The sequence below is a fragment of the uncultured Pelagimonas sp. genome (assembly GCF_947498515.1).
GTDB lineage: Bacteria > Pseudomonadota > Alphaproteobacteria > Rhodobacterales > Rhodobacteraceae > Pelagimonas.
In genome coordinates this window covers 57,672-288,357 of record NZ_CANMKO010000005.1, presented here as the reverse complement: position 1 = coordinate 288,357, position 230,686 = coordinate 57,672, and the positions used below count along the sequence as shown (strand labels likewise).

The following is a 230,686-nucleotide window of genomic DNA, read 5'->3' as shown; positions in this document are numbered from 1 at the left end:
AATACTGGCAGGTTATTGATGCGGGTCTGACCGAGGAAGACCTCGTGACCTTCAAATACGAAGACATGGGTGTCGCGACGCTTGAAGACGGCATGTATGTGCTTCAGGAAAACCTCGATGATCCAGCCTTCAAAGACAAGATGGTGCGCTTTGTACGTGCCTCGATGAAAGGCTGGAAATACGCCGAGGAGAATCCAGACGAAGCCGCGGAAATCGTTTTGGAAAATGATGCTACCGGTGCTCAGACCGAAAAGCATCAGCAACGTATGATGCGTGAGATCGCCAAGTTGACTGCGGGTTCGACCGGCAAGTTGAACGAGGCGGATTACGAGCGTACCGTTCAAACTCTGCTCAAGGGTGGCTCTGATCCTGTGATCACCGCAACACCCGAAGGCGCGTGGACGCATATGATCACCGATGCGGCCTTGAAATAAACCTGACTTCACGAAAGTCTGGCTGGGCGTCCCCAATCGGGGCGCCCTTTTTTAATGCAAAGGCGAGCGGCCATGAACAAACATGTGGTGATTATCGGGGCGGGGATTGTCGGCGTGTCGACGGCGATATGGCTGCGTCGGGCCGGGGCCCGCGTCACCTTGGTCGACAAGGCCGATCCGGGGCAGGGGACGTCCTATGGCAATGCCGGTGTCTTGGCCTCTTGCGCCATTGTCCCCGTGACCGAACCGGGGTTGATCACCAAGGCACCGGGGTATTTGTTAAACCCCAACTCTCCACTGTTTATGCGTTGGTCGTATTTGCCGAAACTGGCCCCGTGGCTGTTCAAATTTATGCGACACGCCAATGACACGGACACACGGCGGATCACATCGGCCTTAACCGCGTTGATTGGTGACAGCGTCGACCAACACCTAAGCCTAACCGAAGACCTGCCGGGTGCGCGCGCCTTTGTACATCCGTCGGATTATGTTTTTGCCTATGGGGCGCGATCGGATTTTGACAAGGAAAGCTATGGCTGGGGCTTGCGTCGTGACAATGGCTTTGTGCCTGAGCTGATCGAAGGCCAAGCCGTTCAGGAATATGACCCGGCCTATGGCCCGGCCATCAAATGTCTGGCGCTGATGAAAGAGCACGGGTTTATCAGCGATCCGGGCAATTACGTCGCCGCCTTGGCCTCGGCGCTCTCCGAAATGGGCAGCGAGATTCGCCAAAGTGAGGTTCAGGACGTCACGCTAAACGCCGGACAGGTGCAGCAGGTTGAGACCAGTGATGGGCCAATCGCCTGCGACGCCGTTGTTTTGGCCGCGGGAATTTGGTCGGGGCCGTTGATGCGCAAACTTGGTCTCCCTCCACCCCTTGAAAGCGAACGGGGTTATCATGTGGTGTTTCAGGAGGCGGAAGGCGCACCGAAAGTACCAACGATGATTTCTGCCGGGAAATTTGTCGCCACCCCGATGCGCGCCGGGATGCGCTGTGCCGGGATTGTTGAGTTTGGCGGGGTTGAGGCCGGGCCATCGGATGCGCCCTTTGCATTGCTGCGGCGCAAGATGAAAGAGGCGCTTCCGGGCGTGACATGGCGTGGCGAAGAAACATGGATGGGGCATCGCCCGACTTTGGCCGATAGCCTGCCGATGATTGGCGAACTTTCAGCCAAGGGTGTTTTCGCCGGGTTTGGTCACCAACATATCGGCTTGACCGGTGGGCCGAAAACCGGACGCATTTTGGCGGGGATTATTCTGGGTCAGCCTTTGAACACCGACGTGAGCGCCTTTACCCCGCAGCGTTTTAACGGGAGAATTTAAGCAAGGGCGCTAGGACCTTGCCTTATGACAAGGGGGCGGGGGCAGCCCCCTCTGAAGCCTTTGACTTCATTCACCCCCCGGATATTTGAGGAAAGAAGAAGCCGTGAACGGCGCTCGGTTTTGCCATGACAGACCATAGAGACAGTGCCATTTCATGGGACGCTGGCAGAATTTCGTTTTAAGCGCTGTATTGAAAGCCCAGCTCAGGCAAGCCGTCGATGGACACAACGCAAGTGTCGCCCGGTTCTAGCGCACCCACACCGGCAGGCGTACCGGTCATGATCAAATCACCAGCTTCCAGAGCCACATAGGTCGACAGGATCGAAATCACCTCAGGAACAGACCAGATCATATCCGCCAGATCGCCGTGCTGCTTCTCTTCTCCGTTCACCGCAAGGGTGATGGTGCCTTTTTCGAAGTGTCCAGTTTTGGCCACCGGGTACACCGGTCCGATCAAAGCCGATTGATCAAACCCCTTGGCCATATCCCAAGGACGGCCCATCTTTTTGGCCTCGGCCTGCATATCACGACGGGTTAGATCATTGCCGGTCGCATAGCCCCAGACATGGTTTAGGGCATCGGCCTCGGAGATATCCGCGCCGCCACTGCCCAAGCACACAACCAATTCGGCTTCGTAATGCAGGTTTTGCGTCCGACTGGGAAAAGGCAGTGATTGCCCGCCTGCCACAACTGCATCCGCCGGTTTGGTGAAAAAGAACGGTGGTTCACGATCCGGGTCTTTGCCCATTTCGCGAGCGTGGGCGGCGTAGTTGCGACCGACACAGAAAATGCGCCGAACAGGAAAACGGGCGTCGTCCCCGGCGACCGCAAGCGACGCGGTTGGGGCTGGGTCAAAAACAAAAGACATGCACGGGCCTTTCCATTTCAAAGAAAAGGCCCCGAGCCGAAGCTGGGGCCTTAATAGGTGTGTATCGCCTAAGGGCACAGGGTCAAGACCGCGCGCCCGCGTGATCAGCGGATCACAAAGACGGATTGTGTGGCATGGCGCACCACACGGGCCGAGTTGGGCCCAACAAGATAGTCTTTGAGTTCAGGGCTATGCGCCCCAATCACAATCGCATCGGCTCCAACCGAATTGGCGAACTTGATGATCTGGTCATAGATTGTGCCCTGACCAACGTGCAGAACGGTTTGCAGCTCCGCCGGGATCACATCCTCACCCCATTTCGCCAAAGCTTGCGCCGCCTCGGCCTTGATCTGATCGGTGTGATCTTTGGGCAAGGACATGCTGACCACGGGCATGCCGGTGTCTGGCAAGACCGTAAGGACATGCAGCTCTGCCCCATTGGTCTGTGCCAGTTGGATCGCCGCATCCGCGGTGCGCCGTTTGCCTTTGCTCTGGTTAAGGTCGACAGCTAGTAGGATTTTCTCAAACATGGGTCTTCCTCACTTAGAACGCGGGTTGGGTGGCGCGTGGTCGCTGGATCATGATGACCCCAAGCAACAACAAAAGCGCCGGGATAAAGAACAGCTCTTTGGGCATGCGGTCATTTTCGACCTGAACCATGGTCACAACAACCGGGTCGTCACCATAGTAGTCATACTCAGACCCGATGGTGCCAAAGTGCGGCGTGCCGGGGAAGGGTTCCTCGAGCAGCAGCTTGCCATCTTCTTCGATCACGGTCAGGCCTTGGGCCTGCAAGGCTGCCATGGCATCGCCGTTGATTGCCGGTACCGTCACGGTGGTTGGGCGCACAATTGCGGTGTCAAAGTCTGGGCCAGCAACGGTCAAGCGCACCAATTGATCGCTTGGCGCACCATCCATCAATGTGATGCCGGCTGGGCCTTCTGCTGCGGTGTATTTTGGGCTGACCTGATCAAGGAAGAAGTCGGGCCTAAACAGCATGAAAGCGATAAAGAGCAAGGCTGCGCTTTCCCATTTGCGCGATTTGGCAAAGAAATACCCTTGGGTCGCGGCGGCAAAGATCAGCATCGCAATGAGCGAGATGAAGAACACCAACACCGCCTTGCCAAAGCCGACATCGATCAACAACAGGTCGGTGTTGAAGATGAACATAAACGGCAACAAAGCGGTTCGGATGTCATAGCCAAAGCCTTGGATACCAGTTTTGATTGGGTCGCCGCGAGAGATTGCCGCCGCAGCGTAGGCGGCAAGCCCCACGGGCGGGGTATCATCCGCTAAGATCCCGAAATAGAACACAAACATGTGCACCGCGATCAAGGGAACGATAAGGCCGGATTGCGCGCCAACCGAGACGATGACCGGGGCCATCAGGCTAGACACAACGATGTAGTTTGCCGTGGTCGGCAGACCCATCCCGAGGATCAGCGATAGCACTGCGACAAGCAACAACAGGATGATCAGGTTGCCGCCAGCGATGGTTTCAATCACCTGACCAATGACCTGATGCGCGCCGGTGAGGCTAATGGTGCCAACGATGACACCGGCGGCCCCGGTGGCGACGCCGATCCCAATCATATTGCGCGCGCCTAAGATCAGACCTTGGACAAAGTCCCCCCATCCGGCAACGAGTTCGGCTGCATGACCTTCGCCGCGAAAGAACGCTTTGAGGGGGCGATGGGTGAGCGCCACGATGATCATAAAGATCGTGGCCCAAAAGGCCGAGAGGGCAGGGGACAGACGTTCAAGACTGTCGGTGCGCACCATCAGGTTCCAGACCAAAATGAAGATCGGCAGCGAGAAGTAAAGACCGCCCAACAAGGTGGGGGTCAAACGCGGCGCGGCCGGGACCGGTGCGTTTGGATCATCCATTTCGAGATCAGGATATTTGGCGGCGATTGCGACAAGGAACACATATATGACCGCGACAAGGGCCACGGCGGCATAAATTGAATCGCCCAGAACCGGGTCCAGAATGGCGCGCAACCCAATCATCAGGAATGTGCAGATGCCAAGGAAAATGAAGCCTGACAAGAACAGGATCATGATCATGATGACACCGATCTTGCGGCCTTCTTTCTTGAGCCCCTCAAGACCCATTTTCAGGCTTTCGAGATGCACAATATAGAGCAACGCGATGTAGGAAATCACCGCCGGAAGAAAGGCGTGTTTGACCACGTCGATATAGGGAATGTTGACGTATTCGACCATCAAGAACGCCGCCGCGCCCATCACGGGCGGGGTGAGCTGACCATTGGTGGAAGAGGCCACTTCGACAGCGCCGGCTTTTTCAGCCGGGAAGCCGATGCGCTTCATCAGCGGGATAGTGAAGGTGCCAGTGGTTACTGTGTTGGCGATCGAAGACCCGGAAATCATGCCGGTCATCATCGAAGAGAGAACCGAGGCTTTCGCAGGGCCGCCACGCAGGGCACCAAGCAAAGAGATCGCGACCTTGATGAACCAGTTGCCACCGCCCGCGCGATCAAGCAACGCGCCAAATAGCACGAAGAGGAAGATCATCGTGGTCGAGACACCTAGGGCAACGCCAAACACGCCTTCGGTCTGCATCCAGTAATGGCCAAGTGCCTTGGACAGGGATGCACCGCCATAGTTGGTGATGTTGCGCGCCCATTCCGAATAGCCGCCAAAGAAGGCAAAGAGCACAAAAGAAGAGGCGATGATAACCAGAGGTAAGCCAAGGGAACGGTAGACCGAGATCATCAAAACGCCCATGCCAATGGCCGACATGGTGATGTCTGTTGTGCTCCAAAGGCCGGGGCGATCCGCAATTTGGTGTCGGAAAACAACGAGGTAGAGGCAAGAGGAGACGCCAAGGATAACTAGCGCCCAGTCATAGGCGGGAATGCGATCCTTGGGCGAAGATGCGGTAAGCGGGAAGGCCAGAGTGGCCAACATGATGGCAAAGGCCAAGTGCACGTAACGGGCCTGTGCGACGATATTGGCAAAGATGTTCATGCCGGTGGCCTGGGCTACAACACCGGGCACTTTGGAGGCGATATAGAGCTGAAATAGGGACCAGACGATGCAGGTTCCGATAATCAGTTTGGCCTGCCATGCGATGGACGGGTTGCGCGCGCCGGTATCGGCCTCGGCAACCATATCGTCCGCGCTGCGGGCAACTTGGCTTTCGTCAGTCATAAATGTCCCCTGTCGAAATTTGTGTTGGAACGGTGCGGCGAGGCCCCAAAATCCATGCATGGATTTTGTAAATTCCGTGCACGGAATTTGTGCGCGGGTTGAGAGGTCACTTGCTACGCCAAGGTCCGGATACGTTGCCCGGCCCCATTATCAAACGCCCGGAGCAGAGTGCCCCGGGCGCAATAGGTTCAGGTCGGATTAGTCAACCAGACCCAGTTCTTTATAGGCTTTGGCCGCGCCGTCATGCAGTGGTGCAGACAGACCATCCTTGACCATTTCTTCGGCCTTGAGGTTGGCGAACGCCGGGTGCAGCTGGCGGAAATCTTCGATGTTTTCCATTACGGATTTCGCAACAACATAAACCACGTTCTCAGGCACATTGGCCGATGTCACGAATGTCGCGCCAACGCCGAATGTTTCGGTGTCGCCATCGGTGCCCGCATACATGCCGCCGGGGATGGTGGCTTTGCGGTAGAACGGGTTATCAGCAACTAGTTTGTCGATCGCTTCGCCGGTGACCGACACCAGAACCGCATCACAGGTTGTGGTGGCTTCTTTGATCGCCGCCGCTGGGTGACCGATGGTGTAGATCATCGCGTCGATGTTGCCGTCACAAAGCTGCTTGGCCATTTCCGAGCCTTTGTACTCGGTCGCCAGTGCCAGATCGTCCATGGCGATGCCGTGGGCGCCCATGACAACTTCCATTGTCGCGCGCTGACCGGACCCGGGGTTACCAACGTTCACCCGCTTGCCCGCAAGGCTGGCGAAATCGGTGATGCCGCTGTCGGCACGTACGATCAAAGTGAAGGGCTCAGGGTGGACCGAGAACACGGCGCGCACTTCTGGGAACGGGTTGTCAGCAAACTTCGAGGTGCCGTTATAGGCGTGGTACTGCCAATCAGACTGCGCAACACCGAACTCAAGCTCCCCAGCTTTGATGGTGTTGATATTGTAGACCGACCCACCTGTGGACTCGACCGCGCAACGGATGCCGTGCTCTTTGCGCGACTTGTTCACCAGACGGCAGATCGCGCCACCTGTTGGATAGTAAACGCCAGTGACGCCGCCGGTTCCGATGGAAATGAATTCTTGAGCGGCTGCACCTGTGGTGAGGGTTGCGGATGCGACCAGTGCCGCCCCTGCCAGTTTCAGTTTGTTCATCATTATTATAGCTCCCTAATTGATGAGTGTATTTTCTTTTCAAAGAGGCACTAGCCTCCCCAAAACTCTCCAAGCTGTTGATGTCTCTGTTCAACATCCTTGATCTTTTGACTCGCCGAGTCGCCCGATTGCGCTACCAGCATAGCCACCATGGTTTCCAACAGCGAGAGTGTCGCCGCATAAGATGAGAAAAACTGCGGGCTCTCGGATGGAATGATAAAGGAATAATCGGCGAACTTATTTGCAGGGCAAGCGTGGCTATCGGTTATGATGACCGTTTCGGCCCCGGCTTTTTGGGCCATTTCCGCTGCCAGAACTGTTCGGCGTGTGTAGGGTGATTTTGTCACCGCCAGCAAAACATCGCCTTCGCCCAGGTCGCTTAGGGTTGGACCAAGAGAGGCCCCCATGCGCCCGGCAAGTTTCCAGTTCGAGTTAAAATAGTCGGCTAGATAGGCCAAATACTCGACGATTCCAGTCGATCCAAAGGCCCCAAGCAACACGACCTGCCGTGCGGAATGCAACGCATCTACCGCGTTTTGCAATCGGGTGCGGTTCACCGTCTCCGCCAGCTTCGCGATGTTGTTGATACAGGCGGCAAATTGGCGGTCTGGTATTGTGTCTTTTGAGGTCGGGTCTTGTTTGAGGCGTTCGGCACGCTCTGCAAAGGGGGTGCTGCGGGTTTCAACTGCGTTTCGGCAAAGATCGCGTAGGCTTTCGTAATCCGCAAATCCGAGGTTGCGCGCCAGACGCGATAAGGTTGCCGGCGACACACCGCTTTCGCCCGACACGGCCCGCAACGAGCGTGTCGCCACGGCCAATTGATTGGCCGCAACATAATCGGCAGCGTCTCTGAGCTTGGCACTCAGGTCGCTGTAATTTTCACCGATGCGATCCTCTAAACGACTCGTCAAACGTTCGAATCCCTCTCCCTTGACACGAACTTTTCATTTGTTTTACCACAAGTCAACAAGTGAAACGTTTGTTTCATGAGTCGTTTCCGACACGGGGGAAGATCGCGTTTTTGCGATGTGTTTCTCGTCGTTGTGCACCTGATACCGCCCCGAATGTCTGGGGTTTTCGCCTTAACTCAATGAGGTAAATACCGAATGAGCCACGTTTTTTCCCGCCACACCCAAAATCCACCACCCGTAGTGTCACATGGGGATGGGCCGTATTTGTATGACAAAGAGGGCAAGGCCTATTTGGATGGGTCTGGGGGCGCGGCCGTGTCGTGTTTGGGCCATTCTGACCCGCATGTCGCGACTGCGATTCGCGCCCAGATAGACAGAGTCGCCTTTGCCCATACCGGGTTTTTCACCTCGGATCCGGCCGAAGCATTGGCCGACAAATTGATACAGCATGCACCAGAGGGACTGGACCGGGTCTATTTCGTGTCAGGTGGGTCCGAGGCGGTGGAGGCGGCGTTGAAATTGGCGCGCCAATACTTCTTAGAAATCGGACAACCGAACCGCACCCGCATTATCGCGCGGCAACAAAGCTATCATGGCAACACGCTTGGCGCATTGGCAACCGGCGGCAACGCGTGGCGCCGCGAGCCCTTTGCGCCATTGTTGATGGAGGTTAGCCACGTCTCGGCCTGCTACGCTTATCGCGGGCAACATTGCGGCGAGACCGTGGCGGAGTATTGCGACCGTTTGATTGCCGAGCTGGAACATGAAATCGACAGGCATGGGGCCGGGACGATCATGGCCTTTGTTGCCGAACCGGTTGTCGGCGCAACCTTGGGCGCGGTGCCACCCGTCGCCAATTATTACAAACGTATCCGCGAGATTTGTGACCGACATGGCATTTTGTTAATCCTTGACGAGGTTATGTGCGGCATGGGGCGGACAGGGACGCTATTTGCCAGTGAACAAGATGGCATTAGCCCGGATATCTGTACCGTGGCCAAAGGGTTGGGGGCCGGATACCAACCGATCGGCGCGATGCTTTGCAGTGGCAAGATCTATGATGCCATTGCCCAAGGAAGCGGATTTTTCCAACATGGGCATACCTATATCGGCCATCCCGTCGCCTGCGCAGCAGCAGGGGCGGTGCTTGAACGGCTGATAGATCAGAGCGTTTTATCCAAGGTCACAGCCTTGGGCGATGGGCTGCGGGCCCGCCTTGAGGATCGATTTGGACAACACCCGCATGTTGGTGATATTCGTGGGCGCGGGTTATTCCTTGGGTTGGAATTGGTGAAAGACCGCGAAACCAAGGCCACCTTCGATCCGTCCCTTGGGGTCAATGCGCAACTCAAGAAAGCCACCTTTGCCAACGGGTTGATCTGCTACCCGATGGGCGGCACGGTTGATGGCCGCAACGGTGATCATGTTCTCTTGGCTCCGCCATTTATCTTGCAAGATGCCCAGCTGGATGAATTGGTCGACAAGCTGGACTTGGCCCTGCAATCAATTGATCTAGCGTGACAAATCCACCGTCTCCCCCTCGCTAATGCGGCGGGAGGCGGCGTTAAGCTGATCTCGTGAATAGCCTGCTGCGGTTTTGTAGCGTTTCAAAAATGCCTCACGTTCTTCGGGGCTTATGACGTCGTCGATATCATCAAAGACACCATCACACCGGCTCTGGACCATCTCCAAAAGCCCAAAAGGACCAGAGCCGCGATTGCGCAACACAAGCTCGCTCAATGGGGCGCAAAGCTCATCGTTAAAGGCGTTTAAAGCCGTTGGATTAAGCCCGTGATCAAGGAAATGCCGGGTCAAAATGCGGGCGTCCATAATGGCTTGGCTCGCACCATTTGACCCGGTTGGATACATTGGATGCGCGGCGTCACCCAACAATGCAACGGGGCCATCGACCCATGTCGGGATCGGGTCGCGGTCAATCATCGGATTTTCAAAGGCCTCTTTTGCCCCGCTGATCAACGTCGGAACATCTAGCCAATCATATCGGAAATGGTCGAAATGATGGACAAAGCTGTCGATCTCAACCGGGCGGAACCAGCTGTTGCGCTGTCGCTCTGACGCGGTATCGGTCACGGTTTCTGCAATCCAGTTGATGGTTGCCAACCCTGTTTCCGGGTCCGCCGGAGAAATCGGGTACATCACCATGCGCTGGCGGTGTGTCCCCAAGCCGATGAAGGACGCGCCGGTTCGAAAGGGTTTCGCCTGAGTGGTGCCGCGCCACATCAGCGTGCCGCCCCAATGGATGGGCGGCTGATCCGGGTGCATTTGGGCGCGAACAGTGGAATGAATGCCATCGGCCCCAATCAACACGGTTCCGGTTTCTTCCGCGACAACGCCATCGCGTGTTTCAACCGTCAGGGACACGGTGCTATCGCTGTTGATCTTGTAGGCCTTGGCCTTAACGCCCAGCCGAACACAGCGTCGCCCGGCGCGTTTGATCAACTCATCATAGAGCGCCATGTGAAACTGGCCTCGGTGCACCGAGTATTGAGGCCAGTCATAACCCGCTGCAAACCCACGTGGTTCGGCATGAATATCCTTGCCGTTTAACCCGACAAGCGCCCATTCCTTGAGATGAAGCCCGACCTTGGACAGCAGGCTTTCGCCCATGCCCATATCATCTAGCTCACGCACCGCATTGGGTTGCAGGTTGATGCCAACACCAAGCGGTTTCAACTCACGCGTGGATTCATAAATCCGGAACGGAACGCCGACCTCATGTAGCGACAGCGCCAATGCCAATCCACCAATGCCGCCCCCGGCGATCAAGACACGTGGTTGTTTCATTCTGGCTCTCCCGTCTTCTTTCGTGTCACTCAAATGCGGCCGCCGGGGCAGTGCAACCGGTTTTTCGCAATTGCGAAGATAATCGCGACTGGTATACCAAATCCAAACGTCGCAAGATTGCGTGCGAAAATGTGGGGGAGCAGCATGACACAGCTGAAATTTGCCAAAAGCCTGTCGCGGTTGGGCACGGAATCGGCCTTTATGGTTTTGGCGCGGGCCCAACAATTGGCCGCCCAAGGGCAGGACATCATCAACCTCGGCATTGGGCAGCCGGATTTTCAGACGCCGGATCATATCGTCGAGGCCGGAATCAAAGCGCTGCGCGATGGGCATCACGGCTATACACCGGCTAACGGATTGCCCGCACTGCGCGAGGCCGTGGCCGCCGATTTGCACCGCCGCCATGAAGTTGAGGTCAACCCTGACAATGTCGTTGTGGTGCCCGGCGGCAAGCCGACGATGTTCTTTGCGGTGATGATGTTCGGCCAACCCGACGCGGAAATCATGTACCCCAACCCCGGCTTTCCGATCTATGAAAGCGTGATCCGCTATTCCGGCGCGACGCCGGTTCCCATTGCCTTGAAAGAGGAAAATGGTTTTGCCTTTTCGGCTGACGAGGTGTTGGGCCAGATCACTGACAAGACCAGCCTGATCATTATCAACTCGCCCGCCAACCCGACCGGTGGGGTCACCCCGCGCGCCGAAATCGACAAACTTGTCAAAGGGCTAGAGGCGCATCCCAGCGTCGCGTTGATGTCGGATGAGATTTACTCCAACATGCTTTACGGCGGGCGTGAACACGTTAGCCTGCTGCAATATCCTGAAATTCGTGACCGTTTGATCATGCTGGATGGCTGGTCGAAAACCTATGCGATGACCGGTTGGCGCCTTGGCTATGCAGTGTGGCCGGATGCTTGTGTTGATCACGTCACGCGGCTTTGTATCAACGACCATTCTTGTGTGAATGCGGCAACCCAGTTCGCCGGGATCGCCGCACTAAATGGCCCCCAAGACGCGGTCCGGGATATGGTCGCCCAATTCGACAAACGTCGCCAAATCATCGTCGATGGGTTGAATGCCTTGCCCGGTGTGCGCTGCGCTGATGCGGCGGGGGCGTTTTATGCCTTCCCCAATATCGAGGGCACTGGGCTGACTGCAAAACAGGCGCAAGACAAGTTTCTGGACGAGGCCGGTGTGGCCACGGTTGCAGGCACGTCCTTTGGCGCTTGGGGCGAGGGGTATCTGCGCTTTTCCTACGCCAATTCCGCCGAAAATATCACCGAAGCGCTGTCGCGCATTTCCAAACTGCTCTGAGGAGGCACCATGACCAACGTATTGCTATTGGGGGCGGGGTTCACTGCCGAAGAACGGGCTCGTTTGGACGGGGCGTTTGACACGGTTGCGGCGATGAAAGCCGATGAAGTCTCCGCAATCGACGCATCCACGCGGGCGGGCATCACCGCGCTGGCGTTCAAAGGGCATATGCCGCTGGGGGCCGAGATCATGGACCAGATGCCCAATCTTGGTGTGATCGCCAATTTCGGTGTTGGCTATGATGCCATCGACGTCACCGCCGCTTCGGCGCGTGGTATCAAAGTGACCAACACACCGGACGTTTTGAACGACGATGTCGCCGATTTGGCCGTGGCAATGTTGCTGGCGCAATCGCGAAACATGATCGTCGGCGAGGCGCGGGCGCGGTCGGGCCTTTGGGCTAAGGAAGGAGAGCTTCCCTTGAACCGCAAAGCGTCTGGGTCGACTGTCGGGATCGTCGGCTTGGGGCGCATTGGTCGCGAAATCGCCGACCGTTTGGCGGCGTTCAAGATGGACATTCACTATAGCTCACGCTCTCAAAAAGACACGCCGGGCTGGACCTATCATTCTGATGTGGTGTCTCTGGCGGCGGCGGTCGATTTTCTGGTGATCGCTCTTGTTGGTGGCAAAGAGACCGAAAAACATGTTTCGGCCGAGGCGATTGCCGCGCTTGGCCCACGGGGTGTTGTCATCAACATCTCGCGCGGCACAACGGTGGACGAAGCGGCGCTTTTGGACGCTTTGGAAAGCGGAGCGATAGCCGGGGCGGGGCTTGATGTGTTCCTGAATGAACCCAATATCGACCCGCGCTTTGCCGCGCTTGATAACGTGGTTCTCCAACCGCATCAGGGGTCGGGCACCGTGGAAACCCGCACCGCCATGGCCATGTTACAACACGATAATATCGCGGCGTTTTTGGCAGGCGATGCGCTGCTGACCCCGGTGAACTAAAAAAATAGCGAACTAAAGAAACCGGGCGGTTCCTTGGTCAGTTGACGTAAGTCTCCAAGGTGCCGCCACCGATCAAGTGATCCAGAAGTTTTTCACGCCCATAGGGGCCGAGCTTGTTGAGCATATGAAGCTCGGCATCACTTAGCTCGCGCCGCGTGTACCCGTGCCGCGCAAGGCAATTGTCGACGGCACCGGCCTCACCACGTTTGCGAATATTCTGTTGGTTCGAGGCAACGACGATTGGGCCAACGAGAATACTGCCAAAGGCTGTCCCAGCGACATAATTGGCCGCCACAGCCGCGTTGCCGCCGCTATAGGCGTAGGAAGAACAGCTCTCGAGAGCGGCTTTCGCCTCGGCAAGGCTGGCGCTTTCGTGTTGGGGAATGGAGGGGCCGGGGGGCTGGGCACAGCCTGCGATACTCAACAAACAGGTGCCGATAAGGGCCTTGGCGAAAACCTGCGCCGCACTCAATCTCAAAGTCATAAACTCACCTCATAAAAGGGTCTTGCCCCGGGGTATTTCCCAAATTTTGTAACCAGTTACTGGCTTATCGGGCGGGGCAAGTTTCTCGTCAATCCAAGGCTCTGAACAATGTGATCTTTTGTGCTTTTCAGGTTGGTCTAGCTGAAATGGCCCATCCTCGCGAAAACCTCCCCGCAATACTCGATAAGGGGCTCGGCCAAGGCGCTGGGCCTTGGATCGGCGCGATAGGCCATCACAATTGGCGTCGGAGGGAGATCGTCGCGCAGTTTGATCGGGACAACCCGGTTACCGTCATAGGTGTCATTTGACGCCGGGCGCATCGACAAAATGGACACGCCCAAGCCCTGAGCGACGCTACATCGGACCGATTCAATCGAGGCCGATCGAAAGGCTATCTGCGGTCTGATCCCATGTTTTGCAAAAATTGCATAAAAATACTCTCGGCTTTGCGGGGCATCGAAAAGAATGAAATCCTCGCCTTTCAACTCGGTCAGCGATGCAGGGTGGCGGCGATCAAGCCGATGGCCCGGAGGCACGATTAGATAGGGTTCGGCAGCGGCCAGCGTGTGCCACGCAAGGTGGCCGGGGTCCAAGCCAAGATCATAGAGGATCGCGAGGTCAAGCTCATTGGCGACAAGCGCGTCGGTCAAGTCATGTTGCAGCATTTCGCACACCTCCAACACAACGCCGGGCGCGCGGTTTTTGTATCCGCGAACAATCTGGGCCAAGCAAAACGGCGCAAGGGATTGAAAACAGCCCAACCTGATCGTGCCGCTGCGGTTTTCGGCAATGGATGTCACGGCTTGTTCTACCTGCGCCGCCGAAGCCAAAAGGGTTTCAACATGGCGCAAAAACTCTGCTCCATGCGGAGTAAGCTCCATGCCCCGCGCATGAAGACGTCGGAACAGAATCAACCCGGTCATATCCTCAAGCTTGCGGATCGCCTGTGCTATCGCGGGCTGCGAAATGCCAAGGATCTCTGCCGCAGAGGCAATGCCCCCAGTTTTGGCGACGGCGCGAAAATATTGACATTGGCGCAGGGTGATTTTCATCAAGACACTTTCTGGAGTGATTTTTCTTTCCTAATAGGCTGGATAATACAATTTTTTCCGATCTTAAATCTCGATTATCACTGGGATGACGCCAACACAAAGGACAGGCCATGCATTTCCCTGAGATCGTGAACCTAACGACCTATCCAATCGCCGACCCGGACTTTCGCGCCGCCTGCAAGGCTGAATATGATGCGACCGGCATTCTAAGCATGCCGGGTTTTGTCACGCCAAAGGCGATCAAGACCATTCACGACGAAGGCCACGCCAACGAAGACAGAGTCTTTGCGACCACCGCCCAGCATACGGTTTACCTCAGCGCGCCGGACCCCGACTTTGCCCCAGACCATCCGCGCAACCGGTTGGTGACCTCATCCAAGGGATGTATCACCGATGATCTGATGCCGGCGGACTCTGCGCTTCGGACGCTCTATAACGCTGATGATTTTCGCGGCTTCCTCTGTGAGGTGTTGGGCGAGCAGGCGCTTTATGAATACGCCGATCCGCTTTCGTCGATCAACTTGCACTTTGCGAAAACCGGCCAGGAACTTGGGTGGCATTTTGACAACTCTTCCTTTGCGATCACGCTTATGGTGCAAGCACCGGAACAGGGCGGACAGTTTGAATATGTCAGCGATGTGCGCGACGCTGATGGGGGCGAGATGGGCTTTGACACGGTTGGCGACATTCTGGATGGCAAGGCCGAGGTCAACACGGTGACTGCCGAGGCCGGAACATTGGTGTTTTTCCGTGGCCGTAACTCGATCCACCGGGTCGCGCCAAACGACGGCGCGCGCACCCGTATGTTGGCGGTCTTGGCCTATAATACCGAACCGGGCGTGTCCCTGTCGCCAGAGGCCCGCATGACATTTTACGGTCGTACCGAGTAACGGAATAAGGGGCTCGGGTTAGACCGAGCCACCATCGACGAAAAAGTTGCCGCCAGTACACATGGCGGCATCATCAGAGGCCAAAAACAGCACCATGCGCGCCACGTACACCGGGTCAATGGCGTCGGGCAGGCATTGGTTTTTGAGATGATCGGCAAGCCCTTCGGGGGTCACCCAAAGCTCTTTTTGGCGCTCGGTCATGATCCAGCCGGGCACCACAGTGTTGACGCGAATGCGCGCATCGCCCAAATCCCGCGCCATGGTGCGCGACAACCCATGTACGGCGGCTTTGGCGGTGGCATAGGCGGGGAAATTGCCCACCGATTCCCACCATGAATTTGACCCCATGTTGATGATCGAACCGGCCCCTGCGGCGACCATGGCCGGGGCAACGGCCTGCATCGCAAAGAACATGTGTTTGAGGTTGGTTTGCTGACGCTCATCCCAATACTCTGGGGTCACCTCGCGCCAATCATGACGATCATCGCGCGCCGCATTGTTCACCAGAACCTGCGCATCGCCAAGGCGCGTCGCAAGATTGGCAAAAGCGGCTTTCAAACTGTCGATGTCGCGCAAGTCACACGCCTCAAAGGCCACATCGCCGCCAAGTTTCGCCGCCAAAGCCTCGCCACCGGCGACATCCTTGTCAACAAAGCCAACCTTGGCCCCCTGGGCGGCAAAAGCCGACACGATCTCCGCCCCAATCCCCGAGGCCCCGCCGGTGATAAATACGGTTTTATCTTTCAAGCACGGGTAGTTGGCAAAGTTGCTCATGGCGTGGCCTTTCACGATTGCGGCGCGTCGTCTTCTAGGTAGATACGGATGTTGTCTTCGAAACTGTCATCGGGTTCAAGGCCAAGCGCAAGTCCGCGATCGGTGCGAATATCCATGTGCCAACCCTTAAGAATGCCTTCGATTTCTGGCTGCTTTTGCCATGTGATCCGGGTGGCGGCGGCGGGTCCGGCGACATTGGTCATCGCCTCGATCATCTGACCAATCGACCACACCTTACCCGGCATGGTCATACAGCGGTTTTGCCCCAAATCGGCGGCCTGTAACTCGGCCCCTTTGATCAGGTTTTCGATGCATTTGCGCGGGGAAAGATAGAGCTGTTTAAAATCAGGTTCGACCGGGCAATTGGCGGCCTCCCCGTTCAAAGGTTCGCGAAAAATCGACGACATAAAACTGCTGGCGGCGCGGTTGGGTTTGCCGGGGCGCACGGTGATCGTCGGAAGGCGAAAGCCACGCCCATCAATCAACCCACGGCGCGAATAATCGGTGACGAGATATTCGCCGATCATCTTTTGCGCGCCATAGCTGGTTTGCGGATTGGGCAGGCTAAAGTCGTTGAACGGCTGCGGCGTGTCTCCACCAAAGACCGCGATGGACGAGGTAAAGACCACAACGGGGCAGGTCCCAAGCGCGCGGCAGCGTTCCAAGACGTTCAGAACACCCATCATGTTGGCGCTTAACCCGGCATCGAGATCCTCTTCGGCATGGGCCGAGACCACGGCCGCCAAAAGGTAAATCACATCCGTTTCGGCGTCGATACAATCGGCAACTGAAGCCGGATTAGAAATGTCACAAGGTTGATAGTGAACGGGAAATGGGGCCTCGATCGGCTTGGGGTCGACAATATCGGCCAAAACCATTTGATCGATTGATTTGCCGCGAAGCTCCTGCCGCTTGGCCAGTTTTAGTGCCAGTTTACGGCCAAGAAACCCGCCGCCGCCCAATATCAATACCTTCATAACGCCTATCCTTTGCCAAAAATATCAGGGGCCAGCGCGCCGCGCCGTTGAATGACCTGTGCTGCCAATTCCGAAGCTTCCTTGGTGGCCTCTGCCGCTGTGGCCCCTTGGACCAAAGTCACGAGGAACCCACCGGCAAAGCTGTCACCGGCGGCGGTGCTGTCGACCACCTTGGCCACTGCGGCTGGGGTCACAAGGCTTTCGCCAACGCCGTCCGCCCAAACATGGCATGTATCGGGGCCGTTTTTGACCGCGATCACCTTGGCCCCAACATTGCGATACCGGGTGATGGTGTCCGCCTGGGATTTATCGCCAAAACAGGCCTCTTCTTCGTCAAAGCTTGGCAACACCACATCCGACACTGACGCCCCAAGGAGCAAACCGTCGCGCATCGCCTGTTCGCTTTCCCAGAGTTTGGGGCGCAGATTGGTGTCAAAGGCCACCAAAGCCCCAGCGGCACGAGCACGGGTCAGGGCGCGGGCCAAAACCTCGCGTTTTTCCGGCGACAGGATGGCCAAGGTAATGCCAGAGAACTGGATCACCTGACGGTCGGCCAGAATACTATCAAGCCACGCCTCGTCATCCGCCAATAGCCGTGCTGCCGCCTCACCCCGCCAATAGGAGAAGCTGCGCTCACCATCCTTGAGTTGGATCGAATACAAGCCCACCGTGCGCTCAGACACCCGACGCACGGTCGAGGTATCAACGCCGTGATCCTCCATATAGGCCAGCATTCCATCGGATGCCGCATCCTCTCCGACCACGGTGCCATATTGCACAACCCAGTCATCGCCAAGCAATTGCCGCGCATACCAAGCACAATTGAACGTATCCCCGGCATAGCCCATGCGGTAAAGCCCGTCCGACGTCGGGGCCAGCTCGACCATACATTCTCCGAGGCACAAAAAGCGTTTCATATCAGGTGTTTTCCGTCGTTCAGTGTTGGTTGGTAGCGGGCAAAATTTTGCCCGGATTCAAAATGCCCTTTGGGTCCAATGCGGTCTTGATGGCGCGCATATAGGCAAGGGCGGGGCCATGTTCGGCGTGCATATAGGCGGTTTTGCCCATGCCGATCCCATGTTCACCGCTGACTGTCCCACCAAGGCGCAGGGCGCTGTCGTTCAGAATGCCGACAAAGGCTTTGGCAGTTTTCATTTCCTCGGCGTCCGATGTGTCAACGTTCAGCCCACAGTGGTAATTACCGTCGCCGACGTGCCCGACAATGGCACAGCTAAGTCCCATGTCGCGGGCCTTGTCTTGGGCTTCGACAATGGCTTCGGCAAGTTTCGAAATCGGTACACAGACGTCGGTCGAAATGATGCCTTTGCCGGGGGCCAGCGCCTTGTTGGCATGGTGGGCATTGTGGCGCATGGTCCAAAGCTTGTTGCGGTCTTCGGTCTTTTCGGCGTGTTCAAACCCGGTTGCGCCAAAGTCTTCGGCGATTTCACCGAACAACGCCGCCTGTTCGGCCACCGCGCTTGGTGTACCGTGAAATTCAACAAAGAGATGCGGCTTTTCCGGAAGGCCCGCGTCGCTATAGACGTTGAACCCGCGCACCATCAATTCGTCGATCAATTCGATCCGCGCCATCGGTAGGCCGCTTTGAATCGTCAGGATTACACAGTTGACCGCCTCTTCGACGCTCTCAAATCGACAGGTCGCTGCCGAGGCCGCCTCGGGGATGCCCTGAAGTTTCAGGGTCAACTCGGTGATGATGCCAAGCGTGCCTTCGGAGCCAATCAAAAGGTGGGTCAGATCATAACCGGTCGAGGATTTGCGCGCCTGTGATCCGGTGCGGATGATCGTGCCATCCGCCATCACCGCCTCAAGCGCCAAAACACTATCAGCCATGGTGCCATAGCGCACCGCCGTGGTGCCCGAGGCCCGCGTCGCCGCCATGCCACCAAGCGAGGCATTGGCACCGGGATCAAGCGGGAAAAACAGGCCGGTGGCACGCAGCTCTTCGTTCAACTCAATCCGCGTTAACCCCGGTTGCACAACCACATTCAGATCTTCGTCATTTACGTTCAAAAGCTTGTTCATGCGGCTGGTATCAAGGCTGATGCCGCCTTTGGTGGCCAAATGTTGCCCTTCTAGCGAACTTGCCGCGCCATAGGGCGTCACAGGGCAGTCATGCGCCGCACAGATTTTGACAATTTCCGAGACCTCTTGCGTGGTTTCGGGATAGGCCACTGCATCCGGAAGCAAGGTCGGGTGATAGCTTTCGTTTTGACCATGAAGGTCACGATCGGCCTGACTAGAGACCAGTCGGTCACCCAAAAGGGATTTCAGCTCGGCAATCGCGGTGTCATGGGGCATAGTCTGGTCCTGCAAAAAATCTATTGCCTGTGAGTTCTACATCCCTGTCCGTGGGGTCAAGGCGATGCTGAGTTTGGTATACCATTTTAGTTCGTGGATTTTCGGCAGGCCCGGCCATCTTCCAGCATCTGATCAAGATCGAGCGGAGTTTTGAAACCGTTGCGCACCTTGGTATCGCGGTCGATCTCCTGGGCCTGAATGGCGGGTAGGGCAGCAATGACGCCATCGATTTGGTCAAAGGGAATAACGACCACGCCGTCCCGGTCGGCTACGATCATGTCGCCGGTCGCCACACGAACTCCGCCCACCATCGCGACGCCGCCGGTGTATCCGGGGCCTTTGGAAAATGGCGAATTGGGGGACAAGCCGGTACACCACGCGGGTAGGCCAGCGGCAACAATACCGTCATAATCGCGCATTGGCCCATCGGTGGCAAAGCCTACCGCGCCGGCATTGCGCAGCTGACCCAATAATAAATCTCCAGCGGCGGCACAGCCCTGATGGCCTTGGGCTTCGGCGATAACGAAATCCCCCGCTTGAGCCATATGCACAGCACCCAACGTACCGATGATATCACCCGGACTATTGCCCGCCACCAAGGCCGGGCCAAAGGCACAACAGTCGAGATCGCGACCAAAGCCCACCGGCTCAACCGTGACGGCCATGGCCCCAGTTCCGCCCAAGGCGTCACAGATAAAACTTGTCGGGATGCCATCAAACGCCGCGATTTGTTCGGGGCTGGGGCGCGGGGCCCCGTCGACAAGGGTTAGGGCAGGGGGCTCAGTCAGCATGGGTCGCCCCCTCGGGCGCGCGCCAAACCAACCGTACATAGGCCAAGCCAGAGGCCGTGGCGCTACATCGGGTCTTTTGCAGCAAAATCTGTTCGTCTTCGGCGTTTTGAAGCGTGGCCAATTCGGCCATCCGGTCACATTGCAACAACCCGCTAAGCAAATCGTATTTCACCTCAATACTGGCAATCGGGGCTATGTCCGGTAGGCTACCTTTGATCATGTCCAACGCGGTGCTCATCCCGCCCGACCATGTGTCTTGGGCCTCTTTGAAACAGAGCGTTGCGACATTGGGGGTTTCGGCGGGAACTTCAAGGCAAGGGACATGGGCGTTGTCCACGCATGACATCGGAGACGTCCCCAAGCTGCGGGCGTTTTCAATACAACCGTTGACCTCTTGCAAGGCGACCTCTGCGCCAGCTGAAAGCGGCGCGGTCAATATCACCAGCCCAAGTGCCATGACTCGTTTCATTGATGTCCCCCCAAACGTCCCTAAAACGTCTCTGAGACGTTCTCCTAAAAGATTTGGTATACCAGAATTGAGAAAGAAACAATTCACAAGCGTATCTGCTTGCTATGTTCGATCAATGGGAAATGATCGCTTGCAGGTTCCAAAGAATGGTATACCATTTTTGCAAATGGGGGAGGTTGGTTTCATTATTTGGAACTAAATCTTGAATAATGGAACCTTCTTGTCGTGCCACTGAATTCGCGCTACAGCATCGGTGACACGAGAGAGGGGCGGCTGCCGCCACACGCCGTGCAACCCCGACTAACAAATGTGAATAGCTTATGCGCATGGCCCACGGGCTGTGCCATGCCAGGGAAGGAAAAACATGTCAGATACCCGCGCCCACAAGCGGTTCCGCTCTCAGGAATGGTTCGACAACCCGAACAATCCGGGCATGACCGCTCTCTATCTTGAACGCTACCAGAACGCGACATTCACCCGCGAAGAGCTTCAGAGCGAGCGCCCGATCATCGGCATCGCCCAAACCGGCAGCGATCTGGCCCCATGCAACAAAATCCACGTGTTCCTGATGGATCGGATCAAGGCCGGTATCCGCGAAGCGGGCGGTATTCCGATGGAATTTCCGGTGCACCCGATCCAAGAAACCGGCAAACGCCCCACGGCGGCGCTTGATCGCAACCTTGCCTATCTGACCTTGGTCGAGGTGCTGCACGGCTATCCGATTGACGGCGTCGTTCTGACCACGGGCTGTGACAAGACAACTCCGGCGATGTTGATGGGGGCGGCAACGGTTGACCTCCCGGCGATTGCGCTCAATGGCGGGCCGATGTTGGACGGTTGGTTCAAAGGCAAACGCGCCGGGTCGGGCACAGTGATCTGGGAAGGCCGTCGTTTGCTGGCCGAGGGCAAGATTGACTACGAAGAATTCATGGAGCGCGCCTGCGCCTCGGCCCCGTCGATGGGCCATTGCAACACCATGGGCACGGCGTCGACGATGAACGCCATGGCCGAAGCGCTGGGCATGACCTTATCCGGAAGTTCCGCCATTCCTGCGCCTTTCCGTGAACGCATGGAAATGGCCTTTTTAACCGGTAAGCGCATTGTGCAGATGGTTTTAGATGATCTCAAACCATCTGACATCATGACTCGCGAAGCCTTTGAAAACGCAATTGTCACCAATGCCGCGATTGGTGGGTCGACAAACGCCCCGCCGCATTTGCAGGCCGTAGCCCGCCATGTTGGGGTCGAGCTTAACGTCAAAGATTGGGAAACTGTTGGTTTCGATGTGCCCTTGTTGGCCAATGTCCAACCGGCGGGCGAATATCTGGGCGAAGGGTTCTACCGCGCTGGTGGCGTCCCCGCGATCATGGGTGAACTTAAGAAAGCCGGGCGTTTGCACGAAGGCGCGATGACCGCCTCGGGTCAAACCATGGGTGAGACATTGGAGGGTATCGAAAGCGTCGATCTCGACGTGATCAAAACCTATGATGCGCCGATGCGCGAAAACTCGGGGTTCAAGGTCCTGTCTGGCAATCTCTTTGACAGCGCTCTGATGAAAACCTCGGTGATTTCGGCGGACTTCCAACAACGTTTCTTGTCGCATCCCGGTAAAGAGGGCGTACACGAAGCCCGCGCCATCGTGTTTGAAGGGCCAGAGGATTATCATGACCGTCTGAACGATCCGGCGCTTGAAATTGATGAAAACTGCATCCTGTTTATTCGCGGCGTCGGCTGTGTTGGTTATCCCGGCTCGGCCGAAGTTGTGAACATGCAGCCGCCTGATGAGCTGATCAAAGGCGGGATCAACCACCTGCCAACCGTTGGCGATGGCCGTCAGTCGGGCACATCGGAAAGCCCGTCGATCTTGAATGCGTCACCTGAATCGGTTGTGGGTGGTGGTTTGGCTTACCTCAAAACCGGGGATATGGTGCGGTTGGATTTGAACAATTCGACGCTCAATGCCTTGGTGGACGATGGCGAATGGCAGGCGCGGATCGACGCCTGGGAAGAGCCGGAGTTGGAACACCAGACGCCTTGGCAAGAGATTTATCGCAAGCATGTCGGGCAATTGGCCGAAGGGGGCTGTCTTGAGCTGGCGACGGCCTATCAGAAAATTGGCCGCACCTTGGCGCGCGACAATCACTAATTTAAAGGAGCCTTCGATCTGATCGGGGGCTCTTTTGGTCTAATGGGGGATGGGGCGCTGGCCCGTCTCGAGCTTTGCTCGAGACTCCCCGGGATATTTGGGGAAAGAAGAAGCTGCGGGAGGTTTCATGAGCAAGACGATTATTATCACCGGGGCCGGGCGTGGAATTGGCAAAGCCTGTGCCGAGGCGTTTTTGGACGCGGGATGGCGCGTTGGATTGATTGGGCGTAGCCCAGAACCACTTGAGGCCTTGGCGGATCGCTACGCAGGGGCGGCTTTGGCCTTGCCTTGTGATGTGACGGATGAGGCGCAGGTTGATGCGGCTTTTGATGCGGTGGTCGCCGAGTGGGGACGCTTGGACGCGCTGTTCAACAATGCCGGGGTGAGTGTTAAAGGCGCGCCGATAGATGAGGTGAGCGTTGAGGATTTCCGCCAGTGCATGGACATCAACGTGACCGGATCGTTTGTTTGCGCACGGGCGGCATTTGCGCGGATGCGTCGGCAGGACCCGCAAGGTGGGCGGATCATCAACAATGGATCGGTATCGGCCTATGTGCCGCGCTGGGGATCGGCCCCCTATAGCACGTCGAAACACGCCATCACCGGGTTGACGCGAACGATTTCATTGGATGGTCGGGCGTTTAACATTGCCTGTGGTCAGATCGACATTGGCAATGCGCTGACCGACATGGCGCAGGCCATGACCCAAGGGGTTCCGCAGGCGGACGGGTCTATCGCGGTGGAACCCGTAATGGATGTTGCGCATGTGGTAAGTTCGGTCATGCATATGGCGGAACTTCCGCTTGAGGCGAATGTGCAATTCATGACCGTCATGGCCCCTGGCATGCCCTATATCGGCCGCGGATAAAGCCAGATTGCGAGAGGCCGGGCGCACCCAAATTCCATGCATGGAATTTGCAAAAGCCGTGCACGGCTTTTCCGCCTGTCTCACGCGCTGGTTTTGATCTGTTCGCGGTGCCAGATATAGAGGCCAGAGGCGACAATGATTGAGCCACCAACAAGTGTCCAAAGGGTTGGCCAGGTATCAAAGACAAGGATACCGGCCAAAGCCGCCAGAAAGATTTGGATATAGATCACCGGGGCAAGGATCGACGCATCGGCCAGACGATGTGCGGTTGTCGCGCTAATATGACCGAGCGCCCCAAAAACACCAATGATCAGAAAGGCGGGCCAAGCCTTGGCGCTTGGCCAGACCCAGATTGGCAGCACCACAGGGATCAGGACCAGTGTCGCAATACCGCTTGCCCAAAGCTGTTGCGCGGCATTGCTTTCGCGCCCGGCCATTTTGCGCGTCATGATAAAGTAAAGCGAGGCCAGAGTGATTGCCAAAATGTTGAGAAACATCGCCGGGTGATAGGCCGTGCCCCAAGGCTGCATCACAACCAACACGCCTAGAAACCCAACACAGACGGCGGCAATACGGCGGATGCCGACCTGTTCCCCCAGCAAAGGGATCGCCAAAAGCGTGATCACAATCGGCCCGGCGAACATGATTGTCGTGGTCACGGTGATCGGTAGATATTGCAGCGCTATAAAGTTACAGATCGTGCTGCCCAGCAAGAAGAACGCCCGAAGCGCCTGTTGCCAAGGGTGATTTGTTCGAAAAGCGCTTGGCCCCTCACGCAGCATGAAGAACCCAAAGGCCGATATGAAATGGCCGAAATACCGGGCGAAAACCACCTGAAGGGCGGGCAAGCCGGTGAGTATCAGCCATTTCGCTGTTGTGTCGATGCAAGTGAAAAACACCACCGCCAAGGCCATCAGCATCACACCGGCTTTGGTGCGCTCTTCGCGGGGGGCGGTGGTGGCCATTGCTTATCCTTTGGGTAGGTTGCGACTCATCCAGTCAACCATTTCCGGCACCATCATATCGCCTTCACCAGCGTCACGGGCTTCGTTCAAGGTGTTGCTGGCACAGGCCGACATGCGGCTGTTCAAGCCCAACTCGGCGGACATTTCGCGGAAATAGCCAACATCTTTGCCGGCGTTGTCCACAGAGAACGCCAAATCGATCTGGCCATCAACCGCATAATTGCGAATGAAGTCCATCATGCCCGAGCGCAACGGCCCCGCGGCCATCACATCATATAGGGCTTGGCGGTCAATCTCGGCGGCATCTGCCGTGACAAAGGCCTCGGCCATGCCCATGGCAACGGTCTGTGCAAAGAAGTTGTTGATCAGCTTGATTGTGTGACCGCTGCCCAGCTTGCCCAAATGAAAGACGTTTTCGCCCAGCACATCCAGCACGGGCTTGGCGCGATCAAACGCGCCCTTGTCGCCAGAGCACATAAGGTTCAACAACCCGTCCACAGCATGGGCCGGGGTGCGCCCAATTGGGGCATCCATATAAAACGCGCCTTTGGCATCGATATCCGCGCCGATTTTGATCGTCGAACCGGGTAGGGAGGTCCCGAAATCGATGATGATTTGCCCCTCTTTGACCCCGGCCAATACGCCATCATCGCCATAGATGCGGCCCTCGACCTGCTCAGACGTGCCCATACAAAGCATGACGATGTCGGTCGCTTCTGCGACCTCGCGGGCATTTGCGCCCTCGCTTCCACCGCGCGCTAGGGCCTCTTCGACGCCGGTGCGGTCGCGGTTGCCCAAAACGGTGACTTTATAGCCGTCCTTTTGCAGGCATTCGACCATGGCGCGCCCCATTAGGCCCAATCCGATAAATCCGATATGTTCTTTGCTCATCTCAAGCTCCTGTATAGTCGCCGGGCACACCGCCCGCCCGGACCGGCATCCCGGTCTGGCCAGACAATGTGGCGGCCAATGAAATTTCTAGCGCTGCAAGCCCGTCTTCGGCGCTGCAGAGCAGGGTGTCTTTGCCGCCCGCAACCACATGGGCAAAGCGGCGCATTTGTTCGCGCAATGGATCGATTTTGTCGAACTGCGGCCCGGCGACTTGGGTCATTGGGGATTTCCAATTGGTCGGTTCGCCCTTGGTGCCGGTCCATAGCGTCAATGACGGGAACTCCAATGCGCCCTCGGTTCCCGTCGCGCGAATGTAGTCTTGACCCGATTGCGCCAAATCCGGGTTCTCGCCACAGGCGGCCTCGAAAGCCCAAGGTGAGGCACCGGCATCTGAGATCAGGAATGATCCCAAAGCCCCGTTGGCAAAGCGAAAACTAAGTGTCGCGGTATCCTCAACCCGTAGGTGGCGCGCCGCATTGGACAACATCGCCGACACCTCGGTGATATTGCCAAACAGAAACCGCAACAGGTCGACCTCGTGGCTCAGGTTGGTCATCAACGGGCCGGCACCGGGGGCGCGCCGCCACGGAACGTCATAGTAGCTGTCATGTTTGCGCAGCGACCAAAACCCTTGCAAAGCAATGGGTTTGCCGATCTTGGCTAGCCTGTCGCGCGCCGCAATACTAAACGGATGGCAGCGGCGATGATGCCCGGTAAAAAGCGGTAAACCCAATGATCCAGCAAGGCGGATCAACGCCTTGGCCTCATCCATTGATGCTCCGATTGGTTTCTCAACCAAAACGCCCATGCCCCGTTCCAAAGCGTCGCGCGTGGCGCGAAAATGCAACGGGGTTGGGGTGGCGACAATGGCGGCCTTGGTGCCCTGTGGAAGCTCGGCGACATCGGCCACCATCGGCAAGCCAAGCGCCGCCAAATCGGCCCGCCGCGCCGCATCAGGTTCGACAACACCAACAAGAGCCACATCAGGAAGCGTCTGAGCAACCTCGATATGGCGCATCCCGATCTGGCCGGCACCGATCACACAAAGGGGAAGGGCCGCCGCCATTACATGACCGCGCCGATTTGCCAGGGCACAAATTCATAGTCGCCAAGGCCCTGCGCCTCGGATTTGCTGGCCTCGCCGCTGGCCATGCGCAACCACATCTCATAGATTTCGCGGCCGACCTCTTCGATCGAGGCGTCACCGGTCAGAATGCGCCCAGCATTGACGTCCATGTCATCGGTCAGGCGATTGTACATATCGCTGTTGGTGGCCACTTTCATGCAGGGCGAGGGTTTGGACCCAAAGGCCGATCCGCGCCCGGTGGTGAAACACACAAGGTTACAGCCCGAAGCAATTTGTCCGGTGACCGAGGCCGGGTCGTAGCCCGGACTATCCATAAAGGTGAACCCTTTGGTGGTGACCGCTTCGGCGTATTTAAAGACCCCGGTAAGCGGTGTCGTGCCACCTTTGGCCGCCGCGCCAAGCGATTTTTCAAGGATGGTGGTAAGCCCACCCTTTTTGTTGCCCGGCGAGGGGTTGTTATCCATGCTGCCCTTGTTACGGTCGGTGTAATCCTCCCACCAATGGATCAGATCGACCAATTTAATGCCGACGGTGTCATCCACGGCGCGGGCGGTCAGCAGATGTTCGGCCCCGTAAATCTCGGGTGTTTCGGCCAAAACACCAGTGCCGCCTTGAGCCACCAAGAGATCACAAGCAAAGCCCACCGCCGGGTTGGCGGTGATGCCGGACCACGCATCAGAACCGCCACATTGCAGCGCCACCATCAGCTCAGAGGCAGGGCAAGGTTCGCGCTTGGCCTCGTTGACGAGGGGGAGCATGGCTTTGATTTTGGCAATGCCTAGGTCAACGGTTTTACGCAATCCGCCAACGTCTTGGATGTTCATCGATTGAAAAAGCGGGCCGGGTTTAAGCCCATAGGATTCGATCAACCAATCGATCTGGTTCATCTCACAGCCAAGCCCGGCCATAAGAACGCCGCCGACATTTGGGTTGCGGGCATAGCCCCACATCACTCGTTGTAGCGCTTCGAACCCGGTGCCGTCGCCACCCATGCCGCAACCGGTGCCATGCACAAAGGCGGTGACGCCATCGACGTTTGGATAGTCGGCCAAAACCTCCGGAGTAAAGGCCTGGGCAATCATCCGCGCCGCCGTGGCCGAACAATTCACCGAGGTCAGAACGGCGATGTAATTGCGGGTGCCGACACGACCGGTGTCGCGGCGATAACCCATAAAGCTGTCTTGGGTTGTGGCAGGGGCAACGGGGCGCAGATTGGTGGCGAACCCGTAATCGGCCTCAACGTTGCGAAATTCGAGATTATGGGTGTGAACATGGGCTCCCTTGGCAATGTCCTCGGAGGCAAAGCCGATGGTTTGGGCGTATTTTTGTACTTTTTGCCCCGCCTTGATGTCGCAAAGCGCCAGCTTGTGACCACGCGGGATCACGTCGATGGCCTCGGATTGGCCGGGTTGCAATGTGATTAGGGCCGTGGCGACATTGTCCTGAGGGGACAGGCGGGTGGTGCTCATGGGTGGCAGTCTTTCATAAGTCTGCCCCGGGCGGGACCCGGGGCAATTTGATGTGGTGTCCGGCGCGAAACCGGGAGGTTTGGTATCGGGCCCCGACCTTGGGACCCGATCAGTTTACAAGAAGATCGTGACGATCGGTGGCCAGATCAGAAGAACCGATAGCGCCAGCAATTGCAGGGCGATAAAGGGCAAGAACCCTTTGAAAATATCGGTCAGCGAGATATGCGCCGGAGCCACGGATTTCAGGTAGAAGGCCGCAGGACCAAAGGGGGGGGACAGGAAAGACACCTGCATGTTCATACAGAACACAACCCCAAACCAGATCGGGATATACTTGGCATCAACCGAACCAAGGAACCCAATTTCCTCGGGTGGCAGTTTCATCACGATTGGGAGGAAAACCGGCATGATCAGAAGAACAATGCCAACCCAATCCATGAACATCCCCATGATTAGGAACACTACCATCATCACCAGAATGATCCCCATCGTCGGCATATCGGCCCCAACAATGGTGTTGGCCACAAAGGTCGGCCCCCCGGCGAGCGTATAGGCCGCAGCCAAAGCCGCCGCGCCAATGGTGACCCAAATGATGGTGCCCGTCGATTTGATGGTGCGCATGATCGCGTCCCAGACAATGTCAAACGTCATCTCACGTCGGATCAACCCGATGACAAACACGGCCACAACGCCCATGCCCGCCGCTTCGGTGATGCCGGTGATCCCGCCATAGATCGAGCCAAGAACAACGCCGATCACCACGGTAGGGGCGATCAGACCTTTGCCCATGTCCCAGCCGATTGCGGTGCGTTCGCGCCCAACGATGACAAAGACGACCAAGGCGCAGAGAACAAAGGCCCCGACGATCCAAGGAATATCAGACACCATGCCCAACGGGATCGGGTCAACGCCTTCGGTGATGGCGTTTTCGCCGGTCACGGTAAAGAACAGCGCCCGTGCAAAGATCACACCGGACACCCACATGCCAAACCGAGCCAGAAAGCCAAGGAACATCATGCCCTTTTCGCTTCCGGCGGGGGCATCAGGATCTTCGGGCGGCAAGGGGGCCTGATCTGGGTCCAATTGCGTGCGGATGATGATGTAGACGATAAAGAACGACGCCAACATGAACCCCGGCAAGAACGACGCGGTGAACAGCGCCTTGATCGAGGTTTCCGTCACCAATCCGTAAAAGATCAAAACGATCGAGGGTGGGATCATAGTTCCCAAAGATCCCGAGGCGCAGATCGTGCCGATGGCGAGGTTCTGGTTATACCCAAGGCGGAGCATCTGGGGCAGGGCGATGAGGCCGAGCAAAACAACTTCGCCGCCGATGATGCCCGACATCGCCGCCATGACCACGGCCATGATCGACGTCACAATCGCAATACCGCCACGCATCCGGCTCATCCAGACGTTCAGCGAGCTATACATATCCCGCGCGATACCCGAACGTTCGAGCAGCGCGGCCATGAATATGAAGAGCGGCACCGATATGAGCACATAGTTGGTCATTTGTCGGTAAACCGCCTGACCCAACACGTTAAACGGCCCCATGCCAAAACGGCCAAACATCAAGTCAGGGCCAAATTTCATCAACAATGTTGCAACCGCCAAAAAGGCAGAGGCAAAGCCAAGCGGCATGCCAATTGCCAGAAGGGCGAACATGCCCAGCAGCAAAATCAGGCTAAGTGTGCCGACATCAACCATTATTTATCCTCCCCGGAGACTTCTAGCGTGCGGCGAATATTTTCGATTTCGGTCTCGTCAATCTCATCCGCAGGAGAGTGATGTTCAGGAGCCTTGTTCCAATCGGCGATCAGGTTTGACAGCGCTTGGATCGCAACCATGATGATGATGATGATGATCATCGGCTTGATGGTGGCCGGAATGGGCGGATCCCACGCTGTGCCAAAGGTCTCCATCCGCATGAATTTGGCTTTGGATTCGGAATAACCGCCCCAAAACAGGCAAAAGGCAAAAACCCAGATCAAGAACACCGAGATGCAATCCGAGAGTTTTTGCATCCATCGCGGCATCATATCGTAGATGATATAAATGCGGATGTGGCTGCGTTGCTGCATGGCGTAAAGCCCGGCCAGCAAAAACAAAAATCCGGCGAGCCAGAGCGACATTTCGTTGGCCCAGAGCGTGCCGGAGGAAAAGACGTAGCGCGAGATGACTTCGTAGAACATCACGATGACGATCAGCGGCAACATGATCATCGCGATGCGCGAACACACCAAAGAGATGATGTCGAAAAAGCCAGATGGTTCGCTTTCGATCGATCCGACCGTGTCGGAAAGATAGACCGAGGCAAAGAACACCGCGCCAAAGACGGCGAAGAGCGTCAGATAAACGATCAAACGACCTTCGGGACGCAGCATTTGGTGCATGCCGATGTCGCTGCCGAGAAAGTAGTTAGAGAAAGCAAGGCCGCCAACCAGAAGTAGGGCGGCGGCACCAAATCCGATCATCAGTAGCCGAACAGGCTGGCGGGCGGGACCGAGCCAGACAGAAGGTGAGGACATAGAGATTTTCCTTGGATGGAAGGAAAACTGATCCCGGCGCGCGGGTGGGCCACGCGCCGGGCAGTCAGTCAGCCCAAGGGCTTATTCAGACACGGGTTACTCGGATACGAGGCCCAGCTGCTTGAGGTAGCCAAGGTGGCTGGCAACCAGCGCCTTGGCTTCGTCGGTGGTGGCGAACTCGGGCCATGTGGCCTGGGCTGCGTCACGGAACGCCTGCAGATCTTCGTCAGACCAAGCGTAGAGTGTTACACCATCTTCACGAAGCTGAGCCGCGGCTTCGGCGTTTTTCTTTTCAAAGGTCAACGCAGTCTGCAGCGCCAGCTTTTGCATGGCGGTGTCCATGATGGCGCGATGGCTGTCGCTCAGACCATCCCAAACCATTTTGTTACAGGCCAAGTGATCCGATGGCATCGAGTGGAAGCCGGGATAGTTGGCATGTTTCACCAGATCATAGAGACCCAAACCAACGTTGTTGGCGAGACCCGAGGCATCAGCACCGTCGATGATACCGGTTTCAAGCGCGGTAAAGATTTCGGTGAAATCCATCACGATTGGCTTGGCACCGAGCTTTTCGAAAATCTTGGTTTCCATGCCGGGAGGTGAGCGGAATTTCCAGTCTTTGAAGGCTGCTGGGCCGTCGATTGGCTTGGAAGACGCCAGCGATTCCTGACCGTAGACCCACCAGCCAACAAGCTGCATGCCAAAGCCGTTATAGAGCTCTTGGGCCGCGTCGTAGCCGCCACCATGATAGAGCCAGCTGAGCTGTTGGTAAGGCGTGTCGTAGCCGCCCATGATGTCGCCAACAAACTGGAACGCCGGGTTTTTACCAGTCTGGTAACCACCACCGGTCATGTCGCAATCCAGGATGCCGTTGGCCGCCGCGTCAAAAGTTTCAACCGAGGCCACAACAGACGACGAGAAGAACATCTCGATGTCGATGGCACCGCCTGACATCAGTTCAACGTCACTTGCGAATTGCTGAGCCAGCTGACCGGACACGGTTTCAGGCGCATAGTGCGTCTGAATCCGCAGGGTCACGTCAGCAGCCATCGCTGCGCCACCCGCAACGGCCAATGCCGCGCCAGCAACTGAATTTAGAATCATTTTCTTAAGTTTCATTCTTTCCTCCCCGAAGGCGACACTCCTCCTGTCGCCGTTGTTTTTAAGGGTCTTTTTGGTGACCCTTGCGTAAGATGGTATACCATCTGGGCTTCACGCTAGCGAAAGCGTGGTCGACAATCAACAGATTTTGGTATACCAAATTTTGCACTCGACATTTTCGGTCAAGGTTCGAACAAGGACCCAACCTGAAAGAGGGCTAAGAAGGGCATGGCAGAAGAAAACCGCTTTGAGCATATCGCAAACCGCCTACGGCGGGGGATTTTGCGTGGCGATCTTGCGCCGGGCTCTCCGATCAAAGAGCGCGACAACGCCGCCGAAATGGGGGTGAGCCGTACGCCGATGCGCGAAGCGATTCGCCAATTGGCCAACGAAGGTTTGGTGGTTTTGCGCCCATCCCGAAGCCCGATTGTCGCCGATCCATCGTGGAAAGAGATCAGCGATTGCATGGATTTGGTCCGCGCGCTTGAGCTTTTGTCCGGCGAATTAGCCTGTGCCAAGGCAACCGACGAAGAGATCGACCAAATCGCCGCGATCCAAGCGCGGATGGAAGCGGAATCAGACTCGATTGATGAGATCGATCTGTTTGAAATCGACATGGAATTCCATGTCGCCATTGTGCGCGCGTCGCATAACATTCCGCTGGCTGAAACCCATCGCTCTTTGTTGTCACGTCTTTGGCGCGCCCGTTTTTTGGGGTCACGCGCAGGGCGCAACCAAGACCGCGTTTTCGCCCAGCATCAGGCGATTTTGGCGGCGCTGCGCGCCCGGGACGCCGCTGCTTTTCAGGCCGAACTGCGCAATCACCTCAGCATTCTGAAACAACAAATCCGACAGTTTTATCAAGAGGTTGAAGAGGAAACCGCTTAGGCGCATTCCTCTAGGATAAGCTCTTGCGCATGTCGCGTGGCGTCATGCCGAATTCGCGTCGAAAGGCACGGGTAAGGGCGCTTGGGTCTTCATACCCACAACGCGTGGCGATTTCGGTGACCGATTGCCGCGTTTGTTCAACCAACCGCCGCGCCACCCCAAGCCGAAGTGACAGGTAAACGCTACGCGGGCTTTGGCCCGTGGCGCTGATGAAATGTTTTTCCATGGCCCGCAAACCCAGACCAAGCCGTTTGGCGATGGCCTCAAGGGGAAGGGGGGCTTCGGTGGTGCGCCGCATGATTGCGACAGCGGCTTGGACAACTTGATTGTCGCCCATACGCACCGGCGCGATCTCGGCCGGGTCGCGTTCGCCATGCATAAACAAGGCCGCCACTTCGAGCCGTAGCATCGTGCCGTGATGCTGCCCGATCAGGTCAAGCATCAGCTCCATCGTTGTGCTGGCCCCACCACAGGACAAGATGGGCCCTTGGCCAATATAGCGATCTTCGCGCACCTCAACCTCTGGAAAACGCTCGGCAAAATGGATGAGCTCATCCCAATGAATGGTGGCGCGTTGCCCATCCAATAATCCGGCCTTTGCCAAAAGCCACGATCCCATATCCAACCCGGCAATCTGCTTAAACCGCGTCCGCGCGGCCCGCAATGCGCGCAGAGTTTGAGGAGTGCCTTGGTCCCGAAACCCATAGCTTGGCAGCACCAACAACAGGTCTCCTCCGGGATGATTGGTCAGGGTGTTATCAGGGGTCACAGGCAATCCGCTAGACGATGTGACCGTCCCGTTTTCAATCCCCAAGAACTGCCAATCATACAGGTTTTGACGCGCAAGTGAGTTGGCCGCGCGCAGGGGCTCCACGGCGTTGGCCAAGGCGTGATTGGAGAATTGCTCAAAAAGTAAAACGCCAATTTTGCGTGTTTTTGGGGCGGGGTTCGACTTGTGCATGGTCAACGCCGTATCATGCACGATTAAAACTGGCGAGCCAAAGTTACCTTTTGTGCAGAACACGAGGAGCGCCGCATGCATTTTGGTTTGTCAGAAGAGCAGGAGATGATCGTCTCGACCGTCCGCAGTTTTGTCGAAAACGAGATTTACCCCCATGAAGCCGAGGTTGAGCGCAGCGGGCAGGTGCCTCATGAGCTGGGGGAGCAGATCAAGCAGAAATGCATCGATCTTGGCTTCTACGCCTGCAACTTTCCCGAAGAGGTTGGCGGCGCTGGCCTGACCCACATGGATTTCACCTTGGTCGAACGTGAACTAGGCCGCGGGTCTATGGCGCTCACGCATTTCTTTGGCCGACCCCAAAATATCCTGATGGCCTGCGCCGGTGACCAGCGTGACAAATACCTACTGCCTGCGGTGCGGGGCGAGCGGATGGATGCGCTGGCAATGACGGAACCGGATGCCGGGTCAGATGTGCGTGGGATGAAATGTCAGGCTCAGCGCGATGGTGGTGATTGGGTTGTGAATGGGTCCAAGCATTTTATTTCTGGTGCGGAACATGCTGATTTCTTTATCGTTTTTGTGGCGACAGGTGTAGATGACACGCCCAAGGGACCGAAAAAGCGCATCACCTGTTTTCTGGTCGACCGTGGCCATCCGGGTTTTGACGTCCGCGAGGGTTATCACTCGGTCAGCCACAAAGGGTACAAGAATTACATCCTGAGCTTTGATGACTGCCGCCTGCCGGATGCGCAGGTTTTGGGCGAGGTGGATGGCGGGTTTGAGGTCATGAACGAATGGCTCTATGCGACCCGTTTGACCGTGGCGGCCTTTTGCGTCGGTCGGGCGCGGCGCTGTTTTGACTATGCTTTGGACTATGCCGCCGAGCGTAAACAATTTGGCCAGCCGATTGCCAAGTTTCAGGGCGTGAGTTTTCAGGTCGCCGATATGATCACCGAAATTGACGCGGCGGATTGGCTGACATTGTCGGGCGCATGGCGTTTGGATCAAGGTTTGCCAGCGAACAGAGAAATTGCCTCGGCCAAGCTTTATGCCAGCGAAATGTTGGCGCGGGTGACGGATACGACGTTGCAAATTTTTGGCGGCATGGGGTTGATGGATGACTTCCCGATTGAGCGCTTTTGGCGCGATGCGCGGGTTGAACGGATTTGGGACGGCACGTCTGAGATTCAGCGCCATATTATCAGCCGCGATCTCTTTCGCCCAATGGGAGCATAAAGCGTGAGGCTGGGCCAAATTCCGTGCACGGAATTTGCACCGCAAGAGGCGAGGGCACATGTCGGATAATCTGTCGCGTTTGTTGAAGCCGCAGAGCATCGCGGTGATTGGCGGGGGGGCGTGGTGCGCCAACGTCATTCGGGAATGTCGCAAAATTGGGTTTGCTGGGGATATTTGGCCGGTTCATCCCAAACGGTCCGAGGTTGGCGGTGTGGCGGCCTATGCGTCGATCGACGTGCTGCCTTCGGCACCGGACGCGGCCTTTGTTGGTGTGAACCGCGAGGTTACGGTTGAGGCGGTTCGGCAATTGGCGGAACGCGGTACCAGCGGGGCCGTGTGCTTTGCATCGGGGTTTCAAGAGGCACAGGCCGAGCTAGGAAATGGTGCCGACCTTCAAGCTGCGTTGCTTGCTGCTGCCGGTCAAATGCGTATATTGGGCCCCAATTGTTATGGCTTTATCAATGCGTTAGATGGTGCCGCCCTGTGGCCGGATCACCACGGTATGACGCAGGTCGAAAGCGGCGTCGCGATCTTGACGCAAAGCTCGAACATCGCTTTGAACCTGACCATGCAAACACGCGGGTTGCCGATTGCGTATCTAGGCACCGTTGGAAATCAGGCCCAAACGGATTTGGCCGAGCTGGGCATGGCGGTTTTGGATGACCCTCGGGTCACGGCCCTTGGTTTGCATATCGAAGGGATTGCAGACATTCGCCGCTTTGAAGCCTTGGCCGCCAAGGCATTCAATCTTGGCAAACGTATTGTTGCTCTCAAGGTCGGCGCGTCCGAACAAGCCAGTGCTGCCACGATCTCTCATACGGCGTCTCTGGCGGGGTCGGATGCGGGGGCACGGGCCTTACTGGCCCGGCTTGGTATTGCGCAAGTTGGGACATTGGCGGGGCTTTTGGAGGCTTTGAAGGTTCTGAATTGCAGCGGTCCGTTGGAACATGGTGGGATCGCGTCGATGTCATGTTCGGGCGGCGAGGCCAGTTTGATGGCTGATAGTGTCCTTGGTTCGAACCTATACTTTCCCGCGTTGGGTGCAGATCAAGAAGAGGCCTTGCGAACGGCGCTTGGACCCAAGGTCGCCTTGGCCAACCCTTTGGATTACCATACATACATCTGGAACGACGGCCCCGCGATGACCGCTTGTTTCAGCGCGATGATGGCAACGGGGGCTTTGGCTCTGGGGGTCGTTGTGTTGGATTTCCCGCGGTTAGATCGCTGTGATGCCGCGGAGTGGGACAGGGTCACCGATGCGGTGGTTGCCACGGCAAAAGAGACCGGGCGGACAATGGCGGTATTGGCCAGCTTACCGGAAACAATGCCAGAGCATGTGGCCCAAGATTTGATGGCGCGCGGTGTGATCCCGCTCTCTGGTATTGGGGAAGCCTTGGAAGGGTTGTCGGCAGCGGTTTGGTTGGGGGCACATGGGCCTGCGTCAACGCCAATATTGCGCCCTCAAAACGGTGCCGGTTCTGCGACTGGGACGGGGGATGCGGCGGATACCCAATCGATTTTGAGCGAAGGGGCCGCCAAGGCGACCTTGGCAGAGCATGGGTTGATGGTTCCACTTTCACGCCGTGTTTGTTCAGTTGAAGAGGCGGCGAATGCAGCGCAGGAAATCGGGTTTCCAGTTGTTTTGAAGGGTGAAGGCTTTGCCCATAAAACCGAGGCCGGGGCGGTGAAAGTAAACCTTTGCTCACCGTCGGATGTGATTGAGGCGGCAGAAGCCATGGCCGCGCAAGACTACCTAGTGGAACAGATGATTTCGGGGGCCTTGGCCGAGGTGTTGGTTGGGGTGACGCGCGACCCGGCGCATGGCTATGTTTTGACGCTGGGCGCGGGCGGGGTTTTGACTGAACTTATGCAGGATACGATGTCGCTTTTGCTGCCGGTGGACGAGAGGGGGCTTGTCTCTGCACTGGAAACTTTGCGGATCGCGCCATTGTTGTCCGGGTATCGGGGCGCAGAGGCGGCGGATGTGAAGGCGATTGTAAACGCCGTTCTTGCGGTTCAGGACTATGTGATTGCCCATGCGGGGGCGGTTGGCGAAGTTGAAATTAACCCGCTGCTATGTCTCCCTAAAGGGGCCGTGGCGGTGGATGCGTTGATCAGATTGGAGAAACAGGCATGACAGGACCTATTCGAACCGAGCGTCGTGGCCATGTGTTTGAAGTGACACTGGATCGGCCCAAGGCAAACTCGATTGATTTGGCCACAAGTCGGATCATGGGTGAAGTGTTCACCGAATTTCGTGACGATCCGGAGTTGCGCGTCGCGCTTGTGACAGCCGCGGGTGAGAAGTTTTTCTGTCCCGGGTGGGATTTGAAGGCCGCCGCCGATGGGGACGCCGTCGATGGTGATTATGGGGTTGGCGGCTTTGGCGGGTTGCAAGAGCTGCGCGGCTTGAACAAGCCGGTGATCATGGCGGTGAATGGGATTTGCTGTGGCGGTGGTTTGGAATTGGCGCTGTCGGGCGATATTATTCTAGCGGCGGAACACGCCAGTTTCGCCTTGCCGGAAATCCGGTCTGGAACGGTGGCGGATGCGGCGAGCCTCAAGCTACCCAAGCGCATACCATACCACATCGCGATGGAAATGTTGTTCACAGGCCGTTGGTTAGATGCCGAAGAGGCGGCGCGTTGGGGGATGATTAATCAAATTCACCCTGCCGGTGATTTGATGGCCAAAGCGCGCGAGATGGCGGATGCTTTGGCGGCCGGTCCACCCTTGGTGTTTGCGGCGATCAAGGAAGTGGTGCGCGAGGCCGAGGATATGAAGTTTCAAGACGCGTTGAACAAGATCACCAAATCGCAGTTTGAAACAGTTGAGAAATTGTATCGCAGTGAGGATCAGTTGGAGGGGGCCAAGGCCTTTGCCGAAAAGCGGGATCCGGTTTGGAAGGGGCGGTGATGTTTGTCGCCGCTCGTGCCGGGTCACGTCGCCCCGCCCACCATCCCGCCCGACGTTGCATTAAAATTGAAAGGAGGCAGCCATGCCATTGACCATGAACAAAGAGGTCTTCATCACCGCCGCTGTCACCGGTTCGGGCAGCACCCAAGACCGCAGCCCGCATGTACCACGTTCCCCCAAAGAGATCGCTGAGAGTGCGATTGACGCGGCCAAAGCCGGGGCGGCGATTGTACATTGCCATGTACGTGACCCGGAAACCGGTGTGCCATCGCGGGACGTGAAGCTTTATCGGGAAGTGACAGATCGTGTTCGTGATAGCGACGTCGATATTGTGTTGAACCTAACGGCTGGCATGGGCGGCGACATTGTTTTTGGCCCGACTGACGCACCTTTTCCGGTCAATAAGGCGGGAACCGACATGATCGGGGCCGAGGAACGCGTCGCCCATGTGGCAGAATGCCGGCCCGAGATTTGCACGCTTGATTGCGGCACGATGAATTTTGCCGAAGCCGATTATGTTATGACCAACACGCCGGGTATGTTGCGGGCCATGGGCAAGATGATGACCGAGATGGGGGTGAAACCTGAGATCGAGGCCTTTGACACCGGGCATTTGTGGTTTGCCAAGGAGTTGGTCAAAGAGGGGGTGTTGGACAGCCCGGCCTTGGTACAGCTTTGCATGGGGGTGCCATGGGGCGCGCCGGATGATCTCAACACCTTTATGGCGATGGTCAATAATGTGCCCGATGATTGGACGTTTAGCGCCTTTGCTTTGGGGCGCAATCAGATGGCCTATGCGGCGGCGGCGGTTTTGGCCGGCGGCAACGTTCGGGTCGGGCTTGAGGACAACTTGTGGTTGGACAAGGGCGTTTTGGCCACCAACGCGCAGCTTGTGACCCGCGCCCGTGGTGTGATCGAGGGGATGGGCGCGCGGGTGATTGGCCCGGATGAGGTCCGCGCCAAACTGGGCCTGACCAAGCGCGCACCGGTTTAACGGGCTAGGCCATCGCCCCGGAGGCATCTTCGGGGCGCGGCCAAATGGCCAATGCCAGAGCCAGCCACCAACACAATCCCATGAGGCCAAAGGCAATCAATCCCAATAGCACGGATAGGTTTTTGGAGAGTGGCTCGGATATATCCCAAATGATCAAAGCCGTCATTGGCATCAGCGCAAAGGCGATGGTCGCAATGGCCAAACCAAAAGCGTTTTGAAGGAGATGGATGCCGGAGTTGGGATGCGAGAGGGAGCTTGGTGTCCATTTTGGAACGGCCAAGGTCAGAGCCGCCGAGGCAATACCGAGCACCAGAATGCTGGGGATCAGAACAGAGGCATCCCGGTCAAAGGCCCTTGGCAACGCCGCGACATAGAGACAGGAAAAAGCGAGTGTATAGCTGCCCGATAGACGGAGCAGCAGCAGGTAGGTTTTTTGAGCTAGGTCACGCATGGAAAACTCTATAAAGGGCAATTGGAATAACAAATACCCTTTATAGGTGATCAAAACATGGCACGCGCAAGGAGTTTTTAGGCCACGTGCTCTAGTTTGGCGTTGGGTGTTACACCAAGGGCAAAACATACGTCGCGGGTCAACTCGGGGCGGTTGAGCGTGTAAAAGTGCAGATTTTCAACGCCTTCGTCCAACAATTCGCTGCACAGCTCGGTGCAAATGGCCGTCGCCAAAAGATCTTCGCGACCATCGCGGGCCGCCTTGCCAAAGGCATCATCGACCCAGGCCGGAATATGGGTGCCACAGCGTTTGGCAAAGTTGCGTGCGCCTTTCCAGTTTTCAATTGGCAGGATGCCCGGGATGATTTGCTTGTCGATTCCCGCCTTGGCGCAGGCATCGCGGAACCGCAGGAATGTCTCGGCCTCAAAGAAGAATTGGGTCAGAGCTTCGGAGGCACCGGCATCCAGTTTGCGCTTGAGCCAATCGATATCAGCCTGCGCATCGGCGGCTTCGGGGTGGATATCGGGGTAGGCACCAACGCGAATGTTGAAATCACCGGTCTCCGAAAGCGCTTCGATCAGCTCGACCGAATTTGCAAACCCGTTGGGGTGGGGGGTGAATTTTTCCGCACCTTTTGGCGGGTCACCACGCAGGGCAACAATGTCAGAAACCCCAGCGGCGGCAAAGCCTTGGGCAATTTCCAAGGTTTCGGCGCGGGTAGCATCAACACAGGTCAAATGCGCGGCGGTGGCCAACCCGGAATGCTTGTGCAGTGTCGCAACAACATCACGGGTCAGATCACGCGTGGTTCCACCGGCACCGTAAGTGACCGACACAAAACGTGGGTCCAACGGCGAGAGCACCTGAACAGCATCCCAGAGCCGAAACGTGCCCTCAACATTGCGGGGCGGAAAGAATTCGAACGAGATTTGCGGGCGCATGGGAGGGTCCTGTGCTTGTTTTGTCGTGCCATATTGGCCGGGCGGAGGTCGCTTTACTTGCGCTGCTTGTCGCATTTTGGCATTGGTGAAGCAAATTCATAATTCTCATCACAAACATGAGGCAAATATGCATATCGAGTTTCGCCACCTGCGCACGGTCAAAGCCATACATGAATGTGGCGGTCTCGCGAAGGCAGCGGATCAGCTCAATATTACGCAATCTGCGCTGTCTCATCAGATCAAAGGGCTTGAGGATCAAGCCGGAGTTGAGCTTTTTGTACGCCGGTCCAAGCCGCTGAAATTGTCGGCAGCGGGGATGCGTTTGTTGCGGTTGGCCAATCAGATTTTGCCGCAAATCGAAGCCCTGCAAGAAGAGTTTATGGGGTTGCGCGCCGGAAGTTCGGGGCGGTTACATATCGCGATAGAATGCCATGCCTGCTTTGAATGGCTGTTCCCGGTGCTAGAGGGTTTTCGGAAATCCTGGCCGGATGTGGATGTGGATATTCGCCCCGGTTTGGCCTTTGATGCGTTGCCAGCGTTGATCAAGGAAGAGGTCGATGTGGTGATTTCGTCCGATCCCGAAGACATCGCAGGCGTCACATTTACCCCTCTGTTTGACTACAGCCCGGTCTTTGTGGCCGCGTCCAACCACCCCTTGGCCGCAAAAGACTATATCGAAGCCGAGGATTTTCGTGGTCAAACCCTAATTACTTATCCCGTTGATCGTGCGCGGTTGGACATTTTCAGCCAGCTTTTAACCCCGGCCAAGGTTGAACCGGCATCAATTCGGCAGGTCGAACTAACGGCGGTGATCTTGTTGCTTGTGGCCTCAAATCGCGGTGTGTCGGTCTTGCCTGATTGGGTGGTGCGCGAGGTGAAATATAGCTCTGATTATATCACAAGGCCGCTGACAAAAGAGGGGCTGACCCGCCGTCTTTATGCGGCAACACGGACCGAGGATTTAGACAAGCCCTTTATGAAGGAGTTGATTGCCAGTGCCGGGAAAGAAGCCTTGCGGTTACAGCAAGCTTAGCCCGCTCGAGCAAAGTTATGATGAGCAGCCTTCGCGCCCTTGTTCTATCGCTAGATCAAGTTGGTTCGCATAGCTCCATCCCCAAATCCGCTCTTGTTTTGTTGCCAATATCTGAGCCGCTTTTTGTTCAAAGCAGGCACAATCAACACCGCTCATGGATGCAGCGCAAAACTGACGTGGTCGAAAGGCGGATCTTTTGGCCATTTTGGCCACGGCACTTGATGAAACGCTTGGTTCGGTCAGTGCCGGAAGAGTTTGGGCACCTGCGACAATTGCCGCGCAGACGACAATCGCAATGCCGATTCTGATGATATGGTCTTTCATGGCAGGTCCCATACAATTGCAGTGTATGGAAAAAACCTTAACACGGATGACCCTTTTACGGGCCCAAATTACAGGTTGCACTTAGGTCAAAATGTAGTGGTCGATGAAACGCAGCCCAACTTCGTAAACGACGGGCCGCGCACAGCCCGCGTTTTTCTTGTCTATGTGGTGATGTTTTAGACCAGCTCGAGATCCGAGGCCATGACACGCCCGTCGCGGTTTTCCCGCAATTCAAAGCTGACCTTCTGATCGTCGGCCAATCCGGTCAATCCGGACCGCTCAACCGCTGAGATATGTACAAAAACGTCTTTGCCGCCATCATCGGGCGCAATAAAGCCGTAGCCTTTTGTGGTATTGAACCATTTCACGGTGCCTGTCGGCATGATCCCCGTGCTCCTTTCCAAAGTCTATCTTAATGATCCGGCAATGTGCTGGACCCCCCTGTCGCAATCGCCTTTCAGACGCGCCGGGAAATGATCCGGTTCGCGGCTGATCATCGAAAGTAACGCGAATAGCTTCGTTGGTTGCGGGAAAAATGCAAGAAAAACTCCCTCGTATTTCAATTTGCAGAGGCTTATGTGAAGATTATCAGCATAGGAGAAATCATGGTCCTCTATGGATTAAAGACATGTGATACTTGCAGAAAGGCCCGTAAAGCCTTGGATCAGGTGGATTTTGTTGACGTAAGGGAAGACGGCGTCGCCAAAGATATTCTGGATGCGGCACATGAGCGCTTCGGCGAAAAATTGCTCAATACCCGATCTGCAACTTGGCGTAATTTGCCAGAATCCGAGCGTGTTGGAACGCCGGTTGAGTTGATTTTGGCGCATCCAACTTTGATGAAACGGCCGCTGATCATCGACGGTGATCGGATGTGGTTAGGCTGGGATAAGGCGGTTCAGGCGGAGCTTTTGGATGCGTAATGCGGCTCTGACACTGGGGATCATCGCCGGGGTTTTCGGCATGATCGTCGGCTTTTTCGGTTTTGGCTATACGGAGCTTGTGCGCGAGTACACTGAATTGGGGGAGGTTTTTGGAACTTTCAAGAACCCCGATCTGGTGCGGTTCTTTTCGCTCGTGTCTCCTATGTTGGCCATAGCGGGGGGCGCAATGGCCAAAGCCCGCGCGTTATGGGGCGGGGTCTTGTTGCTCTTGTCGGCGGGCGGCATGTATTACGCCTTTGGGTTCAATGTCTTCACAATGTTCCCGATTGCCTTTGCTGGTTTGGCGGGTGTTTTGGCCTTGGCCGCCGGAAAACCGGATGAGCCAAAGGCACACTTCTGACAAGCCGTTCGTAAGTTTTAGGCGTGGGCCGCTTGGCCCACATGCCGCATCTGCAGGACCTTGTCGACGGACACGACACCAGCCCCTTTGATCACCAAAGTCAGCAACAGCAGCATCCAAAAGGCGCGTTGATCCATGATCACCGAATCCGGTGCGCCATCAAACCATGCCCCAAGCGTTTCGACATGTTCGATGCCGCCATGGCCGTAAAGATCGGTCAGGCTTTGCACCACAACAAAGCCGATCATACCTAGCGAAGCCAGACGGGTGAACAAGCCGACGACGATCAGCAGGGGCAGGATGAATTCAGCCCATGTTCCGGCGACGACGACGGCCCAATGAAAAACGCTGAGCTGTGAGCTGTCATAGCCGACGGCCTCGAGCTGTTTCGGGAAAATCTGCGCGTAGGCACCAACCGAGGGCGACACGAGCCCAAAGAAACCGTCGCCAACTTTGGTCAGCGCGGATTTCCAGAAATAAACCAGCAAGACACCGGCAAAAATTAGTCGTGACAGCAAGGGGAGCAGCCCGTCACCGAAACGCTCAATCGCGCCAAATACCGAGGAATGAAGAGAAACAAGACGATCCATGGCAATGGCTCCTTAGGTTGAAATGATGTCGCTAAGCGCGCCGCCGGAGAGCAGGACGGAGAGGGTTGGACCCAAATCAAATTCCGCGCCCGCCGCGGCCATCGCGTCAGAAAATGTTAAGTTGTTTTGGAGGGCCGATACGAAATCCGCGCCTCCAGACGGGAGAAGATGCGGCACCGGGTCATAGTCAGGTCGGGTCACAAGAACATCTTGGGCTACGGCGTCGGGTTGTGCGCCGTCATTCATCGTGAAGTTGTAGACCGCTAAAACCGGCCACGGGGATCGTAGCAACCGGACCGATGGGGCCAAGATCAACCGCGCGCTCATCAACTGGTCTTCACTGAGCGATTGCAGGCGGGACGGGTCCAATACGCTGGCATCGGCGGCGTGATAGCTTTGGCGCATGGCCTGCTCGAGACGGGCCACATCGGCCAAATAGCCAATGGATTGCAGGGGTTCCAAACTTGCTAGGAATTCTGGAAAGCCTGCGCCGTAATGCATCATCAACGGTGACGAGGGTGGTTCTTGACGTAAAAACAACCCGGCGGCTTTGGCGAAATTCTCTGCGCCGATAAGTTTGGACACGGCGGGAAAGGCCGTTTCCAATGCCTCGGCCAATGAAACCGCGACGTTGTTGCGATAGACCGCGTAGCGGCGGCCGGCGGGTTGCCCCTGACCATCAAGCAAGCCGGGGGGGACCGGTAGGGCAGCGTCCAAAAGCGCGGCGCGAAAATCACTTTGTGTGGTCATACCGATGCCTTTCAAGCGTTTACGCGGGCGAGGGCCTGCGCGGCGCGCTCGGCTTCGGCGGCCAAAACCGGCCAGTCGGGCACATCGGTGTCCCATTCGATCAAAAGCGGTTTGGGGCCAGATTGGGTAAGGGTGAGATCAAGCAAGGCCCAAACCGGATCAGCAACCTCGCGTCCGTGGCTATCAATCAGGAGCGGCGCGCCATGGTCATCGTGGTCTTCATCATGGCCGCCAAGGTGAATTTCCCTTACAAGATCAAGGGGGTAGTCGGCGATGTAACCTTGGGGTGAATAACCAAGGTTTGTTGCGGAAACAAAGACGTTGTTCACATCCAAAAGCAAACCACAGCCGGTGCGCCGCGCCACTTCGCGCAAGAAATCCGTTTCGCTCCACGTGCTTTGTTCAAACGCCAAATAGGACGACGGGTTTTCCAACAACATCGGGCGTCCAATCGCCTCTTGCAGCTCATCTATATGGTTGGCAACGCGTGTGAGTGTGTCGTCCGTATAGGGCAAGGGGAGAAGATCATTGAGAAAATGGCTGTCATGGGTGGACCAAGCCAGATGTTCGGAAAAGCTAGCCGGGTTGAGCCATCTGACGAGATGTTTGAGGCGGGCAAGGTGCTCTGGATCAAGGCGGGTTTCACCGCCGATCGACAGGCCAACACCATGTACGGAAATGGGAAAGCGTTCGGACAGGGCGCGCAGTTGCGCCAAGGGGCGACCACCGTCACCCATGTAGTTTTCGGCGTGAATTTCGAGCCAACCAACTGGTGCGGGATTGTCCAAAATCTCGGAAAAATGCTGAGGTTTGTAGCCAACGCCGGGGAGCGGGGGCAGGGCATTTGCGTGATCGAACATAGGGGCCTCGGGGTTGGAATTAGACGGCATAGGGGCGGGAAAACCCGCCCCAACCAGAGACTTAGGACGCTGGGAGATCGCGCTCCAGCTCCTCAAGAGAGCCCATGCGGGCTTTGCCGTCTGCCATCGCGGGCAGTTCGATCGAGGCGCATGTGCCGGCGTCTACCAAGGTCCAGGCGTTGCCCTGATAGTCAACTTTGGATGTCCCGGCGCAGGTTGTGCCTGGGCCTGCGGCGCAGTCATTTTTACCGGCCAGCGACACGCCAAAGCACTTTTCTTTGTCCATTGCGGTTGCGGTGGTTGCGTGGGCGGCGAAAGAAGCTGCAACGGCGCTAACGAGAGCAACGGTTTTGATGGTGTTGGACATGGGTGATTTCCTCTGGTTTCAAAAACTGGTTCCGGGCGGCGACTTTGCCGTCCGGTGAAAACAGATTGGCCCAATTCACCCCTCAATCGCTAATCACGGGCGCGTGCATCACGGGCGCGTTAGCTGCCGTGCGCGGACTGTGAATGAAATTGCTGTCTTTTTCTTGAATCCATTGGGCGAAACCAAAGGCGGCGAAACAATTTCGCGGCTTTGACGCCAAAAATCCTGTCAATTGTTACAGTCGATCACGAGAATTGCCCGTGAATCTGGCGCTGCTCACAGGTTTTGTCATGTCTGTCAGATGGCTTGTTCTTTGGTGACGGCTTTCCATAGCGCCGATTTTGCGTCAAAAAACCATTTCTAAACAATGTAGGAGGTCAAGATGGTGCACATTCGACAGGCGCAGCCAGACGATGCCGATGGGATCAGCGTGTTTCTAAAGAAACTGACCGCGATTGGGCAGCGGAGTTTGCCGGACACGGCTGACTACGTTCTGGGTCGTTATATAGATCACCCCGATGTCCTGTCTTGTTGCCTTGCGGTTTCGGAAGGTGGCACTCCCTTGGGGCTTCAGGTTTTGGTGCGCGCCAGTGCGGGCAATGAGTATGGGCTTACCCAAGGTTGGGGGATTGTTGGCACTCATATTGACCCGGACGCCGCCCGTCAGGGGATCGGTAAGGCTTTGTTTACCCAAACCCGCGAAACGGCACGTCTAAATGGGCTTCGCTTTTTGGATGCGGCGATTGGAGATCAGAATGCCGGTGGTTTGGCCTATTACGAGCGTATAGGGTTTGAGACCTATGCGACCGAGCCGGGCAGGGTACGCAAACGCTATGACGTGAGTGCATGAGAAAGGCGGCCAACTGGGGCCGCCTTTGACTTTGCTATATATGATGTGATCAGCGCAGATCGGGGGGCGTTGCATCCGCCGACAGGCTTGTCACGATATCGACAAGGCTTTCGACCTTGGTCTGTTTTTCCCCAAGGCGGCGCACGGTCACGGTCCGCTCTTCGACTTCGCGATGACCAACGGCCAAGATCACCGGCACTTTGCCGACCGAATGTTCGCGGACCTTATAGTTGATCTTTTCATTGCGAATGTCGGCTTCGGCACGCACGCCTGCGGCTTTCAACTCGGCCACAACCTCATGCACGTAATCATCGGCCTCGGATGTGATCGAGGCGACAACCACCTGACGCGGCGCAATCCAGAACGGCAAACGGCCGGAATGTTCTTCGATCAAGATCCCGATGAAGCGCTCAAACGATCCCAAACACGCCCGGTGCAACATGACGGGGCGGTGTTTGTCACCATCTGCGCCAATATAATGTGCGTCGAGCCGTTCGGGCAGCACAAAGTCGACCTGGAAGGTGCCACATTGCCAAACCCGGCCGATGGCGTCGGTCAGGCTGAACTCCAGCTTGGGCCCGTAGAACGCGCCTTCGCCGGGGTTCATTTCCGGTTCAATCCCGGCGGCGCGGGTCGCGTCAAGAAGGGCGCTTTCGGCCTTGTCCCAAACGTCATCGCTACCGGCACGGGTTTCGGGGCGGTCCGAGAATAGGATGCGGAAGTCTTCGAACCCGAGGTCTTTGTAGACGGCGGACAGGAATTTGATGAATTCGGCGCATTCCTCGGCGATTTGCGCTTCGGTCGAGAAAATATGCGCGTCATCTTGAGTAAAGCCCCGCACCCGCATGATGCCATGCAGAGCGCCCGAAGGTTCGTAGCGCGCACAGGAGCCAAATTCGGCCATGCGCAGGGGCAGGTCGCGATAGCTCTTCAGACCCTGTTTGAAAATTTCAACATGGCAGGGGCAGTTCATCGGCTTGAGTGCGTTGATCGCCTTTTCACGGGCGTGCTCTTCGTCCACTTCGACGATGAACATGTTTTCCTGATACTTTTCCCAGTGACCCGAGGCTTCCCACAGTTTGCGGTCAACAACCTGCGGGGTGTTCACCTCGACATAGCCGCCGCGGGTTTGGGCGCGGCGCATGTAATCTTGGAGCATGGTGTAAATGCTCCAGCCATTTGGGTGCCAAAAGATTTGGCCGGGCGCTTCGGGTTGCAGGTGGAACAGGTCCATCTCGCGGCCAAGCTTGCGGTGATCACGTTTGGCGGCCTCTTCGAGGAAGTTCAGATGCGCCTGCAGTTCTTTGCGGTTGCGAAACCCGATGCCGGTGATGCGTTGTAGCATCGGGCGCGAGGTATCGCCAAACCAATGCGCGCCGGAAACACCCATCAATTTGAATGAATCGCCGGGCAGTTGGCCGGTGTGTTGTAGGTGCGGACCGCGGCACAGGTCTTGCCATTCGCCATGCCAATACATGCGAATGTCCGCGCCTTCGGGAATGCGGTCGACTAGCTCGACCTTATAAGGTTCGCCTGCGTCCTCATAGAATTTGCGCGCTACATCACGATCCCAGATTTCGGTGCGAACCGCATCACGGGCGTTGATGATGTCTTTCATCTTCTTCTCGATGACACCAAGGTCTTCGGGTGTGAAAGGCTCAGCGCGATCAAAGTCATAAAACCAGCCGTGCTCGGTAACAGGGCCGATGGTGACCTTTGTATCAGGCCAGATTTCTTGAACCGCGCGGGCCATCACGTGGGCAAAATCGTGGCGGATCAACTCAAGCGCCTGTTCGTCATCCTGCATGGTGTGCAGGGCGATGCTTGCGCCTTCGTTGATCGGCCATTGCAGATCCCAATGTTCGCCATTGACGGTCGCCGAAATGGCTTTCTTGGCGAGGGATTTGGAGATGGATGCCGCGACTTCGGCAGGGGTCACACCTGCGTCGTAGTCACGCGCGTTGCCATCGGGAAATGTGAGAGAGATTTGGGCCATCTGTTGGCTCTCCTCGTCAGTTTGGCGCCCACGAAGCGCCCGGTTGCGGGTATATTGTTCGGCTGGGGTTTTGCGCCTGTGAGAACGGTGTGTCAAGCGGGGATGTTGTGGCCCTTGGCCCAGAGGGCTCCCACCCGCCCAACCCCGCCCTCCGGGCCAAGGGCGCGTTTTGTGTTCAGAGGTTTGTTTGCGAGGCAATGAGTGCGAGAAAGTGATCGCAAATGTCGTGCAACACCGGGTCGGGTGTGTCGGGATCATTGGCAAAGAACCAGAATTCACCATAGGTTTCATGCACGCTAAAGGCATAACCCTGATAGCTAAAATCAAACCAGGTTTCGATCATGTCCCCTAGGAAGTCGCCTCGCGTCGCGTTTTCGAGCTTTGACAGGCTGCGCCATAGAAACCGCGGCGGATAGACCGCGGGTAAGCCAAGGAAATGGCGCGACCCATCATGCATGGTCAGGTTGATCAACGGGTAGGGCATTTACAAGTGTGTATCACGCCAGATCGGGCGCGAATACTGTTGCCGCTTTCTGGCAGGATGGGCCTTTCCCAACGCGTCCAGCTCTGCAATTCTGGGACTATGCGAGAAAGGGATCATAATGCGTACATTCGAACAAATCCTCGACATTGCCGCGGACCGCAAAGGGGGACGTGAGGCTGTCTTGGATGGGATTTCCAGTCCGAAATCGTCGGATGATCTGGCTGCTATTCCTGATGATCGCTGGCTATCGGCCATGGCACGGGGGATTTTTCAGGCAGGGATTAGTTGGACAGTCGTCGAAAACAAATGGCCCGATATCGAGGACGCCTTTCATGGTTTTGACGTCGCGCGCATTGCCTTTATGCCCGAGGATTGGTTTTACGAGCTGATCGAAGACAAACGTATTGTCCGCAGTCCACCCAAAGTGCGCGCCATTCAAGAAAATGCGGCGCTTATCCAAGATGTCGCCAAGGAACATGGATCATTCGGGCGTAAAATCGGCGATTGGCCGGTGGATGATTTTCAAGGTCTTCTTGATTGGTTGCAAAAGGATGGGGCGCGTTTGGGGGGCGGCACCGGGTCCTATTTGCTGCGCTCGATGGGCAAGGAAAGCTATATCCTGTCCAAAGATGTGGTGGCGCGTCTGATCGCCGAAGGGGTGATCGACAAGGCCCCAACGTCCAAAAAGGCCAAAGCCGCCGTGCAAGGCGCGTTCAATACTTGGAAATCGCAATCTGGTCGGAGCTTGACCGAAATCAGCCGGGTGTTGGCGCAAAGCATCGGTTAGCGCCAATGTTTACCTTTGTGCCGGTTAATGTTGTGTTGCTGGCTTGTCTCTAAATACAACTAGAATTCTGTTGGGTATTTGTTCAGTGCCGGTATGCTTGACCAAGATTAACGGAGAATTTGATGGCTGAGGTTTCTCATCTCGATGGGCCGCGCGGTAAACTGGCCTATGCCTACACCGAGGGTGATGGCCCCTGTATCGTTTTCTTGCCCGGGTATCGGTCAGACATGGATGGCAGCAAAGCCGTTCATCTTGAACAATGGGCGGCTTCGACGGGGCGGTCTTTTCTGCGTTTAGATTATTCGGGCCACGGCAAATCTGGTGGTGTGTTTGAAGACGGTTGTATTGGTGACTGGGCGGCGGATGCAGCGCTGGTCATAAAAGAGGTGGTGACCGGCCCGCTGATTTTGGTTGGCTCATCCATGGGCGGTTGGGTCGCCTGCATTCTGGCCAAACGCTTATCTCAAACGGTTGGTTTCGTTGGTATTGCCGCGGCACCGGATTTCACCGAAGAAGAGTTTTGGGCCGGATTCAACGCAATAGAACGCCGCCAAGTCATGGAGGAAGGGCATCTTGAAATGCCATCACTTTATGAAGACCCGTATTGGGTCACCAAAAAACTCATCGAAGATGGGCGCGAGCATTTGGTTTTGCGCACGCCGCTGAACATGCCATGGCCGGTTCGCTTGCTCCAAGGGACTGAGGATGAAGCCGTTGCGCGCGATACGGCGTTGAAATTGCTCGATCATATTGAAAGTGATGACATGCGCCTGACACTGGTAAAAGGGGCCGATCATCGGTTCTCTTCACCGGCCTGCCTCGCTTTGATCGAACGCATCCTGTCGGAAATCGCCTAAACCTAAGAGCCGCAAACACGGCCTGACGTGGCGACTTTCTTGGCAGGGCGCGGTTTCACCCGCATGATCCTCTGTGTCGGCCAAACCATAGTCCGGCGATTGGATCAGGGGGACAGCTGTGAAGTTTTTGATTTGGGTATTGGCGGCCATGCTAGGAGCGGGGTGTTTGCTTTGGTTTTTTGGGCCGCGCGAACCCGTTGTGACACAGGTCGAGTTTGACGAAGGTCAGTTGGCCGGTGGCATTGACGCATGGCTTGCGGCGCAAGAATCCCCTTTTGACGACATCACCGACGGCACCGCCAAACAGGTGATTTGGGCCGAAGAGCCAGAGACCAAAACCGATTGGTCAGTGGTGTACTTGCACGGGTTTTCGGCCACATCAGAAGAAATCCGACCACTGCCGGATGGGGTTGCGCAGCAACTGAACGCCAATTTGGTTTTCACACGTCTTCAAGGGCATGGCCGTTCCGGAGATGCCCTCGCCGAAGCCACGGTCGAGGGTTGGATGCGGGACGTGGCCGAAGCGTTGGCCATTGGCCAAGCCACAGGGAACAAAACCTTGATCATTGGCACATCGACTGGGGCGACCCTTGCGGCCTTGGCCCTTCACAAGGACATGGCCAAAGAGGTCCGCGCGGTGGTGATGATCTCGCCAAACTTCCGGGTTCGGGCTGCGGGAGCGCAGGTTTTAACTTGGCCCGGCGCCCGGTGGTGGTTGCCAAAATTGGCCGGGGCCGAACGGAGTTTCCCGCCATCCAACGACGATCACGCTAAATTTTGGACCAACACATATCCAACCACGGCGCTTTTGCCGATGGCCGCCTCTGTCAAAGCCGCGCAAGCTTTACCACATGAACAGGCCACTCAACCGGCGCTTTTTGTCTTTGACGATCTGGATCAGGTCATTGATCATGCGACTACGCGCGATGTGGCGGCGCGCTGGGGCGGACCGACAAAGATCCACGCGGTGGATGTCGGGCCCGGCGATGACCCCGGGCGTCATGTGATCGCAGGGCGGGTATTGTCACCCAATCAGACCGCCCCGATGACCGAGGTTATTGTAAACTGGGTTAAGGATTTGAAGTGATGGAACAGCGTGTAAGCCTGATCACCCTGGGTGTGTCGAACATCGACACGGTGGCCCAGTTTTACGAATCCCTAGGCTGGCACCGGGTGCAGACGCCGGACAACATTGTTGTTTACGACCTTTTGGGGCAGGCGATTGGTCTTTACCCCTTGGCGGCGCTGGCCGAGGATATTGGCGTTGACCCGGCAGCACTGGGCAAAGGGGCGATGACCTTGGGTCAGAACCTGCGCTGCAAGGAAGAGGTCGATGCCTTGATGGCGCAGGTGGAACCGGCAGGGGGCAAGGTGTTGAAACAGCCCCAAGAGGTGTTTTGGGGCGGGTACCACGGCTATTTTTCCGACCCCGAGGGGCATATCTGGGAAATCGCGTACAATCCATTTTCGCCTTTGCGCGGTGACGATGGTGCGTTTCGCTGGGGCGGCTATTGATGCGTTTTGGCGTGATCTGATGCGCAAACCCAAATCCATGTGGAGCCTTGAGACTTTAGGTCGACAGCGTCTTTCGCGCCATTTCTGGATGCGAGAGTTTTTGATGTCTGAAATCGGAAACTTTCACGAAATCAGCAATATACCAGATGATCCTGATCTTGCATTGGCACGAGGCCGGGCTTTGGCCACCAGTCTGCTTGATCCACTAGAGGAAACATTCGGCCGCATTTTTGTGCGCTCTGGCTATCGCTCTGCACGGCTCAATGCCTATGGCAACGCCCACAAACTCAACTGCGCGCGCAATGATTACCCGCTGGAATGCCATATCTGGGACCTGCCACAAACCGAGGTCGCCGGAGCGTCGATTGTCATTCCATGGTTTGCCGAGAGATATGACCAAGGGCGCGATTGGCGCGATTTGGCGTGGTGGTTGCACGATCATCTCGACTATTCCGAAATCTGGTTTTTCCCTAAACTTTGCGCTTTTAATTTGACGTGGAGACCGGAGCCACAGCGTCGGATCGACAGCTACATCGCACCGCGCGGGTGTTTGCTCCGCCCCGGAGCCGAGCCTGTTGAAACCGTGCAACAGCGCCGGGCTAGATACAGAGATTTTCCACCCTTTCGCGAAATTTCTTATCCAAATTAGCCAATCTAAACGCGGCATTAACCTTGATTGGTCAGCAAGGAAGAAAGGTTAACTGCGAAGGCGTGCCCCGATGAAGGGTTTTGATCAAAAATTTAGGGACTTTCCCGACTACATTCTGACCACCACCCGCGAAATCTGGGAAAAGCGCGGGCTGATGTCTAGGATGCAGGAATATTACCACCCCGACGTGACCATCCGCACGCCGCGTGGCATTGGGTTTGGTGTTCAGGCGGTGGCCGATTTGGGGATGGAAACCCTCGTCGCCTTTCCTGATCGCTCGATGCTGAGCGAAGATTTGGTGTGGTCGGGTAGCCCGCAAATCGGCTTGCTTGGGTCGCAACGGTTGCTGTCAACGGCCACCCATCGCGGCAGTGGCTCTTATGGCCCGGCCAGTGGAGGCAGCATTCGGTTTCGTGAAATTGCTGACCGATATGCCAAGGCCAATCGCATTTGTGATGAATGGCGGGTTATGGATAGCGGCGCTGTTCTTGCCCAACTTGGCCTTGATCCCCAGAACTGGGCGCGGGATCAATTGCCGGGGCTAAACCCGGACAGCCAGCCTTTTCGACCCGATATTGATGAGGTCGGGCCGTATACGGGCGGTGGAAATTCCAATCAATGGGGCGAGGCATTTGCCACCATTCTAGATCAGATCATGCAAGGCGAACTCTCTGTTATTCCTGAACAATATGACGAAGCTTGTCAGATGAGCTATTCGGGGGGGCGAGAGGTCCACGGCTGGACCGAAGCGGATACGTTTTGGCTTGGCTTGCGGGCGGCGTTTCCATCTGCGCAATTTCAGGTCCACCACAAAATTGGTATGGAAGAGACCTTGATGCCGCCGCGTGCGGCTGTACGCTGGTCCTTGACCGGGCGGCATGATGGTTGGGGTGCCTTTGGCAAACCAACTGGGGCCGAAGTGCATGTGATGGGGATCAGCCATGCGGAATTTGGCCCTTGGGGGCTGCGCCGGGAATGGACATTGATCGATGAGGCGGCAATTTGGATTCAGATCGTGAGCAAGACAGGCTAGCCAAATTGGCCTCTGACACCCTGGCGATCTATGATCGTCAAGCCGTGTCTTATGACCAGAAGCGCAACAAATCCTTGTTTGAACGCAATTGGTTAGAGCGCGTATTACAAGATGTGCCGCCGCGAGGCTGCGTTCTTGATTTGGGTTGTGGCGCGGGGGAACCCATCGCCGCGTGGTTGGTGAAACAGGGCTACGACGTCACCGGGGCTGATTTTTCCACTGAAATGCTAGCGCTATTCTCAAACCGCTTTCCAAATGCGACAGCGGTCCATGCCGATATGCGTGATCTCGAATTATCGACGCAGTTTGATGCGATCATCGGCTGGGGCAGTTTCTTTCATTTAACGCGGGATGAACAGCGCGATTCCTTGCCGAAAATCGCGCGCCATCTTGCCCCGAAAGGGCGGCTTTTGTTGACAGTTGGACCGGGCGAAGGCGAGGCAGTTGGTCATGTCGGAACTGACGACGTGTTTCATGCCTCGCTGGGTATCACTGAATATAGCGCGCTTCTTGAAGAAGGCGGAGCCAAGGTCGAGGAATTTGTACCCGAAGACCCGCAATGCCATGGCTTCACCTTGCTGCTGGCGCGCGCCTGACCCCTTATTTTCAAAGGTTTGAATGTGTCGCGTATCGTCGGGTGATTCTGTGGATAACTTCACCAACCCGCTGAAATCGGCTTTTGTGACCACCCCAGAACCCTTTGAAACAGCTAGAGCAATCTACTACTTGTAGTGGCACTGTTGACCGATACCACTAGATCGGCAACGCTGTCCCCGCCGGGATCTGGGGGAGATGATCCTGTCGAGCAGGGAGAGGATTATGAAAAAGAGCGCGATCGCGCTGGCGGCTACGCTATGGGCGGCCAGTATGGGAACGGTGCAGGCCCAAGAAACCTGTGGCGGTGTCTACAAAGTCAAAGGTGGGGATTCGCTGTCATTGATTGCGGACTATCTGTACAAGGATGTCAGCCAATGGACGGTGATTTACCGCAACAATATCGACAAGATCACCAGCCCAGATAGCATCCGGGTTGGCCACGAATATCGCATTCCCTGCATCGACGGAATGCCCCGTGGCCTCAAGGGCGGCAAGCCATTGCAAACCGCGGCGCTTGTCGCCCCAGCGGCCAGTTCGGCGACATCCGCGGACAGCCTGCGCGACAGGCAGCGCGCCGCAGAGCGTCGCGAAGAGGGGGTCGATCTTAAACTGCTGGCGGGCGACGATTTTCGCCCTTTCACCAACCGCCTTCAGCTCAATTCCGGCCTGATCACCGATCTGGTCAATCGGGTTGTTGTGTCCTCTAACGCCTTTGGAAAGCACAAGTTTTACTGGGTGAATGACCGGTCTGTGCACCTGGATCCGATGTTGTCCGAAGGCATGGTTGATCTGGCATTTCCATGGCGCAAGCCCGATTGCGAGGCCGCCGCTAACACGCCACTTTGCACCGACTACGTCTTCTCCGACCCAATGTTTGAAATGCTCGTTGTGCTGTTCACCAAAAAGGGTGGCGGGATCACGTATGGCTCCGAAGCAGACCTCAAGGGCATGCGCGTTTGTTCTCCTTTGGGGCACGAAGCGGCGACGCGGCGCGGGCAGGGGGCTGGGTTCCTGACACGGGCCGGTGCACGGTTGCAAACACCTCAGAACGCCGAAGATTGCTTCAATCGTTTGATCGATGGCACAACCGATGCGGTCGCGATGAACGAATTCACCGGGCGGATCGTATCCAAAGATATGGGTGTGTCTGATCAGATCGAATTGCAGCTTAGCCGCCCCTTGGCGATCGAGGGGTTGCACGCTGTTACGCACAAGTCCAACCCACGTGCTCAAGAGATCATCACCAAGTTCAACGCCGGGCTGCGCGACATGCGTGATGGTGGTGATTACCTAAGCGTCATCGACAAACATATGTCGAGCATTTGGGCCGGTCTGTGACCTGAAAACTGTGGGGGCCTGCGGGCCCCCTCAAAGCCACCCGATTCTGTGGATAACTGCCCCAAAAGCATTCAGATTTTCAGATGTGGCGACAAAAAGAAGCACGGGAATCGGCGTGAAACCCTTGATCCATATAGGTCTGGCTACAATCCCTAGGCAGGCCGTTGACCCTTCCCACAACATGGGCGACCATTCGTTAACGGGATTTTGGGGAATATACCTATGTTAAAACGTCTGAGTGCGCTCGCCGCCTCTGCCATTGTTGCGGGCACCATGTCGGCTTCGGCACAGGAAACTTGCGGTGGCGAATATGTTGTCAAACGCGGCGATAGCCTGTCGCTGATTGCCGACAAGCTCTACAAAAACGTCAGCGTCTGGACCACGATTCAGGGCAACAACAGCGATAAAATCGGGGCGAACCCGAATAACATCCGCGTTGGTATGAAATTGCGGATGCCATGCGTCAACGGTTTGCCCACGGGCCTCAAGGGGGGCACGGCGATTGAAACCATCAAAGCCGCCGCCGCTGCACCTGCGGCCCCGCTTGTGGTTGCGCCGGGGAATGCCGCGACACGCAAGAAGATCAACATCCTGACCGGTGATGACTTTGCGCCCTTCACCGATCGAGGCCTGCCCAAGGGCGGCATTCTTGCCGATGTGGTCGACGAGGCGATGAAAGCCGCCGACCCGGCCCAAGGATATGCGGTGCACTGGGTCAACGATTGGTCGGCGCATCACGAACCTCTGTTGTCAAACGCGCTTTTGGACATTGGGTTTCCATGGTTCAAACCCGATTGCGAGGCCGACCCGGAAACCTATCGCTGTGCCAATTTGCGGTTCTCGGACTCAATGTTCGAAGTGCTGATGCTGTTGTTTGTGAACAAATCGGCACCGATTGCGTTCAACTCTGATGCGGATCTGGCCGGCAAAACGCTGTGCCGTCCCAAAGGGTATTCGACCTATATCTTTGATCAGCATGGCCGCAACTGGCTGATAAACAAGCACATCAACCTGCACACCGGCGACAGCCCGGCCGATTGTTTTGAGCTTTTGGCCGAAGGCAAAGTTGATGGCGCGGTCCTCAACGAATTTGGCGGCCGCAAGAAGATCAAGGAATTGGGACTGGAAGATCAGATCGTTGTCGCAAAAGGGCAGCCGATCTCGGTGGATGGCAACCACATGGTTGTTCACAAGTCCCACCCAAACGGACCCGAACTCTTGGCAGAATTTGAGAAAGGCCTAGCCATGATCAAAGAAAATGGAACTTACCAACGTATCATCGACGAACATATGACCCGTATCTGGGCCGAGTTCTGATCTGATGCGGCGTCTTCTGACAAGTCTTGCTGCGCTGCTGCTACCGATCGGGGCCGCAGCGCAGGATTGTCCAGCCGAAACCTATACGGTCAAGGCGGGCGAAACCGTGTTCAGCATCGCGGAAAAGCGGTTTGGCGATCCTGAAAAGTGGACGCTGATCTATTACGCCAACCAAGAAATGCTGCAAACCAGCGTGTTTCAGATCAATCCCGGTGACGTGCTAACCATCCCCTGTATTCCGGGGCAGGAAACCATCAAGGCCGAGGTGACGCCGTTTCACGTTCCTGAGGATGAGGCCGAGATCAAGCTTTTGACCGGCACCGGGCGCCCGCCTTTTGCCGATCTGAATTGGCTTGGTCAGGGCATGACCACCGAGCTGGTCCATGCGGTGATGGAAGAAACCCCAAATCCGGTGAAGTATTCGGTGACGTTTTCCGAAGACTGGTCGACACAGCTTTTCCCTAAGCTGGACCAAAAGGAATTCGACATGGGGTTCCCGTGGTTCAAGCCGGATTGCGATAGCACGCCGGTCGAACCGCGTTGTGCGAATTTCCATTTCTCCGATCCTGTGGTCGAGATCTTGGTGCTGCTTTGGGTGCGCAAGGGCAAGGAATTCAAGTGGGAAGAGGACAGCGACATTCACGGCAAAACCATCTGCCGCGCCGCTGGCCAATTTGTGCATGACCTCGACAGCCCGGACCGCCAATGGCTCACCAATGACCTGATCAACCTAGAACGCCGCAAGGAATTCAAAGGCTGTTTTGAGGCGCTGATGGCGGGCGAGGTTGATGCGGTGTCTGCCAACGTCTTTAACGGGGCGCATATGGTCGACCAGATGGGCCTACGCGGCGAGATCGAGCCGCTGTCGCGCCCCTTGTCGGTGCAAACCATGCATATGATCATCTCGAAACGCCATTGGCGTGGCACCACGATGATGTATCGCTTTAACGCTGGGTTGGCCAAGTTGCGCCAATCGGATCGTTACAATCAGGTGGTGAACAAGCACTTGAAGCATTTCTGGGACAAGCTCGACCAATAATCCGGTCGAAATTCACGCAAATGATTGAAACGAGGCGCAGAAATCCGCCTCGTTTTCTTTTGCTCTCTTCCCATCGCTGGCATGTCTGATACTGTGACCTCAGTGGTATTCGAGCGCGTGACGGGCTGTGCCCTGTTCACCAAAAGGACAAGACAAGCGATGCGTGAACCGGTGGTGTTTTTGCCCGCAATGATGTGTGATGCGCGGCTGTTTGGCCCGTTGATCGCCGATTTGTCCCGCGACCATGCGGTGATGAGCGCACCGGTCACCCATGGTGAACGGATCGAGGAAATCGCCTCGGGTCTTTTGGATGTCCTGCCCAAACGCTTTGCCCTTGTCGGGCTTGGTATGGGGGGGATTGTGGCGCTTGAGGTGATCCGGCGCGCGCCGGACCGTGTGTCACGCCTATGTTTGATGGACACCACCCCGCTTGCCGACACCCCACAACAGGCCGCCGCCCGTGACCCTCAGATCATTCGGGTGCGCACCGGCAAGCTTGATGACGTTATGGCCGAAGAGCTTAAGCAATCGGACCTTGCTCCGGGGCCGCACCGAGCCGAGATATTGGCGCTGGTGGCGGATATGGCCCAAGGCTTGGGGCCGGAATGTTACGTGCGCCAAGCACGGGCGATGCAACGCCGTCGCGATCAACAAACCACTCTGCGCAAAATCGCCGTGCCGACACTGGTGATGTGCGGGTCTCAAGACTCGGTATGGCCGGTCAAACGCCATACGTTTATGGCGGAACTGATCCCCGGCGCTCAGCTCACTGTGATTGACCATGCCGGGCACCTGCCGCCATTAGAGCAACCTGACGCCGTTGGTGCGGCCTTGCGAAACTGGTTGGCGCAGCCGCTGGTCTTGCGCTGAAGGTTAATCAAAGCTTGCTGAGTTGACAGCTGTCAACTTGGTCATCTTCTCTTAAGATTTCCGCCCTCAAAATCCTTGTCGATGACGGCTGACGGGGGATTGACGCCGCTTGGACCTGCCCGTAAGCGGGGCGGGCGCGGAAGGCTGGACGGCCGCACCCCATTGGCTTTGTCAAAAGGGTGAGGAAAGTCCGGACTCTACAAAGCATCGGTGCCGGGTAACGCCCGGGCAGGGTAACCTGACGGAGAGCGCCACAGAAAACAAACCGCCTTGGTTTCGGCCAGGGTAAGGGTGAAACGGTGGGGTAAGAGCCCACCGGGGGGCTGGTAACATCCCCCGCATGGCAAGCCCCACCACGGAGCAATGCCAAATAGGAACCTCGCGTTCGTCTGATCCGCTAGCGGATATCGGGGCAGGGCAGCTTTGGCCTGAGAGGTTCGGGTTGGCAGCACGAGCCATGTGGCAACACATGGCCCAGATGAATGGTCGTCGATCCCGAGGGGCAACCCAAGGGGGGACAGAATCCGGCTTATAGGCCTTCCGCGCGTTTACGGCTCAAGGGTATAGACGAACCCTTGGCCGTCGCCCTTGTCACGGGTGATGCGAAAATCCGTACCGTCATGTTCCCAAAGCTGGCAATCGGCCTTGGTCGAATAGCTTTTCAACACACGACAGAAATATCCATCCTGCCATTCCCACGTACCGGCGATTTCCTTGCCTTTGAACACAACGGTCATGGTGCCGCCGTCATGCACCGTGGCGGTGGTGTCGCCAAGATACAGGGTATGACCAAGCGCCAGTTCGCGAAACTCTGCTTCTGAGTCGATGCGGGCGAACCCGTCGGCCAAGGCCGGAGCGCTGGCAGTGGCCGCCGTAACAAGACAAGCCGCGAAGAGCGTTTTGGACATGGATTTTCTCACTTTTTCAGCTGGACAGAGGCTAATCCGGAGCAATTCCGGCTGCAATGCGGTGCAATGACCGATTTACCTGAGATTCCGTCGGAAAACTGTCACTGAGCGGTTGACTCGGGGGCGGGGGGCAGTAAAAGGCAGGTTCCAGATTTTCACGTGGGCAATCGCCCAGCGTTGCAGGAGACGACCCATGGCGAAGCCTACCACAATCAAGATCCGCCTGAACTCGACCGCAGGCACAGGCCACTTCTACGTGACCAAGAAAAACGCCCGTACGATGACCGAGAAAATGGTTATCAAAAAGTACGACCCGGTTGTGCGCAAGCATGTTGAATACAAAGAAGGCAAAATCAAGTAAGCCTTTTTTCGGTTCAACCGAGACAGCAAGCCGCGCGAGGGAAACCTTAGCGCGGTTTTTGCTTTTTCGGTGTCTGGGTTTGGACGCCTTGAGAGGTATTACGTCGGGGGGTGGAACGCAAAACGCGCGCCACCTCGGGGATGACGCGCGCTTCTATTGGATAATTTCAAAGGCTTACTTTGCGAGCTTCATGAAGTAGTCAAAGATTTCAGGCACATTGCCAGCGCCCATACCCGCGTCAAAAGCCGCCTGAAGGTTCGCAGAAGTGGCTTCGGCGATGGCGGTTTTTGTGCCCATGTCATCGGCCATTTGAACAAAATACCCGAGGTCTTTGTTGGCATTGGCGATGGAGAAACCAAGGTCGCTCACCCCATCAACAGCGTAGTTCTTGCAAAACTGCATGAAGGGCGAGTTGGACGGGCCAGTGGACATGATGTCAAAGAGCTGCTGGCGGTCGACACCGGCGCGCTCGGCCACGGCAAAGGCCTGAGACATGGCGCAGACGGTGGTCATGCCCATGAAGTTGTTGATGAGCTTGGTGGTGTGACCCGCGCCCAATGCCCCAAGATAAAAGACGTTTTCGCCCAGCACGTCGAGCGTCGGTTTGACCTTGTCAAAGGTGGCTTGATCGCCCGAGGCCATGATGTTGAGCAAACCGTCTTTGGCGTGCGCTGGCGTGCGGCCCAGAGGCGCGTCAACCATCCCTGCGCCCTTGGCAGCAAGGTCAGCGCCGATCTTGCGGGTTGAGGCCGGGATCGAGGTGCCGAAATCAATCAAGACAGCGCCGTCTTTGATACCAGCGAGCAATCCGTCATCGGCATAAACCAGCTTTTCCACCACGGCGGATGTGGTCAGGCACAGCATGATGATGTCACTGGCCGCGGCGAGTTCCTTGGCCGATGTGGCCTCGGTTGCGCCACGTGCCACGGTTTTGGCAACCGCCTCTTTGTCGAGATCCATGACAATCGGTTCAAAGCCATTTTTCTGAAGGCATTCAACCATGTTGCCGCCCATGAGGCCGAGGCCGATAAATCCGATGGTGGGTTTTGACATATCTGTCTCCTAAAGGGTCATTTGTGAGTCTTGACCAGAGATAGAGTGATTTTACAAATTTTACAAATTGCGTATGCGTTTTTACCAATTTTTTCCGTATAAGTCAGATCAGGACAAAAATCGAATACGGGATGGTCAGGCGTCCCAACCCGCTTGGCCACGCAAAATGTCGGGTCGGAGATGACCGGATGTACGAGCGCCAGAGCCGAGCCAAACTAATAGGGTGCCAAAGCAAAAAGGGCCGGTCGCAATGACCGGCCCCTTCTAAATCTGCTGCTAAAGGCGCGCTTATTCGCGGTTGCCCATAAGTTGCAGCAGGAACATGAACATGTTGATGAAGTCCAAGTACAGGTTCAGCGCGCCGCTGATTGCTGCCTTGGCCAACCATTCCTGATCGCCATGCTGGGCGTGTTGGATGTAAACATTCTTGATGTTTTGCGTGTCATAGGCGGTAAGGCCCGCAAATATCAGCACACCCAGAACCGAGATTGCCAGCTGCATGATGCCGGACCCCAGGAAGATGTTGACGATCGACGCAACCAGAATGCCGATCACACCCATGATCAGGAAAGAGCCCCAGCCGGAGATATCTTTCTTGGTGGTGTAACCCCAGAGCGATAGGCCCGCAAAGGCGATGGCGGTGATCAGGAAGACCTGAATGACCGAATAGCCAGTATAGATAAGGAAAATCGAGCTAATCGACAGACCCATCAGAGCAGCAAAGGCAAAGAACGCCAATTGTACGCCAGCGGCGGACAGGCGGTTCATCGCAGCGCCAAAGCCAAAGAAGATAAAGGCCAGCGGCGCGAACATGATCACCCATTTCAGCGGGCTTGCGTAGATCGCGTAGCCCAGATCGGTGAGATATGTGCCTTCGCGCACCATACCAGCCGCCTGCGACGGATCGCTGGTCACTGCGAGGTTAGAAATCGCCCAAGCCGCAGCAAAGGTGATCAACATGCCTATAGACATAGTGCTATAGACTTTATTCATATGGGCGCGAAGCCCTGCATCGATCGTCGCAGAGCGGGCACCAATGCCAGCCGAGCGGACCGTGTCAAATTCAGCCATTAAAGCCTCCGTAACGAAAACCTGCCGCGCAAACGCACGGGTTCAAGCTTAGATATTGGCTATGTGGCGCGGTATTTCAAGGAAATCCGCGCCTAAACCTGACATGAATTGTATTATTTTGACCAATGGTCCGGCGCATCCCAGAATGGGCGCGCGGCTTCGGATTGGGCTTGGGTTGCGCTAACGCCAATGTCATCTAGCGCTGCGGCATCCAGATTGGCCAAAGAGTGGCGTTGTTCGGCGGTGGCAAACCACTTGCGCAGAACGGTCAGGGGACGCAGGGATTTGGTGGGGGCAAAGCCTGTGGCAACACGGATCATGATGGTCTCCTTCAAGGTTTGTGATGTGTTTGCGGTTTTGTATGTTTATTGTTGATGTATATGCGTCTCTGTGATTGATTTGTGAAACGAATGTTTTTGACGTCTTCCATCAAGGAATGTGATCTATGCGCAATTTGGACATCACCACCCTGCGATCCTTTATGGCTGTGGCCAATTCCGGGGGGGTCACCCGCGCCGCCGGGTTTTTGAACCTGACGCAATCGGCGGTGTCGATGCAGCTTAAACGGCTTGAAGAAACGCTGAACCTGCAACTGTTGGATCGGACGGGGCGGGGCGTATCGCTTACGCCCGCGGGCGCGCAATTGTTGACCTATGCGCAAAAGATCGTCGATTTGAATGATGAGGCCTATGCCAAGCTAACCGATCAGAATTGGGAAGGTGACATTGTGTTGGGTGTACCAGAGGACATTGTGTACCCGGTCATTCCCAAAGTGTTGCAGCGCATGGGGCGTACGCACCCAAGGGTCAAGGTTCAGCTGATGTCATCCTTTACCCGCACCTTGAAAGAGAAGTTTTCGAAAGGTGAGGCCGATATCATCCTGACCACTGAAACCGGAGTGGACAGCGGCGGTGAGACATTGACCAATGTGCCGCTCAAATGGGTGGGTTCGCCGGGGGGGCAGGTTTGGAAAACGCGGCCCCTACGCGTGGCGTTTTGCCGACGCTGTGTGTTTCGCGAAGATACATTGAAGCGTCTGGATGCAGCGGGAATCGAGTGGGAAATGGCCGTGGATTCCGATAGCGAAACCACGGTGGATGCCACGGTGAGCGCCGATTTGGCGGTGACGGTCAAGCTTGAGGGGCACGCACCGCCGTATCTAGAACAAATCGATGGGTCGAACACCTTGCCGGATTTGGGCACGCAGCGGATCAACCTCTATGCGGGTACCGGCAAGACGCAATTGGTCGATACGCTCAAAACCTATCTGCGACAGGGCATGGCCGAGGTTTAAAACCGACAGGTTAAACGCCGACTTCTGGCCCCAGACACATCATGGGTTCATCGTCCTGTTGCGCTTCATACAGGACGGTGCTTGACGGGTCGTTTTGAAAAACAGCGCGCAACCCTTCGCCCTCTTTGAAGAAGGACCAGCATTGCGGGTCGGGCGTGTCTTCGTAAACAAAACAGATTTGCCCGGCCTCTTCGTACCAATAGCCATCTTTGCATTTACCATCGAGAAAGGACCAGCGGACCTTGCGGTTTTTAAGGTATTCTTCGACGCCGTAGGCCTGACCGGCCATGCCGAAATACAGGGTTTTTCCGGTGACATAGGATTCGAAGTCACTGGCAGAGAGCGCGTCTGCGGCCCAAGCGGGCAGGGCGGAGGCGGAGACAATCAGGGCACTGAGGACGGAGGCAAGAATCTGTTTCATGGCCCATCTTGTGCCAGAAGCGGCGAAGCGCCGAAAGTCAGGCTTTCCCTGCCACCGGGCTATGGGCGAGGTGCCGCCCATTTTTCCACCCGCTTGTCCATCACCCTTCGCCAAATCGGCGGGACCAAAGCCAAAACCGCCATCACCGGAAGGGATTGTGGCAGGATCGGCATGGCGTCCCGGTCGAGTTCGAGGCCGGGATAGGGGCGGCTTGGGTGGGAATGATGATCGGAATGGCGTGGCGCGTTGAGCATGAGCGCCGAGGAAAAGCCATGCGGGCTATTCCAGCTATGCTGTGGCCCAACCGGTTCCCATTTGCCCGGCGTGGATTCGGCGCGCCGCAAGCCATAGTGTTGCACATAGTCAGAGAGCAGCAGTTGGGTTTGCGCATAGGTCGATAGGCCCAGCAAGGCCAAAACACCGCCCCAACCGCCGATGAGGGCGGCGATGGCTATCGAGGCCACCGCATAAGCGGTGTAAATGGCGTAGGGGTGCAGCCCCTTGCCTTTGCGAAATTTCGATTCGGCCCGAAAGCCTTGGCGCAGCGCCCCAACCCACGCGCGCCCCGCGAAATGATAGAAATTCTGACCCAATCGCGCCGAATTGGGATCCTGTGCGGTGGCGGCGTGAATGTGATGCACACGGACATGAGCCGAGGCATGAAAGCCAAAGAGCACCGAGCTATAGACCGCAACGCCCAAGCGGTGCAGCGGGCGGGAGGATCGGTGGATCAATTCATGAGCATTGGAATTGCTCACCTGACCTAGAAACAGGGACAGGGCAAAGAAAATCAGAACCTTGTCCAATAGGGTCAAATCCGACCCGGAGATTGCCCAAACCCCGCCATAGAGCAGCGGGAAATGCAAAACGCCAAGCGTGGCAGACAAGCCATCACCGGCGGGAAACTCGGCCCCCGGATGATCGGGGGCGGCCATTGCGGTCAGCTTGTCCATGAAAAACGTGAAAACGGTGATATAAAGCAGGGCCATCATGCTGAATACGCCACCAAACAGCATGGCCAGCGCCAAACAGGCCACCATCCCCAATGTTACAGCGGTAAATCGACCCATTTCGGCCCCCTTTGATGTCCGCCCGTTCGCCCCTTTGTCCTACCTCTATCGGAACCAAGCGTCACTATCGGATGAATCCGGGTCGAGATTGCGGCGCTGAAACGTGTCTTTCTGTCGTTTTTCATCTGCGCTTGGTGTGGGCGGCGGGCTAGAGTGAGCGCAAGATTTAGGAGACGCGCATGGCACTTGATGATCGCAAAGGTGTTTGGAAATCCGGCAAAGGCAAAGGTCGCCGCACGCCCAAGGGGCGGCAGCTGGATGATACGGCTTTGGCACAGGTGCAGGCGCTGATTGGGGAACGCCCGATTCGCCGTGATCTTTTGATCGAGTTTTTGCATTTGCTTCAGGATGAATATGGGCATCTTTCGGCGGCGCATCTTCGGGCATTGGCGGAGCTGCTGCGCATAGGTCAGGCCGAAGTCTACGAGGTCGCGACATTCTACGCGCATTTTGATGTGGTCAAAGAGGGGGAAACCCCGCCGCCCGCGCTTACCATTCGGGTCTGTGATAGCCTGTCTTGTGAACTCGCAGGGTCCGAGCAGCTGCAAAAAGCGCTTGAGGAGGGAATGGATCCATCACAGGTGCGGGTGCTGCGCGCGCCGTGTATGGGGCGGTGTGATACTGCGCCGACGGTTGAGCTTGGCCATAATCACATTGATTTTGCCACACCAGAAAAGATTTTGGCGGCAATTGAGGCCGGGAACACCCATCCGAAAATCCCGGAGTACGAGGGTTTTGCCCCCTACAAGGCAGCCGGTGGGTATGCGAAACTGGAAGAGTATCGCGCCGATGCCGACCCGTTGCATGTCAAAGAGCACGTCTTGACATCGGGGTTGCGTGGTCTTGGCGGGGCCGGGTTCCCGTCGGGGCGCAAGTGGGATTTTGTTCGCGCCGAAGCCGGTCCGCGCTATTTGGCGGTCAATGGAGACGAAGGCGAGCCGGGCACATTCAAAGATCGCTATCACCTTGAGCGGGAACCACATTTGTTCCTTGAGGGCATGTTGATTGCCGCCTGGTCGATCGAGGCCGAGACTTGTTTCATCTATATGCGCGACGAATATCCGGCGGTTCTGGAAATCCTGCGCCGTGAGATTGCGGCATTGGAACAGGCAGGCATCGTTGAGCCGGGCTATATTGATCTGCGCCGTGGGGCCGGGGCCTATATTTGCGGCGAAGAAAGCGCGATGATCGAAAGCATCGAAGGCAAACGCGGCTTGCCGCGCCATCGCCCGCCCTTTGTCGCACAGGTCGGCATCTTTGGTCGCCCAACTTTGGTCCACAATGTTGAGACGCTCTATTGGGTTGGCAAAATTTGCCGCGAAGGGCCGGAAGTCTTTAGCTCGGTTGAGAAAAATGGCCGTACCGGTCTTCGCAATTATTCGGTGTCGGGACGGGTGAAAAATCCGGGTGTGCATTTGTTGCCTGCCGGGTCGACCATCACCGATGTGATCGAGGCCGCGGGCGGCATGTTGGATGGTCACGCGTTCAAAGCCTATCAACCCGGTGGCCCATCATCCGGATTGTTGCCCGCCAGCATGGCCGACATCCCGTTGGATTTTGACACGCTGCAACCACATGGCACCTTTATTGGCTCTGCCGCTGTTGTCATCTTGTCGGATCAAGACAGCGCACGTGATGCCGCGTTGAATATGTTGCGGTTCTTTGAGGATGAAAGCTGTGGCCAGTGTACCCCGTGCCGGGTTGGCTGTGAAAAGGCGGTCAAGCTGATGCAGGCCGAACACTGGGATCAGAACCTTCTTGAAGAGCTCAGCAACGCTATGGTTGATACGTCGATTTGTGGCTTGGGACAGGCGGCACCAAATCCGATCCGACTAACGATCAAACATTTCGCCGACGAGATATGACATAAGTCCTGTTTACATCGCGGTGTTGATTGGTGTTTTTCAAAGGCTCCTTTGACCGCAACGCGATGTGAGCAGGACAAGTCATGACACCAAGCCCCAGTGATCCCCAAATGAGCTTTGCCTTTTTGGCAATCATGTCCGGGCTTTGCGCCGTGATCTATCCGTTTTTGACCTCGCTGACTTGGTCGCGGAGCCTTGTCAAAACGCTGGCAATTGCCCCTTTGGCGGTCTGGTCCCATATGATCGGTTTCCCGGTTTTGGCGGCTGGTTTGGCCTTGTCTGCTATCGGTGATCTGGCTTTGTCGCGCCCCGGAGATCGCGCGTTTTTGATAGGAATGCTTAGCTTTGCCGCCGCCCATCTGATCTATGCGTGGATGTTTTATGCGGGTGGTTTGGTTCCGCTGGGGGGCTGGCAAAGCCTCGCCCTCGTACCTGTCATCGGCGTCGCTCTTTGGCTTGGGCCGGTGTTCGCAGCCAAGGCCGGTGCCTTGGCGTTGCCGGTTCTTGTCTACGTCGGGATTATTTGTGTGATGGGGGCAACGGCGGTGATGCAACCGATGGGGGCCGGGCAGGTGATTGCGCTAATCGGGGCGCTGTTGTTCATGGCTTCGGACGCCATTCTAGGGCAAGAAAAGTTCCTAAACCGCCACTGGCCAGGGCAAGGCCTGGCGATTTGGGGGCTTTACTACGCAGCCCAAGTTGCCTTGTTCGTTGGATTCGTCTGGATCGGTTAGCGGTTGCGATAAACCGCGCAAATACAGCCGCTTGATTTTAATCGACGGCACAGTTTCCAAGCGCTGTCACGGCTATTGCGACCGATGCGGGCCATGAAATACCCGCCTTTGGGGCTGGCGCGGCTTTTCTGCCAAACCAGATCGGGCTTTTCGCCTTTGACCGCAGTCGAACAGCGGCGAGACCGCTCTTTGTATTGGGCAAGGGCGCGCTTTTTCGTCACGCCAAAGGCCATCTGAACCCCCCATTTTTTCAGCTTTGGTTCGGGTGGTTCAAGGGGTGGGTATTTGGACAATTTCCGTTTGCGCGCCAACTCGTAACAGGCCTGTTGAAAGGGTTTGTCCTTTTGCAACCGATAGTCATGGGTTTTGGGTGGGTTATGCGCCCAAACCTCGGCGGGGAATCCGGTGATGATTTTAACGTAATTGACGGTTTCACGGGCAAGGCCACCGGTGCCTGCCATCAACCCTTTGGCGCGTCTTTCGCCGCCGTTGTAGCCAATCGCCGCAAGGCCATGATTGCCAAAACGCACCGACATGTCGCCAAGGTATTCCGCCGAATATTCAAGGGCTTGGGCGGGGTTGTAGGGGTCGCGTAACCCGCGGAGCTTGGCCGTCGAGGGGATGAACTGCGCAATGCCACGCGCATTAGCATGGCTAAGGGCATTGGGATCAAAGCGGCTTTCTTGCCAGATCAGCCGGGCAAAGAAACCGGGGTCAAGATTGCTGTCTTTTGCAAAGGCCTCAATCGCCTGACAGGTGTCGAACACAAAATGGCTTGGCCGGATGCATTGGACCTGACCAAAGGCCCCGTCCGAACACATGGTGCCGGGTTCATCGGTATCGGCCTGCGCCATACCCGCAAGCATGAGAAAACAAAGAAACGCGCGTAACATCATAGGGTCACATAAGGAGGTTTCTGCGCCATGCGTCAACTGAGACTTTTATTGCGGCGCTGGCCGTATTAGGTGGGAGGTACAATTATTCGCAGGCTCTGACATGTCTTTTTTCGGCAAGCTCAAAAACAAGTTGTTCAAATCCTCGTCCAAATTGGATGAGGGTCTTGATGCGATTGTGCAAGAGGGAGGTGAAGAAGCCGCCCCAGATGTGAACGTGCAAGAGGCCGTCGCGCCAAAAGCGGTAGCTGAGGTTGTGGAGGAAACGCCTGCGGCACCGGAGGTTATCGAGGCCCCCGACGCAACGGAAGAGGACGTGGTGCCAGACGTCGAGCCAGATTTGGACCCGGTGGATGACGCAACCTCAGAAACCGATCAAGGTGATGTCGAAGAGCCGGAACTGGTCCGCTCGTCCGATCCATTGCAAGACGTGGTCGCGGCCGCCCCGGAAGAGACGACCAAGCCCGGCATTCTGGGGCGTCTGTTGGGGCGTTCAAACGAGAGCACAGAAGTGCGGCGGGTGCTTGATGACGACATGCTTGAAAGCCTTGAAGAGCTGTTGATCCAATCGGATATGGGAGTTGAAACTGCTTTGAGGGTGTCGGCCAATATCGCCGAAGGGCGCATGGGCAAGCGCCTATCCGTGACCGAAATCAAAGGGCTTTTGGCGGCGGAAGTGGCCCGCATCATGGAACCCGTGGCCAAGCCGTTGCCGTTGTACGCAACAAAACCACAGGTGGTTTTGGTCGTGGGTGTGAATGGGTCGGGCAAGACGACAACCATCGGCAAGCTGGCTTCGCAATTTCGCGCGGCGGGCAAAAAGGTGGTGATTGCCGCGGGGGATACCTTCCGCGCCGCAGCGGTAGAGCAGTTGCAAGTCTGGGGCGATCGCGCCGGTGTTCCGGTTTTGACGGCCCCCGAAGGGTCGGACCCCGCCAGCCTTGCCTATGACGCGATGACCAAAGCCCAAGAAGATGGGGCCGATTTGTTGATGATCGACACGGCAGGCCGGTTGCAGAACCGTCAGGACCTGATGGAAGAGCTGGCCAAGATCGTCCGGGTGATCCGCAAGAAAGACCCGGATGCGCCTCACAACACCTTGTTGGTCTTGGATGCGACCACCGGCCAAAACGCGGTGACGCAGGTCGATATGTTCCGCAAAATCTCGGACGTGTCCGGCTTGGTGATGACCAAGCTTGATGGCACGGCCCGTGGTGGGGTTCTTGTCTCGCTTGCCGATAAGTTCGGTCTGCCCATTCACGCCATTGGCGTCGGGGAGCAGATTGATGATCTTGCCCCCTTTGATCCCGAAGAATTTGCCGCCGCCCTGACCGGGCTTGACCAATCCTGATATTCAACTTGCCTGCTAGTCTCCGCGGGGCTTCGCGGCACGCGGAGGGGGGATGGCCCGCGATGGTGGGCCTGTCCGCATGACAGATTGGTTAATATCGCTCGAAGGAACAGAGGCTGGGCACCAATTGGCGCTTATCCTCGCGTTGATGGCCGCCTTTTTGCACGCCTGTTTTGGAGCCCTGCAAAAAGGCCGGTACGACCCGTGGTTGTCGCGAGGAGCAATCGACGGGATGTATGGGCTCATCGCAATGCCTTTTGCGCTGTTTGTTGTGCCTTGGCCCGAACCACATATGTGGCTGATTTTCCTCGGCGCCTTTGTCATCCATGTCGGCTATAAACTCATGCAGGCATGGGCGTATTCGCGCGGGGCGTTTACCGTCGTCTATCCCGTGGTGCGCGGAATGGGGCCGCTTTTCACGATCATCGGGGCGTCAATTGTTTTCGGCGAAGACTATGGTTGGGTGCAATGGCTCGGCGTCGCTATCCTTTTGGCCGGGATATTTGGGCTGGCCCTTTATAACTATATGTATCTAGAGACCGAGCGCGAAACCTTGCGATTGGCCTTGATTTTGGCGGTTGGAACCGGGCTTTTTGTGGCCCTTTACACCACCTATGACGCCTACGGCATCCGGGCGACGGCGGATCCGTTTACCTTTTTGGCCTGGTTCTTTTTCATCGACGGGTTGGTCATGCCCCCCATCGCGGCCCTGCGGTGGCGGTCGATGTCCGAGCGACCGCCGCTTATGCCCTTGCTGGCGCGCGGTTTCTTGGGGGCTATCTTTGCGTTCTTTAGTTTTGGGTCAATCATGCTGGCAACGCGGCTTGATAAAGTTGGCGAAGCGGCGGTTTTACGCGAAACATCCACCGTCTTTGCGGCGCTGATTGGCTGGCTGGTGTTGCGCGAAACGGTGGGGCCTCGGCGCATCGCTTTGATGGCTCTGATCGCTTTGGGGGCCGTTGTAGTTGAGCTTGGCGGGTAAAGCCCCTATCTGGAACTCAAAGGAGCGCCATTTATGACCCAAGCCGCCAATACCAAGCTCAAAGCCTTGCTCGAATACGGGCCACTGGTGGCGTTTTTCATCGCCTATCTCAAGCTCAAGGATGAGGTGTTCACCTTTGGCGGTACCGAATATCAAGGGTTTATCGTGGTCACCGCCGGGTTCATTCCACTGTTTTTGATTGCCACGGGCCTTTTGTGGAAGCTAACCGGCCATCTCAGTCGGATGCAGGTGGTGACGGCGGTGTTGATCGTCGTTTTCGGCGGGTTAAGCGTTTATTTTAACGACGAGCGGTTCTTCAAGATGAAGCCGACGCTGATCTATCTGTTGTTTGGCGGAGTTTTGGGCCTTGGGTTGCTGCGCGGGCAATCCTACCTAAAATCGGTGATGGAAGGGCTGATGCCTCTCAAACAAGAGGGCTGGATGATCTTGACCAAGCGCGTCACCGGGTTGTTCCTTGGGTTGGCGGTGTTGAACGAAGTGATCTGGCGGAGCATGCCGACGGAAACATGGGTGTATTTCAAGACCTTTGGCCTTCCGGCGGCGGTGTTCTTGTTCTTTATGTTTCAGGGCGGGCTGTTCAAAAAATACAGCATCGCAGAAGAATCTGTTGCCGAAGGCGACAAGGCGGAGTAAGCGCCGGAGAGCACCGCCTTTGACGGCTGTGCCCACCCGCCCACCCCACACCCGCCAAAACCGGAGTTATCCGGCGCGGTCGATCTTGGTAGAGAGATGGATCAGGCTTTCAGAGCTTTTCACCCCCTGCGCATCCCGGATGTCGTCGAGCCGTTCGTCGAGGTCTTCGGTGGTGTCTGCCCCCAGCGTCACGATGAGATCAAACCGGCCCGAGGTGGTGTGAACCGTTTCGACCTGGGGCAGAGTTTTGAGGCGGGCAACCACCGCCGCCGCCGCACGTGGTTCGATCGACAAAAGAGCCGTGGCACGCACCGGGGCGCGCAGTCCGGGGCCTTTGCGCAGGGTGAAACCTGCTATCGCACCGCGATCAAGCAACCGGTCGATACGGGCCTGAACCGTGGTGCGGGCAATGCCCAAGCGCCGCGACAGATCCGCAACTGGAAGTCGGGCATTTTCTGACAGCAGCGCGATGAGTTTCAGATCTGTTTCGTCGTTTTGCATGTGCGGCCTTACAGATTGACAATAGTTTTCAGGCATATTGGCAGTTCCGACAGGTGAATTCGAGGGGAAACACACCCATTCTGGTTGGAACAGGCAAAGGACACGCGAAAAATGGGACATTTTGAACCGCTGGCGGAAACGCATGAGGTTTGGTTGCGCAGTGAGCAACCCGATGAGCCGATCTTTTTCTTTAGCCCCGCGCAATTGCGGGCCACGGCGCAAGAGTTTCTAACCGGGTTTCCCGGCGAAGTGACCTATGCGGTTAAGGCCAATCCGCATGCGGATGTTTTGGCGGTTTTGGTGGATCAGGGGATCGAAGCCTTTGATGTGGCGTCGCCCGAGGAAATGATGCGGGTACGGCAGGTTTTGCCGAACGCGCGGTTGCACTATCACAACCCGATCCGATCGCGGGACGAAATCGCATTGGCGCGCTTGTACGGCGTCACAAGCTGGTCCGTGGATCGCATGAGCGAGTTGGACAAGCTTGGTGCGCTAGAGGGGGCTGAGGTCGCTGTGCGATTTAAGCTCCCTGTTGAGGGGGCAGCTTATGATTTTGGCTCCAAGTTTGGTGCGGAACCGGATGCTGGGGTTAAGCTTTTAGAGGCCGTTGTTGCGCGCGGTGGTCTCCCGTCGATCACCTTTCATCCCGGCACCCAATGCCATGATGCACAGGCTTGGGTAGCCTATATTCAGACGGCCGCCGATATGGCCGAGCAAGCAGGCGTGACGCTTAATCGGCTAAATGTCGGGGGCGGGTTTCCGGCCCATCGCTGTGGATTGTTGCCCGACCTGACCCGGATTTTTACCGCAATTGATGCCGCTGTGAACGAGTCCTTTGGGTCCAACCGTCCCGCTTTGGTCTGTGAGCCGGGGCGTGGCATGGTGTCTGAGGCCTTTACCCTCGCGCTTCGGGTTAAATCTGTGACCGATGAGGCGGTGTTTTTGAATGACGGTATCTATGGTGGCTTGAACGAGTGGCGTGATCTTGGCACCGGTGAGCGGATTGAGCTTTTGGCAGGTGAACATGATCAACCGGCGCCAAAAACCCGCGACCGTATCGTGTTTGGCCCGACCTGCGACAGTATCGACCGGCTGCCAAGCCCATTGAAGTTGCCAGATGGGATCGAAGAGGGAGATTTCCTTTTGTTCCATGGTATTGGGGCTTATTCTTTGGCGCAAGCAACCCGATTTAACGGCTATGGGGCGCATAAAGTTGTGACGTTGCGCAGCTAGGGGCCGCGCCGCTCTGGACAGGGCGGGTATTCACACTAAAGTTCCCCTCGGCAAGCGTTTGCGCGAGGGGATACCATGGACAAGTTCGGAAAAAGCCAATCAGTGGCGCGGGTTGAAGACACCCGGTTGCTGACGGGGCAGGGACGTTTTGTTGACGACATTGCCCCGGATGGCGCGTTGCATGCCTATGTTTTCCGCTCAAGCGTGGCGCATGCGGAGATCACGTCGCTAGATGTGTCCGGGGCGACCGCCTTGGACGGTGTTCATGCGGTAATCACCGCCGATGATTTGACGGCGGCGGGTCTTGATACGGCGATGGCCTATACATCGGCCCCGATGCGCGACGGATCCAAAGCGCCGCGGCCCAAACGCCCGATCTTGGCCGAAGGGCGCGTGCGTTTTGTTGGCGAAGCGATTGCCGTTGTGATTGCCGATACGATCGACATTGCCAAAGACGCGGCTGAGCTGATTGAATTCGATTATGACGACTTGCGGGTCCATATGGACCTGACGCCGGGCGGCAACCCTGTGCATGCGGAATGCCCCGACAACCGGGCCTTTGACTATGGTCTTGGTGACGAAGAGGCGACAACGGCGGCCTTGACCAATGCGGCGCGGGTGGTCCGTTTGGAGGTTGGCGACAACCGTATCATCGTCAATTCGATGGAGCCGCGCGGCTGTTTCGCAGAATGGCAAGACGGGCGGATGCATCTCTCCTTTGGCGGGCAAGGTGTATGGGGCATGAAGGATGAGCTGGCCCGTGTCATGCATTTGGACAAAGATACCATTCGCGTGACCAACCCCGATGTCGGTGGCGGTTTTGGGATGAAGGGCATGGCCTATCCCGAATACTTCGTCGCAGCCTTTGCCGCCAAAAAGCTGGGGCGTCCGGTGCGTTGGATGTCGGATCGCACCGAGGCAATGTTATCGGATAATGCCGGACGTGATTTGGTCACTATGGTTGAGATGGGATTTGACAACGCCAATCGCATCACCGGGTATCGGTTGCACACGTTCTCAAACCTTGGGGCGTATAATTCGCAATTTGCCCAGATGATTCAATCGTTCCTGTTTTCTCGTGTTTTCACAGGGGTTTATAACATACCTGCCGCTTATATGCGCTGCGAAGGGATTTACACGAACTCCACGCAGGTTGATGCCTATCGCGGGGCCGGACGACCCGAGGCGATCTATTTGATCGAACGGGTCATGGACCGCGCCGCGCGGGAATTGGATGTTGATCCACAGGCCTTGCGGCGGTTGAATTTTATCAAACCAGATCAGTTCCCCTATGATACAATCCCCAATGAAACCTATGATGTCGGCGATTTTGAGCGTGTTCTCAACCGGGCAGAGCAGGAGGCGGATATCGCCGGATTTGCGGCGCGACGCGTGTCATCGGAAAACAAAGGCAAGCTGCGAGGGTTGGGCCTCTGTTACTATATCGAAAGCATTCTTGGCGCACCGGATGAGGATGTGAAAGTCGCGTTCACCGATGACGGCGGTGCGATTATTTATGTTGGAACGCAGTCCAACGGGCAGGGGCATGAAACCGTATTTGCCCAGTTCCTGGCTGATCAAACCGGAATCCCCGCCGACCTGATCGAAGTTGTTCAAGGTGACTCAGATCAGATTGCCCGTGGTGGCGGAACTGGCGGGTCGCGCTCGGTCACGGTACAAACGAATGTCACGCTCGAAGCGGTGTCGGCTATGGTAACGGGGTTTTCTGGGTTTTTGGCAGAACAGGCCGGGGCGGACCCTGAGGACGTCAGTTTTGACGATGAACGCTTCCGCATTTCAGGGTCAAATGTATCGCCGACCATGTTGGAAGTGGCGCAAATGGCGCGAGAGGCCGGGCGACAGGATTTGCTAACTTGGCAGGCCACGGCCAAGCTGCCCGGGCGTAGTTTCCCCAATGGCGCGCATTTCTGTGAAGTGGAGATTGATCCGGAGACTGGCGAAACATCTGTTGAAAAATATACGGTTGTTGATGATTTTGGTAACCTGATCAACCCTATGCTGGCGGAAGGTCAGGTTCACGGTGGCGTGGCGCAGGGCCTTGGACAGGCGTTGAGCGAGCATGTGGTTTATGACGAAGATGGTCAGCTGCTCACGGCGACGTTCATGGACTATGCGATGCCACGCGCCGATAATCTACCGATGATCCGCTTTGCGACCGAAGCGGTGCCGTCGACCACCAACCCGATGGGGATGAAGGGCTGTGGTGAGGCGGGCACCGTTGGGGCCATGGCGGCGGTCGCAAATGCGGTACAAGATGCGCTTTGGGCGCGTGGGATCAAACAGGCGGATATGCCATTCACGCCGCATAGGGTGTGGGAAATGTTGAGGGATGCAGACAATAGGGCCGACGGAAACAGGACTGACTGATAGGTTTTTTGGATGGATTCGGCGGCGCTTTGCCTCGGATCATTCCGCGCTGACGCCGCGGCGTGGGCCACGCGACCACGTCATCATTCTGGACGGCACCGCATCGACTTTGAAACGGGGTCAAGAAACCAATGCTGGCCTGACGTTTCGGCTTTTGAATGCCCATGGGCAGGCGTCGCTTTATTATGAGGCCGGCATCCAGTGGCGCGATTGGAAAAGCACCCATGAGGTGGTGTTGGGCCGCGGGATCAATCGTCAGATTCGCCGCGCCTATGGATATCTCGCGTCCCGCTACAAACCCGGTGACAGGATTTTTCTGCTTGGGTTTTCGCGGGGGGCTTATGCGGTGCGTTCGCTTGCCGGGGTGATAGATCAGGTCGGGTTGCTCAAGGCGGAACATGCGACAGAACGCAATATTCGACAGATTTACCGCCTATATCGTTATGCCCCCAAAGGGACGTCGGCGCAGGCCTTTGCTGGGCTTTATTGTCACGATAGCGCACCGATAGAGGTTGTTGGTGTTTGGGATACGGTCAAAGCCTTGGGGCTGCGTTTGCCGGTGATTTGGCGGTTCATGGTGCAAAATCATGAGTTTCACAATCATGAGTTAGGTGATTCGATTCGCCATGGATTTCATGCTTTGGCCCATGATGAGACGCGTATGGCTTTTGCGCCGGTGCTTTGGACATGTCGAGACGATTACCAAGGGCATGTGGATCAGGTGTGGTTTCGGGGCGCGCATGGCGACATTGGCGGGATGATCGGGGCACGTCAAAACGCCCGTCCATTGGCCAACATCCCATTGAATTGGATGCTAGAAAACCTTGAACGCTGTGACTTGGACTTACCAGAAGGTTGGCGCGGCATGTTTCCCGAGGATGCGACCGCACCATCGGTGGGAACGTGGCAAGGGTTTGGGAAACTGTTCTTGCTGCGTCGCAAGCGGAGTGTCGGCGAAGATCCTTCAGAGAGCTTTCATTCCAGTTTTGAGCACCCGGACAAGCCGGTCGGAAAACGTGCGATTAGTTGATGGCAAGAATTATTTTCACAAAAGGTTGATAGGGGTTTAAACTGTGACATGAATGCCTATTTGTTATTCAGGACGCAGGATCGGAACCCCTGCGAAACCTTCACTGTCCCTCGTTCCGTAACTGGCGCCCGGTCGTGACCCGGGCGCCTTTTCTTTTGCCGTGTGCTTGGGATAGGGTGAAAATATGAGCTATTCAGACGATTTTCTTAAAACGGTTTTGGCCCGCACCCGAGTGATTGCTGTTGTTGGGGTGTCGTTGAACCCGGTGCGACCAAGTTATTTTGTGGCGCGCTATTTGACCCTCAAAGGGTTTCGTGTGGTCCCGGTCAATCCACGCCATGCTGGCGAACGCTTGTTTGGTCAAGAGGTGGTTGGGTCTTTGCGCGATTGTCCCAAAGACGTCGATATGGTCGATATCTTTCGGCGTTCGGAACATGTTCCGCCGATTGTGTCTGAGGCTTTGGATGTGTTCCCGAACCTGCGCACGATTTGGATGCAGATTGGTGTCGAACATGCCGATGCAGCGCTTGTGGCCGAGGCGCACGGTGTTGACGTGGTGATGAATCGCTGCCCCAAGATTGAATATCAGCGGTTGTTTGGCGAGCTGCGCATGGGCGGCTTTGCCACTGGGGTTATTTCTTCAAAACTGTGATGGAGACGGCGCTTTTTGCGTTGCAAACCCGCCCCGCCCACCATCCCATCGGGCAGGAGATTAGCGGCTGGCTTTTTCGGTGATGCCGGATGTGCCTTGGCGGCGGGCCAGTTCGGTCAGGACATCATCCAAAGGAATGTCCCGCGCCGCAAGCATAACCAACAGATGATAGAGCACATCGGCGCTTTCGTAGGTCAGGTTTTCGCGGTCATTTTTGGCCGCCGCGATAATAGCTTCGATCGCCTCTTCACCAAATTTCTCAGCGCATTTTTCTGGCCCTTTGGCCAGAAGCTTGGCGGTCCAACTGCTATCAGGATCGGCGGATTTGCGGGCGGCGATGGTGGTTTCTAGATCGTGGAGAACAGACATCAGAGCCTCACTGCGATACCGGCGTCAGCCATGTGTTGCTTGGCCTCACCGATGGTGTATTCGCCAAAGTGAAAGATTGAGGCGGCCAAAACGGCGCTTGCACCGCCCTTGGTGACGCCCTCGACCAAGTGATTGAGATTGCCGACACCGCCCGAGGCAATGACCGGAACGTCAACCGCATCGGAAATCGCCTTGGTCAGGGGCAAGTTGAACCCGGCTTTGGTGCCATCACGATCCATAGATGTAAGGAGGATTTCACCACAACCTTTGGCCGCGACGGTTTTGGCAAATTCGACGGCGTCGATGCCGGTGGATTTGCGCCCACCATGGGTGAAGATTTCCCACCGGCCCGGTTCAACGGTTTTCGCGTCGATGGCCACGACGATGCATTGGCTGCCAAAGCGGTCGGCCGCGTCGGCCACCACGTCCGGGTTGGCCACGGCGGCTGAGTTGAAGCTTACCTTGTCGGCCCCGGCGAGCAAGAGTGCGCGTACATCTTCGGACGTGCGGACCCCACCGCCAACGGTCAGTGGGATAAAACACTGTTCTGCTGTCCGGGTGACAACGTCGAACATGGTGCCGCGGTTTTCATGGGTGGCATGAATGTCGAGGAAACAGATTTCATCGGCCCCAGCGGCGTCATAGGCGCGGGCGGCATCCACAGGGTCGCCGGCATCCACCAGATCGACAAAGTTCACGCCTTTGACAACGCGGCCATCCGCGACGTCGAGGCAAGGAATGATACGTGTTTTCAACATGCCGGTCTTATGGCCCGACATGGCCCGCAAGGAAAGCCTTTGATCGCAGATTTAGGCCGCCGTGTTTAGATCTGTCTTTGATTGGGGTTAGGTTTGGGCCTTTTCATCACCCAGATGATAGAAATAAGTCAGGGCATAGACCACAAACATGGCAGGCAACACGACTAGGCCGGTCTGTTTGAGCCAGACTGAGAGCGCGAACAGGATTGTGCCGAGACTGTCGGAATATTCAGTGCAGGTGATGCCGGTTTCACGGGTTCCGGAACAGCCGGACGTTTTGATGAAGTAGACGGCTGACAAGACAAGGAGGCAATGAGCCACCATGCCGATCTGGGTTGCTGTGCTGATAGCTCCGGCACCAGTTTCCTTGCGCAAGTGGTAGATAGTGATGGCCAGAATGGGGCCGATGGCGGCAACGGTTAGCATGATCAAAAAGGCAAACACAAAGGCGGTCCTTGTACCGAGACTATCAAGTTGTTTGGCACACCCTGTTTGCACGCCAGGGCCTTTTAAAGGCAACCTTGCGACGTTGTTGTGATCATGTTGCCGAAAGTGTTGGACCGGATGCTGGGTTGTTTTGGACACGAACCAAAGCGTCACGTGCGATTAAGATGTGAAATGGCAGGATCGCAGTTAGGTACAAGCGCCCACCAATGTTGTGCGGGGAAACCCAAGTGGCCAGATGAACATGGCCATCGGTCTGCACAACGGACACGCGGAAATTGAGGTGTTTGTCGTCAAACCCAGCGATCAATTCGGTCGGCGTGTCTGAAATGACGGGAAAGAACCCGACGCTGTCGACATCTTCGGGGCCAGATTGTTTTAGGCCAAAGGGCGCGGTGAAAATCCCACGCAGTTTGACAAGAAGCTGGGCCCAGCCGGGGAAATCGGTGATGATCTTGGCAGCCGCGCGCGGGGCCATGTCCGAGGTCACGCGATAGCAATCGAGAAAGTCACCGGGGGTGCGCATTTGATGCAAGGCGCTGGAAACGGGGAGGGGGCAAGTGGAAGTTTGGGAGAACATGAGCTTTCCTTTCAGATGAAAGGTAGGTGCTTCCTGTATGTTTGAAAGCGTGACAAACGGTCCCGCTTTTCGGGGTTTATCGCTGCGCGCGACTATCCAAGAGTCGGGTGATTTCCCAAAGGAAAGCAAGAAGATAGAAGAGAGGGGCCGCGACTACACTTGTTGTCGTGAAGAGTGCACCGGCACGTAGGCATGCATTCAGGAGTTCGGCCAGAAACGGAAGGTCAGGGCAATGCCACCCTTTGAGAAGGTTCCCATGACACCCTATGCGTATCAGGTGGTCCGCGCCCAAAGGCATCAGGAGCACAAAGACCCCAAATAGAATTGCCGGTGCCCCCCAACACAGGAAACGGCGTTTCCAGTTTGAGGTCGATAGTCCCCCAATCAAGAGGGCAAAATAAATGCCAGCGGTCCAGATCACACACCACCAAAACAAAATCGGTTTCGATGGTGTTGTAGAGATGCCGGGGCAGACGGTCTGGTCGGCTATCCCTGACCTATGCTTTGAGTAATTCCAGCGCATCTTTGAGGTCGATGGCCCCATCATAAAGCGCACGGCCCGAGATCGCCCCGTTGAGGGGCGCGCCACAGGTGTTCAAGTCTTTGAGGTCTTTCAACGAAGACACACCGCCCGAAGCAACTACCGGGATGGTGACGGCATTGGCCAGAGCCGCGGTGGCTTCGACATTGGGGCCTTGCATGGCACCGTCGCGGTTGATGTCGGTATAGATGATCGCCGCAACGCCCGCATCCTCAAAGGATTTCGCCAAATCGGTGGCATCGACATTGGTGACTTCGGCCCAGCCTTTGGTGGCGACTTTGCCGTCTTTGGCGTCGATACCCACGGCAACCTGACCGGGGAAAGCCTTTGCTGCTTCGCGCACCAGATCGGGGTTTTCAACGGCGACGGTGCCAAGGATGACGCGGGCCAATCCCTTGGAGAGCCACATCTCGATTGTCGCCATGTCGCGGATGCCACCGCCAAGTTGCGCCGGGGTTTTGGTTTGGCTCAGGATCGCCTCAACCGCCGCAGCGTTCACCGGCTCGCCCGCAAAGGCCCCGTTGAGGTCAACCAGATGCAACCATTCGCAGCCCGCGGCGACAAATTCCATCGCTTGGGCGGCAGGATCGTCGCTAAAGACGGTCGCCTTGTCCATGTCACCGCGCAACAGTCGTACTGCGTTGCCGTCTTTGAGATCGATCGCCGGGTAAAGGATCATGGTTTGCGTCCCTATCTTTGTGCCTGTTTGCCCCTTAATCTGACGCCACGAAACATGCAAGCCGACCTTGGGTCACGCTTGATCGAAAGGTGACGTTCACGTCAAGCTAGGCGTGATCTCAATGGGAGGAGAGCGAGATATGAAGAAATTGGTATTGGCAGCGGCGCTGACACTGGTTGCGGGCGCGGCATTTGCAGACCCAGCCGCAGGTGTTTGGAAAACCCAACCCGATGATGGCGCGTATGCACATGTGAAGCTGGCCCCATGCGGTAGCAATATTTGTGGCACCATTGTGCGTACGTTCAATGGGTCGGGCGAATACAATTCCCCGAACAAAGGCAAGCAGTTGGTGCGCAATATGAAGCCGAATGGGGGCGGGGCCTATGAGGGCAAAGTTTGGCGTCCGTCCAACGACAAAATCTATATCGGCAAGATGCAGTTGAACGGCAACAAGATCAAACTCAAGGGCTGTGTTGCTGGTGGTCTTTTGTGTTCCAGCCAGACATGGACCCGTGTGAACTAAGCGCTTTGATCCATTGGAATGATGGGGCCGCTCCGAATGGGGCGGCCTTTTTGGTTTAAGGTTTCCACGCCAAGAAATTGGCAATCATGCGAAGCCCGGCATCGGCGCTTTTTTCCGGGTGGAATTGCAGGCCGATACGGTTGTCCCGTGCGACAATCGCGGTGATGTCGTTGCCGTAATCCACATGGGCAACCCGTTGCGATGCATCGTCCATATGCATTTGATAAGAATGCACAAAATAGGCGTGATCACCGGTTTTGAGACCGTCCAGAACCGGATGGGCCTGTTCAATCACTAGATCGTTCCAGCCCATATGCGGGACCTTGAGTGCCTTTTCGGTTGGCTCAATCTTGACGATTTCACCGTCGATCCAACCCAGACCGTCGGTTTCTTGGTATTCGTGACCTTTGCGCGCCATAAGTTGCATGCCAACGCAAATCCCTAGGAACGGGCGCCCCTTGACTTCGACCGCCTCGATCATGGCGTCAAAACAGCCCGATGCCCGGAGTGCCGAGGCGCAAGAGGGGAAGGCCCCATCGCCGGGAAGTACCAAATGATCGGCTTTGGCGACGACATCTGGGTCGTCGGTGATCACCACCTCGGTATTGCCGATCTCAGCGGCCATACGCTGAAAGGCTTTTTCCGCCGAATGCAGGTTGCCGCTTTCATAGTCGATGATCGCTGTCAGCATGGTCGGGCCTCTTTGTTGCGTGCTTGGCTTTCGATTGCCGCGAAGCCGGGGCCGGGTCAAGCCCCAGATTGCGGATCGCGGTAAACCGGCAATTGATCCAACAACGCCATTACAGGTGCAAAAAGCGGGCCGCAGGGATCGTCAGGTGACAGGCCGCCAAAGCGCCCGGTTTGCATCAAACTACCAAAGCCATGCACCAGCGACCAAACTTGTGATTCTACGACAACCGGGTCGGTGCCCGGTGCCACAAAGGGCGCGCAGCTGTCCTTGAGCACATCATAGCCATTGGCGGTGTCTGGCTGCGCAGGAAGGCTTGTGACGTCCTTTATCACCTTGTTATTGAACATCAATTCAAACAGGTCCGGGAAATCAACAGCAAAGTAAATATAGCCCCGACAGATGGCGCGTAGCCGCGCATGGGGATCGGCCCCGGCATTGTTGCGCGCATCCAGCATGTAGTTGCGAAAGATGCGAAACCCTTCTTGGGCGATGGCGGCGCGCAGGCCTGCGACGCCGTCAAAATGATGTGCAGGGGCCGCATGAGACACCCCGGCGCGGGCTGCACAACGTCTTAGCGTCAGCTTGTCCAGACCCTCTTCGATCAGAATACCCAGACCGGCCTCGATCAAGGCAGGACGCAGATTGCCATGGTGATGGGCGGCTTTGTTAGAAAGTGGGGAAGGGGGGGAGAGTTCAGACATTTGTGAGGACAGTATCAGTCCCCTTGACAGCGTCAAGTTGCTTCCTATTTTGACAGTGGAAAGTTTACAGTGTCAAATTGCAGCGGAGCCATCTCCATGACGTATATTTCAAAACTCCCGTCCCAGCTTTTGTGGGTCCTGTCGCTTTTGGTGGCGTTGGTCTCTTGGCGGTTTTTGGTCTTTGGGGTTGATCCCTCAATGCCGGGAGTAGTGCATCATCTGGACGGGCGGGAACTGGCGCTTTGGGCGCATATCTTTTTTGCCCCGATTGCGCTGGCGATGGTGCCGTTTCAACTGTCGCAACACTTACGTCAAAATCGTTTGGGGCTGCACCGTTGGATGGGGCGCGCCTATGGCGTGGCGATCCTGGTATCGGGGGTGGCGGGGTTGATTATCGCGCCCTATGCGGCGACTGGCACCGTCGCTGCAGTCGGGTTCTTTTTATTATCAGTGGCTTGGCTGATCACCACGGGCTTGGCGATCTGGCATGCGATGAACCGTCGAATTTCGGATCATCGCCGATGGATCATCCGATCCGCCGCGCTGACCTTTGCGGCGGTGACATTGCGCCTGCAATTGCCGCTTGGCGAAGTGTTTTGGGGGTTTGAAACCGCATACCCCTTCATCGCTTGGCTGTGCTGGGTGCCGAACTTGGTCTTTGCGGAGTGGTATTTGCGTCGCCAAGGTTGGTAATTTTGCCCAACCTGGCAGTATGGGGCCCCTCGTTAGGGCCCCAGAATCTCAAGCCTTAGAGCATGCCCTTGGTCGATGGGATCGCGTCCGCCTTGCGCGGATCGGGTTCAACCGCTTCGCGCAAGGCGCGCGCCACAGATTTAAACGCCGCTTCGGCGATGTGGTGGCTGTTGATCCCGTGCAGGGCATCCACGTGAAGGGTGATGCCGCCATGGGTGCTTAGCGCCTGAAAGAATTCACGCACCAATTCGCAATCAAACGTCCCGATCTTTTGGGTCGGGAGATCAACGTTCCACACAAGGAAAGGACGCCCCGACAGATCAAGCGCTGTGCGCACCAAGGCGTCATCCATCGCCAAAAGGCAATCGCCATAGCGGCGGATGCCGCGCTTGTCGCCGAGGGCCGACACCATCGCTTGACCCAGAGCAATGCCGACATCTTCGACGGTGTGGTGATCATCGATGTGCAAATCGCCGTCACAACGCACCGTCATATCGATCAGGGAGTGGCGCGAAAGTTGATCAAGCATGTGGTCAAAAAAGCCAACGCCGGTTTTGTTGTCATAGGTCCCGGACCCATCGAGATTAATCTCGACCGAAATCGCGGTTTCGGCGGTTTGGCGGCTAATCGTGGCCTGACGCATGACACTCTCCTTGATGTGCTGGCCCGCTTATAGAAAGCGCGCCGCGTGCTGCCAAGGGGTGGCAGGGGGGCAGTGTAGCCCTGTGACGTATGGGCCATGAAAGGGAAATTGATTGTTTGCAGGTCGGCGATCAAATCGGGTTGACAGAGTGTCGCACATCCGAGTAGTAGGCAAAACGGCTGCTGACGCCCGCCACCCGCAGACAGATGTCTTGGTGAAGTTCAGCATGAGATTAGTTGACGAACCTCCACGTTTCTTCGCGCGGATGGCAATGCGGGTCCTATCACACTTACCGGACATCCGGTTTCCGGCGCGATTGTAACCAAGAGGACGGCAACAATGTCTGCCCCCAATACCAATATGTTTTTGTCCCAACCTTTGGGATTAACCTACGTTAAAACCGCGCTTCCGATCATCTTTGTTATGGCGGTCAACGGCGCGCTCGCGGTGGCCGATGCGCTCTTTTTAGGGCATTTCGTCGGGCCAGAGGCGCTTGCTGCGGTGACGCTGATGTTCCCGCTGTTCATGCTGATTGTGTCGCTGGCGACTTTGGTGGCCAGTGGTATGTCGAGCCGACTGGCCCGCCATCTTGGGGCCAATGACATCCACGAGGCCCAAGCCGATTTTGCCGGAGCACATGGGCTTGCGCTGACCTTTGGCGTTGTTTTGATCGTGATGTTTTTCCTGTTCGGCGCGGATCTCGCCCGGCTTTTGGCCGCCGGGGATGCAGAGCTAGCCGACTTGGGGATGACCTATCTTCGGATCACCGCCCTAGGTGCGCCATTGATGTTTGTGTTGTCGGTCAACTTCGATGCTTTGCGCAACGAGGGCAAGGTCGCCTTGATGACGGCCCTTGGCGTGTTGGTCACACTGGCCAATATCGGCTTTAACTATGTTCTGATTGCGCAATTCAACATGGGCGTCGCGGGCACGGCCATTGGGACAATCCTTGCGCAACTCGTGTCCTTTTCGATCATCCTGACGTTTCGTTTACACGGTCAAACCCACCTACGTCCACGCGCCTTGATCGATCACAAAATGACCTCGGCGTGGGGGCGTATCCTCGCGCTTGGCGCGCCACAAAGCCTAACCTTTATCGGTGTGGCGATGGGCTCGGCCTTGGTGATTGCCGCGCTGCAATGGGTCGATTCCCCGGCCTATAGCGAAACGGTGTCGGCCTATGGGATTTTCACCCGAGTGATGACGTTTTGCTTTATGCCGCTTTTGGGCTTGTCGCACGCGATGCAAACCATCACCGGCAACAATTATGGGGCCAAGGCTTGGGCACGCTCAAACGGAAGCATCAAGATCGCGGTGGTTAGCGCTCTGGTCTATTGTGGCACCCTTCAAGCCTTGTTGATCGGGTTTGCCCATGAGGTCGGCGCGGCCTTTGTCGATGATCCGGCGGTCATCGCCGAGGTCGAACGCATCATGCCAATCACCTTGGCGCTATTCGTGTTTGCCGGACCGTCGATGATGGTGTCCGCCTACTTCCAAGCCATTGGTGATGCCCGTCGGGCGGCGTGGCTTGGCCTGTCAAAACCGTTTTTGTTTGCGATTCCTTTGACCATCGGCCTTGCCATTGTCATGGGCGAGATCGGCATTTGGTTGGCCGCTCCGATTGCCGAAGCGATGCTTGTTGGATTGGTGGTGATCATTTTGATGATGAATGCACGTCGGGGGCCCTTTGTCTTGGGGCTGTTCCATCCGGTTGGGGAGGGCAAAGCATGAGCACGTCATTGCCAACATTGAATGCCGCCAAGGCCGAAGCCAAGGCATTACGCGCCCGAAAAGCGGCTCAGGGCACCGCGTTGTCACACGGGCAATCGCTTGAGTTGATTGCCAAAAAATATGGGTTCCGCGACTGGAACACCTGTAAGGCACGCTTGCCTGAACTGGCGAAGGGGTTGACCACAGGGGCTCGGGTTCGCGGCTGGTATCTGTCGCAACCCTTTGCGGCGACCGTTGTCACAAGCGAAGATCGCGGTGATGGCTGGACCTATGTGGCGCTTGGGTTGGATTATCCGGTGGACGTGGTCCGCTTTGACAGCTTTTCGTCGATGCGTCAGCGGGTTCAGGCCGTGATCGGCCCGAACGGCCATACACGCGAGCGGACGTCAGATGGCCAGCCGCATGTTGTGCTGGAAATATTGTAAAGGCCTGAAAGAATTGTAAAAAGACATCTGGCGGGCAGGGGAAACCTTGCCCGCTTTTCCACGCCAGTTGTGAAAGCCATTTGTTGTGAAGAGTAGGGTCAAACACTTGATGCGTCAGCGCTTTTTGCGCTGTCGATCAAAGCCGTTTGATTTGAGAAAACTGACAGATGGAGCGGGCGAGGCGATTCGAACGCCCGACCCTAACCTTGGCAAGGTTATGCTCTACCCCTGAGCTACGCCCGCATACCATCTTGTCGTTTTCGTTCTGGAGCGGGCGAGGCGATTCGAACGCCCGACCCTAACCTTGGCAAGGTTATGCTCTACCCCTGAGCTACGCCCGCACCTGAACGGTGGAGGCGGTTTAGTCCGAGGAGCAGGGGGGCGCAAGAGAAAAAATGGCGTTCTAGGTAGATTTTTGTGCGATTTTTTTTGCAGGCGCTTTGGGGCACAAAAAAGCCCGGCAACTGGAATGGTCACCGGGTTTTTTGCTGGCTTTGGGTGCCTAAGTCTTGAAACGTGTTTGTTACTCGGCCGCGATATGGGCATTTGCCATTAGCGGATCCGGCGATAATCCAATCCGCATCGCCATGGCCGAAAGATGGGCACGATTACGCGCGCCAGTTTTGTGTTGAACTGCCGCAAGCCTTTGACGTACCGCAGAAAATGATATCCCAAGTTGATGAGCGATTTGCTTGTCGAGAAGGCCAGCGCCAACCAAGGCAATCAGTTCGGTCTGCTTCTCGGTGAGCTGGGCGCGCTCGGCAAACTCTTGTTTGTAGAGCGAACAGTATCGGGCATGGCTGGCCATTGCAGCCAAATGCAACCCACAGCCGAACCGTTCAAGAATGCTATTACATTCCGCCTCGGACCGCGGGGTCCCTACCAGAATTACGGCGTTCTCCTGAGCATCCCCAGACATCAACGGGATGGTCAGGCCAACAGGCATGCCAAGTTTGACCAATAGGTCCGATTGTCGGGCATATTCCTCATCTGACATCTGCGGTTCGCGCATTTGCACGAGCTTTGGAGTCAGGGAAACTGCACGTGTTGGTGGTGCTGCAAAAAAGGCATCCAGCAAAGGCATAGAGGGTAGTTTTCTGGTTCGCGGATCCTCTGAGCTGGAAAGTATGTGCCACCTGTTTTCTTCGTCAATACTGGGGTCAAGAGGGCAGCCCGAGTGAATATACGTCACAGAAGGCAGCCCAAAAGCTTTGCTTAAACTCTTGAAATTGCTCCAGACCTCGCCCGAGTTTTGGGCCTCTCCAAGCTGTTGCAGAAAGCTGAAGAGCGGGGCAGGCAGGGTGGCTTCGGAGCCACGAAATTGTGTGAGGTTTGAATGTTCCATAACGTCACTATAAATTCGACGCCACGTAACACGCAGTCAGGTATTCCTGTAAAAGATGTCAGTAAGGGTCAGGAATACCGGAAGAAATTTGGGTACGACCGGCGAATTTCAATCATAAAGGGTGCCGTTCAACTGTAGGAGGTCCCAGCGATTCCCAAATGGATCGCGAAATACCGCGACCTTGCCATATGATTCGTTTCTTGGACGCTCTTCAAAGATCACGCCGGCCTTGGTTAGTCGGTCATAATCAGCGTCGAATTCGTTAGTATGAAGAAACAGCCAGACACGGCCGCCGCCCTGTTGGCCGATATGGTGTTGCTGGACACCAATGGCGCGGGCCAGCAGAAAACCAGTTTGTGCATTTCGGGGCGCCACCCGGACCCAACGTTTGTCGTGGCCAAGATCTGTGTCTTCCAGAAGCTCAAAGCCAAGGGTGCCGACAAAGAAATCCAGGCCCTCTTGGTATGATGGCACCAGAATAGCCACGAGAGCGAGATGTTGGCTCATTCCTCGGGATTGAACCGCCATTCAGGCGGCAGCGGGTTTTCGACCAGCAAAGCCCGGTATTTGGCGGCGCGCTCCGGTTCCATTGATTTGAGCAGGACGCGGGTGGTGTAATAGCCATAGTAGCGACCATCCACCGCCTGCACCGCCCAGTCGGCGATTTGGTCGTAAAAGAATTCAACCGAATGGCCCATACGTTTGCCGGGCATATGATGCGGATGGCTGGCCAAACGGGCCTTGAAGACGTTGCCTTGGCGGCGGATTTTATCAACCCAGAGCATTTCAACTTGGGCGTCATGGTCAACCGGCAAGGCGACCTTGAAGGCCAATGATGGGCTAAACCAGCCGTTGCGCTTTTCCAGCGCGCCAATGGCAGTGGGCAGCGTTGCGCGGGCGGCGGCCCAAGCTTGACTGATCTGATAATCCGACGAAATGACGCGTTTGGGTGCATCCGCCTGAGCGGTGGTCGCGATGACCAGCGCAATGACCGGCATCAGGCAAATTCCCAATAACTTTTGCGCTAACCGCACAACAAACCTTTCCCCACAAAGACGTCCATCAAAGGTTAGGCGTTGATCGTCGGATGTGCAACTTGCGAATGAAAGAAGCCCGGCGGATTTTAAGTGAAGAGGTAAGTCGTCACTCGGTCGTGCTTAACCGGTTTTGGTCAAACGATTTCTTTACCTAAATAGGGGAAAAGACCCGTGTCCCATTGTTCACATTTCTGGGCCATCTCGGGGAAAACTATGCCGATCGCTTATTCTGCAGATGCCCTCATATACGATGCGGGGGCCAACACTTGGCGACTACGACCAGACTATGACATCGAACAACATCGGGTCGAAATTACGTTTTCGGACGATGACGGCAATTTTGACGGTGATTCCGATAGCAATGAGGTCGGCGATGATGCCAACCAGACCGCTGTCATCACAGATTTGCAAGGTAACGTCGTCGCGTCTGGTCAAATCTATGACGAAGAGTTTTATTCCGTTTGGGACGGAGCAAACCCACATATCTATATAGAACGCGTCGAAATTGGCGGAACTGTGGTGGGGTACCTCGTTGATGCTCCTCTTGAAGTTGGTGTCAGCTATACCCAATCGACAACTGAAAATGTGGACGCAGACAACACCGTGGCGTACTCGACTTTCGCGGATGTCCCCTGCTTTGCGACAGGAACACAGATCAGGACGACGCGCGGGCTTTGCTTGATCGAAGCGTTGAAACCGGGTGATCATGTGCTGACCGTCGATCGCGGTCCACAGCCTGTTCTTTGGGTACACCAATGTGAACAATTATTGGACGCTGTCGCCCCTGATGAAAGGCCGGTTTTGATCAAGGCCGGAGCTTTGGGGCCGGGCCGACCCAACTCGGACATGGTCGTTTCTCCCCAACACCGGGTTATCGTTGGTGGGCATGGCCAATTGCACACCCTTTTTCCCACCGAGGCCTTTGTTCCAGCGAAATCATTGACAGTTTTGCCAGGTATTCGGTTCATGCGTGGTAAGCGCACAATTCAGTGGCATCATTTTGCGTTGCCTCGCCACGAGGTGATTTGGACCAACGACTGTTTGACGGAATCGCTTCTACTGGGGCCGATGGTTGTCAATGCGCTGACTAGAAGTGACAGGAGAGGTTTGATGCGCCTGTTCGGACCGATCTGCAATGGACCGTCTGCGCGAGTGTGTTTGACATCGGGTGCCGCAAGCGAAGTCCTATCAGACCGGCGTGTTCACCGTCCAATTCGGAGCCAAACCTCAAACCGGGTTTTGCGGCTGTCCAGCTAGATTTGCGTTTCAGCAAGTGGGTGACGTTCGTGCAATAAGCCCCGCCATCAAGGCGGGGCTTATGTTCGGTTTCTTCCTACCCCAATTCGACCAACAAATCTTTGGCGTCGATTTGAGCGCCTGGTGAGATGTGGATTGCTGTGATTGTGGCGTCTTTTTCGGCGTGGAGGCCGGTTTCCATTTTCATGGCTTCGATGGTGAGCAAGAGGTCGCCTTCTTTGACCTGTTGGCCGACCGTGACCGCAACCGAGGCGACGACGCCGGGCATGGGCGCGCCGATATGGGCGTCGTTGCCGGGATCGGCTTTGGGGCGGGCGACCGTTTCGGCGGCGATTTTGCGGTTGGGGACGCGGATGGTGCGGGGCTGGCCGTTGAGTTCAAAGAACACTTTGACCTCACCCTTGTCATCGGTTTCACCAAGCGCCTGTAGGCGGATTTCCAACGTCTTGCCGGGGTCGATTTCGGCGGTGATTTCTTCGCCCGGCATCATGCCATAAAAGAACGTTTTGGTCGGCAGGGTGCGCACCGGACCATAGCTGCGATGGCGGCCCATGTAATCGAGGAACACCTTGGGATACATCAGATATCCGTTCAGATCTTCATCATCCACCGCCTTGCCTTCAAGCTCTTTTTGTAGGGTCAGACGGGTCTCTTCGATATCCACCGGCGCGGCGTGCAGACCGGGGCGATCATCAAAGGCTTTCTCATCCTTCAAAATCTTCTTCTGGATCTTCTTCGGCCAGCCACCGGGAGGTTGACCAAGGTTGCCCTTCATCATGTCGATGACGCTATCGGGGAAGCTAACATCGGTTTTCGGGTCCTCGACCTGATCCCGATCCAGACCCTGTGACACCATCATCAACGCCATGTCCCCGACCACTTTCGAGGAGGGCGTGACCTTGACGATATCGCCAAACATCCGGTTCACATCGGCATAGGTTTGCGCCACTTCGTGCCAGCGTTCCTCAAGCCCCATCGAGCGCGCCTGCGCCTTGAGATTGGTGAACTGACCGCCGGGCATTTCGTGCAAATACACTTCAGAGGCCGGGGCCTGTTGGCCGCTCTCGAACGCCGCATATTGGCCGCGCACTGCCTCAAAATAATTGCTGATCTCGCGGATCGCGCCGATGTCGAGACCGGTGTCGCGGTCGGTGTGGCGCAGCGCCTCAACCACCGAGCCAAGCGTCGGCTGTGAGGTGTTGCCCGAGAAGCTGTCCATCGCCGCATCGACCACATCAACCCCGGCGTTGGCCGCCGCGATGATGGTGGCGATCGAGGCGCCAGAGGTGTCATGGGTGTGGAAGTGGATCGGCAATCCGACCTCTTCTTTAAGCGCCTTAACCAATGGCCCAGCGGCGGAGGCCTTGAGCAGACCAGCCATGTCTTTGAGGCCCAAAACATGCGCCCCGGCGGCCTTGAGTTCCTGACCCATGGCAACGTAATATTTCAGGTCATATTTGGCGCGATCGGGGTCCAAAATATCGCCGGTATAGCAAATCGTACCCTCAAGAACCCGGCCGGTATCAAGCACCGCGTCCATAGCGACGCGCATGTTTTCAACCCAGTTCAGGCTGTCAAAAACGCGGAAGACGTCAACGCCGGTTTCCGCCGCCTGTTTCACAAAGAACTGCACCACATTGTCGGGATAGTTGGTGTAGCCAACGCCATTGGCGCCGCGCAGCAACATCTGGGTCATCACATTGGGCATGCGGGCGCGCAGATCGCGCAGGCGTTGCCAGGGGCATTCCTGCAAAAAGCGATACGCCACATCAAAGGTCGCGCCGCCCCAGCACTCAACCGAAAAGAGTTGTGGCAGGTTATGCGCATAGGCCGGGGCCGCGCCGATCATATCGACCGAGCGCATCCGCGTCGCCAGCAAAGATTGGTGCCCGTCGCGCATGGTGGTGTCGGTGATCAAAAGCTGCGGTTGCGCGCTCAGCCAATCGGCCACGGCCTGCGGGCCCTTGGCCTCCAACAGGGTCTTGGTGCCATCGGCGGGGGCCTGTGCGCGCAATTCCGGGGTGCGGGCCGGTTTCAAATCCGCCGCCGGTTTGGCGCGGCCCTCAACCTCGGGGTGGCCGTTCACGGTGATGTCGGCGATATAGGTCAAGACCTTGGTGCCCCGGTCGCGCCGCTTGGCAAACTGGAACAACTCCGGCGTCTCATCAATGAACTTCGTGGTGTATTGATTGTTCAAAAACACCGGATGTTTCAACAGGTTCTCAACAAAGGCGATGTTGGTGCTAACGCCGCGCACCCGGAATTCGCGCAAGGCCCGATCCATGCGTTTGATCGCCTTTTCCGGCGTCGGGGCCCAGGCCGTCACCTTGGTTAACAGGCTGTCATAATAGCGGGTGATCACCCCGCCCGCATAGGCGGTGCCGCCGTCAAGACGAATGCCCATGCCGGTGGCGCTGCGATAGGCGGTGATGCGGCCATAATCGGGGATAAAGTTGTTTTGCGGGTCCTCGGTCGTGACACGCGTTTGCAGCGCATGACCGTTCAGACGGATATCATATTGGCTCGATTTACCGGTCGCCTCGGCCAAAGATTTGCCCTCAGCAATCAAGATCTGCGCCTGAACAATGTCGATGCCGGTGACCTCTTCGGTGACTGTGTGCTCAACCTGAACGCGTGGGTTTACCTCGATAAAATAGAACTTGCCGGTGTTCATATCCATCAGGAATTCGACCGTGCCGGCGCATTCGTAATTCACATGCTGGCAAATCTTGCGGCCCAGCTCGCAAATCTCTTCGCGCTGCGCCTCGCTTAAATAGGGGGCAGGCGCGCGCTCAACCACCTTTTGGTTGCGGCGCTGAACGGAACAATCGCGCTCATAGAGGTGGTAAATATTGCCTTGTTTGTCGCCCAGAATCTGCACCTCGACATGGCGGGCGCGGATGATCATCTTTTCCAGATAGCCCTCACCATTGCCAAAGGCCGCCTCGGCCTCGCGACGCCCCTCCATGACCTTCTCGGCCAACTCGTCTTCGCCCTCAATCGGGCGCATGCCGCGACCGCCGCCGCCCCAAGACGCCTTGAGCATCAAAGGATAGCCAACCGCCGCCGCCTCGGCCTTGATCGCCTCCATATCGTCGCCCAAAACCTCGGTCGCCGGGATCACCGGAACACCGGCCTCAACCGCAACACGCCGCGCGCTGGCCTTGTCACCAAGGGCGCGCATCGTGGCCGCCTTGGGGCCGATAAAGGTGATGCCATTGGCCTCGCAGGCATCAACAAAATCAGGGTTTTCCGAGAGCAAACCATAACCCGGATGGATCGCATCCGCGCCACATTCCTTGGCCACCCGGATGATCTCATCAATGCTCAGATAGGCCGCAACAGGCCCCATCCCCTCACCAATCCGATAGGCCTCATCCGCCTTAAAACGGTGAAGACCCAACTTGTCCTCCTCCGCATAAACCGCAACCGTCCGCTTCCCCATCTCATTCGCGGCTCGCATAACACGAATCGCTATCTCCCCACGATTCGCTATCAATATCTTGCTGAAGCCTGGCATTTGCGCGCTCCTGTTTTGTTTGAATTTGAGAGGCCCAACCGGAGCTTCCGGTCAGGAGGTCACGTATAGTTTTTGTTGCGCGACATTTTCCCGATTCCGGGATTTAGGCTATTGGTCGGATCAACCGACTGGTAGAATGCCGCCAGATCGGGCTTGGCCGGATAGAGATGCCCAACATTGTGTTCCGCGGGGTATTCCGCCCCGCGCTTGTCCAAAATCTCCAACATCGCCGCCTTGATCGCCTTGGGATCACTGCCTTTTTTGACGATGTAGTCCTGATGCAGAACATGGCACATGAAATGCCCATAATAGAGTTTGCTGACCAGCTGATCGGCGATCTCAGCTGGCAGTTCCTCGAACCAATCTTCGTCATTGCGGCGTAGCGCGATATCCAGCGCAATGATGTCTTCGACCTCGCTACGATGCACATTCATATACCGCACCGCTGCACCGGCGGCGGCAAAGCGCAACAACCCTGCCATTTTGGCCTCACGTTCATCGCATTCAAAGAAATCGAGCTGCCCTGCCCCAGCCATATCCGACAAAAGCGCCCGCGCTTCATCAATACCGCCATCACGCATTTTCAGGATCAGATGATGGGGAAAGGCATCACGGTATTCACGCATCCGCGCCGGCACCACATTGGGCCAAAGGCGCGCGGCAAATTGCATGAATTTGTCAGTGAAATTCGCCATGCCCGGCACCCGAGACAGCCGCGCATCCACCGAACCTTTGAGCGCAAAGAACATCGGCAAGCGATCGGTGCCAAGCTTGTCGATCATCACCATCGTGTCTTTGCCATAGATGTCCGACAGGTCAAACACATCCTCATGCAGGTACTCGGCGCTTACTGGAAGGGTGTCGAACCCCGCCAAAATCCGCCGTCGCAATTCGCCAAGCGCCGCCGTATCGCCCGAACCGATATAAAAGGTGCGCTCCTCGTCATTCTTGGCATAGGTGTCCAAGCGCACGGCAAATACCGCCAGTTTTCCGGCACAGCCCGCACTTTCATAAAGGCGGGATTTGTCGGCATTGAACCGCGCCGGGGTGTCGGCCTTGATATTGCGCACACGCCGGGCGTAATCCGTGTCGGAAGCGCGGCGATTGCTATCTTCAATCGCGGCGGGGTCATAGTCCCCGGTTTGCAACCGCATTAGGATTTCTTCGGGTGTCTCGCCCAGATTGATCCCCAGATGATTGACCAGATCAAGCTGCCCCTCGGCAGTGATCTGCGCATAGAGGGACAGTTCGGTATAGCTTGGCCCCCGTTCCACCAACGCACCGCCGGAATTGTTGCACACGCCACCAACAACCGACGCCCCAATACAAGACGATCCGATCACCGAATGCGGTTGCCGCCCAAGTGGGGCAAGGATCTTTTCAAGGCGGAATAGGGTCGATCCGGGAAAGGAAATCACCTGATCCCCGCCTTTGATAACCTGAATATCATCCATGCGCCGGGTGTTGATCAAAACCACATCGCGGTCATAGCTGCCCTTTGGGGTCGACCCTTCGGTCAACCCGGTATTGGCCGCCTGCATGATGACGATTTTATCCGCCGCCACACAGGCCTCCAGCACCTGCCATTGTTCCAACAAAGACCCCGGTTGCACCACCGCCAGCGCATCACCTTCGCCAGATCGAAAGCCTTTGCGAAACCGCAGGGTCGCCTTGGCATCGGTCATCACATGTTTGGTGCCGCAAATCTGGGTGAACCGTTTGATAAGGTCTTGATCTGTCATGGCCTCACCCTCCCCTAGTATGCGACCGAGGGCAACCATGTCGCCAGTGCAGGCCACAGGAAGACAAAGGCGAGGCCGGTGAGTTGGAGAAGCACAAAGGGAATGATGCCTTTGTAGATGTCGGTGAGCTTGATCTCCGGCGGGCACACCCCTTTGAGGTAGAAGAGCGCAAAGCCAACCGGCGGAGTGAGGAACGAGGTTTGTAAGGTCACCGCCACAAGGATCACGAACCAGATCAACGCCGGTTCATCCATCGCACCAAAGCCCGGAATGTCGAGGCCGAGGCTGTTGATGATCGGGCGCATCAGCGGCAGCACGATCAGGGTGATTTCGATCCAGTCGAGCACAAAGCCAAGCAGGAAGACGATGAACAGGATGATCAGCACGGTGCCATTGGGGCCAAGTCCGGTGCCAAGGATCATTTCCTCGATCAAAGCGTCGCCGCCGAGTTCGCGCAGCACATAGCTAAAGACCGTCGCCCCAAGGAAGATCGCAAAGATATAGGCGGTGGTGTTGAAGGTGGATTTCAGCACGTTGACCAGTTTTTGGAAGGTCAGCTTGCGGTATCCCAGCGCCAACAATGTTGCGCCCAAGGCCCCTACCCCACTGGCTTCGGTTGGTGTGGCCAAGCCGCCGAAAATCGACCCTAACACAGCCAAAATCAAGGCCAGAGTTGGCAAAACCGCGACCATCACGTCTTTGATCGCCGCCCAATCGGGGCGTTTTGCGCCTTCGGGAACCGGGGCCACGTCGCGTTTCACCAAGGCGATGACAAAGATATAGGTCAGGTAGAGCACACCGATGATCACACCGGGGAACACGGCGGCCATGAAAAGGTCACCAACGCTAAGCGCCATCTGGTCGGCCATGATCACCAACATAATCGACGGTGGGATCAAGATGCCCAAGGTCCCCGATGCCGACACCACACCCGCCGCGAGGCTGGGCGAATATTTTTGCTCCATCATCGAGGGCAGACTCAGCACGCCCAACAAAACCACCGACGCACCGATAATTCCGGTCGACGCCGCAAGGATAATCCCGATCAATGTCACTGTGATCGCCAGACCACCGCGCACCGTGCCAAACAACCGCTGCATCGCGCTCATCAGACGTTCGGCAACCCCGGATTCGTCCAACATCAACCCCATGAAAATGAACATCGGGAGCGCGACAAGAACCGCGTTCGACATCGTCGAATAGACCCGGTTCACCACCGCACCAAGCGTTAGGTAATCCAAACCGGTCAGGGTCTCTTCCAACCCGGTCCAATTCATCATGCCGTTGTCAAAAAGATAGGCCAAACCGCAATAGGCCACGCCAACTCCGGCCAATGTCCAAGCCACTGGAAACCCGGTGAACAGCAGCGCGATAAAGGTCAGGAACATCGCGATGACAAGCTTTTCCTCGGTCGTATGCACAAGGAAGGTCAGCGCCGTCGCCACCACGCCAAAGCCAATCAACGCCCAAAGGATCAAGCGCAGATCCTTGCCTTGACGTTCGTCTTCGTAATTCGTCATAATCGCATGCCCGTCATGGATCAGGCGCGCCAAAGCCGCCACAGCCAGCAACACAAAGCTCGCTGGAATAACCGCCTTGAGCGCCCAGCGACCCGGCAATCCGGTCGGGCTGTCACTGCGTTCATTCACCCGCCAGCTTTCGTAGAAATAATCCCAACCCTGATCGACCATCAGATAGATAAACGGCACCAAAAGCGCCAAAATCCCAATGATTTCAATAACACGCTGCGCCCGGCGGCTTAGCTGCATATGCAGGATATCAACACGCACATGGCTGTCAGTGACCATCGCATAAGAAATGCCGATCATCGTGACCAGCCCGTAGAAATGCCACTGAATCTCATCCAGCTTCGGATAGTTCTGGTTGAAAAGGTAGCGCATCGCCACCTGACCAACGATCGCCGCGATCAACAATACATTGGCCCACATGACCACATTGCCGATGCCTTTGACCGTCTTGTCTAGCGCCACGGCAATCTCTTGCGTGTCGCGCTCCTCGTGTTCGAGGATATGCTCATAAACATCGACCGGATCGGTCATGTCCACAGCGTTCTGATGCGTATCTTGGGCCATCGTCTCCTCCTCAGAAGTTGGCAAAATGACAAAGGGGGGCAGGAAGGGAGGTGAGCGACCTTTAAGATCGCTCTAAAAATGGGGCGGCGGCCAAAGTGAAGGGAGCCGCCCCAGTGTTGCGCAAGTCGTCGAGAAACTTACTTGCGCGGGAGGAAGGCGTTTTCTTTCCAGACGGCGTAGCCGCCACGGAATTCATTCATGTCCGCCAGAACCTTGGCAAAGAACTCGTTGCCATCGGCTTCTTCTTTGGCCACGTCTTCCCAAGTTGTGCGGAAGGTCGACAGCATTTCGTCGTTCCACTGTTTGATCTGAACACCGTTGTTTTCAACGTTGTCGATCAAAGCCGCGTGTTGGATCGCTTCACCCTCGGCAAAGCTGTCGGTCATCGATGCCTTACAGGCGTTTTCGATGATGGCTTTGTGCTGATCGCTTGCGCCGTTCCAAACGTCTTTGTTGACCATAAGTTCAAACACGGTCGCCTGCTGGTGCCAGCCGGGGAAGTAGTTGAACTTGACCAGTTTGTGAAAGCCAAGACGCGCATCAATCGCAGGCATCGAAAATTCGGTCGCGTCGATCGCGCCTTTTTCCAACGCAGGGAAGATTTCACCACCGGGAAGAAGCGATGTCGCAACGCCCAGCTTTTGCATGACTTTGCCACCAAGGCCAAAGAAGCGCATTTTTAGACCGTTGAGGTCTTCGGGGGTGTTGATCTCTTTTGCGAACCAACCCGAGGTTTCCGGTGCGATGATCGCGCAGGGCATGACCTTCACGTTGTAACCGGCTTGGTCGTACATCTCTTGATAAAGCGTCATGCCGTTGCCGTAGTAGAGCCACGCCATGTATTCGCCCGCCTCTGGGCCAAATGGTACCGCGCTGAACAACGGAGCCGCCGGGATTTTGCCCGCCCAGTAACCGGCGGTTGTGTAACCGGAATTGATCTTGCCCGACGACACGGCGTCAAGAATCTCGAATGGTTTTACCAGTTTGCCGGGCTCATAGACTTTCATCTTCAATGTGCCGCCGGACATCAAGTCCAGCTGTTCTGCAACGCGTGGGATGGGCGATCCGAGACCGGGCAGTGAGGTCGAGAATGCGATGGGTGTTTTCAACAACAGCTTGTCGGCAGCCATAGCGGCCGGTGCGGTCAATATCGACGCGGCGACGGCCAGCGTGGTCAGGGTCTTTTTCATGATGTCTCCTCCAGAATGTCTCATGTCCGCTGCTCAACACTCAGTACACAGCGGCATGCATCGGTAAATATTATTGACCATTGATTCCGGTCAACAACTTTCTTTACCACTGAAAGCGATTGCAGACCGAGCTGACTGGCATGTCCCCCCTGCCCTTTTGTCAGTGGGTTTTTTACCCAAAAATGCGAATAGTGAGTAAAAACAGCGATCTATATCGCTAACAGCGCCTCCGTAGTTCTGGGTATTTCGCCCTTGCCAAAATGGGGGTCAGTGGTAAAGAATACGGACAACTACTTTTTTGTGTTAACCCTCAAATCCGAGTGTCGTGATGTCAGATACAAGCCCGTTTGACCCCGTTGGCCACGAATCAATCGCCGATGCGGTGGTTGAACAGATCGAATCAATGATCGTTGACGGCATCCTGAAAGAGGGGCGTAAACTGCCATCTGAACGAGAGTTGGCCGAAGCGATGGGCGTGTCGCGGCCAAAACTGCGCGAGGCATTGCAAACGCTGGAATCACGGGGCTTGGTCACGGTTCGTCATGGTGAAGGGAGCTTTATCGCCTCGCTCACGGGGCGGGCCATGTCCCCTGCCCTTCTGGCGCTTTATGCCCGTCATGGCCGCGCCTTTTACGACTATCTCGAATACCGCCGCGAACAAGAAGGCTTTGCCGCCCGCATCGCGGCCCTGCGTGCCACATCTTCGGACAAGGAACGGCTGACTGAAATTATCGCCGAGATGCAATCAGCTTGGGAAAACGATGACCTCGACGCCAGCCAAGAAGCCGATCTTCGGTTACATGTCGCCGTCGTTGACGCGAGCCAGAACACGACCTTGATCCATATGATGGCCTCTGTTTATGACCTGACCCGTCAGGGTGTGTTTTACAATCGCAAGTTCCTACGCACTATGGATGGCACTGGTGAGCGGTTGCTGCAGCAGCACAAGGATATTGTCGATGCGATCTTGGACGGAGATGCGGACCGAGCGGAACAAGCCGCGCGCGTTCATATGGATTTCGTCGAAGAAAGCTTTCGCATTGGCGAAGATCAAAAAGCCCGTGAGGAGCGCGCCGCAAAACGTCGGAAGCTTTCGGGTTAATATCTCCCTTTCCGATCGGTCGGGTTGGTACGGCATTCTTCATTTTTTTGCCAAGGGATTGCCTTCTTGAACGTGAGTCTTGGTCCCGAGTATGGCACTGCCCTTTCTGGTACGTGCGCAGACCCATTTTCAATGAAACCGCTGAGAGCCTCAAAAAGTTGACAGCTGTCAACTTTTCCATCCCAGATCCGGTAGCCTCTATAAAGTTGACAGCTGTCAACTTTTTGCAAAGCCGTCGCGATTGAGCAAAGACATCACCATCGGCCCTGGCGAGAATTTCCCAAGGGCTGCTTTTTGAGTCAAACTCCGAAGATACCCGCCAGGGTTTTTGATCTCGTCAATGCGCTGCAACATACCGGCCACCACGGTCGCCGCACAGTCCGGGCCCATTGCCCTTGTCGCGTCTGACCAAGTGGAATTATTGATCCCCATCATACCCCGCACCATTTGTGCCACGTCATAAAGTCCGTTCCAGTGGCGGATTGGATCGCGTGCATAGGGGTGAATATCAGGGCAGGCTTTCAGAACTAACGACAGAGGAATCTTTAAATCTGCCGCTGGTTTCTGATCTTTCGTGTTTTGGTTTTGCGATTTGGTTGCAATGTCTTCTATTTCGTTGGTCTGTTCAGATTCAAGAGTATTAGGTTTTGAACTCTGTATGTGCCGCTCATTTTGACTGTCATAGCCGCTCGTTTCTTGCGTTTCCGAAAGCACATTTTGGACTTTGATCAGAAGGTTTTCCACATCCTGATGCAGCATCTCAAGCAATGTCAGGTTAAGTTTGCGACGGCCGCGGCGTTGCAACAAGGCAAATCGATCAAAGATTTCATCCCAATTCGCATCGATTCCTTCGGCACGGCCAAATTCAGCGAGTTTAAAAGCGTCGCGCTTTTTTAGAACAATCAGTTCGCGCAGTTCTTTCCGACGCGTGGCATCTTCCTCAGCAGCACGACAAGCGTCGCTGATCTCGGCAGCGCGGACGAGTAGAGGGCGCAGATCAAACCCAAAGGCTTGGGCAATGTCGCCACTCTGATTACGTCGCACGTATCGTTTGCCGTTGGGGCTATCACGGCGAACAATCAAACCCGCTTTGACCAAGGATGCCACATGCCGGCGCAATGTGCTTTCGGCCATGCCATGCGCGCGTTCAGCCAGCGTCCGGTTTGATGGAAAAACCGTTGTTTGATCCGCCTCGTCCAACGTTTTTCCCGGTAGAAATGTGAGGAGAGCGTTGAGAACGGTTAAATCGCGATCGCTGACATTGAACGCCAACCGCGCTGTGCAAAGCTGTCGAAACAGTTGCCACTTGTCAGTCCGGGGGATGGGCGCAGATTGGCGCGCCGCCTCAACAGATTTGATCAAGCCAGCCGTCACTGGACGCTGCCCAAAGGGCGTCGTTGAATGATAGGTCATAAATTTTCACAAAGCGCAAAAATCTGGCCGCCCAAGGGCGTTCGGCAGTTGACAGCCGTACTAAGAAAGACCTAGATTCGTAATTGTCTAGAGAACGAACGGGCCTTCTGGGATGTATGTCCTGGGGGGCTCTTTCTTTTAGGGCGCTACCTGTGCCTCCTGTGATTTATCTTTTCTGCTCAGTACCTTAGCCGATTTCATTCGGCTTTATCTTCCGCGGATTGGCTTACCCAACCTTGGTAGATGTCATGGAGTTGATCGACCAACCAGTCACCGAACTTGTCGTCTCCGGTGCGCGGTAGGGTCAGAACCACCTCGGATTCTTTGTGCAACGCCTTGGCGATTTCAAAGCCATTGGCGCTTGTGATATGCGTGGTTTTCCCACGTGGGGCAGGGGGTTTTTTCACCTCTGACCCCAGACCGACACCACAGGCCTTGAGCGCCGCCTCAAACCGTTCCGGGGAAGGGCGATCACCGGCAAGGGTGACAACGGCGCTGGCGACCTGCTTGGGGTCGATAAAAATCTCTTCCATCTGATCGGCCAAAACCGCCCAGCGATCCCGCCCAACTCCGGGCGCAGATCCGACCACTTGGATCACATCAAGGCCCACGCGGTCGACAATGGAAAACATGCGGGAAATCAAAGTCTTGTCGATCGACAGGGCGTCACAGATCACTTTGCGTTTGTAGCCGCCTTCCCGCATCTGATAGGCGAAATTGCACTTTTCAATAAAGGTCAGATCTCGACGGGCCGAGTTTTCCTGACCCTGAGCCATGACGAGGGCATCGTCGTCAAGATCGCGGACCAAAGCTTTGACCGGAATGCCCAAATCGCGCAGGGCCAAGACCCGACGACGACCATATACGATCTGGTAGGAATTCCCTTCTTCGGGATGTGGGCGGACGAGAACCGGCACCTGTTGGCCATATTCCCGCATGCTTTCCATGAGGGCCTGATGCTCATCCTCTTGATGGTCAAGGCGATCCTGAAGACCGCCATCCTTGATGTCGAACGGGTCAATCTCAATGACAGACCGGCTTTTGAGCTGGGCGATGGATTGGCTTACAGCCCCAATCGCCCCAGTCGACCGACGGGGGCGGGCCGGATCGAATTGATCCGTTTCCTTGGATGTTTTCGCCGATTTGGGCGGCGTGGATTTGCCCACTCCAGCCTTGGATGGGGCAGGGGAGGGGGGCGCGGCCTCGTTTTTTGCCGCCTCTTCCATCAACCCTTGAAGTAGATTTTTACGTGCCATCTTTGCGCCCCCAAGACTCTTGCATGAGACCGGCGATTTCACCGTTCACCGCATTGATCGATTCAATGGCGCGCTCATAGGTCGTGCGGGTGAACTGGGATTTTTCGACCTCATACAGGGTTTGTTTTGTAATGCCTGCGTCGGAAATAGCCGTTGATTTCAACACGGTATTGTTGAGCACATGTTCCCCGAACATCGAGCGCATGAACGACACCATCTGGTTTTGCGGTCCGTCCCCCGGCTCGTAGCGGGTGACAACATATCGAAGCCAATCGTAGGACATGTCGCCCCCGGCTTCGGCGACAACGCCAAGCAGGTTTGATGTCATCAGCAGGAACTGACACATCGACATCACGTCGAGCATTTGCGGATGCACGGTCACCAATACGGCGGTGGCCGCGGACAAAGCCGACATTGTCAGAAAGCCGAGCTGAGGCGGGCAATCCATGACAACAACGTCATAGTCATCTTCGACCGAGGCGAGGGCTTCGCCAACGCGGGTGAAGAATAGGTTGCCTTGATGGGTGACAATGGCGCGCGGCGTTTCGTGTTCAAATTCCATCAGGTCGAGATTGCCGGGGACAATATCGAGATTGGTGAAATAGGTTTTTTGGATGATGTCGCGCATGGGAACCGGATCATCGTATCGGATCGCATCATAAAGCGTGCCGCCATCAAGAAGATCAAATTCGGGCTGAAACCCGTGGAGGGCGGAAAAGCTAGCCTGCGGATCGAGGTCGATCGCCAAAACCCGGTAGCCATCAAGCGCCAGTTTCTGGGCCAGATGCGCTGAGGTTGTGGTTTTGCCGGAGCCACCCTTGAAGTTGATGACGGTGATCACCTGAAGCTTGTCACCTTCGCGGCGCCCGGGAAGATAGGTGCCCGGTGATTTCGCCCCTTGTTCGAGCAATACGCGCAGCGCCTGAATATCATCAGGAGAGTAATAGCGCCGACCGCCAGCGCGGATTTCCGGCTGGGGGCCACGCCCTTCGAGATGCAACTTGCGCAGATAGGCGTCTTTGACCCCGAGCAGCGTCGCGACCTCACCCGAGGTGAAGGTCCGCAGGGTCCGCTGTGCGTTCGGAGGAAAGAGTTGTGCCCGATGCGCCTGCAAGCGTTCGGATAGTTTTTGTGCATGATCCCCGACCAGGGTATCAATGCGAAGGGTTTCGTCCTTCATCTGCCCACCACCTTGCCCCAGTTTTTTGGGGTCTCGTTAGGAGCCTCGCGGCGGTTTCATCCAGGGTTAACCAGATCAAAGTTACGCTGCTTGGCGTTTAATTCACTTTTCTCCGTAAATATGTCGCGCATAATTACGATTCTGGCAAGAGGTTTTCCACAGGCAGATGGTGCAACTGTTTTGGTCGGATCAACCACAATAGAGTTGGTTCAGACAGGGTTTGCCCTAACGAGGTGCATAGATAGGGTCAGGAATTGGGCCGGTTTCCCGGTGGAATAGGGTCTATTTTCGTTGGAAATCTAGGTTCGCGCGCCAAAATGTACAATTTGAAACTTTCATGACGTGCTCTGAAACAATTTGACCAAAAGATAAAACCACCGCAAACTGAGACTCTAAGATCAAAAGAAATCTTAACAGGGATGCAAAACATGAAACAACACGTGGTTATGCTGTCGACTGCCGCTGTGATCGCCATTTCGGCGGGCGCGGCTTCTGCTGATACGTTGCGGCTTTTGACATGGGGTGGCTATGCGCCCGAGGATGTCGTCGCCAAATTTGAAGAGCAGACCGGTCACACCGTTGAGGTGACCAAATCCAACAATGAAGAGATGATCGCCAAGCTGCGCGCCACCGGCGGCGGCGGCTTTGACCTTGCGCAGCCGAGCCAAGACCGGATTGCTGGTCCGCAGGCCGAGTTTGGCATTTACAAGCCGATGGATTTGTCCAAGCTCAACGCCGATCTGTTTATCCCGTCGCTGATGCTGGCCACTCAGGCCAACACCACCGTGGACGGTGAGGTTTACGGCGTGCCGCATGTTTGGGGCACAAGCGGTTTGGTTGTCGACACCAAGATGGCGCCGATGGTCAAGGATTACACCGATCTGTGTAGCCCCGACGTGGCGGGCAAGGTGTCTTATCGTCTGAAACGTCCGACGTTGATCGGCTTTGCCTATTCGATGGGTCTTGATCCCTTTGCCGCCTATGGCGACGAAGCCGCCTATACCGAGATCATGGGTCAGGTTGAGGCCAAGTTGATCGAATGTAAGGCCGGCGTCAAAACCTATTGGGGTGGTGGCGATGAGCTGATGGGCCTGCTGCGCTCGGGTGAAGTTGTGGCGTCGATGGCTTGGGATACCGGTGGTTGGAAGCTTAACGCCGACAAGCCGGACATCACATTTGTTGCGCCTGCGGCCGGTGCCTTGGGTTGGGTCGACACATTTGTCTTGCCCGCCAAAGGCAAAGCGGATGACGCGGCCTATGAGTGGATCAACTTTGTGATGCAGCCGGAAATCTCGGCGATGATCACCGCCGCTGCCGGTAACTTTACCGCGTCGCAAGGCGCCGATGAGTTTGCCTCGGACGATCTCAAAGCCCGCTATCAGGCCAGCTTCCCACAGGAAGCCATCGACAACATCAAATGGTATCCACCGGTTCCTGCCGGTCTAGAAGCCATCGAAGGTGGTGTTTTGGATCGCGTTAAAGCGGCCAAATAAACCCATATGTTGTGAACAATGCGCCCGTCACCCTTGGCGGGCGCGTTTGTATTGCCCGAACGACCAACCCGAAAGACCGGAATGACCCCTGACTTGCACTGCTCCGCGCTAACCAAACGGTTTGGCGACACCACCGCTGTTGACAATGTGTCCTTTTCGGTGCCGCCGGGATCGTTCTTTTCCATCCTAGGGCCGTCGGGCTGTGGCAAGACCACGATCATGCGGATGATTGCCGGATTTCTTGAGCCAAGCGACGGCGATATTCAGATCAAGGGCAAGTCGGTTCTAAACGTGCCGCCCAACAAACGGCCGGTGAATATGGTGTTTCAACACCTCGCTCTCTTCCCGATGATGAATATCGAGGAGAATATCGGCTATGGGTTGCGCCGTGCGGGCCTTCCCAAAGGGGAAATCACCACCAAGGTTGGTGAGGCGTTGGAACGGATCGGCCTTCCGGGGATCGGCAAGCGCAAGGTTGATGAGCTTTCGGGCGGACAAAAACAGCGGGTGGCGATTGCCCGGTGTATGGTTCTTGAACCGGATGTTTTGCTTTTGGATGAACCGCTTGGCGCGCTTGATCTGAAACTGCGTGAACGGATGAAGGTCGAACTCAAGTCACTCCAAGCGGCCTTTGACACCACCTTTGTCTATATCACCCATGACCAATCCGAAGCGCTTGTGATGTCGGACAATATCGCCGTCATGAACGAGGGCCGCTTTGAACAAATGGGCAGCGCACGCGACTTGTATTACCGCCCCGACACCGCCTTTGTGGCCGGGTTTGTTGGCGACAGCAATCGCTGGCAAGGGCGGGTAACGCGGATCGAAGGCGGTCACGTCGAAGTTCAAAGCGAAACCGGCCTGACCCTGCGCGGCGCAAGCCATGGACGGGCGTTGCAAGCCGGGGACATGGCCCAAGCTTTTGTACGCCCCGAAGCCATTCGCATCGCCCATGGCGCCGATGAATTGGCCAGTTTTGACACCACAATCACCGGGCAGGTCACATCGCTTTTGTTCAACGGCGCCGCCAGCCGCGTCTTGGTGCAGGGCGAAGCGGGCCACGAAGCCATCGAAGTCAACCTTCCGCAATCGGGAGAGTTTGCCAATCTCGCCAAGGGCGACACGGTGCATATCGGGTGGTCAAGCGATCAGGCCAATGTCTTTGCCGCGGGGGGCCTTTGAATGCGGCGCGAGGCGAAACTTGGGCTTGCTCTCTTGCTGACACCGCTGGCGCTGTGGCTGTCGTTGTTGATTTTCATTCCACACATCGACCTATTCCTCGTGTCGCTTCGCGAACGGGTCGGGGTTGGAAAATACGAGCTGAGCTTTGCTAACTATCTGACATTCTTTAATGAGCCGCTCTATCTTTGGACGTTCATGCGCACCGCCGTCATGTCGATCCTTGCCACGATGCTGACGCTTCTGATCGCCTTTCCGGTGAGCTATTACATCGCCAAAATGGTCAAAGGCCGGATGCAAGCGGCGCTTTTCCTGCTGTGTCTTGTGCCGTTTTGGGTGTCGGAATTGGTGCGGACCTTTGGCTGGATGATCTTGCTGCGCGAAACCGGGATTATTTCCAACGTTTTGCAATACGCGGGCCTCGCCTCTGGTCCGGTTGAGATGCTTTATAATGATGCGGCGATCATGGTTGGGCTGGTTTATACGTCGATGTTGTTCATGGTGGTGCCGCTTGTCACTACGCTGGAAAGCCTCTCGGATGAGGTGGTTGAGGCAGGTTATGACCTTGGCGGCAATGGGGTGAGCGTTTTGCGCGAAATCATCATCCCCCATGCGATGCCGGGCATCGTTTCGGGCTGTATTGTTGTGTTCATGCTTTGCCTTGGCAACTACCTGACGCCGACCATGTTGGGCGGCAAGGAAAGCCTCTGGTTCACCGAGCTGATCTATTCCCAATTCATCGTGCGATTTAACTGGGAACTTGGCGCGGCCTTTGGGTTCATGCTTTTGATCCTGTCGTCGCTGATCGTCTGGGGCATGCTGCGGCTCACCGGGCAATCGCTTGAAAAGACAATGGGTTAAGGGGGGCGATATGATACCATCTATTCCGCAGCCCAAGGTGTTGACCATCGGCTATGCCGCCTATGTCACGCTATTCTTTGTGTTTCTGGCGCTGCCGCTGATTGTTGTGGCGAGCTTTGCCTTCAACGATAGCCAATTCCCGTCGCTGCCTTGGGAAGGGTTTACGTGGAATTGGTTCTTTGGCGATGAGCGTCCGATGATCGGCGTGTTTCACGAGCGCTCGATCTTACGCGCCATTGGTACGTCGGTCTTTGTGGCGGTGGGTGTGTCGGCGCTGTCGGTGGCGGTTGGCCTATCGAATGCCTTTTTGTTTAACCGATATACGTTTCGCGGGCAGGGGGTTTTATATGTGCTGATGCTTTTGCCGCTGGTTATTCCGGGCATCGTGTTGGGCATTTCTATTCTGGTGGCCTCAAGCCGGGTGGCCAATGGGCTATGGGACGGGTTCCGTTGGGATGTTGAGGCGCTTCGGCCCGGTTTGACACTGGTTATTCTGGGGCAGTTTTCCTTTATCACCACCATTGCGACGCTGGTGATCGGCGCGCGGTTGCAGAAATTCGACCGCACCTTGGAAGAGGCGGCGTTGAATTTGGGCGCGGGCAAGTTAACGGCCATTCGCACCATCACCTTGCCCTATCTGGCCCCGGCGATGATCGGTGCTTTTGTGGTGGCGTTTTTGATGAGCTTTGAGAATTTCAACACCACGTTGATGTTGGTTGGCTCGGACGCGCCGTTGACCATTGCGATGTTTGATCGTCTCAAAGAGGGCTCAACGCCGCTATTGAATGCGGTGTCTTTGTTGTTGATGCTTGGGTCGAGCTGTCTGGCGTTGGTAATGATCTTTTTCCAAAAGCGCGGGCGTTAAGATTTTCATGTGGTGAACGAGGCCTTGGGCCCAAGGCTATCGTTTTCGGCACATGGCGGTTCACAAGGTGGTTTTGCGGGGAAAAATCGGGGTGTGATCGATTTAGGCGGCAATCTTGCGTTGCTTATCCGGTCTGAAATGCGCGACAACTAACTTGGATGTGGCGACTTAGCGGTGCCAGTTTCAAGGCGCAAAGGAAAACCCCATGACTGACCCGGTTGCAGACGATTCTTCCACGGAAAATCCGAGCTTGCCTGCGCTACCATCCAAACAAACCATCGCTATCGTGACGGCGACGGTGTTGATTTCGATCATGTTTATTCAGGTTGCTTTGCCGTTTTTGACCGCGCTGATTTTGGCCGGCATCTGTGCCGAGTTGTCAAAACCGTTTTTCCAATGGGTGATGGTGCGGGTCGGGCAGCGTGAGGCGCTGGCGAGTACGATCACGCTTGTGACTGGCTTGTTGATTGTGATTTTGCCAACCATTGTGATTGCGACCTTAGCGGTTTCCCAAGCATCCACAGCAATCCAAGGCACCGGCGATCTGGCGGAAGTCATCAGCGAGGATTTTACAGCCTTGCAAAATGGTGAGGTGACCTTGCCAGACTGGTTGCCATTCGGCGATGATCTGAAATCAGTTGAACCCAAGATTGTCGAAAAAGCCTCTGAGCTTGCCGGTGGGATCGCGTCATTCCTTGTGACGGCGTTGAAACACGTCACAAGCGGCACCTCGACGTTCTTCCTGCAATTGTTTGCCTTTCTGTACGCTCTGTTCTTTTTCCTGCCGATGAAAACGTCGGTTTTTGCACAAGGGTTACGCTATTCCGGTCTGCCGGATGATTTGCAAGACGCGCTGAACAGCAAAGTCATTTCGGTTAGCCGCGCCACAATCAAGGGCACCTTGACCATTGGCATGATCCAAGGAGCCTTGGGCGGATTGGGGTTTTGGGCCGCGGGCATTGAGGGCGCAGTGTTCTGGGCGGTTGTCATGATGGTTATGGCGGCGATCCCGGCCCTTGGCGCCACTCCGGTTGTCATTTGCGGGGCAATCTACCTTGGCTTCTCTGGCGAAATGGTCCCAGCGGTGGGGCTTGGTCTTTGGGGCGTGTTGGTTGTTGGCACAATCGACAATGTCTTGCGTCCAAAGCTGGTTGGGCGCGATGCGGCGATGTCCGATTTGTGGATTTTCGTCAGCACCTTGGGGGGGCTTGCCCTGTTTGGGGCCGTTGGGTTGGTGCTTGGCCCGGTCACGGCCGGACTATTCATCACCATTTGGGAACGCGCATCAGGGATCAAAGCCACGCTTCCAGAAGCGGACGAAACCGAAGAGATCGAAGAAGCGCCAACACCAGAACCTGCACAAGGGTTTAAGATCACCGCGACCAAGGCCGAATTGGAGGCCGAAGTCGAAGCGTTGCGCCGTGAACTGGCGGCTGATACCGTCGATGATCCTAATCCGTTGAACCGCCCCAGCGACGCTGGTGGTGATGGGGGCAAGGGTTAGCGTCTGTGCATATTTATATTCGCGCCGTCAAAGAGGCAGTGATCCGGTTTGACGAGAAAAAGGGCTGGGAACGCAGCAGCCACATCGCGCTGTCGATGATGTTTGCGCTGTTCCCGTTTTGCATTTTTGCCCTGTCTCTGGCCGGGATGTTCAGCAGCGGGTTGGATTCCGAAAAGGTCATCAATCTGGTCTTTGGGGCTTGGCCGGATGTCTTTGCCGAACCGATTGTTAAAGAGCTTGAGGCCGTTCTTACCATAAGTGACGGTAAGACCGTGACGTTTAGCGGCTTGCTTGCGGTGTTTTTCGCGTCAAACGGGGTTGATGCCATTCGGGTGTCGATCACCGATGCCTACCGCGAACAAGACAAACGACCGTTTTGGAAAACCCGCCTGTTGTGCATCGGGTTTGTGTTGGCAGGGGGGGCCGTTTTGATCGGTGTCACCGCGCTATTGTTTGCGATTCCGTTGTATATGGATTTGCTGGATGCGATCAAAATGAACGCCGTCCCCGAAGTGTTTCGCGAATGGAGAACCCCATGGCTTGGGGCTTTGGTCACGTTGGTCATTGCGGTGATTTCTTGTCACAAATGGTTGCCGGGGGTGCATCGCCCGGTCAAAGAGCTTTTGCCGGGGGTGCTTTTGACCGTGTTGCTCTGGTTTGCGACGGCCAAGATTTTTGAGCTCTACCTAGCGAATTATTCGACCTACAGCGTCACCTATGCCGGTTTGGCCGGGATCATGGCGACCCAACTTTTCATGTATCTGATGGCGGTAATCTTTATCTTTGGGGCCGAATTCAATGGGCGTTTGGCGCGGCTTCGCCAGCAAGCAGAAGCCACCCAATAAACGCGGGGGCCTATTGGCCCATTTGTACCTTCATCAGACTAAGATCAACACTGTCGGGGTTGGCTTTGACGGCGGCGGTGATCGCATCAATCGCGGCCTGTTGATTGCCCAAAGCGCTGTTGATCCGCACAATCATTGTCCAAGCTTGTTCGAGCTGTGGATCCATGTCGACGGCTTCGCTAAAGGCGGCCAACGCGGCGTCAAAGCGCCGGGTGGTCAAGCCGATTCCGGCCAAGACCAATTGCGCCTCGGGAAAGTCTGCCTTGGCTTGCAGGGTCGATTGCCATTCGCGCATTGCGGCGTTGCGGGCGTCTTCGATGCGTTTGGGCATATGCAAAACTTGTGTGCCTAAAAACGCCCGGGCGGCGGCGATCCGCACGGCGCGCGAGGGGTCATTAAACATCTGAGTGATACGCCCAATGGCTTCTTGTGGGCCACCGCCACGCTGCGCAGCAATGGCCGCAACACGGACCAATGGATCAGAATCCTCAAGCGCCGGGGCGGTTTGATCGGCAATGGCGGGGGTCGCCAGCTGGGCCAACATGTCGAGCGCGGTGGCGCGAACAATGCCCGGCAAAGCGTCATGCATGGCTATGCCGATCAGATTGTCGACTTGACCGGCCGGGCTTGTGCGACCGGCGGCCAAGACCTGTGAAAAATGCGGGCCGCGATTGGGGCTATCTGGATACCATGTCGCGAGCTGCGCTGCCGCCCAGTCAAAACTTTGATCGCTATGACAGTCGTTGCAGGCGTTGGGCGATCCGGTTTTGACCGACAGATCAGGGCGGGGGATACGGAAAGAGTGATCGCGCCGCCCATCGATGCCCATATAGTCGCGCTCGATCATATGGCAGCTTTTGCATTCAGCCCCTTGCCCGCCTTCGGCGTGAAAATGATGTGCCGGATCGTCATAGCTTTTGAGCGTCAGGCTCGGGAAATCCGGGTTGCCGCCGTCACTGTGGCATTGAGTGCAAAGCCCGTTGCCTTCGATTTTCGGCTCGCCGGTGTGGGCATTGTGGCAATTGGTGCAGGCCACGCCCTTGTCATACATTTTTGATTGCAGGAACGAGCCGTAAACATAGACCTCGTCAAGGATTTGGCCATCCGCATGATACAACCCGCTGCGCAGGTTCGACAGGCGATAGGTGTCGTGAAACGGCGTGCCCGGTAAGGGGTTGCCGCCCTCAAAGGGTTCGCGACGCGAGTGGCAAGAGGCACATTGCTGAATTTCGGTCTCGGCCCCTGCGTTGAAATCCATGCTGAACCCGGTATTGGTCAGGCTGATCCAACGCGACATGTCGGTTTCTTTGCCCTCGGCACTGTCTTTTGCCCAAGCCAGATGCACCTCGCCGGGCCCATGGCAGGCTTCGCAGCCAACGCCGATTTCGCTTTGAGTGCTGGAATAGGTGCCAGACCGGGGATCATAGTTTTTGTCAAAATCGGTGGCGTGACATTCGGCGCAGCGTGCGTTCCAGTTTTTGTAAGGGCCGGTCCAATGTAGCCCATCGCCAACCGGAAGGTCCTGATCCGGATAAAGGTGATACCACTGCTTTTTCACGTCATCCCATGTGACGTCAAAAGATTGAAGCTTGCCCGATTCGGTTTCGATCAAGAATTGCTGTAACGGGGTGATCCCGGCCACACCGGCAACCGGGTAGACGTGGGTTTGGCCATCAGGCCCCTGCGTTTCGATCATGAAACGCCCGTTTTTCTTGAAAAACCGCGAAGTTACCCCGTCGTGGGTGAATTCAACATCGGAGAAATCCGCAACCACGGTGTCCAGCGTCGCTTCGGTCCAGGCGAGGGCATGATGTGATTGGTCCCATTCCAATGCCTCGTCCAAATGGCAATCTCGACACTCTTGTGAGCCAACATAGGCCGGGGTTTGTTGCGCATGTGACGCGCCCGCATAGGCAAGGCCCAAGGTACATGTCAGCACCAAAAGCAGAAAAGACCGAGGTGATTTTGAAAGTTGGGAAAGCACGTGTGGTTCCGTTCTGGGGCAGTTTGAGAGACCGTCTACCACTCGGGCAGAAGTGTCCAGAGTATGATCTTGACGCTATGGGTCATGGGTTCAAAGGCGGCAGGATGTGGCGATTTTGCTGCTGTTTTTGAGCCAAAATCAAACGGCTGCGGGTTAGTTTGTAATGCGCGCCGATCTGTTGCCAGATCATCCCGGTGTTCTGATCGGCTTGCGGGCTATATCGCGCGGCCCCGATGGACGAGAGGGCGGTTTCCAGCCCCTCAAACTCGGAGGGTTTCGCCGTTGGGTAGAAGGTCTTCCAGTCATTATAGGCCGCCAACACCTGAGACAGGTCGCGGGTTTTTAAGGCATGTTTCAGGGCGCGGTGGGCGGCGGGTTCAGAGGCGCGCCACTTGGCCATCCAAATGGCCAGCATTGCCTTGAGGCGTGGCCAAAGGTTTTTCCAAATCAGAGACAGCAATGTCAAAACGATTAGCGCCGATCCAAGCCAGATACCAATCTGTTCAGCATCAATCGGGTCTTGCTTTGGCGGCGGCGCCCCTGTGACGGTGATGTCCTGTCCGGGCAGTTCGGCGGTTTCAACCTTGCCGCTATCAAGATTGTACCAATCTACCGACACCCCCGGCAGCGAGGCATCGCCCCCGGCCAATGCCACGTAAGTTATTGTTTCAACACGAGTGCCGCTGAGCCCGTCGCGGTCTTCACTCTCGGTGACAACCGGGTCTTTGGGATAGCCGCGCAGGGCCTCTGTTTCGATAGGTTCAAACAGCTGTGGGATCAGAATTGAGGTGGTTCCGTCAATTTTTGCCGTGACGGTTCGTGTAATGGCGTCCCCAATCGCGAGGGTTGGCCCGCCTTCGATGACCTGTTCCAGCGCAAAATCACGGGCAATGATGAGTGGCGACAAAAGACGTGCTTCCTCCGGGACCGTGGCTTTGAAGCTGGCCTTTGGAAGGGTGGTTTTGAAAAGGATCGGGTCACTTTGCCCAGGTTGGGCGTAGGACACGACGATGTCGCTTGCCGGAAGCTCAAACGTGCCAGACGCCAATGGGTAAAGCATGTAACGACGGCTGACGCCGGACCATGTTTCGCCGTTGATGCGTTCGCTGATTGGGGTTGTCGCGCGCGAGGGCAGGCGCGCCAAAAGCGACGGTTGTTCCAGTGAGGAAAACGAAACCGGAGTGGTAAGCCATGTTGGGACCAAAATTTTGACACGCACGGTGATGGGTTGGCCAACAAGGGTTTCCTGCGCATCAAATGTCACGGTGATTTGTGGGTCGCCCGGAGTGTTCTGAGCCCACGTCGGGGATGACATCAGGCCGAAGAACAACAGGAGAAACGCCAAAACTCGGGTCATTTTTTGGCCTCCGCTTCTTCTAGGACAAATCGGAAGCGCAGGAAATCTGCCATGTCTGTGTCGATGCTGTCGATCCATTGTTGTGCGGTCATGGGGGCCGCATCTTTGGCAGGTTTGCGTTCTTCGGTTGTGACGGCGCCGCGGGCGTCTTCGTTGTCATAAACAACATCATCGGCCCCAACGCCGGTGTCTTCGCCGGTGTCGGATTGGTCGCGGGCATCTTCGACATAGGTCACAATGGCCCAAGCGATTTCAGCGTTTGTCGCGGCGTTTGGATAACCCGGTTGGCGTAGCTCGGCCTTTTCAAAGGCGCGCGCGCCATCGCGGTATTGGCGGTTGCGGATGCGGGCATAGCCTTCGGCAAAAGCCGCCTCGGGGGTGTCTATCCGCGATAGGATTTGCGCAGCCTCTTCATATTGTCCGGCCCGCATTTTCGCGTAGCCTTTCCACATCGGATCTTGAAAAAGTTCACCGGCTTCGCTGTATTCTTTGTCTTCAAAGGCCATGCGCCCCTGTTGATCGGCGGTCAGGAACCAATCAATCACACCCTCGGCGCGGGCGGTTTGTGGGGTTTGTAAGGTCATAAAGGTCGCGAGCAGGATTGCCCAGTGCATTGTCCAACCCCGGCGGAACCACAACAAACAGAGCAACGCAGCCGGCCAGATGAGCCACCAACCGCGATCATCCCACGCCAGCCGATCATCGGCTAAAAGAGCGGCGCGATGGGCTGATTGCAGGCGGCGCTCAATCTCTCTGATGTCGGTGTCATCGGGGGTGATGCGTACAGTGGTCACATCGGACAGGCGATCCAGTTGCGGGATGGACACCCGGTCGGGCAAAGCCACAAGCACAACGATGGGGGGGCGTGGCGTGTCTGGGTCACTCGCTTCGAATGCGGCGACATCCGCGGGATTGAAGTCATCCAGAACAAACAGAACCGCGCCGGGGGCGTCGCCATCTGTTAGAATGGTCTCAGCCAAGGCCAGCGCGGTGGCGGGGGTATCGCCTTCGGCGGGCATGACGCGGGGCGACAAGCCTTCGAGTAGGGGGCGCAGAATGTTCGGGTCTTCGGTCAGCGGCGACACGCGATGCGCAGACCCGGAATAGGCGATCAAGGCGGTGCGTGCGCCCGCGCGTTGTTCGATCAGGTCCAAAATTTTGAAACGGGCCCGATCCAAGCGGCTTGGGGCGAGGTCGGGTGTTTCCATCGACGGTGTGACTTTGAGCGCCACAACCAAAGGCGCGGTTTCGGCGATCAAGGGGTTTGACAGGCGGCTCCATGTCGGGCCAGCGGCGGCAAGGCAGAGGAAAACCAAAGTCAATGCGGCGCCATCAATTGGATAGACGCGGCGACTTTGGCCGGAGCCAACGCGCAGCGCTTCGAGCAAATGCGGCGCAATAGTTGCGTTGTCCTGTGTCGCGGCGACCTTGCGCGGACGGATCAAATACCAAATTGCCGCGATCGCAAGAAGGCCAATCAGCCACATCGGGCGCAAAAAGTGGAAGGCAGATATTGCATCACTCATGTGGTCTGCCTCCGTTTCATCAGGATCATGATAGCAAGCCCAACCACACCAATGATCGATCCCAGCGCTGCCACCATCCAAACGAGGTTTTCCGAGGGGCGAAAGCTTGCTTCTTCGACAATGCGGGGGGTCATTTCATCAATGCGCGTATAGGTTTGTGCGAGGGCGTCGGTGTCGCTGGCGACAAAGAACGTCCCACCGGTGCGTTTTGCGATATCTTCCAACGCCCCCAGATCAAGCCGATCTGAGCCAGAGCTTTCCGGGTCACCCACACCGATTGTCTGGATGGTGATGCCCCGTTCGGCGGCGATCGCGGCGGCGTTGATGGGCGTCATACGGCTAGATGTATCGGCCCCGTCGCTCAGCAGGATGATCAGGCGTTCTTCGACGTCGCTGGCTTCAAACGTGCGCACAGCGAGGCCAATCGCATCGCCAACCGCCGTGTCCGGCCCGGCCATACCGACAACGGTTTGATCCAAGAAACCAGTTAGACTTTGTAAGTCTTCGGTAAAGGGGGCCTGAACAAAGGCTTTGGAGCCAAAGACGATAAGCGCCATGCGGTCTCCGTCGCGCTCGGCGATGAAATCCTTGAGGACGGTTTTAACGACATCAAGCCGTTGCTGAAGCTCGCCGTCTTTGCCCATGAAATCACGTTCATCCATCGACCCGGAAATGTCCAATGCCAGAACAATATCGCGGGCGGATTTTTCAACGACGACGGGTTCACCGAGCCGTTCGGGTTTGGCCAATGCGATGACGATCAAGGCCCAAACGGCCAAAGCCACGGCCATCTGAAATTTGCCACGGCGCAGAACCACGGCACCTTGTTGTGCTTCGGCCCCGACGGCGGCGGTGATGTCGCGGAAAAACGGCACACGCACAGCAGAGACACGTTCCTTGTGCGGTTTGGAGAACTTCCAGATGAACCAGGGGGCCACCAAGAGCAATAACAGCCAGGGATGAGCAAGCGACATCATGCGTCAACCTCCTCTGATGTGGCTTGGGGTGGGGTGGGCGTTTGTTTGGGTCGTTTGTGCTTGCGGATCCACGTGGCGGCGAGCGCGTTCAGGCCCGGTTCCGGGGAATGAGGTTGGTAGGCGGCGGTCGCCATTTTGGCCCCATGTCCGGTCGAAAACTGTTGGCTTTGCAACGTGCGATCCAGAAATTCCAACCAGTCAGAGCCACTAAGTGAGGCCACGTTTTCACGCGGAAATCCCGCCAAGGCGGTGCGTTTTAAGACGTCGGAAATGGCGGCGGGGTCGTCGCCCGCCTTGGCCAATGCCCGCAATCCAGCCTTGCGATAGGCGTTGGCTTTGCGGTGCTGTAAATATCGACGCCCCCCCCAAATTGCGGCAGCCAAAGCCGCCGCACCTAGCCAAAGCCACCCCGCCGTTTGCGGTTGCCATGACACGGGTTCGGGCACAGGAACCGGTTCCAAAAGGTCCAAAAGGTCGACCAAGCCAAGGCCGTCAAAGGCGTCGTTGGTGTCGCTCATCTTGGCCCCTCTAACTGACCAAGCAACCGCTTGATCTGATCAAGGGCTGAGGCATCGGTCGTGAGGGGTAGCAGGGGCAGGCCATATTTGCGCGACCAATTGGCGATTTGCGCAAAGCGATCCGCAAAAAGCGTGTCGATACGCTGCTTTACCTGCATATCTGTTGTGTCTAACTCGACTTGTAGCGCGCCGTCGGACGCGACGATGCGGAACCCGTCGGGGGTACGTTTGGACAGCGCATCGGAGACCGGGAACAGCAGAACATCATTGGACATCGCCAATGAGCTGATCAATGGTTCGGTTTCGGCATCCGCGGTATCAAAGTCGGAAAAGATCATCACCAGATAGTTGGTTTTGGCGATGCGATTGGCTGCGGTCAGCACTTTGTTGAGCGAACCGGGGGCGGAAAGTTGAGTTGCGGGGTTCAACCGGCAATTGGCGTCGGCAACCGAGCCGAGAAACCGTTGCACCGCCGCCGGGGTGCGGGCGGGTCGATGTTCGGCGATTCCATTATCGTCAAAGACTAATCCGCCGACGCGGTCGCCTTGGGCCAACATACGATGGGCGGCCAAAGCGGCGGCTTCTGCGGCGACAACGGATTTCATGTAAACTTGACTGCCAAAGAACATCGACATGCGCTGATCAACAATCAAAAGGGCAGGGCGGTCGCGCTCTTCGGTGTAGACACGTACATAGGGGGAACCGGTCCGGGCGGTGACTTTCCAATCGATGGTGCGGATGTCATCGCCGTTATGATAATCGCGCAGCTCTTCGAAATCCAAGCCACGCCCACGCAGTTTAGAAGAATGCTGCCCGTTTAGAACAGAATGCGAAGGTTGGTGCGGTAGCAGGCTGAAGCTTTCGGCCCGGCCTGCAAGGCGTTGCAATTGATGCAAATCGGCATGGATGCGCGGGTCATGTTTGCCCTGTCCGCGATCAGCCTTGTCCGCCATTTTTGCGTTCCTCAAATTGTCGTAGGTCCCCGTTTAGGGCAGCGCCACCAGATCAACGATTGTCTTGGTGATATCGTCAGTTTTCTTGCCATCGCCGCGGGCTTCGTAGCTTAGCGTGATGCGGTGGCGGAAAACATCATAGACAATCGCGCGAATATCCTGCGGATCGACATAGTCCCGCCCGGCCATCCAAGCATGGGCGCGGCTACATTTATCCAAGGCAAGGGAGGCGCGAGGGCTTGCGCCAACATCAATCCATCGGGCGAGATCATCGCTGATCTTTTCGGGGGTCCGGGTCGCATAGACCAATTCGGCCATATAGCGCTCCATCTCGTCCGAGACATGGATGTTGCCAATCTCGGCCCGTGCATCGAACACCGCCTGCTGCGGGATCATGTCGGGTTTTTCTGTTTTCTTCTCGCTGTCGGCAGCGAGAGCGGCCTTTTCCTCTCCACGCACCAGACGGATGACTTCGACCTCGTCCTCGATCGGCGGGTAGACGATATTCACATGCATCAAGAAGCGATCCATCTGCGCCTCGGGAAGCGGGTAAGTGCCTTCTTGTTCGACCGGGTTTTGGGTGGCCATAACGATGAACAGCGGTTCCATCTTGTGGGTCGTCCCAGCGACGGTAACTTGCCGTTCTTCCATCGCCTCAAGCAAAGCCCCTTGAACTTTGGCCGGCGCGCGGTTGATTTCGTCAGCCAATACAATGTTGGCAAAAATCGGTCCGGGCGAAAAACGAAATTCGGCCACGCCCTCTGCCTGATGGTAGATTTCGGTGCCGGTGACGTCCGACGGCAAAAGGTCGGCTGTGAACTGAATACGACTGAAATCAGAATCAAGGTTTTTGGCCATCGCTTTGATGGCGCGGGTTTTGGCCAAACCGGGCAGGCCTTCGACCAAAAGATTGCCGTTTGCCAAAATCCCGATCACCAACCGGTCAATGACATCCGTTTGGCCAATAATTGACTGCTGCATTCGGTCACGCAGAGTGTTGATTTGATCAAGAGCGGAGCGGGAAGGTTCAGTCATTCAAAACTCCGTTGATTATCTCATGCGGTCAACTCGCATAAAACTCTAGACTCGTGGTAACCCGGTGCCAAGGCTTTTGCGAGAAAAAGCCAAAGATAATTAAGCCTAAGTGAGCATTCTATCGCCTATCACACCCTGATCTTTGAAAGATGAGGGGGGCATTCCTTCCCATTTTCTAAATGCTTCTGAGAAAGATTGCCGATGAGCGTATCCAAGTGAGGTGGCGGTTTGCTCAATTGAAAGGCCATCCAGTAAATAAGCGCAGGCAAGTTTGTGCCTGACCTTTGATCTGATTTCGGCAAATGTCGTGTGTTCTTTGTTCAGGCGGTCCTGAAATGTTCGAAGCGGGATTCCTAAAACATCGGCGGCTGATTTCAATTTGATTGGGTTTTGAGTCTGTTCGAACGATGCGATCAAAACCGCTTGGACCAGGCGTGCAAGGTCGGGCGATGGGTCCGCTGATTTTGACAATGCTTCCAGTGTCCGCGCCAAGATCAAAGAGTTGCCAAAGTCGGCCTGTTTCATCGGTGATTTGAGCCCGATGTCATCAAACTCGACAAAGGCCAAATTGGCGGTAACTGGCTTGCATAGCTCGGCAAAATCCGAACTGTCCTCATCCTCGGCCCCCGGAAACCCGACAATGAAGTTGCGAGCCGCGACTTCGGTCTCGTTTTGCACCAGATTTGCAAGCAGACCCACCATGTAGGTGGGGCTTTGCGGTTGAGCGTGAGGGCTTGCCACTTTGTGAGAAACCTCCACGCGGCAGCGACCAGAGCGTATGCGGATCGCAAGGCTTAAGTCTGATTGCAGGTAAGGGATATGGGTTTTGGCAGTTTGCAAGCTCTCCCAAAGCGTTTCGCCCGTGACAACAGCGCGCCCAAAGAGACCGAGGTCTGCTAAATCTTGCTTTGTTGCTACATCGAAAAGGAAAGAGGTGCTCGGGGGGTGCCCGAACAGACAGCTTAAAAAGCCCAAATACTGATGTATTGGAAGGTTTTTTCAGGATTTGAGAGGACCTCATGCCAGCTGCGTTCATTGTGGCGGGTTGGGTTAACCTGGCTTGCCCATGCATAAGGCCCGGCCAGGCAACCCGCCCGGGCAAAGGATTTATGTTGTATGCTTTCAAGGCGTTGCATCATAGACCTCCCAGATCCGACACCAGAGTTTTCTAGCCCTGTTGAGCTTAACTAGTGCAAAAGGTCTTGGTTTCGAGCGTAGGACTTGAATCCACCTTGATGCAGATGAAAGCTTTGCAATCCTTACTTTCTATCGGTGATGATTTTCACCCGCATGCCTGCTTCGACACCGCCTTCTATTCCGTTGAGGGCATGGAACCGTTCCTCTTTGAAGGTACGCGCCAGCATTTGCGCGGATAGGCTTTGCACTGTGTCGCCGGGCTGGACAGTGACGACCGTGACACTTGGGTTTGGCACCGCATCCTGTTCGGCCTTGGTCAATGTGCGGAAGCTCTCCAAAATCGTTTGATATTCCTTCAACTGGGTGTCAGTCGGCGATTTTTCGGTTAGCAATGTGACCCCTGCGACCAATCCTTCGTCCAATCGGATGGACGTCCCGGCGATGGTGACATTGATCAGCCGACTATGCACAAACTTGGTCGCCATGACGGCGGGTAGGCCATTGACGGTGAGGTTTCTCAGATCATCCAGCTGCCCAAGGTCGCCATCGGTAACTGAATACCAAGCAGAAAGGGCGAACTCACTTAGCTCGCGGTCTTCAGGCCAGCGACCAGCGGTAAAAATAACAACGCCATCGTCGTCTTTTTGCGCCATAAGCGCCCCTTGCATGTCCCGCAAATCATATCCCTGAGGCAGGTCAAACTTTACACCCGCCAAAGGGTGCACAAAGGTGCGACCCTGCATAAAGCCAAGTTGAGGATCTTGGCCGAATTGGACGCCATCAATTGCGTCCATATGGGCATCGCGACCAATCTCGCCATTGGCGGGTTTGCCTTTCATACGTTTGACTTGCCGCACTGTATCGGTAACCCGGTCATCGGTCTCGGGATGGTCCGACAGCCAAGCTGGCATGGAAATCCCGCCCTGATCGCCAGCCATGCTTTCCATCAAGCCGACCTCACGTTTCAACGCCCCCAACATCGTGGGCATGGCGCTTGGATCATAGCCGGCTTTTGCCATGCTGATCACACCCAAACGGTCGCTTTCCGCCTCTTGTTTGCGGCTGTAGGCCTGACGCATGACGTCGCTGGCCCCATCGGCAATAATCGCGGTGCTCAGGCTGCCGGTCAGTAAGCCAAGCCCAATCGCAGCGGCGCGGTCCTGCTTCATCCGGGTTTCCCGGCGAGCGGTGTGACGGGCGGTGACATGGCCAATTTCATGCCCCAAGAGTGCGGCTAATTCGGCCTCGCTGTTGATGCTGGCCAGAATGCCACGCGTGACATAGACATAGCCGCCGCCCGTGGTGAAGGCATTGACCATCGGGGTGTTGAGCACGGTGAAAATGAACGGCTTGTCCGGCATTTCCGAAACGGCGGCGACACGCTGACCGACGCGATCGACATAGGCCGACAGGTCCGGGTCATCGTATATGCCGCCAAACTGCTTGAGCACGTCGACATGGGTGCGTTCTGAGTTTTGCCGCTCTTCTTCAAAGCTTGTTGCGGGGCGCGTGAGGTCAAAGGCCAAGGTTGGTTGTGGCGTGACAACCAATAACCCTAGGGAGACTGCAAGCGTTTGACATAGTTTGGGGAAAATAGAATTGGACATGGAAACTGGGGTTCCTCTTGTTGGAGGTGATGGGGGCAGGCTATGTCAATTGGCCCCGCCCGTCGAACGAAATCTGCCACAAGTGCTGCAGGTGCAAATATCCTAGATTATTTGAGTATCTCCCGTTGTGATTTGGACGGAAAAGGTGCCTAGTGTATGTAAATGCTTTACAGTTCCATCAAAGGAAATCTCATGACTGATATTGCCAAAATGCTAGCCGATCTGCAGCAACGCCGTGATGAGCTTCGCGTGCAACTGCACCTTGCTTCAAAAGAGGCAGAAGAAGAATGGCAGGAGCTGACAAGCGATTGGGACAAGTTTGTTTCCAAGTCGCAGTTTGACAAAAGCGCCGAGGAAGTTGGTGAGGCCGCCAAGGAGTTGGGGCTGAAGATGAAAGCGGCCTATGATCGCGTGAAAAAGGCCTAATCACACCATGCAGCCAGATGACAAAGAACGACCAGAAACCATAGGCGCGCGCTATGGCATGGCCTTTTGGGCGCAACTTGTTGTTTTTTGCTTCTTTGTCATCGCTGGTTTGGTCTACGCGGCAAATTTGCTGATCCCGCTCTCGTTGGCCTTGCTGCTTGCTGTTCTGATTTCCGCAATTGTTGATCGGGCCCGGCAAGGCACGATTTTCGGCAACCCAACTCCGGAATGGCTAGCCTATGTGTTGGCGTTCGGAGTTGTCTCGTTTGGGTTTGCCGGCATCTTGTATGTTCTGTCCAATCAGGCCGGGGCCGTCGCCGAGGCATTCCCACGCTACGAAGCCCGTTTTGAGTTGCTGCTCAAAAGGTTCGAAGGGCTGATCGGAGAGGAGGGGTATGCGACCCTGTTAACGGCGCTCGCTGATCTCAACTTGTCGGAAATGGCAGGCGGGGCGATTTCGTCGGCCGGGTCTGTTCTAAGCGGTATCATATTGGTTTTGTTGCTCGTTCCCTTTATGCTGCTTGAACGCAACCCGATGAATGTCAAGCTAGACCGTGCGGTTCCAAACGCCGAAGCGCGTGCCAAAGTCAGCCAAATTCTGAATGGTATGTCGATCAGCCTGCAACGCTATGTCGGGATCAAAACCCTTGTTAGCCTGATCACTGGGATCGGAAGTTATGCGGTGATGAAACCGGTCGGGCTGGACTTTGCCGAGACCTGGGGCATTTTGGCCTTTGCGCTAAATTTCATCCCGACAATCGGTTCGATTTTGGGAGTGGTTTTGCCGGGTTTGGTGGCGCTCGTTCAGTTTGATACGTTCACGCCGTTTTTGATTATTGTCGGAGGGTGCGGTGCCGTTCAATTTGTGATTGGCAATATTGTTGAGCCATCCCTGACCGGCCGTTCGCTTAATCTGTCGCCTTTGGTTGTGGTGCTATCGCTGTCGTTTTGGACCATCATCTGGGGCATGTCGGGGGCATTGTTGAGCGTCCCGATAACGGTGTGCGGGCTAATCATTATTTCACATTTTCCGGCAACCCGGCCTTTGGCTGTTTTGATGTCGGGTGATGGCACGTTGATGACGGAAACGCGTGAGGAGGCGCTGGCCCCTGTGGGAAAGCCCCTGAACAAAACCGCGGAACCGACCGAACAAGAAGGATAGGATTGATGGCGACCAAAGCCGAGTTGGAATCTGAACTGGCCGATCTCAAACGCCAATTGGCGGAGCGACCAAAGCCCGAGCCCGCGCCAGAGGTCACACCAGAGTCAGACGTCGAAACGAGTGATGCTATTGCCAGTGAAGCGACCAACGAAGATGCCATCGATTGGGAAGCTGAACTTGGGGAATTGGTAGAACAGTTCGACGACCTCACACATAAAAAACCACTGCTATTTGCCCTCGGAGCCTTTACCATTGGCTACCTGCTTGGCCGCTCGAAATAGGATCACAAACATGAGCCGTATCTCTCGTAATATCTCCATTGTCATGCGGTCCGAGCGACTGATTGCCCAACGTCATCTCGCTGTTCTGCGCCAACAAACCATGTTGATGGCCGCAGCCGGTATTGCCGCCGGTGTTGGTTTGATCATGCTCAATGTGTCCGCCTATCTGGCGCTGTCCGATGTGGTTTCCCAGCCGGTCGCGGCGTTGATTGTTGCCTTGGTCAACATCGTTCTCGCGGGGTTTTTGATCTCGATGGCAGGTAAGTCCAACGCAGAACAAGAAACGGCACCGGTTGCCGAAGTGCGTGATATGGCTTTGGAAGATCTCGAAGCAGAAGTGCGAAGCGCCGCCCAAGAGGCGAAGGCGGCAACCGACGCTATTCGTCAAATGGCGAGCAACCCATTAGGGGCCATCGCACCCGGTTTGGCGGGCACCGTGGCCAGTGCGGTCATCAAAAACCTGAAAAAGTAATCGCCGTAATTTAGGTATCTGGCCTGTCTGAACCCAGAGGTGACTTCATGTCGATAGTCTGGGTCGGATAGGCGATCGCGGTGTCATGCCTGCGGGATATTTCTAGGATTTTCAGCGTCAGACGCTCATCAACATCCAGAAAATTCTGATAGTCGGCGGTTTTAGTTCTGGCATAGAATAAAACTTCAATCGCATTTTCGGATAGGCCCACAATGTTCACATATTGCGGAGCCCCATCCGAAAGATCGTAGTCACCACTATTTAGCATGTAATCTCTGAGATCTTGTTTGAACCCTTTTAATTGTTGGTCCGTGCATGAGAGCACTAGGCTAATTATCTTTTTCACACGTCTTGTGCGCAATTGCGAATAGTTCAAGACAACAGCATTCGATAAATCGGAGTTCGGGATATAGCGCGGTATTTGATCAAAGCCGCGTAATACAGTCGAGCGCAAATCAATTTGCTCGACAACCCCAATAAAATTACCTTCTATTTCGACAACGTCCCCTTCGGTGAAACGTTTTTCGCTTTGGTTATTCATTCCCGCGACTAGATTTCGAACAAGATCTTGTGCGGCAATTGCTACGCCCGCCCCCAAGACGCCAACGCCCGTCATTGCGCCACTGATATCGACTTTCCAAACAGTGAGCAAAGCGGAGATGCCAAATAGAATAACGCCAAATCGCGCTGCTCTTTTCATCCAGCTGGATTCGACATTAATCTCTAACCGATTGTAGCCACCTAATAACGATACAAAGGGGCCGCATAGATTGTACCACCCGGAAAATACCGCAATAAGGGCGACGGAGGCCAGAACCTTGTTGATTAACCCACCGGCCAAAACCGGGAACTGCAGCACGTCGGCTGCGATGAACAGCGCCCCAACAACCAGCAAAATGGAAGTTTTGCTTTCCAGTTCGTTTTTTGCTTCATCTGGCATCGACACGGCCAGGTGAGTCATCAGATTGTTGAGACTTTTTACGATCAACCGCGACAACGGTTTGCGCGCCAAAAAGATGACCACGACAAAGACCGACGCAAGGATTACGTCTTCGACGTCAGCAAAGAAAACCCACGTTTTCAAACGGGAGAAAACGCTGGCTAGAGTTTCGCCAAAATTCATGGGGAATATCCTCGACTGACTGAAAGGTCGGGTGACACACGATCACCCGACCTCAAGAGTATTAACCGTCGATGCGGTCGGCTAGTCGGTGCATGGCCGCGGCCAACCGATCTTTGCGGGCCTCATGATCGGCTTTGACTTCGGCTTTGCGTTTCTCGAACTTGGCTTTGGTGTTGTCAGCCGCATTCTCGATCTGTTCATCGAGAGCAACCAAACGGGCGTCAAATTCGCGGTCCAGCTCTTCCATCCGGTTGTCGATCTTGACCCCGGTTTCTTTCATTTTGGTCTTCACGCTATCCATTTTTTCGTTGATGGCGTCTTTGGCATCGTCGGTGGCCTGATCCCATTCTTCGTCAAGCGCATCGAGTTCGCGGTCAAGCGCATCCATTTCAGCGGCCATTTCGGCGTCAACGGCATCTACACGCAGTTTGCGGTAAACGGTGCCGCCTGCTTCTTTCATTTTGCTATCTAGCGGAGTTGTCCAAACCTCGTCGACCGAGGCGACAACACAGGATTTGCCTGGTTGCAACTGAGTGCTGACATTGTCGAGCATGGCGGCATCCATCCCGGACACCCAAAGGTCGCGGTAAGCGCCAAACAAACCACCGGTCATACCGCCAAGCGCCATGCCACCCGCTGCGGCTTGCGCGGCCACGGCACTACCGGCAATCGCGGCACCCGATGCAACGGCGGCCGGACCAGCCAAAACACCAACCATTGCGCCAAGCATCATGCCAAAAGCGGTGCCAATCGGGCCCTCATCAGCGGCCGATTTCACTTCGACTTCGCCATTTAAACCTTTGGAAATAACCCCAGCCGCATATACCGCCAGCTCACCGTTGCGATGCAAATCGCGCATGGCGTCCGCGCCCTTGTAGGCAGCTTCCTCGGTGTCGAAAACGACAGCAACAAACTTTTCCATATTTTTCCCCTGCGAATTATTTGAGTTTTTGATTGGCTCGCCCGGTAACGCTAGCGGAAGAGCCGATCTTTTTGTGCCTTCTAACCGTGATCGGTAGGTTAGGCAGATTCACCTGACAAAATGGCGTTGATTTTCTTGTCGGCATCGGCGGTCAAGTTGGAGGTTACCACCTCGCCCCCAAATGGCTTGAGACGTTCCAGAACCTTGTCCGGTGCGCCGGTGCGGCCTGCGATGAACAAGATCGCCTTACCACCTTCCAGCGCATCGGCGGTTTGTTTCATCAACTCGTCGGAAATGCCGGCATCGGACATCCAACCGCTTAGCGCGCCACCCGCGGCGCCACCGGCCAAACCCGCCAAGGCAAGCCCGGCACCACCGGTGGCAACCCCGGCGATTGCACCGATCAAGACACCCCACCATGCGCCACCCATGGCACCGGCGGCGGTCAGGTTGACGGCTTGGTCTAGCTTGACCTCACCCTCTTCTTTGTAAACGACAACTGCGTCTTCCAGCGTCAGCAAGTGTTCCTGCGCCAGTTTGGCACATTCCATACGTGCATTGCGGGCAGTTTCGACATCGTCCATCATGATTGCAACAAGCTGCATAGATCAGACTCCAGTTTTAATTAGCGATAATGGAAGGGAGGAAGCGACTCGAGCGCGTCCTTGGTGGCGTTTGGCAGAACCAAATCGCCGCTATCAGTCAGAGCGAAAGCGGGGGTCGGCAAGGCAATCAGTTTGTGGCCGACACTCAAGAAGCCAGCGACATTGACGATAACAAAGGTTGCCTGACCGTCCTGAGACAAGATCGCATCGTTGACGTAGCCAACAAGTTTGCCTTGCTCATTGTAAACCTTGCCGCGCAACAGCTCTTTCATGCTCCAACCCAGAGCAATGATTTGAACGTCAAGGTCTTGATATTCAAGCTTTACACCACCCGCGACATGGGCTCGTTCTTGCGCAGTGACAGGAAGCGCAACTGTTGCCAGTGCAGCTGTCAGGGCAAGAGAAGTCAAAATCTTCATATGACACCTCTAGTTATATTTTGTATTTTGGGAAAAGTCCGAGCGCGTGTCGGTGGAGTGCGGCACCCAAATAAATGGGTGCCGCATCAGGTTTGTTTAGTCACCCACAGCTGAGAGCATCTGCTCAACAACTTGGTCGACAGAGAAGCTTGCAGGCTTCTGACGTGGTGGGAACTCTTTGAACGTGGCAAGGAATTCACCGACGTAAACCTGAGCTGGGACCAGCAAGAAGACGCGGTCAATCATCCAGTCGTAATAGGTGTTGGACGTACGGTAGGCGCGCTCATAAGGATCACGACGCAGGTTGAAGATCAAAGGCGTACGAAGCGGTGTCCATGGTTCGATCCATGCACGCAGCGTGGTGTATTCCTTTTGCTCCATGAACAACATTTTCCAATCCTGGTAACGCAGAGCGGTCAGCTCGCCGGTATCAGCAAAGTAGAAAATCTCGTTCCGTGGGCCAGCTTCCTCTTCGCCAGTCAGGTGCGGCAAGAAGTTGTAGCCATCGAGATGGACGTTGTATTCACGGCCGATGGCCTGAACGCCGCCTTCAAGAAGCTGTTCCTTGATGTTGGGGTTGCCAGCAGCGGCCAAGTAGGTTGGCAGCCAATCCATGTGGTGCATGATTTCGTTGGAAACCGAGCCGGGCGCAATTTTGCCAGGCCAGCGCACCATGGACGGTACCCTCCAACCACCTTCCCAGTTGGTGTTCTTTTCACCAAAGAAGGGGGTCGCCGCCGCATCGGGCCACGTGTTGTAGTGAGGGCCGTTATCGGTGGAGTAGTGAACGATGGTGTTGTCGGCGATGCCGAGTTCATCAAGCGTTGCCAGCAGTTGACCGACATGCAGATCGTGTTCGATCATACCGGCCTGATACTCATCTACGTGTTTGCCGACGATCTCGTCTGCTTTGGCACGCATTTCGTCTTTGACGTGGGTCCGGAAGTGCATCCGTGTGCCGTTCCACCAAACGTAGAAAGGTTTACCCTGTTCATTGGCGCGCTTCATGAAGTCGATGGCACCAGCAACGGATTCTTCGTCGATGGTTTCTTGACGCTTCTTGGTCAGCGGACCGGTATCTTCAATTGAGCCATCGGCGCTGGATTTGATCACACCGCGTGGGCCAAAACGCTCGCGGAACTCAGCGTTCTGCGGATAGTCTTCGTTTTCGGGCTCTTCTTCGGCGTTCAAGTGGTACAGGTTACCAAAGAATTCGTCGAAACCATGGTTGGTTGGAAGATGCTCGTCTTTGTCGCCAAGGTGGTTCTTGCCGAACTGGCCAGTCATATAGCCTTCGGCCTTGAGCAGGCCAGCGATGGTTGGGTCTTCTTCTTGCATACCCAAGTCAGCACCGGGCAGGCCAACTTTGGACAGGCCTGTGCGGAACACCGATTGGCCCATGATGTAAGACGAACGGCCAGCGGTACAGGATTGTTCACCGTAGTAGTCCGTGAAAATCATGCCTTCGTTGGCGATGCTGTCGATGTTGGGGGTGCGATACCCCATCATGCCCATCGTGTAGGCTGAGATATTGGAACGGCCAATATCGTCACCCCAGATTACCAAAATGTTTGGCTTGTCCTGGGCCAGAACGGCGCTGGGAACGATCAGAGCGGCCGCAGTTGCAGCCCCCAACGCCCATTGCCTAAAACTGTTTGTTTTTAACATATTGCCACCTGCTGTTGAACTAAACGTTTTTTATTGAAGCATGTTTTGAACGACCGCTCAAGAGATGCGCCGGTTCACTTCAACCGCAAGTGTAAAGCCTTTCTCCCCTTATCGTGTCGGAAAACACGCAAGCGGGAGCCAATTTTTTCGGGTCCGCGGGCTGAACGCCCGCGGGGTTGATTTCTTCACGACAATAACCAGCGGTTAGAGAAGATTTGTGAGGTCTACGGGGCGTTTAAGGTGCCATGACTTTGTCGCTGCATCGGCCAAAACCTGGGCGCTTAGCCCATCGGACAGATCGGGCGAAGGGGCCTTGCCGTTTTCAATAGACTGGACGAAATGCGTCATCTCTGCGCGGTACGCGGCCTCATAGCGTTCCAAGAAGAAATGCTGGGCCGGGGCTTTACGAAATCCCGATTCGGTTGCAACCTCGACGGTGTTTTCAAGCATGTTTTCCGCCCGTAACATGCCTTTGGCACCGTGCACTTCTATGCGTTGGTCATAGCCGTAGATTGCCCGCCGCGAGTTCGAAATCTGGCAGATTTTGCCGCTGGCGGTGGTTAGGGTCACCGCGGCGGTGTCGACATCGCCGAGTTTGCCGATCTCAGGATCGACAAGAGACGACCCAACCGCAAAGAGGCTAACAGGATCCTCCCCAAGCAAAAACCGCGCCATGTCCAGATCGTGGATCATCATATCGCGAAAAAGCCCGCCCGAGCTTTGGACGTAAGACAACGGAGGTGGGGAGGGGTCACGAGATTGGATGTTAACCAGCTCAACAGACCCGATTTCACCGGCCTCAATCCGGGCCTGCACATTGGCAAAATTCGGATCAAACCGGCGGTTGAAGGCGGTCATAAACGGCACGCCGGCTTTGGCGACAACTTTGGCACAGTCGCGAATGCGATCGGCCGACATATCGACCGGTTTTTCGCATAGGATCGCTTTGCCTGCCGCTGCTGCGGCGTGGATCAGATCGTAATGCGTATCGGTTGGGGTTCCGATCACCACGGCGTCAACCTTATCCGATGCAATCAAGGCCTCTGGCGACATGACCTGAGCATCCGATTGGGCGGCCAAGGCTTGGGCCGGGTCGGCAAAGGCGTCTGCCACGGCGGAAACCGTTGCCCCGTCTATTTGTCCTATTGAGCGCGCGTGAACCACGCCGATCCGGCCACAGCCGAGAATTCCTAACCGTACCATTTCAAGCCCCCTTGAACGCGCTAAGCACACGGCGGGCCGCGGCCACCACCGGATCATGTGTTTCGCTTAAAATCTGGACCCGGTCAAAGCGATCTGGGTCTCGCGTGACCGCATCGCGCAGGGCCTCACCAAAGGCCATCCGCAGCTCGGTTCCGATGTTGAATTTGCAGATATGAGAGCCGCGCGCCAAAGCCGTGCGTTGGGCCATAGGAACGCCGGACCCGCCGTGAATAACCAACGGAACGGTTGTAATGGCTTGGATGGCGTGAATGCGTTCTTCATCAAGCCCGGCACCATCTTGTTGTTGCAAATGGACATTGCCAACCGAAATGGCCATCGCATCGACGCCGGTTTCCACCGCGAATTGCGCGGCCTCTTTGGGGTCTGTTCCGGCCGAGTTTTCGCCACCCGAATAGCCGACAAACCCAATCTCGCCCTCACAAGACACACCCGCAGAATGCGCCATCTCAACAATGGCGCGGGTTTCGGCAATATTCTCGGCAAGCGGTTTGCGTGACCCGTCAAACATCACCGAGGTAAAGCCGCTGTCGATGGCCTCGCGGCATTCGTCAGAGGTGTATCCGTGGTCCAAATGGGCAACAACCGGAACGCTGGCGGCTTCGGCCAAGTGGCGGAACATTTTTCCCAAAACCGGCAATGGGGTATGGGCCCGGCAACTTGGCCCGGCTTGCAAGATCACCGGGCAGTTTTCGGCCTCGGCGGCGGCAACAAAGGCCCGCATGTCTTCCCAGCCAAGCGTGACCAAACCGGCCACTGCGTAGCCATTTTTCAGAGCGGGTTGCAGGACATCTGCAAGTGTAACAAGGCTCATTTGAACTTGGCCACCATGTCCATGATGCCCGGAATCGTATGCAGCTGTGCCTCATGTGTGGGTTGGAAATATTGCTTCAAACTGCGCTGCGTGAGTCCACCCAGAATGGTAAAGTAATACATCTGATACCCGGGAAGCACCGCACAGGGGTGATAGCCTTTGTCGATCATAACCGTGGACCCATCCATGATGTGATAGGCATCACCGGGTTTGTTGTCTTCGCGTTGCAACATCTGAACACCCGAGCCGTAGTTGGGCTTGAACCGAAAGTTGTAGGTTTCGTCGTGCCGGGTTTCATCGGGAAGACGGTCGGTGTCGTGTTTATGGCTTGGAAACCCAGACCAGCCGCCTTCGCCGACGGTGAACAATTCGGACACCAAGAGACGGCCGACCTTGTCATGGTATTTTGTGCCAAGGATGTGTTTGATTTTGCGATGAGTTTTGGTGTCGTCCGACCCGTATTGCACGGTGTCGAGATCGGCGGCGCGCACGTCAAAGGGTTCTAGAACCTTGTCGTATTTCGCCCCGGCAATAAAGGTTTCAGTGGCGTCGGTTTTGCAGGTGATGCGCACTTTGGCCCCCACCGGCACATAAACCCCTTCTGGGTCACTATCCCAGACATCTTCGGTACGCAGGCCGAGATCAGGATAGAACGCCCCATCAACCTCGACATCGACGGTTCCGGTGGCGGGAACCACACAGGTTTCATATCCCGGCACGGCGTATTCAAAGGTCTCGCCTTTGCGTAGCTTTACGATGTTGAAATAGTTCAGCGGCACCAGATCATCATCGGCATCGACGATGGGTTTGTTTTGGTTGTCAAACGGCGCAATGTGCATAGCGTTTCCTTTAAGATCCTGTTGGACCGGACTGCGTGGCAAGAAACGCGTCCAGCTGAGATGTTGTTGGCATGGAAGGGGCGCAGCCCGGCTTGCTGACCACAATCGAGGCGCAGGCAGACCCGCGTAGGACCGCTTCTTTTATTGGGCGGCCTTCGGCGATACCGGCCAAAAGACCGGCCATGAAACTGTCACCGGCCCCGTTGGGTTTTACCGCAACAGCCGGGTAGATTCCGGTGCGAATTTCTTCGCCCTTCCATAGTGTTATCGCCCCTTCTTGACCCATTTTGTAAATAATGAACTTGCCTTTGGCGGCCAGTTCGCGAGCCTTGTCCAACCCTTTGTCGATCCCACCGGCCATAAATCCGAACTCTTCGTCATTGCCGACAATCAGATCGCTTTCTTCGCCAGCGCGCGACAGGACGTCCGCCGCCACCTCGGCCGAGGGCCAGCTATAGGGGCGATAGTCGATGTCAAAAATCACCGGAATGCCGGCGGTGCGCGCGTTTTCAAACGCCTTGAATGTTGAGCTGCGCGAGGGCTCGGCGGCAAAAACCGTTCCGGCGGTTATCAGCGCGCCGAAACTGCTATAATCAACCCGATCCACGTCTTCGTTGGTGACCTGAAAATCCACGGCGTTGTTGCGGTAAATACATAGCTGAAAGTCATCCATCGTGCTTTCATAAACGGCGAGGGAAATGCGATATTCGCCATCCAGAACCCGGATATATTGCGTATCAACGCCGTACCCGTTGAGCTTGTTGGTGCAAAACCGCCCCACCGTATCGTTGGAAACAGAGGTGACAAGCGCCGATTTCATGCCAAGTTTGCACAGGCCCGCGCAGATATTGGCCGAGGAACCTCCCAAGTCGGCTTTGAACGTTTCGGCGTGTTCGGCCTTGGTGCCCGGTGGGTCGGCGAACATGTCCATTCCCGCGCGTCCAAAGACTGCGAAGTTGCCTTGGCGAATGCCGTCGATCAGGTTCATGTGCGGCCCTCGGTATTGCCCGCTTTTGCGGCATCCAGAACCTCTGGATAGGGGTAATTCAGGCCGAGCAATTGGCGCATGTCCGGGCTGGCTTGTTCAAGAAAGGATTGGGGGAGCGCCGCTGGCATGTCTTCCATGGGTTTGACCCATTTCGGCAGATATTGGATCAACACGGCACTGCGGTCATGATCGGCTTTGTTGGGCATGGCGCAATGCCAAGTCACCCCATAAAACAACGCGACATCGCCCGGTTCGCCGAGCATTTGCTCACAGCGATCAAAAAACTTGTCCTCGGCGGTGGGATAACGCAGCTCTTTTTGGCTTCCAGGAAGGTATCCGGTGGCCCCGCTTTCTTTGGTGAACGGGTCAAGAAGAACGGAGACCTGTGCATTCATCGGAAAGGATCCGTTAAAGCCAACCGGGTGTGTTTCGGGTTTGTGAAAATCCCAATAGGGATAGTCGACATGGGGTTCTTGGCCGGGGCCACCGGGCAAAATGCGGTTGGCCGCAATCGACCCCATGATGAATTCAGTGCCAAGAAAGGCCCGCAGGATATCCATCAAAACCGGATGCGCCGCCATGCGCGAAAACACCTCCCCCTTGGCCAATAAATTCCAAACCCGGCGTTGCAGTTTGAGCTGACCGGTTTCTTCGGCGGAGCCTTGAAAATGTGTGACCTTGGGTGTTTCTGCCTCGGAATGCTCCATGATGATGGCGCGGGCGTCGGCAATCTCTTCTGGTGAAAAGAGGCCGGAAATCGCCACGGCCCCACCGCCATGCAACAGCTCATGAACAACGTCATCGGGGGTGGCGGTTTGGGCGGTAAAGCGGCGCATTAGACACCCCTCCGTTGATTGGCGCGACCCTGTTCCCAGTCCAAATGGGCCTCGCGGACACGGTCGCTTTCGGTGATATGAGGGGTGCCGCATTCCCACCATGTGTGGCCTTCGGTGGTCCAGCCTTCATAGGCATCGACATTCATCACGATGACATAGGTTTTGTCGCTGGCTTTGGCGCGTTTGAACGCCTCGGCAAGGTCAGCGGGGTTTTCAACGCGTTCCGAAACGGCCCCCATCGATGCAGCGTGCGCCACGAAATCCACGGCAAACGGGTTGGTTACGGTCGGGCAATCGGCAATCAGGTTGTTGAAGCTTTCATTCCCGGAATTGTTTTGCAGCTTGTTGATGACGGCAAAGCCGCCATTGTCGAGCAGCATCACAATGAGCTTCTTTTGGCTAAGAACCGAAGAGTACAGATCGGAGTTCAGCATCATATAGGACCCGTCACCGCAAAAAGTGATGGTGTCGCGGTCTGGTTCCTGTTCGGCTTGGGCGATGCGGGCACCCCAGGCTCCGGCGATTTCATAGCCCATACAGCTAAAGCCGAACTCAACATCAACGGTGCCGATATCCAATGTGCGCCAATTGGCGGTGACTTCGGCGGGCAAACCACCGGCCGCGGCAACCACGCGATCGCGTTTGTCACAAAGGGCGTTCACCACGCCGATGGCCTGAGCATAGGAATTGGGCCGATTGCCGGGTTTGACGTTTTCCGCGACATATGCGTCCCACGACTTGCGTTCGTCTTGGGCGAGTTGCGTCCAGTCTTGCGGGGTTTGATACCCAGAAACAGCCTCGGCCAAGGCGTTAAGCGCCAATTTGGCGTCCCCCACAACCGGTAGCGACATGTGCTTGCCCGCATCATGGCGCGCCGCATTGATTGAGATAAACCGTGCATCTTGGGCAAATGCCGTCCAAGACCCGGTTGTAAAATCCTGTAACCGGGTGCCAACGGCGACAATCACATCGGCTTTTTCGGCAACAGAATTGGCAGAGTTCGAGCCGGTGACACCAATAGGTCCGATGTTTAACGCGTGCTCGTTGACCAAATTGGCCCGACCGGCGATGGTTTCGACAACCGGTATCTGATGCGCTTCGGCGAATGCGGTGAGTTCGGCCACGGCGCGCGAGTACTGAACACCGCCCCCGGCGATGATCATTGGGCGCTTGGCGGATTTGAGCAACGCGGCAGCATCAGCGATTTCATCGGCATCTGGGGTGACGCGGCGAATGCGGTGTAGCTTTTTCTCAAAGAACACAGCCGGGTAATCATAGGTCCAGCCTTGCACATCCTGAGGCAGGCCAATGAAGGCGGGGCCACAATCGCCGGGATCAAGCAGGGTTGCGATGGCGGCGGGCAGGGATTGGATGACTTGTGCCGGATGGGTGATGCGATCCCAATAGCGCACAACGGGTTTGAATGCGTCATTGACCCCAAAGGTCGGGTCATTGAAATTCTCCATCTGTTGCAAGACGGGATCGGGCAGACGGGTCGCATAGGTATCCCCGCACAAAAGCAACATCGGAAGGCGGTTGGCATGGGCCAAGGCGGCGCTTGTCACAAGGTTGGACGTGCCCGGTCCGGCGCTGGCGGTGCAGAACATAAAACGTTGGCGCAACCACTGTTTGGCATAGCCCGCGGCGGCGAATCCCATGCTTTGTTCGTTTTGACCACGATAGAGCGGGAGCTCGTCTTGGACGTTGTAAAGCGCCTCGCCCAAGCAGGTCACATTGCCGTGGCCAAATATACCAAATCCGCCACCACACAGGCGCATTTCCGTGCCATCAATCTCGATGAACTGATTGGAAAGCCAGCGAATAATCGCCTGCGCCGTCGTTAGGCGAATGGTGTCTGTTGTCGATGTCATGTCAGCGCGACCCCTTTGGGAAATTTCGGCACAATGCCGAATGCAGCTTGCGAGTTTTCGAATCTCACGATACTGATTTTGCAACCGGTTGCAACAAATTGCAAAGCGAATTTCAAAATGGCGAGGTCAAGATGGCGGAAATCGGCATCGGAATCATAGGTGGCGGCTATATGGGTAAGGCCCATTCGGTTGCCATGTCTGCGGTTGGCGCAGTGTTCAACACCGGATTGCGCCCCCGGCTTGAGATGATCTGTGCGTCAAATGAGGCGAGCGCCGAGCGATATCGCACCGCCTATGGCTTTGCCCACGGGACCGGTAACTGGCAAACTCTGGTTTCTGATCCAAAGGTCGAGGCAATTGTGATCGCCTCGCCACAGGAAACCCATAGGGCCATCGCCGAAGCGGCTTTTGCGCTTGGCAAGCCAGTGTTTTGCGAAAAACCTCTGGGCGCTTCGATCGACGACAGCGCCGCGATGATGCAGGCCGCAGAGGCGCATCATTGCATCAACATGATCGGATTTAACTACATCCGCACCCCGGCAAGCCAATTTGCCCGCCAGCTGATTTCGGACGGAGCCATTGGGGACATCACCATGTTCCGAGGCGAACATACCGAGGATTTTCTAGCCGATCCCAACGCCCCGGCAACCTGGAGAACCAGTGGCGATGCCAATGGGACCATGGGCGATTTGGCACCGCATATGATCAATGGTGCCTTGGCCTTGATGGGGCCGATGACACGGGTGATGGCCGAGATTGAAACGGTTCACCAAACGCGCCCCGGTGGTGCCGTCACCAATGACGATCATGCGCAAATGATGGTGCGGTTTGAAAACGGTGCCATGGGGCAGATGTTCTTTAGCCGTGTCGCAACCGGTCGCAAAATGGGCTACGCCTATGAGGTGACGGGCACCAAGGGCGCGATCCGCTTTGATCAAGAAGACCAAAACGCCCTTTGGCTTTATCGCCGCGAAGGCCCCGAGGCCACGCAGGGGTTTACCAAAATCCTAACCGGACCGGCACATCCAGATTATGAGCCCTTTTGCCTCGGGCCGGGTCATGGCACCGGCTACCAAGATCAAATCATCATCGAGGCACGCGATTTTCTGCGTGCCATTGAGACCAAAACCAACATCTGGCCAACCTTCCGGGATGGTCATGAGGTTAATCAAATCATCGCCGCAGCACGTGTGTCTCATACGCATGGCACGTGGCAAGACATCGCAACGTTTTGAGCAACGGAGACGCCCAAGATGACAATAAAAATAGGTAATGCGCCCTGTTCCTGGGGTGTGGAATTTGCTCAGGACCCGCGCAATCCAGCCTGGAAAACTGTGCTGAAAGAATGCGCAGAGGCGGGATACAAAGGTATCGAATTGGGCCCGGTTGGCTTTATGCCAGAGGATCCGGCTGAGCTGGGTGATGCTTTGGCTGAACATGATCTCGAGCTGATCGGTGGCGTGGTTTTCCGGGCCTATCATGACCCGGACGCATGGGATGACGTGCTTGACGCCACACATCGCACCGCCAAGGCGCTCAAGGCGCATGGGGCTCAACATTTGGTGTTGATCGATTCCATTTCGCCGCGCCGGGCCCCGACTGCGGGTCGCGTAAGTGAAGCGGAGCAAATGGATGCCGCCGAATGGGCCGCCTATCGAGGGCGCATCGCGGAATCTGCCCGTATTGGGGCCGAAGAATATGGGCTCACCGTTGGCATTCATGCCCATGCGGCGGGCTTCATGGATTTCGAACCCGAGCTAGAGCGGTTGCTGGACGAGGTGGCTGAAAACATCCTCAAGATCTGTTTTGACACCGGCCACCATTCCTATGCGGGCTTTGACCCGGTGGCGTTTATGAAGAAACACATCAATCGCATTTCCTATATGCATTTCAAAGACATCGACCCCAAAGTGAAGGCGGATGTCATTTCCAATCGGACCGGATTTTATGACGCTTGCGGCCAGGGCATCTTTTGCAAACTGGGGCAGGGGGATGTTGATTTTCCTGCGGTACGTCAGGTGTTGTTGGATGCTGGTTTTGAAGGCTGGTGTACGGTTGAACAGGATTGCGACCCCAATCTGGACGTGACACCGATGGAAGACAGCCGTTTTAACCGTGAATATCTGCAAAGCATCGGCTTTTAAGGTTTAGGGAGACATCACCATGACCAAATTGAAATGGGGTATGATCGGTGGCGGCGAAGGCAGCCAGATCGGCCCGGCCCATCGTCTCGGTGCTTTGGCCGATGGTCGTTTTGAAATGACGGCGGGGGCGCTTGATCATCGCCCTGATGTCGGGCGCGAATACGCGCAACGCCTTGGGGTGGCTGCGGACCGGGCCTATGGCAATTGGCAAGAGATGCTGGCGGGGGAAAAGGGTCGCGATGACCGGATTGATCTTGTCACGGTGGCGACGCCAAATTCCACGCATTTCGAAATCACCAAGTCCTTTCTTGAGGCCGGGTTCAATGTGCTCTGTGAAAAGCCGATGACCATGACGGTGGAAGAAGGCGAAGAGATCGTCAAAGTCGCGGAAAAGTCGGGGAAAATCTGTGCTGTTAACTACTGCTACAGCGCCTACCCGATGGTGCGGCAGGCCCGCGCAATGGTGCGTAATGGTGAGCTTGGCAAGGTGCGGTTGGTCGTGACCAACTTTAGCCACGGCCACCACGGCGACGCGACCGATGCCGACAATCCGCGGGTGCGTTGGCGCTATGATCCGGCCATGGCCGGGGTGTCCGGACAGTTCGCCGATTGCGGGATTCATGCGCTTCATATGGCTGGATTCATTGCCGATGATGAGGTGGAAACCCTCTCTGCGGATTTCGCCTCGACGATTTCGAGCCGAGAGTTGGAAGATGACGCGATGGTCAATTTCCGCATGGCCAAAGGCACGGTTGGTCGGCTTTGGACGTCTTCCGTGGCGATCGGGCGCCAACATGGGTTTGATATTCAGGTGTTCGGTGAAACGGGCGGGCTTCGTTGGGCATCGGAACAGCCGAACCAGTTAATCTATACGCCGGTTGGTGGCCGCACGCAGATCATCGAAAAGGGCGAAGGTGGGCTTCACGAAGATGCGCAGCGCCTAAGCCGCGTGTCCATCGCCCATCCCGAAGGGTTTCCACTTGCTGTGGCCAATATCTATTGCGATTTAGCCGATGCGATTTCAGGCGAAACCCGTGACGGATTGCCAAATGCCGCCGATGGCGTGCGGTCAATGGCGGCCGTACACACGGCTGTTGCTTCGGCCAAGGCGGATGGCAAATGGATGGACGCGCGTCCGTCGATCTTTCGCTAGGCCTTATGGGGCGGGGCGCAATGTGCCCCGTTCCACCACCGAACATGGGAAAATCCGCGCCTCTGGATAGCGATCCGGTTCGTCCAGCATCGCAACCATAAGTTCAATGGTGGAGGTGATGATTTGGCGGATCGGCTGATGAATTGTGGTAAGGTCGATGCTTTCCCAGCGGGCCATTTCCATATCGTTCAATCCAATAACACCAACATCCTCAGGGACTTGCAGGCCGCTATCCTGCAATGCCGACAGAACGCCGATTGAAAGAACATCGTCGCCACAGAAATAGGCGTCTGCTGGGGCTGACTTCAAAAGCCGCAACATCTCTTGGCGTCCGGCTTCAAAACTATATGCTTTGGCAAAGGAGTATGTGGTTTTGACGTCCGGGTGTGCTGCCATTTCCGACATGAAGCCAGTGTAGCGGTCTTGGGTTGATGTTGCGCTTTCCGGTCCCCCGAGAAACGCGACTTTTTTGTATCCGCGTTCGACCAGGGTTCGTGCCGCCATGCGCCCACACTCGACGTTGTCGATCCCGACGACATGCACCTGTGGCGCCGCAGAATAGCGCCCAAAGCTATGAACAACTGGTACGCCAGCATCGCGAAACGCCTTGGCAAATCCTGGTGGCAAAGTCGACGAGGCAACCACAACACCATCAACAGAGTATTGTCGTAGCATACGCACCGACGTCGCCGGATCCGTTTCATCGGTTAAATTGACAAGCAATGGTCGCAGGCCGCGATCTTGCAAGCCGCGCGTAAACAGGTCGAAAACCTGTAGGAAGATCGGGTTGTGAAAGTTGTTGGACACCAGCCCAATCAGTTTTGTTCGCCCTGTCGTTAAAGAGGATGCCAAAGCATTCGGGCTATACCCCAATTCTTGAGCGGCCTTTTCCACCTTGCGACGCATTTTTTCGGAAACCGAAGCTCCATCTGTAAAGGTGCGCGACACCGCAGACCGGGAAACCCCGGCTTTTTCTGCAACCTCTTTCAATGTCACGGCCATAAAGAGCGTCTTTCTTTCGCTTATTTTAGCCTGTTTACCCTGCTTTTAAGGGGATCGCACCCAAAAAGCGGCGACTTGATTTTGCAACCGGTTGCAAAATGGATCGACCTATGGTTTAACTTGAGTCGGAGAGGCGGAGAGAAACGGCTCTTGCACCTGAACAAGGTGATTTCTGGGAGGAAAATATGACGTCTTTATTCAAGAAACTGATGCTGGCAACCGCGCTGGTCGCAGCCCCAATGATGGTGGCGACAACGGCCTCGGCCGAGGGTGAAAAATACATCCTGGTCAGCCATGCACCAGACAGTGACAGCTGGTGGAACACCATCAAAAACGGCATCGCATTGGCCGGTGAGCATGTGAATGTTGAGGTTGAATACCGCAACCCACCAACCGGTGACTTGGCCGACATGGCGCGGATCATCGATCAGGCGGCGGCCTCTGGCCCCAACGGCATCATCACCACATTGGCCGATTACGACATTCTCAAGGGTCCAATCATGGCCGCTGTTGATAGCGGTGTTGATGTGATCATCATGAACACAGGCTCCCCTGAACAGGCGCGCGAAGTGGGCGCTTTGATGTATGTTGGTCAGCCTGAATATGATGCGGGTTACGCGGCCGGTCTTCGCGCCAAGGGCGACGGCATCGGTAGCTTCTTGTGTGTGAACCACTATATCGTTCAACCTTCTAGCCAAGAGCGTTGCCAAGGCTTTGCCGACGGTTTGGGTATCGAACTCGGCAGCCAGATGATTGACGCGGGTCAAGACCCTGCAGAAGTCAAAAACCGCGTATTGGCGTATCTCTCCGCCAACCCGGATACCGACGCTGTTCTGACGCTTGGCCCAACCTCGGCTGATCCAACTTTGTTGGCGCTCGAAGAAAACGGCATGGCCGGTGACATCTACTTCGGGACCTTCGATTTGGGTGGCGAGATCGTCAAAGGCATCAAATCCGGTGTGATCCAGTGGGGCATCGACCAGCAGCCTATGTTGCAGGCCTATATGCCTGTCATCGTGATGGCCAACTACCATCGTTACGGCGTTCTGCCTGGCAACAACATCAACTCTGGCCCTGGTTTCGTAACCGCCGATGGCCTTGAAAAAATCGAAGAGTTCGCGGGCGAATACCGCTAATTCCTCCTCTTCGGGCGTCCCATAATGGACGCCCGATTTATATCTGCATTCACGTCACATCCTGAATTTAAAAAAGGGGCGCGCTCATGGGCGAGACGGCTCAACCTACACCTGTAACTGACGAACGGATCAAGGAGATCTCTCCGTTTCGCAAGGCGCTGATCCGCCCGGAACTGGGCGGTATGGTCGGCACTGTTGCGGTCTTTACCTTCTTCTTACTGTTTGCGCATGACAGCGGAATGTTCAACGCCCAAGGCATGATGAACTGGTCGATCGTTTCAGCCCAGTTCATGATCATCGCCGTTGGCGCGTGCCTCTTGATGATCGCCGGTGAATTCGATCTGTCGGTTGGGTCGATGATCGGTTTCGCGGGCATGATGGTCGCAATATTCAGCGTGACTTTGGGCTGGCCAGTTTGGATCGCCATTACCGTCACCTTTGTGTTGTGCACCGCAATTGGGGGATTGAATGGTTGGATCGTGGTCCGAACCGGATTGCCCAGCTTTATCGTGACACTGGCGTTTCTATTCATATTGCGCGGCTTCACGATTTTCCTTCCTCAAACCATCGAACGCAAAACCATCATTGGCGGTATCAAAGATGTGTCAGAGGGCGATTGGCTTGCCCCGGTCTTTGGCGGCAAGATTTTCGGCGGCTTGTTTGAGTGGCTTGGGGATGCGGGTATGATTGCGGTGTTCGAACGTGGAACACGCAAGGGCCAGCCGGTTGTTGACGGTTTGCCGATGCTGATTGTCTGGGCCATTGTTCTCGTGATCTTTGGCCATATCCTGTTGACCAAAACCAAGTTCGGTAACTGGATTTTTGCCTCTGGTGGAGATGCCGAAGCGGCGCGCAACTCTGGTGTGCCGGTCAACAAAGTCAAAATCCTGATGTTCATGTTCACCGCCTTTTGCGCCACGGTGTTTGCCGTGTGTCAGGTGATGGAGTTTGGTTCGGCTGGGGCGGATCGCGGTTTGCTCAAAGAATTTGAAGCAATCATCGCGGTGGTCATTGGCGGTGCGCTTTTGACCGGTGGCTATGGCTCGGTGCTTGGGGCAGCGCTTGGCGCGTTGATCTTTGGTGTCGTTCAACAAGGTCTGTTCTTTGCGGGTGTCGAAAGTTCGCTCTTCCGCGTCTTCCTTGGTGTCATTCTTCTCGGCGCGGTGATCTTGAACACCTACATCCGTCGCATCATCACAGGGGAGCGTTGATATGAACCCGGAAAAAGCCCCCATCATCCAGATGAAAAACATCGAAAAGCATTTTGGCAGCGTGATTGCGCTGGCTGGTGTGTCGGTCGATGTATTCCCTGGGGAATGTCACTGTTTGCTTGGCGACAATGGCGCGGGCAAGTCGACCTTTATCAAAACCATGTCAGGGGTCCACAAACCCACGGCGGGTCAGATCGAGTTCGAAGGTCGCCCCATGCACTTCAACGATCCGCGGGATGCCATTTCCGCGGGGATCGCGACGGTACACCAGCATTTGGCGATGATCCCGTTGATGTCGGTTAGCCGCAACTTTTTCATGGGCAACGAGCCGGAAAAAAAAGTTGGGCCGCTCACGTTGTTTGATCATGACCACGCCAACAAGGTCACCATGGAAGAGATGCGCAAAATGGGCATCAACCTTCGGGGGCCGGACCAAGCGGTTGGCACCTTGTCAGGTGGTGAGCGGCAGACGGTTGCAATTGCCCGAGCTGTGCATTTCGGAGCCAAGGTTTTGATCTTGGATGAACCGACCTCGGCGCTTGGTGTGCGCCAAACGGCCAATGTTCTTGCCACTATTGACAAGGTGCGCAAGCAAGGCATCGCCGTGGTCTTTATCACCCATAACGTGCGCCATGCCATGGCGGTTGGGGATCGGTTCACGGTTCTGAACCGGGGTAAAACGCTTGGAACCGCACAACGCGGACAAATCACCCCGGAAGAGTTGCAGGATCTAATGGCCGGCGGGCAAGAACTTGTCGCACTCGAAGGCTCACTAGGCGGTACCGTCTAATCAAAACAAGGCTGTGCCGTCTGCCCCAATGGGCGGCGGCGCGGTCACTGGTACAGGTTTTGGTATACCATTTCCCCATATTGCTTTAACTAATCTCTCAGTTGAGAGAGAAAGCAAGCACGGCGATCATGCTAGGCATCGAATGCCGTGCTTTTGGGGGGAAGTATATGTTACTGTTGCCGGCATCGGGCTGCCTTGTTGGGCGGGTTTGGAATCCTGATGCAAATGGGCCTTGTGTTGTTACGGTACGAGGTGGAAATGTCTGGGACATCACAAGCAAAACCGCCCCTTTGGTTCGGGATGTTTGTGAGATGGCCGACCCGGTGGGTTATGTCTCGTCAGCCCCCGGAATTGATATCGGATCGGTTGAAACGATTGCTGGAAACGAGGTTTCCGCGTCCAACTTGCACTTTTTAGCTCCGTGCGATTTGCAAGCCATCAAAGCTTGCGGTGTGACCTTTGCAGGGTCGATGGTCGAACGGGTGATCGAGGAACAGGCCGCTGGCGATCCAGACAAGGCTCAGGACATTCGCGCCCGGATTGGCGATCGGATCGGAGCCAGCCTATCTAACATCGAACCAGGATCGAAAGAAGCGGAGCGGGTCAAAGCCGCCTTGATCGAAGAAGGGCTTTGGAGCCAATACCTTGAGGTTGGTATCGGCCCGGACGCCGAAGTGTTTTCCAAGGCGCAAACCCTTTCGGCCATGGGGCCGATGGCGCAGGTTGGGTTGCACCCAATGTCGTCATGGAACAACCCAGAACCTGAGGTGGTTTTAGCCGTTTCAAGCACCGGCCGTATCGTTGGGGCGACGCTTGGCAATGATGTGAACTTGCGCGATGTCGAAGGGCGGTCGGCCTTGTTGCTGTCAAAAGCCAAAGACAACAACGCTTCGGCGGCGATAGGACCGATGATCCGTCTTTTCGATGATGATTTCACATTGGATGACGTGCGCCGGGCTGAGTTGTCTTTGAAAGTGACCGGGGCGGATGGGTTTGTTTTGAACGGAGAGTCTTCGATGGCTGAAATCAGCCGGGATCCCGAAGATTTAGTTCGCCAAACTATTGGGCGGCACCATCAATATCCAGATGGTTTCATGCTTTATCTGGGAACGCTTTTTGCACCGACACAAGACCGCGACACGCCGGGGGGCGGCTTTACGCATAAGGTTGGTGACAAGGTGGAAATTTCATCACCCGATCTGGGATGTTTGAAAAACACAGTTGACCTGTCAACCACTTGCCCGGAATGGCAGTTTGGTGTCAGCCACTTAATGCGAAATCTCGCGGCCCGTGGGCTGCTGTAATTTGGGGAAATAACCATGCTCAAGGGCACACATCTGATTGCTGGCGAATGGATCAGCGGCGAAGGCACATTTGCCAACGACCCTGTGACCGGAACCGCAGATACGTTTAGCGCCGGGACGGTCGGTTTGGTGGATCGTGCGTGTCAGGCGGCCGAGGACGCGTTTTGGAGTTATGGCTATTCCAGCCGCAGTGAACGCGCCACTTTCCTGCGCAGCATTGCCGATGAAATCGAGGCGCTCGGTGCCCAGCTCACCGAGATTGGCACCAAGGAAACCGGCCTGCCAGAGGCGCGCTTGAACGGTGAGCGCGGACGCACAACCGGCCAGCTGCGGCTCTTTGCGGATCACATCGAAGCGGGAGAATACCTAGACCGTCGTCATGATGTGGCCCTGCCAGATCGCGCGCCGCTGCCGCGCCCGGATATTCAAATGGTCCAGCGCCCGATTGGTCCGGTTGCGGTGTTCGGGGCCTCGAACTTTCCTTTGGCCTTTTCAACTGCGGGTGGCGATACAGCGGCGGCTTTGGCGGCGGGTTGTCCGGTGGTTGTCAAAGGACATCCGGCCCATCCCGGCACAGCCGAGATTGTCGCCCAAGCGATTGATAATGCAGTACAAAAATGTGGGTTACACGCCGGTGTCTTTAGCCTTGTTCAAGACGGTGGGTTGCCCGTAGGGCAAGCGTTGGTTCAGCATCCGTTGATAAAAGCCGTCGGCTTTACCGGCAGTTTGCGCGGCGGTCGCGCGCTGTTTGATCTATGCGCCCAACGCTCCGAACCCATCCCATTTTTCGGAGAACTGGGGTCGGTCAATCCGATGTTTTTGCTGGATCAGGCCATGGCCTCGCGTGGGGATGAAATTGCCAATGGTTGGGCCGTGTCATTAACCATGGGCGCGGGGCAGTTTTGTACCAATCCGGGAATTGCCGTGGTCAAAGCCGGAACTGCCGCCGATCGGTTTGTTGCAACAGCCGCCAAAGCGCTTGAGCAAACTGGCGAGCAACCCATGCTGACCGCAGGAATAGCGCTGGCCTATGACGCTGGTCAGGCCAAATTCGCTGAGGCAGGGGAGGTGGAGGCGGTGTTGACATCGCCGGCCAAACCACGGGCGGCCGGTCCGAATTTGTTCAAAACAACCGCGCAGGCGTTTCTTGCAAACGATGTCTTGTCGCAAGAGGTCTTTGGGCCGCTTGGCCTTGTGGTTGTTGCCCAAGATGATGCCGAGGTTTTGGCCGTCGCAAAATCGCTCGAAGGGCAGCTGACCTGCACCTTGCAGATGGACGACGATGATACCCCAGCGGCCAAGACCTTGTTACCGGTTTTGGAGCGCAAGGCCGGTCGGGTGCTGGTCAACGGCTTCCCAACCGGGGTCGAGGTGAGCGAGGCTATGGTGCATGGCGGGCCATACCCCGCCTCAACCAATTTCGGCGCGACGTCGGTTGGCACACTGGCAATCCGACGGTTCCTACGCCCGGTAAGCTATCAAAACCTTCCCGAGGGGTTGGTGTCACTAGATCGCTAAATTGAGAGAGGCCCGTCCGGTTCTGGGACGGGCCTTGTTTCCTAGATTGATGCCTCAAGCAGGCTTTGGGAATAGGGGTGTTGCGCTTGATTGGCGCGCAGGGTGTCGGTTGTCATGACCTCGACAATCTCACCGCCGCGCATCACCGCCAACCGATCACACATATGCCCGACAACCGACAAATCATGGGAAACCATGAGATAGGTCAGCCCGTGTTCGGCCCGCAGATCGGTGAGCAGGTTGAGAATTTCCGCCTGTACCGACACATCAAGCGCCGAGGTCGGTTCATCCAACAACAAGAGCGTTGGTTCCGGGGCGAGGGCGCGGGCGATCGCAACGCGTTGGCGCTGCCCACCGGACAATTGATGCGGATATCGAAAGCGGAATTTCTGACCCAACCCAACATCGTCCAACAAAGTGACAACGCGCTTGTCGATGTCTTTAAACCCGTGCAAATGCAGGGTTTCGCCAAGGACCTGATCCACGGAATGGCGTGGATGGAGCGAGGCATAGGGGTCTTGGAAGACCATCTGGACCGTTTTGAAAAAGCTTTTCGGGCGCTTTTGATCAATGCGGTCACCATTGACGGTGATATCGCCGGACCACGTTGGGGCAAGCCCAGTGATGGCGCGTAGGATGGTGGATTTGCCCGACCCGCTTTCGCCGACCAAGCCAAAGCTTTCGCCCTTGGCGACCGAGAAACCGGCATCCTTGACCGCATCGACGCGATCACGCGCGGTTCCAAACCAGACGTTGAGGTTTTTGATGTCGAGCATGGTCATGTGCGGCCACTCACGCTTGGGGCGGTTGCCCAGTCCGGATCACGTTTCAAAACCTCAAGCCGGTCGCGCGGTGCGTCGAGGCGGGGCAGGGAGTTGAGCAAGCCACGGGTATAGGGGTGTTTCGCCTCGTGCAACTTATCGGCCTCGCAAACCTCTACAATGCGGCCCGCATACATGATCAAAACCCGGTCACAGAAGTCGGCGACAAGGTTAAGGTCATGGCTAATGAAGATCAGGCCCATACCGCGTTCGCGAACCAGTTTGTCCATGATATCAAGGACCTGCCGTTGGACCGACACATCAAGCGCCGAGGTCGGTTCATCCGCAATCAGGATTTCAGGGTTGGGGATCAGCATCATGGCGATCATGATCCGCTGGCCCATACCCCCGGACATTTCATGCGGATAGGCCCGCATCACCCGTTCCGGATCACGGATCGAAACGGCGTTGAGCATTTCGATTGACTTGGCATAGGCCTCGGATTTGGAGGCGTTGTTATGAAGGCGATAGGCTTCGATGATTTGGTCACCGATGGTTGTCACCGGATTTAGCGAAAACTTGGGGTCCTGCATCACCATCGAGATTTTCTGGCCACGCACCGCGCGCATGTCCTTTTCGGATTTCGCCAAAAGGTCTTCGCCATGCAGATTGACGTAGTCGGCCTCAACAATGCCGGGGGAGCGGATCAGCCGAAGAATGGCGCGCCCAGTCATCGATTTTCCCGAGCCGCTTTCGCCAACAATGCCAAGGCGTTCGCGGCCAAGGCTAAAGGACACACCACGGACTGCGTCAAACACGCCCTGACGGGACGGGAAGCGCACCCATAGGTTTTCGATATCAAGAAGGTTGTCCATCATTCACCCGCCTTCGGATCAAGCACATCGCGCAGCCCGTCACCAAGCAGGTTAAAGGCCAAAGACACGGTAAAGATTGCCAAACCCGGCATGGTGGCTACCCACCAATGATCAAGGATAAACCGCCGCCCTTCGGAGATCATCGCCCCCCATTCCGGGCTAGGCGGTTGAGCGCCAAGGCCAAGGAAGCCAAGGCCGGCAGCAGCAAGGATAATGCCCGCCATATCAAGCGTCACACGCACAATCAGCGACGAGATACACAGCGGCCAGATGTGTTTGGTAATAATGCGGAACGGTCCTGCGCCCTGAAGTTTGATGGCGCTGATATAGTCCGAGGTTCGAATGGTCAGCGTTTCGGCACGGGCCATGCGCGCGTAGGGCGGCCAAGCGGTGAGTGAGATCGCCAGCACTGCGTTTTCAATCCCCGCCCCAAGCGCCGCAACAAAGGCAAGCGCCAGAACTAGGCGCGGAAACGCCAGAAAGATATCGGTGATGCGCATCAGGATAAGGTCCGGCCAACCGCCGACATAGCCCGACACGGTGCCGACCAAAAGGCCAACAACCGGCGCGATAAGCGCCACCAGGGCAACGATATAAAGCGTGATCCGCGCACCATAGATCAGCCGCGAAAGAATATCGCGGCCAAGGCTATCGGTGCCAAAAATGTGGCCCTCGGTGCCCAAGGGGGCAAGGCGATTGCCTAGGTCCTGAACAAAGGGGTCATGAGGGGCGATGATGGGCGCGGCGGCGGCGATGAAGACCAGCATCACCAGAATGCCAAGCCCGACCATCGCCATGGTGTTGGAGCGCAAAGACAACCACCCCTGATAAATCGCAGAGAGCCGGGCATGTCGGCGCGACGTCGGCGTATCGGTGAGCAACCACGCGCGCAAAGACTGTGTTTCAGACATTGAAGTGGCCTTATTTCGCACGAGGATCAAAGACCTTGTAGAGAAGGTCAGAGAATATATTGAGGAGGATGAAGATCAGCCCGACAACCACGGTGCCACCCAAAACGGCGTTCATATCGGCGCTTAGTAGGGCGGTTGTGATGTAGCTTCCGATACCCGGCCAGCTAAAGATAATCTCGGTCAGAACCGACCCTTCGAGAAGGCCCGCATAGGATAGGGCAATGACAGTGATCAGCTGAACCCGAATGTTTTTAAACGCATGTTTCCAAACGACATTCCATTCCGACATGCCTTTGACACGCGCGGTGGTGATGTATTCGGCGCTAAGCTGTTCGAGCATGAACGACCGGGTCATGCGGCTAATATAGGCGAGAGAGTAATAACCCAGCAGGGAGGCCGGCAGGATGATGTGGCTAAAGGCGTCTTTGAACACGTCCCAATTGCCATCAATCGCCGCGTCGATGAGGATCATCCCGGTCACTTGAGGCACAACATCAATGTAGAAGATACCAACGCGACCGGGGCCTCCGACCCAACCCAAGATACCGTAAAACACCAGCAAACCCATCAGGCCAAGCCAGAAAATCGGCATGGAATAGCCAACAAGGGCGAGGACGCGGGCAACCTGATCGATCCACGATCCTTTGCGCACGGCGGCGAGGACGCCAAGCGGCACACCAAGAACCACGCCGATGATAATGCCCAAAGTGGCAAGTTCCATCGTGGCGGGAAAGACGCGGGCGATGTCTTCGGACACCGGTCGGGCATTGAGCAGCGAGGTGCCGAAATCGAGATGCAGCACATCCCAAAGATAATAGAGGAATTGCACCAAAAGCGGCTTGTCCAGCCCAAGCTGATGATACACGGCGTCATAGGTTTCTTGCGACGCCCGTTCGCCAACAATAGCAAGCACAGGGTCGATCGGCATGACGCGGCCGATAATAAACGTAATGAAAAGCAGCCCAAGCAGGGTGACCGCGATTGAGCCAAGCGTGAGAAAAGTGGTTTTCAACCACGCCGGAAGAGGCACCCGAAGGTGCCCCCCGTTTGTGTCGTTGGTCAGCGCCATTTACTTGGTGACCTGCCAATAAGCGGCAGAGGTCACAGCCTGACCGGTTGAGAAGTTCATGACATTGTCACGCATCGCCGACTGTTCAATCTGTTGGAACATCACAACAAATGGGGATTTGTCGCGGAATTCCGACTGAATTTCGTGATACATTTTGATGCGCATGTCCTTGTCACCTTCGGTCACAGCGGCGGCAACCTTGTCGGTCAGGTCTTCAGGATCCCAACCGGTGCGCCATGCCAGCAATCCGGTGGCATTGGCCGCGTCCGAGTTGTCCGGGTTATAGGCAAATGTGCCGGCGTTGGTCTGTGGATCAGGATAGTCCGGACCCCAAGCGCCGAGGTACACGTCAAGCTCGCGGGCACGGTAGCGCGCCAGGATTTGTTTGGCGGTGCCAACGGTGATGTTGACCTTGATCCCAGCCTGCGCCGCAGCGTTTTGGAAGGATTGACCAATTTCCATGCGCTCTTGGGCTTCGCGAACACCGATTTCGATTTCCAGTCCTTCGACACCGGCAGCCGCAAGAAGTTCCTTGGCCTTTTCAATGTCATAGGTGAACGGCGTTTCGTCCGAGGCACCAAGGTAGGTAGCGGGCAGGAAGTTTTGATGAATGGTGTACTGACCCTTGAGGAAGCTGTCGCGCATGCCTTCGTAATCGATCAGATACTTAAAGGCCTGACGAACTTCGGGCTTGGACAGAACCGGATGTTTCTGGTTCAGCGCCAGATACATCAGACGGCCCTTGAGCTCATCCACCACTTTGACACCCTCGGCCCCCATGGCACCGGCGATGTCTTCTGGGTTCAAGTTCCGCGCGATGTCGATGTCACCGCGTTCCAAAAGCAAACGCTGGGACGCAGATTCAAGAACGTGACGCACGATGACGCGTTCCATCGACGGTGCGCCGCCATAGTAGTCTGGGTTTGACGTCAGCGTGACCGCTTCGTTTGGTTTCCAGCTCGACAACACATATGGGCCGGAACCCGCCGAGTTGGTTTTCAACCACGTGTTACCCATATCGCCATCGACCTCATTGGCCATGACGGTTTCTTTGTCGACAATGCCGCCGATGGTGGCGGTGAGGCAGTTCAACACAAAAGACGTGGCATATTTCTTGTCGGTTGTGATGATCAGCTTGTTGCCGTCGGCCTTGATGGTTTCAGCCGCGTTTTCCGCGGTGAACCCGAATTGAGTCAGGATGAAAGCCGGGGTTTTGTTCAGGATAACAGCACGTTGTAGCGAAAAGGCCGCGTCTTCGGCCCGCACAGGGTTGCCAGAATGAAATTTGACACCTTCGCGCATGGTGAAGGTGATGGTCTTGCCATCCTCGGAAACGTCCCAGCTTTCGGCGAGATCGGGCTGATAACCCGCAGCCAGATCATTGGGGTCTAGGTTGACCAGACGGCCATAGACATTGCGGCTGATATCCGAACCTGCAAATTCAAAGCTTTCGGCCGGATCAACGGTGGTGACGTCATCAATGCGGTGCGCAATCACCAGCATATTTGCGGGGGTTTCGGCATAGGCTGCCATTGATGTGACGCTAAGCGCCAGGCCCATCGCGGCCCCACTAAGCAGTTTGTTAAAGGCGTTCATCTTTATTTCCTCTCCTATCGTTAATCTGGCAATCGGGGGTTAGGCCCCCCATGTTTTTTCCAGCACGCGTAGCCAGTTTTCATGGCACAGTTTGGCTATGAGCGCGTTGTCATACCCGTGCTGTTCCATCGCGTGTCGAAGTTTGGGCAACTCGGCAACCGAGGTCAGCTCCTCGGGCACAATTGCCCCGTCGTAGTCTGAGCCAAAGCCAACGCGGTCTTCGCCCAGATGTTCAATTAAATGGTCCAGATGTCTGATCATCTGGGTCAGTGGCACATCGGAAATCATCCGCCCGTCATCACGCAGAAAGGCCACTGCGAAATTCAGCCCCACCATACCATCACTTTCTCGAATCGCAGAGAGCTGTTTATCGGTTAGGTTGCGTGAGTGCGGGCAAATGGCGTGGGCGTTTGAATGTGTTGCCACCAATGGCTTGCTGGAATGTCGCGCCACGTCCCAAAATCCGGCTTCGTTTAGGTGGGATAGATCCAGCATGATATTGAGATCATCACACTTTTTGACCAATCTTAACCCGTGATCGGTTAGGCCGGGGCCGATGTCTGGCGAACTTGGGTAACGAAACGGAACCCCATGGCCGAAAATCGTTGAGCGGCTCCAAACGGGCCCAAGCGAGCGCAATCCGGCCTGATGCAGCACATCGAGTGTGTGGAGGTCAGCATCAATCGCCTCGGCCCCTTCGATGTGAAAGATCGCGGCGATCTTGTTGTTAGCGAGTGTTTCCCGAATCTGAGCGGCGGACTTGCAAACAGTTAAGGCACCGCGACGCTCTAGTTCGAAGAGAATGGCGGCTTGGGCCATGACCACCGGAAAGGCATCTTCCCAATCGATTGGATCGGGTAATGGTAGATCATAAGCGGGCTTAGCCATTTCCTCGAACTTGAAATCAAGATCAACTGATGAGGGAACGTAGACCGCAAAGAACCCGCCACCAAAGTCTCCAAGCGCGGATCTAGGCGAGTCGATTGCTCCATTGCGTCCTGTAATGAATTGGTCTGCCGCCGAGATACCACCAGCCCGGAAAAGCTGTAAAAGCACATCATTGTGGCCGTCGAAAATCAAAGGTCGTGTTGGCGCTGACAATATTGATACATCCCTCGTGTCGCAGACCCCAAGCATATGAAAGAAAATGTCATAGGCGACACCTTTTAATATGATAATAGATCATAGAGGCATGATATTTACACAGGGGCACCCTATGGCGACGCGATCTTGGCACAGTTTGCCCGAATATCAGGCACTTCGCGCATTGATGGAAAGCGGCACGACGTCCAAGGCGGCGGTCCGGTTGGGTCTTTCGCAATCCGCCATCAGCCGATCCATCGCGAGCCTTGAGGCGCGCACCGGCAAGATGCTGTTTGAGCGCGATGGCGGGCGGTTGGTCCCGACATCGGAAGCGGTGCAATTGAACCGGCGGCTTGACCCACTGTTTGAAGCGTTGGACCGCATTGACGGGCCACCAACCCCGGCGCAGGAAACCTTGCGTTTGGTGGCCCCCCCGACTTACGCCCATAGGTTCTTGGTGCGCCACATTGCGGCGTTTCTAAAGGCCAACCCGCATTATTTTGTTAGCCTCGAAGTTGCATCATCCGATGAAGTGATCAGAGGCATTCAGGAACTGCGTTTTGATTTGGGTCTGACCGGAGTTGAACTATCGCGTCAGGGTGTAAAATTGGTGCCGTATCGGACGTCTCATGCGGTCTGCGCCATGCCTAAAACGCATGAGTTGGCCGCCAAAGAGACGATCACGCCCGAAGACCTTCACAACCAATCGATGATTGCCTTGTCGCGCCGCCATGCCCGGCGTGCGCAGCTGGATCGGATGTTCACAAATGCTCGAAGTGCGCCCATTGTCGTGGCCGAAGCCTCGACCTCTTTTGCGGCCGTCGATTTGGCCAAAGAGGGGCTTGGTGTTACTGTGATCAATCCGTTTCCGGTGATGCAGTACCGCTCTGACGATCTGGTCTTTCGACCTTTTGCGCCGGTCATTGAATACCGTAGCTATTTCGCAACCCCCGAAGCCCATCGCAGCCCTGCCATCGCGCGGGCTTTCATGCGGCACTTGCGCCTCCACACGTTGAAGAACCCTTTTACCAGCGCCTAGTGGTTAGGTGTTGGCAAGCTTTTTCCAAAACAGAGTTTTCTGACGATGATGGGTCTGAAGCGCCGCCAAAAACGCGGTGTGATCTGGCTGATCCAGATAATCCTCGATCTCACCATCTAGGGCGGCACAATCGGCAAGGTGATCCGCTGCCTGCCCATATTGCAGGCGGTTGGCATCGTTGAGAATGTCCACAATCAGGCTGCGCCACACCAAAACGGCCGCCAAGGGAAAGCGCAGGCGCAAAGCTTCGGCCGCTTGGGTACGTGCGGACGGGGACAGGCCGAGCAAGTCATGCGGGCGGTTCAACACGAGGGTCGCGAGGCCGGGGTGATCCGGCCAATCGGTCAAAAAGGCAAGTGCGGCGCCCATATCGGGGAAATCTTGCGCATATTGGCGGGCGCGATCTTCGGCCTCGACATCGTCAAAATCCGGAAGTTCGGCCAGATGCGCGCGCAGATGGTCAACATCAAGCCGAGTTTCAAAACACTGCCAGCGATGGGCCTGCACGGCGTCTTTGTCGCCGCGCGCCAAAAGGCAGGTGATATAGGCGGCGTCCCAGTCGGCCTGCCCGTCTTCGGGCCCGTCTGGGCGCGCGTTTTCCAGATACTCCAACGCCTCATCGACACGATTTTGCGCCATCAAAAGGGTGGCGATTTCAGCGGCTGTTCCGGGATGGAGCAGGGCCGCGGGGGCATATTGGGCGATCAACGCGTCGGTATCGCACTCAGCTTCGGCGATGTCTTTGCGCAGATTGCGAATAAGGCGGGCCTTTTTCTCGGCATGGTAATTGCCGGACTCACTGCGCAAGGCTTGTAGAAACGCCAAGGCCTCGTGATCCATCTCGGGTTCTTGCAGCGGCTCAGCTTCATAGGCATCAATATGGGCCTTGAGGTGGCCAAACCCAGTGGTCCCAAGCGCAGGACCAAGCGTTGCGATGATGCCGTCAAAGGTGCCAAACCCGTCCTCGGAAACGGCGTTCCAAACCCGATCAGCCAGAGCCTCGGGGTCAAGCAAGGCCCGTTCCGCAATCGGCCCCAAAGCGGAGCGGGCGTTATCGAACATTTCGGTGATTTCACCGGTTTTGTCATCGGTTCGGGTAAAGACCGCCGGGGCGAGTTCCAGAAATTGCCAAAGCAGATCAAAACCAAGCGCCGCGTCATCTGGGGCGATACGCGCGGTGATCATCTCGGCCTGAGTTTGCAGATCTTTGACAAAAGCTTTGCGCTTGCGCCAGCCAATATTGCTTTGGGATCGGCGTAGGGTGACCAACCGTTTGCGCACATCGCGACCCAACTCTTGGGGGCCAAGGTTGTGGCTCAACTCCAAGCGCAACCGACGTTTAATATCGGCACTGCCTGTGCTGACATCGATCAACAACTCGGCCAGCCGGTCGGCTCCTAGTGCCGCAAGGTTTTGTGCATTTAGGGTCTTCTTTGACATGTCGCGACTGTGACAGCGCCATTTTAGAGGTGCAAGCAGGATGCGGCTTGTCCAAGGGCTTTCGCAAAATTGGACTGGTCAAATTTCACATTTTTGGCGCTTAATGGTTGCCTCCCAGACGGCTAAAAGGACAAACCAATACGAAAGATTTGCTGCTATGACCCTTGATTCCATGCCTCAATTGCACCCTAGCGTTTGCCCGTTGGATTGCCCCGACACTTGTAGCCTTACGGCCGAAGTGCGGGATGGACAGTTGGTCAAGGTCAAAGGATCAAAGGCCAATCCGTTCACTGATGGCGTTATTTGCAACAAAGTGGCCCGCTATTACCCGGATTTTGTCCATGGCAAAGCTCGGCTTACCCATCCACTGCGTCGGGTTGGGCCGCGCGGATCGGGCCAATATGAGCGGATCACTTGGGATGACGCCTTGGATCTGGTGCATGACGGGTTCACCCGTGCCATCGCCGCCCATGGGCCGGAGACCGTTTTGCCGTTCAACTACGCCGGACCTCATGGGGAATTGGCGGGCGGGTCGATGGATCGGCGGTTTTTCTATCAGATGGGCGCAACAATGCTTAACCGCGGGCCGCTTTGCGGTGGTGTGCGCGGTGGCGCCTATTCGAGCCTGTTTGGCAACGCGCCGGGCATGCCTCCGATGCAGGTTTTGCAGTCCGATCTTGTGCTGGTTTGGGGCAACAATGTCACCGTATCCAACTTGCACTTGGCCCCTTTGTTAAAGCAGATGCGCGCCAAAGGTGGCAAGTTGGTGATCATTGACCCCAAGCGAATCAAGATCGCCGAACAATGTGACATGCATGTCATGTTGCGCCCCGGTACCGACGTTGTCTTGGCCATGGGGCTGGCGGCGGCATTGGAACGGCGCGGGGCGTTGGATTTGGAGTTCATCGCAGCGTGGGTCGAGGGGTTTGACGCCTATATGGCCCAAGCGCGTCAGTACACGCCCGAGGTGGTGAGCGAGACCTGCGGTATTGAGTTGGCGCAATTTAATGCTTTGATCGACATGATCATCGCCGCAAAAAACATGGCCTGTTCGCTTGGCAATGGGATCGAGCGGGGGAAATCCGGTGGCTCGGGGCTACGCGCCGCAATGGCCCTGCCTGCGTTGACGGGGCATCATGGGCGACTTGGGGCCGGAGTGTTGGCGAAATCTGGCCTTGCTACGCCCAAAACCACGGCTCGTTTGCAAGGCGACCACCTGAAAAAACCCGGTACACGGGTGCTCAATATCGTCGATCTTGGCGCGGCGTTGCAAGATGATCAACTTGATCCTCCGATCACCGCTGCGATGATTTACAACCACAATCCGGTGGCGACCCATCCGGATCAAGTTAATCTTATCAATGGCTTGATGCGTGAAGATCTGTTTCTGGTCGGCTGTGATGTGGTGATGACCGACAGCATGGCGTTGTGTGACGTGATCCTGCCAGCCGCGAGCCATTTTGAGTTTGATGACATTTATGGTGCCTATGGCCAGAACTATTTGCAACGGGCCGAACCGGTAATCCCCTGTGTTGGTGAAAGCCTTCCCAACACCGAAATTTTCCGTCGGCTTGCGGCGCGTTTTGGCTATACCGATCCCGTGTTTCAGGCAAGCGACCGGCAATTGATCGATGAGGCGATTGATGGTGATCATCCGCTTTTGAAAGGCTGTAAGCCCAGTCAGATCGCCCTAGATGCCGCGATTGAATTGACCGCACAGGATGGTGTGCCGATGATCATGTGTGACACGGTCAAACCTGCGACACCCTCTGGTAAGATCGAGCTGTTTAGCGCGGACTATGAGGCCCAAAACGGTTTTGGGGTGCCGCGCTATGTGTCGGTGGACCAAGACCTGCCGTTTGTTTTGATCACGCCAAGTTCGGACAAGCGGACCAACGCAACGTTTGGCAGCGACACCGCGTCAATGGGACCTGAGATTGTTGAAATCAACCCGGCCGATGCATTGGAACGTGGGTTGAGAGATGGACAAGAGGTGTCCGTTTGGAACACGCGTGGTGACGTGCGTTTGCGACTGAAAATCAGTGACGCGACACGGCCCGGCGTGCTCTATTCACCCAAAGGCACATGGCGGGCCAGCTCGTCCACCGGGTTTACCGTCAATGCATTGATCCCTTCGGATGTCAGAACGGATATCGAAGACGGGGCCTGTTACAACGAGACCTTTGTTGATGTTCGACCGGTGGGGTGATTGTCGTTCAATTGGCACTGCTGTAGCGTTCTGGAATGAATAGTTTCAGCAGTCCAATATGACCCAAACGCCGTGGCTTGGCTTTTCGATTGACCGCACATCTCCGATACCGATCTTTGAACAGATTTGTACGGCGATGCGCGCAGCAATTGCCGCAGGGGAATTGCGACAGGGGCAACGTTTACCGGCGACGCGGGTGTTTGCGACGGAACTTGGGTTGTCTCGGTCAACCGTGGTCACCGCCTATGAACAGCTTGTCGCCGAAGGCTATCTGCAAAGTGTTCAAGGGTCGGGCTATACCGTCTGCGCCATGGGCGAGGTTGAGTTAGAAAGCACGCGTGTAAATCCTCAGGACGAAACAGCGGAAACGAAGAGGTTGGCAGTTCCCTTTGAGTCCGGTCAACCCGATATGCGCCTCTTTCCCTATCGGCAATGGGCCAAGGCGGTGGCGCGGGTCTGTCGCACCAATCCAGAAGCGATGTTGATTGGTGGCGGGCCGTTTGGCAATTTCGACCTACGCCGCGCCATTGCGGCGCATGTTGCGGACTGGCGCGGTATTCAGGCCTCGGGGCATCAGGTGATTGTGACGGCCGGGTCGTCGGACGCGCTTGATATTTGCCTGCGTGGATTGGCGCAAAACGGTGACACCATAGGCATTGAAACGCCGGGGTACCAGCCGATCCATCACTTTGCGCAAACACAGGGGTTAAAATCGCACTGGCTTGCTATTGATGCTGGCGGCGCGCAATTACCGCAAAGTCAGCCAACACCACGGGTCGTGGTCCTGACACCGTCACACCAATATCCGCTAGGTGGCGCAATGACTCCAAGCCGGCGTCAGGAGTTTATTCGCTGGGCTGACGTCAATAACAGTTGGATCATCGAAGATGACTACGACAGCGAATTTCGCTATGCCGGGCGGCCAATCCCGGCCATGGCCGGGTTCGATCAGCTAAATCGCACTGTTTATATTGGTAGCTTTTCCAAGATTTTCTCAAATGCTTTGCGGCTGGGCTATATCGTTGCCCCACGCGATTTGATGGATCGGTTTCGTGGGGCGATCCGTCAAACTGGTTTACGAGCAAGTTATATGCCGCAACAGGCCTTGGCTGATTTTATGGAGTCGGGCGAGTTTTACCGCCATTTGCGCCGGGTGCGGCGGGTCTATGGCGAACGCCGTCGGTATTTGCTCGATAGGCTAGCGCAAGATTTTGAGAAATTCGGCCAGTTTCAAGACCATCAAGCCGGGATGCAGGTTGTCTTTCATTTGAAAGGCGGTTTGCGTGACACCACCGTCGCCGCGCGCGCGCAAAATCTTGGCGTGGATATCGAAGCGCTTTCGGAATGCGCGTTTGTTCCAAGGGGCGAAAACGGTCTGATCCTTGGGTTTTGTGGCTATCAAATCCAAGACATGAGCGCGGCGCTGGACCGGTTGAAACTTTGTTTTGCACCCGATTAATCTGGATCGCTCTGTGTTGTCGTCTGCAACACTTCGGCGATGGTTGACAACAACTCTGCCCGGCGGATTGGTTTCATCAAACGGATGTCTTCTGGTCGTAAACCGTTGCCATGCACGGTGGCCTCTGCTGCATAACCGGTCAAAAAGATCGCCGGAAGGTCGGGGCGAATAGCGCGCAGAGCGCGAACCAGACCAGGGCCAAGCAAGTGACCCGGCATAACAACATCCGTGACCAAAAGATCAAAGTTCGGGTCCTGCTCAAACATCGCCAGCGCGGCATCGCCCGAGGACGTCGCAACAACATCATAACCCGCCTTGCGCAAAACCGAGACAAGAATGGTCAACACGCCGCTTTCGTCTTCGGCGACCAAAATTCGGCCGCCTTGCTGAATTTTGTGTACAGGTGCCGCAGAAACCGGCGGTTTGGGGGGGGTGTCAGGCGGGGTCATGGCATTGAAAAAGAGCTTAAACGTCGTGCCAACGCGTTCTTCGCTATAGACTCGGACTGTTCCGCCAGATTGACGAATGAACCCGTCGATCATTGAAAGGCCAAGCCCAGAACCATCACCCGGTGCCTTGGTCGTGAAGAAGGGTTCAAACACTTGTTTTAGCGTGTCTTTCGAAATCCCATGTCCGGTGTCGCTTACCGCCATCATCACATATTCGCCCGGATCAATATCCTCGAACTTGCTTTGAATCGTTTCGGCATCAATGACGAGATTGGCGGTTTCGATGGTTAGTTTGCCGCCCTCGCGCATAGCGTCACGTGCGTTGATAATAAGGTTAAGCAAAGCGCTTTCGGTTGAGCTTGGGTCGGCGCGAATGGTCCAGATGTCATCGGCCAGATGTGTGTTGACCTCGATATGAGAGGGCAATGTACGCATGATCCAGTTTTGGGTATTCAGAATGAGATCGTTCAGATTTAGCTCGGTTGGTTCCAGTTTGGCTTTGCGCGCAAAGGCCAGCATGTTGCGGGTGAGATCGGCGCCGCGGGTTGTTGCGTTGATGCTGGCATCCAACATTTTGAGCAAATTGGGGTCGGTGATATCGTCGCGAACCAACTCAAGGTTGCCAAGTATTACCGCTAGTAGGTTATTGAAATCATGTGCCACACCGCCGGTGAGCTGTCCGATGGCTTCGCCGCGTTGAGATTTGACGAGGGCCTGTTCGGTCAAGTGCTTTTCGGTGGCGTCAATCATGATGCCTTCGAGTTCGATGTCGCCATTCTCCGCCAGCACTGGTCGCCCGCGTTCCCATACCCAGCGTTGGTCCCCATCTAAAGTGGTGACTCCATACTCAATTTCGTACGGCTTGTTCTGGGCAACTGCGTCTTCAATCACCTGCCGTAAATATCGTTTGTCTGCATCATCAACTTGAAACAGGCTTTCGCTGCCAAATGTGTCCCAATCATCAGACTGGCGCGAGGGTTCAACAAATTGGCGGTAGTAGCCTTTGCTGCGGTAAACCGCTGACCAATTGTCGTCGAGCTTGATCCGAAACAAGGCTCCGGGCAGGTTGTCGACCAGATTGGCCAGCTTGGCGCGGCTGTCCTTAAGGTCTTCGCTGAGTTCGACCTGATCTGTGACGTCCAATAGCACCCCAAGCGTAGAGACCACCCGGCCGGTATCGTCATATCCGGGTTCGGCCCATTGTTTGAGATGCCGGATTGAGCCGTCGTCACGGGTAATGCGCACCGTAATGGTCCAGCCCGAGCCGGTCTCGCAGGCCGTTTCGACAAGGTCGCGATAACGATCTCGGTCGTCAGGGTGATACCAGAGCTGATCCTTTGCAAAAGACGTGGTTCGCCCCAAGTATTCATCAACTGAGACACCAAAGATTTCAGCCATCTCCGGTGAGCAATAGGAACAACAATCTGCGTTCCTGTCCCAAATCCAATGGCCCAAGTGTGCGAGTTTCGACGCGTTGCGATAGCGTTGATCAATAGTGCTAAGTTCCGCCTCTCGGACGATCCGATCGGTGATGTCGCGGGTCACCCCAATATAGCCAGTGAACTGACCATCTTTATCGAATTGAGGCTCACCATTTGCTTCGCGGTAGCTTTTGCTCCCGTCGGGATTGTAATCAACGAGGGTCAGATCTTTGATGACCTCACGGTTTTCCATGGCGGTGACGGTTGGCCCCCAATCACCGTGCAAAGGACGCCGGGTTGCCACCTCCCACGGGCGTAACCCGATAAGATGGGCCCCTTCAGGCGCGACAGTTGTGGGGCCGCTGATGACCGAGGTTACTTTGAGGTCTTTGTCGGTTTCCCATAGGCGGTCGACGGCCATTTGAGAAAAAATGCCAAGTCGCTTTTTGTAGTCGGCAACGGTACTGTCCGTTTCGACGAACTGAGCCTGAGCCATAGAGAGTGAAATCAACCCGGCCACAGCCTGAGCAAAACGAGATTCATTGCCCGACGGCACGTTCTGCGCGTCATTGGCGTCTTGCCGGTGGTACTCGAGAAGCAAAGCACCGTAGATGTCGCCGTTCTGCACCAAAGGGCACAATGCGAGAGCATCCAGTTTTCCTTGGGGCAATTGAGCAAGGATCGCATCCAACGCATCGCGGTTTTCGGTGTTCGAGGTCGTGACATCAGAGGTCTTGAGAATGGCAAGGATAGATGCATCGACACCCAACACCTTGGGTGGATCGTTTGATGAGTCTGCGGCGACGGCGACACGTTTTAGATACCGCAGATCTGCGCTCAGGGTCCAAACCGTAACTCGATAGGCCGTTGTCACTTGGTTGATCGTTTCTGCAAAACAATTCAACTGCTCGGCCATTGCCAAACCGGCAAACGGGCGTTGCACCAGAAGATGATGCAAAGCGGAATCCAGTTGATTGAGAGAAGAGTCGTCGGCCTGCGTCATAGGCATCAGCATTTACCAACTTGACCAATTTACCAAGAAGATTTGATGCTACGCATGTTTATCAAATGCAGTTTTTACTCAAATAGAGATATTTGAATGTCACTTTCGTTCTTACACGCGAAATAGTTTGCATCTCCTCTCGGGATACTGGTGCAGCCATTGGTTGGGATCTGACCGTGCCAATAGCAGTTCGGGCGCACGCGGTGTTACACAACCATTCGGAACGCCATGCCGGCTTGATGGAATGTGGGTCAAATCCTAAAGGAAACTGGTGCCACATAACCGGGAAAACAATCTAGGGTTAGGCGAATGATGGTTGAAAGCGGCCCCTGCCTCCTTTGGTTAAGGGCAGGGGTCTGATTATCTAGCTCAGAGGTGATCCAACCACCTACAAGGACGTAAATTTAGGCCGACGCAGCCTCTTGGGAGACCTGTGCATATTCGTTCAGAGCCGCGACACAGCCTTGGGCCCAGATCAGGGCAAGCCACTTGCAAAACGCATCCGAAAATGGAGCGGCCTGCGACAGGTCGCCGTAAATATTGCTTTGTTCGAGCCACGCCAGTGGCCGTGTTTTGGCGGCCAAAGCCACCTGAGTGAGTTCATCCCAATTGGGATCATTTGCCTCGATGACGGACCCATCTTCGCGCGTACCCGCACACATGCGGGCCCAAAGCGCCTCAACCAAAGCAAGCCCTTCTACTGACCGCCCCGCCGCAAGTTGGTCGCGCAATATTGGCAAAACAAACCCGGGATGCCGCGCCGATCCGTCAAAAGCCACACGGCGGGTCGTGTCGACAATCCGTGGATTCGAAAAACGGTCTTCGATGAGGTCAACATACTCTGCGGGGGTCTTGCCGGGGACAGGGGCCACGGTAGGAGCGATTTCCGAGCGTTGAACCTTGCCAAAGAAACCCACAATGCTCGGATGCGCCATACATTCAGCAATGGTTTCAATGCCAAGCGTTTCCCCCACATTGGCGATCACTTGGTGGCCCGCGTTCAGAATGCGGATTTTCATCGTTTCGAATGCGTGGACATCATCCGAGATGGTGGCTCCGACCTGTTCCCAATGTGGACGCCCGGCGCAAAACTTGTCTTCGATAACCCATTGGCGAAAAGCTTCGTGGGTGACGACAGCGGCGTCTTTGATCCCAAAGTCCGCGGCCAAGGCCAATTCATTGGGCCCCGTGGCCGGGGCGATGCAATCAACCATGGAATTTGGAAATGTCGCGTTGGTGTCGATCCAGTCGGCGAGGTCGGGATCAGACAGCCGGGCCAGGGACACAACCGTCTGACGCAGGATGTCTCCGTTACCTTGTAGGTTGTCACAGCTCAGACCTGTAAAGGGAGCCAAGCCAGCATCGCGGCGCAAACGCAGGGCCGCAACAATTGCGCCGAATGCCGTTTGCGGCGCGTCAGGATGGGCCGCATCATAGACCAGATCGGCATGGCTGGCGTCGAACCCTTTGGTAACAGGATCAATATAGTAGCCGCTTTCGGTGACGGTCATTGCAACAATGCGGATCGCCGGGTCTGCCATTTGCCGAATGAGAGCCGCGTTGCCGGTTTCTATCGGAAGGTAATCGATCATGGATCCAACGACCTCTGCGGAGACGTTGTTGGGGTCCAATTCGATCAGAGTTGTCAGACAATCCTGAGCCAAAAGCTTTTCGCGCATGGCCGCATCATAGGGACGCACACCAGCGCCAATAATCGCCCAATCATGGGCCTCACCCGCCTGCATAAGGCGGTGCAAATACCACGCCTGATGGGCACGGTGAAAATTCCCAACCCCAATATGGACAATGCCCGGTGTTAGCGCTGCGCGGTCATAGGTTGGGCGCTTGACGGTCAATTGATCAAGTGTTGCGTTCGAAAGCGAGATCAGTTCATCCATTGTCCACCATCCACATTGTAGGTTTGCGCGACGATGTAACGTGCCGCATCGCTGGCTAAAAAGATGGCCATACCGGTTAGGTCTTCTGGTGTGCCCATGCGCCCAAAAGGGACGCCGGCACCGACTTCGCGCTTCTTTTGACCGGGTGCTTTGTTTTCGTATTTGGCAAAAAACGCATCAACGCCGTCCCAATGCTCGCCGTCTACGACGCCCGGCGAAATAGCATTGACGTTGATCCCATGCTTGATCAGATCCAGACCTGCGGATTGCGTTAGGCTAATGACTGCTGCTTTGGTGGCGCAATATACGGCAACAAGGGGTTCGCCGCGCCGACCTGCTTGGCTGGCCATGTTGATGATCTTGCCGCCCTGTCCCCGCGCGATCATCTGTTTTGCAACGGCCTGCATGGTAAACAGAGTGCCTTTTACGTTCACGTCGAAACAGCGCGCAAAATCGGCTTCTTCAATCTCAATGATTGGAGCGGCGGTAAAGAGAGCGGCGTTATTGATCAGAATGTCGATGTCGCCAAACCCGTGGCGATCCGCTTCGCTTAGGGCCGCATCGATACTGGTGCGATCGGTGACATCCATTCCAACCGCCAAGGCATTCTTGGGGTCTAGGTCTTTTGCGGTGCGTGCGGCCCGCTCGTAATCAATATCAGCAATGATCACACGCGCCCCTTCGTTCAGATAGGCCGCCGCAAAGGCCCGCCCGATTCCTCGGGCGGCACCAGTTATCAGGGCTGTTTTTCCAGCCAATTGCATCAGTCTATCCTCAGACCCATATCGTCAAACTTGTGGATCTGGGTCTCGTCCGGTGTCAGGTAAACAGTGTCGCCATGTTTGAACGAAACGTCCCCAGCAGCGCGGACAGTCAATGGGTCACAGCCGTCAATGCCATGGATGTGGATGAAGGTATCAGAGCCAAGGTGTTCGGCGACGCCAACGGTGCCTTTCCAAATACCATCAGAGTCTGAAACCGCGATATGCTCGGGGCGAATACCGATGGTTGTCGCGCCATGCTTTTTCGCTTCGTCGCTTTCGATCAGGTTCATCTTGGGGCTGCCGATAAAGCCAGCAACGAACTTGTTGCGGGGCTTGTGATAGAGCTCAAGCGGGCTACCGACCTGTTCAATGACACCAGCTTGCAAAACAACAATCTTGTTGGCCATTGTCATGGCTTCGACCTGATCGTGGGTCACATAGATCATTGTCGTCTGCATGCGCTCGTGCATTTCAGTGATCTCAAGCCGCATTCCAACCCGCAGGGCCGCGTCAAGATTCGACAATGGCTCGTCAAAGAGGAAGGCAGACGGATCGCGCACAATGGCACGGCCAATGGCCACACGCTGACGTTGGCCACCCGAAAGCTGACCCGGTTTACGGTCCAGATAATCGGTGAGGTTCAGAGATTCAGCTGCCGCATTAATGCGCTTGTTTTGCTCCTCTTCGCTCATGCCAGCCATCCGCATTGGGAAGGCAATGTTCTTGCGAACAGTCATGTGCGGATAAAGCGCGTAGGTTTGGAAAACCATTGAAAGCCCGCGCTTTGAAGGAGAGATTTCGGTAACATCCTGATCGTCGATGAGAACCTTGCCAGAGGTGGTTTCCTCCAACCCTGCAATCAAGCGAAGAAGCGTGGATTTACCGCAACCGGAGGGTCCGACAAACACAGCGAATTCGCCGTCTTCGATGGTCAGATCCAATGGCGGGATCACCTGTGTGTCGCCAAAGTTCTTGGTGACCTTTTCAAGTACTATACGTCCCATGATCTTTTCCTATTCTCGGAATTACTTGACGGCGCCAAAGGTGAGACCTTGGACCAATTGTTTTTGACAGAACCAGCCCAACACGATGATGGGGCCAACGGCAGCCGCGGAGACAGCGGAGAGGCGTCCAAAGAACAGACCTTCTGGTGCGCGGTTACCTTCGATGAGTTTGGAGAGAGTTGAGGCGTCAATTGTGGTTAGACGGACCGTCCAATAGGCTTCGTTCCAGCAGAAGATAAAGCAAAGCAGAGCCGTTGACGCGATCCCCCCCCAAGCGAGCGGAATAAGGATTTCCTTGATTTCACCCCAGGTGTTCACCCCATCCATTTGGCCAGCTTCAATGATCTCTTTTGGGATCTCTTTGAAGTAGGTGAACAACATCCAAATCACGATAGGGAGGTTGATCAGGCAGAGCACCAGAATGACCATAAAGTGGGTGTCAAACAGGCCCAGGCTTTTGGTGAGGAACGTCATTGGATAGAGAACAGCCGCGGCCGGTAGCATCTTGGTCGACAGCATCCACATCAACACGTCTTTGGTCGAGCGGCTTGGGTTAAACGCCATCGAGTAGGCGCAGGGGATACCGATTGCTAGGCCAAAGACCGTCGCAAATACCGACGTGATCACCGAGTTTTTGGCAAAGCGCCAATAGTCGTAATTCTCGGTCATGTTCAGGTAGTTATCGAGTGTCGGCGTGAAGAAGAATAGGAACTCTGGCTTCACCGCGTCGGCATCTGTTTTAAAGCTGGTCAGGACCAGCCAGAAGATTGGGAAGAAGAACAGAAGCCCAACCGCCCAGGCCAAGATAGTGCGACCTGTTTTTCCGTACTTTGAGGTTTGTGCAACAATTGCCATTGGTCTGCCCCTTATTCCATCAAGGTCTTGCCAACCATGCGCAGCAAGAAGATTGCGACGATGTTGGCGAGGATTACGGCGAAGATGCCCGTGGCGCTGGCGGCACCGATGTTGTTGTTGGCAAATTCACCGATTAGGTAGGGCAGGTTCTTGTTGCCGTTGCCCCGGCTTACAATTTCGATTTCTGCATAGAGCGAGAGGTGGAAGATCGCTTGAATCATCACCACAATCGCAATGGGGCGTCCCAAATGCGGTAGGGTGAGGAACCTGAACATCGACCAATTGCTTGCCCCGTCTAGGATCGCGGCCTCTTTCTGCTGCTGATCCTCTGATTGTAGCGACGTCATAAAGATGAGGATGGCGAAGGGTGTCCACTGCCATGTCACCATGATGATGACGGCATATGCTGATGTCTGGGTGGCGCGGAACGAGATCGGCGTGAGTTCTGGCCAAAGCGAAAAGAACCAACCAATCAAGGGTGCGTCACGGAGCCCGCTGATCACTTCGTTGATGCCACCAACAGCGATCCCTTGCAGACCGAGCACCGGATCAAGGATCATATTGATCCACAAGACCGCGTTCACGGCAGGCATGACAAAGAATGGCGAGATTAGCAAAACTCGTACAATGCCTTGACCCGGAAAGGTCTTGTTGATCAGCACAGCGATCAGAATGCCGAGCGACACCGTCAAGAAGAGAATGCTGCAGACAATGAAGAGGCTGTTCTGAATTGCAAAGAGGAAATCTTTGGAATTGAGAACAAATTCGTAGTTGCCGAAGCCGCGCCAGTTGCTCAGAGACGGAGTTGTCCACTCTGGTCGGCGCAGGTTGTTAAGGACGTATCGGATGAACGAAAAGTAAAGCGTCATCGATAGTGGGATTAGCATCCAGACCAACAGCAGCAAAACAGCTGGTGATTGAAGTAAACGTGGAAGCGTTCTGTTAGACATGACCTAGACCCCCAGCGGAACACGGTGTTCGCTTTGTCTGTAAATTATTTGAATGGTCGATTGGCGGGCATTGCGAATCTGTGCGATTAAATTGCCGATTGCAGCAATGACTGGTGTTGAATGGAAGGCCCGAACATGTCGGGCCTTCTCTTAGTGCGGGGCGGCTTAGTAGTAGCCCGCTTCTTTCATGATCGAGTCTGCTGCGGCTTGCGACGCGGCAAGAGCTTCGTCTACAGATTTCGCACCGGACAGAGCAGCTGCGATTTCTTGAGCGACAGCGGAACCAACCTCTGGGAACTCAGGGATCGCTGCGAACTGAACACCAACATATGGCTTGATGTCTGTTGCTTCAGGAGCCGCAGATTCAATGGCTGCCATCTCAGCGGCTGCAAATTTCGCAACGGCCTGGAACTCAGGGATCGCATATGTCGAGGCACGTGTACCTGTTGGCACTTTGCCCCAGCCAAAGTCGGCGTGGTTGCCAACGGCCTGGATGTAGGCTTTGGATGTTGCCCACTCGATAAACGCGTGTGCTGCTTCGGAGTTTGGCGAACCCGTTGGAACGGCCATGGCCCAAGCCCAGAGCCAGTTTGCACCCACTGGGTTACCAGCGTTTGGAGACTGAGCGTAGGCGACACCGTCAACTTCTAGGAAGGAAGCGGCGATTGTTGCGTCGATCCAAAGGCCACATTTGCCTTCGTTATAAAGAGCAAGGATCTCGTTGAAGGAGTTGCCTTCGGAACCGGGAGGGCCGTAGTTGCCCAGCAGGTCAACGTAGAAGTTGATCGCAGCTTTCCATTCGTCGGACTCAATTGTTGGCTTCATGTCTTTGTCGAACCATGCACCACCGAAGGAGTTAACCATGGTTGTGACAAAGGCCATGTTGTCGCCCCAACCTGGCTTGCCGCGAAGACACGCACCATAGACGCCTGCGTCTGGGTTGTGCATAGCAGCGGCGGCTGCTTTGACGTTGTCCCAGCTGTCATTGTCAGCAATGGTGACGCCAGCTGCGTCTGTCAGATCCTTGCGGTACATGACCATGGAGCTTTCGCCATAGAAAGGCGCAGCATAAAGCGTCCCTTCATGGGACAGACCATTGCGCATCGCTGGCAGCATGTCATCGACGTCGTATTCTGCGCCAAAGTTCAGTGCTTCGATCCAGCCAGCAGCACCCCAGATTGGTGCTTCTTGCATGCCGATATTGATGATGTCGTACTGGCCGCCACCGGTTGCTGTGTCGGATGTTACCTGATCACGCAGAACGCCTTCTTCCAGGGAAACCCAGTTCAGGGCAACACCTGTTTCAGCAGTGTATGCCTCTGCAACTTTCTGCATGTTGATCATGTGACCGTTGTTCACGATCGCAATTGTGAGCTCTTTCGCGTGGTCGTCCGCAAGTGCGCCGCCTGCTGAGAAAAGCGATACTGCCGTAGCAGCATAAAGTGCTTTCTTAATAGACATCCCAAAATTCCTCCTCGTTGGATGATAGTGATAAGGCTACCTGCGGACACGACGCGAAGTCAATTAAAATTTTGCGCGCGTAAAAGATAGGGATTGCAGGCGCACATTCAATGACTTAGGCGCTGTCCCTCATGATCAACCGGCCCTCAAATGTGGTCTCGGTCCGGTTTGAGAGGCGTTCATTGTTTTCTAACATCCCGAACAATTCACTCACGGCGCGATTCGCGATGGCTTCGTAATCTTGTGCAATTGTGGTCAAAGGCGGGCAGGTGAATCTGGAAAATGGGTGATCATCATGGCCTGCAATTCGAAGGTCGCACCCAGCGCCGTGCCCAACCCGGAGGCCAAGGCCATAGGCCGCCGAGAGCATGCCAATCGCCAAGCGATCATTGCTGCACAAGATGGTGTTTGTGTTAAAGGCCTTGGCAGACAATAGGCGCCCGCCTTCGATGCTTCCGATTTCTTCGAAGTTCCAACCTTCGCCGTCAACCTGAAAGATGCGCGGTTCATGCCCGTGCCGTTCCATGCTTTCAATATAGGCCAGACGCCGTTTGTTAGCATTTGGGTTAAGCGCAGATTTTATTTCAAAAAAACAAGGCGCTTCGCCGCTCCGACAAAGGTATTCCACCATGAGGTTGACGCTTTGAGAGTTATCGGTTCCGACAAAGGCCTGACCGACATCGGACATATTGGCGTCAAACAAGACAAGCGGGAAATCCTCGTCAAAGGCGTGCACAGCATCCAAGTCCGACGTTCGCCCAAATGGTGCAAGGAGAACACCCGCCGGTTTCAACGATCTCAGCGAATTTAGATTGTCCTGCTCCATCGCCGGGTTGCCGTGTGAATTGAGCAAAATGGGGCTATACCCCGCATCGATACAGGCCAGTTCGACCCGGCGTCCAATTTCGGAAAAAAACGGGTCTGCAAGATTCGGAACCACAACGCCGATATTCTTAGTCGTGCGCCTGTTTTGGTTCATTGCAAACACATTTGGCTGGTAGTCGTACTTCTTGAGAGACTCCTCAATTTTTGCACGAGTCGACGCGCGAACGCTTTCGGGATCATTGAAATATTTGGATACAGTCGGGCGAGAAATACCACTCAGAGCAGCAAATTCTTCCATATTGCGAATTTTCGAGTGACTCATTTTAACACCTGATGCCCTTAAAGGTAGCGCGCGATAATTTAGACAAGTTACGAACGTCAACTACGATACGTCAAGGCAATACCTGTTTCAGGCGGCTCAACATCGCCTTGGGTCAGCAGCTTGACCGTATTTCAAGCAACTCGGAGCCCCCTGTCCATTCGGAACATTTCCCCCGAAAAACCGGAGGGAGGAATCGTCTGTCCTGCCTATCCGGGGCCGAACGGCAAAACCAATCCGTTAGCCGCGGTAATTGCCATCGCAGGGCGTATTTGGCCACCTCGTGAAAAGGAAAACCGTTACATTTCGTTTATGCACATGGGGTGTCCACAAATCCGCACCTCGGCTGTGGGCGGCCGGCGCTGGCTATTTGCATATTTCTCTTGCATGTTTGCGAGGAAATAACCGTGCGTTCAGGATCGCACCTCTTGACCCCAGGACCGTTTGCGATGACCGATATTTTGCTAGCTGCTTTTGTCTTCCTTGTTGCCGGTGTGATCGCTGTGCCGATTGCCTCGCGCCTTGGGCTTGGCTCGGTGCTTGGTTTTCTGATCGCAGGCATCGCTATCAGCCCAATCTTGGCATGGCTGCATGTGGACGTGGTGTCGATTCAGCATTTTGCTGAATTCGGTGTGGTGATGATGCTGTTTCTGGTCGGGCTAGAACTTGAACCCAAAACGCTCTGGCAGATGCGCGCCAAGCTCTTGGGGCTTGGGGGTGGACAGGTCGGGCTGACCACCGCTGTTGTGATGATGGTCGCGCTGGCCTTTGGCCAACCTTGGACGGTGGCCTTGGCGATTGGCTTGGTGATGGCGCTGTCCTCAACTGCGATTGTCCTTCAAACCTTGGGTGAAAAAGGATTGATGCGTAGCGATGGGGGGCAGGCCAGTTTCTCGGTGCTTTTGTTCCAAGACATCGCTGTGATCCCAATGCTGGCACTGATCCCTTTGTTGGCCATGCCAGAGTTGGTCGAGGCCTTGTCCCATGCGTCACACGGCGACGATGGGCATGGCAGTTCCATGAGCCTTGTTGAGGGGCTTCCGGGGTGGGCTGCGGCGTTGGTCACGCTTGCGGCGATTGCGGGGGTCATTGTGATTGGCTCCCATCTAACCGGCCCGATCTTTCGGTTTATATCCGGCGCAGAAATGCGTGAGCTGTTCATATCTGCCGCCCTTATGATTGTGATAGGCATTGCGCTTTTGATGTCGCTTGTCGGGTTGTCTCCGGCGCTTGGCACCTTTTTGGCCGGGGTTGTCTTGGCCAATAGCGAATACAAACACGAACTCGAAAGCGATATCGAACCTATCAAAGGATTGCTCTTGGGTCTGTTCTTTATGACCGTTGGCGCGGGCATCAACTTTGCCCTGTTGTTTGACAACTTCGCCCTTATCCTTGGCCTGACTCTTGGCTTGATGGTGGTGAAATCGGCGGTGCTTTTTGTGCTGGCGGTTATCTTCAAATTGCAAGGCGCGGATCGGTGGTTGTTTACGCTCGGCCTTGCCCAAGCCGGTGAATTTGGCTTTGTTTTATTGGCCTTTACGGTGTCCAACGCGGTGATCCCCGGCGATTTGGCTCAGATTTTGCTCTTGATCGTCGCTTTGTCGATGCTCTTTACGCCGGGGCTCTTCATCCTCTTCGACAAGGTTGTCGCGCCGCGGTTTGCGCAAGCAGAACAGCGCGAAGCAGATGAAATTGAAAACCGATCTGACATCATTATCGCTGGGCATGGTCGAGTGGGCGGCTTGATCGCCCGGATTTTGCGCGGCTGTGGCATGAACCCGACGGTGATTGATTTCTCCTCAGCTCAGCTTGAAATCCTCAAAGCCTTTGACATGAAAGCCTATTACGGTGACGCAACGCGGCCTGATTTGCTTCACGCCGCAGGAATTTCCAAGGCCAAACTGTTTGTGATTGCCATTGATGACAAGGAACGGATCACCCAGTTAGTGAAATATCTTCAGGCCCATCATCCCGATGTGCACGTCGTGGCGCGGGCGCTTGATCGGAACCATGTTTATGATCTTTGGGCCGCTGGGTGTCGTGACATCATCCGCGAAACCTATGACAGTTCGATGCGCATGGGGCGCAGCTCGATCGAGGCGCTTGGGTACTCAAAAGAGCAAGCCAACGACATGATCGAGGCGTTTAATGCCCTTGATCGCCGCTCGATGCTTGATGCCGCAGAACACTATGATCCAGACATCCCACCGATGGAAAACGAGGCTTATCTGAACTCGATCCGCGAAAAACGAGAAGCTTGGGAGGCCGAGCTAGGCGACCAAATGCAAGCCATCATGACAGGCTCAAGCAAATCATGAGCGACGAACAAGCGAAATTCCTAACCGGGAACCTGACAGGGCATATTGTCACCATGTCACTTACGGCGGCGGTCGGGTTTGTGGCGCTATTCATTGTTGATCTTGTCGACATGCTGTTCATCTCGATGCTCGGGATAGAAGAGCTTGCGGCTGCGGTTGGATTTGCCGGAACCATCCTGTTTGTCACCACGTCTTTGTCGATTGGTTTGGGCATCGCAGGCGGTGCCTTGGTTGCCAAAGCGCTAGGCGAAGGCAAAGCGGATCGCGCCCGCGAGCTGTTGACTCATGTTATGTTGGTTGGCTTCGCCTTTGCCGTGGTCGTGGCGATTTTGATCTACCAAAATCTGGCTGGATTGACCGCTTTGGTTGGGGCATCTGGCCCGACTCAGGATTTAGCCATCTCCTATTTGCAAATCTTGGTTCCAACCATGCCGATCCTGATGATCGGCATTGTCGGATCAGCGGCGCTGCGAAGCCATGGCGCGGCGAAACTATCGATGATGGCGACGTTGAGCGCCGGAATCGTCAACGCCGTGCTTGACCCGATCTTTATCTTCACGCTCGATATGGGGCTTGCGGGGGCGGCGTGGGCGTCGGTCGCGGCGCGTGTCACGGTGGCGGGCGTCGCATTGTGGTATCTGTTCCGCCGCTACGGAGGCCTAACTGCGCTCTCTACCTCGGCTATTTTCAGCGATCTCAAACCCATTGCCGCGATTGCCTTGCCAGCGATGTTGGCCAATGTCGCCACCCCGATAGGGGGTGCCTATGTTACCCGCGCCGCCGCTGAATTTGGCGAGGCCGCCGTGGCCGGGATGGCGGTGATCGGCCGGGTGACGCCGGTGGCCTTTGCCCTGATCTTTGCCATGTCCGGGGCAATCGGCCCGATAATCGGCCAGAATTTCGGCGCGCAGCGGCATGACCGTGTTCGCAAAGCGTTTAACAGCGCCATGGTTTTGATCGTGATCTATGTTTTCCCAGTGGTCGGTGTGCTCTACCTGTCCCGCGATCTGATTGCTGATATGTTCAACGCCACCGGGATCGCCCGCGACTTGATCTATCTGTTCTGCGGACCACTGTCGTTGCTTTGGATTTTCAATGGGATCATTTTTGTCGCCAATGCATCATTCAACAATCTTGGCCACCCATTCTATTCCACATGGGTCAATTGGGGGCGCAACACCTTGGGTGTCATCCCCTTTGTCTATTTTGGTGCGCAATATTGGGGGGCTGCCGGGGTTTTGATTGGCCAAATGGCAGGCGGGGCCTTTGTCGCTCTGGTCGCCTTGATCATGGCCGAACATGTGATGCGCAAAGCCGAGCGGGACAAGTGTTGCCCAACCGACAAGCCCGAATTTGCCCGGCATCGCCGCCCCTTTACCATTTTGCACCATCGCAGATGAAAGGCCGGGGCGGCGTCAGGTTTAGGCGTCGACCTGTTCAACCACTTCGGCAAAGGTTTTGAAGAACTTCCCAGCAAGCTTTTTGGCGGTACTTTGGATCAAACGCGACCCAAGTTGGGCCAGTTTGCCGCCGATTTCGGCCTTGGCCGCATAGGTCAAAATGGTCTGGCCATCTTCGTCGCGAAGGGTCACATCGGCCCCACCCTTGGCATGACCGGCGGCGCCGCCATTGCCCTGACCGGTTAGGGAAAACGCGCTTGGTGCTCCTGCGGTATCCAAGGTGACATCGCCGCTGAACTTTGCCTTAACAGGGCCAACCTTAAGGACAACTTTGGCCTCAAGTTCAGTTTCGGAGTGTTTGATAAGTTCTTCGCAGCCTGGAATACACTGGCGCAAGATTTCAGGGTCGTTCAGCGCAGCATAGACATCAGACATAGGAGCGTTGATGGTGATTTCGTCATTCAGTTCCAAGGGGACGTCCTTTTAACAGCAGGGAAATTTAACCGACGCCAAAAGGTCGGCCTGTTCTTTGGTGAGCGGTTTGTAGGCAAGGCGTTTGCGCAATCGGTTCAGCAGGCGTTTCATGTCGGGGACCTTTCGGTTGGGCCGCGCTGATTGCGCCGGCGTTCTTGGGTAAGCTGAGCCATGATCGACAAGGCGATTTCGTCCGGGGTCACGGCCCCAATCGACAGGCCAGCCGGGGCGTGGACACGGTCCAAGTCGGTCTGTGTTAGCCCTTCGGCCAATAGTTTTTCCGACAAGGCCGCGAATTTGCGACGACTGCCAACAAAGGCGATGAATTGACTATGCGAGGCGAGCGCCGATTTGAGGCTTGCCAGATCGTTTTTGCCTTGTGTCGCGACCACGGTCATGCGCCCAACACTGCTCGACATTTGTGGGGGAGGGGCTTCGGGCGTGCCACTCAAAACGGCCCATTGGAACTGAGCTGATAGGCGCGCCAAGGCCTGCGCCACAGGCGAGTCACCGAAGATCACCAGTTCCGGGAGAGGCAGCACCAGCTCGACAAATATGTCCATTGATCCCTTGGACGGACAGCCATTTCGGGCAAAGCGGATGCCCTCAATGTCGTCACCGGCGCTGATGCCCTTTTCATCCAACAAGTCTTGCGGCAAGAGCGACACCATCTGTGGCTGCCCTTCGTCCAACGCCCGTTTGGTCGCCTTGGCGACGGCCCCACGGACGCAGCCGCCACCGATCCAGCCTTGCAAGATCGTACCATCCATATCCAAGAGCGCCTTGGCCCCCGGTTTCGCCGCGGTCGCCCCCAGAGTTCGCAAGACCGTCGCAATGGCAAACGGTTCCCCCTTGTCCCGAAGTTGTTTGGCCAGCGCGGCAATTTCGGGGTTGGTTAAATCAGCAGGCATCATAGGCGGATCAGCTCCTTTTCAAGGGCGGCCAGATCGTCGAGGCGATTGGCGGGGCGGAACAGGTCAAGATGGGGCAGGGCGGCGGCCATTCCGCGCGCAACCGGCTCATATCCGTCCCATCCCTTGAGAGGATTGAGCCAGATAATTTTGCAGCCGCGCTTTTTGAGCCGCGCCAGCGCGTCGCCGATCATATCGGGCGTGTCGGTGTCATAGCCATCGGACAGGATCATCACGACGGTGCGGCCGTCGACAAAGCGGCGGGCATAGGTTCGGCTAAACTGATCCAGCGACGCGCCGATTTTCGACCCGCCCCCAAAGCCATCCGCCAATACAGACAAACGGCCAAGCGCACGCAGGGCATCTTTGTCCCGCAAGGCTTCGGCGATGCGAACCAGACGGGTATGAAACAGATAGGCGTCAAAAGTCTGATCTGCCCGCATCAATCCGGCAATAAAGGCCAAAAACACTTTGGCATAGGTGGTCATCGACCCGGAGACATCGCAAAGCGTAACGATTTTCAGCGGCCGATCAGGGCGTTGTTTAAGCGGCAAAGAAAGCGGTTCGCCACCCGTTGCAAGGCTCTGTCGCATGACCTTGCGAAAGTGAATTTGATCACCCTTGCGGGCTTGCTTACGACGGCGCGACCTTTGATGGCGCAAGGCGGTTCCTAGTCGCTCGGCGATCTTTTGCGCCTCGGCAATATCTTCGGGTTGCACCAAATCGCGCAGGTCTCTCTTCATCTTGGCTTGATGTAAACTGGCCTGCAAACGCCCTTGGCCATCCGCATCGGCCTCTCCTTCGCCGCCATCTGGAACGGTCGGCGTACCGCTGCCACCGGCTTCATCCTGACCGGAGGCATTGCGCGAACTGTGGATATGATCCGAGGCCGGGGACTGAGATGGGATTGTCTTTTGCGCGACGCGTCCTCCGTTTAGCCAAAAAGCATCAAATAGGTCGTCAAACCGCGCGGTGTCATCGGCGCTGCCACAGCAAATGGCGCGCAAAGCTGGGCGGGTTTGGCTTGGGTCGCTGGCCTGCACATGGCAAAGCGCCGCCAGCCCCATTTCGGTTTCCCCAACCCCAAGACGCAGACCGTTATCGCGCAAATGCGCCATAAACCCGGCCATGCGCGCCGTTGGTCCCGGATCACGTGCGGCGAATTTGGTGACACGGCTCATGCGGCTTTCCCGGCAAGGCGCTGTGCCACTTCGGTGGTGATATTGGCGCGGTCGCTTTGGGTTTTCAACAAGGTCGTCAGACAGGCTTGCAAGGCAACCGGGTCTTGGGTCAGGTCCGCAATGCCGAGGCCCGAGAGCGCCGCCGCAAAATCCAACATCTCGGCAATACCCGGTGTTTTTTCGAGGTCTTCTTTGCGCAGCGATTGCACAAAGCCAATGATTTGCCCGGCCAATTTCGTCTCTATGTCTGCGCAACGGGCCTTGAGAATGGCCAGTTCTGTGGTGCGATCCGGATAATCCACATGGGCATACAAGCACCGTCGGCGCAGCGCGTCAGACAGGTCGCGTGTGCCGTTGGCCGTCAGAACGACAATGGGGCGGCTTGTGGCGGTGATGGTGTCAAGCTCGGGCACCGTGATTTGAAACTCGGACAGGATTTCCAAAAGATAAGCCTCAAACTCCTCATCTGCCCTGTCAATTTCATCAATCAACAAAACAGGAGACTTGGCTTGCCGAATGGCCTTGAGCAAAGGCCGCTCTAGCAAAAACTCTTCTGAAAAAATCCGCGCCTCGACACTCCGGCCGGTTTCGCCGTCCTCGGCCGCCGCCCGGATCGAAAGCAATTGACGCTGATAATTCCATTCATAAATGGCCTGTGACGCATCCAATCCTTCGTAACATTGCAGGCGGATCAACTCGGTTTCCTGAACGTGGGCCAAGACCCGCGCCAGATCGGTTTTACCGACGCCAGCCGCGCCTTCGATCAACAAGGGACGCCCCAGAGCCAAAGCCAAATGAACGGCCATGGCCAAATCGTCATCGGCCACATAGCCCTGCGCCGCCAACGCCTTTTGCAACTCAAGATGTGCCACCACGACCCTCAGCTTCTTCTTTCTAAAAATATCCCGGGAGGAGTCTGCAAAGCAGACGGGGGCAGCGCCCCTGCCTTTTCGTCGGATCAGCCTAAAACCGATCCGACAAACATTTACTCATGCAGGCCCAGTTTGTTTGCGGTCTGCCAAATGCGCCAATGATCATGGGGCATATTGGTGTGACGCAATCCAAAGGCGCGGAAGGCATCCTGTACCGCATTTGAGAAACACGGCACGCCGCCCACATGCGGGCTTTCGCCCACACCTTTGGCACCAATCGGGTGATGCGGGCTTGGGGTGACGGTGTAATCGGTTTCGTAATTTGGCACTTCCCATGCGGTCGGCAAGAAGAAGTCCATCAACGTCCCGGTTTTCACATTACCGATGTCGTCATAGGCAATTTCCTGACCCAAAGCGACGGCAAGGGCTTCGGTCAAACCACCATGGATTTGCCCTTCGATGATCATCGGGTTGATCCGCGTGCCACAGTCATCCAGCGCATAAAAGCGGCGGATTTCGGGAACACCGGTGTCAACGTCAATGTCCATCACACAGACGTAGGCCCCAAAGGGATAGGTCATGTTGGGCGGATCATAATAGCTCACCGCTTCAAGCCCCGGTTCGATCCCCGGAATGGCTTGGTTATAGGCGGCGTAGGCGATTTCCTTCATCGTCTTGAACTTTTCAGGCGCGCCTTTGACAACAAAACGGTCAATGTCGAACTCGACATCATCGTCATGTACCTCAAGCAAATAGGCGGCGATCATCTGCGCCTTGGCGCGGATTTTTCGCCCGGCCATCGCCGTTGCCGCCCCAGCAACCGGGGTTGAGCGCGACCCGTAAGTGCCAAGCCCGTAGGGCGCGGTATCGGTGTCGCCTTCTTCGATGGTGATGCTGTCCGCCGAAATGCCGATTTCCGAGGCAAGGATTTGCGCAAAGGTTGTCGCATGGCCCTGACCTTGGGAAATCGTGCCCAGACGCGCAATCGCAGACCCGGTGGGGTGGATCCGGATTTCACAGCTGTCGAACATGCCCATGCCAAGGATGTCACAGTTCTTGACCGGCCCGGCGCCGACAATCTCGGTAAAGAAAGTCAGACCAATGCCCATCAGCTTGCGAGTTTCGCCGCGCTTGAACGCCTCGACCCGTTCGGCCTGTTCCTTGCGCAGGCCGTCATAATCAACGGTCTTCAACGCTTTGTCCCAAGCGGTGTGATAATCGCCCGAGTCATATTCCCAACCCAAAGCGGCGGTATATGGGAACTGCTCCTTCTTGATAAAGTTGATGCGGCGCAACTCGGCGGCATCCATGTCCAACTCAATTGCCAGAACTTCGATCATTCGTTCGATGAAATACACGGCTTCGGTCACGCGGAAGGAACAGCGATAGGAAACGCCCCCCGGTGCCTTGTTGGTGTAAACCCCATCCACGGCCAGGTAAGCGACCGGAATGTCATATGATCCGGTACAGATGTTCATGAAACCGGCGGGGAACTTGGTCGGGTCGGCGCAAGCGTCAAACCCGCCGTGATCAGCCGTCACATGGCAATGCAAGCCGGTGATCTTGCCCTCTTTGGTGGCGGAAATCTTGCCGGTCATGTGATAGTCGCGGGCAAAGGCGGTGGACATCAGATTTTCCATCCGATCCTCAACCCATTTCACCGGAACCCCGGTCACGATCGAGGCAACGATGGAACAAACATAGCCAGGATAGACCCCAACCTTGTTGCCAAAACCGCCGCCGATGTCGGGCGACACAACGCGGATGTTATGCTCTTCGATACCCGAGAGCAGCGAGGCCACGGTGCGCACCACATGCGGCGCTTGGAACGTGCCCCATAGGGTCAACTTGCCGTTGACCTTGTCCATCGACGCCACACTGCCACAGGTTTCAAGCGGGCAGGGGTGGGTACGGTGGTAATACATGGTCTCTTCGGCAACGACTTCGGCATTGTCGAGCACCTGATTGGTCCCGGCTTCGTCGCCTTGTTCCCATGTGAAGATATGGTTGTGATGTTTACGCGGGCCATGGGCCCCTTCGGTTTGACCATCAAGATCAGGGCGCAAAACCACATCGGATTTCAACGATTCAAACGGATCGGTGATTACCGGCAGTTCTTCGTATTCCACCTCAACAAGCTCAACCGCATCGGCAGCGATATATCGATCCGAGGCGACGACAAAGGCGACCTCTTGGCCTTGGAAAAGCACCTTGCCATCTGCCAAAACCATCTGTTTGTCACCGGCAAGGGTGGGCATCCAATGTAGGTTCAGCGGCGCGAGATCTTCGGCGGTCAGAACCGCCACAACACCGGGAAGCGCAAGAGCGGCCTCTTTGTTGACGGAGACAACTTTGGCGTGGGCATAGGGCGAGCGCACGAAATCGCCGTGCAGCATACCGGGCAGCTTGATGTCATCGACATAGTTGCCTTTACCTTGGGTGAAACGCGCATCTTCAACGCGTTTACGAGAACATCCCATGCCTTTGAGGTTGGCAGAGCGTTCTTCGCGATCTGGGGTCATATCGTTCATTCCGCTGCCTCTTTGGCTGAGTTAATCTCGCTTGCCGCAGCAAGGATGGATTTGACGATGTTCTGATACCCGGTACAGCGGCAGATATTGCCCGCCATGCCAAAGCGAACGTCTTCTTCGCTCGGGCTTGGGTTTTCTTCCAAAAGCTTGGTAGCACGGGTGATCATGCCGGGTGTGCAGAACCCGCACTGAAGTCCGTGATGTTCCTTAAAGCTTTCTTGCAAAACATGCAGCGCATCCGGTGCGCCGATGCCTTCGATGGTTGTGATCTCGGCGCCATTGGCTTGGGCTACAAACATGGTGCAGGATTTCACCGATTTGCCGTTCAACGTGACCGTACAGGCCCCACAATGGGAGGTGTCGCAGCCCACATGCGGGCCGGTGATGTCGAGCTTTTCGCGCAAGGCGTAGATCAGCAATTCGCGCGGTTCGGCGAGGAACTCTTTTGGCTCGCCATTGACCGTTAGTTTGATGTGCATTTTATCAGACATGGTGTTCCCCCCTTATGCCCGTGACGTTGTTCGAGACCAGGCGCGCGTGATTGCACGGGTTAGAATGACCCCCGCAACATGGCGCTTGAACGCGACCGGGCCGCGGTTGTCTTCGGATGGATCGATATCGCCCAGCATGGCGGCAACGGCGGCTTTGACCGCGTCGGCATCACAGCTGGTGCCGATCAAGGCCTTGGCGGCATCATCCGACCACACAGGAACATCGCTTAGGTTTGTCATCGCAATCGAAGCCGAGGCAACAATGCCACCCGAATTGGCAATCTGAACCGCCGCGGCGGCGGTCGCATAATCGCCAATCTTGCGTTTTTGCTTTTCATAGGCGTGGCCACCACTCGGCGTGTCGAAAGAAACCGAAACCAAAACCTCATCATCTTCGCGGGCGGTCATGTAGGCCGACTCGTAGTAATCACGCGCGGCGACAGAACGGGCACCATCCGGGCCGATCAAATTGATGGTCGCATCTAGACACTGCATCAGGCCGGGCATATCGTTGCCGGGGTCGCCATTTGCGACATTGCCACCAACTGTCCCCATATAGCGCACTTGTGGATCGGCGATTTGTAACGCTGTTTCCTGCAGGATCGGCGCCGCAGCAGTAAGGCCATCATGGGCAATCAAATCATGCTGGGTGACCATCGCGCCAAGGGTGATGCGATTGCCCTCAATTGTGATATCCGAGAGCCCATCAATCGCCTGAAGGTCGATCAAATGCGGCACGTCGGCCATGCGTAGTTTCATCATTGGAATGAGGCTGTGCCCGCCTGCCATCACCCGCGCGTCGTCACCGTGTTCTTGTAGAATGGCGATAACGTCGTCCATGGTTTCGGGCCGATAATAATCGAACGCCGCTGGTATCATTGCTTGTCCTCCCCGACATGCAGTTCATCTGGCTACGAGGAGGACGGTGCGTTTGAGAGGTCGTCAGACGCACTTGAATTTCAGTGAAAAGAGCGGGTTTCTGCACGAAATGCGACCATAGCTGCACGAGTTGCGCGCAGGCTAGACACCCAATGCGGTCCGCACCGCCTTGAGTTGAGACCGGCTCACCGGGACCTTGGTCAGATGTTCGGTTTCGAAATGACACACGCCGTTGTCCTTGAACCGTTCAAATCCGGAGACATGCGCCGGGTTGATCAGAAAGCTGCGATGGGTGCGTAGGAACGGCCCTTGCGCCAACCGTTTGGCGGCTTCGGAAATCGGCCAGACGCAAAACAGTTTGTCATCGGCGGTGTAGAGGTACGTATAATGTCCCTCGGCCCGAATGGCGGCAACGGCGTTGGTATCGATGAACAATGTCCGACCTTCTTGTTCATACGGGATTTGCAGGACGGGGTGGTGCGCTTCAGGTGTCGGTTCTGGCTCGGGCGAAGACACAGGCGCGGGTGGGTCAACCGGCGCATCGGACGGGGCAAGAAACGTAACACCGGTAAGCAAAAACGCCCCGCACAACACAAAGCTCGACAAAACCACGCCAATCGCCATGACCTCGTTGCTGATCAAAGGGCCGACATCACTTAGCACATCAATGGCAACAAAATCGGTGCCACCCATGGCGACGAAATGGACCGCAAAGACCGCAAACCCAAAAAATAGCGTGCCAAAGATGATATTGCGTTGGGAGCGTTTGCCGTAAGCGATGGCAAAGGCGGCGATGTTCAACGCACAAGACGATACAACCGCAAGGGCAATGCCCGCCGGTGTGTAGAGCGGTTGGCACAGCTCCATCGCGGACATGCCGAGATAGTGCATGGCCAAAACGCCCAAGCCCACAATCATCCCAGCCAGAACAAGGGTGCCACGGGTGCGGTCCCAAAAGTGCAGGATCAAAAGCGCACAGCCCACCACCAGAATCGCAACAAGTGCCGAGGTCAGCGTAACCGCCGCGTCATAGTAAAACTGGATCGGCAATTGCAGGCCGAGCATGGCCACAAAGTGCATAGACCAAATTCCACCCCCAAGCGCGATTGAGGCCAACACAATAAGGATTTTGCGTTGCGCAACTGGGCGGTCTGAGAGACCTTTGGTCAGTGACAATCCGGTAAACCCGGCCATCAACGCCACCAAAAGCGAGGCGAAAACCAGTATCGGGCTATGAGAGACATCGAGGACCTGCATAGGCGACCTCTACCTTAACTCATGACTTTGCTGCAAGTTTTCTACTGTAGGTTTGTTTAGCGATAACGGGTTCCCATTGGTTATATGCGGGAACCCGGTTGTGGTTTAGCTGCGAACCCGGCTCATGTCCGGGTCATATTGGCCCTTAGGAACAACTTGCGCCGCCACGATTTGCCCCAACATATCAATATGAAGGTCGGTTCCGATCTCGGCCAGATCAGGATCAACAAAGGCATAGGCTAGGTTGGTCTGTGTCCTATGTCCAAAGTCGCCAGAGGTCACCGTGCCAACAATCCTGTCGCCGCGCATGACCGAGGCTCCGCCATGGGCCGGCGTGTCGTCGCTATCAACACGTAGGGTGGCAAGGCGTTTGCGCGGGCCGTCTGATTGCCGCGCGGCAAGGGCCTCTTTGCCAATGAAATCAGGTTTATCCATGGTCACAAACCGGCTCAGATCAGTTTCGAACGGGTCAAATTCGGTGAGGATATCGGCCTTCCAATGCAGATACCCCTTTTCCATCCGCATCGAGTCAACCGCAAGCCCGCCAAAGAGCTTCAGCCCATAGGCTTTACCCGCCGCGCGCAGGGAAAGATATGCGGAATAGAGCGACGCATTGGGGATGTGGATTTCATAGGCCAATTCACCCGAAAAGCTCACCGTCATCACCGTCGCGGGCGCAATCCCGATGAAACATTCCCGCACAGACAGCCAAGGGAAACCTTTGGCAGACCAATCCTCGCGGCTGACCTGTTGCATGACATCGCGGGCCTTTGGACCGGCTAGAACCAAAATAGTTTGATCATTGGTGAGCGAACGGATTTGCACATCTTCCTCGGGGTTGAGATGCGCTTGCAACCAATCCATATCATGGAGCTCGGCCGCCGCAGCAGACCCGTACCAAATCCGATCCGGTCCCCGATCTGAGGCGGGAATATTGGCCAAAGTCGCCTCGGTTTTGACCATGCCGTGGTGATTGAGCAGATAGGTCAGACCAACCCGCCCGGGCTTGCGCGGCAAACGACCACAAATCATTCGATCAAGAAAGGCAGGGGCATCAGCTCCGGTTAGCTCAAACCGATTGAACCCGTTGACCTCGCAGAGACCCACGGCGTTTTGCACAGCGTCGACTTCGGCGGCAACATGGGGATGGCTTTCGTCAAAGCGAAAACTGTGGGTGACGCGGAAATCATCCGACGGTTTGAAAAACTCAGCCCGTTCCCAGCCATTGACCACCGTGAATTCGGCCCCTTCGGCGGCCAAAACCGGGGTAAGCGGCGTGGTCTTCGCCATGCGCCCGGCGGGGCGGTGTTCATTAGGGAAATGAAAACGGAACTCGTTTTGGTAATCCTCGATCGCCTTAAGCGCCGTCAATTCCACATTGGTGTGACCCGCAAACCGGCGCGGATCAATGCACCAAGTGTCATAGCAGGCCTCACCATGGACAATCTGTTGCGCCAGCATCCAGCCATGCCCGCCGCCTTCACCCAAGCCAGCGCGCAGCCCGATGATGCAAAAAGCATTGCGTTTGCCGGGGATGGGGCCAACAAGCGGGGCACCATCAATCGTATAGGTGATCGGCCCGTTGACAATGGTGGTAATGCCAACCTCGGTTAGGGCGGGCATACGTTCAAATGCGCCCTCCAACACGTCGGTGATCCGATCAAGATCGTCGGGGCACAGGGCGTTGACGAAATGCGGGTCGATCCCGTCCATTCCCCATGTTTTGCAATCCTGTTCGTAGAACCCAACCAACAAGCCATTCTTTTCCTGACGGCTGTAATAGTCACTAATCGGACAACGCAAAAGCGGCATCCGGTGGCCCGCATCCCGAATGGCCGGGATGTCTTCGGTGACAAAGTATTGATGCTCCATCGACATGACTGGGTGATGCACGCCCATCATGGCGCCAACCTCGTTGACCCGGTACCCACAGGCGTTCACGACAACCTCACAGCGGATGTCGCCCTGGTCGGTATGCACGGTCCAACTGTCGTCTTTGTGCTGTGTGAGGCCAGTCACCGGGGTGTTGCGATAGACCTCGGCCCCGGCTTTGCGCGCGCGTCGGGCCAAGGCCTGACAAAGGCTCGCGGGGTCAATGTCGCCGTCATTGCCATCCCACAACCCGCCAAGCAGGTTGTCGGTTGAAATCAGCGGATGGCGACGGGCACATTCGGCGGCGTCGATGACTTCGAACTCAACACCCATACCCCGCGCCATCGATGCAAAGTGCCGATAGCCCTCCATCTGTGCCTCGGTGTTGGCAAGCCGGATGCCGCCGTCACCATGATTATAGCTCACCGGATAGTCGGGGTCGTCACGAAGCTCTTTGTAAAGATTGATGGAATGGGTTTTCAGACCAACCATTGTCTGGTTCATGCCGAAATTGGTCACCTGAGCCGCAGAATGCCATGTGGTGCCTGAGGTCAGCTCATTGCGTTCCAAGAGAACGACGTCGCTCCAGCCTTCTTGGGTCAGGTGGTACAGGGTCGAACACCCGGCAATGCCACCGCCGATAACAACAACCTTGGTCTGCGATTTCATGATCACCCCTTTCGCGTTTGAAAACACCAGAGCGAAACTAGAGTGGCCCCGTCAACAACAACCCACTTTTCCTAAAAATCTGGAAAGGCAGGACGGAAAATTCGGAAATGGTACGGTAGGATTGCGGGAACCGCGCAAGCAGGTTCTCCTAAACTTATGTAACATGCGAGGGTTCATGACCGCACCGCCCCCCAAGACCCGGCGCGCCGGGAGACAAGCACGGCTGCAAGCCCGCGCTGCACCGCCAAAGGTTAATCCAGCCGCGCCGGGACAGATCGGCGGGGCCTATGCGCCATTAAAACCCACAGAAATGCAGGCGATCTTTGACACAGCGTTGCGGTTGTTGGCAGAGCTGGGCATGGGCGAAGTTCCAGAGCGTTTGGCGCAAGACTTGCTAAAAGCAGGTGCGCAGGATCTGGGAAATGCTCGGATCGGATTGCCCGAGACAATGGTGCAAGAGGTCATCAGCACATCGGCCAAGGAGTTCACCCTATTTGGGCGTGATCCGGCGCGCGACATCCATGTTGGCGGCGACCGTGTATATTTCGGTACCGGCGGAGCCGCCGTGACCACCCTCGATATAGACACGGGGCGTTATCGTCCCTCAACCTTGCAGGATCTACATAATTTCACCCGGCTTCAGGATACCTTGGACAATGTCGCGTGGTTTACGCGCTGTTGCATTGCCACGGATGTGCCGGACATGTTCGATCTTGACGTCAACACCGCCTACGCTTTGCTGCGCAACACCACAAAACCCGTCGCCACCGCCTTTACTGTCGCCGAGCATGTCGATCCGATTGTCCGGATGTTTGATATCGCCGCAGGCGGGGAAGGTGGGTTTGCCAAGCGACCATTTTGCAAGGCACATATCAGCCCGGTGATCTCACCCATGCGGTTTGGCGAGGACGCCGTTGAGGTGGTCTATAAATGTATCGAACACAATATCCCGATGTCTTGCATCACAGCGGCGCAGGCCGGTGCAACGGCGCCTGCCACACTGGCCGGGTTCTTGGCTCAATCCTTGGCCGAGACGCTAGCCAGTTTGGTGATGGTCAATGTGATCGCACCGGGCTTTCCGATGGTCTTTTCCAATTGGCCGTTGGTGATTGACCTGCGCAGCGGGGCCTTTGCCGGGGGCGGCGGAGAAACCACCGTTCTGAATGCGGCCTCGGCGCAATTGTCGAACTGGCTCGGCCTACCGTCTGGCGTGGCCTGTTCTATGACCGATGCCAAGGCGATTGATGCGCAATACGGTGTTGAAAAAGGCATGACCAGCCTTGCCGCAGCCCTCGCCGGAGGCAATCTGATCTATGAAAGTTCGGGCATGACGGCCTCGCTTTTGGGAGCGAGTTTTGAGGCCTTTATTCTTGATGATGACATGCACGCCATGACCTACCGCGCCTTGCGCGGGATCGAGGTAAGCGAAGATACGCTGGGGTATGAAACCATCTGCGCCTCGGTTCTGGGCGAAGGGCATTTTCTCGGAGCTGATGCGACCTATCAGGCGATGGAGCGGGATTATCACTATCCAAAACTTGCCGACCGCGACCAACCCAAAACATGGGAGGACGGCGGGGCAAAGGATGCGTGGACCCGCGCCAAAACCCGCGCCCGCACCATCCTAGAAAACCATCATCCCAATTATTTAACTCCGCAACAGGACAAAGACATCCGGGCGGCGTTCAATATTATTGGTTAAACATCAATCTGTTATCAGCCGGTAGCTTTCCCGGAGCCAAGGGTAGGCCGCGTGCGTCGGACCAACGCTATGCGTCGAAAGCTGGCTTCGCAGTGCCATGAGAATGGTTTGGGCAAGATCGCTCATATCCGGGCCGCCGACAAACATCGAAATCCGACGAGCAAAACCTTTGCGCGGGAAAGGCAAGAGTTTGATCTGAGTATGAAACCTTTGACCGCGGGCATAGTTGCTTGGCGTGGTAATCGCCCAGCCGCTGTTTTGCGCCACAAGCGCCATGATTGACGACGTGCTATCCAACTCATGGGTATTGTCGAGCTTGATCCGCAACCGCGACAATTGCGCTTCGATCATGCTTCCCATGATCTGGCTGGACATATAACGCAGAAAGGGCAGGCCGCTTTGCCCTTGCACAAACTCTTCGGCGCTATGCGTGCTATGCGCTGGCACGGCCAAGACAAAAGGATCCCGCAAAAGCGGCGTTTCGATTAGATTGGCCATAGGGGTTTGCGGCTGGGTCGCAATGCCGATGTCGACATCCCGATTGCGCAACAGATCAAGAATTTCGTGACTCATCCGCGTGTAATGGGTGAACCGGCAATTGGGCAGGGCGCTTGCCAAAAGGCGGGTGATTTCCGGGCCAATATCGCTTTCAAAATCTTCGATCATCGCAAAACGCAGGCTATGCAAGTGATGCGGCGATTTTCCAGACACGTCACTTCGCGCCTGATCAAGCAATGACAGAACCTCATCGACATAGCGTAGGTAAATGGCACCCTGCGCGGTTAACTGCATGGGACGGCAGGAATGATCAAACAAAGCGGTTCCTAGATGCTTTTCCAAACACTGCAGGTGATGTGACACCGTACTGTCCGATTGCCGCGTTTGCGTCGCCGCCAATTGAACCGAACCGGATTGCGCCAGCGTGCGAAAGGTTGTGAACCATTTGAGAGAAGGGATTGTGTCGGCCATAGGGGTATTTAGACGCTGAAACCCGATCAAAAAACAGTCAAATTCGTATTGGACCCCGCGCAATCAACAACATGGATTGCGCGGGTTGTGGATTATACTTTTTCAGGCTCAGCAGTTGCAAATTGACCAACCCATTTACGCACACTGAACATATCGAAATAGATCGACATGAGCGACGGGAACACCAGCAACACCAATAGCATAGAGGCCAAGAGCCCAAACGCCACCGAGGCAACCATCGGCACCATGGTTTGCACCTGCGGGCTTTTATCAAGGATCAAAGGCACCAATCCGGCAAAGGTGGTCGACGTGGACAACAAGATCGGGCGGAACCGCGCACGCACCGCATCCAAAGAGGCACCGATATAATCATCGCCTTTCAAATGGGTTTGGAAGAAGGTCAGGAACAAAATGGCGTTGTTCACAACAATACCAGCCAAAGACGCGAAGCCGATCAAGCTTGGCATCGACATATCTATCCCAAGCGCCCAATGACCCAAAATCGTACCGATCAGGGCAAAGGGGATCGAGAGCATCACCACCACCGGCAGCGTGTAGGACCGGAATTGAAATGCCAGAACCATATAGACCCCAACAAGCCCCAACAGCAAAAGTGAGCCAAGCGAGGCCTGTGATTCATTTTGTTCCTGTGTGGCCCCGCTGATGCCTACTGTGACACCCGGATAGTTCAAGGCCAGCTGCGGTGCGATGTCATTTGTCACCACGGCGGAAATCTGGGCCGAAGTCACAACGGCATTGTCGATCTGACCCCGAATACGTGCCAACGCCTGACCATTCTTGCGGGTAATGGTCGGATAGCCACCGGTCAGCGTCATATCCGAAACCGATGCTAGCGCGACCTGTTTGCCGGTGCCAACGGTAATCGGAAACAGCTCGATTTCCGTCAGGCTCGCAACCGCATCATCCAGCTTCACACGCACCGCCATGTTAGATTGAGCCGAGCGGAAACTATCGGTTTCGGCCCCTTCAAAGGCGCTGCGAATTTGACTGGCCAATCGCTGAGGAGTCAGGCCGATCGAATAGCCATACTCATTAAGGGTCAGCTGAACCTCTTGGCGCCCGCCATAGAAATCTTGTGACGCCTCAACCACATCGGGCCGCGACAACAACGCCGCTAACATCGCATTGGACGCGGATTCCAATTCAGCCAAATCATAGCCGGTTAGTTCGACGTCCAAATCATAGCCGCCCGGGCCCATTTCGGATTGGGTATAGGACGATTGGATAAGGTCAGGCACCGGCCCCGCTGCCTTGCGCCATGCCTCAAGCACCGTATCGGCGCTCACGTTTCGTTTGGAGCTTTCCAATAGGTCCACGGTGATTGTCGCGGTGTTAGAGCCGTTGTCGTAAACATCACTATTCACCGCGTATTGCACCAAAGCCCGTTCCACCAACGGGGCCTGATCAACAGTATTCTTGCTATATTCCGCATCGACAATCGCCAGACCAGCCAACATTTGGTCGACTGTTTCAATGGTGCGGTCACGCGAAATGCCGGATGTCAGGGAAAAGCGTGCGGTGACGGTGTCGCCTTCGGTCGCCGGGAAGCCAATCAATTTGACGGTGCCTGATGCCATCAGCCCGATGGACAAAATCAACACCGCCACAACCGAGCCAACGGTCAAATACCGCACGGCCACCAACCGGGTGGCGATTGGTATGACAACGCTCTCCTTGAACCGCTCCATCCAACGCACCGCAAAACGATTGTCGTGATCTTCGACCGACCCACCCGAATGGCTCAGGTGATGGGGGAGGATCAAAAACCCTTCGATCAGAGAGAGCGCCAAGGTGATCAAAAGCACAAACGGGATGTATTTAAGAACCTGACCCATTTGCCCGGTCAAAAACATCAATGGCCCAAACACGCTTGCCGTTGTCAAAAAGGACGACACAACACCTGGCATGACCTCGGCCGTGCCGCGGGCTGCGGCCTCGATCGGGCCAACCCGGTGGCGCCATTTATCGATGTTTTCGGCGATGACAATGCTGTCATCCATGATCAAACCCACCGCCATCAACAAGGCAACAAGGGTGATCATGTTAATGGTGATGCCAAGCACACTCATCATGAAAAGGGTGCCTAGAAACGACACCGGAAGCGCCGCGGAAATCCACAAAGCTTCGCGCAGAGAAAAGAACAACCACATGGTCGCAAAGACCAAAACCAAGCCAATCCCGATGTTTGCAAGGATCAGCTGAAGCCGCTCCTCAACCACTTCGGTCATATTGCTGGTTACCTCAAGATTGAAGGGTTCCGGGTAGGCGGCGCGTTCGGCGTCCAAGACCTCACTGATCGCTTCAAACACTCGAATGCTATCGGCGTCTTTGGACTTGGAAATTGAGACAATTGCCGCTTGATTGCCGTTGATAAAGGCTTCGACGTTCTCATCGGTGTCTTGCATAATGACGTCGGCTAAATCGCGCAACCGTACAAACCCGCCGGCCTCGTCTTCCAGAATGATCAGGTCCTGTAACTCGGCAATCGACCGTCGGGTGTCGGCATAGCGCAGCACCACGCTTTTGTCGGCGAGATCAGCGGTGCCAAGCGGTTGTGCCAGACTACGGGCCTGAATGGCGTCGATGATTTCGCTGGCGGACAATCCGAACCGGTGCAAAGCGGCCTGATCGAAAACGACCTGCAATTCGCGGTCCGTGATCCCGGATACATTGGTCTCAGCCACCCCATTTAGGGCCAGCAACCGATCCGCCAGTTGGTCACTATATTCGCCAAGCCCCTGTTTGCCGGTGATGCCAGACACCGCAACCAATGCCACCATGTCGGTTCTGGCTTGGATCTCGACAATGGGTGTTTCCGCATCCACCGGAAGGTCATTTACCCCCGACACCGCCGAAAACACGTCATTGAAGAACTGAATGATATCTTCGCCTTCGGCCAGTTCCGCGGTGACCGAAGCCCGACCGTCCATGGACAAACAGGTTTGTTCTTCGAGGTTGGCAATCCCGGTCAGCGCATCTTCGAGTGGGGTGCAAATATCTTCATCGACATCGCGGGCCGACGCCCCCGGATAGACAACCGTTACACCCACCTTCGAGGCGGTGAACTCGGGGAAAGTTTCGCGTTCAATTGAATTGATAACAACCGCGCCAAGGATACAAATGATTACCATCAGCAGGTTCGCAGCCACAGGGTGGCGGACAAAATAATTGATCATGTCACTTGTCCTGCTGCTGGGACGACGTATCAACAAGCGTCAGTTTTAGGCCCGGAACCGGGGGGCGCGGGCTTCCTAAGACAAGGATTTCCGAGCCAACCAGCCCCTCGCGCACTAGAATGTCACTTCCGATAACCTGCCCAATCTCGATGTCTTTGATCTCCAAGCGATCTTCGTCATTGGCGAGGTAAACAAACGGCTGGCCGGTGTCGGACAAATGGACCGCATGACGCGGGATGGCGATGACTTTATCCCGAGGCTCGGCAGTCAGAACGACGCTCACAAAGGTACCGGCATGCAAAGGCGGTCGGGCAAGGCCCGGCGTCACTTTCAACGGATCGGTGACTTGAACCACGATGCCCATTGCCCCGGTTTCGCTATCCATCGTGCCACGCAAACGAACAATTTCGGCCGGCCATTCGGCACTAAGCTCACCTGAACTCAGCGTCACTTTGGCGGCGATGCCCATCTCTTGCATCAAGGATGTAAACTGACTGGTTTCAAACACTTGCCCGGATAAGAACGCGGTTTGTGGGCCACCAAACATCAGGCTGGAAAAGGCGCGCGGTTGGATTTCGGCCACAACCTCGGCGGTTTTGGTGCCTTCAAGTGTAATCAGGCTGTCACCTGTACGGATGAACTGCCCCAAATCGGCGTTGATTTCGGCAACCCGGCCGCGAAACGGCGCAACGATTTTGGTCTTTTCAAGCGAGCGTTCAACCTCTTTCAACTCCGCTTGCCGAACCGCCAAAGTGGCCTCAAGCGATGCGCGCTGAGCCGGGTAAAGGGCAAGCGTGTTGTTCAGACTGGCAAGCGATGTTTCTTGCGCCAGAAGGGCTTTTTGTGCCGTGTCCACCGCCGCTTGGGTTCCTGTTCCACGCTCCAAAAGGGCCTGAACCCGTTCAAATTCGGCCTGCGCCACCTCTAGAATACGCGTTTCAAAAGCCAAAAGTGATTGCGAGTTTTCTTCTTGCCGCGCCAGTTCCGCCAACTGGGCAACAACGTTTTCCACATTGGCCAAAGATTTTTGACGCGACAGCTCATAGTCGGTGCGGTCAATGGCGATGAGGCTCTGATCTTTTTCAACGATGCTCCCGACATCCAAACCCTCGGGTTCCTCAACGATACGGCCTTCAATTTCAGAGATCGCCGACCAGCTTTGGGCGGCTTCAACCCGGCCAAACCCGATCGCTGTGCTGGACATTTGACGCGGCTCAACCGTTTGAACACGCACCACAACCGCCGTTTCAGGGAGCTGTTCAATCTCTGGGGCGGGGCGATTTGTCATCCAAATGAACCCCGCGATACCAGCAGCGATAGGAGGAATAAATAGCAGGGAGCGAAAGTTCATTTTGTGCTCACAATCTCATGTGAAATGGGTGTCAAAAAGCCGAGTGTCTCGACTGTAACGTATGTCGGTGGAATTCCCGTCGCTGTTCAAAGTCAATTTATCCAAGCGGCGTCCAAAATTGTGTCTCGCTCCTGGGGGCCAATTTTGTCCCACCCCATGCTGCGCAAAACGACCGGCCTCACGAGGTCAAACACCATGACTTGGGCGAAAATCATCAGGGCGGCCACTTTGGTTTTTTCACTGTCCCATGCCTCGCCATTCAAACGCGAAACCAATCGGCACATGCGTTCGTGGCTATGCTTGAGGGCGTTGTCGAACAAGATGTCGACCACAGGCGATTCTTGGGTCATTTCAACGTGGAAAAATTGCAGAATGTCATCTGCCAGAGGGCCCAAACTGTCCCGGTCCAACGCAATTTTAATATGTTGCCGGATCATGCTCCGGGCCTGTTCCGGGCTTAGTCCTTGGATTGCCTCATTGTCCATATCGGCGGACGCCCGCACCGGGCCGTGTTGCCCCATATGGGCGGCAACGGACCGAGCGACCTCTATACGCAAGTTTTCCTTTGACCCGAAATGATAGCTGATCGCGGCTATATTTGCCCCGGATGCGTCGGCGATTTGACGCGTGCTTGTCGCGTCAAACCCTTTGGTTCCAAACAACTTTAGCGCCGTCACAACAAGGGCATTCCGGGTGATCTGAGTCCGGTCTTGTGTCCCGGGTTGCAGATAGAGGTCAACAGGTTTCGAGGTCATAACGGTCTTTCGGAATCATACATGCGCCTATCTAATTCAAACGACCGATTAAATCAATCGATTGAAATTTTGAAGATGCCAAAGGGGGGCGAGAACACCTAGTTTCGTATTCTCAAAGACGCCATGAAAGGAACTGCTAAATCCCTTCTTGCATCGACCTCATCAGATATCAAAGCCACGGCTTTGAACGCCAACTCATCGACAGGAACGGAAATCGTGGAAATACCTCCACCGACCCACGCATAGAAAGACGGGTCTCCATACCCGATAAACCCAATGTCTGGCCCCGGACGTTTTCCCGATTGTATGATCGAGCTCAGCGCCCCATTGGACATTTCAAACCCACCACAGACGATGGCCGTGGCAGTACCTTCTTTCAAAAGGGAGTGGGCTTTGTCATGGCCACAATCAAAAGTCGGCGACCCGGTTTGCAGCAACTCGGTTTGCAAAGATAGGCCAGCAGAGACAAGGCCGGCTTCATAGGCTGCGCGACGCGATTTACCGGATGACAAATCCGCACTGGCTCCGATAAATGCAATGTCGCGATGCCCCGCCTGAGCTAAATGAACAACGGCATCGTGGATAGCATCAAAGTCATCCACTAAAATTGACGGAACGCCAAAACCAATGTCACGTTTCCGGATCAGTTGCACAACGGACATGGCCCGCAAATGCGGCAGCTCTTCGTCGAGAGAGCCAGGCGAAGGCACCATAACCACCGCATGCGCCTGAACTTCGTGCAACTGTTTGAGAGAATTGGCTTCTGCGGCGATGTCGTCATTGGTCAGGTGGATAATCAATTGCAGGCCTGCATCTTCGCATTTCAAGGCCATTGTGTTGGCGAACCGGGCGTAGAATTCGTTAATGATATTCGGCAAAAGAAGCCCGACTATTCGCGCGCCATCCCCACGCATCACAGAAGCGGCGGCATTGCGCACATACCCCAATTCTTTTGCGCGTTTTAAAACCGAGTCCTTGGTCGCTGGCAGCACACTTGGATGGCCCGACAAAGCGCGGGACACCGTCATGTGAGAAATTCCCAAATCTCGAGCTATAGATTTTATCGTTACGCGACCTGACACTTAGTCCCCTACTTTTTTGCAGAGTAGCATTCACCCACTGGGATGTCTTGACAGGATTCGATTTCATGGCGATATTCGCTTCAAAATGTTCACGTGAACATAGATAACATTGTGACAGATGGGCGAGACGCCGGAACCATGTCTATAGAATTTCAACAACGCTGCGGCACATTGATCGAAGACCTCGGCCTAGGAAGAGCAAACGACATTTCCCGCGTGATACCGCTCACCGGGGGTGTGGCCTCTGACATAGCCCAGGTTGATCTTGGCAATCGGTCGGTGTGTGTCAAATTCGCATTGCCTAAGCTCAAAGTCGCCGCGGATTGGCGCGCGCCCGTGCATCGCAACGCTGCTGAATACGCTTGGCTCAAAGTGGCGGCCCAAGTTCAGCCGGAAAGCTCGCTGACGTTGTTTGGGCATTCGGTTGTTCAAAATGGATTCGCCATGGAGTTTTTGGCCGGGTCCGACGTCTACCTTTGGAAAGAGGCCCTGTTGTCCCAAGCGCCGGACAAGGGCGAGGCGCAGGCCGTCGCCGATATGCTCGGGAAAATTCATGCAGCCTCAGGCCAAGACGGATTTGATAGAGGTCCCTTTCAAAACCGTGATGATTTCTACGCGTTGCGGATCGAACCCTATCTGGTTTTCACAGCGCAACAGCACCCCAATCTAGCCAAGGATCTGACCGTGTTGGCCGATATGTTGTACGCCAGCAATCGGGTTCTTGTGCATGGCGATGTCAGCCCCAAAAACATCTTGTTCCGCACCTCTGGTCCGGTGCTTTTGGACGCAGAATGCGCGACCATAGGCGATGCAAGCTTTGACGTCTCCTTTTGCCTGAACCACTTGGTGATCAAGGCGCTACATCTTCCCGCGTGCCGCGACCGGCTTTTGAGCAATGTTGAAGAATTTTGGCAAAGCTACGCGCGGTATGTGACTTGGGAACCCGTTCAAGACCTTGAAGAACGCATTTGTCGGCTCTTGCCGGCGTTGATGCTTGGACGGGTCGATGGCAAATCTCCGGTGGAATATCTGGACGCCCATGAACAAGCTGCCCTGCGGGCTTTGGCCTGTGACTTGCTACATGCCTCACCAAAACGGCTACCTGAACTGGTGACGATTTTGAAAACGAAACTAAAGGAGATCGGCACGTGACGGCCATTGCATCAGTAAAGGGCCGTCGGGTCTGGGATTCGCGCGGGCATCCAACCGTTGAGGTTGATGTGACACTGAAAAACGGCGTGCTTGGCCGGGCAATTGCCCCGGCGGGTGCATCCCGCGGCACGCGCGAAGCGATTGACCTTAGGGATGGCGGCAAAGCCCTGCGCGGCAAAGGCGTTACGCAGGCTTTGGATAGCGTAAATGGCCCTATTGCAGCTGGATTGATTGGACGTGACGCGTCGGATCAACGCGCGGCGGACAATGTCATGCTGACGCTTGATCAATCACCGCTCAAGGAGACCTTAGGCGGCAACGCCACCGTGGCGACGTCGCTGGCAATACTTCATGCGGCAGCGGCAGATGCGGGTTTGCCACTTTGGCAGTATGTGGCGACACATTATGGGTGCACGCCAAGCCTGCCATTGCCTGAAATTCAGATTTTCGGTGGTGGTGCCCACGCCGGGCGGCGCGTTGACATTCAAGACTTCATGATCATGGTCCCCGGCGCGCGTGATTTTGAAGAGGTCATGGAAATCACCAACGAGGTCTACTTTGCGGCGGGCGACATCATGGCTTCTCGCGGGAAGCTGGCCGGTGTCGCGGACGAAGGCGGTTGGTGGCCTGTCTTTGACAGCAACGAAGAAGCCTTGGAAACCTTGGTTGCGGCGATCGAAAAAGCCGGTGAAAAGCCCGGTGAAAACGTTGTTATCTCGCTCGACATCGCCGCGTCTGAATTTGGCAAAAACGGCCAATACCGATTGGCTTTGGAAGATCGAGCCATGGACAGCGGCCAATTGATCGACATGTTGGGCGGCTGGATGGACAGCTACCCAATTGCCTCCATCGAAGACCCAGTGGGCGAAGACGACCCCGACGGCATGATCGAATTCACCCAACGGTTTGGCGACAAGGTTCAGATCATCGGCGACGATTACTTGGTCACCAATGCTAAATTGGTCGAAGACGCCGCCGGGGCAGGGGCCTGCAACGCGGTTCTGGTCAAGGTCAATCAAGCTGGCACGGTGAGCGAAAGTGTCGACACATTCCGCGCCGCGAAGGCCCATGGTTGGGGGGCGATAGTCTCGGCCCGATCCGGGGAAACCGAAGATGTCTCGATCAGCCATCTGGCAACGGGTTTGGGGGGCGGCCAACTCAAGGTTGGCTCTTTCACCCGATCCGAACGTATGGTGAAATGGAATGAATGTCTGCGGATTCAGGATGTATTGGGGCGCGACGCCTTTGTTGGCGGGGCGCCGATGATGAACACCTGGTGGGGCGCGAAACAAAAGGAAACAGCATGAAATTAGCGCGTTATGGGGACCGGTGGGGGTCCAAAATTCCTTGTATTTTGGACGCAAATGGAACACCGCGCGATGCATCCTCGATTGTTCAGGACTTTGGACCAAGGACCATGTCGCCCGAACTATTGGAAACGCTGAAAGCAACCGATCCAATGTCGCTTCCGATCGCGGATGTGGCGGACAAACGTCTGGCACCGCCAGTGGCGCAACCCTTCAACATCTGGTGTGTTGGCCTGAACTATTCCGACCACGCAGCCGAAGCAGGCATGGATATTCCTGCCGAACCAATCCTGTTCAATAAATCCACCGCGACCTATTGCGGAGCCAATGATAACATTCTCTATAGCCCCAAAATGACCAAGCTGGATTGGGAAGTTGAGCTTGGCATTGTGATCGGCAAACCCGCGCTGAACATCACCAAAGATGAAGCGATGGACCATATTGCCGGCTTCACCCTCGTCAATGATCTCAGCGAACGCGCGTGGCAACTTGAACGTTCTGGCCAATGGGTCAAGGGCAAGAGCTTCCCCAATTTCTGCCCTACCGGCCCGGCTTTGGTGACCCCCGACGAAATCGCCGATGTGCAAGCCTTGGGCATGTGGTTGGACGTGAATGGCGAGCGCAAGCAAACCGGGAATACCGGTACGATGATCTTCGATGTGGCAACCATTGTCAGCTACATGTCGGAGTTCACACGGCTTGAACCGGGTGATCTTATTTGCACCGGAACACCTCCGGGTGTCGGGGCGGGGATGACCCCTCAGCAATGGCTCAATATTGGCGACACCGTGACCCTTGGCATCGACGGTTTGGGTACCCAAACCCAGACAGTTGTGGCGCTTTGATAAGGGGGTGAAGCGTCGGCAGCCGTGGATAACGAGGCCCCTTGTCCGTGATTAAGAGGGTTCATTTCGGATTGAGACTACGTTGCCCAACAGCAGGGAACCACACACGCAAGTTTACGAGGTTTCATCCACGGTTTTCGCTTTTTCCAAAACCCGGCGCCAATGTCGATCCAAGCAAAAAACCCACTGATCGGGGTATTGTTTGATAAGCTCAACCATACCGTCCATCCATTTCTGGGTTGTTTCCACGATATCCCCAGGGGCGATTTCTTCGCCCATATGGAGGGTAAGTTGCGTCCCAGAATCAACAATGTTCACAGGCACTATTGGCACACCCGTTTTAGCGGCAAACCGGGCGGGCCATCGCATCGCGCCAACAGGCTCCCCAAAGGCTTGGACCCGCACGACATCCTTGGCAATATTTTCATCTGTTTTGGGTGCCCGACGAATGAAATCTCCACCACCTAGAATGATATGACCTTTGCGCAGGGCGGACAGCATCTTGCGAGACGACACAACATCATCGGCCCGGCGAACATCAATGACATCACAGGTCATCTGATCATAATATTCGCGTTGAAAGGCCGCCCGATCATCATCTTTCGTCGCACGAACAAAGAGCAAGAGCGGATGAATTTGACCGAGAGCTTCGGCCATAGTCACCGAACCATGCGCGTGGGGCATCAAGAAAATGGCACCTCCGCGTGCGACTATATCGTCAAATCGATCCCTTTCAGGAATATCCAACAACGCCCCAATTTCGGCTGTACGCCCATAACGGATGCACTCCATCCGATAAAGTAATAGTGAAAAGCTACGCGCATAGCGCCGAAAGATGCCAGTGGCAGAACCGGCATTACACTGGGCGGCCAGATCCCGAAAGGCTTGCCGCACAGGCGTAAAAGGCAACGCCCACACCAACCACATGAGAAAAGTAATGCCCCCGAAACTGGCCCGCGCCAATCGCCCCGGCAAAGCCATGCCAATTCGGGCGACAAACGAGTATAATTTCCAGATTCGATCCTTGAAGTTTGTAAAGTTCATTTCTCAGCCAGCTATAGGGTACGATACAAACAAGTGAAGAACGGTTTATCGACAAACGGTTAGTCCGAATTGCCCACGACTGTCTAGGGAATACTCCTGCCCTGCGTCCTTGGGTCTGACATGAATGATCCAAAGCGTTAGATATCGAAAAAGACGCCGTAAAAACGTCGCTATTATGAGTGGTCGTTTTGATAGCATAGCTTGCAGCACCTAAAAGGATCTATGTGACTGAGATATAAGGTGTTTTAAGCGGCGACGCTTGATATGTTCTAGGCCGTTTCAAAAAATCATTTTCACCTTATTTGAACAGTTTTGGCATGACCTTCTGCACGGGTTGCGGAAATCCGCAGGGCAGGGTGTAAACCGCTGGCGTTTTCCTTCATAGGCAAGGCACACGGCATGCTAGATGTTACGGCCCATCATCAACGTATGTATCTGGGAGGAGCCAATCATGCGCACCCTAATGACTCGGACGGCCGTCGCCGCCCTGACCCTTGCCTTTGCAACCGAAGCCATGGCCACAGAATGGAACGTGTCCCTGTGGGGCAAACGCCGCGCATTCACCGAGCACGTCGAAAAGCTCGCCGAGCTGGTCAATGAAAAAACCAATGGTGAGTTCACGCTGAACATCTCTTATGGTGGTCTGTCCAAGAACAAAGAGAACCTTGATGGCATCTCTATTGGTGCGTTCGAAATGGCTCAGTTCTGCGCCGGTTATCACCGCGACAAGAACCCTTCGATCACCGTTCTCGAGTTGCCTTTCCTCGGCGTGACATCGCTGCGCCAAGAGGTCGATCTGTCGATGGCCGTGTATCAACACCCCGCCGTCATCGAAGATCTGGGCCGCTGGGAAGCCACCCTCTTGATGCCGTCACCCCTGCCTCAGTATAACCTTGTCGGCGTCGGCGACGCGCCTGCAACCTTGGCTGATTTCACCGGTCTAAGCGTACGTGCCACCGGCGGTATCGGTGCCGCCATGGAAACCATCGGCGCCGTGCCAACATCCATGTCGGCGTCTGAAGTGCGTCAAGCCATGGATAGCGGTATCGTCAAAGCGGTAAGCTTTGCGCCTCACGCTCACATGTCCTTTGGCACCATCGAAAACGGCACATGGTGGACAACCAACCTTAACCCCGGCACCGTGAATTGCCCGGTTGTGGTCAACAATGACGCGCTGGCCGATCTGTCGGACGAACATCGCGACGCCCTGCTTGGGTCCGTTGACGAAGCCTTGGATCACTACATTTCGTCCTATGAAACCAAGACCATGGACGCTTGGGGCCCAGCTTTGGAAGAACGCGGCATCACATCCGTGACCTTCACCGACGATGAACTGGCTGCCTTCAAGGACGCCGCCGCTGCCCCTGCTGCCGCTGCTTGGATCGAAGACAACACCGCGCGTGGTCTGCCTGCACAAGAACTCTACGATCTGGTCACCGGCATGATCGCCGAGGCCAAATAAGCCTGACCCCCTGCGTCCCTAGCCCACCTAGGGGCGCAGCTTTCTAACTCCCCGAAATCTCAAATGCAGGAGAACCAGCCATGGCCGGGTCTTCCCTAGTGCTGTCCGATGACAGCCAGTTAAGCAAGCTTGATCAGTCTCTGTATCGTGTTGAAAGCGTGCTCGCCCTTGTCAGTGGTCTGGCGGTTTTCTCGCTTATGGTGATGGCGGTGTTTTCCGTTGGCGGGCGCAATCTCATCAATCAACCTCTCCCCGGTTATGTCGATTGGATCGAACAGGCCATGCCGTTGATCGCCTTTATGGGAATCTCCTTTGCCCAGCGTGACGGCGGTCATATCCGCATGGATATGCTGGTTGGCGCGCTCAAAGGGCGCAGCCTTTATATCGTCGAATTTATCACAACGGCGGTGATTCTCTTGGTGATGGTTCTGCTCGTTTGGGGCACTTGGGCGCATTTCGACCGGAGCTTTGATTTCTCCGCCCCCATGTGGAGCCGCGACAGCTCGATGGACATTTCCCTGCCGCTTTGGCCTGCCAAACTGCTCGCCCCGGTGGCGTTTGGCGTGCTGTGCCTGCGCCTGATGTTGCAGCTCTGGGCCTATGGCCGCGCCATCCTCTTCAATGAATCCAAACCCATCGCCGTGCCGCTTGTGGCCGACGCCGCCACCCAAGCCGCGATGGAAGCCGAGCATGTCTCGGGCCACGATAGTTAAGGACAGCTGACATGGAACCTATTGATATTGGCCTGATCGTATCGGGCGGCATGCTGGTGCTGGTTGTTCTGGGGATGCGCGTTGCCTTTGCCGCCGCCGCCGCCGGGTTGATTGGCCTCGTTTGGATTTTCTGGGCCAAATTTGGCTATGACCCCGACCGTTTTGGCAAGGCCGTGACCGTCGCGGTGAAGACCGCCGGCCAAGTGCCGCATTCCAAGATTTCGTCGCAAGCGCTGAGCTTGATCCCGACTTTCATCCTGATCGGTTATCTCGCCTACTACGCCGGTCTCACCAAAGCCCTGTTTGAGGCCGCCAAACGTTGGTTGGCTTGGGTGCCGGGCGGCCTTGCCGTCTCAACCGTCTTTGCAACGGCGGGGTTTGCGGCCGTGTCCGGGGCGTCTGTCGCCACTTCGGCGGTCTTTGCCCGCATCGCCATCCCGGAAATGCTCAAAATCGGCTATGACAAACGCTTTGCCGCCGGTGTTGTCGCGGCGGGCGGTACTTTGGCCTCGCTTATTCCACCTTCGGCGATCCTCGTGATCTATGCGATCATCGTCGAACAGGACGTGGGCAAGCTCCTCCTCGCGGGCTTCATCCCCGGTGCTTTCTCTGCGGTGATCTACGGCGGGTTGATCGTCGGCATGGCATTGGTCATCAAAGACTTTGGTCCCCCGGTCAAAGGCTTCACTTGGAAACAACGGTTTGAGGCACTCCCCCCGGCGCTGCCCATCGTCATCGTCGTCTTCACGATCATCCTGTTCGTCTACAACCCGTTTGGCGGCGACGCCTGGGGGACGCCGACCGAAGGCGGCGCAATCGGGGCCTTTGTTGTGTTCCTCATGGCGCTCTACCAAGGCATGCGGTGGTCGGAATTCAAAGACGCCCTACTTGAAACCGCCAAGCTTAGCGTGATGATTTTCACCATCATCTGGGGCGTGTTGATCTATGTGCGCTTCCTCGGCTTTGCACAACTTCCAGCGGCGTTTTCCGATTGGATTACCGGTCTTGAGTACTCGCCCATGTTGATCCTGATCTGCATCCTGCTCGCCTATGCGGTGCTTGGCATGTTCATGGATGCCATCGGGATGCTTCTCTTGACCCTCCCGGTTGTCTACCCGGCGGTCATGGCCCTTAACGGTGGCGAAGCCGTCGCCGCAGCCGATAGCGCATTCGGCATGTCCGGCCCGATGTGCGCAATCTGGTTCGGGATTTTGGTGGTGAAAATGGCCGAGTTTTGCCTGATCACCCCACCCATCGGCCTCAACTGTTTTGTGGTTGCTGGGGTGCGCGATGATCTAAGCGTACAGGACGTGTTCAAAGGCGTAACGCCATTCTTCCTCGCCGACGCCGCAACCATCGGTTTGCTGATCGCCTTCCCATCCATTGTGCTTTGGTTGCCGTCCTTGGCATAATCCAAACGGGGCCGCTGCAATCCCTGCGGCCCCGGTTTACAAAACGTCCAACGACACCTTAACCCGGTCCATAACGACCGAGGTGTTGAACCGGCTAATATTGGATTCATCAAAGAAATAGCGCTCTGTAAACGCTTCATATTCCTTGATATCCGCCACCGTCAGGATCAACAGAAAATCCGCCTCGCCGGTGGTGTAGTAACACTGTTGCACACAATCCGCGCTTTGCATCTTGCGTTTGAACGCCTCAAGATGCGCGCGGCTTTCGCGTTCCAAAATGACCTCGGCGATGATGGTCATCTCACGCCCCAGTTTCGCAGGATTGAGCACCGCGATTTCCCGGTCGATCACCCCGCTGTCCCTAAGCTTCTTCAACCGTTTTTGCACGGCTGGTGCCGATAGGCCAAGTTGCAGGCTGATCGCATCCGCCGTTAGGCGGGCGTCTTCCTGTACCATTTTCAAAATCTCGAGATCTTTGTCATCCATGTGACGAAAATCATCGCAAGCGTCGCGCTATGCAATCTTTTTCCTCCCAAATCCGGCGAAAATCGGCGTCTCATGGCCAGATTTTTGCGCTACGACTTAGGGTAACTCAGCACTAGGATACCTTTATGTTCGCCACCTTCGCCGCCGCAGCTATTGAACACACACCCGGATCGCCGTCTCCGGCCAAGGCCGCTTATCAAGTCTTGAGCCCCGAGGATTTTACCGCTGCGCAACAAGAGATCATGGCTTGGGATGGCTATGCCGCAACTCCGTTGGTTGCTTTAACCGGATTGGCCGACACGCTGGGTGTTGCGCGGATCGACTACAAAGACGAGGGGCCGCGATTTGGCTTGGGCAGTTTCAAGGCGCTTGGCGGGTCCTACGCCGCGATGCGCGTGCTCCAGCGCGAAATCGGTAAAGCAACCGGGCAAGCGGTTTCCTTGGAGGACATCCGCAAGGGCCATTTCAAGGAGGACTGCGCCAAGATCACTTTGGTGTCCGCCACCGATGGCAACCATGGCCGCTCATTGGCTTGGGGCTGTCAACGGGTTGGTGCCCCGTGCCGAATTTATATCCACGCCGAAGTTAGCGAAGGCCGCGCCACAGCGATGCGTGATCTTGGGGCGGATGTTGTGCGCATTGAGGGCGACTACGATGCCTCAGTCCATCTGGCGAAACAAGAGGCCGAGAACAACGGTTGGTTTGTGGTGTCCGACACGTCATGGCCCGGATATACCGAGCCACCGCGCGACGTGATGGCCGGGTACGGCGTGATGACCCGCGAAACCTGCGACGAGTTAACCGCGCCGCCAACCCATGTGTTTTTGCAAGGCGGCGTCGGGGGATTGGCCGCTTCGGTTGCCGCTGCTCTGCGCCAGTATTACGGCGACCAATCCCCGCGCGTGGTGATCGTCGAACCGGACCGCGCCGCCTGTTTGTTTGCAAGCGCCAAGGCGGGCGAGGCCACCACCGTCGCCATTCACGACGAAACCATCATGGCGGGCCTCTCCTGTGGCGAACCGTCTTCTATGGCTTGGGACATTCTCGCAGAAGAGGCGTCAGATTTCATTGTCATCCCCGATAGCATCGTCGCTCCAACCGTCCGGCTTCTCGCCCGCCCCGCCTTTGGCGACCCGGTTATCCACGCTGGCGAAAGTGCGGTTGCCGGGCTGGCCGCCGTGATCGCAGCACGCCAAAACGAAACCCTATCAAAAACGCTGGGCTTGGATGCCAAATCGCGGGTGCTTTTGATTGGCTCCGAAGGTGTCACAGACCCTGAAATCTTCAACGCAATTCTGCAGGGGGCCGACCATGTCTAAGGCCCCGCCGCGTGGATTTGAGGATGCAGAGTTTGACCGCCGGTTGCATGCCGCGCAGACCCTAATGGGCGCGCAAGGGTTGGATGCCGTGCTTTTGATGAGCGAGGCCGAACTACGCTATTTCACCGGGTTTCACACGCTGTTTTGGCAAAGCCCGACGCGGCCTTGGTTTCTCGTTGTTCCTGCGACGGGCAAACCCATCGCGGTCATCCCCGAGATTGGCGCGGCGTTAATGCGCAGCACGTGGATCGACGACATCCGCACCTGGAGCGCACCAGCCCCCACCGACGATGGCATTTCCCTGCTCACTGACCTTCTTCACCCTTTGGCACAAAAGGGCAAAACGCTTGGCGTGCTAAAGGGGCATGAAACCGGATTGCGGATGCCGCTTGGCGATTATGAACGTTTGATCAAGGCGTTGCCGGGACTAAAAGTAACGGATGCCACGGCGCTGATCCGCCGGTTGCGGATGGTTAAATCTGAGGCTGAGATTGAAAAGCTCGCCCATATTTGCGCCATCGGCTCTCGCAGTTTCGCCGCCATGCCCGATATGGCGCGGCCCGGCGTCCCTTTTGACGATCTGTTCCGGGCATTTCGACAAGAGGTGCTTGCTCAGGGTGCCGATGATGTGCCGTACCTTGTCGGTGGTGCAGCGCAGGGTGGGTATGTCGATGTGATTTCCCCTCCAACCGCCAAACCCTTGGCCAAGGGTGATATTGTCATGTTGGACACCGGTGCCACATGGGGTGGGTATTTTTGCGATTTTGACCGCAACTTTGCCATTGGACAGGCCGATGATCAGTCGCGCCGGGCCTATGACGTGCTCTGGCGCGCCACCGAAGCCGGGTTGGAAACGGCCCGCCCCGGCATGACCTGCGCCGAGTTGTTTCATACGATGAGCAGGGTGATCCGCGAGATGGACGAGCAAGGCGGAGACGTGGGCCGTTTGGGTCATGGCTTGGGCATGCAGCTTACCGAATGGCCCTCTCATGCGGCGTTTGACGACACAGTGATTGAGGAAAACATGGTTCTGACGCTGGAACCTTCGCTTGGGTACGGCGATGGGCGCATTATGGTGCATGAAGAAAACATTGTGATCCGCGCCAGCGGGGCCGAATTGCTGACAACGCGGGCCGCGCCAGAATTGCCGGTGATCTAAGGGACCAAGATGAAGTTAGATTTCGACACCGATGATGGGATCGGAACGCACGCCACATTTGGGGCCATCGTTCTTGAAACGGACGAAACGCTTGAGCCTGAGTTCGCGCGAATGATGGCGCTGGACGGTGTCGCCCTATACCATAGCCGCATCCCTATGGTGTCTGACATCCGCCCTGAAACACTGGGCCAAATGGAGGCTGACCTACCGGCCGCGGCGCGATTGCTTCCGCCGTCATTGGGGTTTGATGTGATCGGCTATGGCTGTACGTCCGCATCAACTGTGATTGGCTCCGACCGTGTGGCCAAGTCCATTCAATCCGTCTTTCCCCGCGCCAAAGTCACCGACCCGCTCAAAGCTATCATTGCCGCGTGCCAAAGCCTCAAGGCCCGGCAGGTCGGATTTATCACCCCCTATATTCCACAAGTCTCGGAGCGCATGCGCCTTAAACTCGAGGCCGCCGGATTCGACATCAGCTGCCTTGCTTCTTTCGAAGAAGGTGATGACCCAACGGTCGCCCGCATCACCCCTGCTTCCATCGTCCGGGCGGCTGAACGTGTCGCGGCCCATTCCCCCTGTGATGTGATCGTAATTTCCTGCACCAACCTGCGCTGTCTCGATATCATTCCCTTGCTTGAAGACCGGCTCAACCGTCCGGTCATTTCCAGCAATCAGGCCCTGGCTTGGCACATGCAACGTCTCGCGAGGGTAGACGCCCCAAACCCGCAATTTGGTCGGTTGTTTAACTGCGATCTGGTCGGATAACGGCCCAATCCGCCCCTATACCTAAAGTTTATGCGCGTCTTTCTAGGGTTTGAAAGCCGCACAACGAACTTTTGGCCGATAGCCGAGCCCGAAAAATTCAGTTTTTGATCACAGACAGGATCAGCCACGTCTCGTGACACACTCCATGATCCTAGATCGGTGAAATATGTGCCCCGCAATGGATAAGCATATAGGCAGCCGGTCGTGGCGGTCGTGCGTCCGTGGGAATTTCCGCTGCGCCCAACCGTTAATGGGGGCCTGTATTTCGGGCACCCTCAAAGCGCGTCCCACTCACGGGAAACTGTTTTGCGCCTGCGTTTCCGCTCACCTCGAGCAGGCGCAAAACAGGGCAATCAAGCGACTGCAAGGTGATCAAATGCGTGCCATTTCGACCCAAGGCACCCAATCAAAGACTGGAAGACGATATGACCCCGCCATTTTCACCAGCCCGCAATCACGCCGAGGAAATTGCAAATGTACGCGCGGGATTTGCACCCAATTCAACCAGCCGCCCGAGGTACCTACACATCCAGCAGTCCCAAAGCGGTGCGCTGGTCAAATTGCCTCAATCAAACTCGCGTAGCCAGTCGATTCCCTATCGCTTTGGCCCGAACGCCGGGCAATCCGACTCCACGCGCATGGGAACGGTTTGACCCAATCTCCTCAGGCCCACATCACTGCGTTCAAAAGACAGCAAAATTGAGCGATGGCATTTCCTCGTAGACACGCTATGATTGAAAATCCGAAAATGGATTAGACATGATGTTGACAGGTACCCGAAAAACAAGGCTAGGCCACCTATCTCGTTCTCTTCTCGCTTTGATACTCGTCCTCGCGTGTTTTACTCCGGTTTCGTCCAAGGCTCAGACAGTTAGCGATGAAATCATCCAAGAGCTGGCAGACCAAGGATATTCTGTCATCTCGACCCGCTACACATGGTTGCGCCGCATAGTAGTGACGGCAAGCGATGGGGTTTTTGAACGCGAGTTGCTGATCTCCCGTGGAACTGGGGTGGTTTTGCATGACAAACGGCACCGTATTGCTGCACCCACCCAAAAGGTTCGTGTGCGCCAAGACGAAGACGACCAAAAGCGCCCGCCGCCCAGACATGCGAAACCTAGGCCAGGCAATGGGGCACCACGCCCTCCCGGATCTCCTCCACCGCCGCCACCCGGTGACAAGCCAGGGGACAGGTCGGGCCAAATTAATAAATGAATCTGTTCATAAAACAGGATAGCTGGATATCGGAGATTGTCGGTTGAAACGACCTAATCTCCTTCTTTGGCTCATTGTCGGAATTCAGGTGCTCTGTGCCGGGGCATTTGTTGTCAGTTTGGCCTTGTCGCTCTTGGGTATGCAACGCACTGCCAATAGCTGGCAAATGCGCGAGGCTTTGGAAATTGCCGCCAGCATCGGATTGATTTTCGGGGCTGTTTTAGGAGTTTTTTCGGTTCTTCAGGCCCGACGCAGCCAGCATCAAGCAGAACAGGCACTCCGCTCTGCGGCGGGTGCATTTGCTGTGACGGTTGACGAAAAACTGGCGGGGTGGGGCCTGACCAATGCCGAAAAAGACGTGGCTTGGTTGGTCATCAAAGGGTTTTCAACCAAGGAAACCGCCGATCTGCGCGGCACGTCCGAAGGCACCGTCAAATCGCAATGCAATGCGATTTATCGCAAGGCCGGTGTCAAAGGCCGGGCACAGCTTTTGTCGGGTCTGGTCGAAGATTTGCTTTTATCGTCAGACGATTGAGGGGTGGTCAGGCGCTGTTCCACTCCTTGGGCATAACCGGGGTAAGCTCTAGCAACTTCTGGGTATAACTGGCCTGTGGCGTTTCAAACAAAACCTCCGACGGGCCAAACTCTTCGATACGGCCATGGCGCAAAACCACCATATCATCGGCCATCTGCCGCACGACGGCCAAATTGTGACTGATAAAGAGGATTGTTAGGCCAAACTTTTCCTGAAGGTCCTTTAACAGGTTGAGGATTTCGGCCTGAATGGACACATCCAAGGCCGATGTCGGCTCATCACAAATCAAGAACCTTGGTCGCGCCAACAAAGCCCGCGCCACGGCGATCCGTTGCCGTTGACCGCCAGAAAACTGATGCGGGTATTTGTCGATTGCATCCGGAGCCATACCAACCAGATCAAGCATATCCGCCGCCAAAGCACGGCGTTCGTCTTTGTCTTGCACAAGGTCATAAAGCCACAGCGGTTCTGACAGGATGTCACCGATGCGGTGGCGGGAATTGAGGCTTGAATAGGGGTCTTGAAAGACCATTTGGATCAACTGTCGCGACGGGTGTCGGCGCCCGCGCGCCTTGCCGGTTGGCAAGGGGTCGCCGCCCAATTTCATCTCGCCGCCGCTTGGCGGCACCAACCCTGTGATGGCTTTGGCCAGTGTCGATTTACCCGATCCGCTTTCCCCGACAAGGCCAAGGATACTGCCCGGTTTCACCTCAAAACTCACGGAATGCAGCGCCGTAAACGGCTCGGGGCGCCGGAACAAAGAGGTGCGCACACCGGGGAATTGCACCTGAAGCGCGTCGATGGTCAGGCCGATTTCGCTCTGTTGCTGGCCTTGCAACAACCATTGCTCGGCCCGCGACACGGACCCATCGCTGTCATGGGTTTCTTCGGGAACGCGAAAGCGGCGCAGCTTGCGATCAAGCGGCGGAACCGCATCCATCAACCCGATTGTATAACTCTCTTGCGGGGCCCCTAAAACCTGTGCCGTTTTGCCGGTTTCCACCACACATCCCCGCCGCATAACCGTGACGCTATCGGAAATTTGTGCAATAACACCAATATCATGGGTGATGAGAATAAAGCCGATTTTGCGGGTATCCGCCAAGGTGCGGATGAGGTCCAGAACCTGACTTTGCACCGCAACGTCCAAGGCGGTGGTCGGTTCATCGGCGATGATCAATTCGGGATTGGTACAAAGCGCAAGGGCAATCACCACCCGTTGGCGCATCCCGCCGGAAAACTGGTGCGGATAGGATTTGATCCGTTCCGCCGCGCCGGTGATCCCGATTTCTTCTAATAGGTCGATGGCGCGGGTGCGGGCGGCGGTTGTGCCAATATTCTCATGGGCTTGGATGGTTTCAATCAGCTGGTCTTCCACCGTCATCAGCGGATTCAGGCTTGTCTGCGGGTCCTGAAAAATCATCGAGATGCGTTTGCCGCGAAGCGCGTGGGCCTCACCGGGATCAAGAGCGCGAAGATCGGTGTCGCCCAATTTGAGGTCACCCTCGGCGATATATCCTGGCGTTTGCAACAACCCGATAATCGCGGCGCCAACGGTGCTTTTGCCAGCGCCACTTTCGCCAACCAAACCGTGAATTTCGCCGGGTTGGATACAAAGCGACACATCCTCGATGGCGGTGATGTCGCCAAAACGTGACGGGAATTTAACCGTGAGGTTTTCAACAGTAAGCATCAGCGCAACCTCGGGTTAAAGACATCGCGTAGGAAATCCCCAAGAATGTTGATCGACACCACAAGCGCCACAAGGAACAGCGTCGGAATCCACAAAATCCACCATTCCCCCGACAACATGAACTGCATCCCGATCCTGATAAGCGTCCCGAGCGAGGGGCTATCAGCAGGCAAGCCAATGCCAAGGAAGGACAGCGTCGCCTCCAGCAAAATGGCCGAGGCCAGATCAACGGTCATTATGACCAAAAGCGGCCCGAGGATATTGGGCAGAATATGCACAAACATAACGCGGATGGGGCGCTGCCCCATGATAATCGCCGCCTGCACATACTCCTTTTGCATCTGCACAAAGGTCGACGCGCGCGCGGTACGGGCAAAGTTAACCCAAAGTGACAAGGCAATCGCCAAGGTTAGAACCGCGATCCGCAGGTCTTGCTGCATATCGGCGGGCAACACGCCGCGCGCAATCCCATCGATCAACAGTGCGGTTAAAATCGCCGGTAGGGCGAGTTGTATATCGGCAATGCGCATGACCACGGCGTCAAACCGCCCGCCGTAATACCCCGCCGCAAGCCCAAGACCCACGCCAAGCACCGTCGCAATCACCATGGCCGACAACCCGATGATCAACGATAGGCGCGCGCCGTAAAGAATTGATGAGACCATATCACGGCCCTGATCGTCGGTTCCCAGCAAGAATTTCGGGTTAGCCCCCTCTTGCCAGACCGGCGGCAACAACCCGTCAAACAGGCTAAATGAGCCAAGATCATAGGGGTTCACCGAGGCAATCCACGGGGCAAAGGCCGCGCCTATAAATGTGAGCAAAGCCACCAAAGCCGCGAGTATCGCGGCGGGTGAATGGATAAAGAGCCAGACCCCTTCGGAACGTTTCAGAAACTCTTTCATGACACGTCCTTGATCCGCAATCGCGGGTCGATTGCCACATAGAGAAGGTCAACAATCAGGTTCACCAGCACAAAGAAAAACGCGATCACCACAAGGTAGACCCCCATAACCGGGATATCGACAAAGCGGATCGATTCAAGGAACAAAAGCCCCATTCCGGGCCATTGAAAGACGCTTTCGGTGACGATGGAAAAGGCAATGACGCCACCAAATTGCAGACCGACAATGGTGATCACCGGCACCAACGTATTGGCCAGCGCATGGCGGAAATAGAGCCGCCCCATCGGCACACCGCGCGCCGTGGCAAAGCGAATATAGTCGGATCGCATCACCTCCATCATCTCGGCCCGGACCAATCGCATGGTCAACGTGAGCTGATAGACACCAAGCGTCAGCGCCGGAAGGATCAACGCCCGCCAGCCATCAACCGTAAATAAAGAGCTTTCCCAACCGCCAAGTTGTACCGTGCCACCGCGCCCAAATGTCGGCAGCCAACCCAGCTGAACACCAAACAGGAAAATCAACATGATCCCAATGACAAAGGTCGGGATCGACACCCCTATCAAGGTGGTCATTAAGATGGTTTGGGTTACGAACCCACGCGGACGCAACGCCGTATAGACCCCGGTGGGAATGCCCACGAACAATGAGATCAACAAGGCCACAATCCCAAGTTCCAAAGTCGCCGGGATCCGGGTCACGATCATCTCGGCCACCGGCTGACGAGTCCGATAAGAAAAGCCGAAATCACCCTGTAGCAAATTGCCCGTAAAACGCGCGAATTGCAGGACAAACGGGTCGTTTAGCCCCAAGTCCTCACGAAGGCGTTCTTGGTCCTCAACCGATGTTTCGACGCCGGTCATTTGGCTGACCGGATCGCCAACAAATCGGAACAGGGAAAACGCCAGAAAGGCGACGGCCAGCATCACAAAGACCGATTGGGCCAGCCGTTTGAAAATGAAATAGACCATACCCGCGTTGAACGTCCCGTCCCTTTAGCCCCTCCGGCACCAATCCGTCCCCTTCGCGGTTTCTTCTTTCCAGAAATATCCCGGGGTGAATTGGTCGTCTTGCGACCAAGAGGGGCAGCGCCCCTCCCGACCTTTTTTTCACAACCGACGGCGCGGCTTAGTTCACAGTAACCCAGCGCAACATAAAGAAGTTGTCGGCGCGCTGTGTCAGGTCAACATTGTCTTTGGCGGCCCAGATAAGCGGCTGGGTGTAAAGCGGGATATAGGCCACTTCGGATTGGGTGGTTTTGACAACCTCATCAATCATCATCTGCCGTTTGGCCGGGTCGATTTCCTGCTGAATCATCGGCAGCAACTCATCGACGCGGGCATTGGAATATCCGCCAAAATTCCACGAACCGAGCTTTTTGTCGTTGTCTTGGCTATGCATCAAGAAACGGATCGGGTGTTCCATATCAAAGGTGCCCGGCGACCAGCCCAGCAGATACATATCAAAGTCGTCTTCGCGCAGCTGGGGCCAATAATCACGCACTGGTCCGGTGCTCAGTTCGGCCTTGAGACCGACGGCGGCAAACATCGACGCGGCGGCGCGGCACACTGCTTCGTCATTGATGTAGCGATCGTTGGGGCATTTCAGGCCAAAGGAAAACCCGTCCGGGTAACCGGCTTCGGCCAACAATTCCTTGGCCCGATCTGGGTTGTAGTCCGGGCGCGAAGAGTTAGCCTCGGAATAACCGGAAATATCCGCCGGAACTAATTGCGATGCCGGCTCAATCTTGCCCCGGAACAGAACCCGATCAATCGACGCCACATCAATGGCATGCGCGGCGGCCAAGCGCACGCGCGGATCGGCAAAGGGGTTGGCGTCGCTCACATCCGACGAATAAAGCAGCTTTTCATGCTCATGGCCAAAGCCAAACATGATGACGCGGGTTTCTTCGCCTTCAAGAACTTTGAATCCGTCGCGGCTCTCGACTTGGGCAACGTCCTGCAAGGGGATCGGCTGGATAAAGTCGATTTCGCCGGACAAAAGCGCCGCCAATCCGGTGGCGGAATTGCCGATGGGCGTAAACACCGCTTCGGTTAGGTTGTGCCCGGCCTCATCCCACCATCCGGCATGGGGGGCGAGAACGGTTTTCACGCCGGGATCGCGGCTTACCAATGTGAACGCGCCGGTGCCGTTTACGTTCATCGTCGCATAGTTTTCGGCATCGCGGGCGGGCAGGGCGGCGTCATTGGCTTCGGCCCAGCCCTTGTCCAAAATCATGAAGTTGGCGATGCTATCCGGGAATAGCGGGTTGGGCGCTTTGGTCACAAAATCAATGGTGTGGTCATCGACAACGCGCACGTCGGCCACAGGCGCAAACCAGCTACGCACATCGGCGGCCTCGTTCGAGGCGCGTTGATAGGAAAACATCACGTCCTCGGCGGTAAAGTCCGATCCGTCCTGAAACTTGACGCCCTGACGCAGGTTGAAACGCCAGCCGTCTTCGCCCTCAAGCGGCTCCCATGACGCCGCCAATGACGGTTCGATCGACATGTCCTGACCCCGGCGCACCAAGCCTTCGTAGATATTGTTCAAGAAGGAAAGGACCGGTGCAGAATTCACCGCGTGCGGGTCCATCGTTTGCGGGTCCGTAGTCGACGCCCACCTCAAGGTTTCAGCCGAAGCAGATACCGAGAGGCAGATCGCAGCGCTGGCCAAGAGGGTGGAATTTCTGAAGGTGTTACAAGTCATGACGTCTCCCCGTTTTGCTCTGATCGGCGCTAACAGGGTGGCGTTTCCTGTGATCACGTCAAGGTTAAGTTGCGTGAGAAATGTGTGTTTTTGGACCATATGGTCAGTAAGCCCATCAAAACAAAGTGATTTGCCATCTTCATTTGTTTTTTGGAAGGGCCGCGCCCCAATCTGCGACGGTCCCGGTGCCAATGCGTTTAAGAAGATCAATCAGTTGATCGACATTATTGTCAGACAGATCGCGCAGAAAAGGTCGCATTGCAGCTTGGATCAAGTCTGGCGCAGTATTGCAGGCCTCGATCCCAAGCGCGGTCGGCTGAACGGAATGGCCACGCCCGTCTGCGTGGCTTGGTGTGCGGGTGACAAAGCCATCTTTTTCAAGCCGAGAAATGAGACGTGACGCAGTTGTCCGTTCCATGCCGACGAATTTGGCGATCTGGCTTGGCGCTTCGATTCCTTCAAACCGAATGCAGGCCAAAACCGTCCAAGACAGGCGGGTTAAACCAATATCAATCAACGCGCTATCAACGGCGGGTTGCAAGATCAATGCCGCCCGACTGAGGCAATAGCCAAGGTTATCCTGCGCGCTATAGCTTGAAATTTCCTTACTCGGTTCCACAGTAGACCCAAAAATAATCGTGCTTGATGAACGTAAATTCTGACATTGCACTCTAAAAAAGGCAAGAATTTGCTTGAAAATAGGGGATGTGTTGTGGAGTGTTACGTAAAAAGCGTGCAGTTAGCACATAAATACGCCCCCCTGCGGTCCGAATGGAGAATACATGAACCAGCCCTCTTCAGTCATGGTTTTTGCAAAACACTATATCGGTACAGGTGTGGTATGACCCGGTTCTTCTCCTCAAAATCACGGCCTGTTCATATGGGGCCTTACCCGGTTGAGCTTTTGGCGCGCCGCGCGACGGTTGATCTACGCACGGTCCCAAAGATGGAGGCGCTTAGGTTTGAAAACCCTGACACGCCCCATTCGATCATCAACGCCATGCGTGACCATCAGGCCATGTTGGATGCCATCCGTGCCGGGATCGTCAACAATGAGGTTGCCGAGGCTCCAACCGACCCTATTGAACGCGCCAATCATCTGAAATCTTTCGGGTATTTTTCCGACGCGGCGTTGGTCGGTTGTTGCAAATTACCCGCCCAAGCGATGTTGGCGGCCCCGATTTCCAATCCGGACATCGATAAGCTCGCGCATGACCTGCGCACCAAACAAACCAAAACCCTAGCCGCCGGGATTGACCTGATCATGGCCGATCTCAAGGAGTCGATGGAAGCCGACCTTCCGAGTATCGCGGCCCATACGCATGCTTTGGTGTTCCTCTACGAAAACCCGCGTGAGATTGACCCAAGCGAGCCGGGAACCGATTGGATCACCGGGGCCTATGCCCATCGCGCCGCCTTGCTGGCCTCGGAAACGGCGGTGGTCTTGGCCAATTACCTGCGGCTATTGGGGCATGATGCCCGCGCGCATACATCCAGCTGCAGCGACGTTGATTTGAACAAATTGGCCGTGGCCTCCGGCCTTGCTACGGTCGAAAACGGGGTTTTGACCCATCCCTATATCGGCACGCGCTTTGGCCTATCTGTTGTGACAACTAGCTTTGAAATCGCCCCTGATTTGCCTCTGGCCGCGATGGCAGAGCAGCCCAAATCCGCCTTTGGCACCGCGTGGCAATTTGGACTAAACTCGGTCAAAAATGTACGAAATGCCCTGCCTTTCGCGAAACGACGCTTTGTGGATGGGGCGCACCCGTTTGAGCGCCTAAAACGGGTCGACACGCCGACAACCTATATCGACGAAGCCAACGTCGCCCGGGTTCCCAAACGCACCGATATGTTTGCCCGTGCGCAATTTGGCGACATGGGCAAGAAGCTTCAGGACAGCGCTAAGGGTGGTCACTACGTCCGCAAGGCCGCGCCATCCATGGCACAACGCCGCGCGCTTGGGGCGTTTGTGCTTTTGCAAGACGGTGAACAAGAGCCGGTACAAGCCAGATTGAACCCGCAAGACGCCGCTGACCTGATCAAAGCGACAAGCTATTTCCTAGGTGTTGATGCGGTTGGTATTTCGCGGTGCCCCGAGTGGAGTTGGTATAGCCATGACGCCCGCGGTGACGTCATCGATCCGCCCCACGATCAAGCGATCAGCATGGTGATCGATCAGGGTTATGAAACCATGGATGGGTCATCCGGGGACGATTGGATCGCCGTTGCCCAATCGATGCGGGCCTATTTGCGCTTTTCGCTGTTGGGCGGAGTGATCGCCAAACAAATCCGCAACCTCGGCTATTCCGCCAAGGCTCATACGGTGATGGACGGCGAAGTCTTGCAGCCCCCCCTGTTGCTTTTGGCAGGATTGGGTGAGGTGAGCCGTATCGGCGAGGTGATCCTGAACCCCTATCTTGGGCCGCGTTTGAAATCAGGGGCGGTGACCACCGATCTGCCATTGGCGCACGACAAACCCATCGATTTTGGCCTGCAAACTTTCTGCGAAAGCTGCAACAAATGCGCCCGCGAATGCCCGTCTGGGGCCATCACGGCCGGGCCTAAGCTCATGTTTAATGGCTATGAAATCTGGAAATCCGATAGCCAGAAATGCACCACATATCGGGTCACCACTCCGGGTGGGGCCATGTGCGGACGGTGTATGAAAACCTGCCCCTGGAACCTCGAAGGGATATTCAAAGAAGCCCCGTTTCGTTGGACCGCGATGAAAGCGCCGCAATTGGCCCCGGCCTTGGCGCGACTGGATGATGCAGTTGGCAATGGCGGGCTCAACCCGGTGAAAAAATGGTGGTGGGATTTGGAAATCACCGAAGAGGGCGGGTATCGACCCACCAAAACAACCGTGAACGCCCGCGACCTTCAGACCGATTTGGATGTGACGTTTGAGGATCAAACATTGGCGGTTTATCCCGCACCTCTGGCCCCGCACCCCTATCCATACCCCTTCCCAATGGACCGCGAGGCCGGCATTCAGGCCTACAAAGCAATGATCCCCGCATCCGAGTACAAAGCGCGGCGCGCGCAGGGCGATGACAATGTTGTACACCGCTATACCGCCGACGGGGATAGCCCGGTCATTCAGGTTGAAATCACCAAGGCCGAGGAGATTGCCCAAGGTGTGATGCGCTATGAGTTTCGCAAACCCGACAAGGGCGATTTGCCCGAGTGGCAGGCCGGAGCGCATTTGGATTTGGTCGTCGCGCCCGAATTCTTGCGCCAATATTCGATGTGCGGGGACCCGGCGGATCGGTCGAAATACGAAATCGCGGTCCTGCGCGAAGACGCGGGCCGGGGTGGCTCGCAATTGATGCACAGGATTTTCAGCGAGGGACGCAAAGTGTTTGTCTCGCATCCGATCAACCATTTTGCGCTTGATCCTTATGCCACAAAAACGATCCTGATGGGAGGCGGTATCGGCATCACGCCGATGATCGCCATGGCCCATGAATTGCACGCATCAGGGCGGGATTTTGTGTTGCATTATTCGGGCCGTAGCCGCGCCGACATGGGGTTTTTGCCGGAACTGGCGGCAATGCCGTGGGCCGACAAGGTTCACTTACATGTTACCGATGAAAACAGCCGCGCCGACTTTGACCGGTTGTTAGCGGGCTACGAGCCGGGTTGGCATATCTACACCTGTGGGGCAGATCGCTATATGGCGTCGGTTCTTGAGGCTGCGTGCCGTTCTGGTTTCCCAGAGGATGCTCAGCACCTTGAATATTTCTCAGTCCCGGAACAACCCGACTATGAAAACTATGATTTCACTCTGAAATTGGTCAAATCCGGCAAGGCCCTTCAGGTTCCGGCGGATCGAACCGCCGCGGATGTGCTAAACGTCAACGGGTTTTCGGTCGATGTGAAATGCTCGGACGGTATCTGTGGGGTGTGCAAATGCGGTGTGATATCCGGCGATGTTGAGCACCGCGATTTCGTCTTGTCAAAGGCGCAGCGCGAGACCAACATCATCCTATGTCAGTCCCGCGCTGCCGATAAAGACGGCGTCATCGAGATCGATATGTGAGAGTGCTGATCACGACGCCGCCCTGAGTTCAAACTCGAAATCCCGAAGGGTTTCGGGCTTGATTTCAATCGAAAATCCCGGTGCATCGGGCGCTTGATACGCGCCGTTTTTCACCACACATGGGTGTTTGAAATGCTCGTGCAGGTGGTCGACAAACTCGATCCGCTTGCTGTCTTTTTCGCCGGTGATCGCAATGTAATCAATCATCGACAGGTGTTGAACATATTCGCACAACCCGACGCCCCCGGCATGGGGCCAAACCGGTAGATTGTATTTCGCCGCCATAAGTTGCACGGCCAACACCTCGTTTAGACCACCCAATCGGCAGCTATCGATTTGTACTATGTCGATGGCATCATTGGCGATGAACTGCTTGAAAAGAATGCGGTTTTGGCACATCTCTCCGGTTGCAACTTTGATGGGCGCAACGGCTTTGCGGATTTTGGCATGGCCGATCACATCATCGGGGCTTGTCGGTTCTTCGATGAACAGCGGTTTAGCAAAGGCCAGTTCTTTGACCCAATCAATGGCTTGATCGACCTCCCAAACCTGATTGGCATCAATCATCAAGTTCATCTCTGGGCCAAGCTCTTCGCGCGCGATGGTCAGGCGGCGTTTGTCGTCTTCAAGGTTCTGGCCGACCTTGAATTTGGTATGGGTGAAACCGGCCTCTCGGGCCTCGCGACATAGGGTGCGCAATTTGTCATCGCTATAGCCAAGCCACCCCGCCGAGGTCGTGTAACACGGATACCCCTCAGCGCGCAGTTTAGCGATACGGTCCGCCTTGCCCGGCTCGGCTTTCCTAAGAATTTCCAGAGCTTCGTCGGGGGTTAGCACATCCGTGATATAGCGAAAATCGACCAATCTCACGATCTCTTCGGGCGACATGTCACCGACCAATTGCCACACGGGTTTGCCTGCCTCTTTGGCCAACAAATCCCAAACGGCGTTCACGACGGCCCCGGTGGCAAGGTGGATGGCACCCTTGTCGGGGCCAATCCAGCGGAGCTGGCTGTCACCGGTGATATGGCGCCAAAACCGACCCATGTCCGCACGAACCCAATCGAGATCGAGACCAACAAGCAAGTGCCTGATCGCCTCAATCGCCGCCACGCAAATCTCATTCCCACGCCCGATGGTGAACGTCAGGCCGTGGCCTTTATGGGCGCCGTCCGTGTGCAAGATCACATAGGCGGCGGAATAGTCGGGATCGGGGTTCATGGCATCCGACCCGGCAAGGGAGGCCGAGGTCGGGAAACGCAAGTCGTGAGTGGTGAGATCAGTGATCTTTCCCATCAGCCTGAAACCACGTTTTGATGTTGATTTCCAAGCCCTTGGATACCAAGCTTCATCTTGTCACCGGGTTTCAAATAGACCTCCGGCTTTTGTCCCAATCCAACGCCCGGAGGGGTGCCGGTTGAGATCACATCACCGGGTTGCAGCGACATGAATTGCGACAGGTGCGAGATGACGGTGGCCACGTCAAAATGCATCGTCGCGGTTGAGCCATCCTGAAAACGATGGCCATTTACCTCAAGATACATAGGTAGATTTTGCGGGTCGGGCACCTCGTCACGGGTCACCAACCACGGGCCAATTGGGCCGAATGTGTCGCAGGATTTGCCTTTGACCCACTGCCCGGAACGGTGCAGCTGAAAGTCACGCTCCGACAGATCATTAACCACACAGTAACCAGCAATTTGTCCCAAAGCCTCTTCCTTTGGTACATATTTGGTGTGCTTGCCAATCACGACACCAAGCTCGACCTCCCAATCGGTTTTGACCGAGGTGCGCGGAATTTCGACGTCATCATTGGGGCCACAAATCGCCGAGGTCGCCTTGAAGAAAATCACCGGCTCCTCGGGGAGGGCAAGGCCGCTTTCGGCGGCGTGATCGGCATAGTTCAGACCGATGCAGATGAATTTGCCGACATTGCCAACGCAGGCCCCCAAACGTGGATTGCCGTCGACAGCCGGGAGGGTCGACGCATCAAGCCGACGCAGTTTGTCGAGGGATGCATCGCCAAGGGTGTCGCCCGCAACATCGTCAATCACACCACTGAGATCGCGGAGTGTTCCGCTGTCGTCCATCAGACCGGGTTTTTCAGCGCCAAGCGCGCCATATCGCAAAAGTTTCATGTCAGTTTCCTATGTCTTAGATCGTCCAGCCGCCGTCGATGGCGTGGGCCTGACCGGTGGTAAAGCTGCTGTCGTCGCTGGCGAGATAGAGCGCCAGCGCGGCGATTTCTTCGGGGCGGCCGATGCGGCCCATGGGTTGGCGGGCAATGAAATCTTTGAGGGCGGTTTCATAGTCGCCGGTGGCGCGCAACCGGTCGTGCATCGAGGGGCTGTCAACGGTGCCGGGGCAGATGGCGTTACAGCGAATGCCTTGGCCGATGAAATCCGCCGCCACGGCTTTGGTCAGGCCGATCACCGCCGCCTTGGAGGCACCGTAAGCAAAGCGGTTGGGCACGCCGATCATCGAAGAGGCCACCGACGAGACGTTGATAATCGAGCCGCCGCCATTTTCGATCATCAATGGGAGGGTGAGCTTGATCAGGCGGTACATGGCGGTGACGTTAAGCTCAAAGCTGAAATCCCAATCACGATCTGAACAATCCAAAATCGTGCCATGGGCAACAAAGCCGGCGCAGTTAAACAACACGTCCAAGGGCGGCATGTCGGCAACGGCTTTTGCCACGGCCTCGGCATTTGTGACGTCGAGATTGAGCGCGGTGATACCGGGAATGTCGGCCAATTCGTCAAGCGCCGTTTGGTTGATGTCGCTGGCGATCACCTTGGCACCTTCGCGGGCGAAAAGCTCGGCTGTGGTGCGGCCAATGCCCTGACCTGCGGCGGTGATTAGGATATGTTTTCCGGCCAAGCGGCCTTTTTGTTCGGTCATGGTTCAATCCACATGAAAAACTTCGGTCATCATCGACCATTGTTCACCCGTCGCACGAGTGGTTAGCGGTTCTTGACAGGGGTCTGTCAGGGTCCACCATTCGACGGTTTTCGGGTCCTCGGCCATGCGTGCCAAATCCGCCGCGACGTCGGTGCCGTGGTATTCCCAATAGCCAAACAACAGGTTTTCAGGTTCGCGCAAGAAGATGCTGTAATTGCGGATGTTGCTGGCTTTGATCTGCGCCAGAACCTCGGGCCAGACGGCGGCGTGCAGGCGTTTGTAGTCGTCTATTTTGTCTGGCTTCAGGCCGATCACCATGCCCATACGTTGCATTATCCGGCCTCCGTTATTTGTACCACATCAGACAGCGCATCAATCGCCTGCCAGTCCCAATTGATGCCGAGTCCCGGCGTATCAGAGGGAATGCCATGGCCATGTTCGATCCGCATGGTTTCGGCGGTGATCGTATCAAGCTGGGGAATGTATTCCAGCCATTTCGCATTGGGGATGGCGCAGACCAGCGGCAGGTGCAGCTCCATCAAGAAATGCGGACAAACCATGACGTTGAATGCCTCGGCAAGGTGGGCGGTTTTGAGCCACGGGGTGATGCCACCGATGCGGGCAACATCAACCTGCACAATGCTGGCCGCGCCCATTTGCAGATAGTCCTTGAACTGACTAAGCGAATACATGCTTTCGCCCACGGCGATGGGTACGCTGGTGCGTTTGGCCAATTCGACATGCCCGGCTACGTCATCGGCGGGCAGGGGTTCTTCGAACCAACCGATTTTGTAGTCTTCCAGAATGGAGGCACGCCGGATCGCTTCGGAGAGGGAGAAACCCTGATTGGCGTCGGTCATGATCTCATAGCTATCACCGACGGCATTGCGCACCGCCGAGAGCCGCGCGGCGTCTTGGGAGAGATGGGTTGAGCCGATCTTGATCTTGGAGCCGCGAAAACCCTTTTCCTGCATCGCGAGGGCATCATCGACCAAGGCCGCCGGCTCGATATGGAGCCAGCCGCCTTCGGTTGAATAAAGCGGGATACGATCACGATTGCCGCCCGCGGCCTTCCACAGCGGCAGGTTGACCTTTTTGCAATGCAGATCCCAAAGCGCCGTGTCGATTGCGGCAAGGGCAAGCGAGGTGATCGCACCAACAGCGGTGGCATGGGTCGAAAACATCAGATCGCGCCAGATACCGTCAATGCGCGAGGGATCACGCCCGATTAATTGCGGGGCAAGCGTGTGTTCAAGAAGCGCCATAACCGACGGGCCGCCGGTGCCGATGGTATAGGAATAGCCAGTGCCAGAGGCCCCATCGCTGTCATAAACCGTGACGATGGGGGTTTCTTGGCTGACAAAGCTTTGGATGGCATCGGTGCGTTTGACCTTGGGGGCCAGATCGACCATGCGCAGTTCGATATGTGTGATTGTTGCCATCGGGTTAGCTCCGGATCGCTTTGCCGGTCTTCGCGTCAAAGACATGGCATTTGTCCAGAACCATCTGGAATTTCATCGCCTCACCGGGGATGACAGGGCGTGGGTTAAACATCTTGGCCTGCACCTCGGCGCCGCCGAATTCGGTGAACAAAACGGTTTCGGTGCCAAGCGGTTCGGTCAATGTTACCGTCAGGTCGAGCGTGATGATCTCGCCCTCTTCGTCCACCGCATGGCCGATTGGCATGAGGTTGTCAGCGCGAAAACCAAAATGGATGGCTTGGCCATCGTGTAGGAGACCGCGCGCGGTCAAAGGGATAGGAAGGATGGTGCCATCGGTCAGGGTTAGATTGGCCCCATTGACCGTTCCATCGACAAGGTTCATCGGCGGTGATCCGATAAAGCTTGCTACAAAGGTATCGACGGGGGTGTTGAAAAGCTCAAGCGGGGTGCCGACCTGAACGATATGACCGTCGCGCATCAAGACAATCCGGTCAGCAAGGGTCATGGCCTCGACCTGATCATGGGTTACGTAAATGATCGTGTTGCCAATACGTTGGTGAAGTTTCTTGATCTCGGCGCGCATTTGGGTGCGCAGCTTGGCATCAAGGTTCGACAGAGGTTCATCAAAGAGGAACACATCGGGGTGGCGCACAATGGCGCGGCCCATGGCGACGCGTTGACGTTGCCCCCCCGAAAGCTCGGCGGGCTTGCGATCCATCAGTTCATCAAGGCCAAGAATGGCGGCGGCGTCATCCACGGCGATTTTGATCTGATCGGGGTCCTGTTTGGCGATATGCAGCGAAAATCCGAGGTTTTCGCGCACGGTCATATGTGGATAAAGCGCGTAGTTTTGAAACACCATCGAGATGTTACGTTCGCGCGGTGGCAGGTCATTGACCACTCGCCCACCGATGGAAACCTCACCGCCCGAGATGTCCTCAAGCCCGGCAATCATCCGCAGGGTCGTGGATTTGCCACAGCCCGAGGGGCCGACCAGCACCACAAATTCACCGTCCGCGATGTCGAGATCAATGCCGTGGACCGCCTGATGCGCCCCGTATTTCTTGACGACATTTGAAAGGGTTACTTCTGTCATTGTCTTATCCTTTGACGCCGCCGAAGGTCAGGCCGGCAATCAGGTGTTTTTGTACGAGGAAGGTCAGGATCAGCGCCGGGATGATCATCAACACCGCAAGCGCGCACATGCCGCCCCAGTTGATAGTGAATTCAGCGGTGAAATCCAAAAGGCCAACCGGCATGGTTTTCGATCCAACAGATCGGGTCAACTGCGATGCCAGCGCGAATTCGTTCCACGAGGTGAGGAAAGCAAAGATTGCAGCCGAGGCGACGCCGGATTTGGCGACGGGGAATTCGACCTTCCAAAAGGCCTGCCAGCGGGTGCAACCGTCGATTTCGGCGGCTTCGTGCAGTTCTTTGGGGATTTGGCGGAAAAATCCGTCGGTGAGCCAGATGGTGAAGGGCACATTCATCGCAACGTAAACGAGGATCAACCCGAGATGGGTGTCGATGATGCCGACCTTGGCAAAGACGATGAACAGGGGCAGCGATAGGGCCACGCCGGGGACGGCGCGAAACAGCATCAGGCCAACGAAGTAACCGGATTTGCCTTTGAAGCGATAGCGGGCAAAGGCGTAGCCGCCCGACATGCCGATCAGAATGGCGATGAAGGTTGAGACAACCGAAACGATGAGCGAGTTGCGGAAATAGCTAAAGACCGGCACGCCGCCCTCGCCTGCGCCGCCGAACATGGCGCGATAATGATCGAGGGTGAAACTGGGCGTCCAAACCGGCGGTTTGGCCATGATTTCAACGGTGGGCCGGAAGGAATTGAGCACGATCCACAGGCCGGGGATACAGATGACCGCCATGGTCAAGAACAGCGCCGAGAAGTGCAGAACCTTGAGCGCGCGGCGGCGATTGCGGTGGGTTTGATTGCGATCCATGGCTTATGATCCCATCCCGATTTCGGCGCGCGCGGCGCTTAGCTTGCGAAAGAAATACACGGTGAAGAAGATCGACAGGAGGATCGAGACATAGCCCATGGCATTGGCCAACCCCATGCGCGCATCGACGTATCCGGTGCGGCTCATCAGCGTCCAAAGCAGCTCGGTCCGACGGGCGGGGCCGCCACCGGTCATGATTTGCACGATGTCATAGGCGCGGGCGACGTCGAGGCTTCGGATCGTCATGGCGATGTAGATAAACGGCATCAGGAAGGGCAGGGTGATGTGGCGAAAGCTCTGCCATGGGGTGCAGCCATCGACCTTGGCGGCCTCAAGCGGATCACGCGGCATGGCGAACAAACCGGCGAGAATGAGGATCGCAAAGACCGATGTGCTCATCCAGATTTCGGCGAAAGCGATGGAAAACATGGCGAGTTTGCCATCAACCAACCACGGCAAGGCGACGTTAAAGCCCATTGATTGCAAGGCGTTGTTCACAAGGCCGATGTTGTCGTTAAAGATGAACTTGAACTGAAACCCGACAAGGATGGGCGAGAACATCATCGGGAACATCAAAATGGTGCGAAGCGTTCGTTGCCCCCATGTCACCTTGTTCACCATCAAGGCGATGCCAAGCCCGAGCAGCATTTCAAGGTTGAGCGCGATGGTCAGGAACAACACCGTGCGCCCAAAGGCCGCCCAGAATTTCGCATCCGTCAGGATTTTTTCGTAGTTATAGGTTCCGATCCATTTCCACAGCGTCGACGGCCGGGTCAGCTTGTAGGGCGTAAAGCTTGAATAGAGCGAGAAGATGAGCGGGATCAAAACCACGGCTGCGATGACGATGATCGCAGGCAATAGCAATAGAAACCACTCGGGCAAGCGGCGGCGGGGCATATGTCACCTATCGGGGTCGTTTCAGTTCTGGCCGGAGAGGTAGGGGATACAGTCACCCCTCCGGCCTGTGGTGTCCGGGTTTAGTAGTAACCGGATTCCCGCATCAGCTCGTCCACCGCCTCGGCGGCATCATCCAATGCTTCTTTTACGGTTTTATCGCCAACAATCGCCGCCTGAAGTTCGGGGAAGACGATGTTTGTGCTTTCGCCCCATTCCGGGATCGGCGGCACGGCAAAGGCAAATTCCGCACCCTTGGCAAAGGCCGCAAGGGATTCCGCGCGGAACGCATCATCACCGGCTTCGGCGGCGGCGACATTGGCCGTCCAAACGGCGGAGCGGGTGGGGAGTGAACCACCGGCAGATTCCGCCAGCTGGCTTTCTTCGCTGGTCAGGAACGTGACAAGCGAGACAGCCGCGTCTTGGTTGGCACAGTCATTGGTGACCGAGAAGCCGTGATGGCCCGACCAACCGGTGCGGGTAACAGAGCCTTTGGGTTGTACGGCAACGCCGACATTGCCCGCGGCTTTGGACGATTCAGGATCGTTAAAGAACCCGGCCCAGCCCGGCCAATCAAGGTTAAGCGCCACGGTGCCAGAGGCAAAACCCTGACCCAGATCATCCCAGACATAGCTGGTGGTGCCCGCCGGAACGGCTTTGGCGGCGTAGAGGTCAACAAACCACTGCAAGGCGCGTTGCCCCGCGTCGGAATGGAAGATCGGCTTTTTGTTTTCGTCGAGATAGTTGCCGCCCTCGGCCACAACCATTTCATAGAAACGGCCGACGATGGCTTCGTCTTTGCCGGCGTATTGGGTGCCGTAGAAATTCGGAGGATCGGCAAAGAAAATCGCCTGATCTTTGACCTGATCCCAGGTGTCCGGCACGGCGAGATCATAGCCGTATTCGTCTTTGAACGCCTTGGCCTTGGCTTCATCCGTGTAATTGGATTTCAGGTAATACAGGACAGAGACGTCAAATTGTGCGCGTGGCAGCATCAGCAATTCGCCATTGACGGTCGAGGCGTTGATGTTGCCCGGCACAAATTCGGCGACGGTGTCGGCGGCCACTTTGCCGGTCAGGTCGACATAGAGCCCTTCGTATTGCGGGGCAAAAGATGAGTGGTTGGAGCCAACACACCAATTTGTGGTGCCCGCGGCCATGTCAGATTTGATTTCCTTGTCGATTTCAAAGTGGCTCTTCTTTGAAATGATCTCAACCTTGGCACCGGTCGCCGCCTCCCACTCGGCGATGCGGCCATAAAGGCCTTCATATTGCTGGCCCCCAATCAATTTGGCCTCAATCGTGACGCCCTCAAAACTTCCATAGTCGGCAGCAAGGGCCGATTCGGCGACGGCAGTTATTGCCGTGGCAGCTAACAAGCCCCTCATAATATTAGAATTTTTCATCACTTCCTCCCAATTCCGTGGTTGGTTCCCACGTCTTCTCACTGTTGCGATATTTGAATATAAATCAATTATTCAAAAATAAATCAAGCTTGACAGTGCGCTTTGTTTTGGAGAGCTTGGGCAGCACCATTGACAATCAGAGTGAGACCTATGGACGACACCGGTGAAAAATATCGCGCCCCAGCACTGGAAAAGGGGTTAGATATCATCGAGTTACTGGCAGATCACGGCGAGGGTCTAACCCAAGGTGAGGTCGCCAAGGCGCTCAGCCGGTCTCAGAGTGAGATCTACCGGATGCTTTCGACGCTGGTGCGGCGGGGCTATGTCATGCGCTCCGCAAATGGCGATCGCTATGCTCTGAGCCTCAAAATGTTCGCGATCAGCCAGCGGCATTCGCCGATTGGACGCGTGATTGAATTGGCGCTGCCGATGATGCGGGCGATGACGCGCCGGGCGTGGCAATCGTGCCATTTGGGTATGGAAAGCAACGGCGACATAGTCATTGTCGCTTCGGCCGAGTCGCCGGGGAACTGGGGGTTGGCATTAAAAACCGGCACGGTCGTCGGGCTTTGGAACACCGGCACGGGCCGTGTTTTGGCGGCGTTTCGGTCCAAAGACGAAGTCGATGGGTTAATCGAGCTACACCGGCGCGCGATAGGTGAGCCAGAACTAGATCGGGCCGAATTCGAAGGCCATCTCGCCCGAATTCGCCAGGTCGGCTATGAAAAAATGCCCTCGGCCACAACGGTGGGCGTCACCAATATGTCGTTTCCGGTCTTCGGACCGTCGGGGGAAATTGTGGCGGCGCTCAGCTGTCCTTATCTGGAACGTGTCGATGACCATGTGGTGCCCAGCGAGGATGAGATCGTTGCAATGTATGGCGAATTGGCCGCCGATTTAACTGCCCTTTATTGCGGCACCGCACCTCAGAGGCTTGGAGAAAACGGATGACCCTAACCACACGGCGCATTGGCCGCACTGACCTGTGCGTGCCGACCCTTGGGTTTGGCGGCGCGCCGTTGGGCGGGTTGTTGGGCGCGGCCAACGATAGCGAGGCCAGCAAAACCCTTGCAACGGCGCTCGACCAAGGGCTGACCTATGTCGACACCGCGCCGTTCTATGGGTTTGGCAGATCGGAACGCCTTGTCGGCGACGGGTTGCGTGGGCGCAACTATACGCTTTCAACCAAGGTGGGGCGGGTGTTGCACCCCGGTATACCCGACGATCCCGGCGCGATGGGCTGGCCCGATCCGCTACCGTTTCATCCGGTTTACGACTATAGCTATGACGGTGTGATGCGGTCGTTTGAGGCCTCGCTTCAGCGGTTGGGCTTGGATCGGATCGACATCTTATATGTGCATGACATTGGCGCGGTCACCCATGGTGACGCAAATGCCCAACATGTTCACGACCTAAAAACCGGCGGCTATCGCGCATTGGATGAGCTCCGCCAAGCAGGTCGGATCAAGGCGATTGGCCTTGGTGTGAACGAGGAACAAGCCTGTCTTGAGGCGTTGGATTATGGCGATTGGGATGTGTTCTTGTTGGCCGGTCGTTACACCTTGCTTGAGCAAGGGCCATTGGACGGATTGATGGCCGCCTGTCTCAAGCGCGACATGTCCATCGTCTTGGGCGGGCCATTCAACTCAGGGATTCTTGTTGGCGGTCGCACGTGGAATTACGGCGACGCCCCGGACGCCATTGTGCAAAAGGTGCGTGCCTTGTCAGAGTGTTGCCGGGCCTATGACGTGCCACTTCCCGCGGCGGCGCTTCAGTTTCCGCTTGGTCATGCGGCGGTTGCATCGGTTATTCCCGGACTGCGAACCCGCAAGGAGCTGGCCGATACGCTAGACTGGGTGTCTTTGGACATCCCGCAAGACCTTTGGAAAGCGTTGAAAGACAAAGGGTTGTTGGCGCAAAACGCACCTGTTCCAATATCAAACCCCTACACATCCGTGGCTTAACGGTTCTCCAAAGCTTGCCAGATCGCCTCAATGTTTGGGCTTAGCTTTTGTTTGGGCCGAAAGGCGCAAATCTGGACCGACACTTGCCAATCCGGCCCGCCAATCGGGGCCAAGTTTAGGTCGACCTTTGGATCAACCGCCGTTTGTGGCAACCAGCCAACTCCGTACCCAGCCGCGATCACCTCTTTCAACACATCCGACATGTCGCATTGAACACGAACTTTGTAGGGAAGCGGATCGGGGGCGCGATCAAGAACATGTTCGAACAAGCGGGCAAAATAGGCCCGTTGCGAATAGGCCACCAAGGGCACCGGGCGACGCGGCGAACCGGGAAACTCCAAGGTTTTGCGCAGGCTCGGGTCGGTGCTGGCATAGGGGCGAAACAGGTCTTCGCGAATGACCAGCCGTTGATGGTTTTCAAGCGCCTCATGCGGCGGAAGGGCGGGGCAGTCGTGGGCAAATAGGATGTCTGCATCCCCGGCAAGATAGCGGGCCACCACGTCGGATGTCGCGCCAACCAACACGGAAAACGAGCTGCGGTTCTTTTTGCCAAAGATGTCGAGAAACCCTTTGAACTCGGACCGCGCCAACACGCCCGGCATGGCGATCCGCACCTGAGACATGACATCAAATTGGTTGGAGCGAATAGAGGAGCGCGCCTCGAACAAACGTTCAACGGCGATTTTTGCACTTTCCCGGAACTGATCCCCGGCCTCGGTGAGCCGAACCGGGGAGGCCCCTTTGATAACCAAAGGCGTGCCGAGCCATTGCTCAAGCGACTGAATGCGCCGGGAAAAGGCGGCTTGCGACACATTGCGAAATTCGGCGGCACGGGTGAAATTCCGCAGCTCAACAAGAGCGAGGAAATCTTCGAGCCACCGAACATCCATATTGTGTTTTCCTTACAGGCCGATGGCCCGATAGTAATCCGCGATGCGCGCTATGGTGACGGCATAAGCGGCGGTGCGCAAGGTGGCGTCTGGCATCTTGGCCTTGCGCTCCATTATGTCATCAAAGGCGCGGGTCATGATCTCTTCCAATCCTGACCGCACGACATCGATCTCGCTGGTTTCGCGGGCAATTTGGCTCCGCTGACTATCGGCAAGGGGGCGTCCGGCAACCTCTTCGAGGGCGGCAACAACCGCCTGACCGGCATTGGCGGTTTGGCGTTTGTCCATCAGGCCAAAGGGCAGGTGGGTGATGTTCTTGACCCATTCAAAATAGGACACAACCACACCACCGGCATTGACGTATAGATCGGGCAAGACCGTGATGCCACGGCGGGTGAGACAGTCTTCTGCATCGGCGGTGATTGGGCCATTGGCGGCCTCTACGATCAGTTGGTAATTGACCTGTTCACAGTTTTGCGCCGTGATGGCGTTTTCCTTGGCGGCCGGGATCAGAATGTCCGCCGACATATAGGTGAGACCATCGTTGCTTGTTGTGGTTTCGGCACCCGGCAGATGGGTGATTGAACCGGTTTGGTTGCGATGGGTAACCACCGCTTCGACATCAAGACCCAAGGGGTCAAAGATCGCGCCGTCGTGTTCAACAATGCCAACAATGTTCGCCCCATCCTGTTGAAGGAATTTGGCGGCATGGTAGCCCACATTGCCAAAGCCCTGAATGACAACGGTGAGCCCTTCGAGCGTCTTTTGCCCCGCGATCGGAGCGGTGTCGGGGTGGTTGAGATAGGCATTGAGCGCATATTGGACGCCTCGGCCCGTAGCTTCGACGCGGCCCTCAATTCCACCACGCACAACCGGTTTTCCGGTCACACAAGCGGCTTGATTGATCGCATCAGATGTGCCGATTTTGCGGTATTCATCCGCCATCCACGCCATTTCACGTTCGCCCGTACCCATGTCAGGGGCGGGAACATTGCGACCCGGATGGATGAGATCGCGCCGCGCAAGTTCTTGGGTGAAACGCCGGGTGATATGTTCGAGTTCATCCTCGCTCCAATCGGCGGGATTGATTTGCAAAGCCCCTTTGGAACCGCCAAAAGGAATGTTCACCAAAGCACATTTTAAGCTCATCAAAGTGGCGAGGGCTTCGACCTCATCCTGCGAGGCGTCAGGCGCATAGCGAATGCCGCCTTTGACCGGTTCGATATGTTCGCTATGGACCGACCGCCACCCAATGAAGCTATGAATGCGACCGCGCAGTTTGACCCCAAAACGCACCGCATAGGTGGAATTGCATTGCGCGATGCGCTCTGCCAAGCCTTCGGGCAAGTCAACATGAGCCGTCGCCGTGTCGATGAAATGTTCGACACTTTCCAAGAAGTTCTGATTGGGCATTTTGTGGTGATCCTGTTTCACGATTTGCCCCCAAAAGCCGCAAGTCTGGCCATCTGTCCAATGCAGTTATTGCATCATTGATGCGGTATTTGCGGGGCCTAGGCGAAATGGCCGAGGTCGTTCAGAACCTGACGCATGCCTAGGCTTGACCTGGTGTTCGGGAATACGCCGAACCCCAGGGTGTGCATTTGTTAAGACGGGGTGATTTGCTTCGGCATCGACAGGGCCGGTAATGATGATTATGTAAAATTTAAGGTGGTGCAAGTTTCAACCGCAAACGATGAGCCACCCGTTGTTACCCCATGCCAAACTCGGCGCGCGGGTGGGTTAGCTTTTGCGCAGCATTGCTATGAAAAACAGACCACCAACCAGCCCGGTCACAATGCCAATTGGCATGTCTTCGGGGGCCATTATGGTGCGCGCGGCGATATCGGCCCAAAGCAAAAAGATGCCACCGACCAGAGCCGATATCGGCAGCACGCGAAGATAGTCGCCGCCAACGAGCAAGCGCACAATATGCGGCACCATCAGGCCGACAAAACCGATCAACCCCGAAAACGCGACCATCACCCCGGTGATCAGAGCCCCGGCAACAAAGACCGCCAACCGAAACCGGTTGACCGAAATGCCTAGGGTTCTTGCGGTTTCGTCACCCACCGTCATGGCGTTCAATTTTGGCGCTTGCGCCCAGAGCCAAGCACCACAAATCAGCACAATCACCGCTGGATAGATCAGATGCGACCACTGGGCCAACCCCAGACCACCAAGCATCCAGAAGACCACCGTGTGGGTCGCCCGTGGATCACCTAGAAAAATCAAGATGTTGGCACCCGCCATGATGACGAAAGACACGGCCACGCCAGCCAAGACCAACCGGTCAGCGCTTGTTGCGACAGTCAATCGGGACACGCTTAGAACCAAAGCTGTTGCCATAAGCGCGCCGAGAAACGCCATTAGGGGCACCGTCAACAGACCGGCAAACAATCCGGTGTGCAGCAACGCCAGAATTGCCCCAAAGGCCCCGCCAGATGATATGCCCAACAGATGCGGATCGGCCAAGGGGTTGCGCGTCACGGCCTGTAACGATGCCCCGACCATCGCCAGACCAGAGCCAACCATAATCGCCAAAAGCGCCCGCGGGAACCGAATTTCCCATACGATCGCGGCGCGGCCTTTGGACCAATTTGGGGTGATGTCCGCCAAACCCGTCTGGGTCAAAAACACGCCCCAAACCGTTTCGATGGGCACGTTAACCGCGCCCACCGAGATCGCAATCGACAAAGACAGGCCCAAAACCACAAGACATCCAACCAGGACCAATCCCGTTGGAAGAGTTTTGCGCGCCTGCCCGTTTGTCATTTACTGACCCCAAAATCCGGTGGCCAATTTTTGGACGGCTTTGATGTTGCGTGGGCCCGGCGTCGCTTCGACATATTCGAGCACAACAAAACGATCGTTCTTGACCGCATCCATGTCAGCAAAAGCCGGGTTGTTTAACATGAACGCCCGTTTTTCTTCGGCGGTGACATTGCCATAGTTGACGATCACGACAACCTCGGGGTTGCGCTCGACAACTTCTTCCCATGTCACAGTGGCCCAGCTTTTCTCGAAATCATCCATGATGTTGCGACCACCGGCGGCTTCGATCAGCGCCGTTGGCATGGCATAGCGACCGGCGGTAAACGGGGTATCTTCGCCGCTATCATAGACAAACACGCGCAGCGGATCGCCCGTGGTCAAGGATGCGGAAAACGCCGTGAGTTCGGCCTTGTAACCGGCAACCAACTCTTGGGCCTTGGCCTCGACGCCAAAGATTTTCCCGAGGTTCAGGATGTCGGTGTACATGTCATCCATGCTGACCTTGGGTTTTTCACCGATATGAATACAGCTTTCGGTCAGCTCATACACGTTGATCCCAAAAGGGGCGAGCGTCTCGGGGGTCACTTCGCCGCCGACTTTCATGCCATAGTTCCAACCGGCAAAGAAGAAGTCCGCATCAGCGCCGACAAGGACTTCTTTGGATGGATATTTCGCCGAGAGTTCTGGCAAGGCTTCGACGCCGGCGCGCATCTCTTCGTCGAGGGTTTTCCAACCGGAAATACCGGTATAACCGACCATTTTATCGGCAAGGCCAAGTACGAGCATCATCTCGGTGAGATTGACATCATTCGAGACGGCGGCCTTTGGGACGGTGTCAAAGTTGACCTCACGATCACAGCTTGTGACGGTGGCCTGTGCAAGGGCGGAGGTGGCCATCAAGGACAGGCCAAAAGCCAAAGAAACGGGGTTCATAGTTTTCCCTTTGGATCAGTTAAAGTGCGTTGGAAGGTGAAAGGTCAGGTGCTGCTTGCGGCTCAGACTAAGCTGTTCGTGTTGCGCACGGACCAGAAAGGTGTCCGATATCAAATCGTCCTGCAGGACGTCGGCTGGCGGGCCAAACCCGCGTGGGTATCCATCCTGAAGAAGCAGAACCCGGTCACAGAGATCCACCGCAAGATTGAGATCATGGAGCGAGGTGACGATGGTCAGGTCAAGATCACAGATCAGGTGCAGGACTTCTAATTGATGCCGGATATCGAGATGGTTTGTCGGTTCATCGAGAACCAGAATTTGCGGCTCTTGTGCCAAGGCCCGAGCCACCATGACCCGCTGGCGCTCTCCTCCCGAGAGTGTCGATAGGCTGCGGTCGGCAAAGCCACGCAGGTCCATCCTCTCTAACGCGTCTTCGATGATCTGTGTGTCGTGTTTGCCCGGTGTCGCAAAGCCACGACGATGCGGCACCCGGCCAAGAGCGACAATTTCGCGCGCCGTCAAGGCAAAATCCGTTGGCTGTTCCTGCAACACAGCGGCGACCTTGCGCGCGGCCTCTTTCATCCCAAGCGCGCGCAGGGATACCCCATCAATGCGAACCTCGCCGGTTTGGGGTTGATTGTAGCCAT

212 protein-coding genes, 2 tRNA genes and 1 other RNA gene (2 of these 215 only partly in view) are annotated in these 230,686 nt (G+C 56.0%); 83 read left to right on the top strand and 132 right to left on the bottom strand.

The annotated features are described in order from the left end of the window. Together Q1A43_RS11795 and Q1A43_RS11790 are read left to right on the top strand one after the other, a co-directional pair. Window positions 1-434: the 3' end of an ABC transporter substrate-binding protein gene (locus Q1A43_RS11795; protein ID WP_299935325.1), read on the top strand. The gene continues 556 nt to the left of window position 1, outside the view; 434 of the gene's 990 nt are visible here — the last part of the coding sequence; its start codon lies beyond the left edge, outside the window; the stop codon is at window positions 432-434. A gap of 72 nt (window positions 435-506) precedes the next feature. Then, window positions 507-1,757 (top strand): FAD-binding oxidoreductase, encoded by a 1,251-nt coding sequence (locus tag Q1A43_RS11790; RefSeq protein WP_299935323.1) that lies wholly within the window; start codon window positions 507-509, stop codon window positions 1,755-1,757. Window positions 1,758-1,935: 178 nt separating this feature from the next. Here Q1A43_RS11790 and Q1A43_RS11785 read toward each other — a convergent pair whose 3' ends face one another. From Q1A43_RS11785 to Q1A43_RS11765, 5 genes are all read right to left on the bottom strand, one after another. After that, a complete protein-coding gene (locus tag Q1A43_RS11785; protein ID WP_299935321.1) occupies window positions 1,936-2,625 on the bottom strand; it encodes a fumarylacetoacetate hydrolase family protein in 690 nt (229 codons plus the stop codon). Window positions 2,626-2,729: 104 nt separating this feature from the next. Next, the gene (locus Q1A43_RS11780; RefSeq protein WP_299925781.1) at window positions 2,730-3,155 is read right to left on the bottom strand and encodes a universal stress protein; all 426 of its coding nucleotides are present in this window, start codon (window positions 3,153-3,155) and stop codon (window positions 2,730-2,732) included. Between the two features lie 13 nt (window positions 3,156-3,168). Beyond that, entirely contained in the window at window positions 3,169-5,799 is a 2,631-nt protein-coding gene (locus Q1A43_RS11775) for a TRAP transporter permease (RefSeq protein ID WP_299925778.1), read from the bottom strand. A 198-nt stretch (window positions 5,800-5,997) separates the two neighbouring features. Next, window positions 5,998-6,963: a TAXI family TRAP transporter solute-binding subunit gene (locus Q1A43_RS11770; RefSeq protein WP_299935319.1), complete on the bottom strand. Its 966-nt coding sequence runs from the start codon at window positions 6,961-6,963 to the stop codon at window positions 5,998-6,000. A gap of 47 nt (window positions 6,964-7,010) precedes the next feature. After that, a complete protein-coding gene (locus tag Q1A43_RS11765) occupies window positions 7,011-7,871 on the bottom strand; it encodes a MurR/RpiR family transcriptional regulator (RefSeq protein ID WP_299935317.1) in 861 nt (286 codons plus the stop codon). A gap of 195 nt (window positions 7,872-8,066) precedes the next feature. On the opposite strand from Q1A43_RS11765, the gene Q1A43_RS11760 reads away from it, so the two are divergent. Then, the gene (locus Q1A43_RS11760) at window positions 8,067-9,392 is read left to right on the top strand and encodes an aspartate aminotransferase family protein (protein ID WP_299935315.1); all 1,326 of its coding nucleotides are present in this window, start codon (window positions 8,067-8,069) and stop codon (window positions 9,390-9,392) included. Here Q1A43_RS11760 and Q1A43_RS11755 read toward each other — a convergent pair. Continuing rightward, on the bottom strand, window positions 9,384-10,676 hold the full coding sequence (locus Q1A43_RS11755; RefSeq protein WP_299935313.1) for a flavin-dependent oxidoreductase: 1,293 nt from the start codon (window positions 10,674-10,676) through the stop codon (window positions 9,384-9,386). The genes Q1A43_RS11760 and Q1A43_RS11755 overlap by 9 nt on opposite strands. 144 nt (window positions 10,677-10,820) lie before the next feature. Here Q1A43_RS11755 and Q1A43_RS11750 point away from each other — a divergent pair, with 144 nt between their 5' ends. Together Q1A43_RS11750 and Q1A43_RS11745 are read left to right on the top strand one after the other, a co-directional pair. Beyond that, a complete protein-coding gene (locus tag Q1A43_RS11750; RefSeq protein WP_299935311.1) occupies window positions 10,821-11,990 on the top strand; it encodes a pyridoxal phosphate-dependent aminotransferase in 1,170 nt (389 codons plus the stop codon). 9 nt (window positions 11,991-11,999) lie between these two features. Next, on the top strand, window positions 12,000-12,941 hold the full coding sequence (locus Q1A43_RS11745) for a 2-hydroxyacid dehydrogenase (RefSeq protein WP_299925763.1): 942 nt from the start codon (window positions 12,000-12,002) through the stop codon (window positions 12,939-12,941). A 37-nt stretch (window positions 12,942-12,978) separates the two neighbouring features. On the opposite strand, the gene Q1A43_RS11740 is transcribed toward Q1A43_RS11745, so the two are convergent. Together Q1A43_RS11740 and Q1A43_RS11735 are read right to left on the bottom strand one after the other, a co-directional pair. Continuing rightward, window positions 12,979-13,425, bottom strand: coding sequence for a hypothetical protein (locus Q1A43_RS11740; RefSeq protein ID WP_299935308.1), 447 nt, complete (start codon window positions 13,423-13,425; stop codon window positions 12,979-12,981). A 137-nt stretch (window positions 13,426-13,562) separates the two neighbouring features. Then, a complete protein-coding gene (locus tag Q1A43_RS11735) occupies window positions 13,563-14,477 on the bottom strand; it encodes a LysR family transcriptional regulator (RefSeq protein WP_299935305.1) in 915 nt (304 codons plus the stop codon). 110 nt (window positions 14,478-14,587) lie between these two features. On the opposite strand from Q1A43_RS11735, the gene Q1A43_RS11730 reads away from it, so the two are divergent. Next, on the top strand, window positions 14,588-15,367 hold the full coding sequence (locus tag Q1A43_RS11730; RefSeq protein WP_299935302.1) for a 2OG-Fe(II) oxygenase: 780 nt from the start codon (window positions 14,588-14,590) through the stop codon (window positions 15,365-15,367). 18 nt (window positions 15,368-15,385) lie between these two features. Here Q1A43_RS11730 and Q1A43_RS11725 read toward each other — a convergent pair whose 3' ends face one another. The 6 genes from Q1A43_RS11725 to Q1A43_RS11700 all read right to left on the bottom strand — a co-directional run bounded on the left by Q1A43_RS11725 (window position 15,386) and on the right by Q1A43_RS11700 (window position 20,697). Further along, window positions 15,386-16,141 carry an SDR family oxidoreductase gene (locus Q1A43_RS11725; protein ID WP_299935301.1) on the bottom strand — a complete coding sequence of 252 codons (756 nt, stop codon included), beginning with the start codon at window positions 16,139-16,141 and terminating at the stop codon, window positions 15,386-15,388. Between the two features lie 11 nt (window positions 16,142-16,152). Beyond that, entirely contained in the window at window positions 16,153-17,118 is a 966-nt protein-coding gene (gene denD / locus Q1A43_RS11720; RefSeq protein ID WP_299935298.1) for a D-erythronate dehydrogenase, read from the bottom strand. Between the two features lie 5 nt (window positions 17,119-17,123). Beyond that, window positions 17,124-18,035 (bottom strand): sugar kinase, encoded by a 912-nt coding sequence (locus Q1A43_RS11715; protein WP_299935295.1) that lies wholly within the window; start codon window positions 18,033-18,035, stop codon window positions 17,124-17,126. Between the two features lie 19 nt (window positions 18,036-18,054). Beyond that, window positions 18,055-19,437, bottom strand: a complete 1,383-nt coding sequence (locus Q1A43_RS11710; protein WP_299935293.1) for an FAD-linked oxidase C-terminal domain-containing protein — start codon at window positions 19,435-19,437, stop codon at window positions 18,055-18,057. Window positions 19,438-19,523: 86 nt separating this feature from the next. Then, window positions 19,524-20,228 (bottom strand): RraA family protein, encoded by a 705-nt coding sequence (locus Q1A43_RS11705; protein ID WP_299935291.1) that lies wholly within the window; start codon window positions 20,226-20,228, stop codon window positions 19,524-19,526. Continuing rightward, window positions 20,218-20,697 (bottom strand): hypothetical protein, encoded by a 480-nt coding sequence (locus tag Q1A43_RS11700; RefSeq protein ID WP_299935288.1) that lies wholly within the window; start codon window positions 20,695-20,697, stop codon window positions 20,218-20,220. Before Q1A43_RS11700 ends, Q1A43_RS11705 begins: the two co-directional genes overlap by 11 nt. Window positions 20,698-21,061: 364 nt before the next feature. On the opposite strand from Q1A43_RS11700, the gene Q1A43_RS11695 reads away from it, so the two are divergent. Then, window positions 21,062-22,843, top strand: coding sequence for an IlvD/Edd family dehydratase (locus Q1A43_RS11695; protein ID WP_299925734.1), 1,782 nt, complete (start codon window positions 21,062-21,064; stop codon window positions 22,841-22,843). 127 nt (window positions 22,844-22,970) lie between these two features. Next, the gene (locus Q1A43_RS11690) at window positions 22,971-23,711 is read left to right on the top strand and encodes an SDR family oxidoreductase (protein ID WP_299925731.1); all 741 of its coding nucleotides are present in this window, start codon (window positions 22,971-22,973) and stop codon (window positions 23,709-23,711) included. 80 nt (window positions 23,712-23,791) lie between these two features. Here the strand turns inward: Q1A43_RS11690 and Q1A43_RS11685 are convergent, their stop codons facing one another. From Q1A43_RS11685 to Q1A43_RS11655, 7 genes are all read right to left on the bottom strand, one after another. Beyond that, complete coding sequence (locus tag Q1A43_RS11685) at window positions 23,792-24,676, bottom strand: DMT family transporter (protein ID WP_299935286.1); 885 nt, start codon at window positions 24,674-24,676, stop codon at window positions 23,792-23,794. Between the two features lie 3 nt (window positions 24,677-24,679). Further along, the gene (locus Q1A43_RS11680) at window positions 24,680-25,567 is read right to left on the bottom strand and encodes an NAD(P)-dependent oxidoreductase (protein WP_299935283.1); all 888 of its coding nucleotides are present in this window, start codon (window positions 25,565-25,567) and stop codon (window positions 24,680-24,682) included. 1 nt (window position 25,568) lies between these two features. Further along, on the bottom strand, window positions 25,569-26,633 hold the full coding sequence (locus Q1A43_RS11675; RefSeq protein ID WP_299935280.1) for a Gfo/Idh/MocA family oxidoreductase: 1,065 nt from the start codon (window positions 26,631-26,633) through the stop codon (window positions 25,569-25,571). Further along, complete coding sequence (locus Q1A43_RS11670) at window positions 26,633-28,123, bottom strand: UxaA family hydrolase (protein ID WP_299935278.1); 1,491 nt, start codon at window positions 28,121-28,123, stop codon at window positions 26,633-26,635. Before Q1A43_RS11670 ends, Q1A43_RS11675 begins: the two co-directional genes overlap by 1 nt. Before the next feature lie 114 nt (window positions 28,124-28,237). After that, window positions 28,238-29,833: a TRAP transporter large permease subunit gene (locus tag Q1A43_RS11665; protein ID WP_299925714.1), complete on the bottom strand. Its 1,596-nt coding sequence runs from the start codon at window positions 29,831-29,833 to the stop codon at window positions 28,238-28,240. Beyond that, window positions 29,833-30,654: a TRAP transporter small permease subunit gene (locus tag Q1A43_RS11660; RefSeq protein WP_299925711.1), complete on the bottom strand. Its 822-nt coding sequence runs from the start codon at window positions 30,652-30,654 to the stop codon at window positions 29,833-29,835. Before Q1A43_RS11660 ends, Q1A43_RS11665 begins: the two co-directional genes overlap by 1 nt. A 96-nt stretch (window positions 30,655-30,750) precedes the next feature. Further along, window positions 30,751-31,773: a TRAP transporter substrate-binding protein gene (locus Q1A43_RS11655; protein ID WP_299925709.1), complete on the bottom strand. Its 1,023-nt coding sequence runs from the start codon at window positions 31,771-31,773 to the stop codon at window positions 30,751-30,753. Window positions 31,774-31,983: 210 nt separating this feature from the next. Between Q1A43_RS11655 and Q1A43_RS11650 the strand changes: the two genes are divergently transcribed. Then, window positions 31,984-32,643 (top strand): GntR family transcriptional regulator, encoded by a 660-nt coding sequence (locus Q1A43_RS11650; protein ID WP_299925706.1) that lies wholly within the window; start codon window positions 31,984-31,986, stop codon window positions 32,641-32,643. 10 nt (window positions 32,644-32,653) lie between these two features. Here Q1A43_RS11650 and Q1A43_RS11645 read toward each other — a convergent pair whose 3' ends face one another. Next, window positions 32,654-33,667, bottom strand: coding sequence for a GlxA family transcriptional regulator (locus tag Q1A43_RS11645; RefSeq protein ID WP_299935276.1), 1,014 nt, complete (start codon window positions 33,665-33,667; stop codon window positions 32,654-32,656). Window positions 33,668-33,679: 12 nt separating this feature from the next. Here Q1A43_RS11645 and Q1A43_RS11640 point away from each other — a divergent pair, with 12 nt between their 5' ends. The 4 genes from Q1A43_RS11640 (at window position 33,680) to Q1A43_RS11625 (ending at window position 38,750) form a co-directional block, all read left to right on the top strand. Then, window positions 33,680-34,840, top strand: coding sequence for an acyl-CoA dehydrogenase family protein (locus Q1A43_RS11640; protein ID WP_299925700.1), 1,161 nt, complete (start codon window positions 33,680-33,682; stop codon window positions 34,838-34,840). A gap of 58 nt (window positions 34,841-34,898) precedes the next feature. Further along, window positions 34,899-36,977 (top strand): acetate--CoA ligase family protein, encoded by a 2,079-nt coding sequence (locus Q1A43_RS11635; RefSeq protein WP_299935273.1) that lies wholly within the window; start codon window positions 34,899-34,901, stop codon window positions 36,975-36,977. Next, on the top strand, window positions 36,974-37,756 hold the full coding sequence (locus Q1A43_RS11630; RefSeq protein ID WP_299935269.1) for a carnitinyl-CoA dehydratase: 783 nt from the start codon (window positions 36,974-36,976) through the stop codon (window positions 37,754-37,756). The genes Q1A43_RS11635 and Q1A43_RS11630 overlap by 4 nt, the downstream gene beginning before the upstream one ends. An 82-nt stretch (window positions 37,757-37,838) precedes the next feature. Further along, window positions 37,839-38,750: a 3-keto-5-aminohexanoate cleavage protein gene (locus tag Q1A43_RS11625; RefSeq protein ID WP_299935266.1), complete on the top strand. Its 912-nt coding sequence runs from the start codon at window positions 37,839-37,841 to the stop codon at window positions 38,748-38,750. A gap of 4 nt (window positions 38,751-38,754) precedes the next feature. Here the strand turns inward: Q1A43_RS11625 and Q1A43_RS11620 are convergent, their stop codons facing one another. Next, complete coding sequence (locus tag Q1A43_RS11620) at window positions 38,755-39,201, bottom strand: hypothetical protein (RefSeq protein WP_299935263.1); 447 nt, start codon at window positions 39,199-39,201, stop codon at window positions 38,755-38,757. Between the two features lie 77 nt (window positions 39,202-39,278). Further along, window positions 39,279-40,142 (bottom strand): methylenetetrahydrofolate reductase [NAD(P)H], encoded by an 864-nt coding sequence (gene metF, locus Q1A43_RS11615; protein WP_299935260.1) that lies wholly within the window; start codon window positions 40,140-40,142, stop codon window positions 39,279-39,281. Between the two features lie 127 nt (window positions 40,143-40,269). Here metF and Q1A43_RS11610 point away from each other — a divergent pair, with 127 nt between their 5' ends. Continuing rightward, window positions 40,270-41,175 carry a LysR family transcriptional regulator gene (locus Q1A43_RS11610; protein ID WP_299935258.1) on the top strand — a complete coding sequence of 302 codons (906 nt, stop codon included), beginning with the start codon at window positions 40,270-40,272 and terminating at the stop codon, window positions 41,173-41,175. 15 nt (window positions 41,176-41,190) lie between these two features. Here the strand turns inward: Q1A43_RS11610 and Q1A43_RS11605 are convergent, their stop codons facing one another. Next, complete coding sequence (locus tag Q1A43_RS11605; protein ID WP_299925679.1) at window positions 41,191-41,499, bottom strand: hypothetical protein; 309 nt, start codon at window positions 41,497-41,499, stop codon at window positions 41,191-41,193. A gap of 176 nt (window positions 41,500-41,675) precedes the next feature. Further along, on the bottom strand, window positions 41,676-41,882 hold the full coding sequence (locus Q1A43_RS11600) for a cold-shock protein (RefSeq protein WP_299925674.1): 207 nt from the start codon (window positions 41,880-41,882) through the stop codon (window positions 41,676-41,678). Between the two features lie 222 nt (window positions 41,883-42,104). On the opposite strand from Q1A43_RS11600, the gene Q1A43_RS11595 reads away from it, so the two are divergent. Together Q1A43_RS11595 and Q1A43_RS11590 are read left to right on the top strand one after the other, a co-directional pair. After that, complete coding sequence (locus Q1A43_RS11595) at window positions 42,105-42,422, top strand: ArsC/Spx/MgsR family protein (protein ID WP_299935256.1); 318 nt, start codon at window positions 42,105-42,107, stop codon at window positions 42,420-42,422. Beyond that, window positions 42,415-42,783, top strand: coding sequence for a hypothetical protein (locus Q1A43_RS11590; RefSeq protein WP_299935253.1), 369 nt, complete (start codon window positions 42,415-42,417; stop codon window positions 42,781-42,783). The genes Q1A43_RS11595 and Q1A43_RS11590 overlap by 8 nt, the downstream gene beginning before the upstream one ends. A gap of 17 nt (window positions 42,784-42,800) precedes the next feature. Here the strand turns inward: Q1A43_RS11590 and Q1A43_RS11585 are convergent, their stop codons facing one another. The 4 genes from Q1A43_RS11585 to Q1A43_RS11570 all read right to left on the bottom strand — a co-directional run bounded on the left by Q1A43_RS11585 (window position 42,801) and on the right by Q1A43_RS11570 (window position 45,350). Continuing rightward, window positions 42,801-43,373 (bottom strand): DoxX family protein, encoded by a 573-nt coding sequence (locus tag Q1A43_RS11585; protein ID WP_299935250.1) that lies wholly within the window; start codon window positions 43,371-43,373, stop codon window positions 42,801-42,803. Between the two features lie 12 nt (window positions 43,374-43,385). Further along, entirely contained in the window at window positions 43,386-44,123 is a 738-nt protein-coding gene (locus tag Q1A43_RS11580) for a DNA-binding domain-containing protein (RefSeq protein WP_299935247.1), read from the bottom strand. 11 nt (window positions 44,124-44,134) lie between these two features. Continuing rightward, the gene (locus Q1A43_RS11575; RefSeq protein WP_299935244.1) at window positions 44,135-44,983 is read right to left on the bottom strand and encodes a DUF692 domain-containing protein; all 849 of its coding nucleotides are present in this window, start codon (window positions 44,981-44,983) and stop codon (window positions 44,135-44,137) included. A 61-nt stretch (window positions 44,984-45,044) separates the two neighbouring features. Continuing rightward, complete coding sequence (locus Q1A43_RS11570; RefSeq protein WP_299925660.1) at window positions 45,045-45,350, bottom strand: DUF2282 domain-containing protein; 306 nt, start codon at window positions 45,348-45,350, stop codon at window positions 45,045-45,047. A gap of 382 nt (window positions 45,351-45,732) precedes the next feature. Here Q1A43_RS11570 and Q1A43_RS11565 point away from each other — a divergent pair, with 382 nt between their 5' ends. Then, window positions 45,733-46,200 carry a GNAT family N-acetyltransferase gene (locus Q1A43_RS11565; RefSeq protein WP_299935242.1) on the top strand — a complete coding sequence of 156 codons (468 nt, stop codon included), beginning with the start codon at window positions 45,733-45,735 and terminating at the stop codon, window positions 46,198-46,200. 49 nt (window positions 46,201-46,249) lie between these two features. Here the strand turns inward: Q1A43_RS11565 and thrS are convergent, their stop codons facing one another. Continuing rightward, window positions 46,250-48,196: a threonine--tRNA ligase gene (gene thrS / locus Q1A43_RS11560; RefSeq protein WP_299935240.1), complete on the bottom strand. Its 1,947-nt coding sequence runs from the start codon at window positions 48,194-48,196 to the stop codon at window positions 46,250-46,252. Window positions 48,197-48,371: 175 nt separating this feature from the next. Then, a complete protein-coding gene (locus Q1A43_RS11555; RefSeq protein ID WP_299935237.1) occupies window positions 48,372-48,680 on the bottom strand; it encodes a hypothetical protein in 309 nt (102 codons plus the stop codon). A 118-nt stretch (window positions 48,681-48,798) separates the two neighbouring features. Here Q1A43_RS11555 and Q1A43_RS11550 point away from each other — a divergent pair, with 118 nt between their 5' ends. The 12 genes from Q1A43_RS11550 to rnpB all read left to right on the top strand — a co-directional run bounded on the left by Q1A43_RS11550 (window position 48,799) and on the right by rnpB (window position 59,230). After that, window positions 48,799-49,467, top strand: a complete 669-nt coding sequence (locus tag Q1A43_RS11550) for a DNA-3-methyladenine glycosylase I (protein WP_299935234.1) — start codon at window positions 48,799-48,801, stop codon at window positions 49,465-49,467. 122 nt (window positions 49,468-49,589) lie between these two features. After that, on the top strand, window positions 49,590-50,324 hold the full coding sequence (locus Q1A43_RS11545; protein WP_299925652.1) for an alpha/beta hydrolase: 735 nt from the start codon (window positions 49,590-49,592) through the stop codon (window positions 50,322-50,324). A gap of 118 nt (window positions 50,325-50,442) precedes the next feature. Then, window positions 50,443-51,411 carry an alpha/beta fold hydrolase gene (locus tag Q1A43_RS11540; RefSeq protein WP_299935231.1) on the top strand — a complete coding sequence of 323 codons (969 nt, stop codon included), beginning with the start codon at window positions 50,443-50,445 and terminating at the stop codon, window positions 51,409-51,411. Beyond that, entirely contained in the window at window positions 51,411-51,839 is a 429-nt protein-coding gene (locus tag Q1A43_RS11535) for a VOC family protein (protein WP_299935228.1), read from the top strand. The genes Q1A43_RS11540 and Q1A43_RS11535 overlap by 1 nt, the downstream gene beginning before the upstream one ends. A 37-nt stretch (window positions 51,840-51,876) precedes the next feature. Then, the gene (locus Q1A43_RS11530) at window positions 51,877-52,488 is read left to right on the top strand and encodes a hypothetical protein (protein ID WP_299935486.1); all 612 of its coding nucleotides are present in this window, start codon (window positions 51,877-51,879) and stop codon (window positions 52,486-52,488) included. Between the two features lie 70 nt (window positions 52,489-52,558). Next, on the top strand, window positions 52,559-53,521 hold the full coding sequence (locus tag Q1A43_RS11525) for an ester cyclase (protein WP_299935225.1): 963 nt from the start codon (window positions 52,559-52,561) through the stop codon (window positions 53,519-53,521). 5 nt (window positions 53,522-53,526) lie between these two features. Next, complete coding sequence (locus Q1A43_RS11520) at window positions 53,527-54,117, top strand: class I SAM-dependent methyltransferase (RefSeq protein WP_299935223.1); 591 nt, start codon at window positions 53,527-53,529, stop codon at window positions 54,115-54,117. 223 nt (window positions 54,118-54,340) lie between these two features. Beyond that, a complete protein-coding gene (locus Q1A43_RS11515; protein ID WP_299935220.1) occupies window positions 54,341-55,456 on the top strand; it encodes a transporter substrate-binding domain-containing protein in 1,116 nt (371 codons plus the stop codon). 222 nt (window positions 55,457-55,678) lie between these two features. After that, the gene (locus Q1A43_RS11510) at window positions 55,679-56,773 is read left to right on the top strand and encodes a transporter substrate-binding domain-containing protein (RefSeq protein WP_299925634.1); all 1,095 of its coding nucleotides are present in this window, start codon (window positions 55,679-55,681) and stop codon (window positions 56,771-56,773) included. 4 nt (window positions 56,774-56,777) lie between these two features. After that, window positions 56,778-57,812: a transporter substrate-binding domain-containing protein gene (locus Q1A43_RS11505; RefSeq protein ID WP_299935218.1), complete on the top strand. Its 1,035-nt coding sequence runs from the start codon at window positions 56,778-56,780 to the stop codon at window positions 57,810-57,812. A 159-nt stretch (window positions 57,813-57,971) separates the two neighbouring features. Further along, entirely contained in the window at window positions 57,972-58,682 is a 711-nt protein-coding gene (locus Q1A43_RS11500; RefSeq protein ID WP_299935484.1) for an alpha/beta fold hydrolase, read from the top strand. Between the two features lie 136 nt (window positions 58,683-58,818). Next, window positions 58,819-59,230, top strand: an RNA gene (gene rnpB / locus Q1A43_RS11495) — RNase P RNA component class A. Here rnpB and Q1A43_RS11490 read toward each other — a convergent pair. After that, a complete protein-coding gene (locus Q1A43_RS11490) occupies window positions 59,231-59,590 on the bottom strand; it encodes a hypothetical protein (protein ID WP_299935215.1) in 360 nt (119 codons plus the stop codon). It abuts the RNA gene before it with no gap. Window positions 59,591-59,783: 193 nt separating this feature from the next. On the opposite strand from Q1A43_RS11490, the gene rpmG reads away from it, so the two are divergent. After that, the gene (gene rpmG / locus Q1A43_RS11485; RefSeq protein ID WP_008233681.1) at window positions 59,784-59,951 is read left to right on the top strand and encodes a 50S ribosomal protein L33; all 168 of its coding nucleotides are present in this window, start codon (window positions 59,784-59,786) and stop codon (window positions 59,949-59,951) included. A gap of 174 nt (window positions 59,952-60,125) precedes the next feature. On the opposite strand, the gene Q1A43_RS11480 is transcribed toward rpmG, so the two are convergent. The 3 genes from Q1A43_RS11480 to Q1A43_RS11470 form a co-directional block, all read right to left on the bottom strand. Continuing rightward, window positions 60,126-61,004, bottom strand: coding sequence for an NAD(P)-dependent oxidoreductase (locus tag Q1A43_RS11480; RefSeq protein WP_299925612.1), 879 nt, complete (start codon window positions 61,002-61,004; stop codon window positions 60,126-60,128). Window positions 61,005-61,292: 288 nt separating this feature from the next. After that, window positions 61,293-62,075 (bottom strand): Bax inhibitor-1/YccA family protein, encoded by a 783-nt coding sequence (locus Q1A43_RS11475; protein WP_299925609.1) that lies wholly within the window; start codon window positions 62,073-62,075, stop codon window positions 61,293-61,295. Window positions 62,076-62,188: 113 nt separating this feature from the next. Next, the gene (locus tag Q1A43_RS11470; protein ID WP_299925606.1) at window positions 62,189-62,395 is read right to left on the bottom strand and encodes a DUF1127 domain-containing protein; all 207 of its coding nucleotides are present in this window, start codon (window positions 62,393-62,395) and stop codon (window positions 62,189-62,191) included. Between the two features lie 125 nt (window positions 62,396-62,520). Here Q1A43_RS11470 and Q1A43_RS11465 point away from each other — a divergent pair, with 125 nt between their 5' ends. Continuing rightward, window positions 62,521-63,369 carry a LysR family transcriptional regulator gene (locus Q1A43_RS11465; RefSeq protein ID WP_299935212.1) on the top strand — a complete coding sequence of 283 codons (849 nt, stop codon included), beginning with the start codon at window positions 62,521-62,523 and terminating at the stop codon, window positions 63,367-63,369. A 10-nt stretch (window positions 63,370-63,379) separates the two neighbouring features. Here the strand turns inward: Q1A43_RS11465 and Q1A43_RS11460 are convergent, their stop codons facing one another. Further along, complete coding sequence (locus tag Q1A43_RS11460; RefSeq protein WP_299935210.1) at window positions 63,380-63,790, bottom strand: hypothetical protein; 411 nt, start codon at window positions 63,788-63,790, stop codon at window positions 63,380-63,382. 59 nt (window positions 63,791-63,849) lie between these two features. Then, window positions 63,850-64,860 carry an alkane 1-monooxygenase gene (locus tag Q1A43_RS11455; protein WP_299935208.1) on the bottom strand — a complete coding sequence of 337 codons (1,011 nt, stop codon included), beginning with the start codon at window positions 64,858-64,860 and terminating at the stop codon, window positions 63,850-63,852. A 179-nt stretch (window positions 64,861-65,039) separates the two neighbouring features. Here Q1A43_RS11455 and Q1A43_RS11450 point away from each other — a divergent pair, with 179 nt between their 5' ends. After that, the gene (locus Q1A43_RS11450) at window positions 65,040-66,725 is read left to right on the top strand and encodes an NAD(P)H-dependent oxidoreductase subunit E (RefSeq protein WP_299935206.1); all 1,686 of its coding nucleotides are present in this window, start codon (window positions 65,040-65,042) and stop codon (window positions 66,723-66,725) included. Window positions 66,726-66,808: 83 nt separating this feature from the next. After that, window positions 66,809-67,459 (top strand): lysoplasmalogenase, encoded by a 651-nt coding sequence (locus Q1A43_RS11445; protein WP_299935203.1) that lies wholly within the window; start codon window positions 66,809-66,811, stop codon window positions 67,457-67,459. Here Q1A43_RS11445 and Q1A43_RS11440 read toward each other — a convergent pair. Further along, window positions 67,456-68,325, bottom strand: coding sequence for a lytic transglycosylase domain-containing protein (locus Q1A43_RS11440; protein ID WP_299935201.1), 870 nt, complete (start codon window positions 68,323-68,325; stop codon window positions 67,456-67,458). The genes Q1A43_RS11445 and Q1A43_RS11440 overlap by 4 nt on opposite strands. Before the next feature lie 130 nt (window positions 68,326-68,455). On the opposite strand from Q1A43_RS11440, the gene ftsY reads away from it, so the two are divergent. The 3 genes from ftsY to Q1A43_RS11425 all read left to right on the top strand — a co-directional run bounded on the left by ftsY (window position 68,456) and on the right by Q1A43_RS11425 (window position 71,339). Further along, window positions 68,456-69,703, top strand: coding sequence for a signal recognition particle-docking protein FtsY (gene ftsY / locus Q1A43_RS11435; RefSeq protein ID WP_299935198.1), 1,248 nt, complete (start codon window positions 68,456-68,458; stop codon window positions 69,701-69,703). 79 nt (window positions 69,704-69,782) lie between these two features. Beyond that, a complete protein-coding gene (locus Q1A43_RS11430) occupies window positions 69,783-70,685 on the top strand; it encodes a DMT family transporter (RefSeq protein WP_299935195.1) in 903 nt (300 codons plus the stop codon). A 33-nt stretch (window positions 70,686-70,718) separates the two neighbouring features. Continuing rightward, window positions 70,719-71,339 (top strand): inner membrane-spanning protein YciB, encoded by a 621-nt coding sequence (locus tag Q1A43_RS11425; RefSeq protein WP_299935192.1) that lies wholly within the window; start codon window positions 70,719-70,721, stop codon window positions 71,337-71,339. A gap of 66 nt (window positions 71,340-71,405) precedes the next feature. Here the strand turns inward: Q1A43_RS11425 and Q1A43_RS11420 are convergent, their stop codons facing one another. After that, a complete protein-coding gene (locus Q1A43_RS11420) occupies window positions 71,406-71,840 on the bottom strand; it encodes an Lrp/AsnC family transcriptional regulator (protein ID WP_299925579.1) in 435 nt (144 codons plus the stop codon). 111 nt (window positions 71,841-71,951) lie between these two features. On the opposite strand from Q1A43_RS11420, the gene Q1A43_RS11415 reads away from it, so the two are divergent. The 4 genes from Q1A43_RS11415 (at window position 71,952) to Q1A43_RS11400 (ending at window position 77,143) form a co-directional block, all read left to right on the top strand. Continuing rightward, a complete protein-coding gene (locus Q1A43_RS11415; protein ID WP_299935189.1) occupies window positions 71,952-73,073 on the top strand; it encodes a type III PLP-dependent enzyme in 1,122 nt (373 codons plus the stop codon). A 75-nt stretch (window positions 73,074-73,148) separates the two neighbouring features. Further along, a complete protein-coding gene (locus Q1A43_RS11410) occupies window positions 73,149-75,461 on the top strand; it encodes a xanthine dehydrogenase family protein molybdopterin-binding subunit (RefSeq protein WP_299935186.1) in 2,313 nt (770 codons plus the stop codon). Beyond that, on the top strand, window positions 75,424-76,491 hold the full coding sequence (locus Q1A43_RS11405) for a DUF2235 domain-containing protein (RefSeq protein ID WP_299935183.1): 1,068 nt from the start codon (window positions 75,424-75,426) through the stop codon (window positions 76,489-76,491). The genes Q1A43_RS11410 and Q1A43_RS11405 overlap by 38 nt, the downstream gene beginning before the upstream one ends. Before the next feature lie 184 nt (window positions 76,492-76,675). Beyond that, window positions 76,676-77,143 (top strand): CoA-binding protein, encoded by a 468-nt coding sequence (locus Q1A43_RS11400; protein ID WP_299935182.1) that lies wholly within the window; start codon window positions 76,676-76,678, stop codon window positions 77,141-77,143. A gap of 60 nt (window positions 77,144-77,203) precedes the next feature. Here Q1A43_RS11400 and Q1A43_RS11395 read toward each other — a convergent pair whose 3' ends face one another. The 5 genes from Q1A43_RS11395 to hisA form a co-directional block, all read right to left on the bottom strand. Next, a complete protein-coding gene (locus Q1A43_RS11395) occupies window positions 77,204-77,512 on the bottom strand; it encodes a phosphoribosyl-ATP diphosphatase (protein ID WP_299925564.1) in 309 nt (102 codons plus the stop codon). Further along, on the bottom strand, window positions 77,512-78,270 hold the full coding sequence (gene hisF, locus Q1A43_RS11390; RefSeq protein WP_299925562.1) for an imidazole glycerol phosphate synthase subunit HisF: 759 nt from the start codon (window positions 78,268-78,270) through the stop codon (window positions 77,512-77,514). Before hisF ends, Q1A43_RS11395 begins: the two co-directional genes overlap by 1 nt. A gap of 87 nt (window positions 78,271-78,357) precedes the next feature. Further along, entirely contained in the window at window positions 78,358-78,696 is a 339-nt protein-coding gene (locus tag Q1A43_RS11385; RefSeq protein WP_299935179.1) for a hypothetical protein, read from the bottom strand. Window positions 78,697-78,808: 112 nt separating this feature from the next. Continuing rightward, entirely contained in the window at window positions 78,809-79,240 is a 432-nt protein-coding gene (locus Q1A43_RS11380) for a DUF2867 domain-containing protein (RefSeq protein WP_299935177.1), read from the bottom strand. Between the two features lie 551 nt (window positions 79,241-79,791). After that, a complete protein-coding gene (hisA, locus tag Q1A43_RS11375) occupies window positions 79,792-80,514 on the bottom strand; it encodes a 1-(5-phosphoribosyl)-5-[(5-phosphoribosylamino)methylideneamino]imidazole-4-carboxamide isomerase (protein ID WP_299935174.1) in 723 nt (240 codons plus the stop codon). 139 nt (window positions 80,515-80,653) lie between these two features. Between hisA and Q1A43_RS11370 the strand changes: the two genes are divergently transcribed. Beyond that, window positions 80,654-81,037 carry a DUF2147 domain-containing protein gene (locus Q1A43_RS11370; RefSeq protein WP_299925552.1) on the top strand — a complete coding sequence of 128 codons (384 nt, stop codon included), beginning with the start codon at window positions 80,654-80,656 and terminating at the stop codon, window positions 81,035-81,037. Between the two features lie 55 nt (window positions 81,038-81,092). Here Q1A43_RS11370 and hisH read toward each other — a convergent pair whose 3' ends face one another. Both hisH and Q1A43_RS11360 read right to left on the bottom strand, forming a co-directional pair. Then, window positions 81,093-81,728 (bottom strand): imidazole glycerol phosphate synthase subunit HisH, encoded by a 636-nt coding sequence (gene hisH / locus Q1A43_RS11365; RefSeq protein WP_299925549.1) that lies wholly within the window; start codon window positions 81,726-81,728, stop codon window positions 81,093-81,095. Window positions 81,729-81,784: 56 nt separating this feature from the next. Then, complete coding sequence (locus Q1A43_RS11360) at window positions 81,785-82,429, bottom strand: TetR/AcrR family transcriptional regulator (protein WP_299935171.1); 645 nt, start codon at window positions 82,427-82,429, stop codon at window positions 81,785-81,787. Between the two features lie 96 nt (window positions 82,430-82,525). On the opposite strand from Q1A43_RS11360, the gene Q1A43_RS11355 reads away from it, so the two are divergent. Next, window positions 82,526-83,122 carry a DUF2306 domain-containing protein gene (locus Q1A43_RS11355; protein ID WP_299935169.1) on the top strand — a complete coding sequence of 199 codons (597 nt, stop codon included), beginning with the start codon at window positions 82,526-82,528 and terminating at the stop codon, window positions 83,120-83,122. Window positions 83,123-83,177: 55 nt separating this feature from the next. On the opposite strand, the gene hisB is transcribed toward Q1A43_RS11355, so the two are convergent. Then, the gene (hisB, locus tag Q1A43_RS11350) at window positions 83,178-83,765 is read right to left on the bottom strand and encodes an imidazoleglycerol-phosphate dehydratase HisB (protein WP_299925540.1); all 588 of its coding nucleotides are present in this window, start codon (window positions 83,763-83,765) and stop codon (window positions 83,178-83,180) included. 339 nt (window positions 83,766-84,104) lie between these two features. On the opposite strand from hisB, the gene Q1A43_RS11345 reads away from it, so the two are divergent. Beyond that, complete coding sequence (locus Q1A43_RS11345) at window positions 84,105-85,496, top strand: MATE family efflux transporter (protein WP_299935166.1); 1,392 nt, start codon at window positions 84,105-84,107, stop codon at window positions 85,494-85,496. Further along, the gene (locus tag Q1A43_RS11340) at window positions 85,493-85,921 is read left to right on the top strand and encodes a glyoxalase superfamily protein (RefSeq protein ID WP_299935163.1); all 429 of its coding nucleotides are present in this window, start codon (window positions 85,493-85,495) and stop codon (window positions 85,919-85,921) included. Before Q1A43_RS11345 ends, Q1A43_RS11340 begins: the two co-directional genes overlap by 4 nt. Window positions 85,922-86,089: 168 nt before the next feature. Here the strand turns inward: Q1A43_RS11340 and Q1A43_RS11335 are convergent. The 5 genes from Q1A43_RS11335 to Q1A43_RS11315 all read right to left on the bottom strand — a co-directional run bounded on the left by Q1A43_RS11335 (window position 86,090) and on the right by Q1A43_RS11315 (window position 88,264). Continuing rightward, window positions 86,090-86,164, bottom strand: a tRNA-Gly gene (locus Q1A43_RS11335). A 23-nt stretch (window positions 86,165-86,187) separates the two neighbouring features. Continuing rightward, window positions 86,188-86,262 (bottom strand) — tRNA-Gly (locus Q1A43_RS11330). 182 nt (window positions 86,263-86,444) lie between these two features. Further along, the gene (locus tag Q1A43_RS11325; RefSeq protein ID WP_299935160.1) at window positions 86,445-86,918 is read right to left on the bottom strand and encodes a LuxR C-terminal-related transcriptional regulator; all 474 of its coding nucleotides are present in this window, start codon (window positions 86,916-86,918) and stop codon (window positions 86,445-86,447) included. A gap of 456 nt (window positions 86,919-87,374) precedes the next feature. Then, window positions 87,375-87,794: a VOC family protein gene (locus Q1A43_RS11320; RefSeq protein WP_299935157.1), complete on the bottom strand. Its 420-nt coding sequence runs from the start codon at window positions 87,792-87,794 to the stop codon at window positions 87,375-87,377. Next, window positions 87,770-88,264, bottom strand: a complete 495-nt coding sequence (locus tag Q1A43_RS11315) for a DUF2314 domain-containing protein (RefSeq protein ID WP_299925524.1) — start codon at window positions 88,262-88,264, stop codon at window positions 87,770-87,772. Before Q1A43_RS11315 ends, Q1A43_RS11320 begins: the two co-directional genes overlap by 25 nt. 252 nt (window positions 88,265-88,516) lie before the next feature. Here Q1A43_RS11315 and Q1A43_RS11310 point away from each other — a divergent pair, with 252 nt between their 5' ends. After that, on the top strand, window positions 88,517-89,560 hold the full coding sequence (locus Q1A43_RS11310; RefSeq protein WP_299935155.1) for a Hint domain-containing protein: 1,044 nt from the start codon (window positions 88,517-88,519) through the stop codon (window positions 89,558-89,560). 76 nt (window positions 89,561-89,636) lie between these two features. On the opposite strand, the gene Q1A43_RS11305 is transcribed toward Q1A43_RS11310, so the two are convergent. The 4 genes from Q1A43_RS11305 to dctP all read right to left on the bottom strand — a co-directional run bounded on the left by Q1A43_RS11305 (window position 89,637) and on the right by dctP (window position 98,105). Continuing rightward, window positions 89,637-93,080, bottom strand: a complete 3,444-nt coding sequence (locus Q1A43_RS11305; protein WP_299935153.1) for a pyruvate carboxylase — start codon at window positions 93,078-93,080, stop codon at window positions 89,637-89,639. 59 nt (window positions 93,081-93,139) lie between these two features. Next, window positions 93,140-94,822, bottom strand: coding sequence for a D-lactate dehydrogenase (gene dld, locus Q1A43_RS11300; RefSeq protein ID WP_299935151.1), 1,683 nt, complete (start codon window positions 94,820-94,822; stop codon window positions 93,140-93,142). A gap of 14 nt (window positions 94,823-94,836) precedes the next feature. After that, entirely contained in the window at window positions 94,837-96,915 is a 2,079-nt protein-coding gene (locus Q1A43_RS11295) for a TRAP transporter large permease subunit (protein WP_366944262.1), read from the bottom strand. Between the two features lie 137 nt (window positions 96,916-97,052). Continuing rightward, window positions 97,053-98,105, bottom strand: a complete 1,053-nt coding sequence (gene dctP / locus Q1A43_RS11285) for a TRAP transporter substrate-binding protein (protein ID WP_299935148.1) — start codon at window positions 98,103-98,105, stop codon at window positions 97,053-97,055. Between the two features lie 328 nt (window positions 98,106-98,433). On the opposite strand from dctP, the gene Q1A43_RS11280 reads away from it, so the two are divergent. Continuing rightward, entirely contained in the window at window positions 98,434-99,207 is a 774-nt protein-coding gene (locus Q1A43_RS11280; RefSeq protein WP_299935145.1) for a FadR/GntR family transcriptional regulator, read from the top strand. A gap of 216 nt (window positions 99,208-99,423) precedes the next feature. Here Q1A43_RS11280 and repC read toward each other — a convergent pair whose 3' ends face one another. The 3 genes from repC to repA all read right to left on the bottom strand — a co-directional run bounded on the left by repC (window position 99,424) and on the right by repA (window position 103,056). Further along, window positions 99,424-100,620 carry a plasmid replication protein RepC gene (gene repC / locus Q1A43_RS11275; RefSeq protein WP_299923610.1) on the bottom strand — a complete coding sequence of 399 codons (1,197 nt, stop codon included), beginning with the start codon at window positions 100,618-100,620 and terminating at the stop codon, window positions 99,424-99,426. A gap of 197 nt (window positions 100,621-100,817) precedes the next feature. Further along, the gene (gene repB / locus Q1A43_RS11270) at window positions 100,818-101,876 is read right to left on the bottom strand and encodes a plasmid partitioning protein RepB (protein ID WP_299935143.1); all 1,059 of its coding nucleotides are present in this window, start codon (window positions 101,874-101,876) and stop codon (window positions 100,818-100,820) included. Further along, window positions 101,866-103,056: a plasmid partitioning protein RepA gene (repA, locus tag Q1A43_RS11265; protein ID WP_299923604.1), complete on the bottom strand. Its 1,191-nt coding sequence runs from the start codon at window positions 103,054-103,056 to the stop codon at window positions 101,866-101,868. The genes repB and repA overlap by 11 nt, the downstream gene beginning before the upstream one ends. Before the next feature lie 428 nt (window positions 103,057-103,484). Here repA and Q1A43_RS11260 point away from each other — a divergent pair, with 428 nt between their 5' ends. The 6 genes from Q1A43_RS11260 to Q1A43_RS11235 all read left to right on the top strand — a co-directional run bounded on the left by Q1A43_RS11260 (window position 103,485) and on the right by Q1A43_RS11235 (window position 109,803). Continuing rightward, a complete protein-coding gene (locus Q1A43_RS11260) occupies window positions 103,485-104,549 on the top strand; it encodes an extracellular solute-binding protein (protein ID WP_299923601.1) in 1,065 nt (354 codons plus the stop codon). Window positions 104,550-104,630: 81 nt separating this feature from the next. After that, window positions 104,631-105,731 (top strand): ABC transporter ATP-binding protein, encoded by a 1,101-nt coding sequence (locus Q1A43_RS11255; RefSeq protein WP_299935140.1) that lies wholly within the window; start codon window positions 104,631-104,633, stop codon window positions 105,729-105,731. Next, a complete protein-coding gene (locus tag Q1A43_RS11250; protein ID WP_299935138.1) occupies window positions 105,732-106,589 on the top strand; it encodes an ABC transporter permease in 858 nt (285 codons plus the stop codon). A gap of 10 nt (window positions 106,590-106,599) precedes the next feature. Next, window positions 106,600-107,454 carry an ABC transporter permease gene (locus Q1A43_RS11245; protein ID WP_299935136.1) on the top strand — a complete coding sequence of 285 codons (855 nt, stop codon included), beginning with the start codon at window positions 106,600-106,602 and terminating at the stop codon, window positions 107,452-107,454. Between the two features lie 205 nt (window positions 107,455-107,659). Further along, entirely contained in the window at window positions 107,660-108,958 is a 1,299-nt protein-coding gene (locus Q1A43_RS11240; RefSeq protein WP_299935134.1) for an AI-2E family transporter, read from the top strand. Window positions 108,959-108,963: 5 nt separating this feature from the next. Continuing rightward, a complete protein-coding gene (locus Q1A43_RS11235) occupies window positions 108,964-109,803 on the top strand; it encodes a YihY/virulence factor BrkB family protein (RefSeq protein WP_299923591.1) in 840 nt (279 codons plus the stop codon). 10 nt (window positions 109,804-109,813) lie between these two features. Here Q1A43_RS11235 and Q1A43_RS11230 read toward each other — a convergent pair whose 3' ends face one another. The 10 genes from Q1A43_RS11230 to Q1A43_RS11185 all read right to left on the bottom strand — a co-directional run bounded on the left by Q1A43_RS11230 (window position 109,814) and on the right by Q1A43_RS11185 (window position 120,897). Further along, a complete protein-coding gene (locus Q1A43_RS11230) occupies window positions 109,814-111,787 on the bottom strand; it encodes a multiheme c-type cytochrome (RefSeq protein ID WP_299935131.1) in 1,974 nt (657 codons plus the stop codon). Window positions 111,788-111,869: 82 nt separating this feature from the next. Continuing rightward, window positions 111,870-113,144, bottom strand: a complete 1,275-nt coding sequence (locus tag Q1A43_RS11225; protein WP_299935128.1) for a hypothetical protein — start codon at window positions 113,142-113,144, stop codon at window positions 111,870-111,872. Next, window positions 113,141-114,670: a VWA domain-containing protein gene (locus tag Q1A43_RS11220; protein ID WP_299935125.1), complete on the bottom strand. Its 1,530-nt coding sequence runs from the start codon at window positions 114,668-114,670 to the stop codon at window positions 113,141-113,143. Before Q1A43_RS11220 ends, Q1A43_RS11225 begins: the two co-directional genes overlap by 4 nt. Further along, window positions 114,667-115,647, bottom strand: coding sequence for a VWA domain-containing protein (locus Q1A43_RS11215; protein WP_299935122.1), 981 nt, complete (start codon window positions 115,645-115,647; stop codon window positions 114,667-114,669). Before Q1A43_RS11215 ends, Q1A43_RS11220 begins: the two co-directional genes overlap by 4 nt. Next, a complete protein-coding gene (locus Q1A43_RS11210) occupies window positions 115,644-116,165 on the bottom strand; it encodes a DUF4381 domain-containing protein (protein WP_299935119.1) in 522 nt (173 codons plus the stop codon). Before Q1A43_RS11210 ends, Q1A43_RS11215 begins: the two co-directional genes overlap by 4 nt. Further along, window positions 116,162-117,118 carry a DUF58 domain-containing protein gene (locus Q1A43_RS11205; RefSeq protein ID WP_299923574.1) on the bottom strand — a complete coding sequence of 319 codons (957 nt, stop codon included), beginning with the start codon at window positions 117,116-117,118 and terminating at the stop codon, window positions 116,162-116,164. The genes Q1A43_RS11210 and Q1A43_RS11205 overlap by 4 nt, the downstream gene beginning before the upstream one ends. 33 nt (window positions 117,119-117,151) lie before the next feature. Beyond that, window positions 117,152-118,153: a MoxR family ATPase gene (locus tag Q1A43_RS11200; RefSeq protein WP_299923571.1), complete on the bottom strand. Its 1,002-nt coding sequence runs from the start codon at window positions 118,151-118,153 to the stop codon at window positions 117,152-117,154. Between the two features lie 105 nt (window positions 118,154-118,258). After that, the gene (locus tag Q1A43_RS11195) at window positions 118,259-118,678 is read right to left on the bottom strand and encodes a helix-turn-helix domain-containing protein (protein WP_299935117.1); all 420 of its coding nucleotides are present in this window, start codon (window positions 118,676-118,678) and stop codon (window positions 118,259-118,261) included. 437 nt (window positions 118,679-119,115) lie between these two features. After that, window positions 119,116-119,289 (bottom strand): hypothetical protein, encoded by a 174-nt coding sequence (locus Q1A43_RS11190; RefSeq protein WP_299935114.1) that lies wholly within the window; start codon window positions 119,287-119,289, stop codon window positions 119,116-119,118. 123 nt (window positions 119,290-119,412) lie between these two features. Continuing rightward, a complete protein-coding gene (locus tag Q1A43_RS11185; RefSeq protein WP_299935112.1) occupies window positions 119,413-120,897 on the bottom strand; it encodes a M48 family metalloprotease in 1,485 nt (494 codons plus the stop codon). Between the two features lie 192 nt (window positions 120,898-121,089). On the opposite strand from Q1A43_RS11185, the gene Q1A43_RS11180 reads away from it, so the two are divergent. From Q1A43_RS11180 to Q1A43_RS11165, 4 genes are read left to right on the top strand one after another with little or no spacing between them, the layout of a single operon-like run. After that, complete coding sequence (locus Q1A43_RS11180) at window positions 121,090-121,323, top strand: hypothetical protein (RefSeq protein ID WP_299923562.1); 234 nt, start codon at window positions 121,090-121,092, stop codon at window positions 121,321-121,323. A 7-nt stretch (window positions 121,324-121,330) separates the two neighbouring features. Then, window positions 121,331-122,485, top strand: a complete 1,155-nt coding sequence (locus Q1A43_RS11175; RefSeq protein ID WP_299935109.1) for an AI-2E family transporter — start codon at window positions 121,331-121,333, stop codon at window positions 122,483-122,485. Window positions 122,486-122,490: 5 nt separating this feature from the next. Further along, window positions 122,491-122,766, top strand: coding sequence for a hypothetical protein (locus tag Q1A43_RS11170; RefSeq protein WP_299935106.1), 276 nt, complete (start codon window positions 122,491-122,493; stop codon window positions 122,764-122,766). A gap of 10 nt (window positions 122,767-122,776) precedes the next feature. After that, complete coding sequence (locus Q1A43_RS11165; RefSeq protein ID WP_299923553.1) at window positions 122,777-123,238, top strand: phage holin family protein; 462 nt, start codon at window positions 122,777-122,779, stop codon at window positions 123,236-123,238. Window positions 123,239-123,248: 10 nt separating this feature from the next. Here Q1A43_RS11165 and Q1A43_RS11160 read toward each other — a convergent pair whose 3' ends face one another. The 11 genes from Q1A43_RS11160 to iolD all read right to left on the bottom strand — a co-directional run bounded on the left by Q1A43_RS11160 (window position 123,249) and on the right by iolD (window position 134,544). Beyond that, complete coding sequence (locus Q1A43_RS11160; protein WP_299935103.1) at window positions 123,249-124,361, bottom strand: mechanosensitive ion channel domain-containing protein; 1,113 nt, start codon at window positions 124,359-124,361, stop codon at window positions 123,249-123,251. Between the two features lie 61 nt (window positions 124,362-124,422). Beyond that, the gene (locus tag Q1A43_RS11155) at window positions 124,423-125,283 is read right to left on the bottom strand and encodes a hypothetical protein (RefSeq protein ID WP_299923547.1); all 861 of its coding nucleotides are present in this window, start codon (window positions 125,281-125,283) and stop codon (window positions 124,423-124,425) included. Between the two features lie 98 nt (window positions 125,284-125,381). Next, window positions 125,382-125,888, bottom strand: a complete 507-nt coding sequence (locus Q1A43_RS11150) for a DUF1269 domain-containing protein (RefSeq protein WP_299923544.1) — start codon at window positions 125,886-125,888, stop codon at window positions 125,382-125,384. Between the two features lie 20 nt (window positions 125,889-125,908). Further along, a complete protein-coding gene (locus tag Q1A43_RS11145) occupies window positions 125,909-126,307 on the bottom strand; it encodes a PRC-barrel domain-containing protein (RefSeq protein ID WP_299935101.1) in 399 nt (132 codons plus the stop codon). Between the two features lie 96 nt (window positions 126,308-126,403). Further along, window positions 126,404-127,975, bottom strand: coding sequence for an arylsulfatase (locus tag Q1A43_RS11140; RefSeq protein ID WP_299935098.1), 1,572 nt, complete (start codon window positions 127,973-127,975; stop codon window positions 126,404-126,406). Between the two features lie 204 nt (window positions 127,976-128,179). Then, on the bottom strand, window positions 128,180-129,178 hold the full coding sequence (gene iolG / locus Q1A43_RS11135; protein WP_299935096.1) for an inositol 2-dehydrogenase: 999 nt from the start codon (window positions 129,176-129,178) through the stop codon (window positions 128,180-128,182). A 1-nt stretch (window position 129,179) separates the two neighbouring features. Continuing rightward, window positions 129,180-130,010 carry a class II fructose-bisphosphate aldolase gene (locus tag Q1A43_RS11130; RefSeq protein ID WP_299935093.1) on the bottom strand — a complete coding sequence of 277 codons (831 nt, stop codon included), beginning with the start codon at window positions 130,008-130,010 and terminating at the stop codon, window positions 129,180-129,182. Beyond that, window positions 130,007-130,849 carry a 5-deoxy-glucuronate isomerase gene (locus Q1A43_RS11125; protein ID WP_299935090.1) on the bottom strand — a complete coding sequence of 281 codons (843 nt, stop codon included), beginning with the start codon at window positions 130,847-130,849 and terminating at the stop codon, window positions 130,007-130,009. Before Q1A43_RS11125 ends, Q1A43_RS11130 begins: the two co-directional genes overlap by 4 nt. Before the next feature lie 10 nt (window positions 130,850-130,859). Then, on the bottom strand, window positions 130,860-131,837 hold the full coding sequence (gene iolC / locus Q1A43_RS11120) for a 5-dehydro-2-deoxygluconokinase (protein WP_299935087.1): 978 nt from the start codon (window positions 131,835-131,837) through the stop codon (window positions 130,860-130,862). After that, a complete protein-coding gene (locus Q1A43_RS11115) occupies window positions 131,834-132,673 on the bottom strand; it encodes a phytanoyl-CoA dioxygenase family protein (RefSeq protein WP_299935084.1) in 840 nt (279 codons plus the stop codon). Before Q1A43_RS11115 ends, iolC begins: the two co-directional genes overlap by 4 nt. Then, a complete protein-coding gene (gene iolD / locus Q1A43_RS11110; RefSeq protein WP_299935081.1) occupies window positions 132,673-134,544 on the bottom strand; it encodes a 3D-(3,5/4)-trihydroxycyclohexane-1,2-dione acylhydrolase (decyclizing) in 1,872 nt (623 codons plus the stop codon). Before iolD ends, Q1A43_RS11115 begins: the two co-directional genes overlap by 1 nt. A 131-nt stretch (window positions 134,545-134,675) precedes the next feature. Here iolD and Q1A43_RS11105 point away from each other — a divergent pair, with 131 nt between their 5' ends. Genes Q1A43_RS11105 through Q1A43_RS11095 form a run of 3 tightly spaced genes read left to right on the top strand, consistent with a single transcriptional unit; the run spans window position 134,676 to window position 137,841 of the window. Then, window positions 134,676-135,779, top strand: a complete 1,104-nt coding sequence (locus Q1A43_RS11105) for a Gfo/Idh/MocA family oxidoreductase (RefSeq protein WP_299935480.1) — start codon at window positions 134,676-134,678, stop codon at window positions 135,777-135,779. Between the two features lie 18 nt (window positions 135,780-135,797). Beyond that, window positions 135,798-136,688 (top strand): TIM barrel protein, encoded by an 891-nt coding sequence (locus Q1A43_RS11100; protein WP_299935079.1) that lies wholly within the window; start codon window positions 135,798-135,800, stop codon window positions 136,686-136,688. A 19-nt stretch (window positions 136,689-136,707) separates the two neighbouring features. After that, window positions 136,708-137,841, top strand: coding sequence for a Gfo/Idh/MocA family oxidoreductase (locus Q1A43_RS11095; protein WP_299923518.1), 1,134 nt, complete (start codon window positions 136,708-136,710; stop codon window positions 137,839-137,841). Between the two features lie 3 nt (window positions 137,842-137,844). Here the strand turns inward: Q1A43_RS11095 and Q1A43_RS11090 are convergent, their stop codons facing one another. Next, on the bottom strand, window positions 137,845-138,843 hold the full coding sequence (locus Q1A43_RS11090; protein ID WP_299935076.1) for a LacI family DNA-binding transcriptional regulator: 999 nt from the start codon (window positions 138,841-138,843) through the stop codon (window positions 137,845-137,847). 185 nt (window positions 138,844-139,028) lie between these two features. Between Q1A43_RS11090 and Q1A43_RS11085 the strand changes: the two genes are divergently transcribed. The 5 genes from Q1A43_RS11085 (at window position 139,029) to Q1A43_RS11065 (ending at window position 144,802) form a co-directional block, all read left to right on the top strand. Next, a complete protein-coding gene (locus Q1A43_RS11085) occupies window positions 139,029-139,979 on the top strand; it encodes a sugar ABC transporter substrate-binding protein (protein ID WP_299923512.1) in 951 nt (316 codons plus the stop codon). 86 nt (window positions 139,980-140,065) lie between these two features. Continuing rightward, entirely contained in the window at window positions 140,066-141,190 is a 1,125-nt protein-coding gene (locus Q1A43_RS11080) for an ABC transporter permease (RefSeq protein WP_299923509.1), read from the top strand. A 1-nt stretch (window position 141,191) separates the two neighbouring features. Further along, window positions 141,192-141,980, top strand: coding sequence for an ATP-binding cassette domain-containing protein (locus Q1A43_RS11075; protein ID WP_299935073.1), 789 nt, complete (start codon window positions 141,192-141,194; stop codon window positions 141,978-141,980). Between the two features lie 167 nt (window positions 141,981-142,147). Next, complete coding sequence (locus Q1A43_RS11070) at window positions 142,148-143,284, top strand: fumarylacetoacetate hydrolase family protein (RefSeq protein ID WP_299935071.1); 1,137 nt, start codon at window positions 142,148-142,150, stop codon at window positions 143,282-143,284. A gap of 15 nt (window positions 143,285-143,299) precedes the next feature. Further along, window positions 143,300-144,802, top strand: coding sequence for an aldehyde dehydrogenase (NADP(+)) (locus tag Q1A43_RS11065; RefSeq protein ID WP_299935069.1), 1,503 nt, complete (start codon window positions 143,300-143,302; stop codon window positions 144,800-144,802). A 41-nt stretch (window positions 144,803-144,843) separates the two neighbouring features. Here the strand turns inward: Q1A43_RS11065 and Q1A43_RS11060 are convergent, their stop codons facing one another. The 6 genes from Q1A43_RS11060 to Q1A43_RS11035 are packed head-to-tail and all read right to left on the bottom strand — an operon-like array spanning window position 144,844 to window position 151,151. Continuing rightward, on the bottom strand, window positions 144,844-145,584 hold the full coding sequence (locus Q1A43_RS11060; protein ID WP_299935066.1) for an ABC transporter ATP-binding protein: 741 nt from the start codon (window positions 145,582-145,584) through the stop codon (window positions 144,844-144,846). Then, window positions 145,581-146,438, bottom strand: coding sequence for an ABC transporter ATP-binding protein (locus Q1A43_RS11055; RefSeq protein ID WP_299935478.1), 858 nt, complete (start codon window positions 146,436-146,438; stop codon window positions 145,581-145,583). Before Q1A43_RS11055 ends, Q1A43_RS11060 begins: the two co-directional genes overlap by 4 nt. Beyond that, on the bottom strand, window positions 146,438-147,349 hold the full coding sequence (locus tag Q1A43_RS11050) for an ABC transporter permease (RefSeq protein ID WP_299923496.1): 912 nt from the start codon (window positions 147,347-147,349) through the stop codon (window positions 146,438-146,440). The genes Q1A43_RS11055 and Q1A43_RS11050 overlap by 1 nt, the downstream gene beginning before the upstream one ends. Before the next feature lie 10 nt (window positions 147,350-147,359). After that, window positions 147,360-148,418, bottom strand: coding sequence for an ABC transporter permease (locus Q1A43_RS11045; RefSeq protein WP_299935064.1), 1,059 nt, complete (start codon window positions 148,416-148,418; stop codon window positions 147,360-147,362). Further along, window positions 148,419-150,014 (bottom strand): ABC transporter substrate-binding protein, encoded by a 1,596-nt coding sequence (locus tag Q1A43_RS11040; RefSeq protein WP_299923490.1) that lies wholly within the window; start codon window positions 150,012-150,014, stop codon window positions 148,419-148,421. Window positions 150,015-150,053: 39 nt separating this feature from the next. Beyond that, window positions 150,054-151,151, bottom strand: coding sequence for a dipeptidase (locus Q1A43_RS11035; RefSeq protein ID WP_299935061.1), 1,098 nt, complete (start codon window positions 151,149-151,151; stop codon window positions 150,054-150,056). Window positions 151,152-151,230: 79 nt separating this feature from the next. Between Q1A43_RS11035 and Q1A43_RS11030 the strand changes: the two genes are divergently transcribed. After that, entirely contained in the window at window positions 151,231-152,136 is a 906-nt protein-coding gene (locus Q1A43_RS11030; protein WP_299935058.1) for a LysR family transcriptional regulator, read from the top strand. 3 nt (window positions 152,137-152,139) lie between these two features. Here the strand turns inward: Q1A43_RS11030 and Q1A43_RS11025 are convergent, their stop codons facing one another. Next, complete coding sequence (locus tag Q1A43_RS11025) at window positions 152,140-153,576, bottom strand: DUF6880 family protein (protein ID WP_299935055.1); 1,437 nt, start codon at window positions 153,574-153,576, stop codon at window positions 152,140-152,142. Between the two features lie 157 nt (window positions 153,577-153,733). Here Q1A43_RS11025 and Q1A43_RS11020 point away from each other — a divergent pair, with 157 nt between their 5' ends. Together Q1A43_RS11020 and Q1A43_RS11015 are read left to right on the top strand one after the other, a co-directional pair. Further along, window positions 153,734-155,785: a molybdopterin-dependent oxidoreductase gene (locus Q1A43_RS11020; protein WP_299935052.1), complete on the top strand. Its 2,052-nt coding sequence runs from the start codon at window positions 153,734-153,736 to the stop codon at window positions 155,783-155,785. Between the two features lie 58 nt (window positions 155,786-155,843). After that, complete coding sequence (locus Q1A43_RS11015) at window positions 155,844-157,244, top strand: PLP-dependent aminotransferase family protein (protein ID WP_299935049.1); 1,401 nt, start codon at window positions 155,844-155,846, stop codon at window positions 157,242-157,244. Here the strand turns inward: Q1A43_RS11015 and Q1A43_RS11010 are convergent. The 8 genes from Q1A43_RS11010 to Q1A43_RS10975 all read right to left on the bottom strand — a co-directional run bounded on the left by Q1A43_RS11010 (window position 157,241) and on the right by Q1A43_RS10975 (window position 168,196). After that, window positions 157,241-160,117 (bottom strand): PAS domain-containing protein, encoded by a 2,877-nt coding sequence (locus Q1A43_RS11010; protein ID WP_299935046.1) that lies wholly within the window; start codon window positions 160,115-160,117, stop codon window positions 157,241-157,243. The two genes, Q1A43_RS11015 and Q1A43_RS11010, sit on opposite strands and share 4 nt — an antisense overlap. 404 nt (window positions 160,118-160,521) lie before the next feature. Then, window positions 160,522-162,015, bottom strand: a complete 1,494-nt coding sequence (locus tag Q1A43_RS11005; protein WP_299935043.1) for a mannitol dehydrogenase family protein — start codon at window positions 162,013-162,015, stop codon at window positions 160,522-160,524. Beyond that, window positions 162,003-162,782 (bottom strand): L-iditol 2-dehydrogenase, encoded by a 780-nt coding sequence (locus tag Q1A43_RS11000; protein WP_299923632.1) that lies wholly within the window; start codon window positions 162,780-162,782, stop codon window positions 162,003-162,005. The genes Q1A43_RS11005 and Q1A43_RS11000 overlap by 13 nt, the downstream gene beginning before the upstream one ends. Then, on the bottom strand, window positions 162,779-163,783 hold the full coding sequence (locus tag Q1A43_RS10995; RefSeq protein ID WP_299935040.1) for an ABC transporter ATP-binding protein: 1,005 nt from the start codon (window positions 163,781-163,783) through the stop codon (window positions 162,779-162,781). Before Q1A43_RS10995 ends, Q1A43_RS11000 begins: the two co-directional genes overlap by 4 nt. 21 nt (window positions 163,784-163,804) lie before the next feature. Then, window positions 163,805-164,638, bottom strand: coding sequence for a carbohydrate ABC transporter permease (locus tag Q1A43_RS10990; RefSeq protein WP_299923463.1), 834 nt, complete (start codon window positions 164,636-164,638; stop codon window positions 163,805-163,807). Between the two features lie 11 nt (window positions 164,639-164,649). Next, the gene (locus Q1A43_RS10985; protein ID WP_299923461.1) at window positions 164,650-165,588 is read right to left on the bottom strand and encodes a carbohydrate ABC transporter permease; all 939 of its coding nucleotides are present in this window, start codon (window positions 165,586-165,588) and stop codon (window positions 164,650-164,652) included. Between the two features lie 165 nt (window positions 165,589-165,753). Further along, window positions 165,754-167,049 (bottom strand): sugar ABC transporter substrate-binding protein, encoded by a 1,296-nt coding sequence (locus Q1A43_RS10980; protein ID WP_299923458.1) that lies wholly within the window; start codon window positions 167,047-167,049, stop codon window positions 165,754-165,756. 115 nt (window positions 167,050-167,164) lie between these two features. Continuing rightward, window positions 167,165-168,196, bottom strand: a complete 1,032-nt coding sequence (locus Q1A43_RS10975; protein WP_299923454.1) for a LacI family DNA-binding transcriptional regulator — start codon at window positions 168,194-168,196, stop codon at window positions 167,165-167,167. A gap of 446 nt (window positions 168,197-168,642) precedes the next feature. Between Q1A43_RS10975 and Q1A43_RS10970 the strand changes: the two genes are divergently transcribed. Further along, complete coding sequence (locus tag Q1A43_RS10970; protein ID WP_299935037.1) at window positions 168,643-170,511, top strand: cation:proton antiporter; 1,869 nt, start codon at window positions 168,643-168,645, stop codon at window positions 170,509-170,511. Then, window positions 170,508-171,911: an MATE family efflux transporter gene (locus Q1A43_RS10965; protein ID WP_299923448.1), complete on the top strand. Its 1,404-nt coding sequence runs from the start codon at window positions 170,508-170,510 to the stop codon at window positions 171,909-171,911. The genes Q1A43_RS10970 and Q1A43_RS10965 overlap by 4 nt, the downstream gene beginning before the upstream one ends. Window positions 171,912-171,932: 21 nt before the next feature. Here the strand turns inward: Q1A43_RS10965 and Q1A43_RS10960 are convergent, their stop codons facing one another. From Q1A43_RS10960 to Q1A43_RS10920, 9 genes are all read right to left on the bottom strand, one after another. Then, window positions 171,933-172,382, bottom strand: coding sequence for a CoxG family protein (locus tag Q1A43_RS10960; protein ID WP_299935034.1), 450 nt, complete (start codon window positions 172,380-172,382; stop codon window positions 171,933-171,935). A 110-nt stretch (window positions 172,383-172,492) separates the two neighbouring features. Further along, on the bottom strand, window positions 172,493-173,299 hold the full coding sequence (locus Q1A43_RS10955; RefSeq protein ID WP_299935031.1) for an XdhC family protein: 807 nt from the start codon (window positions 173,297-173,299) through the stop codon (window positions 172,493-172,495). After that, on the bottom strand, window positions 173,296-174,477 hold the full coding sequence (locus tag Q1A43_RS10950; protein ID WP_299935028.1) for a VWA domain-containing protein: 1,182 nt from the start codon (window positions 174,475-174,477) through the stop codon (window positions 173,296-173,298). Before Q1A43_RS10950 ends, Q1A43_RS10955 begins: the two co-directional genes overlap by 4 nt. Continuing rightward, window positions 174,474-175,349: a MoxR family ATPase gene (locus Q1A43_RS10945; protein WP_299935024.1), complete on the bottom strand. Its 876-nt coding sequence runs from the start codon at window positions 175,347-175,349 to the stop codon at window positions 174,474-174,476. Before Q1A43_RS10945 ends, Q1A43_RS10950 begins: the two co-directional genes overlap by 4 nt. 113 nt (window positions 175,350-175,462) lie before the next feature. Further along, entirely contained in the window at window positions 175,463-177,880 is a 2,418-nt protein-coding gene (locus tag Q1A43_RS10940) for an aerobic carbon-monoxide dehydrogenase large subunit (RefSeq protein ID WP_299935022.1), read from the bottom strand. Next, window positions 177,877-178,371 (bottom strand): (2Fe-2S)-binding protein, encoded by a 495-nt coding sequence (locus Q1A43_RS10935; protein ID WP_299935020.1) that lies wholly within the window; start codon window positions 178,369-178,371, stop codon window positions 177,877-177,879. Before Q1A43_RS10935 ends, Q1A43_RS10940 begins: the two co-directional genes overlap by 4 nt. A 12-nt stretch (window positions 178,372-178,383) precedes the next feature. Then, window positions 178,384-179,250, bottom strand: a complete 867-nt coding sequence (locus tag Q1A43_RS10930; RefSeq protein ID WP_299935018.1) for a xanthine dehydrogenase family protein subunit M — start codon at window positions 179,248-179,250, stop codon at window positions 178,384-178,386. Between the two features lie 141 nt (window positions 179,251-179,391). Further along, on the bottom strand, window positions 179,392-180,507 hold the full coding sequence (locus Q1A43_RS10925) for an MHYT domain-containing protein (RefSeq protein WP_299935015.1): 1,116 nt from the start codon (window positions 180,505-180,507) through the stop codon (window positions 179,392-179,394). Between the two features lie 105 nt (window positions 180,508-180,612). Then, on the bottom strand, window positions 180,613-183,048 hold the full coding sequence (locus tag Q1A43_RS10920; protein WP_299935012.1) for an FAD-dependent oxidoreductase: 2,436 nt from the start codon (window positions 183,046-183,048) through the stop codon (window positions 180,613-180,615). A gap of 175 nt (window positions 183,049-183,223) precedes the next feature. Between Q1A43_RS10920 and Q1A43_RS10915 the strand changes: the two genes are divergently transcribed. After that, window positions 183,224-184,750 carry a trimethylamine methyltransferase family protein gene (locus tag Q1A43_RS10915; RefSeq protein WP_299935009.1) on the top strand — a complete coding sequence of 509 codons (1,527 nt, stop codon included), beginning with the start codon at window positions 183,224-183,226 and terminating at the stop codon, window positions 184,748-184,750. A gap of 3 nt (window positions 184,751-184,753) precedes the next feature. Here the strand turns inward: Q1A43_RS10915 and Q1A43_RS10910 are convergent, their stop codons facing one another. The 5 genes from Q1A43_RS10910 to Q1A43_RS10890 form a co-directional block, all read right to left on the bottom strand. Next, a complete protein-coding gene (locus Q1A43_RS10910) occupies window positions 184,754-185,719 on the bottom strand; it encodes a LysR family transcriptional regulator (protein WP_299935006.1) in 966 nt (321 codons plus the stop codon). 92 nt (window positions 185,720-185,811) lie between these two features. Then, complete coding sequence (locus Q1A43_RS10905; protein WP_299935003.1) at window positions 185,812-188,916, bottom strand: efflux RND transporter permease subunit; 3,105 nt, start codon at window positions 188,914-188,916, stop codon at window positions 185,812-185,814. Between the two features lies 1 nt (window position 188,917). Continuing rightward, on the bottom strand, window positions 188,918-190,267 hold the full coding sequence (locus Q1A43_RS10900; RefSeq protein WP_299935000.1) for an HlyD family efflux transporter periplasmic adaptor subunit: 1,350 nt from the start codon (window positions 190,265-190,267) through the stop codon (window positions 188,918-188,920). A 92-nt stretch (window positions 190,268-190,359) separates the two neighbouring features. Next, window positions 190,360-191,022, bottom strand: coding sequence for a CerR family C-terminal domain-containing protein (locus Q1A43_RS10895; RefSeq protein ID WP_299934997.1), 663 nt, complete (start codon window positions 191,020-191,022; stop codon window positions 190,360-190,362). A 98-nt stretch (window positions 191,023-191,120) separates the two neighbouring features. Then, window positions 191,121-192,104 carry a LacI family DNA-binding transcriptional regulator gene (locus Q1A43_RS10890; protein ID WP_299934995.1) on the bottom strand — a complete coding sequence of 328 codons (984 nt, stop codon included), beginning with the start codon at window positions 192,102-192,104 and terminating at the stop codon, window positions 191,121-191,123. 138 nt (window positions 192,105-192,242) lie between these two features. On the opposite strand from Q1A43_RS10890, the gene Q1A43_RS10885 reads away from it, so the two are divergent. Genes Q1A43_RS10885 through Q1A43_RS10875 form a run of 3 tightly spaced genes read left to right on the top strand, consistent with a single transcriptional unit; the run spans window position 192,243 to window position 195,408 of the window. Further along, window positions 192,243-193,256, top strand: coding sequence for an aminoglycoside phosphotransferase family protein (locus Q1A43_RS10885; protein ID WP_299934994.1), 1,014 nt, complete (start codon window positions 192,243-192,245; stop codon window positions 193,254-193,256). Beyond that, complete coding sequence (gene eno, locus Q1A43_RS10880) at window positions 193,253-194,563, top strand: phosphopyruvate hydratase (protein WP_299934992.1); 1,311 nt, start codon at window positions 193,253-193,255, stop codon at window positions 194,561-194,563. The genes Q1A43_RS10885 and eno overlap by 4 nt, the downstream gene beginning before the upstream one ends. Then, the gene (locus tag Q1A43_RS10875) at window positions 194,560-195,408 is read left to right on the top strand and encodes a fumarylacetoacetate hydrolase family protein (RefSeq protein WP_299934990.1); all 849 of its coding nucleotides are present in this window, start codon (window positions 194,560-194,562) and stop codon (window positions 195,406-195,408) included. Before eno ends, Q1A43_RS10875 begins: the two co-directional genes overlap by 4 nt. A 114-nt stretch (window positions 195,409-195,522) precedes the next feature. Here Q1A43_RS10875 and Q1A43_RS10870 read toward each other — a convergent pair whose 3' ends face one another. Continuing rightward, complete coding sequence (locus Q1A43_RS10870) at window positions 195,523-196,452, bottom strand: hypothetical protein (protein WP_299934988.1); 930 nt, start codon at window positions 196,450-196,452, stop codon at window positions 195,523-195,525. 451 nt (window positions 196,453-196,903) lie between these two features. Here Q1A43_RS10870 and Q1A43_RS10865 point away from each other — a divergent pair, with 451 nt between their 5' ends. The 3 genes from Q1A43_RS10865 (at window position 196,904) to Q1A43_RS10855 (ending at window position 200,039) form a co-directional block, all read left to right on the top strand. Continuing rightward, a complete protein-coding gene (locus Q1A43_RS10865) occupies window positions 196,904-197,914 on the top strand; it encodes a C4-dicarboxylate ABC transporter substrate-binding protein (RefSeq protein ID WP_299923395.1) in 1,011 nt (336 codons plus the stop codon). An 80-nt stretch (window positions 197,915-197,994) separates the two neighbouring features. After that, entirely contained in the window at window positions 197,995-198,627 is a 633-nt protein-coding gene (locus tag Q1A43_RS10860) for a TRAP transporter small permease subunit (protein WP_299934986.1), read from the top strand. Between the two features lie 11 nt (window positions 198,628-198,638). Continuing rightward, on the top strand, window positions 198,639-200,039 hold the full coding sequence (locus Q1A43_RS10855) for a TRAP transporter large permease (protein ID WP_299923389.1): 1,401 nt from the start codon (window positions 198,639-198,641) through the stop codon (window positions 200,037-200,039). Between the two features lie 36 nt (window positions 200,040-200,075). On the opposite strand, the gene Q1A43_RS10850 is transcribed toward Q1A43_RS10855, so the two are convergent. Further along, window positions 200,076-200,525, bottom strand: a complete 450-nt coding sequence (locus Q1A43_RS10850) for an Lrp/AsnC family transcriptional regulator (RefSeq protein WP_299923386.1) — start codon at window positions 200,523-200,525, stop codon at window positions 200,076-200,078. 125 nt (window positions 200,526-200,650) lie between these two features. On the opposite strand from Q1A43_RS10850, the gene Q1A43_RS10845 reads away from it, so the two are divergent. The 4 genes from Q1A43_RS10845 to Q1A43_RS10830 all read left to right on the top strand — a co-directional run bounded on the left by Q1A43_RS10845 (window position 200,651) and on the right by Q1A43_RS10830 (window position 205,518). Further along, a complete protein-coding gene (locus Q1A43_RS10845) occupies window positions 200,651-201,844 on the top strand; it encodes a diaminopropionate ammonia-lyase (RefSeq protein ID WP_299934984.1) in 1,194 nt (397 codons plus the stop codon). Beyond that, window positions 201,837-203,003, top strand: a complete 1,167-nt coding sequence (locus Q1A43_RS10840; RefSeq protein ID WP_299934981.1) for a Xaa-Pro peptidase family protein — start codon at window positions 201,837-201,839, stop codon at window positions 203,001-203,003. Before Q1A43_RS10845 ends, Q1A43_RS10840 begins: the two co-directional genes overlap by 8 nt. Before the next feature lie 9 nt (window positions 203,004-203,012). Next, entirely contained in the window at window positions 203,013-203,768 is a 756-nt protein-coding gene (locus Q1A43_RS10835) for an aspartate/glutamate racemase family protein (RefSeq protein ID WP_299934979.1), read from the top strand. A gap of 1,258 nt (window positions 203,769-205,026) precedes the next feature. Next, entirely contained in the window at window positions 205,027-205,518 is a 492-nt protein-coding gene (locus Q1A43_RS10830) for a helix-turn-helix transcriptional regulator (RefSeq protein ID WP_299934976.1), read from the top strand. A 7-nt stretch (window positions 205,519-205,525) separates the two neighbouring features. Here the strand turns inward: Q1A43_RS10830 and Q1A43_RS10825 are convergent, their stop codons facing one another. From Q1A43_RS10825 to Q1A43_RS10805, 5 genes are all read right to left on the bottom strand, one after another. Further along, window positions 205,526-207,211, bottom strand: coding sequence for an ABC transporter ATP-binding protein (locus Q1A43_RS10825; protein ID WP_299934973.1), 1,686 nt, complete (start codon window positions 207,209-207,211; stop codon window positions 205,526-205,528). Further along, on the bottom strand, window positions 207,211-208,116 hold the full coding sequence (locus Q1A43_RS10820) for an ABC transporter permease (protein WP_299934970.1): 906 nt from the start codon (window positions 208,114-208,116) through the stop codon (window positions 207,211-207,213). The genes Q1A43_RS10825 and Q1A43_RS10820 overlap by 1 nt, the downstream gene beginning before the upstream one ends. After that, window positions 208,113-209,087: an ABC transporter permease gene (locus tag Q1A43_RS10815; RefSeq protein WP_299934967.1), complete on the bottom strand. Its 975-nt coding sequence runs from the start codon at window positions 209,085-209,087 to the stop codon at window positions 208,113-208,115. The genes Q1A43_RS10820 and Q1A43_RS10815 overlap by 4 nt, the downstream gene beginning before the upstream one ends. A 157-nt stretch (window positions 209,088-209,244) precedes the next feature. After that, a complete protein-coding gene (locus tag Q1A43_RS10810) occupies window positions 209,245-210,825 on the bottom strand; it encodes an ABC transporter substrate-binding protein (protein ID WP_299934964.1) in 1,581 nt (526 codons plus the stop codon). Window positions 210,826-210,964: 139 nt separating this feature from the next. Beyond that, entirely contained in the window at window positions 210,965-211,444 is a 480-nt protein-coding gene (locus tag Q1A43_RS10805; protein ID WP_299934961.1) for a MarR family transcriptional regulator, read from the bottom strand. Window positions 211,445-211,666: 222 nt separating this feature from the next. Between Q1A43_RS10805 and Q1A43_RS10800 the strand changes: the two genes are divergently transcribed. After that, window positions 211,667-214,870, top strand: a complete 3,204-nt coding sequence (locus Q1A43_RS10800; protein ID WP_299934958.1) for a reductive dehalogenase — start codon at window positions 211,667-211,669, stop codon at window positions 214,868-214,870. Between the two features lie 9 nt (window positions 214,871-214,879). On the opposite strand, the gene Q1A43_RS10795 is transcribed toward Q1A43_RS10800, so the two are convergent. From Q1A43_RS10795 to Q1A43_RS10755, 9 genes are all read right to left on the bottom strand, one after another. After that, window positions 214,880-216,166, bottom strand: a complete 1,287-nt coding sequence (locus tag Q1A43_RS10795; RefSeq protein WP_299934955.1) for an L-fuconate dehydratase — start codon at window positions 216,164-216,166, stop codon at window positions 214,880-214,882. Continuing rightward, complete coding sequence (locus Q1A43_RS10790) at window positions 216,166-217,008, bottom strand: fumarylacetoacetate hydrolase family protein (protein WP_299934952.1); 843 nt, start codon at window positions 217,006-217,008, stop codon at window positions 216,166-216,168. The genes Q1A43_RS10795 and Q1A43_RS10790 overlap by 1 nt, the downstream gene beginning before the upstream one ends. A gap of 16 nt (window positions 217,009-217,024) precedes the next feature. After that, a complete protein-coding gene (locus tag Q1A43_RS10785; protein ID WP_299934950.1) occupies window positions 217,025-217,774 on the bottom strand; it encodes an SDR family oxidoreductase in 750 nt (249 codons plus the stop codon). Window positions 217,775-217,777: 3 nt separating this feature from the next. Next, the gene (locus Q1A43_RS10780) at window positions 217,778-218,107 is read right to left on the bottom strand and encodes an L-rhamnose mutarotase (protein ID WP_299934947.1); all 330 of its coding nucleotides are present in this window, start codon (window positions 218,105-218,107) and stop codon (window positions 217,778-217,780) included. Then, window positions 218,107-219,216 carry a mandelate racemase/muconate lactonizing enzyme family protein gene (locus Q1A43_RS10775; protein ID WP_299934946.1) on the bottom strand — a complete coding sequence of 370 codons (1,110 nt, stop codon included), beginning with the start codon at window positions 219,214-219,216 and terminating at the stop codon, window positions 218,107-218,109. The genes Q1A43_RS10780 and Q1A43_RS10775 overlap by 1 nt, the downstream gene beginning before the upstream one ends. A 4-nt stretch (window positions 219,217-219,220) precedes the next feature. Next, complete coding sequence (gene ugpC / locus Q1A43_RS10770) at window positions 219,221-220,312, bottom strand: sn-glycerol-3-phosphate ABC transporter ATP-binding protein UgpC (protein ID WP_299934943.1); 1,092 nt, start codon at window positions 220,310-220,312, stop codon at window positions 219,221-219,223. Between the two features lie 4 nt (window positions 220,313-220,316). Further along, window positions 220,317-221,180, bottom strand: a complete 864-nt coding sequence (locus tag Q1A43_RS10765; RefSeq protein WP_299923336.1) for a carbohydrate ABC transporter permease — start codon at window positions 221,178-221,180, stop codon at window positions 220,317-220,319. A 3-nt stretch (window positions 221,181-221,183) separates the two neighbouring features. Then, the gene (locus Q1A43_RS10760; protein WP_299923333.1) at window positions 221,184-222,077 is read right to left on the bottom strand and encodes a carbohydrate ABC transporter permease; all 894 of its coding nucleotides are present in this window, start codon (window positions 222,075-222,077) and stop codon (window positions 221,184-221,186) included. An 80-nt stretch (window positions 222,078-222,157) separates the two neighbouring features. Beyond that, window positions 222,158-223,480 carry an extracellular solute-binding protein gene (locus tag Q1A43_RS10755; protein ID WP_299934940.1) on the bottom strand — a complete coding sequence of 441 codons (1,323 nt, stop codon included), beginning with the start codon at window positions 223,478-223,480 and terminating at the stop codon, window positions 222,158-222,160. Between the two features lie 150 nt (window positions 223,481-223,630). Here Q1A43_RS10755 and Q1A43_RS10750 point away from each other — a divergent pair, with 150 nt between their 5' ends. Both Q1A43_RS10750 and Q1A43_RS10745 read left to right on the top strand, forming a co-directional pair. Then, window positions 223,631-224,431 (top strand): IclR family transcriptional regulator, encoded by an 801-nt coding sequence (locus Q1A43_RS10750; RefSeq protein WP_299923328.1) that lies wholly within the window; start codon window positions 223,631-223,633, stop codon window positions 224,429-224,431. Next, a complete protein-coding gene (locus tag Q1A43_RS10745; RefSeq protein ID WP_299934937.1) occupies window positions 224,428-225,444 on the top strand; it encodes an aldo/keto reductase in 1,017 nt (338 codons plus the stop codon). The genes Q1A43_RS10750 and Q1A43_RS10745 overlap by 4 nt, the downstream gene beginning before the upstream one ends. Here the strand turns inward: Q1A43_RS10745 and Q1A43_RS10740 are convergent. From Q1A43_RS10740 to Q1A43_RS10720, 5 genes are all read right to left on the bottom strand, one after another. Next, complete coding sequence (locus Q1A43_RS10740; protein WP_299923322.1) at window positions 225,441-226,334, bottom strand: LysR family transcriptional regulator; 894 nt, start codon at window positions 226,332-226,334, stop codon at window positions 225,441-225,443. The genes Q1A43_RS10745 and Q1A43_RS10740 overlap by 4 nt on opposite strands. Window positions 226,335-226,346: 12 nt before the next feature. Next, complete coding sequence (locus Q1A43_RS10735; protein WP_299934935.1) at window positions 226,347-227,768, bottom strand: Glu/Leu/Phe/Val dehydrogenase; 1,422 nt, start codon at window positions 227,766-227,768, stop codon at window positions 226,347-226,349. 306 nt (window positions 227,769-228,074) lie between these two features. Next, window positions 228,075-229,106 carry an iron ABC transporter permease gene (locus tag Q1A43_RS10730; protein WP_299923317.1) on the bottom strand — a complete coding sequence of 344 codons (1,032 nt, stop codon included), beginning with the start codon at window positions 229,104-229,106 and terminating at the stop codon, window positions 228,075-228,077. Continuing rightward, window positions 229,107-230,039, bottom strand: a complete 933-nt coding sequence (locus Q1A43_RS10725) for an ABC transporter substrate-binding protein (protein ID WP_299934933.1) — start codon at window positions 230,037-230,039, stop codon at window positions 229,107-229,109. A 15-nt stretch (window positions 230,040-230,054) separates the two neighbouring features. Continuing rightward, window positions 230,055-230,686, bottom strand: partial view of an ABC transporter ATP-binding protein gene (locus tag Q1A43_RS10720; protein ID WP_299923311.1) — the 3' portion only. The gene runs 160 nt beyond the window's last position; the window shows 632 of its 792 coding nt (coding positions 161-792); the start codon falls outside the window, past its right edge; it ends in the stop codon at window positions 230,055-230,057.

Coding starts and splice junctions, on each gene's coding strand:
- Q1A43_RS10785 (WP_299934950.1), bottom strand. CDS start 217,774: ATGACCGAACAAAAAGGCCGCTTGGCCGGAAAACATATCCTAATCACC.
- Q1A43_RS10835 (WP_299934979.1), top strand. CDS start 203,013: ATGAAGTTAGATTTCGACACCGATGATGGGATCGGAACGCACGCCACA.
- Q1A43_RS11595 (WP_299935256.1), top strand. CDS start 42,105: ATGGTCCTCTATGGATTAAAGACATGTGATACTTGCAGAAAGGCCCGT.
- repB (WP_299935143.1), bottom strand. CDS start 101,876: ATGGCACGTAAAAATCTACTTCAAGGGTTGATGGAAGAGGCGGCAAAA.
- Q1A43_RS11630 (WP_299935269.1), top strand. CDS start 36,974: ATGACAGGACCTATTCGAACCGAGCGTCGTGGCCATGTGTTTGAAGTG.
- Q1A43_RS11505 (WP_299935218.1), top strand. CDS start 56,778: ATGCGGCGTCTTCTGACAAGTCTTGCTGCGCTGCTGCTACCGATCGGG.
- repC (WP_299923610.1), bottom strand. CDS start 100,620: ATGACCTATCATTCAACGACGCCCTTTGGGCAGCGTCCAGTGACGGCT.
- Q1A43_RS11085 (WP_299923512.1), top strand. CDS start 139,029: ATGACGTCTTTATTCAAGAAACTGATGCTGGCAACCGCGCTGGTCGCA.
- Q1A43_RS10965 (WP_299923448.1), top strand. CDS start 170,508: ATGAGCGACGAACAAGCGAAATTCCTAACCGGGAACCTGACAGGGCAT.
- Q1A43_RS10860 (WP_299934986.1), top strand. CDS start 197,995: ATGGCCGGGTCTTCCCTAGTGCTGTCCGATGACAGCCAGTTAAGCAAG.
- Q1A43_RS10900 (WP_299935000.1), bottom strand. CDS start 190,267: ATGAACTTTCGCTCCCTGCTATTTATTCCTCCTATCGCTGCTGGTATC.
- Q1A43_RS10910 (WP_299935006.1), bottom strand. CDS start 185,719: ATGGCCGACACAATCCCTTCTCTCAAATGGTTCACAACCTTTCGCACG.
- Q1A43_RS10970 (WP_299935037.1), top strand. CDS start 168,643: ATGACCGATATTTTGCTAGCTGCTTTTGTCTTCCTTGTTGCCGGTGTG.
- Q1A43_RS11460 (WP_299935210.1), bottom strand. CDS start 63,790: ATGAAACAGATTCTTGCCTCCGTCCTCAGTGCCCTGATTGTCTCCGCC.
- Q1A43_RS10975 (WP_299923454.1), bottom strand. CDS start 168,196: ATGAGTCACTCGAAAATTCGCAATATGGAAGAATTTGCTGCTCTGAGT.
- Q1A43_RS11725 (WP_299935301.1), bottom strand. CDS start 16,141: ATGAGCAACTTTGCCAACTACCCGTGCTTGAAAGATAAAACCGTATTT.
- Q1A43_RS11160 (WP_299935103.1), bottom strand. CDS start 124,361: ATGAATTTTGGCGAAACTCTAGCCAGCGTTTTCTCCCGTTTGAAAACG.
- Q1A43_RS11325 (WP_299935160.1), bottom strand. CDS start 86,918: ATGTCAGATGAGGAATATGCCCGACAATCGGACCTATTGGTCAAACTT.
- Q1A43_RS11420 (WP_299925579.1), bottom strand. CDS start 71,840: ATGCAAAACGACGAAACAGATCTGAAACTCATCGCGCTGCTGTCAGAA.
- Q1A43_RS10950 (WP_299935028.1), bottom strand. CDS start 174,477: ATGAGCCGTGTCACCAAATTCGCCGCACGTGATCCGGGACCAACGGCG.
- Q1A43_RS10750 (WP_299923328.1), top strand. CDS start 223,631: ATGGACGACACCGGTGAAAAATATCGCGCCCCAGCACTGGAAAAGGGG.
- Q1A43_RS11640 (WP_299925700.1), top strand. CDS start 33,680: ATGCATTTTGGTTTGTCAGAAGAGCAGGAGATGATCGTCTCGACCGTC.
- Q1A43_RS10905 (WP_299935003.1), bottom strand. CDS start 188,916: ATGATCAATTATTTTGTCCGCCACCCTGTGGCTGCGAACCTGCTGATG.
- Q1A43_RS10935 (WP_299935020.1), bottom strand. CDS start 178,371: ATGTCTGATAAAATGCACATCAAACTAACGGTCAATGGCGAGCCAAAA.
- Q1A43_RS11670 (WP_299935278.1), bottom strand. CDS start 28,123: ATGAGCACCACCCGCCTGTCCCCTCAGGACAATGTCGCCACGGCCCTA.
- Q1A43_RS10850 (WP_299923386.1), bottom strand. CDS start 200,525: ATGGATGACAAAGATCTCGAGATTTTGAAAATGGTACAGGAAGACGCC.
- Q1A43_RS11790 (WP_299935323.1), top strand. CDS start 507: ATGAACAAACATGTGGTGATTATCGGGGCGGGGATTGTCGGCGTGTCG.
- Q1A43_RS11785 (WP_299935321.1), bottom strand. CDS start 2,625: ATGTCTTTTGTTTTTGACCCAGCCCCAACCGCGTCGCTTGCGGTCGCC.
- Q1A43_RS11200 (WP_299923571.1), bottom strand. CDS start 118,153: ATGACTGAACCTTCCCGCTCCGCTCTTGATCAAATCAACACTCTGCGT.
- Q1A43_RS10870 (WP_299934988.1), bottom strand. CDS start 196,452: ATGAACTTTACAAACTTCAAGGATCGAATCTGGAAATTATACTCGTTT.
- Q1A43_RS11405 (WP_299935183.1), top strand. CDS start 75,424: ATGCAGACAATAGGGCCGACGGAAACAGGACTGACTGATAGGTTTTTT.
- Q1A43_RS11625 (WP_299935266.1), top strand. CDS start 37,839: ATGCCATTGACCATGAACAAAGAGGTCTTCATCACCGCCGCTGTCACC.
- Q1A43_RS11015 (WP_299935049.1), top strand. CDS start 155,844: ATGACCCAAACGCCGTGGCTTGGCTTTTCGATTGACCGCACATCTCCG.
- Q1A43_RS11100 (WP_299935079.1), top strand. CDS start 135,798: ATGACAATAAAAATAGGTAATGCGCCCTGTTCCTGGGGTGTGGAATTT.
- Q1A43_RS11780 (WP_299925781.1), bottom strand. CDS start 3,155: ATGTTTGAGAAAATCCTACTAGCTGTCGACCTTAACCAGAGCAAAGGC.
- Q1A43_RS11490 (WP_299935215.1), bottom strand. CDS start 59,590: ATGTCCAAAACGCTCTTCGCGGCTTGTCTTGTTACGGCGGCCACTGCC.
- Q1A43_RS10760 (WP_299923333.1), bottom strand. CDS start 222,077: ATGCCCCGCCGCCGCTTGCCCGAGTGGTTTCTATTGCTATTGCCTGCG.
- Q1A43_RS11710 (WP_299935293.1), bottom strand. CDS start 19,437: ATGCCCCATGACACCGCGATTGCCGAGCTGAAATCCCTTTTGGGTGAC.
- Q1A43_RS11775 (WP_299925778.1), bottom strand. CDS start 5,799: ATGACTGACGAAAGCCAAGTTGCCCGCAGCGCGGACGATATGGTTGCC.
- Q1A43_RS11250 (WP_299935138.1), top strand. CDS start 105,732: ATGCGGCGCGAGGCGAAACTTGGGCTTGCTCTCTTGCTGACACCGCTG.
- hisH (WP_299925549.1), bottom strand. CDS start 81,728: ATGCTGACAGCGATCATCGACTATGAAAGCGGCAACCTGCATTCGGCG.
- Q1A43_RS11185 (WP_299935112.1), bottom strand. CDS start 120,897: ATGTCCAATTCTATTTTCCCCAAACTATGTCAAACGCTTGCAGTCTCC.
- Q1A43_RS11770 (WP_299935319.1), bottom strand. CDS start 6,963: ATGATGAACAAACTGAAACTGGCAGGGGCGGCACTGGTCGCATCCGCA.
- Q1A43_RS11010 (WP_299935046.1), bottom strand. CDS start 160,117: ATGACGCAGGCCGACGACTCTTCTCTCAATCAACTGGATTCCGCTTTG.
- Q1A43_RS11635 (WP_299935273.1), top strand. CDS start 34,899: ATGTCGGATAATCTGTCGCGTTTGTTGAAGCCGCAGAGCATCGCGGTG.
- Q1A43_RS10800 (WP_299934958.1), top strand. CDS start 211,667: ATGACCCGGTTCTTCTCCTCAAAATCACGGCCTGTTCATATGGGGCCT.
- denD (WP_299935298.1), bottom strand. CDS start 17,118: ATGAAGGTATTGATATTGGGCGGCGGCGGGTTTCTTGGCCGTAAACTG.
- metF (WP_299935260.1), bottom strand. CDS start 40,142: ATGCGCCCGCAAATCTCGTTCGAATTCTTTCCGCCCCGCAATGTTGAG.
- Q1A43_RS11575 (WP_299935244.1), bottom strand. CDS start 44,983: ATGTTCGATCACGCAAATGCCCTGCCCCCGCTCCCCGGCGTTGGCTAC.
- Q1A43_RS11070 (WP_299935071.1), top strand. CDS start 142,148: ATGTTACTGTTGCCGGCATCGGGCTGCCTTGTTGGGCGGGTTTGGAAT.
- Q1A43_RS10795 (WP_299934955.1), bottom strand. CDS start 216,166: ATGGGAAAGATCACTGATCTCACCACTCACGACTTGCGTTTCCCGACC.
- ugpC (WP_299934943.1), bottom strand. CDS start 220,312: ATGACAGAAGTAACCCTTTCAAATGTCGTCAAGAAATACGGGGCGCAT.
- Q1A43_RS11665 (WP_299925714.1), bottom strand. CDS start 29,833: ATGGTTGATGTCGGCACACTTAGCCTGATTTTGCTGCTGGGCATGTTC.
- Q1A43_RS11465 (WP_299935212.1), top strand. CDS start 62,521: ATGCGCAATTTGGACATCACCACCCTGCGATCCTTTATGGCTGTGGCC.
- Q1A43_RS11760 (WP_299935315.1), top strand. CDS start 8,067: ATGAGCCACGTTTTTTCCCGCCACACCCAAAATCCACCACCCGTAGTG.
- Q1A43_RS11430 (WP_299935195.1), top strand. CDS start 69,783: ATGACAGATTGGTTAATATCGCTCGAAGGAACAGAGGCTGGGCACCAA.
- Q1A43_RS11715 (WP_299935295.1), bottom strand. CDS start 18,035: ATGAAACGCTTTTTGTGCCTCGGAGAATGTATGGTCGAGCTGGCCCCG.
- Q1A43_RS11480 (WP_299925612.1), bottom strand. CDS start 61,004: ATGTCAAAACCCACCATCGGATTTATCGGCCTCGGCCTCATGGGCGGC.
- Q1A43_RS11650 (WP_299925706.1), top strand. CDS start 31,984: ATGGCAGAAGAAAACCGCTTTGAGCATATCGCAAACCGCCTACGGCGG.
- Q1A43_RS11685 (WP_299935286.1), bottom strand. CDS start 24,676: ATGGCCACCACCGCCCCCCGCGAAGAGCGCACCAAAGCCGGTGTGATG.
- Q1A43_RS11530 (WP_299935486.1), top strand. CDS start 51,877: ATGTGGAGCCTTGAGACTTTAGGTCGACAGCGTCTTTCGCGCCATTTC.
- Q1A43_RS11025 (WP_299935055.1), bottom strand. CDS start 153,576: ATGTCAAAGAAGACCCTAAATGCACAAAACCTTGCGGCACTAGGAGCC.
- Q1A43_RS11295 (WP_366944262.1), bottom strand. CDS start 96,915: ATGGCCCAAGATACGCATCAGAACGCTGTGGACATGACCGATCCGGTC.
- Q1A43_RS11165 (WP_299923553.1), top strand. CDS start 122,777: ATGAGCCGTATCTCTCGTAATATCTCCATTGTCATGCGGTCCGAGCGA.
- Q1A43_RS10725 (WP_299934933.1), bottom strand. CDS start 230,039: ATGAACCCCGTTTCTTTGGCTTTTGGCCTGTCCTTGATGGCCACCTCC.
- Q1A43_RS11585 (WP_299935250.1), bottom strand. CDS start 43,373: ATGGATCGTCTTGTTTCTCTTCATTCCTCGGTATTTGGCGCGATTGAG.
- Q1A43_RS11155 (WP_299923547.1), bottom strand. CDS start 125,283: ATGGAAAAGTTTGTTGCTGTCGTTTTCGACACCGAGGAAGCTGCCTAC.
- Q1A43_RS11510 (WP_299925634.1), top strand. CDS start 55,679: ATGTTAAAACGTCTGAGTGCGCTCGCCGCCTCTGCCATTGTTGCGGGC.
- Q1A43_RS11280 (WP_299935145.1), top strand. CDS start 98,434: ATGTCAGATACAAGCCCGTTTGACCCCGTTGGCCACGAATCAATCGCC.
- Q1A43_RS11655 (WP_299925709.1), bottom strand. CDS start 31,773: ATGAAACTTAAGAAAATGATTCTAAATTCAGTTGCTGGCGCGGCATTG.
- Q1A43_RS11240 (WP_299935134.1), top strand. CDS start 107,660: ATGACTGACCCGGTTGCAGACGATTCTTCCACGGAAAATCCGAGCTTG.
- Q1A43_RS11020 (WP_299935052.1), top strand. CDS start 153,734: ATGACCCTTGATTCCATGCCTCAATTGCACCCTAGCGTTTGCCCGTTG.
- Q1A43_RS11555 (WP_299935237.1), bottom strand. CDS start 48,680: ATGCCCTACCCGTTGATCAACCTGACCATGCATGATGGGTCGCGCCAT.
- Q1A43_RS11450 (WP_299935206.1), top strand. CDS start 65,040: ATGGCACTTGATGATCGCAAAGGTGTTTGGAAATCCGGCAAAGGCAAA.
- Q1A43_RS10915 (WP_299935009.1), top strand. CDS start 183,224: ATGACCGCACCGCCCCCCAAGACCCGGCGCGCCGGGAGACAAGCACGG.
- Q1A43_RS10730 (WP_299923317.1), bottom strand. CDS start 229,106: ATGACAAACGGGCAGGCGCGCAAAACTCTTCCAACGGGATTGGTCCTG.
- Q1A43_RS11705 (WP_299935291.1), bottom strand. CDS start 20,228: ATGCTGACTGAGCCCCCTGCCCTAACCCTTGTCGACGGGGCCCCGCGC.
- Q1A43_RS11130 (WP_299935093.1), bottom strand. CDS start 130,010: ATGAGCCTTGTTACACTTGCAGATGTCCTGCAACCCGCTCTGAAAAAT.
- Q1A43_RS11115 (WP_299935084.1), bottom strand. CDS start 132,673: ATGCGCCGCTTTACCGCCCAAACCGCCACCCCCGATGACGTTGTTCAT.
- Q1A43_RS11395 (WP_299925564.1), bottom strand. CDS start 77,512: ATGTCTGTTCTCCACGATCTAGAAACCACCATCGCCGCCCGCAAATCC.
- Q1A43_RS11750 (WP_299935311.1), top strand. CDS start 10,821: ATGACACAGCTGAAATTTGCCAAAAGCCTGTCGCGGTTGGGCACGGAA.
- Q1A43_RS11380 (WP_299935177.1), bottom strand. CDS start 79,240: ATGCGCACCCCCGGTGACTTTCTCGATTGCTATCGCGTGACCTCGGAC.
- Q1A43_RS11605 (WP_299925679.1), bottom strand. CDS start 41,499: ATGAAAGACCATATCATCAGAATCGGCATTGCGATTGTCGTCTGCGCG.
- Q1A43_RS11535 (WP_299935228.1), top strand. CDS start 51,411: ATGGAACAGCGTGTAAGCCTGATCACCCTGGGTGTGTCGAACATCGAC.
- iolG (WP_299935096.1), bottom strand. CDS start 129,178: ATGGTACGGTTAGGAATTCTCGGCTGTGGCCGGATCGGCGTGGTTCAC.
- Q1A43_RS11190 (WP_299935114.1), bottom strand. CDS start 119,289: ATGCAACGCCTTGAAAGCATACAACATAAATCCTTTGCCCGGGCGGGT.
- Q1A43_RS11005 (WP_299935043.1), bottom strand. CDS start 162,015: ATGGATGAACTGATCTCGCTTTCGAACGCAACACTTGATCAATTGACC.
- Q1A43_RS10780 (WP_299934947.1), bottom strand. CDS start 218,107: ATGCAACGTATGGGCATGGTGATCGGCCTGAAGCCAGACAAAATAGAC.
- iolC (WP_299935087.1), bottom strand. CDS start 131,837: ATGAACCTGATCGACGGCATTCGCCAAGGCAACTTCGCAGTCTTTGGA.
- Q1A43_RS10840 (WP_299934981.1), top strand. CDS start 201,837: ATGTCTAAGGCCCCGCCGCGTGGATTTGAGGATGCAGAGTTTGACCGC.
- Q1A43_RS11060 (WP_299935066.1), bottom strand. CDS start 145,584: ATGACCATGCTCGACATCAAAAACCTCAACGTCTGGTTTGGAACCGCG.
- Q1A43_RS10985 (WP_299923461.1), bottom strand. CDS start 165,588: ATGTCTAACAGAACGCTTCCACGTTTACTTCAATCACCAGCTGTTTTG.
- Q1A43_RS11445 (WP_299935203.1), top strand. CDS start 66,809: ATGACACCAAGCCCCAGTGATCCCCAAATGAGCTTTGCCTTTTTGGCA.
- ftsY (WP_299935198.1), top strand. CDS start 68,456: ATGTCTTTTTTCGGCAAGCTCAAAAACAAGTTGTTCAAATCCTCGTCC.
- Q1A43_RS10865 (WP_299923395.1), top strand. CDS start 196,904: ATGCGCACCCTAATGACTCGGACGGCCGTCGCCGCCCTGACCCTTGCC.
- Q1A43_RS11550 (WP_299935234.1), top strand. CDS start 48,799: ATGCGTACATTCGAACAAATCCTCGACATTGCCGCGGACCGCAAAGGG.
- Q1A43_RS11255 (WP_299935140.1), top strand. CDS start 104,631: ATGACCCCTGACTTGCACTGCTCCGCGCTAACCAAACGGTTTGGCGAC.
- Q1A43_RS11090 (WP_299935076.1), bottom strand. CDS start 138,843: ATGGCCGTGACATTGAAAGAGGTTGCAGAAAAAGCCGGGGTTTCCCGG.
- Q1A43_RS11195 (WP_299935117.1), bottom strand. CDS start 118,678: ATGAAACAGGCCGACTTTGGCAACTCTTTGATCTTGGCGCGGACACTG.
- Q1A43_RS11385 (WP_299935179.1), bottom strand. CDS start 78,696: ATGCTAACCGTTGCCGCCATCGGCCCCATTCTGGCCATCACTATCTAC.
- Q1A43_RS11545 (WP_299925652.1), top strand. CDS start 49,590: ATGGCTGAGGTTTCTCATCTCGATGGGCCGCGCGGTAAACTGGCCTAT.
- Q1A43_RS10825 (WP_299934973.1), bottom strand. CDS start 207,211: ATGCTTACTGTTGAAAACCTCACGGTTAAATTCCCGTCACGTTTTGGC.
- Q1A43_RS11215 (WP_299935122.1), bottom strand. CDS start 115,647: ATGATGTCGCTTGCTCATCCCTGGCTGTTATTGCTCTTGGTGGCCCCC.
- Q1A43_RS10990 (WP_299923463.1), bottom strand. CDS start 164,638: ATGGCAATTGTTGCACAAACCTCAAAGTACGGAAAAACAGGTCGCACT.
- Q1A43_RS11320 (WP_299935157.1), bottom strand. CDS start 87,794: ATGGCGGTTCAATCCCGAGGAATGAGCCAACATCTCGCTCTCGTGGCT.
- Q1A43_RS10855 (WP_299923389.1), top strand. CDS start 198,639: ATGGAACCTATTGATATTGGCCTGATCGTATCGGGCGGCATGCTGGTG.
- Q1A43_RS10845 (WP_299934984.1), top strand. CDS start 200,651: ATGTTCGCCACCTTCGCCGCCGCAGCTATTGAACACACACCCGGATCG.
- Q1A43_RS11045 (WP_299935064.1), bottom strand. CDS start 148,418: ATGGCGCTGACCAACGACACAAACGGGGGGCACCTTCGGGTGCCTCTT.
- Q1A43_RS11030 (WP_299935058.1), top strand. CDS start 151,231: ATGGCGACGCGATCTTGGCACAGTTTGCCCGAATATCAGGCACTTCGC.
- rpmG (WP_008233681.1), top strand. CDS start 59,784: ATGGCGAAGCCTACCACAATCAAGATCCGCCTGAACTCGACCGCAGGC.
- Q1A43_RS11565 (WP_299935242.1), top strand. CDS start 45,733: ATGGTGCACATTCGACAGGCGCAGCCAGACGATGCCGATGGGATCAGC.
- Q1A43_RS11260 (WP_299923601.1), top strand. CDS start 103,485: ATGAAACAACACGTGGTTATGCTGTCGACTGCCGCTGTGATCGCCATT.
- Q1A43_RS10775 (WP_299934946.1), bottom strand. CDS start 219,216: ATGGCAACAATCACACATATCGAACTGCGCATGGTCGATCTGGCCCCC.
- Q1A43_RS11400 (WP_299935182.1), top strand. CDS start 76,676: ATGAGCTATTCAGACGATTTTCTTAAAACGGTTTTGGCCCGCACCCGA.
- Q1A43_RS11050 (WP_299923496.1), bottom strand. CDS start 147,349: ATGTCTGAAACACAGTCTTTGCGCGCGTGGTTGCTCACCGATACGCCG.
- Q1A43_RS11245 (WP_299935136.1), top strand. CDS start 106,600: ATGATACCATCTATTCCGCAGCCCAAGGTGTTGACCATCGGCTATGCC.
- Q1A43_RS10790 (WP_299934952.1), bottom strand. CDS start 217,008: ATGAAACTTTTGCGATATGGCGCGCTTGGCGCTGAAAAACCCGGTCTG.
- Q1A43_RS11415 (WP_299935189.1), top strand. CDS start 71,952: ATGGGACATTTTGAACCGCTGGCGGAAACGCATGAGGTTTGGTTGCGC.
- Q1A43_RS11700 (WP_299935288.1), bottom strand. CDS start 20,697: ATGAAACGAGTCATGGCACTTGGGCTGGTGATATTGACCGCGCCGCTT.
- Q1A43_RS11305 (WP_299935153.1), bottom strand. CDS start 93,080: ATGCCAGGCTTCAGCAAGATATTGATAGCGAATCGTGGGGAGATAGCG.
- Q1A43_RS10940 (WP_299935022.1), bottom strand. CDS start 177,880: ATGAACGATATGACCCCAGATCGCGAAGAACGCTCTGCCAACCTCAAA.
- Q1A43_RS10885 (WP_299934994.1), top strand. CDS start 192,243: ATGTCTATAGAATTTCAACAACGCTGCGGCACATTGATCGAAGACCTC.
- Q1A43_RS10955 (WP_299935031.1), bottom strand. CDS start 173,299: ATGATGCCTGCTGATTTAACCAACCCCGAAATTGCCGCGCTGGCCAAA.
- Q1A43_RS11180 (WP_299923562.1), top strand. CDS start 121,090: ATGACTGATATTGCCAAAATGCTAGCCGATCTGCAGCAACGCCGTGAT.
- Q1A43_RS11205 (WP_299923574.1), bottom strand. CDS start 117,118: ATGGCGGACAAGGCTGATCGCGGACAGGGCAAACATGACCCGCGCATC.
- hisA (WP_299935174.1), bottom strand. CDS start 80,514: ATGATCCTTTACCCGGCGATCGATCTCAAAGACGGCAACGCAGTACGA.
- Q1A43_RS11075 (WP_299935073.1), top strand. CDS start 141,192: ATGAACCCGGAAAAAGCCCCCATCATCCAGATGAAAAACATCGAAAAG.
- Q1A43_RS11220 (WP_299935125.1), bottom strand. CDS start 114,670: ATGAGTGATGCAATATCTGCCTTCCACTTTTTGCGCCCGATGTGGCTG.
- Q1A43_RS11140 (WP_299935098.1), bottom strand. CDS start 127,975: ATGTTAAAAACAAACAGTTTTAGGCAATGGGCGTTGGGGGCTGCAACT.
- Q1A43_RS10820 (WP_299934970.1), bottom strand. CDS start 208,116: ATGAAAGAGTTTCTGAAACGTTCCGAAGGGGTCTGGCTCTTTATCCAT.
- Q1A43_RS11475 (WP_299925609.1), bottom strand. CDS start 62,075: ATGGCTGAATTTGACACGGTCCGCTCGGCTGGCATTGGTGCCCGCTCT.
- Q1A43_RS11660 (WP_299925711.1), bottom strand. CDS start 30,654: ATGTCCTCACCTTCTGTCTGGCTCGGTCCCGCCCGCCAGCCTGTTCGG.
- Q1A43_RS11740 (WP_299935308.1), bottom strand. CDS start 13,425: ATGACTTTGAGATTGAGTGCGGCGCAGGTTTTCGCCAAGGCCCTTATC.
- Q1A43_RS11150 (WP_299923544.1), bottom strand. CDS start 125,888: ATGCAGCTTGTTGCAATCATGATGGACGATGTCGAAACTGCCCGCAAT.
- Q1A43_RS11145 (WP_299935101.1), bottom strand. CDS start 126,307: ATGAAGATTTTGACTTCTCTTGCCCTGACAGCTGCACTGGCAACAGTT.
- Q1A43_RS11745 (WP_299925763.1), top strand. CDS start 12,000: ATGACCAACGTATTGCTATTGGGGGCGGGGTTCACTGCCGAAGAACGG.
- Q1A43_RS11425 (WP_299935192.1), top strand. CDS start 70,719: ATGACCCAAGCCGCCAATACCAAGCTCAAAGCCTTGCTCGAATACGGG.
- Q1A43_RS11730 (WP_299935302.1), top strand. CDS start 14,588: ATGCATTTCCCTGAGATCGTGAACCTAACGACCTATCCAATCGCCGAC.
- Q1A43_RS10920 (WP_299935012.1), bottom strand. CDS start 183,048: ATGAAATCGCAGACCAAGGTTGTTGTTATCGGCGGTGGCATTGCCGGG.
- Q1A43_RS10745 (WP_299934937.1), top strand. CDS start 224,428: ATGACCCTAACCACACGGCGCATTGGCCGCACTGACCTGTGCGTGCCG.
- Q1A43_RS11525 (WP_299935225.1), top strand. CDS start 52,559: ATGAAGGGTTTTGATCAAAAATTTAGGGACTTTCCCGACTACATTCTG.
- repA (WP_299923604.1), bottom strand. CDS start 103,056: ATGAAGGACGAAACCCTTCGCATTGATACCCTGGTCGGGGATCATGCA.
- Q1A43_RS11690 (WP_299925731.1), top strand. CDS start 22,971: ATGAGCAAGACGATTATTATCACCGGGGCCGGGCGTGGAATTGGCAAA.
- Q1A43_RS11355 (WP_299935169.1), top strand. CDS start 82,526: ATGACGTATATTTCAAAACTCCCGTCCCAGCTTTTGTGGGTCCTGTCG.
- Q1A43_RS10815 (WP_299934967.1), bottom strand. CDS start 209,087: ATGGTCTATTTCATTTTCAAACGGCTGGCCCAATCGGTCTTTGTGATG.
- Q1A43_RS11105 (WP_299935480.1), top strand. CDS start 134,676: ATGGCGGAAATCGGCATCGGAATCATAGGTGGCGGCTATATGGGTAAG.
- Q1A43_RS11455 (WP_299935208.1), bottom strand. CDS start 64,860: ATGGGTCGATTTACCGCTGTAACATTGGGGATGGTGGCCTGTTTGGCG.
- Q1A43_RS11620 (WP_299935263.1), bottom strand. CDS start 39,201: ATGCGTGACCTAGCTCAAAAAACCTACCTGCTGCTGCTCCGTCTATCG.
- thrS (WP_299935240.1), bottom strand. CDS start 48,196: ATGGCCCAAATCTCTCTCACATTTCCCGATGGCAACGCGCGTGACTAC.
- Q1A43_RS10930 (WP_299935018.1), bottom strand. CDS start 179,250: ATGATACCAGCGGCGTTCGATTATTATCGGCCCGAAACCATGGACGAC.
- Q1A43_RS11515 (WP_299935220.1), top strand. CDS start 54,341: ATGAAAAAGAGCGCGATCGCGCTGGCGGCTACGCTATGGGCGGCCAGT.
- Q1A43_RS10895 (WP_299934997.1), bottom strand. CDS start 191,022: ATGACCTCGAAACCTGTTGACCTCTATCTGCAACCCGGGACACAAGAC.
- Q1A43_RS11675 (WP_299935280.1), bottom strand. CDS start 26,633: ATGGCGGCGGCCCTTCCCCTTTGTGTGATCGGTGCCGGCCAGATCGGG.
- Q1A43_RS11570 (WP_299925660.1), bottom strand. CDS start 45,350: ATGTCCAACACCATCAAAACCGTTGCTCTCGTTAGCGCCGTTGCAGCT.
- Q1A43_RS11590 (WP_299935253.1), top strand. CDS start 42,415: ATGCGTAATGCGGCTCTGACACTGGGGATCATCGCCGGGGTTTTCGGC.
- Q1A43_RS11360 (WP_299935171.1), bottom strand. CDS start 82,429: ATGTCTGAACTCTCCCCCCCTTCCCCACTTTCTAACAAAGCCGCCCAT.
- Q1A43_RS11170 (WP_299935106.1), top strand. CDS start 122,491: ATGGCGACCAAAGCCGAGTTGGAATCTGAACTGGCCGATCTCAAACGC.
- Q1A43_RS10765 (WP_299923336.1), bottom strand. CDS start 221,180: ATGGATCGCAATCAAACCCACCGCAATCGCCGCCGCGCGCTCAAGGTT.
- Q1A43_RS11500 (WP_299935484.1), top strand. CDS start 57,972: ATGCGTGAACCGGTGGTGTTTTTGCCCGCAATGATGTGTGATGCGCGG.
- Q1A43_RS11370 (WP_299925552.1), top strand. CDS start 80,654: ATGAAGAAATTGGTATTGGCAGCGGCGCTGACACTGGTTGCGGGCGCG.
- Q1A43_RS11580 (WP_299935247.1), bottom strand. CDS start 44,123: ATGACCACACAAAGTGATTTTCGCGCCGCGCTTTTGGACGCTGCCCTA.
- Q1A43_RS11035 (WP_299935061.1), bottom strand. CDS start 151,151: ATGCTTGGGGTCTGCGACACGAGGGATGTATCAATATTGTCAGCGCCA.
- Q1A43_RS11095 (WP_299923518.1), top strand. CDS start 136,708: ATGACCAAATTGAAATGGGGTATGATCGGTGGCGGCGAAGGCAGCCAG.
- Q1A43_RS11680 (WP_299935283.1), bottom strand. CDS start 25,567: ATGAGCAAAGAACATATCGGATTTATCGGATTGGGCCTAATGGGGCGC.
- Q1A43_RS11470 (WP_299925606.1), bottom strand. CDS start 62,395: ATGATCCGTGTTGCCACAGGCTTTGCCCCCACCAAATCCCTGCGTCCC.
- Q1A43_RS11340 (WP_299935163.1), top strand. CDS start 85,493: ATGAGCACGTCATTGCCAACATTGAATGCCGCCAAGGCCGAAGCCAAG.
- Q1A43_RS11440 (WP_299935201.1), bottom strand. CDS start 68,325: ATGCTTGCGGGTATGGCGCAGGCCGATACCGATGAACCCGGCACCATG.
- Q1A43_RS11210 (WP_299935119.1), bottom strand. CDS start 116,165: ATGAGCGACACCAACGACGCCTTTGACGGCCTTGGCTTGGTCGACCTT.
- Q1A43_RS11065 (WP_299935069.1), top strand. CDS start 143,300: ATGCTCAAGGGCACACATCTGATTGCTGGCGAATGGATCAGCGGCGAA.
- Q1A43_RS10740 (WP_299923322.1), bottom strand. CDS start 226,334: ATGGATGTTCGGTGGCTCGAAGATTTCCTCGCTCTTGTTGAGCTGCGG.
- Q1A43_RS11080 (WP_299923509.1), top strand. CDS start 140,066: ATGGGCGAGACGGCTCAACCTACACCTGTAACTGACGAACGGATCAAG.
- iolD (WP_299935081.1), bottom strand. CDS start 134,544: ATGACATCGACAACAGACACCATTCGCCTAACGACGGCGCAGGCGATT.
- Q1A43_RS10980 (WP_299923458.1), bottom strand. CDS start 167,049: ATGTCTATTAAGAAAGCACTTTATGCTGCTACGGCAGTATCGCTTTTC.
- Q1A43_RS10875 (WP_299934990.1), top strand. CDS start 194,560: ATGAAATTAGCGCGTTATGGGGACCGGTGGGGGTCCAAAATTCCTTGT.
- Q1A43_RS11175 (WP_299935109.1), top strand. CDS start 121,331: ATGCAGCCAGATGACAAAGAACGACCAGAAACCATAGGCGCGCGCTAT.
- Q1A43_RS11125 (WP_299935090.1), bottom strand. CDS start 130,849: ATGCACATTGCGCCGTTTGACAACCAAAACAAACCCATCGTCGATGCC.
- Q1A43_RS11225 (WP_299935128.1), bottom strand. CDS start 113,144: ATGACCCGAGTTTTGGCGTTTCTCCTGTTGTTCTTCGGCCTGATGTCA.
- Q1A43_RS11735 (WP_299935305.1), bottom strand. CDS start 14,477: ATGAAAATCACCCTGCGCCAATGTCAATATTTTCGCGCCGTCGCCAAA.
- hisF (WP_299925562.1), bottom strand. CDS start 78,270: ATGTTGAAAACACGTATCATTCCTTGCCTCGACGTCGCGGATGGCCGC.
- Q1A43_RS11040 (WP_299923490.1), bottom strand. CDS start 150,014: ATGAACGCCTTTAACAAACTGCTTAGTGGGGCCGCGATGGGCCTGGCG.
- Q1A43_RS10810 (WP_299934964.1), bottom strand. CDS start 210,825: ATGACTTGTAACACCTTCAGAAATTCCACCCTCTTGGCCAGCGCTGCG.
- Q1A43_RS11315 (WP_299925524.1), bottom strand. CDS start 88,264: ATGCCGGTCATTGCGCTGGTCATCGCGACCACCGCTCAGGCGGATGCA.
- Q1A43_RS11055 (WP_299935478.1), bottom strand. CDS start 146,438: ATGGACAACCTTCTTGATATCGAAAACCTATGGGTGCGCTTCCCGTCC.
- Q1A43_RS11755 (WP_299935313.1), bottom strand. CDS start 10,676: ATGAAACAACCACGTGTCTTGATCGCCGGGGGCGGCATTGGTGGATTG.
- Q1A43_RS11310 (WP_299935155.1), top strand. CDS start 88,517: ATGCCGATCGCTTATTCTGCAGATGCCCTCATATACGATGCGGGGGCC.
- Q1A43_RS11610 (WP_299935258.1), top strand. CDS start 40,270: ATGCATATCGAGTTTCGCCACCTGCGCACGGTCAAAGCCATACATGAA.
- Q1A43_RS10995 (WP_299935040.1), bottom strand. CDS start 163,783: ATGGGACGTATAGTACTTGAAAAGGTCACCAAGAACTTTGGCGACACA.
- Q1A43_RS11410 (WP_299935186.1), top strand. CDS start 73,149: ATGGACAAGTTCGGAAAAAGCCAATCAGTGGCGCGGGTTGAAGACACC.
- Q1A43_RS11345 (WP_299935166.1), top strand. CDS start 84,105: ATGTCTGCCCCCAATACCAATATGTTTTTGTCCCAACCTTTGGGATTA.
- Q1A43_RS11600 (WP_299925674.1), bottom strand. CDS start 41,882: ATGCCGACAGGCACCGTGAAATGGTTCAATACCACAAAAGGCTACGGC.
- hisB (WP_299925540.1), bottom strand. CDS start 83,765: ATGCGTCAGGCCACGATTAGCCGCCAAACCGCCGAAACCGCGATTTCG.
- Q1A43_RS10755 (WP_299934940.1), bottom strand. CDS start 223,480: ATGAAAAATTCTAATATTATGAGGGGCTTGTTAGCTGCCACGGCAATA.
- Q1A43_RS11695 (WP_299925734.1), top strand. CDS start 21,062: ATGTCAGATACCCGCGCCCACAAGCGGTTCCGCTCTCAGGAATGGTTC.
- dld (WP_299935151.1), bottom strand. CDS start 94,822: ATGACAGATCAAGACCTTATCAAACGGTTCACCCAGATTTGCGGCACC.
- Q1A43_RS10925 (WP_299935015.1), bottom strand. CDS start 180,507: ATGCAGGTCCTCGATGTCTCTCATAGCCCGATACTGGTTTTCGCCTCG.
- dctP (WP_299935148.1), bottom strand. CDS start 98,105: ATGAAAAAGACCCTGACCACGCTGGCCGTCGCCGCGTCGATATTGACC.